This window comes from Sulfitobacter sp. 1A13368 (genome assembly GCF_043557275.1).
Taxonomy (GTDB): Bacteria; Pseudomonadota; Alphaproteobacteria; order Rhodobacterales; family Rhodobacteraceae; genus Sulfitobacter; species Sulfitobacter faviae.
Genome location: NZ_JBIFFR010000006.1, coordinates 1 through 228912, shown reverse-complemented (window position 1 = coordinate 228912; position 228912 = coordinate 1). Strand labels below are relative to the sequence as shown.

Below are 228912 nucleotides of genomic sequence, written 5' to 3'. Positions count from 1 at the left end.
TGGGCATCACCAACCACGCTGCCGAGCAGCTGGGCGATGTCGTATTCGTGGAACTGCCTGAGGAAGGCACCACCGTCAGCAAGGACGACGAGGTCGTCGTGATCGAATCCGTGAAGGCGGCGTCGGACATCCTTGCCCCCATCGACGGTGAAATCACGGAAGTGAACGGCGCGCTGACCGACAACCCCAGCATGGTCAACGACGACCCGCAGGGCGAGGCGTGGTTCTTTAAGATGAAGGTCTCTGACGCCAGCCAGATGGACGACTTCATGGACGAAGCCGCCTATCAGAAATTCATCGGCTAAACCGCCGCGCGCGCCGGGGGACCGGCGATGCTGATCACCTGCGTCGCCCCATGGGCGGCGCGCCACAAACAGGGGGCGCCCTGCCGCGCCGTGACGAGGAACCCGACATGAGCTTCAAGCCCACCGATTATCTGCCCTATGATTTCGCCAACCGGCGTCACATTGGCCCGTCCCCTTCCGAGATGTCGCAGATGCTCGACACCGTGGGCGCCGAAAGCCTTGATGCGCTGATCGACGACACGCTGCCCAAGGCGATCCGGGCGAAACAGCCGCTCGACTTTGGCAAGGCGATGAGCGAGCGTGAGGTGCTTGAGCACATGCGCCGCGTCGCGGGCAAGAACAAGGTGCTCACCAGCCTGATCGGTCAGGGCTACCATGGCACGGTCACGCCCCCGGCGATCCAGCGCAACATCCTTGAGAACCCGGCGTGGTACACCGCGTATACGCCCTATCAGCCCGAGATTTCACAGGGCCGTCTGGAAGCGCTGCTCAACTTCCAGACCATGGTGAGCGACCTCACCGGGCTCGAAATCGCGAATGCGTCGCTGTTGGACGAGGCCACGGCCTGCGCCGAAGCGATGACAATGGCGCAGCGCAGTTCGAAATCGAAAGCCAAGGGTTTCTTCATCGACGTGAACTGCCACCCGCAGAACATCGCCGTGATGAAGACCCGCGCCGAGCCTCTGGGCATCGAGGTCATCGTCGGCGAACCCGAGGAGATGGAGGCCGAGAAGGTTTTCGGCGCGATCTTTCAGTATCCCGGCACCTATGGCCATGTGCGCGACTTCACCGATCACATGGCGGCGCTGCACGAGGTCAAGGCCGTGGGCATCGTCACCGCCGACCCGCTGTCGCTGACCCTGCTGAAAGAGCCGGGCGCCATGGGCGCGGACATCGCCGTCGGTAGCACCCAGCGGTTCGGCGTGCCCGAGGGCTACGGCGGCCCGCACGCCGCCTATATGGCCTGTAAGGATTCCATGAAACGTGCCATGCCCGGCCGGATCGTCGGTGTCTCCATCGACGCCCATGGCAACCGTGCCTACCGCCTGTCGTTGCAGACCCGCGAGCAGCACATCCGGCGTGAGAAGGCCACGTCGAACGTCTGCACCGCGCAGGCGCTGCTGGCCGTCATGGCCTCGATGTATGCCGTGTTCCACGGGCCGGAGGGCCTCAAGGCCATCGCGCAGCGCATCCACCGCAAGACCGTACGTCTGGCCAAGGGGCTGGAGGCCGCGGGCTTCGAGGTGCAGCCGGATGCCTATTTTGACACGATCACCGTCGAGGTCGGCCCGCTGCAGGCCGCGGTGATGAAATCCGCCGTGGACGAGGGCATCAACCTGCGCCGCGTGGGTGAGACCCGCGTCGGCATCACGCTCGACGAGCGCACCCGCCCTGACACGATCGAAGCGGTCTGGCGCGCCTTCGGCATCCGTCAGGCGGATGATGATTTCACGCCCGAGTACCGTCTGCCCGAGGGGCTGCTGCGCACGAGCGATTACCTCACGCACCCGATCTTCCACATGAACCGGGCCGAGACCGAGATGATGCGCTACATGCGTCGTCTCGCGGACCGTGACCTCGCGCTCGACCGCGCGATGATTCCGCTCGGCTCCTGCACCATGAAACTGAACTCGGCTGCCGAGATGATGCCGGTGACATGGCGCGAGTTCTCGCTCATTCACCCCTTCGTGCCCGCCGATCAGGCGCTTGGCTACCGCGAGATGATCGACGATCTCTCGGACAAACTCTGCGAAATCACCGGCTATGACGCGATTTCCATGCAGCCGAACTCCGGCGCGCAGGGCGAATACGCAGGTCTTCTGACCATCGCTGCCTATCACCGCGCCAAGGGCGAGGGGCACCGCAACATCTGCCTCATCCCGATGAGTGCGCATGGCACCAACCCGGCCTCGGCCCAGATGGTCGGCTGGAAGGTGGTGGTGATCAAGACCGCCTCTAACGGCGACATCGATCTCGACGATTTCCGCGCCAAGGCCGAGCAGCACAGTGAGAACCTCGCCGGCTGCATGATCACCTATCCCTCGACCCACGGCGTTTTCGAGGAGACCGTGCACGAGGTGACCAAGATCACCCATGACCACGGCGGGCAGGTCTATATCGACGGGGCCAACATGAACGCCATGGTGGGCCTGTCCCGCCCCGGCGATCTGGGCGGCGACGTGAGCCACCTGAACCTGCACAAGACCTTCTGCATCCCGCATGGTGGTGGCGGCCCCGGCATGGGCCCCATCGGCGTGAAATCGCATCTGATCGCGCATCTGCCGGGCCACCCGAACGAGGAAGGCGCCGCCGTCTCCGCGGCACCTTACGGCTCTCCCTCCCTGCTGCCGATCTCTTGGTCCTACTGCCTAATGATGGGCGGGGACGGTCTGACGCAGGCGACCCGGGCGGCGATCCTCAACGCCAACTACATCGCCAAGCGGCTCGAAGGGGCTTACGACGTGCTCTACAAAGGCCCCTCTGGCCGGGTGGCGCATGAATGTATCATTGACGTGCGCCCCTATGAGGAGACGGCGGGGATCACCAACGAGGATGTCGCAAAGCGTCTGGTCGACTGCGGCTTCCACGCGCCGACCATGTCCTGGCCGGTGGCAGGCACGCTGATGGTGGAGCCGACGGAGTCCGAGACCAAGGCCGAGTTGGACCGTTTCTGCGATGCGATGCTGGCGATCCGCGAGGAGATCCGCGAGATCGAGGAAGGCCGCATGGACCGCGCAAACAACCCGCTCAAGAACGCGCCGCACACGGTGGAGGATCTGGTGGTGGAATGGGGCGACCGTCCCTACAGCCGCGAACAGGGCTGTTTCCCGCCGGGCGCCTTCCGGGTCGACAAATACTGGCCGCCGGTCAACCGCGTCGACAACGTGCACGGCGACCGCAACCTGATCTGCACCTGCCCGCCGCTGGAGGACTACGCCGAAGCGGCGGAGTAAGGTTCAGACCCAGACAACACCTAAGGGCGCGGGATCACTCCTGCGCCCTTAGCATATCTGCGGGACGTGCGTTCAGCGCCTTCAGCGCAAAGCCCAGACCCGCCAGCACCGTGGCTAAGACGCCGCCCGCGATGATCATCAGCGCGTTGGGCCAGACCACGGCGAAATCGGTCTCCATGACGAAATGGCTCACGGCCCAGCCGCCGGTGATCCCCGCCAGCAGCGCCACCGCCCCGGCAAAGAGGCCGAGCAGCGCGGCGCGCAGCACAAAGCTGGTGGCGATGGCGCGGCGTGAGGCGCCCATGGTTTTCAGCAGCGCCGCCTCATAGCTGCGCGCGCCGGTGCCTGCAGCGGCGGCCCCGATCAGCACCATGAACCCCGTCGCCAGTGTGGCCAAGGCGCCAAAGGAGATGGCAGAGGCGAGCCCGGCCAGCACCGCCGCGACCCGGTCGATCGCATCGCGCACGCGGATGGCGGTGATGTTGGGGTATTCGCTGGCAAGATCGCGCAAGATCGCGGCCTCCGCCTCGGGTTCGGCATAGACGGTCGAGATGAAACTATGCGGCGCACCGGCGAGGGCAGCGGGGTTCATCGTCAGCACGAAACCGATCCCGGCGGTCGAGAAATCGACCTCGCGAAAGCTGGTGATCGTGCCGGTGATGTCGCGGCCAAGGATGTTGACGCTGAGCGTGTCGCCCAGCTCCAGCCCGATCTCTGCGGCCTCTTCGGCGGCAAAGCTGATTTGCGGATCGCCGCTGTAATCCTGCGCCCACCATTCCCCCGCCGTGATGCGCGTGTCTTCGCCCGGCAGCGCGGCATAGGTCACCCCCCGGTCGCCGCGCACGACCCAGTGATCGCCCGCGACCTCACGCGCGGGGCGTCCGTTGATCTGGGTGATCACGCCGCGCAGCATCGGGGCGCTTTCGATGCGCGACACGGCTGGATCGCCCTCAAGCCGCGCGGTATAGCCGGGCATCTGGTCTTTCTGGATGTCGACGAAAAAGTAGGAGGGTGCCACATCAGGCAGGTTGCCCGAGATCGCCCGGCGTAGGTTGCCGTCGATCTGCCCCACGGCGGCCAGCACCGAGAGGCCAAGGCCAAGCGCCAACACTACCGCCGTCGCCCCTTCGCCGGGGCCGCCGATGGCCGCCAGCGCCCACCGCAGGCGCGGATGGCCCCGCGCCCGGCGGGCCGCCGTACGGGCCAGCAGACGCAAGAGAGTCGCCGCCAGCGCGAGCACGGCGAGCGTCGCGGCCAATCCGCCCAGTGTCCAAAGCGTGAGCGACCACGAGCCGTTGAACCAACCCGCCAGCACAAGCAGAGTGGCCAGCAGCAGCGCCATCGCGACGAGATAGGGCGCGGCGGGCCAAGGCGATTGCCGTTGCCAATCGTCGCGGAACAGCGTCGCGGCGCGAACATCGGCGCTGCGCGCGAGCGGCCAGAGGGTGAAGAGAGCAGCGGTCAGCAGCCCGTAGAGCGCGGCCTCAATCAGCGGGGCGGGGTAGAGGGTGAAACGCGCGGGCAGGGGCAGGCTTGCCTCGATCAGCGGCGCAAGCAGCAAGGGCAGCCCCGCCCCGATCAGCAGGCCAAGGGCGACCCCGACCATGGCCAGAATGCCGACTTGGATGAAATAGGTCTGAAAGATCGTCGCGCGGGATGCCCCCATGGCGCGGAAGGTGGCGATGACGGCGGTCTTGCGTTGCAGATAGGCCCGCACCGCTGCTGCCACGCCGACCCCGCCGACGGCAAGGCCCGAGAGCCCGACGAGCACCAGAAAGGCGCTCAGCCGTTCGACGAAACGCGCCACGCCCGGCGCGCCGTTGCGCGCGTCGGTCCAGCGCATCCCGGCATCGGCAAAACGCGCCTTGGCCTCGGCTTCGAGCGGGGCGAGGGCGGTGCCCTGGGGCAATTCGAGACGGTATTTGCTGTTGAAGAGCGTGCCGGGGGCAAGCAGGCCGGAGCCTTCGAGTGCCGCGCGTTTGACCAGTGTGCGGGGCCCAAGGGAAAATCCGCTGGCGGCGGAATCCGGTTCGCGTTTGATCAGCGCGGTCAGGGTGAACTCAGCCTCGCCAACGGCGAAAGTGTCACCGGGGGAGAGGGCCAGCCGATCCGCCAGTGCCCGTTCCATCACCGCGCCGGGCAGAGCGGTGGCCTCGGGCGAAAGGGCATCTTCCAACGGCAGGACGGGGTCCAAGACCATCTCGCCGATCAGCGGATAGAGGTCATCGACCGCCTTGACCTGCGTGAGCGCGCGTTCTGAGGTCTCGCCCGCGCCGGTGACGGCCATGGAGCGGAACTCGACGATCTCGGAGACCCGCGTGGCGCGTTCGGCCATCCAGTTGCGCTCTTCGGGGGTGGCGAAACGGTAGGTGAAATCAAGCTCGGCATCGCCGCCCAGAAGGGCCGCGCCCTCGGCCTCCAGCCCGGCTTCGATCGCCGCGCGGACGGTCCCGACAGCGGCCAGCGCGGCCACGCCGAGCGCAAGACAGGCCAGCAGCAGGCGAAAGCCGCGCAGGCCGCCGCGCATTTCCCGGCGGGCGAAACGGGCGGCAAGGCGCAGGCTCATGCGAGGCGCCCGTCGCGAAGTTCCACCACCCGGTCGCAGCGCTGCGCCAGATCATCGGCATGGGTGACCAGAACCAGCGTCGCGCCATGGCGGTCGCGCAGTTCAAACAGCAGGTCCATGATCGCGGCCCCATTGCGGCTGTCGAGACTGCCTGTCGGCTCATCCGCCAAAAGGATCGCGGGGCGGGGGGCTGCGGCGCGGGCGAGTGCCACGCGCTGTTGCTCGCCCCCCGACATCTGTGCGGGATATTGGTTGATCCGGTGGCCCAGCCCCACGGCCTCCAACTCGGCCCGCGCGCGGTCAAAGGCATCATCGGCGCCCGAAAGCTCCAGCGGGGTGGCGACATTCTCAAGCGCGGTCATGGTGGGGATGAGGTGGAAAGACTGAAAGACGATCCCCATGCGCCCTTGCCGGAACCGGGCCAACCCGTCCTCGCGCAGCGCGCTCAGGTCATGGCCGAGGGCGGTGACCTTGCCGCCCGTGGCGCGCTCCAGTCCGCCCATGACCATCAGAAGCGAGGATTTGCCCGACCCGGAAGCGCCGGTCAGCGCGATGCTCTCCCCTTGCTGGACCTGCAACGAAATGCCGCGCAGAATATCGACGGGGCCGGCATTGCCCTTGAGGCTCAGCGTGACATCTTGAAGGTCATAGACAGGGTCGCTCATCGGGTCGCCTTTGGCTTGGGATACGTGATGGATATGGAGGTCCGCGAAGGATGCGCAAGGTATTGATCTGTTTTGCCTTTATTTTAGGCAACGCGGCGCAGGCCGAGGAGGTGGTGATCGCAGCCCTCGGCGATAGCCTGACCCAAGGCTACGGGCTGCCCGCCGAGGAGGGGTTCGTGCCGCAATTGCAAGACTGGCTGGATGCCGAGGGGGTCGAGGCCAAGATCCTCAACGCGGGCGTGTCGGGCGATACCACCGCTGGCGGGCTGGCGCGGGTCGACTGGACCCTGACGCCCGAGGTGGACGCGATGATCGTGACGCTGGGGGGCAACGACCTGCTGCGCGGGCTGGACCCGGCGCAGGCGCGCGGCAACATCGACGGCATCCTTGCCGCTGCGGAAAAGGCGGAGGTTGAGGTGCTCTTGGTCGGCATGAGCGCGCCGGGCAACTATGGGCCAGGCTATAAGGCGGAGTTCGAAGGGCTCTACCCCGATCTGGCCGAGGCTTACGGCACGCTGTTTTACCCGGACTTTTTTACCGGCCTGCTGGCCGAGGAAAAGAATGCCGCCAGCGCGCGGAGCGAGACGGTGCAGCGCTATTTCCAAGGCGACGGCATCCACCCCAATGCCGAAGGGGTGGCGCTGATCGTGGAGGACATCGGCCCTGCGGTGGCAGAGCTTGCCGCCCGCGCCGCCGAGCGCCGCTAACAAAAACGGACGCCGCAGCGTCCGTTTCGATCCTCGTGATGTGGCCCGTTCAGGCCAGCGCGATGTTGCTCGCGCTTTCGCGGCCATCGCGGCCCGCTTCGACGTCAAAAGTGACCTTTTGGTTGTCGGCCAGCCCGGTCAGCCCGGCGCGTTCCACTGCGGAAATATGGACAAAGATGTCCTTGCCGCCCGCATCCGGTGCGATGAAGCCGTAGCCTTTTGTCGTGTTGAACCATTTTACGGTGCCAGTAGCCATGCCCCGTGTCTCCCTCTCTTTGATCTGCCCGCAACATGCGGCAGCGCGGCTCGGTCGAATTCGTGATCGCTGGAGCCTTAGGGCAGCCGGGTCGAAAAGTCTTCGCGTCGCAGTTGTGATATTGGAATCTCTATTTTTAAAATCAAGGATTTTTACGGGGCGAGGGGGCGCAAGCAAGGAAGCGCCCATGAAATATAACCTGCCTGTTACAAAACTGGCAGGCATCTCGGGATTTTCCGGAAGGCGCGTTTTTCAAAAATTTACCAGTTGATAAAAAAATGATTCCGTGAGAGCGTTTTCAAAACACCAAGAAAACGACAGGGATTTTGATATGGCACGAGATGTGTTTGAGCCGGGGATCGTTCCGGGGCGGTTAGAACCGCAGAGCTATGCCGAGGGGTTTTCGGATCTTCATCCGCCCTTGGACGAACATGAGGCACTGGTCGCGGCGGACCGCTGTTACTTTTGCCACGACGCGCCCTGCATGACGGCCTGCCCGACCGATATCGACATTCCGCTGTTCATTCGGCAGATCGCCACGGGCACGCCCGATGCGGCGGCCAAGACGATACTGAGCCAGAACATCCTCGGCGGCATGTGCGCCCGGGTCTGCCCGACAGAGACGCTCTGCGAAGAGGTCTGCGTGCGCGAGGTGGCCGAGGGCAAGCCGGTGTTGATCGGCCAGTTGCAGCGCTATGCGACGGATCATTTGATGGCGCAGGGCGTGCATCCGTTTGAACGGGCCGCAGCCACGGGCAAGCGTATCGCAGTGGTGGGCGCGGGGCCTGCGGGTCTGTCCTGCGCGCACCGTCTGGCGATGCTGGGCCATGATGTCGAGATCATCGACGCGCGGCCCAAGCCCGGCGGGCTGAACGAATATGGCATTGCGGCCTATAAGACCCCGAACGGCTTCGCGCAGGCCGAGGTGGATTGGCTGATGCAGATCGGCGGGATCACCTTCCGGCACGAGGTTGCCGTGGGCCGGGATGTCACTCTCGATGAACTGAAGGCCGATTACGACGCGGTTTTCCTCGCGATGGGGCTGGTCGGCGTGAATGCCCTCGGGGCCGAGGGCGAGGATAAGGCCGGGGTTGCCAATGCGGTCGATTTCATCGCCGAACTGCGGCAGGCCAGCGATATTTCCGGCGTGCCGATTGGCCGCGATGTGGTGGTGATCGGCGGCGGGATGACGGCAGTGGACGCGGCGGTGCAGGCGAAGCTGCTTGGCGCGTTGAATGTGACGCTGGTCTATCGCCGCGGGCGCGACCGGATGAATGCAAGCGTGTTCGAGCAAGACCTCGCTGCCTCCAAGGGGGTGCGGATCGTGACCCATGCGGTGCCGATTGCCGTACATGGCAACGGGTCGGTGCGCGAGATCGAGTTTGAATATGTCGATGAGGCGATGAAAGGCACCGGCCAAACCCTGCGCCTGCAAGCGGATCAGGTGTTCAAGGCCATCGGTCAGACGCTGTTGGGCGAGGGGCTGCCCGACCTCGACGGGCGCAAGATCAAGGTCGATGGCACCGGGCGCACCAGCCTCGACGGGGTTTGGGCCGGGGGCGACTGCGCCAGCGGCGGCGATGACCTGACGGTGACCGCCGTGGCCGAGGGCCGTGATGCGGCGATGGACATTCACACCACATTGATGGGGGCGGCGGGCTGAGGCCGCGCCGAGAGGGAGACATAACATGGCTGATCTGAGAAGCGACTTCATCGGGATCAAATCCCCCAACCCGTTCTGGCTGGCCTCCGCCCCGCCGACGGACAAGGAATACAATGTGCGCCGCGCCTATGAGGCGGGCTGGGGCGGGGTGGTCTGGAAGACTCTCGGCTCCGAAGGGCCGCCGGTGGTCAACGTCAATGGCCCACGCTACGGCGCGATCTGGGGCGCGGATCGGCGGCTGCTGGGCCTCAACAACATTGAGTTGATCACCGACCGCCCGCTGGAAGTGAACCTGCGCGAGATGAAGGCGGTGAAACGCGACTACCCCGACCGCGCGCTCATCGCCTCGATCATGGTCCCTTGTGAGGAGGAGGCGTGGAAAGCCATTCTGCCGCATGTGGAGGAGACCGGCGCCGACGGGATCGAGCTGAACTTCGGCTGCCCGCATGGCATGGCCGAGCGCGGCATGGGTTCTGCCGTGGGGCAGGTGCCGGAATATATCGAAATGGTCACCCGCTGGTGCAAGATGTACACCCGCATGCCGGTGATCGTGAAGCTGACGCCGAACATCACCAACGTGATCTACCCTGCCGAGGCCGCCAAGCGCGGTGGTGCGGATGCGGTGAGCCTGATCAACACGATCAATTCGATCACCTCGGTCGATCTGGACCTCTTCGCGCCTGAGCCCACGATCGACGGCAAGGGCACCCACGGCGGCTATTGCGGCCCGGCGGTCAAGCCCATCGCGCTCAACATGGTGGCCGAGATCGCCCGCAACCCCGAGACCCACGGTCTGCCAATCAGCGGCATCGGCGGCGTCACCACATGGCGCGACGCGGCGGAGTTCCTCGCCCTTGGCGCGGGCAATGTGCAGGTCTGTACGGCGGCGATGACCTATGGCTTCAAGGTTGTGCAAGAGATGATCTCGGGCCTGTCGGAATATATGGACGACAAGGGGCTGACCTCGGTCGACCAACTGGTGGGGCGCGCGGTGCCGAACGTGACCGACTGGAACCAGTTGAACCTGAACTACGTCGCCAAGGCGAAGATCGATCAGGACCTGTGCATCTCCTGTGGGCGTTGCTTTGCGGCTTGCGAGGACACCAGCCACCAAGCCATCGCCATGTCCGAAGACCGCACTTTCACCGTGATCGAAGAGGAATGCGTCGCCTGCAATCTCTGCGTCAACGTCTGCCCGGTCGAAGACTGCATCTCAATGGAGGAATTGGCGGCGGGCACCACCGACCTGCGCACGGGCAAGACGGTGACGCCGGACTATGCCAATTGGACCACGCACCCCAATAACCCCTCCGTCCACGCGGTCGAACCGGCAGAGTAAGACAAGACCCACCGCGCCCCGGGTTCAGGATTTTCTGCGGGGCGGGGTGGTGGTATCGGCCGTGGGCGGCGGGGCCATCTGCGCTACATCACGCCGCGCCGCAATCAGCGCCATGGCCGCATCCCTTGCCATCTCTTCGCGGGTGACCCGCGGCGCGTCCGTGGCTTCACGAGACCCTTTCCGATTTGCACCTTTCGCATCCCGCGCAGCCCCTGCGCGGTTCAAATCGCCTACATTCATCACTGCCCCTTTGTGTCGTAAGGAGCCCACACCCGCAGGCAAACTGGGGTTTATGTGTTAACCGGGCATTAAGCGCGAGCCGGTTCTCGGGGCTATGGTTAACCGTTTGGCGCTGGCGCGGGCTGGTCCAAAAGCGCGCCGAACATCGCCCGAAGATGGGCCTGCGCGCGGGGCCGGGGATCGGTCTCGGGACCGAGCAGGATTTGCGCCTGCGCCTCGAAATCCGCGTAGTGCTGGGTCGTCGCCCAGATCGAGAAGATCAGGTGCTGCGGGTCCAGCGCGGGCAGTTTGCCAGCCGCCACCCAGCCCGCGATCACGGCGCATTTCTCATCAAACAGGGGTTTGAGATGGCTGTGCAATTCCGGCTCGATCCGCGGGGCGCCTTGCAGGATTTCATTGGCGAAAAGACGGCTTTCGCGCGGCAATTCGCGCGACATGGTCAGCTTGCGTTCGACATAGTCCAAAATCTCGCGCCGGGGGTCGCCTTCGGGGTCCAGTTCCACCAGCGGGTCGAGCCATGTTTCCATCAGCTGCGACAGCAAAGTGACGTGAATGTCTTCTTTGCCATTGAAGTAATAGAGAATATTCGGTTTGCTCAGCCCAGCCTCGGCGGCGATCTGATCCAGCGTGGCACCCCGGTAACCGTGTTTGGAAAAGACTTCGAGCGCGGCATCCAGAATCACCCGGCGGTTGCGTCGTTGGATGCGGCTGGGTTTCTTGGCGGTGCTTTCGGGCAAGGCAATGATCCTTGGTGCTGCTAAAAAAGGCGTTTGCCGGATCGGCGGCGGGTTGTTTCAAACCAGTTCTTGACAGAGCCTAACCTAATCGCAATCGTGGATTTACCAAATGGTAAAAAAACAACACGGCCCAAGCCGATGACAGAGGAGTGACCTATGCCCGCGCCCGGAGAGAACCTCAAGATTGATCCCGACCGTCTTTGGGATTCCTTGATGGAAATGGCTAAGATCGGCCCCGGCGTGGCGGGGGGCAACAACCGCCAGACGCTGACGGACGAAGACGCCGAAGGCCGTGCCTTGTTCCAAAAGTGGTGTGAAGCGGCGGGCTGCACCATGGGGCTCGACCAGATGGGCAATATGTTCGCCCAGCGGGAGGGCACCGACCCCGATGCGCTGCCGGTCTATGTAGGCAGCCACCTCGACACCCAGCCGACGGGCGGGAAATACGATGGCATCCTTGGCGTGCTCGGCGGGTTGGAGATCATCCGCACGATGAACGATCTGGGGATCAAGACCAAACACCCGATCGTCGTGACCAACTTCACCAACGAAGAAGGCACCCGTTACGCCCCCGCGATGCTGTCGTCGGGGGTTTTTGCTGGCATCCACACGCAAGACTGGGCTTACGCGCGCACCGATGCTGAGGGCAAGAGCTTTGGCGACGAATTGCAGCGCATCGGCTGGCGCGGCGAGGAGGAAGTCGGCGCGCGCAAGATGCATGCCTTCTTTGAGTTGCACATCGAACAGGGCCCGATTCTGGAGGCCGAGGGCAAGGATATTGGCGTTGTCACCCACGGGCAGGGCCTGAGCTGGACGCAGGTGACGATCACCGGCAAGGACAGCCACACCGGCTCCACCCCCATGCCGATGCGCCGCGATGCGGGGCTGGGCATGGCGCGGGTGTTGGAGAAGGTGAACGAGATCGCGCTCAGCCACGCGCCCCATGCGGTCGGCGCGGCGGGCCATATCGAGGTCTATCCCAACTCGCGCAATGTGATCCCCGGCAAGACGGTCTTTACCGTCGATTTCCGGTCGCCCGAACTGTCGGTCATCGAGGATATGGAGGCCCGTCTGCGCGAAGAGGGCCAAAAGATCGCCGACGATATGGATGTGCAGATCGAATTTGAAAAGGTCGGCGGCTTTGATCCCGTGGCCTTTGACGAGGGCTGCGTGACGGCTGTGCGTAACGCCGCCGAACGGTTGGGCTACAGCCATATGAACCTGATCTCTGGCGCGGGCCATGATGCCTGCTGGATCAACCGCGTGGCCCCCACGGCGATGGTGATGTGCCCCTGTGTCGATGGTCTGAGCCATAACGAGGCAGAGGAGATCACCAAGGATTGGGCCAAGGCGGGGGCGGATGTGCTGCTCCATGCGGTGCTGGAGACAGCGGAAATAGAGGGCTGAACACTCGGGCGGAGGTCGGGGGTGCTGCCCCGGCCCCCCGATGTGAACAGCCAGAAAGATGGGGAGTGAAAGATGAGCAAGGTAATCAAGGGTGGCATGGTCTGCACGGCGGATCGGACGTGGAAGGCCGACGTGCTGATCGAGGGAGAGAAGATCAAGCGCATCGGCGAGGACCTTACGGGTGACGAATACATCGACGCGGAAGGCGCCTATGTGATCCCCGGCGGGATCGATCCGCATACGCATTTGGAGATGCCCTTCATGGGCACCACGGCGGCCGAGACCTTCGAGTCCGGCACATGGGCCGCGGCGGTGGGCGGCACCACGATGGTGGTCGACTTCTGCCTGCCCGGCGCCGATGGCAGCATCAAGAACGCGATCAACGAATGGCACCGCAAGTCGGCACCGCAGATCTGCTCGGACATCGGCTATCACATGGCCGTCACCGGCTGGGACGAGACCGTCTTCAACGAGATGAAAGACGCGGTCGACATGGGGGTGAATAGCTTCAAGCACTTCATGGCCTACAAGGGGGCCTTGATGATCGAGGACGACGAGATGTTCGCCTCCTTCAAGCGCTGCGCAGAACTGGGCGCGCTGCCGATGGTTCATGCCGAGAACGGCGATCTGGTGGCCGAGTTGCAGCAGAAGTATTTCGATCAGGGTATCACCGGGCCGGAGGGCCACGCCTATTCCCGCCCGCCTGAGCTTGAGGGCGAGGCCGCGAACCGCGCCATCACCATCGCCGATACGGCGGGGGTGCCGCTCTATATCGTGCATGTGTCTTGCGAGCAGACCCACGAGGCGATCCGGCGTGCGCGGCAGAAGGGGATGCGGGTTTATGGTGAGCCGCTGATCCAGTTCCTAACGCTGGACGAGTCTGAGTATTTCAACACCGATTGGGACCATGCCGCGCGCCGCGTCATGTCGCCGCCGTTCCGCTCGAAAGACCATCAGGACAGCCTCTGGGCCGGTTTGCAATCGGGCAGCCTGCAGGTGGTGGCGACCGACCATGCGGCCTTCAGCACTGAGCAGAAACGTGCGGGCCGCGATGATTTCCGCATCATCCCCAACGGCTCGAACGGGCTGGAGGAACGTCTGGCCGTGCTCTGGACCGAAGGGGTCGAGACGGGGCGGCTCACGCCCAATGAATTCGTCGCCGCGACATCGACGAATATTGCCAAGATCCTCAACATCTATCCCCAAAAGGGTGCCATCGTCGAAGGGGCGGATGCCGATATCGTGGTCTGGGACCCGAAGATCACCAAGACGATCAGCCCCGCGAACCACCATTCGGTGCTGGATTACAACGTCTTCGAGGGCTTCGAGGTCAAGGCGCAGAGCCGCTATACCCTGAGCCGTGGCGAGGTGATCTGGGCCTGGGGTCAGAACAGCCAGCCGCAGCCCGGTCGTGGCCGTTTCGTGCCGCGCCCGGCCTTCCCGAGCGCCAACGTGGCCCTCAGCAAGTGGAAGGAACTGAACAGCCCCAAGATGATCAAGCGCGATCCGCTGAACATTCCGGCGGGGATCTGAGCCATGTAGAGCCGCCACGACAACCGGGTAAAGTGCCGCGCTAAAAGCGGCCGACCAACAGGGAAGTAAAATACGTGAATGACAGCCAGAGCGTGATCAGCGCCAGCAATCTTGACCTGACCTTTCAAACCAATGACGGGCCGGTCCACGCGTTGAAAGACGTGAACCTCGAGATCCACAAAGGGGATTTCGTCAGTTTCATCGGCCCCTCGGGCTGCGGCAAGACGACCTTTCTGAGGGTCATGGCCGACCTCGAGCAGCCCACGGGCGGCAGCGTGACCATCAACGGCGTCTCGCCCGAGGAAGCGCGTAAATCGCGGGCCTATGGCTACGTCTTTCAGGCGGCGGGGCTTTATCCGTGGCGCACCATTGGCGGCAACATCCGGCTGCCCTTGGAGATCATGGGCGTGCCCCGCGCCGAACAAGCCGAGCGGGTGCAACGGGTGCTCGACCTCGTGGAGCTTTCGGGTTTTGAGAAAAAGTTCCCTTGGCAGTTGTCGGGCGGGATGCAGCAGCGCGCTTCCATCGCGCGGGCGCTGTCCTTCGATGCCGACATTCTGCTGATGGACGAACCTTTCGGCGCGTTGGACGAGATTGTGCGCGACCACCTTAACGAGCAACTGCTGAAGCTTTGGGCGCGGACGGAAAAGACGATTGCTTTCGTTACCCATTCGATCCCCGAGGCGGTGTACCTCAGCACCAAGATCGTGGTGATGAGCCCGCGTCCCGGACGGATTGCCGACGTGATCGAAAGCCCGTTGCCGCGCGAACGCCCGCTGGAGATCCGTGAGACGCCGGAATTCCTTGAGATCGCGCACCGCGTGCGCGAGGGGCTGCGCGCCGGGCATGGGGACGATTGATGCGTAACATTATCCCCGTTCTCACGGTCGTGGGTCTGTTGATCGTCATCTGGTATGGCGCGGCTGTCGCGCTTAACGCGCAATGGGCGCGTGATGTGGCGGCACGGGCCGATAAGACGCTGACATTCTCGGAATTGGTGGCCGACACCTGGTCGCAGGAGAAACCGAAACTGCCGGCGCCGCATCAGGTCGGCGCGGAACTGTGGAAGACCACGGTGGAGAAGAAGGTCACCTCGAAACGCTCGCTGATCTATCACACATGGGTCACCTTCAGCGCGACCTTTCTGGGCTTTGTCATGGGCACCGCGCTCGGCACGCTTCTCGCCGTGGGCATCGTCTTCAACCGCACGATGGACATGAGCGTCATGCCTTGGGTGATCGCCAGCCAGACCATTCCTATCCTCGCCATCGCGCCGATGATCATCGTGGTGCTGAATGCCGTGGGCCTCTCGGGCCTGCTGCCCAAGGCGATCATCAGCATGTATCTGTCATTCTTCCCGGTCGTCGTGGGCATGGTGAAGGGGCTGCGTAGCCCCGACCAGATGCAGCTTGACCAGATGCGCACATGGAACGCGAGCGGCTGGCAGACCTTCTGGAAACTGCGGCTGCCGTCCTCGATGCCCTATTTTTTCACCTCGCTGAAAGTGGGGGTCGCAGCCTCGCTTGTCGGCGCCATCGTGGGCGAAATGCCGACCGGTGCCGTGGCAGGTCTCGGTGCGCGTTTGCTGGCGGGTAGCTACTACGGCCAGACCGTTCAGATTTGGAGTGCGCTTCTCATGGCAGCGGCACTGGCGGCGGCCATGGTGGGGCTCATCGGGCTGATCCAGCGGCTGACGCTGAAGCGGATGGGGATGGCATGATGTTTTGGGTTCTTTTTGCCATTGTCGCATGGCTCGCGGGCCTTTCGCTCAATGTCTGGCTGGCGCGGCAGCGGCCCTCGCGGGGAGCATCGCTGGCGGCACCGGTGGTCTTTGGCATCACGCTGATCGCCGTCTGGGAAGGCGTGGTGCGCGGGTTCGAGATCAACCAAGTGCTGCTGCCCGCGCCCTCAGTCATCGCGGCGCGCATGGCCACGTCGCTCGATATCCTGTGGATCGACTTCGTGCAGACAGTCATCAAGGGGGCGCTCAGCGGCTACATCATCGGCTGCGGCGCGGCCTTCCTGACGGCGCTGGCGATTGACCGCTTTCCGTTCTTGCAACGCGGCCTTTTGCCGGTGGGCAACTTCGTGGCCGCGCTGCCGATCATCGGCATGGCGCCGATCATGGTGATGTGGTTCGGCTTCGGCTGGCAGTCGAAAGCGGCGATTGTCGTGGTCATGGTGTTCTTCCCGATGCTGGTGAACACGGTGCAGGGGCTGCAAGCCAGCGACGCCATGCAGCGCGACCTGATGCGCACCTATGCGGCGGGCTATTGGCGGACGCTGCTGAAACTGCGGCTGCCTGCGGCGATGCCTTTTGTCTTCAACGGGTTGAAGATCGGCACCACCCTTGCCCTCATCGGCGCCATCGTTGCTGAATTCTTCGGCTCTCCGGTGCTGGGGATGGGCTTTCGCATCTCCACCTCGGTGGGTCAGCTTGCGCTTGATCTGGTCTGGGCCGAGATTGTGGTCGCGGCAATAGCCGGATCGGCGTTCTATGGTATCATGGCCCTTATCGAAGGACGGGTGACTTTCTGGCACCCCAGCCAAAGGAACTAGAGACGACCAACCAACAGGGAGATAAAAATGAAAACCATCACGAAGATCGCCGCCGGGGCCGCCTTGGGCCTCTGGGGGGGCGTGGCGCAGGCCGCCGACGACCTGACACTACAGCTCAAATGGGTCACACAGGCCCAGTTCGCGGGCTACTATGTGGCCAAGGACAAGGGGTTCTACGAAGAAGAGGGGCTGGATGTCACGATCAAGCCCGGCGGCCCGGACATCGCGCCGGTGCAGGTGCTCTTGGGCGGCGGGGCTGACGTGATGGTGGACTGGCTGCCCTCGGCGCTGGCCGCGCGCGAGAAGGGCGCGCCGATCGTCAACATCGCGCAGCCCTTCGCGAAATCCGGCCTGATGCTGACCTGCCTCAAGGAACATGGCATCGAAAGCCCCGAGGACTTCCCCGGCAACACGCTGGGCACATGGTTCTTCGGCAATGAGATCCCGCTGATGAGTTGGATGGGCAAGCTGGGCTATCCCACCGATGGCTCCGAGGGCGGCGTGACGATCCAGAAGATCAACTTCAACGTCGATCCCCTGCTGCAAAAGCAGGTCGAATGCGCCACCACCATGACCTACAACGAATATTGGCAGGTAATCGACGCAGGGCTGACGCCCGAGGATTTGGTGGTCTTCAAATATGAGGACGAGGGCATCTCCACGCTGGAAGACGGCCTTTATACCACCGAAGAGAACCTCGAAGACCCCGAGATGGTCGACAAACTGGCGCGTTTCGTCCGGGCCTCCATGAAAGGCTGGAAATACGCCGAGGAGAATGTCGAGGAAGCCGCCGAGATCGTGCTGGAAAACGACCAGACCGGCGCCCAGACCGAGAAGCACCAGACCCGCATGATGGGCGAGATCGCCAAGCTGACCGAGGGCAGCGACGGGCGGCTGGACGAGGCGGCCTTTGATCGCAGTGCGGCGATCACCATGGAAGGTGGCATGATCACCAAGGCGCCTGAGGGCGCTTGGACACATGACGTGACGGATAAGGCGCTTCAGTAAGCTTTCGCGTCTATGATGAGGGGAGGGGCCGGCGCTGCGCTGGCCCTTTTTCTTGGTGGGAAGGGCCAGCGCCTGCACGCGGGTCGGCGATCCGATAGGGCCTCGTGCCACTTTATGGTTCAGCCGTGATGCGCCTTCGCAAGGTCGCACCCGAACTCACTAAATCGCCTACCCGTCGGGGCGGGCAGGCGATGGCCCGGCGCCTGCGGCTTGATTCCGGGCCGGGTGTTGTCGAAAGGGGCCTTAGAGCACCGTGACCTTCGTCCCAATCGGCACCCGCTGGTACAGGTCGATCACATGCTCGTTCAGCATCCGGATGCAGCCGTTCGACACGGACCGCCCGATGGAGTTCGGCTGTGTGGTGCCGTGAATGCGGAAATAGGTGTCCCGCCCGTTCTGGAACAGGTAGAGCGCCCGCGCGCCCAAGGGGTTGCCGGGGCCGCCGGGCTGGGCGTCGGTGTTGCCGATGAAACGTTTGTAAGCCTGCGGGTCGCGTTCGATCATCTCATTGGTTGGCCGCCACGTGGGCCATTCCTTTTTCACGTCGATGGTCGCGGTGCCGGTGAACTCCAGCCCCGCTTTGCCGACGCCCACGCCATAGCGCATCGCTTGGCCCGGCGACGTCACGAAATAGAGGTAATGACTCCGCGGCAGGATCAGCAATTGGCCGGGCGCATATTGTGCCTTGACCGGGACCATCTGCGGGGCGGGGTCATAGGCGGCGGTGCGGGCCTGCGCCATCAGGGGAAGGGCGGCCGCGGCCACGGTGCTGGTCAAAAAGGTACGGCGGCGCATGGCAGGCTCCATCAAAATAATGCGTTTCGCCCGCATTTTGCCATGAGAGGCCATTTTAGCAAGGCCGGACATAAAAAAACCGACCTGCCGGTATCGGCAGGTCGGTTCGAATTCTTGCATCAGGGCCGAAGCCCCCGGGCCTTAGGCCAGCGCGAGGTTGGTCGCGGATTCACGGCCGTCACGGCCAGCTTCGATGTCGAAGGTCACTTTCTGGTTGTCGGCCAGGCCGGTCAGGCCAGCGCGCTCAACAGCGGAAATGTGCACGAAAACGTCTTTGCTGCCGCCGTCGGGTGCGATGAAGCCGAAGCCTTTAGTTGTGTTGAACCATTTTACGGTGCCAGTGGCCATATCCGTAGTCTCCATATTGATGCCATCCGCGTTGGTGCGATGGCCCGGCGTGGTTGGTCTGGATCGATAGACTGAGCGCCGTATGAGGGAGACAGTGGGTCGAAAAAGATAACGTCTGCACCGTCTATATTGCACTCGGGGGGGATTCGTTCAAGGGGCATCGCATTTTGGCGGGTTTCGGCGGGTCCGGGAGCGCAGATTTCGGCAAATTCCCGCCACGAAGTTTCGCGATCCCCATATTTTGCGGGAAACACGCCAAATTGCACCGTCCCGAGTTTGCCGCAAACCGGTCTCATTACTGCCCGGCGTAGGTGGTTTTTTGCCAGAAAGCCCCAAGTGCGCCTGCCAGCGCCCCCCCATGTGGAGTAACGAGACATGATGCGTATCCTTGCCGTAGACGATGACCCGGTCATCCTTGATCTGCTCACAGGTTGCCTGACCGAGAATGACAATTACGAGCTGACCTGCTGCGAAAGCTCGGAAGAAGCGCTGGAGATCATGCAGGAGTCGAACCGGCCCTTCGATTCCTTCCTGCTTGATATCATGATGCCGGGCATCAACGGGATCAGCCTGTGTGAGATGATCCGCGATGTGCCCTTTTACCGCGCCGTGCCGATCATCATGATCACCGCCAGCAAAGAGCCTGCGATGATGCAGCGGGCCTTTGACGCGGGTGCCACGGATTTCCTTTGCAAACCGCTGGATGGTGTCGAACTCAGCGCGCGGATCAATGCCGCCAGCATGCTCAACGCGTCTCTGCTGCGCGAACGCGAGGCGCAGCATACGCTGACCGAGTTGACGCAGATGATGCAAATCCGCTTTGACGAAGATTTCGATCTCGATGTCTCGGCCTGTAGCAACGTCTCCGCGCTTGAGAATTACCTGCTGCGCCTGCCGAGCGGCTGTTTCTCGATGAGCCTGTTTTCGATCTCGGTCGAGGGGGCGCGCGGCATCTACCGCGCGGTCAAGGCGCCGGCCTTCCGCCGCCAGATGGAGCAGGTGGCCCGCGCTTCGGTACATTCGCTGGAGGGCATGCGTTTTCATCTGGCCTATGCGGGCAGCGGGCGTTTCATTGGCGTGGTGATGAGTCGCGCGCGGTTGAACACGGCCTCTATGGCCGAGCGGATGCGCGAGCATCTGGAGAAGAACTGGGATGGCAAGGGCATGAACGGCGGGCTGCCCCCGTCCTTGCAGGTGCATTCGGTGACCGAACAGCGCCTCTGGTCGGGTCTGTCGGCCAGCAACAAACTGCGCGAATATCTGCAAAGCTGGGATCCGCTCCATGGTCTGGTGCGGCATGATGAGGACAATCTCTTTGCCCAGTTGGAAACGGCGATCGACGACGAACGCTGAGGGCAGGAGCCTTTGAAGGGATAGACCCGTCCGCATCGCGGGCGGGTTTTTGCGTTGAAGGTAAGCGGTAAGGGCGTCGCCCTCCCTGGGGGGCGAACCGCTACCGCGCTGTTTGGCAGGGCGCTGCAGGATGTGGAGGTCTGGCAAGCTGTTGTAGCGTTGCAGAAACGCCCTCCGGGGGGAGGGAGGGCGATGCCCGGTATACCACCGGGCGGGGCTGTTGCGGCGTTGCGCAAAAGAAAAAGGGCGCCGGAATTCCGACGCCCTCCAAATCGCTAAGTCGCAAGGCTTACCGCGCGAACTTCTTGTGCTTCAGACGCTTGGGCTCCAGCGCATCGGCACCCAGACGGCGCTTCTTGTCTTCCTCGTAGTCTTCGAAGTTGCCCTCGAACCACTCGACATGCGCTTCGCCCTCGAAGGCCAGAATATGCGTACAAATCCGGTCGAGGAAGAAACGGTCGTGCGAGATGACCACGGCGCAGCCGGCGAAATCCACCAGCGCATCTTCGAGCGCGCGGAGTGTTTCGACGTCCAGATCGTTGGTCGGTTCGTCAAGCAGCAGCACGTTGCCGCCCTCTTTCAGCAGCCGCGCCATGTGCACACGGTTGCGCTCACCGCCCGACAAAAGGCCTACTTTCTTCTGCTGGTCGCCGCCCTTGAAGTTGAAGGACGAGCAATAGGCGCGGCTGTTCACCTCGGCATCACCCAGCTTGATCAGCTCCGCCCCGCCCGAGATCGCCTGCCAGACGGTGTCGTCGGGGTTCAGATCGTCGCGGCTTTGGTCGACGTAGGACAGCTCAACCGTGTCGCCGTATTCGATGCTGCCCTCGTCGGGTTTCTCATGCCCGGTCAGCATCTTGAAGAGCGTCGATTTACCCGCGCCGTTGGGGCCGATCACACCAACGATGCCGCCCGGTGGCAGCGAGAAGTCGAGCCCGTCGATCAACTGCTTGTCGCCCATGTGCTTCTTCAGACCTTCGACCTCGATCACCTTGTTGCCGAGGCGCGGACCGTTGGGGATGACGATCTGGGCGCGGGAAAGCTTTTCGCGCTCAGATTGTTCGGCCATCTCGTTATAGGCCGCGATCCGGGCCTTGGATTTCGCCTGACGGGCCTTGGCGCCTTGGCGCATCCACTCGAGTTCGCGCTCCAGCGTCTTTTGCTTGGACTTGTCCTCGCGGGCTTCCTGCGCCAGACGCTTGGCCTTTTGCTCCAGCCAGTCGGAGTAGTTGCCCTCGTAAGGAATGCCGCGGCCGCGGTCGAGCTCAAGAATCCAGCCGGTGATGTCGTCAAGGAAGTAACGGTCGTGGGTGACGCAGAGGATGGTGCCCTTGTAGTCGATCAGGTGCTGCTGCAGCCAAGCGATGGTCTCGGCGTCGAGGTGGTTGGTCGGTTCATCGAGCAGCAGCATGTCGGGTGCTTCGAGAAGCAGCTTACAGAGCGCCACGCGGCGCGCCTCACCGCCCGAGAGGTTTTCCGGCATCGCGTCGTCCGGCGGGCAGCGCAGCGCCTCCATCGACACGTCGATCTGGCTGTCGAGGTCCCAGAGGTTCTGCGCGTCGATGTCGTCTTGCAGCTTGGCCATCTCCTCGGCGGTCTCATCCGAGTAGTTCATCGCCAATTCGTTGTAACGGTCGAGGATCGCCTTCTTCTCGGCCACGCCCTCCATCACGTTCTCGCGCACGGTTTTTTCGGGGTCGAGCTTCGGCTCCTGCGGCAGGTAGCCGACCTTGGCGCCCTCGGCGGCCCAAGCCTCGCCCGAGAAATCCTTGTCGAGCCCGGCCATGATCTTGAGCAGGGTGGACTTACCCGCGCCGTTGACGCCGACGACACCGATCTTCACGCCGGGGAGGAAGTTCAGGTGGATGTTTTCGAATGTCTTCTTGCCCCCGGGATAGGTCTTGGAGACGCCGGACATGTGATAGACGTATTGATAGGCGGCCATTGGAGAATCCTTGCAACGCGTTTTGGGGTTTGCAGTGCAATATCGCCCGGGCGGGGCAATATCAAACACTCTGTATCGTGCAGGCACCTTGCCCGGCGGGGCCTTGCAGGGCGTGCCCCGGCACCCTGCGCCACAACGGGCGGTGCGGGCTATCGGGTGGTTTTGCAATGGTTTGGCAGGCGATCTGCGCAGTCGATCAGTGAAATTCGGTCGACTTTTCTGCCGTTTTCGCGCTAGAATTTATTCAATCTGCGGTTGGACGGTAAAAACCGCCTAGCGCAGAGTAGGGAGGTTGAAGGCGGTTCTCGCCGTTCGCGGTGCGCCGGTTTCAGCGCAACAACAGGGAAATACTCATGACAAAATCCACCATCGTTGTGGGTCTGGACGGGTCGGAGGCCGGCGCGCGAGCCTTGGCGTTTGCCCAGTCACAGGCCAAACAGATCGGGGATTGTTCGATCACCGTTTGCTTTGTGATCGAATGGTCGCCTTTCACCTTTCAGACCAAGGAAGAGAACGAGCAGCGCCACAAGCGACGCGAGCAGGAGTTGCAGCGCGCCCATGACGTGGTGCTCGACCCTGCCGTGGCCGAGGCCAAGGCCGCCGGTGTCGAGGTCGAGGGGATCGTGCGGCATGGCGATGTGGCCGATATCCTCGAAGCGGTGGCCAAAAAGCGCGGCGCGGTTCAGATCGTCGTCGGGCGGGTTGGTGAGCGGGGCCTCAAGCGGCTCTTTGGTGGGGTGACGGGCCGGTTGGTCGCGGGCTCCAGCGTGCCGGTCACGATCATTCCCTGAAAGGAAACGCCATGAACAAGTTACTGACCTTTGCGATGGCGGCCTTTGCGTCATTGCTGCCGGGCCTTGCCGCCGCGCAAGAGGCTGCGGGCATCGACCAACGTATCAACCAGATCTTTGCCGATTACACCGGCTGGTATGTGTCATTCATCTTTGCCCCGCTGCCGGGGACGAATTTCTCTTGGATCGCGCTTTGGCTGGTCGTGGGGGCCGTGGTCTTCACCGTCTATTTCGGGGCCATCCAGCTCAAAGGGTTCTGGCATTCGATCCAGCTTGTGAAGGGGGATTACTCCGATCCCGACGACGCGGGCGAGGTGAGCCACTTTCAGGCGCTGGCGACGGCGCTGTCGGGCACCGTGGGTCTGGGCAACATCGCGGGCGTCGCGGTGGCGGTCAGCATCGGCGGGCCGGGGGCGACCTTTTGGATGGTGATCGCGGGCCTGTTCGGCATGGCGACCAAGTTCACCGAATGTACGCTCGGGGTGAAATACCGCAATGAATTCCCCGACGGCCATGTCTCGGGCGGGCCGATGTATTACATCGTCAAAGGCTTCTCCGAGCGGGGCCTGCCGCTGGGTGGCTTCATGGCGGTGCTCTTTTCGATCTTCACCATCCTCGGCGCGCTTGGCGGCGGCAATATGTTCCAAGCCAACCAAGCCCATGCCCAGCTTGCGGGGGTCTTGGGTGACTATCCAGGCTGGATCACAGGGGTTGTCCTTGCGGGCGTGACCTTTGCTGTGATCGCGGGCGGTTTGAAATCCATTGCCCGGGTAACCGAGAAGATCGTGCCTTTCATGGGTGTCTTTTATGTGCTGGTCTCGATCCTGATCCTGATCATCAACTGGGACATGATCGGCTGGGCCTTTGGCCAGATCTTCATGGGCGCCTTTACCGGCCTTGGCGTGGTCGGCGGGTTTACCGGCGCGTTGATCCAAGGCTTCCGCCGCGCGGCCTTCTCCAACGAGGCGGGCATCGGTTCGGCGGCCATCGCCCACTCTGCGGTGCGCACCAAGGAGCCGGTGACCGAAGGCTATGTCGCCCTTTTGGAGCCCTTCATCGACACGGTGGTGATCTGCACCATGACCGCGCTGGTCATCGTGATCAGCGGCGTGCTCAACCAAGACCCTGAAACCGGTCTCTACATCTGGAACGCCGAGGCAGGCCGGATCGCGACCGAGGGCGACGTGAGCGGCGTGGCGTTGACCTCGGCGGCCTATGCGCGGGCCTTCTCGTGGTTCCCGGTGCTCTTGATGGTGGCGGTGGTGCTCTTTGCCTTCTCGACCATGATCAGCTGGTCCTACTACGGGCTCAAGGCATGGACCTATCTCTTTGGCGAGGGGGCGGCGAAGGAGCTGACCTTCAAGGTGATCTTCTGCCTCTTCATCGTGATCGGCGCGGCGGCGAGCCTTGGGCCGGTGATCGACTTCAGCGATGCGATGCTCTTCTCCATGGCGATCGTGAACATCATCGCGCTCTATTTCCTGATGCCGATCGTGAAGCGCGAGTTGAACAGCTATGTCGCGCGGCTGCGTTCGGGCGAGATCGTGAAGCACAAGTAAGGGCTTCGCATTGACAAAGGGCCGCAATGCCCCTCCTTTGGCCCCTGATTTCGGATCGGGGGCCATTTTCTTGCGCAATACCATGCCATTCGCCACCAAAGGGCAGGTCGTGGGCCTGTTGGGCGGGTCCTTTGACCCGGCGCATGAGGGCCATGCGCATATCACCCGCGAGGCATTGAAACGCTTTGGGCTGGATCGGGTCTGGTGGCTGCTGAGCCCCGGCAACCCGTTGAAAGAACATGGCCCGGCGCCCATGGCGCAGCGCATGGCGCGGGCGCGGGCGGTGATGGATCACCCGCGGGGCGAGATCACGGGGATCGAAGCACAGTTAGGCACCCGTTACACCGCTCAGACGCTGGCGGCGCTGCGGCGGCACTATCCCGGGGTGCGGTTCGTCTGGCTGATGGGGGCCGACAACCTTGCGCAGTTCCATCTGTGGCAAGACTGGCGGCAGATCATGGAGACGGTGCCGGTGGGCGTGCTGGCGCGGCCCGGGCAGCGTATCTCGGCCCGGATGAGCCGGGCGGCAGCGCTTTATGCGCCCTACCGGATCGCAGGGCGGAACAGCCAGTTGCTGGGCCGCGCCACGGCGCCGGCGTGGTGTTTCGTGAATGTGCCGATGGTCGATGTGTCGTCCACCGCGTTGCGTGCCGCGGGGGGCTGGCGCTCAGCGTAGCCGGGCCGAGGTGATGCCCGCGGTGATGATCACCGCCAGCCCCGCCCAAGTCAGCGCATCGGGCAGGGTACTGAACAGAAACAATCCCAGCAGCACCGCCGCGATCAGTTGGAAATAGACCAAGGGTGCCAGCCGCGTGGCGGGCGCCCGGCGGTAGGCATAGAGCAGCAGCAGATTGCCCAGCATCGAAAACAGCGCGCTCGCGGTGGCCAGCCCCGCGACGGGCAGGGTGGCTGCGGGTAGGTTCATCAGACCCAGAGGCAGCAGCATCACCGCGCTCATCGCCAGTTGGGTGAAAGTCAGCGCAAGGGGCGGGGCGAGGTCAGACAGCCAGCGCGACATGGTGAGAAAGACGCCGTAGAACAGCCCCGCCGCCACGGCAAACATTAGCCCCGGCCCGCCCGTGCCGCCACCCAGCCCCGGGCGCACCACCAGCAGCACGCCGCAAAAGCCCATCAGGATCAACGCGCTGCGCAGCAGGCTAATGCGCTCGCGCAGAAAGATCGCGGCCAGCAGGTAGCTGATCATCGGCCCGATAAAGAAGGCGGCAAAGACATTGGCAATCGCCTCGGTCCTGAGCGCGGTTTGAATGCAGGTGATCCCCAAGGCCAAGGTGCCCGCCCGCAGCCAGAGCCGCCAATCGCGCATCAGCCCCCATGTGCCACGGGGCAGGAACGGCAGCACCATCAGCGCCCCGATGGCAAAGCGCGACCATGCCACGAAGACCGGTGCCACCCCCATGCCAGAGGTCAGGATTTTACCCGCGCTGTCCCCTGCGGGGATCAGTGACATGGCGATGAACATGATCGGAATAGCGCGTTGCATGACGTTGGGTTAGCAGGTCGGCGGTTTTGTGCAACCGCGAAAGCTCCACCCTTGTCAGACCGGTTGTGGCCGAACGCCGCTTGGGGTTTATATCAAGCCCATGAGCCAGAGTTTTTCACGACGTTTCACACGCCGCATTTTCCTTGGGACGGCTGCCGCTGCACTGGCGGCGGCCTCTGCTTGGGCCGAGCCGCCGACCACTTCGTTGCGCCCCGTGGGGCGCGATGCCGACCTGTATAAACAGGCCATTCCCAATGTGTCCGAGATCATCGCCGACAGCGGGATCACCGGCACGGTGGCCTTTGCCGTGGTCGACGTCGACACCGGCATCTGGCTGGAGGCGTCCAACGCCACCGATGGCATCCCGCCCGCCAGCAGCATCAAGGCGATCACCGCGCTTTATGCGCTGGATCAACTGGGGCCGGATCATGTGTTCGAGACGCGCCTTTTGGCGACCGGCGGTGTCGTCGATGGTGAGGTGCAGGGCGATCTGATCCTCGTCGGTGGGGGGGATCCGACCCTCGACAGTGACAATCTGGGGCAGATGGCCGAAGACCTGAAAGAGGCGGGCATCATCGGCGTGAAGGGCGCTTTCAAGGTCTATGAGGGCGCGCTGCCCGCGACCTTTGCGATTGACCCTGAACAGCCTGACCATGTCGGCTACAACCCCGGGGTTTCGGGGATCGCGTTGAACTACAATCGGGTGCATTTTGAATGGAAGCGCACGGGCAACGGCTATGACGTGACCATGGAGGGCCGCGCGGCGCGCTATGCGCCCGCTGTGCGCGTCGCCACGATGGAAGTCGTGGATCGCAGTGGGCCGGTTTATACCTACGAAAACCGGCCTGAGCGCGATGTTTGGACGGTCGCGGAGGGGGCCTTGGGCTCTGGCGGGGCGCGTTGGCTGCCGATCCGGCGGCCCGGTGTCTATGCGGGCGATATCTTTGCCACCATCGCCCGGAGCCATGGCATCAAACTGGGCGATGCGGAGCTGATCGAGACGCTGCCCGAAGGTGAGACCCTCGTCACCCATCGCAGCGCCGAGCTGCGGCCGATCCTTAAGGACATGCTGAAATACTCTACCAACCTCACCGCCGAGATGGTCGGCATGGCTGCAAGCGCCAAACGGTTGGGTACGGTGCCGAGTCTGCGGGCCTCTGCCGCCGAGATGAACAAATGGGCGATTGAGGAACTGGGTATGGAAAACCCGGCGATGATTGACCATTCGGGTCTTGGCGACGACAGCAAGATGACCGTGCATGACATGGCCGGGGGGCTGGCGCGCATTCATGGCACGGGGCTGCGGCCGATCTTGAAACCGGTCTATCTGCGCGATGATCGGGGCCGCCCTGAGCGTGACAATCCGATTGAGATCGACGCGAAGACCGGCACGCTGAACTTCGTCTCGGCGCTGGCCGGGTTCCTGACCACGCCCGAGGACCGGGTGCTGGCCTTTACGATCCTGACCGCGAATATCGAGGAACGGGCCAAGATCAGCCGGGCCGAGCGTGAGCGTCCGCCGGGGGCGCGGGCTTGGAACGCGCGGGCCAAACGTGTGCAACGCGGGCTGCTGGAGCGGTGGGGCCTGTTGTATAACGTCGCCGTGAAGCCCGAGCCGGAGGGCGAAGCCGCGCCTAAGACGCCAGCGGCGCCCGACCCTGATGCCGAAGCCGAGGTCGGGGCCGAGCCGGAAGTCGCGCTGGAAGAGTCCTAACCCGCGCTCAGGTCAGGTGCCGCGCCCGCGCGCCGCGTTCGATCGCGGCGGCGTGGAGCCGGTCGATGTTAAGCTCATAGCGGATCTCTTCGAGCAGCCGCAGCTCGGCCTCGTCCAGCGTGCCATCGGCGGCGGCCACGTCGCAGGCCAGCGCATAGGCCGTTTCATGCAAACGCTCCGGCAGGGCCTCGCGGATCAGGCCAAAGAGGGCATCCAACCCGTCCTCCTGTTCGAACAGGTCAAAGACCGTTTTGCCAATCGTCGAGACGCGATCATTGTCATAGCCCGAGAAGACCGGCAGCAGGTTCAGCGCGGATTCGATTTTGACCAGTTCGGCGGTGCGGATGTCCTCATCCGAGGCCGAGACCGCGATCATCAGCGCGACAAGGCTGTCTTGGGCGCTGAGCGAGAGGGAAGATGTGTCGGGCATCGCGGTATCCTTTGCACAGGTATGTTGCGGTGCAGAATATTGACCCTCAGGGAGTGACGCAATAGGAACGGGCGACCCCGTGCGCATTGGGCGCAGGGACGCCAAAAGATGGATGATCTGACATGTCCGAGACCCGAGACGCGGCACTTAGCAGCAAAGCATGGCCCTTTGAAGAAGCGCGCCGGGTGCTCAAACGCTATGCCAAGAAGCCGCCAGAGAAGGGTTACGTCCTGTTCGAGACGGGCTATGGCCCCTCGGGCCTGCCGCATATTGGCACCTTCGGCGAAGTCCTGCGCACCACGATGATCAAGCGCGCCTTTGAAGAGATCAGCGACATCCCGACCAAGCTGGTGTGTTTCTCGGATGACCTAGACGGCATGCGCAAGGTGCCGGGCAACGTGCCCCAGCGGGAGATGCTGGAAGAGCATATGCACAAGCCGCTGACCTCCGTGCCAGACCCTTTCGGCACGCATGAGAGCTTTGGCCATCACAACAACGCCATGCTGCGCCGCTTCCTCGACACCTTCGGCTTCGAGTACGAGTTCTATTCCGCGCGCGAATTCTACCGCTCGGGCCAGTTCGACGAGGTGCTGCTGCGCGCCTGCGAGAAGTACGACGAGATCATGGCGGTGATGCTGAAGTCGCTGCGCGAAGAGCGCGCGCAGACCTATTCGATCTTCCTGCCGATCCACCCCGAAACGGGCCGCGTGATGTATGTGCCGATGAAGGAGGTCAACGCCAAGGACGGCACGATCACCTTCGACGACGAGGACGGCAACGAGATGACGCTGCCGGTCACCGGTGGCAACGTGAAGCTGCAATGGAAGCCCGATTTCGGCGCCCGCTGGGCCGCGCTCGACGTCGACTTCGAGATGTACGGCAAGGAACACGCCACCAACACGGCGATCTACGACCGCATCTGCGAGATCTTGGGCGGCAAGAAGCCCGAGCATTTCAGCTATGAGCTGTTCCTTGATGAGAACGGGCAGAAAATTTCGAAATCCAGCGGCAATGGCATCTCGATCGACCAATGGCTGAGCTATGCCAGCACCGAGAGCCTGTCCTATTTCATGTTCCTCAAGCCCAAGACGGCCAAGCGCATGTATTTCGACGTGATCCCCAAGGCGGTCGACGAGTATCACCAGCAGCTGCGCGCCTATGAGGCGCAGGACGTGAAGGCGCGGCTGAATAACCCCGTCTGGCATATCCACGGCGGCGATGTCCCGAAGTCGGATATGGTGGTGCCTTTCTCAATGCTCTTGAACCTCGCCTCCGTGTCGAGCGCCGAGGACAAGTCGCAGCTGTGGGGCTTCATCCAGCGCTATGCGCCCGAGGCGACGCCTGAGAGCAACCCCGGCATGGATGCGGCGGCGGGCCACGCGGTGCGCTATTTCAACGACTTCGTGAAGCCCACGAAGGTGTTCCGCGCCCCAACCGAGCTGGAGCGCGAGGCGCTGGAAGACCTGCGTGACCGGCTGAGTGTTTACATGCCTAGGGAAAATTTGCCGCTGGAGTTGGGCATCCCAACGCAGAAAGTGGGTGAAAAAACGGTCTCAGGAGAAAAGGTTCAAAGCTACACAAATCCTGAAGAGCTTCAACAGATTGTCTTTGATGTGGGGCGGGATCGTTTCGACCCGCTGCGCGACTGGTTCAAGGCGCTTTACCAAGTGCTCTTGGGCGCCGATCAGGGGCCGCGTTTCGGGGGTTTCATCGCGCTTTATGGCGTGGAAGAGACCGTCACGCTGATCGACGACGCGCTTGCGGGCAAGCTGATCAACACGTGAAACTTTTGCCTCTGCCCTTGCGTGACTTAGATCATTCAATATGGGCAGAGGGGGAAAGGCAATGCGCAAAGGGATGTTCACGTTCTTCGGAGGGCTGGTGCTATCGGCCCTTCTTAGCTTTGGCGCGATGGCGCAGCAGGCTGAGATCGAAGAGACGATCAACCGCCAGTTCGACGCTTTTCGCGCGAATGATTTCGCCGCCGCATTAGAATTCGCCACGCCGAATTTGCAGCGCTTTTTCCAGACCCCCGAGAACTTTCGCAGCATGGTGAGCAATGGCTACCCGATGGTGCAGAACCCGGCGGAGGTGCGGTTCCTTGACCGGCGCGCGGATGGGGCGCGTTTTTATCAGGTGGTGCAGGTGGTCGATCCTCAAGGGTTCACGCATCTGTTGGGCTATCTGATGGAACGGACGGAGGCGGGCTGGCGCATCGGCGCGGTGCAAATCCTCGACGCGCCGGGGGCCAATGTCTGACCATTGTTGCGCCGCCCCCGAGCGGCGGGGCAAATGCGGGTTAATACATCGTTGATACTTCCCTGACCTCGCGGTTCGGCCCTCGCCGAGCCTGAGCAGTTGAGCGGCGCGCCCCGGTGGGAGGTGCGGACCGGGGAAAGGAAAAGCGATGAACAAGGCGATTACCGATGGCGTGGTGTTGATGCCCACCCCCTTTGCGGCGGAGCTGGATGTCTGGTCGAGCGGCGACGGCACGCCGGGGTCGGACACCTATGAGAACGCGGCCAATGCCGCCTTTGTCCCCGCGGATCAGGACTTTGGCGGGGCGTTGGAACTGCTGAAGACGCAAGCCACGCAACGGCTGCGCTACATGGGGCAGACCCCGCTGCTGCCGGGCTGCTATCTGCGGGTCACGGCGCGGGTGAAGGCGGTGAGTGGCAACCTGCCGACGGTGCGGATCGCAGGCTATCCGGCGCAGGCGGGTGGGGGCCGGGTGAGCGGTGTGACGGAGACCGGGCCGGCGGTTGCGCTGACGGCCTATGGCGAGGTGGTCGAGGTCAGCGCGATCATCGGCAGCGGCGACCGTGGCGGGGTTGATATGGTCTGGGGCACCGGGGCCGTCTATGGGCATTTCGGGTTGGACCTGACCGGGCCGACGGGCGGCGTGGTTCGGATCGACGATATCGTGATCGAGGATGTCACCTCGGTCTTTCTGCGGGACATGCTGGCGCAGGTCGATGTGCGCGACTTTGGTGCGGTGGGCAACGGGGTGAGCGACGATACCGCCGCTTTCGAGGCGGCAAATGCCGCGGCGGCGGGGCGCACGGTGCTGGTGCCCGCGGGGAACTACCTGCTGAACGGGGATGTGACCTTTGACACGCCGGTCAAATTCGAGGGCCATGTGACCATGCCGGTAGGGGCGGTGCTGTTGCTGCGCCGCAATTTCGACCTGCCCAGCTATATCGAAGCCTTCGAGAATGAAGAGACCGCTTTTCTGAAAGCCTTTCAGGCGCTTTTGAACAACGCGGATCACGACTCGCTCGATATGGGGGGGCGCAAGGTGAATGTGACCGGGCCGCTCGACATGCAGGCGGCGGTGCCGGACAAGACCAGCTATGCCACCCGTCGGGTGATCCGCAACGGCCAGCTTGAGGCCGCGGCGAGCAGCGCATGGGATACGGTGGTGGTGACCTCGCAGGCGCGCTACGCGGCCTCGGACGCGCGCAAGCTGACCAATGTGACCAATATCGCCAACGTGCCGGTGGGCGCACTGGTTGAAGGGGCCGGGGTGGGGCGCGAGATTTATGTGCGGTCCAAGAATGTCGCCACGCAGGAGATCACGCTCAACGCGCCGCTTTACGATGCGGAGGGAACGCAGAATTTCACCTTCCGCAAGTTCCAATACATGGTGGATTTCAGCGGCTTCGCCTCGCTGTCGAAATTCGTGCTCGATGATATCGAGTTCCAGTGCAACAACCGGTGCAGCGCGATCAACCTCGCGCCCTCGGGGCTGATCTTTCACCTGCGGGACTGTTTTGTCAGCCGCCCGAAAGACCGCGGCGTCACCTCGATCGGCGGGGGCTGTCAGGGCATGTTGATTGACCGCTGTCAGTTCCTGTCGGCAGAGGATGCGCTGACGGTGCCGAACCGGACCTCCATCGCGCTTAACACCAACGCCAACGACGTGAAGCTGCGCGATTGCCGTGCGACCAAATTCCGCCATTTTGCACTGCTGGCGGGGGGCAACAGCATCGTGACGGGCAATCACTTCTTTCAGGGCGATGCGGTCGACAACGGTGTACGCTCGGCGGGGCTGATCCTTGCTTCGGCCCATACCAGCGCGGTGGTGACCGGCAATTACGTCGATAATTGCTTTATCGAATGGACGAATGAGCAGGACCCGACCCCGGCCTTCTCCACGGGCTATTCGTTCAGCGCGCTCAGCATCAGCGACAATATCTTTCTGTCCGGGGAGGTGGCCCCGTGGTTCAGCTATATCGTGGTAAAACCGCATGGCGCGGGGCATTTCCTGAGCGGGGTGACCATCACAGGCAACCGGTTCCGCAGCCTTAACGGCAGCATTGACCGGGCCGAGCGGGTGGATACGACCTTTGCTGATCTTGACCTGTCGCGGTGCAAGAACGTGGTGATGAAGGGCAATTCCTTCCATGCGGTGACCACGCAAGTCGAGAATATGGCCGAGATCGAGTTCACCCAGTCGACCCCGTCAGAGACTTGGGTGATCGATACCGCCGGGCATCTGCCGTTCGAGGGGCAAGCGCTCAACAGCGACGCGGTAGTGGCCCATGGGGCGATCCGCAACGGCAACAACGTGGCGCAGTTCGACATGCCTTATGTGAAACACGCCGAAGGGCCGGACCGGGATCAGTTGCATGTGGTTTGGCCGACGCCGGTGAAGGGCAAGGTCTCTGTCATGGTGCGGATGGACAACCGCTGACCGTGGCGCTGCGCTGAGCTGTGAAGTGGCCCTGCCGGAGATCGGCGGGGCCATTTGACTTAGAACTCCCGCCAGAGGCTGAGGGTGAGGGCCGAATTCTCTGGCGCGTCGAAGGGGATTTCGCTGCCCAATTGCAGGCGGTATTTGGTGAAGCTGGGCGACAGGACGATAGAGGAGGCGAATTTGGCATAGGTCTCACCCCCCGTGTAGGTGAGAAAGACCTGCGCCATTCCGGTGGTCACGGGGGTGAAGTCGAGCCCGGCGGTGCTGTCGATCTTTATGACTTCTTGCGAAAACCCGAACTCCCAGCGGGCAGAGGCGTCGACGGTCAGCCAGCCGTTCCGTTCGCCCAATGTGAAACCACGGCCCCAAGACAGCCCGGCCCTGAGGTGGGGGGAGATGAGTTTCCCCGACCAGCTTGCCCCGGCGCCAATGTCATAGGCCCAGCGACCCGTGTCACTCGGCTCTCGCAAGGGGAAGCGTAGGAAGACGGTGGCATGGCCGCTTTGCAGGCCAAAACGGCTTTGCGCGGTGTTGAGGTCGAAGCCGAGTGTGAGCCGCTCGCGGAGCCCGTATTCGATATAGGTGCTTTGGGAGAGGTCGTAGAAGTAAGTCGCCGAGAAGGAGCTTGAGATGAAGGTCGTGCCTTCCTCGCGCAGCCACGGCCCGGCGTGGGCGGCGGTGGGGCTGAACTGGCAGGCCAGTAGGGTAAGACAAAGGGCAGATCGCATGGCAGGCTCCTGCTGCGATCTTGGTTAATGGCGGTTAACAAATCGTTTCTCGCGGGATGGGAACGTGAAAACCCGGCGCCGAAGGCACCGGGTTTTGCGGTTGCTATGTCAGGGTCGCCCGGCGTGGGCTCAGACGTGGGCCTTGTTGCCGCGGGGGCCTGCGATGAGCCAGACGATGAAGCCCAGCACTGGCAGGATGATGATGCCCAAGACCCAAGCGATCTTGGCCGCGCCCGAGGCGCTGGAGGTGACGACCTGATAGATGGCGTAGATGTCGGCGATGAGGATGATGAGCCCTAAAAGTCCATATTCCATTGTTTGATCCCTCTCGAATGCGTGCGTTTCTATTGAGTGATCAACCCAAGGGCGCGCGCAATTGTTCCCGGACCGCGCCGCGCCGGGGCTAAGCCGATCCCCGCCAGTCTGCCCGTATTGCGGGAACCGGCGCCGCCCGCCTTGGGTTTTGTGGGTACAGCAATCATGAGAGGAACAAGCCATGACTGACACGACAGCACCCGCATCGCTGGTTTCTTCGGACAACGTGAACGGCACCGCCGTTTTCGGTGCGGACGGGACTGAAATCGGCCATATCGACCATCTGATGATCGACAAGAAATCCGGCAAGGTTGCCTATGCCGTGATGGGCTTCGGCGGTTTTCTGGGTCTCGGGGAAGAGCATTACCCGGTCCCGTGGAACGCGCTGAACTATGACCCCTCGCGCGATGGTTTCATGACCAATATTGACGAGGCAACGGTCAAAGGCGCGCCGGAGCGGACCGAGCAGTGGCACAGCGACCGCGCGTGGCAAGAGCGGACGTTCGATCACTACGGCGTGCCTTATTACTGGATTTGATAGGCGCTCTAGATGGTTAAGGGAGGCGATGACGCCTCCCTTTCGCTGTGGCGATAGTCTGCGTAGCCCATTGTTTTCGCGCAGCGGATCGGGTCTGATGAGAGTGCGGCTGGTTTGGCCGTGATTGGAAAGGAACCCCGATGCGCCGATTGATCGCTCTCGGCCTGCTGCTGACCCTTGGGGCATGCGGCGTGCCATTCGTACCCTTCATTTGATTTAGGAGAACCCTTCGATGGAAGCCTTTCTTGATACGCTTGGCGCGGTGGCGCTGATCGCGCTCGTGGTGGTCGGGCTTGCCGCCGGGGCCATTGCCGGGGCCGTGGCCGGCCGGAACCGTATTCTTTACCTTGTTTTAGGGGTCGTCGGCGCCGTGGCGCTGCCCTTCATCCTTGCCGCGCTGGGCGTGACGGTGGTGGCCGCGGGGGGCTTGCTTTTGCTGCTGGTCGTCGCCGCAATCGGGGCGGCGCTGGTGTTGGCCTTGGTGGCGGCACTGCGACGGTAACCGCGGTGTTTTAGGGTTGGATTGTGCAAGGGCCACCCTGAGCTGGGCGGCCCTTTTTCTTTAGCGTTTACGGCGCTTTACATTGCCGCCGCGCATTCCGCCGCGGCCTGAGGTGCTGCGGCCCGAGGCTTGCTGCGCGGCATCGACGGCGCGGTCGACTGCCTGCTGGCGCGCCATCGGGTCGTCAGCGACGGCAAGGTCCACGGCTTCCAGCCGTTTGACCTCGTCACGCAGGCGCGCGGCCTCTTCGAACTCTAGGTTCTCGGCTGCCTTGCGCATATCGGCGCGCAGCCCGTCGAGCACGGCTTGCAGGTTGCCGCCCGCCATCGGCTTGTCGACCTTGGCGGTGACGCGGTTCATGTCAACGTCGCCCTTGTAGAGCCCGGCGAGGATGTCCTCGACGTTCTTCTTCACCGTGGCGGGGGTGATGCCATGTTCCTCGTTATAGGCGATCTGCTTGGCGCGGCGGCGCTCGGTCTCGCCCATGGCGCGCTCCATGGAGCCGGTGATGCGGTCGGCGTACATGATGACGCGCCCTTCGGCGTTGCGCGCGGCGCGGCCGATGGTCTGGATGAGCGAAGTCTCGGAGCGCAGGAAACCTTCCTTGTCGGCGTCGAGGATGGCGACCAGCCCGCATTCGGGAATGTCCAACCCCTCGCGCAGCAGGTTGATCCCGATCAGCACGTCGAAGGCGCCCAGCCTCAGGTCGCGCAGGATTTCGATCCGCTCGATCGTGTCGATGTCGGAGTGCATGTAGCGCACGCGGATACCCTGTTCGTGCATGTATTCGGTGAGGTCTTCGGCCATGCGTTTGGTCAGCACGGTGCAAAGCGAGCGGTAGCCATCGGCGGCCACCTTCCGCACCTCGTCCAAGAGATCATCGACCTGCATTTCCACGGGCCGGATCTCGACTTGGGGGTCCAAAAGGCCGGTGGGGCGGATGACCTGTTCGGTGAAAACACCGCCGGTCTGCTCGATCTCCCAGGCCGCGGGCGTGGCGGAGACAAAGACCGATTGCGGGCGCATGGCGTCCCATTCCTCGAACTTCAGCGGGCGGTTGTCCATGCAGGAGGGCAGGCGGAAGCCGTGTTCCGCCAGCGTGAACTTACGCCGGTAGTCGCCCTTGTACATGCCGCCGATCTGCGGCACCGAGACGTGGCTTTCATCAGCAAAGACGATGGCATTGTCGGGGATGAATTCGAAGAGGGTGGGGGGCGGCTCGCCCGGGGCACGCCCCGTCAGATAGCGCGAGTAGTTCTCGATCCCGTTGCAGACGCCGGTGGCCTCCAGCATCTCGATATCGAAATTGGTGCGCTGCTCCAGCCGCTGCGCCTCCAGCAGCTTGCCGTCGGCGACAAGCTGGTCGAGCCGGGTGCGCAGCTCTTTCTTGATGCCCTGAATGGCCTGCTGCATCGTCGGCTTCGGCGTCACGTAGTGGCTGTTGGCGTAGACGCGGATCTGGTCGAACGTATCGGTCTTCTCACCTGTGAGCGGGTCGAACTCGGTGATGCTCTCCAACTCCTCGCCAAAGAAAGACAGCCGCCACGCGCGGTCATCAAGGTGGGCGGGGAAGATTTCAAGACTGTCGCCGCGCACCCTAAAGGAGCCCCGCTGGAAGGCCGCGTCGTTGCGCTTGTACTGCTGGGCCACCAGATCGGCGATGACTTTGCGCTGGTCGTACATGCTGCCCGCTTTCAGGTCTTGGGTCATCGCGCCATAGGTCTCGACGCTACCGATGCCGTAGATGCAGGAGACCGAGGCCACGATGATCACGTCGTCACGCTCCAGCAGCGCCCGGGTGGCCGAGTGGCGCATCCGGTCGATCTGCTCGTTAATCTGGCTCTCCTTCTCGATGAAGGTGTCGGAACGCGCGACATAGGCCTCGGGCTGGTAATAGTCGTAGTAGGAGACGAAATATTCCACCGCGTTGTCGGGGAAGAAGCCCTTGAACTCGCCGTAGAGCTGCGCCGCCAGCGTCTTGTTGGGAGCGAGGATGATGGCGGGGCGCTGCGTCTCTTCGATGACCTTGGCCATGGTGAAGGTCTTGCCCGTCCCGGTGGCGCCCAGAAGCACCTGATCGCGCTCGCCCGAGTTCACCCCTTCGGTTAGTTCCTTGATCGCCGTGGGCTGGTCGCCCGCCGGGTCGAATTCGGTGACCAGTTTGAACTTATGGCCGCCCTCCAGTTTGGGGCGGTTGCGCACGTCTGGGGCGGGGTTTGCCAGCATCGGCATCCCCTCGGTCTTGTCGGAATGGGCATAGGGCATCGCGGGTATCCTTCGTCAAGCTTCCCATAGGTGCCCTCTTTCACGCGGGGTTCAAGGGGCAGGGGGCCGCGAAGGGCGCTTTTGCCGCTACTTCATCAACCGTTTACGATTCTGTCTCACCTTGCGGGCCAGAGGGGCGAGCGAGGCGTCGATGATCTGATCGGGGCGTTTGCCCAGCATCATGGCCTGCGTCCCGGCGGTGAAGGCTTTGACCATGGCCGGGCCTTTCTCGGCCACCATGCGGTTGCTCTCACCGGGGCGGGCGGGCAGCGCGCCTGCCATGCCCAAGAGGCGCAGGGACATCACGATCTGGGTTTCCACCGCGAGGGCGGCGATCTGGCTTTGCAGGGCGAAGAGGGCGAAGGGGGTCATATGGAACACTCCAATGGGGTGATCTTGATGTAGTCTCTGCACCGCAGCATGGTAGGGTTTATTTGCGCGGGCCTGCATTCCCTTGCCCCTTGGCACGGAATATTAGATAAGGCCCAAGGTTATTGAAGCGAGAGTCCCGAAATGCGCGCACGTATCTACCAACCCGCCCGTACAGCGATGTCTTCCGGCACGGCCAAGACCCGTGTCTGGCTGCTTGAGTTTTCGCCCGCGGAAGCGCGCAGGGTCGATCCGCTGATGGGCTGGACATCTTCCGATGATACGCAAAGCCAAGTGCGCTTGCAGTTCGACACCCGCGAAGCCGCCGAAGAATACGCCCGCGATCATGGCATCGACGCGCAGGTGCAACTGCCCAACAAGCGCAAGCCCAACGTCCGCCCCGGCGGCTATGGCGAGAATTTCGCGACCGGTCGCCGTGGGGCGTGGACGCACTGAGGGCGTGAAGACTGGGGGTGTGAAGGTGGTCGCTTGCTTGCGCGGGCCATGCGCCCGCCCTTCGGCCCGCGCCACTATTCATCTGACCGCGTAGCAGGTAGCACCACATTTTCGCGCGGTGGCGTGCAGCCCCGCGACGATCGATACTGACGCCCGCCGGGCGTTTTCATTTCGGTTCAAAGCTTTCCCTTGTCTGCCGACGCGTTAGTTGTTGAACATGCAAACGAGGGGGACAAGAATATGACCGCAATCGTCGATTTCCTGAACACCGTCTTATGGGGCTACGTCCTCGTATATGGCCTGCTGGCTGTCGGGCTTTACTTCACTTGGCGCACTGGTTTCCTGCAATTCCGGCATTTCGCCGAATTCTTTCGCGTGGTCAGATCCTCGCGTGACACTTCCGCCGCGGGCATTTCACCATTTCAGGCGCTGACGATCTCTCTCGCCAGCCGGGTCGGTACGGGCAACCTCGCCGGGGTGGCCGTGGCGATCTATCTCGGCGGGCCGGGGGCTGTGTTCTGGATGTGGGTTGTGGCGCTCGTCGGCATGGCGACGGCCTATGCGGAATCGACCTTGGCGCAGCTTTACAAGGTTCGGAACGCGGATGGGCAATACCGTGGCGGGCCGGCTTTCTACATGTCCCGGGGCATCGGGTCGAACGCCATGGGCTATGTCTTTTCGGTCTGCCTCATCATCAGCTTCGGCCTGATCTTCTCGGCGGTGCAGGCAAACTCGATCTCCGTCGCGATGGAGGAAGCCTTTGCCATTCCCAAGCTCGTCACCGGCCTTGTCGTCGGCGGTTTTGCGGGCATCGTCATCTTCGGCGGGATCAAATCCATTGCGCGGGTCGCGGAAAAGATCGTTCCCGCCATGGCCGGGCTCTATATCGTCGTGGCGCTGCTCGTCGTGGTTTTGAACATCGCCGATGTGCCCGCCATGCTGGCCCTGATCGTCAAATCGGCCTTTGGTTTCGAAGCGGCGGCGGGCGGCTTTACGGGGGGCTTCATGGTGGCCCTGCTCAACGGCGTCAAGCGCGGTCTGTTCTCGAATGAGGCGGGCATGGGCTCGGCCCCGAACATCGCCGCCGTCGCGGTGCCCGATCCGCACCATCCGTCCAGCCAAGGGCTGGTGCAGGGGCTTGGCGTCTTTATAGATACGCTGGTGATCTGCACGGCCACGGCGCTGATGATCCTGCTGTCGGGCGTGGTCGACTATTCCGAAGGTGCGGCGACCGGCATGGCGCTGACCCAGATCGCTCTGGAGCAGCATATCGGCGCATTCGGCCCGATCTTCATCGGGATCGCCATCTTGTTCTTCGCCTTTACCTCGATCATCGGGAATTATTCCTATGCCGAGAACGCGATGGAGTTCCTTGGGATGGGCAAGCGTATCCCGCTTCTCGTGCTGAAGGCGCTGGTGATCGCGATGGTGGTCTGGGGCTCGTTGCAGGCGGTCACGACCGTGTTCAACTTCGCCGATGCCTCCATGGCGCTGATGGCGACGGTCAACCTGATCGCCATCCTGATCCTGTCCAAGACCGTCGCCAAACTCACGCGGGACTATTTCGCGCAGCGTAAGGCGGGGAAAGAGCCGATGTTCAGGATCGCCGAATATGCCGAGCTTGGCGATGGCGTCGATCACACGATCTGGAACAGCAATGTTGCCCGTGAAACGGAAGGCGCCAAGCCTGACTGAGCGCAAGGGAAGGCGAGGGGGTGGCCCCTCGCTTTTACCCATTCGCGCGTGATGTTCGTTATTCTACGAGAAGATGCGACAGGTCGCAGCGGGCGAGGGCCGCATTCAGTTCTCCCGCAGCTGCGTCGAGTATGCCGCCTTCGTCCAGTGCCGTTTCGCGGTCTCTCAAGCGGACTTCCCCGTTTACGATGACCGTATGCACATCCGCCGCATTGGCGAATTGCGCAACCGTGGTCAGCGGCATCATCGGCGGGTAGAGATGCGGTTTGCGGCGGTCGAGCATGACGATATCCGCCTTCTTGCCCGGTTCGAGTGAGCCGAGGTCGGCCTCCATCCCAATCGCCTTGGCGGCGTCGATGGTGCACATTTCCAAGACGTCACGCGGCATCATCACCTCCGGGTCGCGGAAGTGGCGGCGGTGGTAGTGCAGGCATTGGGCCATGTGGCGGAACATGTCATAGCCCCGGTCCGGCGCCGCGGCGTCCGAGCCGAGGGCGACGTTCACCCCCATTTCGCGCAGTTCGGGCGCGGGGCAGCGGCCCAGAACCGACATGATGGCCGAGGGGTTGTGAACGATCGACGCACCGCAGCGTTTGGCCGCGTCCATATCCTCGGGGGTGAGGTCGACCGAATGGGACAGATAGGCCCATGGGCCGAGAATGCCGAGGTTTTCGGCCAGCGCGATGGAGCCGGACCGGTGCCCATCCTGAGTGAACAGCAGCCCATGTTTTTCACGCAGGTCCATCGCGGCGCGGCACATCGCGCGGATGTCCTCCGGGGCCTGCGCAAAGTCCTCGGGCGAATAGACCGGCATGATGAGGCAGACCCCCGCGCCATCGTTCAAGAAATCCCCGTTGGTTTGCGCGAGTTCACCGCAGACCTCAAGCTGATCCTCGAAGGACAGGCTGACCTCCCGGTCAAGGTCCAGACTGCGGTAGGGCTTGGGGAAGGGGCGGCGGTTCAAGCCCGCAGCGAGCATCGTTCGGATGCCGATCTCGCGCGTGGCATCGCAATGCAGATTGCCCGCTTCGACCGTTTCGGTGCGGTAATGATCCGCCCCGCCGCCAAGCAGCATCGTGCAGGTGGTGATCCCCGCCTTCAGCCGCTCAAGCCCCGAAAGCCGGGCTTCGGCCTGCCAGAATGCGGGGGTGGAGCCGCGGGTGTAGATCGCCTCGCAGGCCTGAAACCACGCATCGCCATCGCCGCCGCCAAGGTTGCGCGTCAGCCCGTGGCCCGCGTGGGCATGGCTGTCGATCAGCCCCGGCAGGGTGATCATATCGCGCCCATCGATCACCTCGGCGGTCTCGGGGAGGGGCACTTCGCCTGCAGGGCCGACGGCGGTGATGCGGTCGTTTTCGAACAGCACGGTGGCATCGTCGATGACACGTCGCTCCGCGTCCATCGTGATCGCGGTGGTGTGGATGATCGCATGGCTGGTCATTACAGGTCCTCGCTCAACGCGGCCCCGAGGACATCGTCCTGCGCCGCAGCGCCGTCTTGCGAGGCTTCAAGTTTCAAAGTGCGCTCCGCTTCCAGAAGATGGGCCTCCATCTCTGTCATCGCGGTGTCAAAATCCCCGGCGGCGAGGGCCGCGACGATGGCGGCATGTTCGTCCGGGCCGCATTGGGTATCGCATTTCGGTTTGAACACAGCCGTGACCAAGGTGCTTTTTGAGACGAGGTCGCGCAGGATATCGGCCAAGAGGGGAGAGGCGGCGAGTTCGGCCAGCAGCATATGAAAGGCGCCCGAGAGCCGGATGATACGCGCCGTGTCTCCAGCCGCCAGCGCTTCGCGTTCTTCGGCGATATGGGCTTCCAAGGCGGCCAGTTTTTCTTGCGCGCCGTGTTTCTTCAGCGCTTCGATCACGCCGCGTTCCACGACGCGGCGGGTGAAAAAGACATCGCGGGCTTCGTCGACCGATGGTGTGGTGACAAAGGCGCCGCGGTTCGGGATGTGGCTGACCAGCCCGTCATGGGTCAGTTGGTCCAACGCCCGGCGAATGCGCGGACGGCTGGCGCCAAAGATTTCGCACAGCCGTTCCTCTTTCAATCGCGTGCCGGGCGGCAAGCGACGTTCGGCGATGGATTTCCAGATCCGTTCATAGATCTGCTTCTCCGTGAGCTTTGCTCCTGTCACCTATCGGCCCCCCCTCAAATCTTTATTTACTAAATTTGCCTCAATAGTCGTCGAAACGCCCGATAAAGTGCAAGCAATTTATGTTAGCACAGATTGTTAACAATAATTGTAGACAGAAAAATGGAATCATGCCAGCCTGGCTTTAGTCGCTGTGATGCAGGTCCGCTGTGCTCGCAGGGCGGCACGAACAGGGAGATAACAATGACACCGCGCAAATTTCTATTCACCTCGGCTCTGGCACTCAGCTGCGCCAGCATGGCGCAGGGTGAGACCTTCCGCCTAGGCACCAATGGCGACCTCTACGGCCTCGACCCGCATTCGATGACCGACAGTTTCACCGTCTCATTCTTGAACCACGTCTATGAGGCGCTGGTCCGCTACGACGCCGGTCTCAAGATCGAACCGGCGCTCGCCACCAGTTGGGAGCAGATCGATGAGACCACCGTGCGCTACAAGCTGCGCGAGGGGATCAAGTTCCACGATGGACAAGATTTCTCGGCTGAAGACGTGGTGGCCTCGGTCAAACGGGCCGCGCATGAAGATTCTCCCATTCGCGGCAATATCGCCGGTCTGATCGATGCCAAGATGGTCGATGAGATGACCGTCGATCTGATGCTCGACGGGCCGAACCCGCTTTTGAATAACTTCCTGACCAATGTGCTGATCTTCGACAGCGGCTGGCTTGAAGAACATGATGCGCTTGACCCGATCGACGCGCAGAAGGGCGAGGAGGGCTACACCACCTCCAACGCCAATGGCACCGGCCCCTTCCGCTTTGAATCCCGTACCCCGGACGCGCAGACCGTGCTGACCGTGAACGACGATTGGTGGGACGAGCCGCAGCACAATCTGACCCGGATCGAGCTGAACCCGATCAATTCGGACGCGACCCGCGTGGCGGCGATGCTCTCGGGCGAGCTGGACATGATCGTGCCCTCGCCCTTGCAGGACGCCAAGCGGATCGAGGCGACCGAGGGCATGCATGTGCTCGAAGCGCCGGGCCTGCGCGCGATCATGATGGGCATCAACATGTCCGACACGTCGAACAACCCCAACCAAGACGACAACCCGCTGCAAAAGGTCGAGGTTCGTCAGGCGCTGGTTCATGCGATCAGCTATGACCTGCTGCGCGACAAGATCATGCGCGGCAAATCCCGCAACCTCGGCGGTTTGGTGGCCCCGCAGGTGCCGGGCTTTGACGAAGGGGTCGATGAAATCCCCGCCTATGATCCCGAAAAGGCCAAGCAGATGCTGGCCGATGCCGGATACCCCGAAGGCTTCAGCCTGAACATGAACTGCCCCAATGACCGCTACGTCAACGACGCGGCGATCTGTCAGGCGCTGGCGGCGATGTTTGCCCGCGTCGGCCTCAAGGCAGACCTCACGGCAGAGACCAAGGCGATCCACTTCGAGCGCGCCCGCGCCAATGAGACCGACATGTTCATGCTGGGTTGGGCCACGCTGCCGATGCTCGACGGCTTCTCGGTGCTCTCGGCGATGCTGCACACGCCCGAAGGGCAGATGGGCACATGGAACCCCGGCGGCTACTCCAACCCCGAGGTTGACCGTCTGACCAAGGCCGTGGCCACCGAGCTGGATGCCGAAAAGCGCATGGAGATGATGGTCGAAGCCTTCCGCATCGCCGATCAAGAGGTGGCATGGTTGCCGCTGCACGCCCAGCCCCTGTCGTGGGCCGCGCGCGATGCGGTGAAGATCCCCCAGACCGCGGATGACAAACCGCGCCTCTGGCTCGCCCGGATCGAGTAACCTGCCCCCGGGCGGGCGCCCCTCCCCACGCCCGCCCACCGATAACCTTGCCAGCCGGAGGCCAGCATGTTCGCCTTTCTTATCCGCCGCATCATACAGGCCGCGCTGGTGATGCTCGTCGTCGCCTCGATCGCCTTTCTGATGTTCCGCTTTCTGGGTGACCCGATTTCCAACCTTCTGCCCGAAGACGCCACCGTGCAGGACCGCGCCGAGATGCGCGAGAAACTGGGGCTCAACGACCCCGTTCTGGTGCAATACGGGCGTTTTATCGCCGATGCCGCGCAGGGTGATTTCGGCCAGTCCTATCGCAACAACCGCCCCGTCTCGGACCTTTTGGCCGAACGCTTTCCCGCCACCGCCGAGCTGGTGCTGGTCGCCGCCGGTCTGGCGCTGGCACTTGGGGTGCCCTTGGGCATCTATACCGCCCTCAACCCGCGCGGCTGGCTGAGCCAAGGGTTGCAGGTGATCTCGCTTCTGGGGATCTCCGTGCCCACCTTCGTCACCGGCATTCTGCTAATCCTCGTCTTCTCGGTCACGCTGGGATGGTTGCCAAGCTTCGGGCGCGGCAAGGTGGTCGATCTCGGCTGGTGGACCACGGGGTTCCTGACGGTATCGGGCCTCAAGGCGCTGATCCTGCCCGCGATCATGCTGGCGCTGTTCCAGATGACGCTGATCATGCGGCTGGTGCGGGCCGAGATGCTGGAGGTGCTGCGCGCGGATTACATCAAGTTCGCCAAGGCCCGCGGCATCCCGAACCGCATGCTGCATTTCAAATACGCGCTGAAGAACACGCTCATCCCGGTAATGACGATCTTTGGTCTGCAACTGGGCGGGCTTATCGCCTTTGCCATCATCACCGAGACGGTCTTTCAATGGCCGGGGATGGGCTTCCTGTTCATCCAAGCGGTGAACTTCACCGATGTCCCTGTCATGGCCGCCTATCTGGTGCTGGTGTCCTTCATCTTCGTCGTCATCAACACGCTGGTCGACCTTTTGTACAACGTCGCCGACCCGCGCCTGCGGGCCGAAAGAACGCCCGCGCGCGGCGTCTGAGGAGGTTACCCCCATGTCAAACTTCATGCCCATGCTCTACGCCTTCTGGGACAGCGATATCACCTACAGCTTCCGCAAGTCGCGCGTGGCGGTGATCTCGGCGCTGGTGCTGCTGGCGATGTTCCTCACGGCGATCTTCGCCCCGAGCCTTGCGCCGCAGGACCCGTTCAACATCGCCGAGCTGGACCTCTTCGACAGTGAGTTGCCCCCGGCCTGGGCCGAGGGTGGCAGCGCCGCCTACCTGCTTGGCACCGACACGCAGGCCCGCGACGTGCTCTCGTCGATCATGTATGGGATGCGGATTTCCCTGCTGGTCGGTTTCGCCAGCGTGATCCTTGCCGCCGTGATGGGCGTGGCGCTTGGCCTTTTGGGCGGCTTTCTTGGCGGGATCGTCGATGCGGTGCTGATGCGGATCGCCGACGTGCTGTTGAGCTTTCCGCCGATCCTCGTGGCGCTTTTGATCAACGGCATTCTGCGCGGTGCGCTGCCCAGTTCGGCGCAGGCCGAGTCGGCGCTCATTGTGCTGATCCTGTCGATCGGGCTGACCAACTGGGTGCAATATGCCCGCACCGTGCGCGGCTCGACCATGGTGGAACGCCGCAAGGAATATATTGAGGCGGCGCGCACCCTCGGCACCGGCAAGCTGGCGATCATGATCAAACATATCCTGCCCAATGTGCTTGGCCCCGTGCTGGTCATCGCGACGATCAACCTCGGCATGGCGGTGCTGACCGAGGCGACGTTGAGCTTTCTGGGTGTCGGTATGCCGCCCACCCAGCCCTCGCTCGGCACGCTGATCCAGATCGGCAATGAGTTTCTGTTCTCGGGCATCTGGTGGGTCGTCGTCTTTCCCGCCGCGGCATTGGCGATCCTTGTGCTGGCGGTCAACCTGCTGGGCGACTGGCTGCGCGATGCGCTCAACCCCAAACTGCGCTGAGGTAATCCCATGTCACTTCTTGAACTGGACAACATCGTTGTCGAATTCCCCACCCGGCGCGGCCCGCTGGAGGCCGTCAAGGGGCTGAGCCTCGACCTCGACGAAGGCGAGATTCTCGGGCTGGTCGGTGAATCCGGCGCTGGCAAGTCGATCACGGGGGCGGCGATCACCGGGCTGATTGAACCGCCCGGCCTGATCCGCTCGGGCGAGGTGCGGCTGCGCGGCGCGCGGATCGACAACCTGCCCGCCGACAAGATGCGCCGCATTCGCGGCAAGGAGATCGGCGCGATCTTTCAGGACCCGCTGACCAGCCTCAACCCGGTCTATACCGTGGGCGAGCAACTTATCGACACGATGCGCGTGCATCTCGGGCTCGACCAGAAGACCGCCCGCCAGCGGGCCATCGACTGGCTGGCCGAAGTCGGCATCCCGGCCCCCGAGGCGCGGCTTGACCAATATCCGCACCAGTTCTCGGGCGGGATGCGGCAGCGGGTGGTGATCGCGCTGGCGCTCTGTGCCGAGCCCAAGCTCATCATCGCGGATGAGCCGACCACGGCGCTCGACGTCAGCGTGCAGGCGCAGATCCTTTCCCTGCTGAAGCGGCTCTGCCGCGAGAATGGCACGGCGGTGGTGCTGGTGACCCACGACATGGGCGTGATCGCCGAGACGGCGGACCGCGTTGCGGTGATGTACGCCGGGCGGCTGGTTGAGATCGGCGATGTGAAACAGGTCATCGAAGAACCGTTGCACCCCTATACCCGCGGCCTCATGGCTTCGATCCCGCAGATCGGCATCCGCGACCGGCGGCTCACGCAGATCGAAGGTGCCATGCCCGGGTTGCGCAACCCCGCGCCCGGCTGCGCCTTTGCACCGCGCTGTCCCCGGGCGATGGACCATTGCCACAGCATCCGCCCCGCGCCGCAGGACGCCGGCACCGGCCAAGTCGCCTGCCACCTTTACGGAGAGACGTCATGACCCCCCAGATCACCCCCGACGACATCCTAAGCGTGCAGAACATCTCGAAACGCTTCGACGTGTCCGAACCCTTCCTCAACCGGCTGCTGGAGCGCCGCCCGCGCCGTATCCTGACGGCGGTGAACGACATCAGCTTTGACGTGCCGCGCGGCAAGACCTTTGCCGTGGTGGGCGAGTCGGGCTGCGGCAAATCCACCGTGGCGCGGCTTCTGATGGGGTTGCACAGCCCGAGCGGCGGCACGATCCGCTTTGAGGGGGACGACATCACCCATATGCCCCCCGGCAAACCCGCCGCCCTGCGCCGCCGAATGCAGATGATCTTTCAAGATCCCTATGCCTCGCTCAACCCGCGCTGGCGGGTGCGCGACATCATCGGTGAGCCGCTCAAGAACTTCGGCATCTGCAAGACCCGGGCCGAGGTCACCCGCGAGGTCGAGAAACTGCTGAGCCAGGTCGGTCTGAACCCCGCCGATGCCAAGAAATTCCCGCATGAGTTCTCCGGCGGCCAACGCCAGCGCCTGTCCATCGCCCGTGCCCTCACCACCCGGCCCGAACTGCTGATCTGCGACGAGCCGACCTCGGCCCTGGACGTGAGCGTACAGAGCCAGATCCTGAACCTGATGAAGGACCTGCAAGACGAGTTCAACATGAGCTACATCTTCATCAGCCACGATCTGGCGGTGGTCTGGTACATGGCCGATGTGCTGGCGGTGATGTATCTGGGCAAGATCGTAGAGGTCGGCCCGAAGGAGGAGATCTTCGGTAACCCGCAGCACCCCTATACGCGTCTGTTGATGGAAACGGTGCCCAAGCTGACCGTGGGCGGCGCCGAACGCGCGCCCGTGGCAGGAGAGGTGCCGAATCCGATCTCACCGCCGCCCGGTTGCGCCTTTCACCCGCGCTGCCCGATGGCGAATGACACCTGCCGGAGCGTGGCCCCCGCGCTCAACCTGCGCGAGGGCGGTCAGAAGTCGGCTTGCCACGCGGCGGACGAGGGGCGGCTGAAGCCGTGGCTTCGGTTGGCGGCGGAGTAGGGGGATGGAGTTCGATTTCACCACCCTGCCAGAACGCGACCGCTACCGGCTGTTGTCGAGCTTCGTGGCGCCGCGCCCCATCGCGCTGGTCACCACGTTGAGCGCCGATGGTGTGCCCAATGCCGCGCCGATGAGCTTTTTCAACGTCTTCTCGCAGGAGCCGCCGATCGTGATCCTGGGCATCCAATGCCGTCCCGACGGCAGTATCAAGGACACGGTCACCAACATCGACCGGCGTCAGAGCTTTTGCGTCAATATGGTCGACATGGCGCTGGCCGAGGCGATGATTACCTGCGGGATCAGCTATGCGCCGGACGTGGACGAGATCGCGACCGCCGGGTTGACCATGACCCCGGCCAGCCAGATCGACGGCGGCTGGATCGCGGAAAGCCCCTGCGCCATGGAATGTGTGGTCGAAGAGACCATCCGCTATGCCCGGCGCGAGATCATTCTGGGCCGTGTCGTGCAGATGCATGTGCGCGACAACTGCCTTGACGAGGCGGGCCGCTATGTCCGGCCCGAAAATTACCAGCCCATCGCGCGGCTGCATGCCGACAATTATATCACCTCCGACCGGCAGTTCGAGCTCAAGGTTCCCGAGACGCCGCCGGTTGGCGTGACACAGAAAGCCAATTGATGAAAATTCACCTGATCAATCCAAACTCGACCGCGGGCATGACCGAGGCCATCGCCCGCACCGCCCGCGCCCAAGCCGGGCCGGGGGTCGAGGTCGTTGCCGCCACCGCGCGGGCGACACCGCCCAGCATCGAAGGCTATGCCGATGAGGCCCGCGCCGTGCCCGCCATGCTCGACGCCATTCTTGAGGCCGAAGCGGCAGGGGCCGCGGCCCATGTGATCGCCTGTTTCGACGATCCCGGTCTCGACGCCGCCCGGGCCGTGGCCAAGGGGCCGGTGATTGGTCTGTGCGAAGCCGCGCTCATTGCAGCCGGGCGGATCGCCAAACGCTTTTCGGTCGTCACCACCTTGCCCCGGGCCGTGCCGATCATCGAAGACCTTGGCGACCGTTACGGCTGTGGCCGTGCGCTCTGCGCCGTACATGCTGCCGACATACCGGTGCTCGACCTCGAATATGCGCCGGTGCAGACCCTGCCGCTGATCGCCCGCAAGATCCGCCAGACGGTGGAGGAAGACCGGGCCGAGGCCGTGGTGCTGGGCTGCGCAGGCATGAGCGCGCATTTGGAACAACTGGGCCGCGATGCGGGCGTGCCGGTGATCGACGGTGTGGGCTTTGCCATCCGCATGGCCGCTGGCCTCGCTGCGACCGGGCTGGTGACCGCCAAGACCGGCGCCTATGCCCTGCCACGCGTCAAACAAGCCGCCGCACCGCAAGCGCGCATCGCCCCTCTGACACGATAGACAGGACAAGACATGACCAAGCCTTTGCTGCTCAAGAACCTCCGCCTCATGGGGGCGGATGCCGCCGATGTGCTGATCGAAGGCGGGCGCATCGCGCAGATCGCGCCTAAGATCACGCCGACGGGGGAGGTCTCCGTTGAGGATTGCGGCGGCGCGCTGGCGCTGCCGGGCCTTGTTGATGCGCATGCACATCTCGACAAGACGCTCTGGGGCATGCCCTGGCACCCGCATCAGCAGGGCAAAAGCCTGCAAGAGATGATCGACACGGAGCGGAAGTTGCGTCACGAGTTGGACATGGACGCAGAGCGGCAATCGGCACGGCAGGTGGCGCTGGCGCTGTCCAAGGGCACCACGGCGATCCGCAGCCATGTCGATATCGACACCGAACATGGGTTGAGCCTGCACCGGGGCGTGGCCGCCACCCGTGCGCGCTATGCGGATGTCATGCAGATCGAGACCGTCGCCTTTCCGCAATCGGGCTTGATGATCCGCCCCGGCACGATGGAATTGATGGACGAAGCCCTGCGCGAAGGCGCCGATATCGTCGGCGGGCTCGACCCCTGCGGCATCGACCGTGACCCCAAGGGGCAGCTCGACGCCGTCTTCGGGCTGGCAGAGAAACACGGCAAGCCGATCGACATTCACCTGCATGAGCCGGGGGAGATGGGGGCGTTTAGCCTTGAAATGATCCTCGACCGGACCGAGGCGCTGGCGATGCAGGGCAGGGTGACGGTCAGCCACGCCTTCTGCCTCGGCATGGGGGATCAGGCGCGGGTGGCGGGGCTGCTCGACCGGATCGCGGCGCTGGAGGTCTCGCTGGCCACCACTGCCCCCGCCGCGCGCCCGGTGCCCTCAGTCGCCGCCTGCCGCGAGCGTGGCATCGCGATCTGCGCGGGCAACGACGGCATCCGCGACACTTGGACCCCATACGGCAACGCCTGCATGTTGGAGCGCGCGATGCTCGTCGGCCTGCGCAACAATTTTCGCGCGGATGTTGAGGTTGGCTGGGCGCTCGACACCTGCACCACCGAAGGGGCGCGGGTCATGGGGCTTGAGCGCTACGGCCTCGCCGAAGGCTGCCGCGCCGATCTGGTGCTGGTCGATGTGGAGGCGGTTTCCGAAGCGATTACCCTACGCCCGCCGCGCCGCTTGGTCCTGTCGGGCGGCCAGATCGTGGCCCGCGATGGCGAGACGGAGGCGACATGGCAGAGCGCTTGAAACGCAGCGCCCTGACCGCCGCTTGGGTCGTGGGGCATGAGGACGGGCAACACTGCCTCTACCGCAATGGCACCGTGGTCGTGGAAGGCGAAAAGGTGCTGCACGTCGGCCATGACTTCGCGGGCGACGTGGCCGAGACCATCGACTTTGGCGAGGCGCTGATCGGGCCGGGCTTCATCGACCTTGACGCGCTGGCCGATCTCGACACCACTGTGCTTGGCTATGACAACCATCCGCCGGAGTTGAAGGGCCGCGTCTGGCCCGAGAGCTACATGGCCGCTGGCCCGCGCGAAATGTACACGCCCGAGGAACTGGCCTTTCAAAAACGCTATGCCTTCACCCGGCTGATCCGCAACGGCATCACCACGGCGCTGCCCATTGCCTCGCTCTTCTACCGCGCTTGGGGCGAGACGGCAGAGGAATTCGACGCCGCGGCAGAGGCGGCGGCGGACCTCGGGCTGCGGGTCTACCTTGGCCCCGCCTTTCGCAGCGGCAATCTGGTGGTGAATGAAGATCGGCAAATCGGTTTTCACTATGATGAACCGCGCGGCTTTGCGGGTCTGGCCGAGGCCGAAGCCTTTGTCGCGCGGCACGAGAACACCCACGGCGGGCTGATCCGCACTATGTTGGCCCCCGACCGGATCGAGACCTGCACGCCCGAGCTTCTGCGCCGCAGCGGTGCCGCCGCCCGCGCCCTCGGCGTGCCCATCCGCCTGCATTGCTGCCAGTCGCGGTTGGAATATGATCTGGTGCTGCAACAGCATAGCAAAAGCCCGTTGGAACTGCTGCGCGATACCAATTTTTTCGCCCCTTCCACGATCCTGCCGCATGGGCTTTTCCTGTCGGGCCTCAACAGCATCACCCATGCCGCGCCTGATCTCGAAATCCTGACGGCCTCCGGTGCCGCCCTTGCCCATTGCCCGCTGGTGATGGCCCGTAGCGGCAAGATCATGCAGTCCTTCGCACGGTTCCGCGACCTTGGCGTCCCCATCGGTATGGGCACCGACACGCATCCCGCCGACATGATCCAGAACATGGCCCTGGGTGTGATGACCGCCCGTATCGCGGAGGGTGATCCGACCACCGTCCGCGCCGCCGACTTCTATGATGCCGCCACCCTCGGCGGCGCAGCGGCCCTGAACCGTCCTGATCTGGGTCGGCTGGCTCCGGGAGCCGCCGCCGACCTGAACGTCATCCGGCTGGACAGCCCCGACATCGGGCAGCGCATCGACCCCATTCAGACGATCCTGCTTAACGGCTCAGGCCGCGACGTATCGGACGTGATGATCGCAGGGCGGTTCGTGATGCGCGATGGTGTCATCCCCGGCGTCGACGACATGGCCTATCACGCCAAAGCGCAGGCGCAGTTCGATCGGATGGTCGCGCAATATCCTGACAGGACGTTGTTTCATCCCCCGGTGGAGGAGATTTTCGGGGGCAGCTACGGGATCAAAGACGCCTAGCCGCTGTGGACGACGCCCGCGTCCGCCTGAGTTATCTTTAGAAAATGGCCCGCCTCACAGTAGATGCGGGCCATCGGCGTCACACTTTGAGGCTAGTTCACGCCCCCCACAGTCGCGTGCAAACCGGGGCAATCTCACCTTCGATCGCGGCCATCGCGTCAACGATCAGGTCCTCGCGCCAGCGGCGGCCTGCGATTTGCACGCCGATGGGCTGCGGGCCTTGTGGCAGTTCCGCGATATGCGTGGGGATGTTGCCCGCGGGCAGGCCGGTGAAGTTCATGACGAAGGACCAAAGCCCCTTGCCCAAGACTTCGCGCACGCCCTCCGGGCCTTCGGTGTCGCGCCCGGCGGTGAAGAAGGGGGCGAACATGAAGGGGGTCAGAACGAGGGGGTAGTCCTCAAGAAACAGCGACCATTCGCGCGCGTAATGGGTGCGTTTGGCCAGCATGGCGAGCTGTTCGGTGCCTTTGAAGGGCGGGTATTCGGCGTAGTAATCCTCAAAGATCGCCTTCAGATCGTCGGAGCCGTGGGTTCGGATGTCCTCGCCCATCAGCGCTTCGACTTCGCCCATCAGGGCGCGATAGCCGTTTTTGCCAGCTTCATAGGCAAGGGGCGGTTCCACCTCTTCGACGGCGTAGCCTGCGTTGGACAGGGCAGAGGCGGCTTTGTCGAGCGCGGTGGCCACATCCGGGTGCAGGCCAAAGCCGAAATCATCGCGGGTGAAGGCCACGCGGATCGGGCCTTCGATCGGCGCGCCACGCCATGGCATCGGCACATGGAAAGGGTCGCGCGCATCTGCGGCGATCAGGCTTGGCATCGACAGATGCAGGTCCGCCGCCTTGCGCACGATCAGCCCCTGCACCGACATGGATTGCGCCAAGAGACCGCGCTCGGCCTTTTGGCTGGGGTTGTAGGCGGGCACCCGGCCTAGGCCCGGCTTGACCGTCACCGCGCCATTGGCCGATGCCGGGAAACGTAAGGAACCGCCGATGTCGTTGCCATGGGCCAGCGCGCCGATCCCGGCCATGACAGCCGCCCCCGCCCCACCGGAGGAGCCGCCCGCCGAAAGGTGCTGCCCCCACGGGTTATGGGTGCGCCCATAAAGCGGGTTGTCGGTATCGGCGCGAAAGGAAAACTCCGGCGTGTTGGTGCGCCCGATCACGATGGCGCCCGCCTGTTTGAGGTTGCGCACCACCGGCGCATCCTCGGGCGCGATGATGTCTTTGAAGGCGGGCACGCCGTTGCTTGTGGCATGGCCCTTTTGATCGACGTTGATCTTGATCGTGACCGGAACACCATGCAGCGGCCCCTTGGGCGCGTCGCTTTTGTCGAGGGCGGCAGCCTCGGCGCGGGCCTCATCGGCGAGGGTCTCGACCACAGCGTTCAAAGCCGGATTGACCTCTTCCATGCGGGCAATCGCCGCCTCGGTCGCTTCAACCGCCGAGAGTTTTCCTGCGCGGGTCGCGCTTGCGATTTCCTGCGCGTCCCATTGCCAAAGCGGTTTACTGTCGGTCATTCCGGTTCCTTTCGTTTAGTCGTTTTTCAAAGCCGCATCCGCGCCCTGATGTCGCGAACTTCGGAGAAAGAATTTAGCAACGCAAGTAAATTCGCGGCGAAACCCTCTGCCGAAGGCGGGGGTGGCTATATTCGAGGCTTTGGGCGGTCACCCGGCCATGATGGCGCTGGCGGCTTCTATGGCGAGGGGGGCAGCCTTGGCGACAAATTCCTCCGGCGTGTATTCCGAAAGGGAGCCTGCGAGATGTATCGCGCTGAGAGGCGCGCCGTTCCGGTCGGTGATGGCGACGCCCACCGCGACTTCGCCCAAGGCATATTCGTCGCAGACCACGGCAAAGCGATTTTCGCGGGCGATGCTAAGCTCGGCTATGATCGCTTCGGGGTCGGTCTTGGTGCTGGCGGTGAAAGGGTGCAAGGGCGCGCGGGTGAGGATTTCGCGCGCCGCGTCATCGGGAAGCTGCGCCAGCGCGGCACGCCCGCCCGCGGTGCAGAAGGTCGGCACGCTATGGCCCACGAGCGTGGCGAAAAAGGTCTCGCGTTTGCTTTGCATGCGCAGGGCATAGATCAGGCGCGTCTCGTCATAGAGGCTGAGATCGACCCGTTCGCGCAGGGATTTGCGCAGTTCCAGAAGGACCGGCGTGGCTTTCTGCACCACGGGGTCGAGCCGTAGCAGATCAAGCGTGTGATCGAGCAGGCGGATCCCCGGCAGGTAGCCCCGGTCATCCCCGCTGCGCCGGATATAGCCGAGTTTGGTGAGCGTATGGACCAGTCGCTGCGCCGCGGATCGGTCGATGCCTGCGGTCTTGGCGATGTCGGAAAGGGTCATCGGCCCGGTCGCGTTGTGAAAGGCGCCCAGCACCTGCATTGCGCGATCTGCCGCCCGGACGAACAAACGGTCGTCCTCTGCCTGATTCTGCGCCGCCTGCGGGGCGTCTTCACGGAAAAATCTACTCATAAATGGCCTGTAGTTGACGAATCGTTAAAGCGCCGCTTACGCTTGCTGTGCACTATAGCTGTATTGCAATGCGATACACAATGGGCGTGGCCCGCGGATGACAGGGCCGAGAAGGCGAAGGAGACAGGTTTGGAAAGTGGTTCTGGAATGCGCGTGGCTGTTGCGGGCTTTCTGCACGAGACAAACACATTCGCCCCCAATCCGGCGGATATGCAGGCTTTTCAACTGGGCGGCGGCTATGTCCCCATGGTGCGCGGCGCGGCGATGTTGCCCGCCTTCGAAGAGGTCAACCTTGGCATGGCGGGCGCGCTGCGGGTGGGCCAAGCGCAGGGTTGGGACATCGTTCCGATCCTCTGGGCGGGGGCGATCCCTTCGGCCCATGTCAGCCAAGACGCCTATGAGACGATTGCGGGTGAGATCATCGAAGGCATTCGGCAAGCCGGGCCGCTCGACGGGGTCTTTCTGGACCTGCACGGCGCCATGGTGGCGGAGCATCTGGACGACGGGGAAGGCGAGTTGGTTCGCCGCCTGCGTGCGGTCGTGGGGCCGGATGTGCCCATCGCCACGGCGCTTGATCTGCACGGAAATATCTCTGAAGATTTCGTTGCGAATGTCGATATGCTCGTCGGTTTTCGCACCTATCCGCATGTGGACATGGCCGATACCGGTGCTGCCGCGGCCCGCCAACTCGACCGGATCATGACCACCGGCCAGCGTCCGGCCAAAGCCTTTCGCCAGATGTCATATTTGGTGCCGATCCCGTTTCAATCGACCGAAATGTCGCCGGGACGTGAGCTTTATGAGGGGGTCGCCGCCTGCGAAGCCGCGGGGGCGCTTTCGGCCAGCCTGTTCATGGGCTTCCCGGCGGCGGATATTCCCGATTGCGGCCCCGTGGCTGTTGCCTATGGCGAGACGCAGACCGCAGCAGACGCCGCCGCCGACAGGCTTGCCGCAGCCTATGAGGCGGCAGCGCCCGCCTTTTTGGAAAATGAGGCCTATGATTCCGACAGGGCGGTGGCCGAAGCGCTGTCGCGTGCCGCGGGGCCGGGGCGCGGGCCTGTGGTCATCGCTGACACTCAAGACAACCCCGGCGCGGGCGGCGTGTCGGCCACCACCGGCATGTTGCGCGCCTTGGTGAAGGCCGAGGCGCAGAACGCGGCCATCGGGTTGATCGTCGACCCCGCCGCCGCCGAAGCGGCGCATCAGGCCGGGGTCGGTGCCGAGGTTAACCTGCGCCTTGGCGGCCACGCCGACATCACGGATGACGCGCCGTTTGAAACGGTGGCGACGGTCCAGCATCTTTGCGACGGAACCCTGCGCGCGACCGGCCCCTATTATGGCGGCACGGCGCTGAACCTCGGCCCCTCGGCCTGCCTGCGCATCGACGGGGTCCATGTCGTCGTGACCAGCCGCATCGCCCAGATGGCCGACCGCGAGATGTTCCGCTTTGTCGGTATCCAACCCGAAGAGATGGATCTCTTGGTGGTCAAAAGCTCCACCCATTTCCGCGCAGACTTTGCCCCTATCGCGCGCGACATCCTTGTCGCCTGCGCGCCGGGGCCGATGCCCCTCAATCCAGCCGATTTGCCCTTCACGCGCCTGCGTGCGGGGCTTCGGCTGTCCCCGAATGGCCCCCGTTTCGGGGCCAATGGTGCCCAAAGCGCACCACCCGACCAGGGCGGCAAGACCGCCGTGGCCCAATAAAAACCAAAAGATCACTCAACAAGGGAAAACCACATGATACCTCTACGATCGGCACTGAAACAGTCGCGCGGACTTGCCGCCGCCTTTGCCGCGACCACGGCGCTTTTGGCACCCGGCTCTCTGGCGGCGCAGGATGGCGAAACGACCATCACGGCGGTCATGCACTCGGGCCTGCGGGTTCTCGATCCGGTCATCACCACCGCGCATATCACCCGCAACCACGGTTATATGGTCTATGACGTCCTGACCGCCGTGGACGAAAATTTTGAGCCGCAGCCCCAGATGGCCAGCTGGGAGGTCTCGGATGACGGGCTCATCTATACTTTCACGCTGCGCGATGGGCTGATGTTCCATGACGGCGCGCCGGTGACTGGCGAAGATGTCGTGGCCTCGCTTAAACGCTGGGGCAAGCGTGACGGCGGCGGGCAGTTAATCTTTGACGTGACTGAAAGCCTTGAAGCCAGCGACGAAAAGACCGTCGTCTGGACCCTGACCGAGCCTTTTGGCCCGCTTTTGTCGGTGATCTCCAAACAATCGGCCGTGCCGCCCTTCATCATGCCCAAGCGCGTGGCCGAAACCTCGGCGGATGAGACGATCACGGAATATATCGGCTCCGGCCCCTTCGTCTTTAACCAAGATGAATACGAGCCCGGGGTGAACGTCACCTATGAGAAGTTCGACGACTACGTCCCGCGTGACGAGGAAGCCTCGTGGATGGCGGGTGGCAAGGTGGTCAATGTCGACCGTGTGGTCTGGACCACGATGCCCGACGCGCTGACCGCCATCAACGCGCTCTCGGCCGGAGAGATCGACTATCTTGAACAGGTGCAGATCGACCTGCTGCCGATCCTCGACGCCAGCCCCGAGGTCACGGTCGAGACCCGCGATGACCTTGGCTATGTCACCATCGGTCGGCCCAACCACCTGCACCCGCCCTTTGACAACAAGCTGGTGCGTCAGGCGGCGATGGCGGCGCTGGACCAAGAATCCATGCTGCAAACGATGCAGGGCGACCCGGCCTATTACAACGTCTGCGGCGCGATCTTTGGCTGTTCGACCCCTCTGGGCGACGAAGCGGATGCTGAGATCGTGACCGGCGGCGCGGATCCGGAAAAGGCCAAGGCCCTGCTTGAAGAGGCGGGCTATGATGGCACGCCCATCGTGCTGATGGCGCCGACGGATGTGATCAGCCTGATCAACCAGCCGGTGGTGGCCGCCCAAGCCCTGCGCGAGGCGGGGTTCGAAGTCGACATGCAGTCGATGGACTGGCAATCGGTCGTGCAGCGCCGCGCCCAGCAAAGCCCGGTCTCTGAGGGTGGCTGGAACATGTTCTTCACCAACTGGATGGTGCCCGAGATTTCGGACCCGCTGACCAACGTGATGGTCAGTGGCCGTGGCGATGAGGCGTGGTTCGGATGGCCCGACGACCCCAAGGTCGAAGAGCTGCGCGCGAAGTTCATGAAGGCCGAAGGGCCCGAGGCGCAAAAGGAAGTGGCCGTCGAGATCCAGAAACACGTCATGGATAACGTCAACTACATCATGATGGGTGAATATCTGATCCCGCAGGCGCGTCGGAACACGATCCAGAACATGCTGCCATCGCCCGTGCCGGTGTTTTGGAACATGACCAAAGAGGCGGAGTAATCCAGCCTTTCGGAGGGCGCGGCCGCCGCGCTCTCCACCGTCATCTCTGCCCGCAGGCAGCGCCCCCGCTTCCGGGCCTGCCTTCTTTCCGCCGAAAGGGACCTTCCGGAAAATGCTCGTCTATATCCTGAAGCGCGTCTTGGCCACGATCCCGGTCATGCTGATCGTCGCCATCTTCGTCTTCCTCCTGCTGCGTCTCACCCCCGGTGATCCGGCAGCCATTCTCGCCGGCGATGCCGCCACCCCTGCACAGCTTGAACGGATCCGTGACCGTCTGGGTCTGAACGATCCGCTGCTGACACAGTTCTTCACATGGATCGGGCAATTGCTGCGCGGCGATCTGGGCGTATCGCTTTTGTCGAACACCTCTGTGGCGGGCATGTTGGGCGACCGGCTGGGGCCGACCATCAACATCGCGCTGATGACCATCACCATCTCTGTCCTGCTGGCGGTGCCGATGGGCGTGATCGCCGCATGGCGTCACCGCACATGGGTCGACTTTCTGGTGATGTCCTTCTCGGTGCTGGGCTTTTCGGTGCCGGTCTTCGTGATCGGCTATATCCTGATCCAAATCTTCGCGATCGAACTGCGTTGGGTGCCGGTGCAGGGCTACAAGGCGCCTTCGGAGGGCATCGGGCCGTTCTTCTCGCGCGCCATTCTGCCCTCGCTCACGCTGGCCACGATCTATGTGGCGCTCATCGCGCGGATGACGCGGGCCTCCATGCTCGAAGTGCTGGGCGAAGATTACATCCGCACCGCCCGGGCCAAGGGCGTGCGCGAGAATGTCGTGCTCTTCCGCCATGCGCTGCGCAATGCCGCCGTGCCGATCCTGACCATCATCGGCACCGGTTTCGCGCTGCTGATCTCGGGCGTGGTGGTGACGGAAAGCGTCTTTAACATCCCCGGCATCGGGCGGCTCACGGTCGATGCGATCCTCGCGCGCGACTACCCCGTCATTCAGGCGATGATACTGCTGACGGCGGGCATCTACGTTTTCGTGAACCTCTTGGTTGACGTCTCCTATTCATTCTTCGACCCAAGGATCCGGTACTGACATGATCGAGCAACCCCAATCCCGTCACAGCGCCTTTCAGGTGCTGACCGGACTGCTTTCCCTGCCTGCGGGCGCAAGGGTCGGTATCGGCCCGCTACTGGCGGCGCTTATCCTCGTGGCCATCGTGCTCGCGTCGATCTTGGCGCCGCTCTACGTGCCCTATGACCCGCTGGCGATGAACTCCGCCGCGCGGCTCAAGCCGCCTTCCGAAGAGTATCTTCTGGGCACCGACCCCTATGGCCGCGACACCTTCTCGCGGGTGATGACCGGCGGGCGCGTGTCGCTGCTGATCGGGGTCGGGGCGGCTTTGGTCAGCGTTGCTATCGGCTTGGCCATCGGCCTTGTGGCTGGCTTCTTTCGTATGGCCGACAGCATCATCATGCGGATCATGGACAGTCTCATGGCGATCCCCGCGATCCTGCTGGCGATTGCCTTGGTGGCGCTGAACGGGCCATCGCTCGGCTCGGTCATCATCGCCATCACGGTGCCGGAGGTGCCCCGCGTGGTGCGGCTGGTGCGCTCGGTCGTGCTGTCGGCACGGGAGGAACCCTATGTGGAGGCGGCCATCGCGCTCGGCTCGTCGATGCCCAAGATCCTGATCCAGCACCTGATGCCCAATACCATGGCGCCGCTTATCGTCCAAGGCACTTATATCTGCGCCTCGGCGATCCTGATCGAGGCGATCCTGAGCTTCCTCGGCGCGGGCGTCAGCACGGAGATCCCCACATGGGGCAATATCATGGCCGAGGGGCGGACTTATTTCCAGATCAAGCCGGGGCTGATCTTCTGGCCGGGGCTGCTGCTGTCGCTTTGCATCCTGTCGATCAACCTTTTGGGCGATACCGCGCGCGATCTGCTCGACCCGCGCATGAAGAAACGGGAGGGCTGAGAGATGCAGTTCAAGACCAAAGACTTCTCCGACGCGCGTGAGGTGCTCAAAGTGCGCGACCTGCGCATCGGGCTTGCCGGGCGGCCTCAGGCCAAACCGGTGATTGACGGGATCGACCTTACCATCCGCGCGGGCGAGACGCATTGCTTGGTGGGTGAATCTGGCTCGGGCAAATCCGTGACCTCGCTGGCGGCCATGGGGCTGCTGCCAAAATCGGCGCTGGAGGTGCAAAGCGGCAGCATCACGCTGGATGATTTCGAGATCACAAGCGCCAGCCACGCGCAAATGCGCCAGCTGCGCGCGCGGCGGATCGCGATGATCTTCCAAGAGCCGATGACCGCGCTGAACCCCGTGCTGCGGGTGGGCGAGCAGATCATGGAAGTGCTTAACATGCACAGCGATCTGAGCCAATCCGAGGCCAAGAAACGCACGCTCGACATGATGGATCAGGTGCATCTGCCGGATGTGAATCGCATCTTTAGCGCCTTCCCGCACCAGCTTTCCGGCGGGCAGCGCCAGCGCATCATGATCGCCATGGCGCTGATCCTCGACCCCGATCTGCTGATCGCGGATGAGCCGACGACGGCGCTGGACGTGACCACGCAGTTGCAGATCCTCAAGCTCATCGCCGAGATGCAGGAGCGCCACGGCACCGCCGTGCTTTTCATCACCCATGACATGGGCGTGGTGGCCGAGATCGCGGATACCGTGACGGTGATGCAGCAGGGCAAGATCGTCGAACGCGCGCCGATTGAAAAGCTGCTGACCAAGCCGGAGAAGGAATATACCCGCACTCTGCTGACCGCCGTGCCCAACCTCACCCCGCGGCCCGCAAGGGCGGCGGCTTCGCAAAGCGAAGTGGTGCGTGTGGCCGGGCTCGACATGACCTATGGCGGCGGCGGTTTCCTGCGCCGCAGCGAGGGCGTGAAAGCCGCGCAGGATGTCAGCTTTACCATCAAACCGGGGCGGACGCTGGGCATCGTGGGGGAGTCCGGTTCGGGCAAATCCACCGTGGCGCGGGCCATCATGCGGCTGATCGACCCGACAGCGGGGAGCGTGAGTGTCGCGGGGACCGAGATCGCCAAACTCTCGCGCCGTCAGCTGCGCGATCACCGCAAACATCTGCAAATCGTGTTCCAAGACCCTTACCGTTCGCTCAACCCGCGTTGGACCGTGGCGCGCAGCCTTTGCGAAGGGCCGATCAACTTCGGCACCCCGCGCGAAGAGGCGATGCGCCATGCCGCTGAGCTGATGGAACTGGTGGACCTGCCGCGCGATGCGCTTGACCGCTATCCGCATCAATTCTCGGGCGGGCAACGCCAGCGTATCGCCATTGCGCGTGCGGTGGCGATGAAGCCTGATCTGCTGGTCGCGGATGAGGCTGTCTCGGCCCTTGATGTGAGCGTGCAGGCGCAGGTGCTCGATCTTTTGGATGACATTCAGGAGAAGTTCGGCGTCGCCATGCTCTTCATCACCCATGATCTGCGCGTCGCCGCGCAGATTTGTGACGAGGTCTTGGTCATGCAACGCGGGCAGGTCGTGGAATACGGCCCCGCGGGCGATGTGCTGGCCAACCCGCATCACGACTACACACGCAACCTGATCGAAGCGGCACCGGGCCGCCATTGGGATTTTGCCAACTATCGCGCGCTCGGCAGCGCCACCATGACGACAGGAGCCACCGCATGACCGTCCTTCCCAAGATCGAAGCCTTCGCCGCCGATCTCACCGCCATCCGTCAAGACATCCACGCCCATCCCGAACTGGGGTTCGAAGAGGTCCGCACGGCGGGCATCGTGGCCGAAAAGCTGCGCGCCTATGGCGTGGACGAGGTGCACGAAGGGCTGGGCGGCACGGGTGTTGTCGGCATCATCAAGGGCGCGGGCGGCGGCAACCGCCGTGTGGGGCTGCGCGCAGATATGGACGCCCTGCCGATTGTGGAGGATTCCGGCGTGCCCTATGCCTCGACCAACCCCGGGCGGATGCATGCCTGCGGCCATGACGGCCACACCACCATGCTCTTGGGGGCCGCGCGCTATCTGGCGGAAACGCGGGATTTCGACGGCACCGTGGTGCTGATCTTTCAACCCGCAGAGGAAGGTTTGGGCGGCGCGCGCCGGATGCTGGAAGAGGGGCTTTTTGAGAAATTCCCCTGTGACGAGATCTACGGCATGCACAACGATCCGAATTCAGAGCCGGGCGTGGTCAATGTCACCCCCGGTGCGGCCATGGCGGGCGCGGCGTTCTTTGACATCACCGTCAAAGGCACCGGCAGCCACGCCGCGATGCCGCATCAGTCGCGCGATCCCATCGTCATCGGCACGGCGCTGGTGCAGCAGTTGCAGTCCGTCGTCAGCCGCAACATGCCGCCGACCAAGCCGATCGTGCTCTCGGTGACCAAGTTCAACGCGGGCTCGGCCTATAACGTGGTGCCGGATACCGCCAGCATTGCGGGCACGATCCGTTATTTCCATGAGGATGTGATCGAAATGGCCGAGGCCCGGATGCGCGAACTCTGCGCCGGTATGGCCAGCGCCTATGGGATCGAGATCGAAGTCGACATCCGTAACGTCTTTGACGTGTTGATGAACGACCCCGAACTGACCACCGCCTATGTCGAAGCGGCGGCCAGCGTGGTGGGCGGCGAGAACGCCCATGTCTCGACCGAACAGGCCAGCGGGTCGGAGGATTTCGCCGATATGCTGAAAGTGGTGCCGGGCGCCTATTGCCGGGTGGGCCACGCGGGTAGCGTGCCTTTGCACAACCCCGGCTTCGTGCTGGACGACGCCATTTTGCCTGTCGGTGCCTCGATCTATGCGCGGATTGTCGAGACGCGCCTGCCAAAGGTCGGCGGCTAGGCCCTTGCGCCATTCTTTTAATTTAAGCCAACCGCCCGCTGTCGCGCGGCGGAGGAAAGGATATTGAACATGACCAACCCGCTCGATCTGCCTTTTGATACCGAAGAGATGCTCACCGGGCTGCGCCCATGGATCGAAACTGAAAGCCCCACATTCGACGGGGCGGCAGTGAACCGGATGATGGATGTGGCGCAGCACGATCTGGCGGTCTTGGGTGCGCGGACAGAGCGTATTCCAAGCCCGATGGGGCTGGGCGACAGCCTCCGCGCGGAGATGCCTCATCCCCGCGCGGGCGAGGGGGGCATTCTGCTTTTGGGTCATATGGACACGGTTCACCCCCTCGGCACTTTGGCGAGCCTGCCTTACAAACGCGAAGGCGATATCTGCTACGGCCCCGGTCTGATGGACATGAAGGGCGGCAATTACGTCTACCTCGATGCGCTGCGCAAGCTACAGGCCGCCGGGGTCGAGACGCCGCTGCCCGTGACGGTGCTTTTCACCCCGGATGAGGAAATCGGCACCCCCGCCACTCGTCGCCTGATCGAAGAAGAGGCGAAGCGCCATAAATACATCCTCGTCCCCGAACCCGCCCGCCCCGACGGCGGCGCGGTGATCGGGCGCTACGCCATCGCGCGGTTCAACCTCCAGACCCGGGGCCGCCCTAGCCACGCGGGCTGGGCGCTCTCCGAAGGCCGCTCGGCCATCGCGGAGATGGCAAAGGCCGTGGGCACGATCGAAGGCATGACCACCGAGGATTGCACCTTCTCGCTTGGGGTCTTTCACGCGGGCCAATGGGTCAACTGCGTCTCCTCGGTCTGCGATGCCGAAGTGCTCACCATGGCGAAAACGCAAGAGCAGCTCGACGCGGGCGTGGAAAAGATGATGGCGCTGAACTCGGACGAAGGCGACGTGATCATGGAAATCCGCCGCGGCGTCACCCGCCCGGTTTGGGAACCCGACCAGCCCGGCACGATGGCGATGCTGAAGCTCGCGCAGGAGATTGGGGGCGAACTGGGGATCGAGATCACCGGAAGCTCTGCCGGGGGCGGATCGGACGGTAATTTCACCGGCTTTCTTGGCCTGCCGACGCTGGATTCCATCGGCGTGCGCGGCAAGGGTCTGCATACGTTGCAGGAGCATATCTATGTCAACAGTCTCACCGAACGTGCGAAACTGGCGGCGGGGTTGTTCTGTCGGCTGACGGCTTGAGAGGGGGAGGGGCGGAGACCCCCTCTAAACCACCCCCGCTGCTAGCTGCTGCGCGTCGCTCCATTCGCGGGGGGATTGGCCGTACATGCGTTTGAACTCTCGGCTGAATTGCGAGGCGCTGACATAGCCCACTGCCATTGCCGCTTCGCTGACCGTGGCGCCGCCTGCGATCTTTATGGCGGCATTGTTCAGGCGCATGGATTTGACGAATTGTATCGGCGACATCGTCGTTACCTGTTTGAACTTGCGGTGAAATACCGCGCGGCTCATGCCCGCGCGTTGGGCCATCGCGTCGATGGAGATGGGCGCGTCGAGATGGGCCGCGACATGCGAGATGGCCCGCGCCACGGCATTGCCCGCCCCGAAGGCCCGCCGCGCGAAGAGCCCTGCCTCTCCTTTCAAGATGGCGTAGTAAAGTTCGCGCAGGCGCGCTTCGGCCAGCACGGCGCGATCGGTTTCGCTCTCGCTCAGTTGGAGCAGGCGCAGCAGGGCGTCGGAGAAGGCCCCGTCCCATGCCGCGAGTTTAATTCCCTCGGCGCGCAGGTCGGCGGGGGCAGGGGGCAGCAGGCTCCCCGCGCTTTCCATTTCAAGCGAAAGCTCCGCCATAAGTCGCGCGTCCAGAGCGATGTAGACGCCGAATAGCGGGGTCTGGGGCGAGGCGCTTGGCGTGCCCGCTTTGACCGGCATCGACATGGGGCAGCACATATAGCGGCTGTCGTCATAGACATAGCGCTGACCGTCGAGCACCGCCTCTTTCGCGCCGCTGACGATGGCGATGACAGAGGGTTCATAGACCGCAGGCGCGCAGGGGATCGCGCTGGTCGCCCGGAAATACTGCACGCCCTTGATGCCGGTTTCGGTCAGCCCGTCGGTATGGCTGTGCCGTTCGATGATATGGCGGATTTGGTCTTTGCTCATGCGTGCAGACTAGGGCCGCATGAGTGTTTAATGCAATGGCTGTGAGAGGATCAGGCAAGTAATCGCGACGATTCGGTCTATTTCCGTAGGGGGATGAGATTTATCTGCAGCGTCAACGGGGCGCGATGCCTCAGTAAAGCTAAGGAACGAGACCATGACAGATAAGACTTTCGGCGCGCACGGCTGGACCCCTGAGCGGATTGACGGGGTAGAGGGGAAGACCTTCGTGATCACCGGGGCCAATGCGGGGGCCGGATTTCAGGCGGCGCGGACCTTGCTGCGCAAAGGTGCCGCGGTGGTGATGCTGAACCGCAGCGCGGAACGGTCGGCGGAGGCGGTGGCCAAGCTGAAAGACGAATTTGGCGCGGCGGCGCGGGTGCGTTTCGTGCAGATGGACCTTGCCGATTTGCCGTCGGTGCGCCGCGCGGCGGCAGAGGTTCTGCGCGACATTCCCCGCATTGATGCGCTGATCTGCAACGCCGCCATCGCGCAGGTGCCAAACCGCCAGTTGACCAAGGCGGGCCACGAAAGCCAGCTCGGCACCAATCACTACGGCCACTTCCTGCTCTGCGGCTTGCTCTTCGACCGGATCGACGAAAGCAATGGGCGGATCGTGGTGGTGGCCAGCCTCGGCTACAAGATGGGCCTGCGCACTATCCAGTTCGACGACATGAACTGGGACAAGAATTACCGCGCCAACCCGGCCTATAGCCAAAGCAAGTTGGCGCAGATGATGTTTGCCTATGAGTTGCAGGACCGCGTCGCGCGGGCGGGGAGGAACGTGGCGGTCTATGTCTGTCACCCCGGTGCCTCGGCCACCTCTTTGATCCGCACCAGCGGCGGGCTGATGACCCGGTTCACTTGGTGGCTGATGTCGAAATTGCCGATCGTTCAAACGGCGGAGCGTGGTGCCTATCCCGAGGTCATGTGCGCCACCGAGGACGGGCTGGAGCAGCGCGCGCTTTACGGCCCCACAGGCCGGATGGAGATGGTCGGCCCGGTCGGGCGCGGCAGGTTGGAGCCCTATGCCTATGACAAAGAGACGATGGTCAGGCTCTGGGAGCGGTCCGAGGCGGAAACAGGCTTTCGATGGGCGGTTTGAGGGGCGGGGCCTGTCTCCGCCCTGCTCAGAACGCGCGATATCCGCGGGCCATCAGTATCGAAGGAGAGTGTCGATTTTTGAAGCATTTGCACAATAAAGTTGCACTTGAAGAGTCCCTTGCGGACAATTCTTGCCAAATGAGATCATTTGGTTAGTCTCTGATCTCGGGTCGCCCGACCAATAGCGTATTTCGAGTAAGCAAAGGGGCGGCCACTCTGGGAGGAGGAAACATGACTGAGACTAAAAAGTTCAATCGACGTTCGTTCCTGACGAAGTCCGCACTTGCTGGGGGGGCGGCGACGGGGAGCATGCTGGCCGCACCGGCGGTGCTGGCCCAAGCGCCGATCGTCATCAAGATGCAGACGTCGTGGAACGACGCGAACATCTGGCAAGACTTTGCCCGCGATTATGCGACGCGGGTCGAGGAGATGTCGGGCGGGCGTCTGAAGGTCGATGTGCTGCCCGCGGGCGCGGTCGTCGCGGCGTTTCAGGTGCTTGATGCGGTGAACGACGGTCTGATCGACGCGGCGCATTCGGTGCCCGTCTATTGGTACGGCAAGAACAAGGCCGCATCGCTCTTTGGCACCGGCCCGGTTTTCGGCGGCTCTGCCACCACGATGCTGTCGTGGTTCTATCAAGGCGGCGGTCAGGAACTCTATAACGAGCTGACGCAGGACATCATGGGCCTCGACGTTGTGGGCTACATGGGCTTCCCGATGTTCGCTCAGCCCTTCGGCTGGTTCAAGAATGAGGTCAATACCGTCGACGACCTGCAAGGCTTTAAATACCGCACCGTGGGTCTGGCGGCCGATCTGATGGCCAAGCTGGGCATGTCGGTGGCACAATTGCCGGGCGGTGAGATCGTGCCCGCGATGGAGCGTGGCGTGATCGACGCCTTTGAGTTCAACAACCCCTCGTCGGACAAAGACTTCGGCGCGCAGGACGTGGCTAAGAACTACTACCTGTCGTCCTATCACCAAGCCTCCGAGAGCTTTGAGTTCCTGTTCTCCAAGATGTTCCTCGAAGACCTTGACCCCGACCTTCAGGCGATCTTGAAATACGCGGTTGAGGCGGCCTCGACCGCGAACACGGCTAAGGCGATGGACCGCTATTCGGCGGACCTTCAGTTCCTGCAAAACGAGGCTGGCGTGACCGTGCGGCGCACGTCCAAAGAAATCTTGGATGCGCAGCTCAAAGCATGGGATGAACTGATCCCCGAGTTGGAATCCGATCCCTTCATGAAAAAGACCCTCGACAGCCAGCGCGAATGGGTCGACCGCGTGGCCTATTACGAGTTGATGAACTCGCCGGATTACGGGCTTGCTTATGAGCATTACTTCCCCGGCAAGATCAAACTCTGATCCCGCAAACCCATAACATCACCGCGAACTCCGGCGCATGGCGTGCCGGGGTTCGTGCGAGATACCGAGGGCATCATGATATCTTTCATTCGGTTCGCCGATAACCTTTCCGCATGGTTCGGCAAGGCTTTTGCGTGGCTCATTTTGCTGATGTCCATCGGCACGGGCTACGAAGTTTTTGTGCGCTATGTGCTGAACAATCCCACGGCTTGGGCGCTGGACGTGTCCTTCATCATGTATGGCACGCTCTTTATGATGGGCGGGGCCTATACGCTGTCGCGGGGTGGCCATGTGCGGGGGGATTTCCTCTATCGGCTGTTCCAGCCGCGCACCCAAGGCATGATCGACCTCGTGCTCTATATCATCTTCTTTTTCCCCGGCGTCACCGCGCTGATCCTCGCAGGCTGGAAATATGCCGCCCGCTCGTGGTCATACGGCGAGGTGTCGGTCAACAGCCCGGCGGGGGTTCCGATCTATCAATTCAAGGCGATCATCGTGGCGGCGGGGATACTGCTGTTCATCCAAGGCATCGCGCAGGTCTGCCGCTGTCTCATCGCCATACGTTCCAACTACTGGCTGGAAGCCGAGGAAGACGTCTTTGAGACCGAAGACCTCATGATGCGCGAAGCCAACAAGGCCGAAAAGGGCCATCTCACATGACCGATCCGCAAATCGCCCTGATGATGCTTGGGCTGTTCATCGTCTTTGTTTTCCTAGGGTTTCCGATTGCTTTCACGCTGATGGCGATGGGCATCGGCTTTGGCTATTACGCCTATTTCGACGCGCGCCGCATGTGGCGCAGTTTCGACCGGCTGGACGAGGGGGCCGGCCAATGGGAGCAATGGTCGACCTGGATAGATGGGTTTTTCAACAACCGAATATTCGACCTTTTCGTGAACCAGACCTTCACGGTCATGTCGAACGAAGTGCTCACGGCGGTGCCGCTGTTCCTTTTCATGGGCTATATCGTGGAGCGGTCGAATATCGTCGACCGGCTGTTCACCACGCTCAACATCGCCTCCAAGAACATCCCCGGCTCCATGGGGGTCGCGGCGCTGATCACCTGCGCGCTCTTCGCCACCGCCACGGGCATCGTCGGCGCGGTGGTGACGCTGATGGGGCTTCTGGCCCTGCCCGCGATGCTGAAGGCGCGCTACAACCCGTCCTTTGCCGCCGGCATCATCTGCGCGGGGGGCACGCTGGGCATCCTGATCCCGCCCTCGATCATGCTGATCGTCTATGCAGCGGCGACCAATGTCTCCATCGTGCGGCTTTACGCGGCCGCACTCCTGCCGGGGCTGACGCTGGTGGGGCTCTACCTGATCTACATCATCGGGCGCTCTCTCTTGCAGCCCTCCTCGGCCCCGCGGCCCACGGCGGATGAGGTGCCGGACATGCCGATGGGCAAGCTGTTGCTGATGATCGCCACCTCCTTCCTGCCGCTGGCCTTCCTCATCTTTGCGGTGCTGGGCTCGATCCTCTTCGGCCTCGCCACCCCGACGGAGGCGGCCTCGATCGGCGCGCTTGGCGGCATCTTCCTTGCCTTCATTTACCGTGCGATGACATGGCAGCGGATGCGCGAAAGCGTCTATCTCACGGTGCGCACCACGGCGATGGTCTGCTGGCTTTTCGTCGGCTCCTACACCTTCTCGGCGGTGTTCTCCTACCTTGGTGGGGAGCATGTGATCTCGGAGTTCGTGCAATCGCTGAACCTCTCGCCGATCATGTTCCTGATCCTTGCGCAGCTCATCATCTTTCTGCTGGGCTGGCCGCTGGAATGGTCCGAGATCATCATCATCTTCGTGCCGATCTTCTTGCCGCTGCTGGCCGTCTTCGAGATCGACCCGCTGTTCTTCGGCATCCTCGTGGCGCTGAACCTGCAGACCTCGTTCCTGACGCCACCGATGGCGATGTCGGCCTATTACCTCAAGGGGATTGCCCCGCCCGAGCTGCGGTTGACGCAGATCTTCGCGGGGGTCATGCCCTTCCTGTTCTGCGTGATCCTGTCGATGATCTTGATGTATGTCTTCCCGCAGATCGTCTTCTACCTGCCGGAGGTGTTCTATGGGCGCTGAGCCAAGGATGACCGCCGCAGCAGCGCTTGGCGTGGTCGAACTGCGGGACCGTTTGGCGACCGGCGCATTGGATGCGCTGGCGCTGGTGGAAAGCTACATCGCGCGGATTGAGGCGCGCGAGGAGGTGGTGGGCGCTTGGGCGTGGTTCGACCCCGAGTTTGCCCGCGCGCAGGCCCGAACGCTCGACAATCATCGCCGGGCGGGCAGGCCGCTGGGGCGGCTGCACGGGCTGCCGGTGGGGCTGAAAGACGTGATCGACACGCGCAGCATCCCCACCGAAAACGGCGCGGCGCAGGACAAGGGGCGCGTGCCGCTGCGCGATGCTTTCATCGTCGAGCGGCTGCGGGCCGAAGGCGCGATCATCATGGGCAAGACGGTCACGACCGAACTGGCCTTCATGCATCCGAACAAGACCACCAATCCGCATAATCCGGCGCATAGCCCCGGCGGCTCGTCCCAAGGCTCGGCGGCGGCGGTGGCCGATGGGATGGTGCCCTTGGCCATCGGCACGCAAACCGGCGGGTCGGTGATCCGGCCTGCGTCCTTTTGCGGGGTTACCGGGTTCAAACCAACCTTCGGCGCGATCCCGCGCCGGGGGGTGCTGACGCAATCGCCCTCGCTCGACACCATCGGCGTCTTTGCCAGCGATCCCGCCGGGGCCGCGCTGCTGGCCGAGGTGCTGTTCGGCTATGACCCCGAAGACCGCGCGACCGAGCTTGCCCCGACCCCCGCGCTCTTGGCCGAGGCGAGCAGCGCGCCGCCGATCCCGCCGGTTTTCGGCTTTGTCCGCCCGCCGGGGTGGGAGGAGGCCGATCCGCAACTGCACGCCGCTTTCGAGGAACTGGTCGCAGCCCTTGGCGATCAGGCTTTCGAGATGCCCCTGCCGCCGGTCTTCAGCGAGGCCGCCGAGGCGCGCAAACGCATCAACTTTGCCGAGATGGCCTATCACTTCTACCCCTATCTGCGCGACGGGGCCGAGCTACTCTCACCCGTGGCACGGGAGGCGATGGAGGCGGGCAATAAGGTGCTGGCCCGCGATTACCAATCGGCCCGCGACCTGCCCAAGGTGCTGACCGCCGCACTCGAAGAGTTGCTGACCCGTTGCGACGTGCTGCTCTGCCCCGCGGCAACCGGCCCCGCGCCGCGCGGGTTGGAGACCACCGGCGATCCGATCTTCAACGGTCTTTGGACGCTCTGCGGCAGCCCCTGTGTGACCCTGCCGTTGATGACCTCGGAAGAGGGGCTGCCGATGGGGGTGCAACTGGTCGGCGGTCACGGCCAGGATGGGCGTCTGATGCGCAGCGCCCAGTGGCTTTTCGACTGGGCCGATGGTGCAACTGAATGAGGATGAGACCATGAACCGCCTACTTGCCCTGCTCGCCTTTGCCGCGATTGCGGTGTTTTTGCTGATCCTCGCCGTTGAGGTGCCCAGCATCGACCTGATCATCATCGTCGCGGTGACGCTGGCCTTCGTGGCCTATGACTTTTTCACCTCCAGCCGGAAAGATCGGGACTGAGCCATGGGCAAACCCGTCATCTGGATCACCCGGCAGCTCTCTGAGGCCACACTCGACCGCGCGAGGCGGGATTACGAGGTGATCTGGGACCCCGCCGACAAGCCCGGCAGCGCCGAGGACATCATCGCGATGAGCGCGCGGGTCGATGGTATGATCCCCTGCCATTCCGAACATTTCAGCGCCGATGTGGTGGCCCGGCTCGACCCCCGGCTCAAGATCATCGCGAACCATTCCGTGGGCGTCGATCACTGCGATCTGCCCAGCCTCAAGGCGCGGGGGATCGTGGTGACGAACACGCCCGGCGTTTTGTCGGATGCCACGGCGGAACTGGCGCTGATGTTGATGCTGGGGGCGGCCCGTCACGCGGTTGCCGGGGACCGGCTGGTGCGCAGCGGGAAGTGGCAGTCGTGGTCGCCTGCGATGCTGGTGGGCAAACAGCTTTCCGGCGCGCGGCTTGGCATCATCGGGATGGGCGGCGTTGGACGGGCTTTTGCCCTCAAGGCGCGCGGGCTGGATATGGAAATACATTACCACAACCGCCGCCGTCTGGACCCCGAAGCGGAGGCAGGGGCGACTTATCACGCCGAGTTGGACGACCTGCTGGCGGTCTCGGACTTTCTCTCGCTGCACTGCCCCGCCACGTCTGAGACGGTGGGCCTCATGAACGCCGCGCGCTTGGCGCGGTTGCCCAAGGGCTGCGTGATCGTGAATACCGCGCGGGGCAATCTGGTGGATGAGGCGGCGCTGCTCGACGCGCTCACCTCGGGCCATGTCGGCGCGGCGGGGTTGGATTGCTTCGTGACCGAGCCGGGCGGCAACCCGGCTTTTGCGGCCCATGATAACGTGATGATGATGCCCCATGTCGGCAGCGCCACCGTGGCCACCCGTGATGCGATGGGTTTCAAGGCGCTGGACAATCTCGACCATTTCTTCCGGGGCGAGACGCCGCCGGATCAGCTTTAGCGGCAGCGGTCCTCTAGGTGGCGCGTGGCGGCGGGGCAGGTGTGTGCCGCCGCAGCCGTCGCGGGGCGGGCAGGGTGATGATGGCCAAACAGCCGATCACCAGCGCGACGCCGACCCAGCCCTGCGGGGGCAGGCGTTCGCCCACGATGACCACGGCCAGCACCGCTGCGACGACCGGCTCGAACAGGGTGATCACGGTGGCCGTGCTCGCCTCAACCCGGGCAAGGCCGTAGCCGAAGGCGATATAGCCCAGAAACATCGGCACGGCGGCCATATAGAGCCCCACCGCGGCGTTGGTCCAAGAGGCCAGAAACGTCCCGCCCGAGACCGCCAGCACCGGCATCAGCAAGAGCCCGCCCAGCCCAAAGGTCGCCCCCATGGCCACGGCAGAGCCGGTGCCTTGCAGCATCATCCGGCGCGCGCTCCACGAATAAAGCGCGTAGGTGAAACCGCCGATCAGACCCAGCAAAACGCCCAGAGGGATGGAAGGCGCGCTTACCGCGCCGCTATGGGCATCGCCCTCGGCCAAGTAGATCAGCCCCATGCCGATCAGCCCGACCGCTGCGCCAAAGGACCAGCGCAGGGTCAGGCGTCGGCCATCCAACAGGTATTCGATCAGCGCCGAAAGCAGCGGGGCGGAGCCGATGGTGATGACCGTGCCCACCGTCACCCCCGCCAGCCGCATCGCGCCGTAAAAGGCCAGCGGATAGACCGCCACCGCCAGCGCGCCGATGACCAGCAGGCGGCGCTGTTGCCAGAGCCGACTGCGTTGGTTCAGGATGCCCCGCCCGGCCCAGAGGGCCTGTGCGATCCCGCCCAGCCCCATGGCAGCGGCACCAATGGCTGCGGCGCTGACCTCGGGGGCGAAGGTGGCGGCGGTGCCGGTCGTGCCCCAGACCACAGCGGCGAAAAGGATGGCGATCACGCCCCAGCGGTGGCCTTGCATCATGGAAACGTCCCTAGCATGTCATTGGTGCTGGTGCGCATCGCGCAGCAGGGTTTTGGCCAAATGCTGCGCGGCGGTCACGGCCTGCGCCCCGCGCAGCGGCCAAGTCTGTGTGAGCCCTTCGAGGATCAACAGTAACTCGGTCTCCGCACCCGGCAGATCGGCGGCTGCGGCGGCCTTGGCCGCGACCTCGGCCTTATGGCGCGAGAGCAAGGCGTGCAGTTTTTCGCTGCCGGGATCGGCGGCGACGGCGGCGTGGAACAGGCAGCCGTGCGAGGTTTCCGTTTCCATCCACTGCCCGACGCGGGTCAGAATTGCCTCAAGCGCCTTGGTCGGGGTCTCGGGCAGATCGGCGAAGACCAGCGCCAGATAGCGTTGTTGCCGGTTCTCCAGTGCCGCCAGCACCATTTCGGCGCGCGAGGGGGTGTATTTGTAGAGCGTGCGCAGGCTCACCCCGGCCGCATCGCGCAGGTCTTCGACGCTGGGGTCGGCAAAGCCGCGGGTGGCAAAGGCACGTTCGAGCCCGGCGGCGATCTTGCTTTTGGTATCTGTCATACTTGACGATGTAGAGGGGGCGCTCTACCTACGCAAGTAGAGCAATCATTCTACATTTGACCATTCTGCCGCTGAAGGAGCCCGAGCGATGACCCTACCGAAGACCATGAAAGCGATGCTGCTGACCGGCCATGGCGGCTTGGACAAGCTGGAGTGGCGCGAGGATGTCGCGCTGCCAACGCCGGCCCCGGGGGAGGTGCTGGTCCGCGTCGGCGCGGCGGCGGTGAACAACACGGATGTGAACACGCGCACGGGCTGGTATTCCAAAGCGGTGCGCGGCGACACTGGTTCGGCGGCGAGCGAAGGCTACGACGGCGCGTCGGACGCCGATGGCGGCTGGGCTGGCGCTTTGAGCTTTCCGCGCATCCAAGGAGCCGATTGCTGCGGAGAGGTCGTGGCCGTGGGCGCGGGTGTCGATCAAGGCCGCATCGGCGAGCGGGTTTTGATCCGGCCCATGTACAGCCCGGCGGGCGCGGGGCCGGACGATCTGGTCACCTTCGGATCGGAGCGGGACGGCGGTTTTGCGGAATATGCAACCGCCGAGGCCAGCAATGCCCTGCGGGTCGACAGCCCCCTCACGGACCTCGAACTCGCTTCCTTTCCCTGCGCCTTTTCGACCGCCGAAGGCATGATCCAGCGCGCGGGTTTGGGGGCAGAGCGTGTGTTGATCACCGGTGCCTCTGGCGGTGTCGGCTCGGCGGCGGTGCAACTGGCGAAACGGCGCGGCGCGCATGTGACGGCGGTGACCAGCCCTAGCAAGATGGAGGCGCTCAAGGCACTTGGCGCGGATGAAACGCTGGGTCGAGATGCCGAGTTGCCGCAGGACGCTTATGATGTGGTGCTCGACCTCGTGGGCGGGGCGCGTTGGCCCAAGCTGCTCGACGCGCTTGTGACGCGCGGACGCTATGTGACCTCGGGCGCGATTGCCGGGCCGATCGTAGAGTTGGACCTGCGCACGCTCTACCTCAAGGACCTGACCCTGATGGGCAGCACGCGGCAAGAGCCAAGCGTTTTTGCCGATCTGGTGGGCTATATCGAACGCGGGGAAATCCGGCCTGTCGTGGCGGAAACCTATGCGCTGCGCGATCTGAAGCAGGCGCAGGAGGCCTTCATCGAAAAGTCCCATATGGGGAAAATTGGGATCACTGTCGCAGATTAACCGCAAAAGCGGGCCGCTTGCCTTTGGGCGGTCGGCCCTTCAGCGCGCAATAAGTCAATCAGATTGATTTAAGCGTTGACTCACCTCCTCCCATCTGGGATTTCTCCGGTGAAACGCCGCATGAACCGGGGGGAGGCCAGTTTGCAGCAGCTACAGACCGTCGCCGACCGCGCCGCGCGCGGCTCGAACCAGAGCGGGATGCGGGCTTATAACGAACGGCTGGTCCTGTCGCTCATCCGGCGCAGCGGGCCGACGTCCAAGGCAGAGGTTGCCCGGCTCACGGGCCTCTCGGCGCAGACCGTATCCGTCATCATGCGCGCCCTCGAAGCCGAGGGTCTGCTGAAGAAAGGCGCGCGGGTGCGGGGCCGGGTGGGGCAGCCATCGGTGCCGATCAGCCTGAACGCCGAGGGCGCGTTTTTTCTGGGGCTAAAGGTCGGGCGGCGCAGCGTCGAATTGATCCTGACCGATTTCGAAGGGCAGGTGACCCGCCACAGCAGCGAGACCTACGCCCATCCCACGCCCGATGCGGTCATGGCCTTTGCCGCGCGCGCTTTGCGGGACGCGCTTGCCTCCCTCTCCGTCGAGCAGCAGGCGCGGGTGGCCGGGCTGGGCGTGGCCCTGCCGTTTGGCATCTGGGAATGGGAAGTCGCGGGCGGCGATCTGAGCGCGTGGCAGACCTTTGATATCGGAGTGGCTTTGGCGGAACTGGTCGATCTGCCGATCTATATCTGCAATGACACCTCTGCTGCCTGCGGCGCGGAACTGGTCTTTGGCGCGCAGGACAAGCCGCGTGATTTCCTCTATTTCTACATCGGCTATTTCGTCGGCGGCGGGCTGGTGCTGGACAGCAAGCTCTACACCGGCAAAAGCGGCAATGCCGGGGCGCTCGGCTCCATGCCGTTGGCCGGGGATGCGGCGCGGCAATTGGTCAATGTGGCCTCTTTGGCGACTTTGGAGGGCGCCTTGCAAAAGGCCGGAGAGACCCGCCGCACCCCTTGGAGCGATCCGGCGGCCTGGGGCTTTGGCGACGACATCTTGCACCCATGGCTCGACAGCACGACCGAGGCATTGGCGCAGGCGATCCGGGCCGCCACATGTTTGATTGATTTCGACACAGTGATGATCGACGGGTCGGTGCCCGCAGAGGTTCGTGCCGAATTGGTCGCCCGCACCCGCCGCCACCTCGCCGCCCGGCCCCTCCCGGGCGTCACCCTTCCCGAATTGCGCGAAGGCACCGTCGGCAGCGACGCCCGCGCGCTCGGCGCGGCGAGCCTGCCGCTTTCGGACCGTTTCCTCGTCGACCGTGACGCATTTTTGAAAGGCTGACAGATGATCCTTTGCTGCGGAGAAGCCCTGATCGATATGATCCCGACCCCGACCAAGGCAGGCCCCGATGGCTTTGTGCCCCATGCGGGCGGGGCGGTGTTCAACACGGCCATCGCATTGGGGCGGCTCGGCGCGCAGGTGGGGATGCTCTCGGGCCTGTCGTCGGACATGTTCGGGCGGCAGTTGGTCGACGGGTTGAAGGCAAGCCATGTGGATGTGTCGCATGTTGTCCTGTCCGACCGTCCGACGACGCTGGCCTTCGTGCGGCTGGTGGGCGGCCATGCGACTTATGATTTCTACGACGAAAACTCGGCGGGTCGCATGATCACGCCGGAGGATATGCCTGCGCTTTCGAGCGAGGTTTCGGCGCTGTATTTTGGCGGGATCAGTTTGGCCTGCGAGCCGGGAGCGGACGCCTATGCCGATCTGCTGGCGCGCAACGCCGAGGGCCGCGCGGTGATGATCGACCCCAACATCCGCCCCGGTTTCATCAAGGATATCGAACGTTATCGTCAAAGGCTCGACCGGATGCTGGCGCTGTCGGATATCGTGAAAGTGTCGGATGAGGATCTGAACTGGATCAACCCCGCGCCGCTGTCGCTGCGTGACAAGGTGGGCGAGTTGCTAAAGAGGGGCCCATCGGTTGTCATTCTGACCCGCGGGGGCGAGGGGGCGACGGGCTATCTGGCGAATGGCGAAGAGGTGCAAGTGCCCGCCGTCAAAGCCGAAATCGTCGATACGGTCGGCGCGGGCGACACGTTCAATGCAGGCGTTCTGGCCAAGATGTCCGAGCTTGGGCAATTGCATAAATCTGCGCTTGCCACCCTTGCGCCAGAGGTGCTTTCCGAAGCGCTGGCCTATGGCGCGCGGGTTGCCGCCGTGACCGTTTCGCGGGCCGGGGCGAACCCGCCTTGGGTAGAGGAAATATGAAATGTTGAAGAACCGCCTATCTTTTTCGCTCAAATATGTTAGCGCTACCAGTGGCCGCCCGGAGGAGGGCGCGAAGGGGGTGGTGATGGCTTTGGGCAATCGAAAACAGGGTGCCATAGCGCACCTGCGCAGGCAGGAGGGCTGACCCCATGGTATCGCGCGTAATCCCCGTTGATCCTTTCGACCTCGTTATTTTCGGCGCGACCGGCGATCTTGCCCGGCGCAAGATTCTGCCCGGTCTGTTCCACCGCTTCACCGTCGGCCAGATGCCGGAAGCCGCGCGGATTGTCGGCGCGGCCCGTTCCGAGCTTGATGCCGACACTTTTCGAAAGTTGATCCGCGACAGCCTGCTGGAGTTCGCCCCCAAGCTGGCCCAAGAGGGTGCCGCTTTGGAGCGGTTCCTTGGCATGGTGCATTACGTGCGCGTGGATGCCTCTGGCGATGCCGGCTGGGCGGATCTCAAAGACCTGATGCGTGATGATGTCGTGCGGGCCTTCTACCTCTCGGTCTCGCCGTCGCTCTTCGGCACGATTGGTGGCAAGCTGCATGACCACGGCATCGCCACAGCCGAGAGCCGCATCGTCGTCGAAAAGCCCTTTGGCCATGATCTGGAAACCGCGCAGGCGCTGAACGCCGACTTGCGTGCCAACTTCGACGAAAGCCAGATTTACCGGATCGACCATTACCTTGGCAAAGAGACGGTGCAGAACCTCATGGCGCTGCGTTTCGCCAATGCGCTTTGGGAGCCGCTGTGGAATTCCACCCATATCGACCATGTGCAGATCACCGTGTCCGAGAGCCTCGGTGTCGAAGGGCGGGGCGAATACTACGATAAATCGGGTGCCATGCGCGACATGGTGCAGAACCACCTGATGCAACTGCTGTGTCTGACGGCGATGGAGCCGCCCTCGCGCTTTGATCCCAACGCGGTGCGCGATGAGAAGGTGAAGGTGATTGAGGCGCTGGAGCCTGTGGCGCAGAAGGATATCGCCCGGGGCCAGTACCGCGCCGCCAATGGCGCGGGCAGCTATCGCGACCATGCGGGCGACCCCGACAGCCGCACCGAAAGCTTTGTCGCGATGAAGGTGAGGATCGCCAATTGGCGGTGGGCGGGCACACCCTTCTACCTGCGCACGGGCAAAAAGCTGCGCGGGCGCAGTTCCGAGATCGCGGTGATCTTCCGCGACCCGCCGCATATGATCTTCCCCGCGACGGAAGGCCACAAGGGCAACGCGCTGATCATCCGGTTGCAACCGGATGAGGGCATCACCCTGCGCAACACCATCAAAGACCCCGGCCCCGGCGGCATGCGTCTGGCCGAAGTGGCGCTGGATATGACCTTTGCCGATGCTTTGGGCGAGCAGGGCACCCCGCAAGACGCCTATGAGCGGCTGATCATGGATGTGATCCGCGGCGATCAGACGCTTTTCATGCGCGGGGACGAGGTCGAAGCCGCGTGGGCTTGGGCCGATCCGATCATTCACGGCTGGGAAGAGACCCGGCAACCCCCGTACCCCTATGACTCCGGCAGCTCCGGCCCCGAAGAGGCGCTGATGCTGATGCACCGCGACGGCCGCCGCTGGCGCGAGATCACACGAAAGGACGAGACATGACCCTGCATTCCACGATTGACCGCGTCACCGACCGTATCATCGCCCGCAGCGAGGCGACCCGGCGGCCCTACCTCGACCGGATGGAAGCCGCCCGCGCCAAGGGTCCGGCCCGCGCGCATCTGTCCTGTAGCGGGCAGGCCCATGCCTATGCCGCCTCTGGCGCGGATAAGGACCGGCTCGCGACCACCAGCGCGGGCAACCTCGGGATCGTGACCACCTATAACGACATGCTTTCGGCGCATCAGCCGTTTGAGCGCTACCCCGATCTGATCCGCGACGCCGTGCGTGCGGCGGGCGGCACTGCGCAGGTCGCGGGCGGGGTTCCCGCCATGTGCGACGGGGTGACCCAAGGCGAAGCGGGGATGGAACTGTCGCTTTTCTCGCGTGATGTGATCGCCTTGGCGGCTTCCGTGGCGCTCAGCCACAACACATTTGACGCGGCGGTTTTCCTTGGGGTCTGCGACAAGATCGTGCCCGGGCTGGTGATCGCAGCGCAGGCTTTCGGCCATCTGCCGGCCGTCTTCCTGCCTGCCGGGCCGATGGAAAGCGGGCTGTCGAATGATGAGAAGGCCAAGGTGCGCCAGCAATTCGCCGCGGGCGAAGTCGGGCGCGACGCGCTGATGGCCGCCGAGATGGCCGCCTATCACGGGCCGGGCACCTGCACCTTTTACGGCACCGCCAACACCAATCAGATGCTGATGGAGTTCATGGGGCTACACCTGCCGGGGGCGAGTTTTGTGTCGCCGAACGGGTCTTTGCGCGATGCGCTGACCCAGGAAGGCGCGAAACGTGCGCTGGCGCTGAGCGCTTTGGGCAATGATTACACCCCCGTCGCCTCGGTTCTGGATGAAAAGGCCTTCGTGAACGGGATCGTCGGGCTCAACGCCACGGGCGGGTCGACCAACCTGCTGATCCACCTTATCGCCATGGCGCGGGCCGGGGGGATCATTCTGGATTGGGAGGATTTCTCGGACATCTCCGATGTCACGCCGCTGCTGGCGCGGGTCTATCCCAACGGTCTGGCGGATGTGAACCATTTCCACGCCGCCGGGGGGCTGGGCTATATGATCGGCGAATTGCTCAACTCCGGCCATCTGCACCCCGACACCCAGACCGTCGCCGGACAGGGGTTGGAGCATTACACCGCCGAGCCGAAGCTGAAGGCCGAGGGGCTGGTTTGGGAGACGGGCGCAGGCGAGAGCCTGAACGAGAAAATCCTCCGCCCCGCCAGCGATCCATTCCAGCTCACGGGCGGGCTGCGCCGCATGGCCGGGTCGCTCGGCACCGCCTGTATGAAGGTCTCTGCCGTGGCGCCCGAACATCACGTTATCGAAGCCCCGGCGCGAGTCTTTGCGGATCAGAACGAGGTGAAGGCGGCCTTCAAGGCGGGCGAATTGACCGGCGATCTGGTCGTCGTCGTCCGCTTCCAAGGGCCCAAGGCCAACGGCATGCCCGAGTTGCACAGCCTGACGCCGCTTCTGTCGATCTTGCAGGGGCGCGGACAGAAAGTGGCGCTGGTCACCGATGGGCGCATGTCGGGGGCTTCGGGCAAGGTGCCTGCGGCGATCCACGTCAGCCCCGAGGCGGTCGACGGTGGCCCCATCGCGCGGGTGCAGGATGGCGATTTGCTGCGGGTTGATGCCGTGGCAGGGACGCTCGACGTGCTGGCCGAAGAATTCGACGACCGCCCCAACGTCACCGCTGATCTTTCTGCTTATCATGCCGGGACGGGGCGCGAGTTGTTCGCTATGTTCCGCGACACCGTCGGTTCTGCTACCACCGGCGCAACCATTTTTGGAGGCTGATCCATGACCCTTACTGCAAAAGACGCCAGCGGTTGCACCCGCGAAATCTGTGCGCTTGCCCCGATCGTGCCCGTGTTGGTGATCGAAGATGTCGCCGACGCCCGCCCCTTGGCCGAGGCGCTGGTCGCGGGCGGGCTGCCCGCTTTGGAAGTGACCCTGCGCACCCCTGCCGCCCTCGACGCGATTGCCGCCATGGCCGAGGTCGCGGGCGGCCACGTGGGGGCGGGGACGCTGGTCACCCCCGAAGATGTGCGTGCAGCGAAACGGGCGGGGGCGACCTTTGGCGTCTCGCCCGGTGCCACCGATGCGTTGATCGCGGCCTGCGAAGAGGAAGAGCTTCCCCTCTTGCCCGGCGCCGCCACGGCGAGCGAGGCGATGCAGTTGTTCGCGCGCGGCTATGACATGCTGAAGTTCTTCCCCGCCGAAGCTTCGGGTGGCGCGCCTGCGCTCAAGGCCATTGGCGCGCCCCTGCCGCAGATCACCTTCTGCCCGACGGGCGGTGTCAGCCCCGACAATGCGGAAAGCTACCTGAGCCTGCCAAATGTGCTTTGCGCGGGCGGCAGTTGGGTCGCGCCGAAGAAGCTGATCGATACCGGGGACTGGGCGGGCATCGAAGCGCTGGCCCGCGCCGCAGCGCAATTGGGCAAGGCCGGTTAACCCCGGAAGAGGGCCGGGCGCAGGCTTTCCGTTGCGCCCCAAAGGGCCGCGGAAAGCCTGACGCCACCAGCCCCTTGCTGGCTGGGCGAACTTATCTCTATATTGACTTTAGTTTACGCGCGCAGCGTTTCGTCAAGGGAGGGTTAAGATGGGCCAGCAGAAGATCCGCAATATGGAGGAGTTTGCCGCCGTGAGCGGCATTTCGCGGCCCACCCTGTCGAAGTACTTTAACGATGCCGACAGCGTGCGGCGCTCGACCCGGGAGCGGATTGAAGCCGCGCTGAGCCAGTATGACTATCGCCCGAACGTCTATGCGGTGAACCAGAACCGCCGCAAAACCCGCAACATCGGCGTGGTCGTGCCCAACCTTGCCGACCCGTTCTTTTCCGAGATTGGCCGCGAGGTGGAACTGGCCTGTCTGGCCGAGGGCTATAGCCCGATCTTGCTCAGCTCGCACGGCAACCCGGAGCAGGAGCGGGCCAATCTCGACTCGCTTCGGGCGCTGAAACCGGCGGGCGTGCTGCTGGCGCCCTTCGGCAAAGCCTCGGACCGCGACGAGATCGCGCGCTTTTGCAAGGACGTGCCAGTGGTGGCCTTTGACGCCAATGTCGAAGGGGTTTGCGAGGCTTTCGTCGGCACCGACAACTTCCAAAGCGTTGATTTGATCGTCGAATACCTCTGCCGCAGCGGTGAGCCGCCCTGTTTTTTCGAGATGAAGACCCCCAGCAACCCCAACGCCAATAAGCGCCGCCAAGCCTATCTGGAAGCGATGGAGCGGCACGGCTTTGCCCCGCACATCCATCAGGTGCCGGGGGAGGGCTGGAACTTTGAAGAGATCGGCGCGACCGAGGGTGGCAAGCTGATCTCGGCGGGGGCCTTCGAGACGGATACCGTGCTTTGCTCGAACGACCGTCTTGCCATCGGGATGCTCTCGGCGGCCTATGAGATGGGGCTGCGCGTGGGGCATGGCAAGGATTGCGCCATGCGGATCGCGGGGCAGGACGACCACCCATTCTCGCGTTATACCTGCCCGCCATTGACCACCATCGCGCAGGATTACGGTGCCATCGCGAATCGTGCAGCCAGTACGCTTTTCCGTATTATCGAAAGCGAAACCCGACTGACCGAACGCGAAGAGACGCTGTTTGACGGCAAACTGGTGATGCGCGCCTCGGCCTAAGCCATTGAGTTCGCAAGTTGCTCATAAAATAATTATCGCGCGTAAAATTTAATTTGACTGCGCGTTGCGTAGGTCGTTAGTCTCGGTGCATCATCTATAGAGGGAGGAACTATCGATGTTCTGCGATAAATCACTTTACGCTGCGACGGCTCTGGGCCTGATCATGGCGGGCGGCGCGGTTGCCGAGACGATCACCATCGCCACCGTGAACAACGGCGACATGATCCGCATGCAAGGTTACACCGACAAATTCACCGAAGAGACCGGCCACGAAGTGGAGTGGGTCACCTTGGAAGAGAACGTGCTGCGCCAGCGCGTCACCACCGACATCTCGACCAAGGGTGGCTCTTTCGACATCATGACCATCGGCATGTATGAGACGCCGATCTGGGGCGCGAACGGCTGGCTGGTGCCGCTGGATGACCTCAGCGAAGAATACGACGCAGACGATATCCTGCCCGCCATGGCCGGTGGCCTGAGCCACGACGGCACGCTTTATGCGGCACCGTTCTACGGCGAAAGCTCCATGATCATGTACCGCACCGATCTGATGGAAAAAGCCGGCATGGAAATGCCGAAAGACCCGACATGGGAATTTATCCGCGAAGCCGCCGCCGCCATGACCGATCGCGACAACGACATCAATGGCATCTGTTTGCGCGGCAAGGCCGGTTGGGGCGAGGGCGGTGCGCTGATCACGGCGATGTCCAACTCCTTTGGCGCACGCTGGTTCGACGAAGACTGGAACGCCCAGTTCGACACCGAGGCATGGGCCAACACGATTAACTTCTACAAAGACCTGATGGATGAAAGCGGCCCGGCGGGCTATGCCTCCAACGGTTTCAACGAGAACCTTTCGCTGTTCCAGCAGGGCAAATGCGGCATGTGGATCGACGCCACCGTGGCGGCCTCCTTCGTGACCAACCCCGAGGATTCCACCGTCGCCGACAAGGTTGGCTTTGCGCTGGCACCGGACACGGGCCTTGGCAAACGCTCCAACTGGCTCTGGGCATGGGCGCTGGCAATCCCGGCGGGCACCCAGAAAGAAGACGCCGCAAAGGAGTTCATCGAATGGGCCACCTCGAAAGATTATATTGAGATGGTCGCCGAGAACGAAGGCTGGGCGAACGTCCCTCCCGGTGCGCGCAAGTCGCTTTACGAGAACCCCGAGTACCAGAAAGTGCCCTTCGCGCAGATGACGCTCGACTCGATCCTCTCGGCCGATCCTGAGAACTCCACCGTCGATCCGACACCTTACGTTGGTGTGCAATTCGCCGCGATCCCCGAGTTTGCAGGCATCGCGACCGACGTGAGCCAAGAGTTCTCTGCCGCCTATGCCGGTCAGCAGACCGTCGAAGAGGCACTTGAGAAGGCACAGGACCTGACCAACGACGCAATGGAAGCTGCTGGCTACCGTTAAGCCGCCGCTTCCACGGCTCAAAGGGCGGCGAACACCGCCGCCCTTTTCCGCCCCACCACCCGATATGATACCCTTCACCTAAACGCGGCATTCGCCGCCGGCAGAGGAGATGTGCCCGATGGCTACCCAACATTCCCGATCAGCGGCACGCCTGATGATGGCCCCGGCGGTGGTCTTGCTGCTTGGATGGATGCTCATCCCGCTGACCATGACGCTCTATTTCTCTTTCAAGAAATACCTGCCGATGCGCGGCGGTGATCTGGGTTGGGTCGGCTTCGACAACTATGTGCGCTTCGTCACCTCCAGCTCTTTCTGGCCCTCGGTGATGACCACGCTGATCATCGTCGGTGGTGTGCTGGCGATCACGGTCTGCCTCGGCATCCTACTTGCCCTTCTGCTGAACCAGCCGATGTGGGGTCAGGGCTTTGTCCGCATCCTTGTCATCGCGCCCTTCTTCGTCATGCCCACCGTATCGGCGCTGGTGTGGAAGAACATGTTCATGGACCCGAACTATGGTCTCTTCGCGCATCTGTGGGAGTTCTTTGGCGCCACCCCGGTGCAATGGATGAGCCAAGCTTCGCTGTCGTCGATCATCATCATCGTATCCTGGCAATGGCTGCCCTTCGCGACGCTGATCCTGCTCACCGCGATCCAGTCGCTCGACCGCGAGCAGCTTGACGCCGCCGAGATGGACGGCGCGCCGGTGACCAAACGTTTCGCCTATATCACCCTGCCGCATCTGGGCCGCGCGATCACCGTGGTGATCCTGATCCAGACGATCTTTCTCTTGTCGATCTTCGCGGAGATTTTCGTGACCACGGGCGGGGCCTTTGGCACCAAAACACTGACCTATCTCATCTTCCAGCGCGTGCTGGAAAGCCAAAACATCGGCCTCGGATCGGCGGGCGGTGTCTATGCAATCATTCTCGCCAATATCGTCGCCATCTTCCTGATGCGCATCGTCGGCAAGAACCTGGACGCCTGAGGAGGAGACATCATGGCACGCGCAGTCACAAGGCAACGCAAGATCGTCAACACGGCCCTCGCTTGGGGCATTGGTTTCCTGATCTTCTTCCCCATCCTTTGGACCATCCTCACCAGCTTCAAGACCGAAGCACAGGCCATAGCCGACCCGCCAATCTTCCTCGGCTTCGACTGGACGCTGGCGAATTACGAGGCGGTTCTGGAGCGGTCGAACTACGGGCGCTTCCTGTGGAACTCCATCGTCATCGCGGGCGGCTCGACCATCCTTGGCATCATGATCGCGGTGCCTGCCGCATGGTCGATGGCCTTCGTCCCCGGCAAGCGGACCAAGGATATCCTGCTCTGGATGCTTTCGACCAAGATGCTCCCCGCGGTGGGCGTGCTCTACCCGATCTATCTGCTCTGCATCCAGTTTGGCGTGCTCGACAGCAAGATCGCACTGGTCATCATCCTAATGCTCATCAACCTGCCGATCATCGTCTGGATGCTCTACACCTACTTCCGCGAAATCCCCGGTGAGATTTTGGAAGCGGCACGGATGGATGGGGCAAGTCTGCGCGAAGAGGTGCTTTACGTCCTCACCCCCATGGCGATCCCCGGCATTGCCTCCACCCTGCTGTTGAACTTCATCCTCGCATGGAACGAAGCCTTCTGGACGCTCAACCTCACCGCGGCCAAGGCCGCGCCGCTCACCGCCTTCATCGCGAGCTATTCCAGCCCCGAGGGCCTCTTCTACGCCAAGCTCAGCGCGGCCTCCACCATGGCCATCGCGCCAATCCTCATCCTCGGCTGGTTCAGCCAGAAACAACTCGTCAGCGGCCTGACTTTCGGCGCGGTCAAGTAAGCAAGGGACAGTCACATGGGACAAATCAAACTCAATCAGGTTTCCAAAAGCTTCGGCGATGTGGAAGTCATTCCGCCCCTTGATCTGACCATCGAAGATGGCGAGTTCACGGTCTTTGTCGGCCCTTCGGGCTGCGGGAAATCGACCCTGCTGCGGCTGATCGCCGGGCTGGAGGACATCACCTCGGGCCATATCGAGATCGACGGCACCGATGCGACTAACGTGCCACCCGCGAAACGGGGGCTGGCGATGGTGTTCCAATCCTACGCGCTTTATCCGCATATGTCGGTGCGCAAGAACATCGCCTTTCCGATGAAGATGGCGGGCGTTCCGGCGGATGAACAGCAGCGCCGGATCGAAGCTGCGGCCAAGGCGCTGAACCTCACCGACTATCTTGACCGCCGTCCGGGCCAACTGTCTGGCGGCCAGCGCCAGCGGGTCGCGATTGGCCGTGCCATCGTGCGCGAACCTTCGGCTTTCCTTTTCGACGAGCCGCTGTCGAACCTCGACGCCGCGCTGCGGGTGGGCATGCGGCTTGAAATCAGCGAGCTGCACAAGCGGCTGGCCACGACGATGATCTACGTCACCCACGATCAGGTCGAAGCGATGACCATGGCCGACAAGATCGTCGTGCTGCGGGCGGGCCATATCGAACAGGTCGGCTCCCCGCTTGAGCTTTATTACAAGCCGCGCAACGAATTCGTCGCGGGCTTCATCGGCTCGCCCAAGATGAACCTGATCAAGGGCGCCGAAGCCGAAGCGCGTGGCGCGCCGACGATCGGCATCCGGCCCGAGCATTTCGACGTCTCCACCACCGAGGGCGCTTGGGAAGGCACGATCGGCGTGGCCGAGCATCTGGGCTCCGACACCTTCTTGCACGTCCATGGCGTAGCGGGCTGCGACCCGATGACCGTGCGCGTGGATGGCGAGTTGTCGGTCCGACATGGGGACCGGATTTTCCTGACCCCACAGGCGGACAAGCTGCACCGGTTCGACGCGCAGGGCCTTCGGGTCGAGTAATGCAAGCGGCAGGAATGACAGGCCGACCCCCGTACCCTTGCCCCGGTGCGCGGCCCTTTAAGGATGTGGATCATGGATAAACTGGTAGACCTCTCGAACGCGACGCTGGGTGATCTTGACATCGCCCACCCCAGCTATGACCGCAGCGCCCTGACCCCCGGCATCGTGCATATCGGCGTGGGCAATTTCCACCGCGCGCATCAGGCGTGGTATCTGCATCGTTTGATGCAGAGCGGCCAAGCGCATGACTGGGCGATCCTCGGCGCGGGCGTGCGCCCCTATGATGCGGCCATGCGCGAGAAGCTCTTGGCGCAGGACTGTTTGACGACGTTGATCGAACTCGACCCCGCGCAGACCTCGGCCGAGGTTGTGGGGTCGATGATCGACTACCTGCCGATCGAAGAAGGCAACGGTGCCCTGATCCGCGCCATGGCCGATCCGGCCATTCGCATCGTCGGGCTGACGGTCACGGAAAGCGGCTATTACATCGACCCAGTCAGCAAGGGGTTCGACGCGGCCCACGCGGATATCGTCCATGACGCGGCCCATCCCGAAACCCCGCGCACCGCCTTTGGGGCCATCGTCGCGGCCCTGCGGCTGCGCCGCGATGCGGGGCAGGGGCCGTTCACGGGGCTGAGCTGTGACAATCTGCAAGGCAATGGCGATATCCTGCGCCAAGCGGTCGTGTCGCTGGCGCGCATGTCCGACCCGGCGCTGGCCGATTGGATCGAGGCAAACGCCAGTTTCCCCAACTCCATGGTCGATTGCATCGCCCCGGCCACCGGCCCCGCCGAGATCGCACAGGCGCGGGAGTTCGGCGTGAACGACGCGGCCCCCGTCACCCATGAAGCCTTCCGCCAATGGGTGATCGAGGACGACTTCTGCGCGGGCCGCCCGGATTGGGATCAGGTAGGGGCGACCTTCTCGGACGAGGTGCACGCCTATGAGAAGATGAAGATCCGCATCCTCAACGCGGGCCATCAGGTCTTGGCCAATGTCGGTGAGGTGCTGGGGATTGAGACGATTTCCGGCACTATGGCGCATCCGGCGATCCGCGCGATGTTCCACCGCGTGCAGGCCGAAGAGATCACCCAGACGGTCGCCCCGGTGCCCGGCATGACACCGCTGGCCTATCTCGATCTGATCGAACAGCGCTTCTCGAACCCGCGCATCGTCGACACCACCCGCCGCGTCGCCTTTGACGGCTCGGCGCGGCACACCGGTTTCGTGCTGCCGATCCTGCGGGATCAACTGGCGGCGGGGCGTTCAGTCAGTGGTTTGGCCTTGGTCGAAGCGCTTTGGGCGCGGATGTGTGCGGGCACGCGGGAAGATGGCAGCGAAATCGTGGCCAACGATCCGATCTGGGACGAGTTGAAAACCGTGGCGCAGGCCGCGCGGGAACGGCCCGAAGCATGGCTTGAGCAAGAGCGCCTCTACGGTGATCTGGCGCAGGCCGAGGCGTTCCGCGATGCTTTTGTCGCTTGGCTCTCGCTCATCTGGGACGCAGGCGCAGTCGCGGCGATGAGCGCCTATACGCAGGCTGATGAGAACAACGGTCGCGCCAGCAAGGTGGGCTAAGGGTTAACTCTGGTCGGGTTTCAAGAACCCGACCAGCAGCGCCGACAGGGCCACCATGATCGCCGCCGCGCCCAGCATCAGGGGCAAGCCGCCGATCTGATAGCTCAGCCCCGACATCAGCGTGCCCAAGAGCCGCCCGGCGGCATTGGCCATGTAGTAAAACCCCACATCCATCGTCACCCGCTCAGCCTTGGTGAAAGAGAGGATGAGATAGGAATGCAGTGATGAGTTCACCGCAAAGACCGCGCCAAAGGCCAAGAGGCCGATCACAAGCGTCACGGTAAGCCAGCCCTGCGGCCCGTCGCTGAACAGCGCCGCCAGCGTCAGCGCCGCAGGCACGGCGGCAAGCGACCACGCCCAGCCCTTCGCGGCTGAGATCAGGTCTCCTGCCGGGCGGGATTTCGCGCGGAGCAGGCGTGGGGCGTAGATTTGCACCAGCCCGTAGAGGATCACCCAGACCGCCATAAAGGTGCCGATCATGAAAAAGGCCGCGCGGTTGCTTTCCTCCGTGCCATCCGAGAGGACCGCGTAGAAATAGATCGGGATGCCCACCACGAACCACACGTCCCGCGCGCCGAAGAGGAACACCCGCGCCGCGCTCAGCCAGTTCACATTGGCGGATTTTGAGAAGACTTCCGAGAACTTCGCTCCTTTGCGGCCCTTGGGCAGGCCGGGCGGCATGGCGGTCAGCACGGCGAGCAAGATCAGCGCAAGGATCGCGGCCATCCCGAGCACCGCCCAGACAAAGCCAAGCGTCGCCAGCAAAGCCGCGCCGAGCAGAAAGCCCAAACCCTTGACCATGTTCTTGGAGCCGGTCAGCAGCGCCACCCAGCGAAACAGCCCGCCATCCTCAGCCGGGGCGAGCAGTTTGACGGCGGATTTCGACGACATCTTGGCCAAATCCTTGGCCACGCCGCTGGCACCTTGCACCAGCATGACGAAAACGACCGAGGCGCCAACCGCCCATGTGGGGTCAAGCTGTGCCAGCGCCAGCAGCGCCACGATCTGCAACCCCAGCCCGGCATAGAGCGTCGAGGCGAGCCCGAAGCGCGCCGCGATCCAGCCCGCGCAGAGGTTGGTAATGATGCCCGCGATCTCATACAGCACAAAAAGATAGGCCAGTTGCACCGGCGAAAAGCCAAGCCGGTGGAAATGCAGCAACACCAACATGCGCAACGCGCCATCGGTCAGCATGAAGGCCCAATAGGCCGCCGTGACCGCGATATAGGCCGAGAGCCCCTCGGGGCGGGTCACGCTTTGGCTCACAGGCTTGCCCCGACCATCAGCGCCACATCGACCAGACGGTGGGCATAGCCCATCTCATTGTCGTACCACGCATAAATTTTCACCTGCGTCCCGTTCACCACCATGGTGGAGGGCGCATCGACGATGCTGGACCGCGTATCATTGGTGTAATCGGTCGAGACCAGCGGGCGCTCCTCATAGCCAAGGATGTCTTTCAACTCTCCTTCGGCCGCGGCCTTGAACAGGGCGTTCACCTCTTCCACGGTCGTCTCCCGCTCCACCTCAAAGACACAGTCAGTCAGCGAGGCGTTCAGCAGCGGCACCCGCACCGCATGGCCGTTCAACCGGCCTTTAAGCTCGGGGTAGATCAGGGTGATCGCCGTGGCGCTCCCCGTGGTCGTCGGGATCAGGGAGTTCAGGGCCGAACGGGCGCGGCGCAGGTCTTTGGCGGGGCGGTCGACGATGGTTTGTGTGTTGGTCACATCGTGGATCGTGGTGATGGAGCCATGTTTGATCCGCAGCGCCTCATGGATGACCTTCACCACCGGGGCGAGGCAGTTGGTCGTGCAGCTTGCCGCCGTGACGATCCGGTGCCGTGCGGGATCATAGACATCGTCATTGACGCCATAGACGATATTGGCCGCATCCACGTCTTTTACCGGAGCCGAGATCACCACCTTCTTCACCCCGGCTTCGAAATAGGGGGCGAGCTTCGCCTCGGTCTTGAAGACGCCGGTACAGTCGATCACCACATCCACCCCGTCGAGCGGCAGCGCGCTGAGGTCACGCGTGCCGATGAAGGGCAGGCGGGTGCCGTTGATGCTCACGCTGTCGGCGTCATGGGCGAAATCGGCCTGCCAGCGCCCGTGCACCGTGTCGAATTCCAGCAGATGCGCGTGCATTTCCGGGTCGCCCACCGCATCGTTGATCCATGCAATCTCGGCCCCCTGTTCCAGCAGCGGTTTCAGGGCGAGCTTGCCGATACGGCCAAGGCCGTTGATCGCGTAGGTGGTCATGCGGAAGTTCCTTCTTTGTCGGTTTGGCCAGCGTCATCCAGCGCCTTTTGCAGCGAGATACGGTCGAGCGAGGTAAGCGGTAGGCTGGTAAAGCCCAGCATCCGGTTGCGCAGGGTGCCATAGGCCTGCTGGAAGGCGAGGCTCTTTTCCGCGTCGGAGCCTTCGACCTTGACCGGGTCGGGCAGCCCCCAATGCGCCGTGATCGGCTGGCCCGGCCATGTGGGGCATTCCTCATTGGCGGCCTGATTGCAGACGGTAAAGACGAAGTCGAAGGCCGGCGCATCCGCGGCCTGAAACTCAGAGATATGTTTTGACCTGAGGTGGGTCACGTCATGGCCCTTTTGCTTGAGCACTTCGACGGCGAAAGGGTTCAGCTCAGACTGCGGGCGGGTGCCTGCCGAATAGACGTTGAACCGGTCCCCTGCGAGGTCGCGTAGGATGCTTTCGGCAAAGATCGACCGGGCGGAATTGCCGGTGCAGATGAACAGGACGTTGAACTTGTCGTCGGTCATGGGGGCGTTTCCATCTGAAGAGGCGAGGGGGAGGCAAATTTCGGGCCGGCCACGGCAGCAGTCGTTCAGTAGGTAGCCGATGGTGTCCCGAGCGGCCTCGATATCGATCGCATAGCGCAGGGATGTGCCCTGCCGTTCTTGGCTCACCAACCCCGCCTGCATCAGCGCGCCGATATAGGTCGAGAGGGTGTTGGGCTTGAGGCCGAGGGCCTGCGCCAGTTCGGTCGCGGGCACCCTGTCGGGGTAGCGGCGCATGAGCAGCCGAAACAGCGCGAGGCGCTGCGGATGGCCGAGGGTGGCGAGACGGATGGGGATCACTTGTTCCATAATTCATGAATTACAGAATTAATCAGCTTTGCGCCAGTGAAGTTTTTGTAACAGCGCCAAATCGGCTGCGCCCGTATCGCCCCTATCCGCGGCGATTCATCGAAACCTATAAATATTACCAGCTTTACAGATGCGCCCCGGCGCGCGCAGTCAAGATGCGCCGGAAATTTAATCAAACTATAACAAATGCTTGAAGATCGACGGCGCGAATCTTGCTATCCGAGTTTGCAGCTGTGCTGAATGGCCGTCAGACATAAGATGCGCGCTCAGGCTGACGCGACCTTTTGACAGGGCCTGCCATTTGGCTCTGTTTCGGTCCCCGCTTTCGGAAGCCGCGCCCCTGTCCGCTGTGTTGGACGATCGTGTTTTTGTAAGGGGCGCATTGGTTTTCGGGCGGGGGCCCCTTTATGTTCTGCACCGCTTCGCGGGCAGGCGGACGTGCCGACCTTTCGTCGGGCGGCCCTTTCGCTTGACCCTTGGTCATCGGGACAAAATTGCAACGTTTCGGCCCGTTTCCCCTATTCCGAGAAATCATTCGACGGCGGGCATGTTCCCTCACTGGTTGAGGTGCCCTAACTGAATGCTCAGTTTTTAATCACATGAGCTTTTGAACGCCGCCCTATGGTGACACCGCTTTCCGACCGCTACCTCCTATTGAAAGAACAGCGCCCCGACATCAAACCCGCCGAGATGTTGCAGGTCTTGGCGCAGGATATGGGGCTGAACAACCTGTCCTATCTGGGATTTCACAAGACCGGCGCCAGTGGCAGCGATCCGGTCATTCACTCAACCTATGATCCCGCTTGGCTGACGCGCTACCAAGAGGAAAACTACCATCTGATCGACCCGGTGGTCGACAAATCCCTCGAAGGTACCCTGCCGGTGGATTGGAGCGAGCTGCCCAAGGTCGACCGGACCACGCGCAATTTCTTTGGCGAGGCGATGGAGTTCGGCGTGCGCCAGAACGGTGTGTCGATCCCCATTCGGGACCACGCACATGGCAAAGCGGTGCTGACGCTGAACTCTGACCTGCGCATTCACGAATGGCGCAAGTACAAGCGCGGGATCATCGCCGATGCGATCTATCTGGGCTGTCTGATCCAAAGCGATATGGTAGCGGATATCGCCCCCGCCGCGCCGGGGCCACGGCTGAGCAACCGTGAAAAGGAAGTGCTGAAATGGGCCGCGGTGGGCAAAACGGCATGGGAGACGGCGCAGATCATGACGGTGGCGGCCAGCACGGTGAACCATCATCTGTATAACGCCTGCGCCAAGCTGGACGTGACCAACAAGACCCATGCGGTGGCCAAGGCGATCCGGGCCCAGATCATCACGATCTGACCGGGCGGGGCAGGGCTTGGCGCCGGCTTCGCCGCGCGGTAAGCCGCCTGCAACATAGGAGAGCGATATGGAACTGCGCGACAAACGTATTTTGGTCACCGGCGGCAGCGACGGGATCGGGCGCCACATCTCTCTGAAATTGGCGGAGGCGGGTGCGCGGCTGGCCATTCTGGGCCGGGATGAGACACGTCTTCAGGCCGTGGCCGAAGCCTGCGAAGCCGCCGGCGCGGCGGAGGCGGTGGGGCTGACCTGCGATCTGCAAGACCCTTCGGCGATCGACCAGACCGCCGCGCAGGTGGTGGACCGTTTTGGCGGCTTGGACATCCTGATCAACAACGCAGGGATCTGGCACAAGGCAGGTCCGCTCGACACCATTGCGCCCGAGATGGTGCAGGCCACGGTGCAGACGAACCTGACCGGCCTGATGCAGATGACACAGGCCACGCTGCCCGCGCTGCGCGACAATGACGAGGCGATCATCCTCAACGTCGTCTCAAAATCCGGTGTCGTGGCTCAGGCGGGCCAGTCGGTCTATACGGCCACGAAATACGGCGTGCGCGGCTTTACCGAAGTGCTGAAGGCGGATGAGGAAAGCACCGGCGTGCGGGTGGGCGGGCTGTATCAGTCGGGCACCAACACCGGCATGTTCGCCAAGGCCGGAGAGGACGTGCCGAACCATATTTTCACCGAGCCGGATGATCTGGCCGATGTGGTGGTCTTTGTCCTGTCCCGTCCGCCGAAACTGTGGATCCACGATATCCGTATCGAACTTTAAGCGCGGGCGCGGGGCTTAGTCGGTGCTTTGCAACGCGCTTGGGGCCGCTTGCTGGGCGGTCTCTGCCTCGGCCCCGATGCCGAATTCGACGTGGAAGGTCGATCCGAGGCCGACCTCGCTTTCGTAAAACAGATCCCCCGCCATCTGCCGCGCCAGTTGGCGGGAGATATGCAGGCCGAGGCCGGAGCCTTGGGTCGATTTCTGCCCGTCGTCGTCAAGCTGCCCGAAACGGCCAAAAACCTTTTCCTCCATCCCCTCGGGAATGCCGCGCCCATGATCGCGGATCGAGACCCGCACGCGGCCGTTGTTGGTGGTCAGCGTGCCCTCCACCGTGTCCCCTACATTCGAGAATTTCACTGCGTTCGAGATCAGGTTGTCGACCACCTGCCGGATGGCAAAGGCATCGCCCAAGACCACGGCGGGCTGGCCGACGCTGCCGATATCCAGCCGCACGCCGCGCTCATGGGCATACATGCGGTTTTCTTCGATGCTTTCGCGCAGCAGGGCGGGCAGATCGACGGGCAGCCATTCGAGCGAGAGCGCCTGCACCTCAAGCTTTTGCACCAGCAGGATATTATCGACCAACCGCGACAGGCGCACCCCGTTGCGATGGGCAATGTCGAGCGAGGAGCGTAGCGGGCCTTTGATCTCTCCTAGCTTGCCGCTGAGGGCCAGTGCCAAGCCGCCTTTCAGAGAGGTCAGCGGCGTGCGCAGCTCATGGCTGACGACTGAGATGAATTCATCTTTGGCGCGGTTCGCCTCATCCGCCTCTTTCAACGCGTGCTCTAGCGCCGTGGTGGTGGCGATCCGCTCGGTGACATCGACGAAAGTAACGCTCCAGCCGATGGCCGGGCCCGCGGGGGCGAGGGGGTTTTCGATGGGTTGAACACGCGGCTCATACAGCCGTTCGTTACAGGTGATATGGGCCGAGCCGTTCTGCGCCATTTGCGCTTCGATCCCCGCGATCAGATCGTCGCCCAATGTCGGATCGGACAGAAGCCCGCTGCGCTTGGCCGCGGCGTTTGAGCGGATGACGCGGCGCCGCGCGTCCAAAAGGATCAGCGGTTCGCTCATCGTGTCAAACAGGGTCGATTGCCCGACCGAGGGCATGTCCATCGTCTTGTTCGTGACCAGCAACCACGAAAAGGCGAAGATGCCCAAGGTGAACATGAAGGCGGTCGGATCAAGGCCGACGACAGTAAAACCAAGCAGCGCATAGGCCGCGTTCGCGCCCAATGGGATCAGCGTGATCACCACCAGCATCGTCAGCAGCGGCCAAGCGGCCCGTTTCGCGCGAAAGAACGCCCGGCCCAGCCAGATGAGCGTCGCCATCACAAAGCAATAGAGCAGGGCAAGAACGAGGAAATACCCCGGCCCATGTTCAAAGGTGATCTGATCGTCGCCCGGCTGAAGTGCGGTTTCGGTGGTATAGATCAGGTGGTGCCAATCGTTCGTCGCGGCAAGGCCGAAGGCCGCAAGCGGCACGGCAATCAGGGCCAGAAGGCTCACCCACCCGCGCGACCGGCTGGAGGGGCCGACATATTCGAAGATAAAGAAAGACCACGCCACCGGCACCAGCCCATGCCCCAGCCACGCAAGCTGCGCCTGTTGCATCTGGCAGGCGTAGGCGGGCGTTGCAGCTTCGGCCCCGACCATCATCAGGGTCCAGATCATCCCCAAAAAGGTGAGCGCATAGTAAATTTTGCCATGGAACTCTTGGAACTTGAGCGTCCAGAAGGCGACAGCCGCGGCGATCGTACTAACGGCGAGCACGGTCCAATAGACCGGGTCCAGCATCAGCCCTTGAAAACACGTTAGCATGGCGGAAGTACCTATGATCAAAAATGAATGTGCGCAGACCAGCATTAAAATGCGGCGCAAGTTTGGCGCTGTAGTGGCGTATTATGGCCAGCAAGTGCAACCCTTGGATGTGATTTGGGGCCGCAAGTACCGTTGATCATGCGTGCAAGGCGGCCCGGTTGCCTCTGCGAAAGGGGGGGGGCGAAGGGCGCTGAGAACAGGGTTCGCGGTACAGTCGAAGGCAGCAGCGCGTAGCGGCATTTCGCCGGATGCTTGTTCAAAGACGGTATGGGGGCATCCGGCGCAATCAGGTCCCGCCCGCGGTTTTGCCAGAGGGAATTACCGCCAAAAAGAACGCACTCGAACACTGTTTCGACGCAATCCTTGCGCAACACTTGCCTCATTATCTTGAGGTTTAATAATGCTGACAGTGGCTCATTCTATGCACTCTGACCATGATATGATGCTGGTCTTGCTTGCCGCGCTCTTGTGCGTATTCGGCAGCTGGGTAATCGCAAACCTTTACCGGCATGCGCTCAAACAGAAGCCGCGGCAGGCGTTACTTTGGTATTTCCTGACCGCCGTGACCTCGGGCATCGCCATCTGGTGCACGCATTTCATCGCTATGTTGGCCTATCAGCCTGACGCGCCGGTAAGCTTTGATTTCGGGCTAACCTTCGTGTCGCTGTTGATCGCGATTATCGGCTCTACGGTCGGCATTTTGATCGCGGGGATGTTCCGCAGGCGGGTCACCACCGTGATTGGCGGGGTGATCTTGGGGCTATCGATCTCGGCCATGCATTACACCGGGATGGTCGCCTATCGGATCGAGGGGGTCATCTTTTGGGACAAGACCTATCTCGTCGCATCGGTCCTGCTGGCCATGGTGCTATCGACCGTGGCTCTGTTCTTTGGTGCGCAAAACGGGAAATACGCCACGGGCAAGATGACGGGCAGCTTTGCGCTGGCGATCATCGGGCTGCATTTCACCGGCATGGCCGCCTTTCATGTGACGCCGACCTGTTTGACCGGCCATAGCAACCCGGATGAGTTCAGGTTGCTGGCGATGGTCATCGCGGGAACGGCTGCGATGATCGTGATGGGTGGGCTGTTCACCTATTTCATCGAAAACCGCACCCGGATGGAGAATATCGTCGAGCTGCGCCAAGCGCGGGATGAGGCCCGCGATGCCAGCCGCGCCAAGTCGGAGTTCATGAGTGTGCTGAGCCATGAACTGCGCACGCCGCTGACCATCATCAACGGCTATGCCAGCTTCCTGACCAACCTCAAAGGCCATACCATGGCCAAGCTGAAGCCGAACGAGCCGATCTCAAAGGTGCATTTCGATGAGTTGGGCGACCAGACAGAGCGCTACGGCGGGCGTATCAAATCCGCGGGCGACCATCTGTTGACCATTATCAACGAACTTCTCGACTATACGAGCATTGAATTGAATTCCGTGAAGCTCAACAGAACCTCTTTTGCGGCGGGCGATTTGCTGGCCGAATTGGCAGAGCAATTTCAGGGACTGGCCAAGGAGAAACAGGCGATGCTGGAAATCGAATATGACGAGTTCGACGTTTTCGCCGACCGCGGGCGCTGCAAGCAGATCCTGATCAATCTCTTGGGCAACGCGCTGAAGTTCTCCTCGGCCTCCAGCATTCGCATGCGCGCCAAGCGGGTCGGCGATACATGCCGACTTGAGGTCGAAGACAACGGTTGCGGGATGCCGGCAGAGGATTTGCAGCGGATTTTCCAAGCCTTCATTCAAGCGGAAACAGCCAGCAAAAGCGCTGATGGCGGCACTGGTCTTGGCCTTGCGATCAGCAAAAAACTCGCCGCTGCACATGAGGGGGACATCCGCGTAGAGAGCACCGTTGGCATTAGACGAAGTTCACCGTCGATCTGCCCCTCTGCGCCTCGGAAATCGCGGCAGAGGAAGCGCTTGTGGCCGCGTGATCGGCCCTTTCCCAATTCGGGGCGGGGCCTCTCCCTCTGAATACGCCGTCGAGTAAGCGAATGCGCGCAGTCTTAATTCAATTGGCACGCCTCAGGGTGCTGCGGCGTGAATAGAGGCGCAAAAGCGCCAATCGTAAAAAGACGCGCCATTTATGCGCGTCATTCATTACCTGAGTTCTTAGCTTGCCGAATAATTGAGCGGTCCATCATTTGCTGCGGCGCGCCGCCATATCGCTGCTTAACTTATATCAAGGAGGCTGAGCTTTTCTGTTCAAAGTTAAGGGGATATGGTGGCCAGAGAGATTGAAGGAAGTTTATAGGGAAGAATATGGGTGGTGAAAGATCGGCGAACGGTAGCGTGTCGAGATCTGCAATTTTTGCGGCATCCCCCCACGGGTATCTCGTTCTAGATACCGATTTGAAGATTATCGACGTGAATGACCGGTACCTATTCATCACCGGGTCAAAAGCGGAGGACCTCGTCGGGAAACATCTGTTCGACGCTTTCCCGGATGACCCTTCCGACGCGACGGCAGATGGCACCAACAATCTGGGCAAGTCGCTTGAGATCGTCGCCGCCACGGGCAAACAGCACCGCATGGCCGTGCAGAAGTACAATATCCCCATTCGCGACAGCGCCGACGGGGCCTTTGAAGAGAAATATTGGCAACCGTTGAACACGCCCGTGTTCGAAGATGGCAAGCTGATCGCGCTGATCCACCATGTCGAGGATGTTACCTCGGAATTTATCGGTCGCCGTGATCAGGCGATACGGCTCAATCTGGCCAAGCAGGTGTCGGGGATCGGCTATGGCGAGTTGGACCTCCAGACCGGAACCGCGAATATCTCGCAGGAATTGGCCAATCTGTTCGGCTATGCCGATACTGAGGGGACAATCCCCATGGCCAAGCTGTTCCGGCGTATCCATCCCGATGATCTGGCGCATGTGAACCAAAGCTTGGGCGAAACGATGGCCAATGATGCCACGGTGAACGCCGATTATCGGATCGTCTTGCCCAATGGGGAAACCCGGTGGCTGAACACGCGTGGTGAAGTTCTTTTCGAACATGACAAGCCCGCGCGGTTCATCGGTGCCACCCTCGATCTGACCCATTCCAAGAAGCGCGAAGAGATCTTGCAGAAGACCCTGACCGAGCGTGACAAGCTTCTTAAGCAGAAGGAAACACTGCTTGGCGATGTGAACCATCGGATCAAGAACAGCCTGCATCTGGTGTCGAGCATTCTGCGTCTCGAAGCCGCCTCGGTGGATGATGAGTCTGTCAAACACAGCCTGCAACAGGCCTCGCTCCGGGTGCATGCGGTAAGCTCCGTCCATGAACTTATCTATAAATCGCATAACGTTACCCATGTGGATGTCGGTGAATACATCCCGCAGCTTGTCGATTTCCTTTCAGCCAGTACCGAAACCGACAGTAGGCAGATCGAGACTGTCGTCGACGCGCCGTCGGTCACCGTGCCGACCGATTTGGCCATCAACCTTGCGCTGCTGATCAATGAGCTTGTGACCAACGCGCATAAACATGCCTTCGTCGCGCGGGAACAGGGCAGGGTTGATGTTCGTTTGCATCAAGAGGGAGACCTTTTGACGTTAACGGTGTCGGACGATGGGATCGGCAACGCCGAGAGTGTAGGTAGGGTCGGTCTCGGTTCGAAGATCGTGGCGGGCATTGTCGGCCAGCTTGGGGCGACGATGGATAAGAGGGCAGCAGAGCATGGCTATTGCGTTGAAATTGAGGTTCCCATGCCCGCCGGGTGATGCCCGGTGAATATTCTGATTGTCGAAGACGAATTCTTGATTGCCTTGGACCTTCAGATGCAGCTCGAACAGCTTCAGCATTCCGTCCTTGGCCCGGTCAAGGATTTCGCGACCTGCCGGGAAGTAGTGGCGCAGACCCGGCCGGATCTGGCCTTCATGGACCTGCGGCTCGCCAATGGCGATTCCGGTGAAGAGGTGGCGCAGTGGCTGCTGGCAGAACACAACATCCGCTGCGTCTTCATGAGCGGCAATCTGGACGATCTCACCCAGCAGCGGCTAAGCGCGCTTGAGCCTGTTGCCATGCTTGGCAAGCCGACCTTCCCGCACCTAATCGCCGCGGCGATCGAGTATTTTTCGCGTGCGTAGGTGTAGAGGAAAGTGGCGCTCCCTGAAGGATTCGAACCCTTATCTTACCCACATCGCCTTCGTGTGTGTGTAAAAAGAGAGAAAAAACGCTTGTAAAGCTGGCTGCTCTTACCAATTAGCGACAAGGTTTTAATGCGTATTGGAATACACATTAAAGAGGCGGTCTCGAGGGTTCGGCGTGCAAGTGCTTCGCGAGGGGGCGAACACGCATGATTTAGGGTGTTTTGCGCTTCAGAGTATTGGCTTAGTTGAAAATCTACTTCAGTCTTCTCGCTAAAGGGCAGAAGAAAGTGCACACATGAAGATCGAATCTCAGGACCAGACAGTAGAGGCGTTGCTAAAAGGCACGGTATTTGTAATCCCAAGTTTTCAGCGCCCATACTCTTGGGAGATAGATCACATCAACAAGTTTTGGGACGACATCCTCGAGAACATTGATGATACATATTTCATTGGCTCAATGGTGGTCTACAAGGGTGATCGTTCGAAAGTGTTTGTCGTAGACGGTCAACAACGTCTCACTACAATTGCGATCTTGCTTTGCGCCCTGAGAGAGGGCTTCAAGAGCATTGGTGCGACGGATCTCGCAGAGGGCATACAAACATACATCCAGCAACGAGATCGGGATGCACGAACTGTCTACGTCTTGAAGACTGAGACGAGTTTTCCTTACCTTCAGGAAGAGGTTCTCAAAGATGGCCCGGCCACTATCACGACCCGGTTCGGCGATGAGGAGAGGGCTATCGAAAGAGCTTTTTCCGAGTTCAAGAAAAAGATCGCCGAAGGAGCAGACGCTATCTTCGGCAACCTTGAGAGAACACCTGAGGAAAACAAGTCTGAAGTCAAACGCTGGCTTACTGATATTAGAGATACGGTTTTAGACCTTAATGTAATAGTGGTGACGCTCGACAATGAAAGCGATGCTTACACAATTTTTGAAACATTAAATACAAGAGGTAAGGATCTCGCACTTACGGACCTACTTCGCAATCATTTCAAGAGAATGATCGACGAAGGAACAGAAGTTGATCATGCAACGTTAAAGTGGCGGAGCGTCATAGAAACCATCAGGGGTGCGCCAAGTAACTTAGATCCGGATGAGTTTGTAGTGCATTCTTGGCAATCCAGATACGATTTTGTTACAAAAGCGAAGGCGTTCGCGAAAGCGAAGGAACGTATCGTTGACGCTAACGCAGAGGAGCATCTAAACCGGTTTCTAAGCGACGCGGAGCACTGGCGGTCAATTTTCGATCCGGACTTCAGTTGGAATGGTTCTGAAAAAGAAGTAGTAAAATCACTCCGAGCACTTCGGATCTTCAAAGTAAAGCAGTCGGCACCTGGGGTGCTTTCACTGATCCGGGCATACCGTGACGGCATCATCCGCTACCGGAAATTGCGCGATGCTATTAAAATGATCGAAAAGTTTCACTTTACTTTCAATGCAGTAACATCATCTCGTTCTTCGGGTGGCATTTCAGGGATGTTTGCTTCATTTGGAAAGCAAGTTTTTAATTGTCGCGATGCGGAAGCCGTGGATCAAGTGTTGCGCGATTTGAAGGTTAAGCTTCGGAGTAGGGTTGCTGATCCTGACGAATTCGATGCGAACTTTCGACAAATAACCTTTACCCGGGGCCAAACGTCTCAGAAAGAACTCATCAGATACATTTTGAAAAAGGTCCAGAAGGAAGAAGGAAGCCCAACGGTGGGCGAGAGTGATGATCTCACAATAGAACACCTTTTGCCGCAGTCATCTGATAGAGATGCATCCACAGTTGGCCAAATTGGGAATTTAATTCTGGTCGACAAGGAAACAAACGACCGACTGGCAGATAAAGATTTCAATGAAAAGAAGCTCATTTTGGCTGGGAAAGGTTATCGTCTCCCGGAGATGCTGACCGAAGTCGTCGACCTTACAGATGAAGTAATCGAGAAAAATACGCTACGCATTTCTGAACTGTCACGCTCTCGGGTCTGGAGGATATAAGTTGTGATAAGAAGTCTGCATGGCGATTGATAGCCAGTGACTGCGAGGCCCCCAAATTATTTCATGGGCTTTATGTTGCCGATCGAGATCGACGCGGCGATTGCCGGCTATCCGCGCCTGTGAGCTCCATTAGAGACTTAAACTCAGCGAGGAAGCGGCCGGTGAAATTCCCCCGGGCAACTGTGGTCCACTTCACAAAAATTTGCGTGATGATAGTGCCTTAGGCGCCTTCGACCTTAATCCCCGAAACAAAGGAGATATGTCGCGCGATGCTTCTGCACCCGAACAGAAAGATCCGGCAGCGCCACGAGGAGTTGCGTCGCGCCCCTTGTCAGGAGTGAGTTCATTTTTCCTACTGCCAAGGCGGATCGAGCCACGTCTCGCTGGTTGATAGTAGCGGTGAGTGCGCTGGCCTTAAAAGCATCCTGGGCCGCAAGGCGGTCCAGGATGCGTGATGGAGATCACAGGAACTCGAGAACGCGCACTTCTTTGACGTAGGCGCCCGCGAGGTATTCAGCCGTTTCACCGACCTCTTTGTCGAGCAAAGCCTCTCCCAAGGGGGTGTGGGCGCCGATGTTGCCACTACTGGGATCGTGATCGCGCTCACTTACGATTGTGACGACCATCTTACCGTTGCCCTTTTCAAGCTTTTCGAGTCGCACTTTGGTGCCGATTTGAACCGTCGGCTTCTCGACGGTAGTGTCAGTTTCGGACTCAGAGAATTTGGGTGGCCGCGGCGAGAAGAGATCCCCTTCAAGCGGAAGGTCGGATCGTAGGATCGGTTTGCTATCTGGCTCAGTCTGTTTTGGTGCGTCGGATGGGGAACTCGCCGTGTTGTCTTTTGACGCTTCTTGATCAGAAGGATCTACGGCGTCTTCCGTTGCTGCATCGACCTCGGCGGGCTCTTCTTGTGTTGTTTCCAGACCAACGGTTGGATCTTCAGACGGCTGGTCGAGCTCATCGCATTCCTCATTACATTCGTTAAGGAGATCCAATTCATCTGACTGCCAATCCTCATTTGGATAGACCGTAATGCTCTCTGTGAACCGTTCATCAATAGCGGCAGCGCCGATGGGCTCGATGTCAAGAAGCGCAAGGGTCTGGCGCAGATTGCTCCACCAATAGTCTTTATTGGTAGCCCACTGGCTACCAAAGACCCTCCAAAATACCCAGCCCGCACGCTCAAGGGCAGCCTGGCGCTGCATGTCCTGATCCCAAACATCGGGTCCGTGGTAGATGTCACCATCAAGCTCAATGGCAAGTCGGCGGTCTTCTGCACCTTCAACAACGAGATCGATGAAGAACTTGCCAGCAGACACCTGCGGTCGGACGCGGTAGTTGGCCTCCATCAGGCGGCCGAGAACTTCACGCTCGAAACCGCTCTCACAGAGAGATATGAGGTCATTACTCTCGCCTTTGGTAATCGCACGACCATCGGGCATCGGGTCAGCAAAGTGCTGGATCACCTTACTCTTGATGTCGTTCGATTTGAGGTCTTCTAATTCTACCGAGCGGACAAGATACAGTCGATCCTTGGCGCGGCTCATCGCAACGTTGAAACGCTGTTGGTCGGCCTTACTGGTCTGAGCACGCGCGGTATCTGATGTGGCGACCATCGAAAGAAAGACAATCGATCTTTCCTGACCCTGCATGGTGCGTGCATCGCCGTAGATGATGCGTCGTTCTTTGATCTTTTCGGTGCCAACGCGCGGATCATCGATCAGCATCCGCCCAATCATCTCAGCCTGCTTGGACCCAATAAGGGAAATGACGCCGATGTCTCGACCAGCGTGTTCAGGCTCAGCAATGATGCGCGCGATTTCATCGACGATCCACTTAGCCTCAGAGGAGTTCGTCTGACCATCACGCTCTGCATCAGGGATAAACACATCAACCAGAGGCGGGTCGAAGCGCTCAGATGCTTTGGGGACTCGAAGGGGCACGAGGGCATTGTTATAAAAGCGCGTGGAAAAATTGATGATTGGTGCAACGCAACGGAAGTGCTCACGTAGCATAACGTGGCTTTCTGGGTGCATGCGTTTGGTCATCTCAAAAATGGAGGTGTTTTCATCTATCAGGTCGGCGCTCGGAATGCCTTCGAGGTATTCTGCACGCAACGCGTTTACCTTTTCGGCCTCAACACCCACGACCGAGGGGCTTACCTGCTCTTCGTCTCCGACAACGAGGATCTTCTTGCCGCGCGCAAGGGCGGAGATTGCCGTGATGTCGCTTTGAGAAGCCTCATCGAGGACCACCAAATCAAAGTCACCGAACTTTGCCGGAAGCTGCTCGGGGATCTTGTATTCAGGCATGATCCATACTGGTGCGGCGCTTGACGCCTTTTGGGCTGCTTCCTGTGCGGCTCTGATGAACCGTGGAGCCTTCTTGCCCTTGCCTGTGCCGATCTTGCCGACCGCTTGGGTGAAGGCTTCCATTGCCTGGCGGATTGAGGGGGACATGCGCGCCTTCAAGCCAATCAGGGTTCTAACTCTGATGAGTTTTTCGAGAGCCTTGGAGCGTCGCTTCATCGCATCGGCTCTAAGCTTGCGCAGGTCGTCACCGTTGCCCATTGCAACGATGCGATCAACGCGTCCTTTCATTAGCCCCCAGCTCCATGAGGCACGCCAGTTATCAGGGATGAGTTCTGCAGTCCTCTCGGGGCCCTCACGCAGCCGCTCAACCCATTCAGGGGCGCCGCAGTCAGAGAGCGCTTCAAGGTCGACACCAAGCCGCTCTAAGTGGGTAGAGACCTCTGAAAGGCGTGCGAGCTCGCGAGTGATGGCGCCGCGCGCCTGAACGATGTCATTCGGACTTGTGTCAGCCTTGCCAATAGCGTCTGCGAGATCGCCAATTGCATCAAGCACCGGCAGCCCGCGATCTCCTGCGCAGGTGCGTAGTGTTGCAAGCGCTTTGGGCTCTTCATACTGATCTGGCAGGTTTGCACGAAGAGCATGGATCGCCGGATCGCAATCGAGCGTCCCACATAACGCGTCAAGATCAAGACCCACGGGGAAGAGAGGCGTGAGCGCTGTAACGATCGGCTGCACTCTGGATGCCACCTTCAAAGCTTGCTCGAGTTCAGTATCGCGGGCGAGCAGATAGTCAGCAATCTCCCAAGGCTTTGAGGGAGGTGCTGCGAATAGCTCTTTCTCAATGAAAGGGCTGAGGGTTTTAGTGATGACATCTGTCTCTTCGGTGAGACGATAGGTGTCGAGAACATGCTTCCAGTCTGACAGTCTTTCAGGCGCTGCGCCGTTGATTTCAATGCTGGCCACGGCCGACTTCAAAGGCTTGTTGAATAAACTGAATCCGACCGGGCTTTGTCCAGCAAGACCTCTTTGTGCGGCATTTTTGAAGTCGGCAGGGCGGCAGTCGCCTAAGTCAAAACGCACCTCTTTGGCTTCTGGAAGACCTTCGAAGCGACCAATATAGCTTCGGGTCGTTTGGACGTTCAGCTTAGTGAAGGGCTCATCTGTTTTGAGGATAAAGCTCGCAAGGCGCTGAACTGTATGAGGTGCCTCGCACAGCTCTTGCTTCAACTCGTTTAGTTCGCGCAACACGGCGCGCCCCTGTTCCTCAGAGCCGGTGCCATCATAGGCCATCGTAGGAGCAGAGCTATAGTCTACCGTTTCGCGCTGGTTCCATGTGAGGTCGGACTGATGGGCCAATACGATAGCAGAGGTGGTTGGAAGGCTGTCGTTTTCTGGCAGGGTGGCGCCTGCATAAACGATGTCTGGCGCGAGCTTGGGGAGCGCTTCACGCAGCCGCGCAAGGGTCTCGTCAAGTTGCGCCGGCGGTTGTTTGGTTGGACGGTCGGTGAACCACCCATGCGTGGCCTGTTCGGCAAGCAGCAGTTCAACAATTTCCATTGGCGACCGCTTGCTGTCATTCCATTCCATCTGGTCGAGGTTAGCGCGCGCAATTTGAGCGAGATCAATGTCGGCCTGTTGAATCTCAGCGTCACAATCGATGATTTTTTGCTCAAGTTTGGCGCGATCACGATTAGCGTCATCGACATCCAGACCAACAACTTCATTGGAGAGCTCAGTAACGGCTTCTTGCAGCTGCTGGGCGCTGTCGCGGTCGGTCCCAACCGAGGCGATGACCAAAGAGCGCAGACTTTTGGGGAGCTTTTCGCGAACAGCAGCGATTGCCTCCGGTGTTCGGGCTGTAACCAGAACGCGATTACCCAAAGCCATCTGGTGGCTGATGATGTTAGCAATAGAGTGGGATTTGCCGGTTCCGGGAGGGCCTGAGACGCATACAACATCAATCGATCGATCATCAATCATGTCCGAAATCTTGCCCTGCTCCTCATTGAAGGGGAGAGGGAAGAAGTGAACGCGGGAAGAACCCTTCTTTGCTCCGCCGCCCGAAGATCCGGTCTCTCGTGGTGAGGCGCCGACATCGCCACTGGCAGATGGCTCCCAAGTGTTTATTGCCACACCGGTCAGAACTGCTTGATCGACACCGAACTCGGATGTCTCACTGGGCGCTTCTTCCTTGGCAGCTTCGGTAAAGCCGCGAATGGGCGGTGGAACAGGCGACCCTTCGTCAGCAACAGCTATGCGAAGCTTTTGAATGTCCTGGATGCGGTATTCAATGGAGCGCGGACGACCGAAGATGGCCCAACTTGATGTGATCCTGAGTTGATCGCTCGCGGATTCAACCTTCTCGCCATCGTCCAAGGCTTCACGGGTGATGTGAACGGCGTCACTGGCGATGTTGCTGGCAGCTGTATCGAGGAGAGGCTCCCAAACGCTGGTGAAGGGCGTGAACTCAGCATCCCCACGCAAGAACATATCCAAGTTGTCCTGCAGCTCTCTTTGGAGCTTTGAGACACCATCGATGCCGAGTTGGATGTAGGGTTTGAGGGAAAGGCTTGGCGGTGTGGATCGGGGCCTAATGGCGATCACACCCTCATCTTCGAGCTCGATGTCGAGGCCTTGCTCGATGATCGGCATATCGACATTGGCGCCGCGGGTCTTCCAGCGCCCAATACCGGTCCCCCAGACCAGTTCAGGCGGGGTGCCCTCAGAGGTGTGAATCACAGAGTGGATGTTGAAGAAGTCCTTGTAGACGCTGATAGCGCGTCTGGTTGGCTTTTCATGATGTGCCCAGTCTGACCAAGGGCCTTTGAGATAGGTTTCAAACTCACGGCGCATTTCCGAACAGTTCGACGCATGCAGGATGACTTTGACCCGGTTTTCAATTTCGACTTCGTTTTCAACGATGACCCGAACATCGTCGGGCATCAGGAGTCCCATCTCGATGAGGTCGGATGCTTCTTCGATGGTCACCTCGACTGAAATCGCCGGCTTGATCGATGGCGCTTTGTTGGGGTCGGTAGGTTTCTGATCGAAAAACTGGGAGACGTGGTCTGCCGGCTCAGGCGGCCGTGTTTCACTCAAACGCTTTAAGCGGAGCCAGGCGCCGTCATCACAGTTGAGTTCGATGCCCGGTAGGTCAACAAAATCTTTCTCGTGGAAGACCCCGAGGCCGCTTTGCATGACCATCTGCACCTGAGCGCGCGCATTCAGAAGCTCGCCGGCAAATCCAAGAAGATCTGAGATGCGTTCACGTTCCTCAGGTGTGGCGGCCTCGCGGTGGGCAAATGTATCGTGGGGCATCTCTAAAATCTGCTTTCGTTCAAAACGGCACTAACGTTGACGACAACCGCAGGAGTTTAAGCACGCGCTGACGTGAAAGTGCAACCTGTGGTTCACTTCTCGTATTAGCTCAAACTCCTTAGCAGATGTGCTGAAAGATAAAGTATAATCCCGAATGCAATATGGAACGCACCTTGGCTGAAAGGTTTTTGGTTCTACTTCGAGCCGCTTTTAACGATCAGCGCGGGATTTCCTTCAAGGGAAGCGAGGCATGCTTTCGCAACTGGTCCAGTGGATCGACTGAAAGCGCGTAGGCCCACGCGCAATACTCCAAGACGTCAAGACGCCGCTCACACAACTCGACTTTTGCCACAAAGGAAGGTGGGCGTCTGAGGGCGGTCGCAAGCGCTGCTTGGGACAGGCCTATAGCGGTCCGTTCGGCGATCAGTGCCAAGATTAGTATCTTGTATTCTTTTGTGTGAAGCGTGCCAGCCATCGCGTTATCCAGAGTATAGACACGCCGCAATACCTTCGTGTATCGATACTCCCAAATTGGGAGTATGAGCATGCAAGATGACTACATTTGGGTTGACCGTCGTTGGCAGGAAGCAAACTGGCTTGACGTCTTTAGAATGCGCCTATTTGGCTGGCTACCATCCGATCTTGCAGCCAAAGCAATCGAGAATGGGCTAATCCTTCCGGTGAGCCCCGGTGAGCATGGAAAAGGGACACTGACTCATAAAGCCCACAAGCTAACGGATCTCACCGCAGGTATCGGGGAGAGCCAACCTAACTGTTTGCTGCTCGCGAACGTGCTGATCGTAAAAGGTTTCGAGAGCAGCTGGCTGAGCGACAGTGGGCATGCATGTGGCATGTTTCTCAAGGAAGAACTGGTCTTCTCTGAAAGTTTCCGAGACAACATCTTACTTGAGCTGGCATCATTGGATCGGTTCTGAAGAGTCTGTTCCGTCTCTGACAAAAGAGCATGCAGCGCGACAATATGTGATAGATTGCTCTTGGTCATGGTCGTTCTCCTCGGTCAAAGTTAGGTCCGCAAACCGAACCTTAGCCGAAGAACAACCATAGCCGCGAAGTGACCAGCACGGGCCTCGCTTCGCTATGCGAAGGCTCCGCTCAGCCCGCGCTACCAGCGGAAGTTACACCAACTGTTGGTGAACTGCTGGCCTCTTGGCGGTTTCGTTTGACGATGTCGGAGACGGTGTTTTTCGAGATTCCGAGATCTCGGGCAATCCAGCGGTATGACCGGCCCTCTTTGATGGCTTGAAGCACTTTCGGCGCGAGCAATCGGTTGCGCGCGGTGCGATTAACGCTGGCCCCGGAGGCCGTTTCTTTGAAGACGCCGACGACATCGTAACCGCCGCGTTCGGCGAAGGCTATCAGTTCGGGGACCTGTCGCTCGCACGACTGGTCCGAGGTCGAAACCCTCACATAGATTGCGGCGCGCTGTCCCAGTTGAACCCACCTTGGATTTTGACCTCGTAAGCCGTTGATTTTGCTGGCACGAGTTTTGTCTACAACAGACTACTGACTAATAAGGACAATTCGTGTTTGTCTTCCGCGGCAATTGAGCGTCAAAGGGTGTTAGTGAGCCCAAGGACGAACTGTCCGACTAATCAGGGCCCAACAATCAACCTACCCACTACCTGTCGAAAGCCGTCATGACGGGGGTGTTACGTCTCTGGTCAACTCTATTACGAATACACTTGGCGTGGGAAATGGCGTGTTAGTCGGACATAAAGTCAAACCGAGCTTTGGAGTAAATCCTAAATCATTGATTTTATTTGGTTCCTACAGGAACCGGATAAAATTAGCTCATTATACGGCCGCCAAAGGGCCGCTTAGGAGCATATCATCCATCTTCTTCATCTAACGGACTGTGCATCACAGCACGCGGGCAATAGGGTATGCCCACACTGTCAAAATCCTGTTCTGGAAGCCCGGATTCAGCATGCCGCAGAACTTCTGGCTCTCCTGATCTTCGACACTTGCGTGGACGCGCACGAGGGACGCTGGGCTTTGCAGAAGGCGGTGCCGCAGCGCGAATATTGGCGGTTTGATGGCGAGGGTGTATCTCGTCCGGCACCGCTTTTAATAATAGGTAAGGATGACCACCATCAGCGATGAACTGTTCTCACCCGGCATCACCCACATTGAGGTTCGATGCTGGGAGTGTGGTCATACGGTGAACCGCAGGCCCGGCGAGGTGCCTGAGGGTATTACTCAGCAGGAATTCGAGCGCCGGTCTGTCTGCAAGTGCGGCACAGGCTGGCCGCAGGTGTCGCGATTTCCTCGAAAGAAATCGACATCGATGTGATAAGCTTACTTGAGGGAGACAACATGAAACCAAAGGTGCCCAGATTTTCATTCCGAGAACGCGCAGCTGAGAAAGCCGCCGCGCGCGAACGCGATGAAGAACTACTTCGCTCTGGTCAGGTTTCACACGCTGATATGGCGCGCGCTAACGGCGGCTCAATCCGAGGAGGGCGTTACAAGGGCCCAGCAAAGCGCATTCAGGCACTCGCTGCGTCCCTGCCGCCAGAGGACGACAGCGCCTGACCTGTGGTGTCATGACGATGAAGAGGAAGATGCCGAGCTTAATACGCTCTGCCATGCGCGGCACGGCGAAATGCCGATCGAGGTCAATAATATCTGAAGGATCACCGGCACGAGGATTGTCAATTCACTACTGCGCCAACTTGGGCCAGCCCTTTTGCATTTCGTGGTGCAACTCGTGGCCGGCCTCGTGGACACGACGCTATGTCTAACCAAGGCTGGAGGTCGGCTTGGCGGACTTTCCTGCCATTCGCTGCGGCCGCTCAGTTTGCACTGCGGTTGCGAAGGTCTTTGGGATGAAGGGTGGGTTGCGGGTGTTCGCTGCATAATGCTCGAACGGCCGCTTTCATTTTTTGATGATTGAAATTTTCCAATGGTCGAAACGTTCAAGTTTTGCGATCTTAGCTCATAAATAAGTCCCTGCGCGTGAGGGTGGCCGTGAAAATGGGTCGACATGACGTTCGGACCGAACTCATCAGACACTGTTCTGTTTCCAAGCCTCGCTCGCGGCACATCAGGACAAGGCTACAAGAACCGCGCCGAGCCCTATCAAACCGACGCCGCTCCATCCGGTCGTTGATAACTTCTCTCCCAGAAGAACCGCAGCGATAATGGCGGCGAGCACAACGCTCAACTTGTCGATAGGTGCTACCTGCGAGACCTTGCCGAGCTGGAGCGCGCGAAAATAACACAACCATGACGCGCCAGTCGCGAGGCCGGACAGCACCAGAAAGAATCCCGTCTTCGGGGAGATTGTGGATAGCGACTGCACCTCGCCCGTCAACCAGACCAGCAGGCCCAATGCGAAAACGACGACGATGGTGCGCAGAAAAGTCGCAAAGTTGGAGTTGACGCCCGACACTCCGACCTTCGCAAAGATCGCGGTGAGCGCGGCAAATATGGCGGCGAGAATGGCCCAAAAGAGCCAGGATTCCGAAACGGAATGCATGATTTGTCCTCTTTTTAGATTGAGCGTTTAAGCGAGGTGAAGGTTTTCTTCGTCGTTTAGATCAGGCACATAATAGAGAAGTGCAATTTTCGCGTCACGGCCCCAACGGAGCACGACTACGCTGTTCGCGCACAGTGATGTAGATGACCGTTAGATCAATCGCAGTCAGAATCAGCAAAGCTACGCTGCCAACAGTGAGCCATTCGAAGAGTTGATAGATCACAAACACCCAAAGCACGAAAACCGCCGCGCGATGCGCCCATGCTGCACCGTAAAGCAGGGCCACGACGATCGCGATATGAAGCCCGCCATGCGCCAGAAAGTAAGTGGTATAGAAGGACAGATCCGATGTTGGCACGACGCCGACCAGTGATACGGCGCGGGTGGCGATGAAATCGTTCGGGTTTTCTGCAAGCTCTGCGCGAAAGAGCCATTGGGTGAGGGCAGGAAGACGCTCTGCGGCTCCCGCGAAGATCGCCGCAGCCGTAGCCATTTGGAGAACGCCCAAGACTGCTTTTGCAAAAAGGGTCACCGCAAATAATCGGTGGTTCAAACTTTTTGAAGTATGGTGTGTCACCGCCGTCATCTTTCTATCTTGGGGTGGAGCAACCGCCAGACATAAAGCACAAGAAGGCCTCCAAGCAGGATGTTTGTCACCGGATTGATCCACGTCTCAACTTTGGCAAACTGCGCTTCCAGCAGATAGCCTGAAATAGTGAGGGCGGCCGTCCAGATCAGGCTGCCCAAACCGGTATAGAGAAGAAATGGTAACAGCGGCATCCCTGTCATGCCGGCAGGGACGGATATAAGCGTTCGGACCCCCGGCACCATCCGGCCCAGAAAGACTGCTTTGCCGCCATTGCGCCGAAACCACGCAAGGGAACGATTGAGATCTTGTTCTGAGATGGTCAGCCACCTGCCGTGCCGGGCAATGAGCCTGCGCAACCGTGTTTCGGAAGCCAATGTGCCGATCCAATACCATAGGAATGCGCCGGCCACTGAACCGATCGTGCCAGCGATCACGACACCGACGAAGGAGAGATCACCGCTCGCCGCGAGATAGCCAGCGAAGGGCATGATGACTTCCGAAGGGATCGGAGGGAAAACGTTCTCAAGCAGCATCAGGGTAGCGACGCCGAGGCTGCCCATGGAGGCGAGTAGCGATGTGATGAAGTCAAACATGGTCGGGCCTTTGCGGGTGGCTGTGCTGGACTGCGGGTGTCAACATTGGACCGTGCCGCTGTCTGCTTCCATCGATCCGGGACCGGTGAGGTAGGTCCAACGGGCCGTTTTATCTGTGAAGGTCAGCTTCAACATGCCGGTTGTCCCGGTAATTAGTCGCTCGGAGAAGGCCGCAGGCTCGAGGTTGCCCGGTGTGGATTTGCCACCGGCCCCGACCACGAAAGCGATCGTGCCGCCCTGATCCGGTTTGCCCTCGGCATTCAGGGGCGCTGTGCGTTCGTAGAAGTGGTTGTGTCCATGTAAGACAAAACGGACGCCTGCTTTCGCGACGAGCCGGAACAGCGCCCGCGCACTGTCAGTGCGGCTGCGCGTCACGCTCGAATATGCGGGTTTGTGGAAATATGCCGCGGCGCAACTGTCCATGTGCGCTGCGAGCACTTCCTTTACCCATTCTGCCTGTGCAGACCCTGGAGACGCATCAATCTCGCTGTTCAGCGACAGGATCAACCAGTTCCCAGCTTTCAGGGCGTAATAGCCGTTTCGGTCTGGCCCCGCACGATCTTGCCAGTAGTCGTAATAGGCATAGGCAAAAGGTGATTGGTATTCGTGGTTTCCGGGGGTCGGCCATGTGCGCGCCCATGCAGCTCCCCAATAAGGGTCGTAGCAATCTTCAAAGCCCACGGCTTCGCCGCGTCTGTAGACCAGATCCCCCAGGGCGAGCACCGTCGTCTCGGGGTATTGCTCCAAGATCGCTGTGGTTTCTATCATGCCCTCGTTCGGCACCGTCTTCGCTCGAGGGAGACCAACCGCATAGCGCAGGTTTCTGTCCATTCGGCTGAGATAACCCCTGCCTGCACAAGAGGCGACGTCACCTGCTGCCAGGACAGAGAAAGGCAGCGTCACATCCAGTTTGTGGACCCGGTTATTGTCGAATAACTGCGATTGCGAGGGGCTGGCCAGTGAGCGGATGCCGGAACCCGCGATGGAAAAAATCTGTCCTTCGGTTCCGCCAATCAGAACGAGGGCCGTTGCTGACGCCAGCAGGGTTCGAAAGAGGGTCTTATTCATCGGGCGCTCCTTAACAGAAGCTGTAGAGTTTGCCGACTGATCAGACTCTTACCGTAACATTACTATTTGGTAAGGTGCCGATGGGACCGTTGGTGTGGCATGCGAGGATAGGCAGGGAAGACGTCCAGCTCGGCACCGCGATGACGCTGTGCCGCGCTGAGGTAGACTTAGTCGTTGTCGTCATCTTCTTCGTCGTCATCGTCCCCATAGGGGCCTTGAGCGATCACGGTGCCGTCATTTGCATCGATCAGAATCTCGGTCATAGCTCCGTCCGGTGCGATGGCGACCGCCTCGTAGACCGCCTTGCCATCCTCGCTTTCAAATTCAATTGAGGCGATCTTTCCAACCATCGCATCCAAAGCAACGGTAAGTGCTTTCTGGATGTCGAACTGCGCTTCAGAGAACATCGCCATCTCCTTCGCATCATCGGTCTCAGCCAAAGCCATTCCGGCCGTTGCGACTGCGGCAATCAGTGCGGTAAGGGAAATTATACGTTTCATCGTGGTCTTCCTTCTTTGCACGGCCCCCAACTGGAGCCTCACCTTAAGAGATAACCAACCCTTGTAGCCGGGAACGTCTCCACCAGATTACTGATTGGTTAGATGGGCAGACGGTTCTACATCGACCGGCCCGCCGGCTTTGTGCGGGGTGCGAAACGCCCACAATCTGCTGAGTGCAAAAGTCAAAACCGCCGCGGAACCGGTTGAGATCCACAGACTCACTGTGTCAGATAGCTCCCCTTCGGATAGCAACATGATCAGAAGCACTTCGTTAAAGGCAAAGCCGATCAGGGCGACAAGCGCAAACTTCCACAGCGCGCTTGATGGGCTGACCCCCTGATCAGCAAAGGAAAACCCAAGATGGCCGATGAAGCTGACAAGAAAAGCGATTGTGAAGGCGAGCAGGTTCGCCATGACTGGCTGCCAGTTCGACTGGATCAATAGAAAGCCAATTACCATATGAACGAAGGTTGCAAGCAGGCCGACAATCCCGAACCGCAACAACTGACGCCACATCATAGATGCTCCCGATCAGCAGAAAAATCCTCGGCAATGATAAACCCGGGGCGTCCTTTGACCTCGGTAAAGACCCGCGAGAGGTATTCGCCCAACACACCGATAGAGATCAACTGCACCCCGCCCAGCAACATGACGGCCACCACAAGCGTCGACCATCCCGGCACATCAATGCCAAAAATCAGGGTGCGGACGGCGATCCAGAGGGCGTAGAGGATCGAACTGGCGGCAATGGTCATCCCAATCCCTGTCCAGACCCGCAGCGGCCAGGCCGTGAAGGACGTGAGCCCGGTCAAGCCTAACTTAAACAAGCCAGCGAAGCCGAATTTAGAGATCCCGGTCGCCCGCGGGCCCAACTCAATCGCCACAGCCTTGGTGCGAAAGCCAACCCAGCCATACAGCCCTTTCATAAAGCGGTTGCGCTCTGGCAAGGCGCATAGCGCATCCACGACGCGTCGATCCATGATCCTGAAATCGCGGGCATTGGCCGGTATCGCGGTGTCGCCGCCGATATTCAGCAGCGCGTAGAACGCGCGGGTGAAAACTCGTTTGCGCCATGTCTCGTCGCGGCGTTGCGCGCGGACGGCATAGACCATCTCATACCCCTCGTCGCGATATTTCATCATGGTTTCGAGATGGAAAAGGGGTTCCTGAAGATCGGCATCGAGGATGACCACCGCCGCACCCACTGTGCTCTCCAGGCCGGCCATGATCGCATGTTCTTTGCCAAAATTCCGCGACAGCCGCAGGACACGAAGTGGATACTGGTCGCAGAGCGCTCGGCTTTCCTCAAAGGTGGCATCGAGGCTGCCATCGTCCACAATGATGATCTCGAAACTACTCACCAGCCTCCGGGCATGCGCATCCACCTGGACCACCGTTCTGGTTATATTGCCTGCCTCATTGAAAGCGGGGATCACAAAGGAAAGATCAGGAATAGGTTTCAAAGAAGGAACGATCTTAGGCTTAGCAAAGCGTTCGGGGCGACGGTTCATGGTGTTACCTCCTGATCCAGATCTTCGACGAACAAAATGCGATGCCCAAACCGACCGGCAGGGTCGAACTGCGGGCCCAGAAAAGGGGCCAGTTCCGAGGCGATAGATGCCGGGATGGCCACCGCATCGCGCAGGCCATTGTCTTGAAAGCTATCGAATGCCGCGGTTCGTTCGGTGAACTGGACTTGGCCCCGCGTATAGAACTCGGCCGAGAAGCTGCGACCGCCCCAATAGGTAATCTGCACTCCAGGATCGAAACTTTGCGCCGCAGCTACCAAGGCGCGCTCGGACCGATGGGTGACCGTTCCGGGCTGGTAACGCGCCAGAATGGTCAGGGATAGAAATGCCAACCCCACAAAACCAATGGCCACGACGACCGCACTCCGCGCCCACCAGCCCGGTTGGCCTCTAACCTGAGCCCAAAGCGAGACCAAGAGAACCGCAGCTGCGGGAAGCCCAGGCAGTGCATAGGCCGGCAGGATATTCGCGGCGGGTGTGAAGAGGATCAGCGGCGCGACGACCCAAAGCGCAAGATAGCTGTGCCAGCCTCGATCACTCTCTGTCGTTTTCTTGATGTAAAATGCTGCTCGGGGAAGCAGGGTCAGGGCAAACAGGCTCCATGGCAGAAACGTAGCCCAGGCATAGAGCCAGATCAGGCCCTTGGGCTGCTCATGGCCAGACCCGTAGAGGTCTCCCTCCCAACCCGGCACGACAAAGCGCTGGAAGTGCTCTCCGATGAGAAAGTAGCGCAGGAAACCCGGCGTCTTGATCTCCGCCAGGATATACCAGGGAAGGGTCAGCGTCGCGGCGATCAGCAACCCGGACAACCAAGGGAAACCATGTAATTCCCGCCAGCGTCCCGTCACCGCGAGCCAAGGCACAAGCGCGATCATTATGATGACAAGCGCTACCGGACCCTTCGCTAAAAGGCCGATAGCGATGCCGACAAAGAACCACCGTCCCCACGCGCTCCGCGAGGAGCTGTTCATCAGGCAATTGTAAAAGCCGATCATGCTCAAGGTAGTGCCAAGGACCATGACCATGTCCGTCATTACGAAGGCCGACGCGCCGAAAAACATTAAAGATGAGGCGAGCACCGTGGTTACGACAAGAGCCTGATCTTTGCCCTGATGCTGGCACACCCAAGAGAAAAGTAGGCTTACCACCCCCAATGACGCAGCAAAGATGAATACCCGCGCGCCAAAGGCTCCAACGCCAAAGAGCTTCATCCCCAAGGCAGACAACCAAGTATGTAAGGGAGGTTTGCCCCAAAACGGGACGCCATAGTCGAACTGCGGAGTGATCCAGTCAGCTGTCTCGACCATCTTACGCGCGATCTCGGCATAGCGAGCTTCCGTAGAATCCGTGAGAGGCCACCAGAACATGGCAAACAGGCGCACAGCGAACAATGCACCGAGTGCAAACAGCAGGAACCGTTGGTCGCTGCGGGTTAAAGCGAAGCGCCTCTCGGGCTCTTGCCGCACGGATGTATCGAATTTCGGATCTATTGCGACCATGATGCCCTGTCCTTTTTCTCAGGGCATAAGACGGTGGTGATCTGCGAAAGATGGTCGGCACTATACCAATCCGTAATATTACGGAGATGGTGCAAAGCCGCAAAACGAGCTATTTTCTCAATACCTTATGGAGCTTGGGCGCAGATGCGGGTGCTTGTTGTAGAAGATGATGGCGAAACGGCTGAGTATATCTGCACCAGTCTGAAGGCACTTGGCCATGTGACGAAACATGCGTCGGATGGCAAACAAGGCTTCCTCGATGCCCTGGACAATGACTTTGACGTCATCGTCGTCGACCGGATGCTGCCCGGCTTGGATGGGTTAACACTGGTCAAATCGGTGCGCGGCGCGAATGTCGACACGCCGATCTTGTTCCTGAGTGCGCTTGGCGGTTTGAACGACCGGGTAAACGGATTGGAGGCCGGGGCTGACGACTACCTTGTGAAACCTTTTGCGTTTTCAGAGCTATCTGCGCGCCTGAGTGCACTTGCACGTCGCCCCCCAATGCAGGCCGAAGAAACGCGACTTCAAGTTGCCGATCTGGAGATCGACCTGATCCGACATACCGTGTGCAGATCGGGCCAAGAGATCGCAGTGCAGCCGCGCGAGTTTCGCCTGTTATCCTATCTGATGAAGAACGCCGAGCGCGTGGTGACACGCACCATGTTGCTGGAAGCAGTCTGGGATTTTCACTTCGACCCGAACACCAATGTCGTCGAGACGCATATCAGCCGTCTGCGCAACAAGATTGACAAACCCTTCGACCAGCCGTTGATCCATACCGTTCGGGGCGCGGGATACAGTCTTCATGGATAGCCTTAAGCGCAAAGGTCCTTCAGCGTTGCGGACATCCATACGGCTGTCTTTGCAATACTCGTTCCTCTATTCGGTGCTCTCTGCGCTTGTATTCGCATTGGCCTATTGGTTCACGCAATACGAAGTTCAAGACTGGGTGCTCGATCAAATGCGCAGCGATGCGGCTACACTCGGTGAAATCTTCGAGTTGGGCGGCGATGAGGTGCTGGTCGACCGCGTCGATGCACTTGCCGAGGTTAGCTTTCAGAATGCCCGGGTCTACCAGCTTCTAAACTCAGACGGCGCGATTGTTTCCGGCAACTTGTCCTCAACCTTCAAACGCCCCTTGCCCGATTTCCTTCCAGCACAGGAACTGCCGCTTGCTGGAGAAATTCACGATGAGGTCACCGGCTATTGGCTGCGCGCAGATGACGTCGGCCCCTATCTTCTGATTCAAGGGGCTGGCGACCATATCGTTTTGGAGATACTGGAAGCGCTCGGCATTGCTTTGGTGGTGGGCTATTTGGCAGTCGTGATCCTTGGTCTAATCGTCGGCATTCGGATTGGCCGCATCACCGAGCGCCGCATCACAGCCATATCCAATACTCTTACGGAGGTCTCTTCAGGTAACCTCGCTTGCCGCATTCCAAGCACTCGCAGCGCGCGCGATGATCTGTCGCGCGTATCTGAAGAAATAAACAGCATGCTTGACCAGATCAGGCGCCTGCTCGAAAGCCAAGAGCAAATCTCGAATGACATTGCTCATGACATGCGCACACCACTTCAGCATCTTCGGCAGCGGTTGGAGAACCTACGAGACAGCCCGAGTATCCACCCGGACGACATTTCCGCCAGCCTCGATCAAACCGAAGAAATAATATCGACCTTCAACGCGCTTTTGCGTATCGCACAGATTGAAGGAAGTGACCGCCGCGAAAGGTTCGCGCGGAACGACCTGCGTGAGATCATAGCCAATGTTACGGAAGTCTTTGATCCTACGGCCGAGGATGCTGGCATTGAGTTGACCACTAAGATACCGGTCGAACAGCTTGGGGTTGTTGGTGATAGAAACCTTCTGACGCAATTACTTTCGAACCTTGTCGAGAACGCGATCAAGCATTGTCCGTCTGGGTCTAAAGTTCAGGTCTTGGCGGAAAGCACACCAACCGGTCCGACCTTGCGAATCTCCGACAATGGTCCGGGAATCGAAAGCGAGGATCGAAAGCGTATTTTTCGACGGTTCTTCAGGGGCGAAAAAAGCCGAAATAGTCCCGGGAATGGCCTTGGTCTGGCATTAGTAAAAGCGATCTGCGATTTGCATGGTGCCGAAATAATTGTGTCGGACAATGATCCAGGAACATCTTTCGAGATCAAGTTTTTGGCGGCAAAAGCGACTTGGACCTGACCATCGACTGGCTTTGCCGTATTCGAGCAACGCAGTTTAAGTCACCTTGAAGAAGACGTTAGCTGCAACGAGCACCGAGGTCGGCAGAGCGGACCTTGCCGCCTTGCGCTGCACTTGCTTGATCGCCGCTGCGCCTGCGGAGGCTCCCGTCCAGAAGGGCCGAAAGCAGTCAATCGCGGCTATACGCAAGAAGGTTCCTTTCGTGCCGGCCGAAGGGGGGCGATCGGGTGGGTTCGGAGGACGAATGACAGCTTCATCGGACATGCGAATACCGTGGGGTTCATGCGCAGACCACCCGAGGACAGGTAGCCTTCAGCCCAGCAGGGCGTTCAGAACGGGGCATTCCGGGACATCGGTGCCGCTGCATTGTGCCACCGTATCGCTCAATGCTTTCGCGATCCGTTGCAGGTCGGTAATTTTGTCCTGCACATCTTTCAGATGGGCGGAGGCGATCCCTTCCACTTCAGCACAGGTCTGACTGTGGCTGTCGACAAGGCTCAACAACCCCCGGATTTCCTCGAGCGAAAAGCCCAGATCACGCGCACGCATTACGAAGCGTAATCGGCGCACGTGATCCTCGCTGTAGCTGCGGTAACCATTCGGATCACGAGGCGGGTCGGGCATAACGCCAATGGTCTCGTAATAGCGGATAGTTTCAAGGTTGCATCCCGTGGCGCGGGCGAGAGCCGCTCGCTGCATCGGCTTCACGGAGACGTGATCTTTTCCCATTCGGATAGCCCTTGAGCCTGTATCACCTACAGACCCTAAATCTCATGGCAGATGACCGCAAGGAGACACCTGCATGGAAACCACAAATTCTGTAATGCCGAAGGACGCATCCGACGTCCCGGAAGGCCGCGGCTGGACTGCCACCGCTATGGCAGCACTTGGCGCACTGGCCATGACCTCGTGTTGCATCCTGCCACTGGTGCTTGTCAGCTTCGGAGTAAGCGGGGTTTTCATTGCGCAAATGGGCGCTCTCTACGCCTACAAATGGTATACTTTCGGCCTCGCAGCCGCTTTCCTGGGATACGGTTTCTATAAAGCTTACCGTCCGATCCACTGCACAGATGGCACTTGTGCTCGCCCGATGAACCGCACCGCAATGCGCTCCGTTCTCTGGAGTGCAACAGCTGTGATCCTCATCGCGATACTCTTCCCTTACATCTCCCCTTACATTCTCTCGTTCTGAAAGGACACTCTGACATGAAACGTATTCTCTACAGCACTCTGGTGCTGTCCGCACTTTTCGCTGCCCCTGGCTTTGCTGCCGAGCAAGTGGCCCGTCTTGAAGTTAGCGAACTCACATGTCCATCCTGCTCCTTCATCGTTGGCAATTCCCTAAAATCCGTGGAAAGCGTAGTGATCGAGGAATTCGCAGAAGGTGAAGATGCGAGCGAAGGACTTTATACAGTCCGGTTTGATGATGAAGTCACCTCTATCGAAGCCCTGATTGCCGCTGTTGAAGCGAACGGCTACCCGGCGACGCTCCTTGAAGACTTGGCGGGTGAAGGCTCTTGACCCAAGCGATCGACCAAACCGATGAGGCTTAAGGGAAACGCCTACTGAAGGGCGGCCTTGGCGGCGCACTCTTTGCGGCTTTGTGCTGCTTTACGCCTCTTCTCGTCGTCGTGCTGGCTGGCGCCGGCCTGTCTGCGATAACAGGGTGGCTTGATTATGCACTGTTTCCAATGCTGTTTCTGTGCCTTGCAGTGGTAGCACAGGCGCTTTGGCTGCGTGCAGGTCGGCTGGGTCCATCCCCCAAGATCTGGTCTACGCTCATCGCGGTGCTTCTGTCGATCTTGATCATCGCTCTGGAGTTTCGCGGAGCTCTGATCCTCACCTTCGTGGCGGCGGTGCTCACCGGTGCCTATGCGATATCACTTAACCGTTTTGCAAAGGAGGTCTGACCATGATGGCGACTGTTTGCTGTTCTCCCTTCGGTCTCGTGCTGGGGCTGCTTTCCATGGCCACCCCATTGTTGGCGATCGGAGCCATTCTTTATCTCGTATTCGCTAAGCCGAAATACGATCCTTCAACAAAAGGGATCTGATCCATGAAAGACTGCTGTTCAAACGAAAACAAGACATATGACCTCATCGTGGTGGGCGCAGGCTCTGCGGGGTTCTCTGCTTCGATTACTGGTGCCGAGGCTGGAAAACGCGTGGCGCTCATAGGACATGGGACAATTGGTGGCACCTGTGTGAACTTCGGCTGCGTTCCCTCGAAGGCCATGATCCGCGCTGCTGAGGCTCTGCACGGGGCGAGCGCTGCGGCACGTTTTCCCGGCCTTTCGGGCAGTGCCAAAGTTGATGACTGGTCCAAGCTCATGGCGGGAAAGGACGATCTGGTCGCGACGTTGCGCCAGCAGAAATATGCCGACCTGCTGCCCAACTACGAGGGGGTCGATTACATCGATGAAGGTCCAGCCACTTTGATCGAGGGCGGCGTCCAAGTTGGGAGCCGCAAGATTACCGCCCCAAAGGTGCTGATCGCGACCGGTAGCCAAACCTTGGTCCCGGCGATCCGCGGCATCGAGGATGTTCCGACCCTCGATAGCAAATCGCTTCTGGAGTTGGAGACGCTGCCCGAGAGCCTGATCTTTGTCGGTGCCGGTTATATTGGCGCGGAGCTGGCGCAAATGATGTCGCGCATGGGGGTCAAGGTGACGATGGTGGCGCGCTCGCGACTGTTGCCGGGAGCCGAGCCCGAGGTCTCCGATGCCTTATCAGAAGCATTCAAGACTGAAGGCATTACGCTTCTGACCGGTTTGCAATATGACAGCGCTCTTGCATCAAAGGATGGCGTTACCCTGAAGGTCATTCAGGACGGTGCCGTAAAGGAAGTAACCGCCGAGCGAATTGTTCTCACCGCCGGTCGGCGTGCCAATACCGAAGAACTGGGTCTTGAGGAGCTGGAAGTGCAGACTGACAGTCGCGGGGGCATCGTCGTGGGGCAGGACATGCAGACCTCGCGCCCCGGTATCTATGCCGCTGGCGATGTGACTGATCGCGACCAATTTGTCTACATGGCGGCCTATGGTGCCAAGATCGCGGCGCGAAACGCGGTCGCGGAGGGTGATGGCCACTATGACAACAGCACGATGCCCTGGGTGGTCTTTACCGACCCGCAAGTCGCGGGTGTAGGGCTGAGTGAACAGCAGGCACTCGACGCAGGCCATGATGTGAAAACCTCGGTGCTACAACTCGATCAAGTGCCACGGGCTCAAGCGGCGCGCGACACAAGGGGGCTCATAAAGCTCGTGGCCGACCGCGAGACTGACAAGCTGCTTGGCGGCCAGATCATTGCCCCTGAAGGGTCCGATACCATCCAGACCCTGGTGATGGCGTTGAAGGCTGGGCTGACGACAAAGGAACTGGGTGAGACAATCTTTCCTTACCTGACCACGGTTGAAGGACTGAAGCTCGCTGCGCAGACCTTCGACAAGGACGTGGCCATGCTGAGCTGCTGCGCCGGTTAAAATCTGCCTTTGCTCCGGCCCGCCGTTGATGGGCCGGACATCTCTCGCAAGAGGCGGCTGTGAGGCGTGATTTTCGACATCTCCGGAACCTTGGTGCATGGCTGTAGTTATATACAGAGTTCTGGGGCAGGCTGGAGTTATTGATGAAAACATCGCATCTCGCATTGGACAAAGGCGTTGGTCTGCTCGCCGGGTTGGCGACGACCAAGGTCACGGAATACGCACAGCAAGCGCTTAGGGCTGCCACACCTCAGGATACCCGTCGGCAAGAACAGCGTGTCCGACCGGGGACACCCGTTCCGAGTAGCCGCCAAAAAGACAGCCGATCTCGCTGGCTCGACGAACTCGCGCTCGGCTTCAGCGCCCCCACAGAGATTTTCCTGCGGCTGCCCACCTCTCCCGCCTCGCCGAGGCGCGGGTCCGAACACCAGACCTAAAGGAGAAATTCCTATGTCAAAATTGCAGCTTGAGAACGCACGGGCCATCGTGACAGGCGCAAGTTCCGGGATCGGCGCGGGTATCGCGCGGGCCTTCGCCACGGCGGGCGCCTCAGTCATTGTCAATTTTCGTTCCGACGAGGAGGCCGCCGATCGCATTGTCGCTGAAATCCGAGAGGAGGGCGGTCGCGTCGAGGCAGTTCAGGCCGATGTTTCGACGCCGGAAGGTTGCGGAACACTAATCGAAGCGGCGGACGAGCAATTTGGCGGAGTGGACATTCTCGTATCGAACGCCGGCATCCAGCGCGATGACACCTTCACTGAGTTGAGCCTCGAAGACTGGCGCAAAGTTCTCGACGTCAACCTGACCGGCCAGTTCCTCTGCGCCCAGGAGGCGGTGCGACGCTTCCGCCGTCAGGGTCTTGATCCAGAACGGTCTCCGGCGCTCGGAAAGATCATCTTCACCAGCTCCGTGCACCAAGCCATACCTTGGGGGGGGCATGCGAACTACGCCACCGCCAAGGGTGGGGTTAAGCTTCTGATGGAATCGATGGCGCAGGAGCTTGCCTGCGAGAAGAACCGCGTCAACGCCATCGCGCCCGGGGCGATCAAGACGGCCATCAATCGCGAGGCTTGGGAGGACGAGAAGGCCCGGAAGAAGCTTCTGCAACTCATTCCTTATGGCCGGATGGGCGAAACCGAGGATGTGGCCGAGGCCGCGGTCTGGCTCGCGTCGGACGCGTCGGATTACGTGGTCGGGACGACGCTCTTCGTGGATGGCGGCATGATGCTCTACCCCGCCTTCCGCAAGGGCGGCTGATGCCTACCCGCCATGCCGGATACCTGCCGCTGCGAGACTACGCTCTCCTCGGCGATTGCCACGGCGCGGCCCTGGTGGGCCGGGACGGTGCGGTCGACTGGTTCTGCCCAGGCCGCTTTGATGCGCAGCCAGCCTGCTGGGCGTTGCTGGATGCGAAGCAAGGCGCCACCTTTCGCATTTCCCCCACCGCCGGGTCCTACGAAAGCGAACGAGCCTATGTGGACAGCACCAACATTCTGCGCACCACCTTCACGACCCCGACCGGGCGCGTTTCTGTCACCGACTTCCTTCCGGTCCGCAGCGCGGCCGGTGCAACCGAGCCGTTCTTCGATCTTGAGGCTCCGGGCTGGCTGGTGCGCATGGTCGAGGCGCTGGATGGGCAGTGCGATCTTGAGCTGACCTACGATCCGGGCACCTGTGCGTTCGATCCCGACGCAGGCGCTCCCCCAGAAATGCGACTGTTCCAGCAAAGCACGCCGAGCGCGGAACGAGCAAGTTCGGTCATCACTCTGACAGCAGGTGAGCGGCGTGCCTTCATCCTGGCGCCAGCCGAGGCCAATGTGGACAGGCCGGTTGAACAGGCGGAGGCGCTGTTGCATGAGACGGCTGACTTCTGGCGCTGCTGGTCAGGGGCCTCCCGTTACGATGGGCCATACCGTGCGGCCGTGCAGCGCAGTGCTCTGGCACTCAAGGCCCTGACCTATGCACCCACCGGTGCCATCGTCGCCGCGCCCACAACCTCCTTGCCGGAGGATCTCGGCGGCGAGCGGAATTGGGACTACCGCTATAGCTGGCTGCGGGATTCAGCCTTCGTTCTCCAGGCTCTCGGTGGATTGGGCTACCACGCAGAGGCAGGCCAATACTGCCAATTCCTCGGGAGTTGTTGCGTCCAAACCTTGCCGGATCTGCGTATTCTCTACAGCATCGAGGAAGAAAGCCCAATCGAAGAACGCTGTCTCGATCACCTGGACGGCTATGCTGGCTCGAAGCCTGTTCGCGTCGGCAATGCCGCAGCTGGCCAGGCGCAACTCGACATCTATGGCGAGGTTGCCGACTGGGCGCTGGCTTATCGGGCCTTGGGTGGACCGCTGGACGAGACGCTTCGGACCATGCTGGAGGGCATTGCGGATCATGTCGCGCAGGTCTGGAACGAGCCCGACCAAGGCATCTGGGAGATGCGCGGAAAACCGCGCCACTATGTCCACGGGAAGGCCATGGCTTGGGTCGCGATGGATCGCGCCATTCGACTTTTGGGAGAGCGCGAGACATGGTGCCAAGCGCGCCGAGAGATACTCGAGGCCCTACAATCCCATGCCGATGATGGTGAGGGAGGTGGCTTTCGCCAGACCTTCGTGGACGGCGGCATGGATGCTGCGCTTCTACTCCTGCCCATGCTCGATCTTTCACTGTCGGACGAGGCCCTCGATCGAACGGTGCGCGGCGTGGAGCGGGCATTGCGCCGTGGCGATTACGTATCAAGATACGATCTCGAAGACACCGATGACGGATTGGCCGGTGGGGAAGGAGCATTCCTTATCTGCTCCTTCTGGCTGGTTGACGCGCTTCTTTGCACCGGCCGTGCGGACGAAGCACGCAGCTTGTTCGAACGCCTCTTGGATCAGGCAAACGACGTCGGGCTCTACGCCGAGGAGATCGACCCGGACAGCCATGGCTTCCTCGGGAATTTCCCACAGGCCTTCACACACCTGGCGTTGATCAACAGCGCCATCAACCTCGAACTCTACGCGAGTGGCGGCGACGGTGCGCTGCGAGGGACCCACGCCGACAGAATAGCCCGAGCCGCGCCCCAGAGGGATCGATGCGCTCCGCCTGGCCCAAACAGCGATACCGCACGGCCGCTTCGCACTACCCGGTCTCTTGGAACTCGATCCAAAACAGAAGAGCGGAAAGTGTCATCGGATAGACCGCAAGGCGTTCCGCTGGCTGTAATGATGTCCGGCGAGGTCTGCTCTCCTGAGGTTGAGGAGTGTGCCCACTGCGGCAGCCGGTTCCCCACTCCCGGGGTGGAGCATCAAGGCCACCACTACTGTTGCGAAAGATGTGCCATGGGGCCGAGCCCTCGAATGAGAGCCCGCATGACCCCGATGCTCATTGGACTTGTCGGCGCCGGAGCTTTCGTGGGCTGGCTGGCCAAGCGTGACAATCGAAACAAATGAACCAAGGAGATTTGCAATGAGCAAGACATACGACCTGATTGTTATCGGAAGCGGCACCGCCGCCACCACCGTGGCAAAGCGTGTCAGCGCCGCCGGCCGAAGTGTGGCTGTAACTGATTTCCGCCCCTATGGCGGCACTTGTGCCCTGCGCGGCTGCGACCCCAAGAAGATGCTGATCGGAGGCACCTCTGCCGCCGATCATGCCCGGCGAATGCATGGCAAGGGGGTCGAGGGCGACGTGCGCATCGACTGGCGTGAACTACTGGAGTTCAAGCGTGGCTTCACCGACCCGGTGCCAGAGAAGAAGGAGAAAAGCTTCTCCGAAAGTGGCATCGCGACCTTCCACGGGCGAGCCCGCTTTGTCGGTCCGAACGCGGTGGAGGTCGATGGCGAAACCTTGGAGGCCAAACACATTGTTTTGGCGACCGGCTCTGAGGCGATGAAGCTGGGGATTCCCGGTGAAGAGCACCTGATCGACAACGAGGGTTTCCTCGAAATGGAAAGCCTGCCGCGCCGCATCGTGTTGGTTGGGGGAGGCTATATCGCGGCGGAATTTTCCCACATCGCGGCGCGGGCCGGAGCCGAGGTGACGATCCTCCAGCATGGGGATCGGATGCTGACGGGGTTCGATCCGGACCTGGTCGGATGGCTGATGGAAAAATACGAGGAGATCGGCGTCACTTTGCATACTGGCACCGAAGTCGAGCGGGTCGAAAAGACCGGGGATGCCTTTCGCGTCACCGCCACCGGCGAAGGAGGATCGACAACCTTTGAGGCGGATCTCGTCGTGCATGCCGCTGGCCGGAAACCCGAATTCGCGCCGCTTGACCTCGCGGCGGCTGGCGTCGAACTACGTGACGGCAAGCTGGCGCTGAATGAATACCTACAAAGCTCCTCAAACCCGGCTGTATACGCCGCCGGCGATACTGCGCAGATGGGTCCGCCGCTGACCCCTGTTTCCAACCATGACGGCAAGGTGGTTGCGGCAAACCTGCTTGAAGGCAACCACAGCAAACCGAACTACAATGGCGTGCCCTCGGTCGCCTTCACCCTGCCGCCCATTGCTCGTGTAGGGCTCGACGAGGCCGAGGCCCGGGAGCAGGGACTGAAGTTCCGCATGCAGTGCGACCGGACGCCCGGCTGGTTCTCGACGCGCCAGCAGGCGGAATCCGTCTCCGGCTACAAGGTTCTGGTCGAAGACGGCAGCGAGCGCATTCTGGGCGCGCATCTGCTGGGACCGCATGCCGATGAGGTCATCAATGTCTTTACTCTTGCCGTGCGGCACGGGCTGACGGCCGACCAACTCAAGGACACGATGTTCGCCTATCCCACCGGAGCGTCCGACATTTCCTCTATGCTGTGAATGCCGTCGGTTCTTACCAACGGGGCAGAAGCAGACATTCGGCCCGCGGCTTCAAACAGCTTCGTCTGCTCTGCCCCACTCAAGCATGGCTTCGTCACGCGAGCTCAGCGAATGATGAGTTCGGTGAAGTTGCATTGCGGCGTGACCTGACCCGCTGAATGTCCAGAATGGCAGGTCGCGGTAAGCGAGCCCATGTTGCAACTGCGAGGCCCTCTGCAACCAGAGCCGTCAGTGGGGGCTCTTTGTGGAACCTCGCTGCGCCGCAGGTAGGACATCAGACGTTATAGCTGGTTTAAGGGAAGCTATGCGAACTTTGCTGCCGTTGGCATCCATTAATCCAATGGCCGCTTTACGATGAAGACAGTTGCATCGAACCATCGGCGAAAGCTCTGCTAAATATTGATAGACCCGATCATGCCCGGAGCTTATGTCAGGCCCGATGAAGCCAGTTCTTATCTACTTCGCCGCAGCGTTAGCCGAAATTGTTGGATGCTTTGCTTTTTGGGCTTGGTTCCGGCTGGACAAGAGCGTGCTCTGGCTGGCACCGGGGATGCTATCCCTTGCCGCTTTTGCCTGGCTACTTGCGCTCAGCCCGACTGAACAGGCGGGACGCGCCTATGCAGTCTACGGTGGCATATACATCGTATCGTCTCTGCTATGGCTATGGGGTGTGGAAGGCCATCGCCCTGATCAATGGGATGCTATCGGAACCGTCATTTGTCTTATCGGTGCGGGTATTATTCTCTGGGCACCGCGTGGAACCTGAGAGGAGGCGGAGGACGGTGTGAAGCCCTGAATCGTTCGATTGGATCGCCTTCTGGGTCCCGCATTCCGACAACTCGGCTACGCGTCCCTTCTCCGCACTGTAGTGGTCGTGCAGGTTTTTTGCCGCCCTCGAAAGCCCCCACTCATCCTCTATGTAGCATTGATCGAAGTGGGCTCGGACCCGACCTTCGCTGCGGTTTGAACCACAGACCGCAATGCGGGGCGATCATTGATTTCCTGTTGATTGCTGTGAAGAACAGCTGAGCAACCAGTGGGAACTCAAATGAACTTTTCAAGAAGAATCCATCTATCAATAGCATTCGGCGTGCTTGCCTCAGTGGCATATGCCGCCGATCAAAAGGAGCTTGGGGGCTTCATCCTGGGAGGCTCATTTCAAGAGGCACAAATGCATGCGCTCGGCCAGGAATGGGAACTCGTGCCTGCTTCGGAAGACCTGCCGGGACAATGGTCGGTCAAAGGTTCGAAACTATCCCTATTTGTTTGCAACGGGGTCGTCTCTTCAGTCTATGAGAAACGAGAAGGCGACCTTGAAGAGTTCGCTGCACTTGTTTTTTCGATGCAGTTTGAATTTGGCGAACCCGATATTCAGATCCTGAGCTATAGTAATGGGGCGGGAGATATATCGTCGATAGATGTGCGCTTCGAAAAAGGTGATCGCGGAGCCACAGTTCAGCTTCAAAGTATTGGCGGAGGCCGAACCTTCTCGGTAAATCATTGGATGGAAATCGAATGCCAATGATGACTTCGACTGTCCTGCAACGAAGGCAACAACGGGCTCAAAGCGGACGTAGCGCTTTGAGGCTCAGAAACGCTCAACCGTGGCGAAGCCCCTGAGAGATCGACGGCCGTTGATCAAAGGCTAAGAGCCTTCTCTGCCTCGCCGTGTTCAAAGGCCTTTGCGAGAGATATCAGTTCTTCTCTACCAACACCGAATTGCCGCATGAGTGGTCTCCACCGGTTGGCGATGAGTGAGGCCATCGCGCGCGCGCGCTTGCGCGCCTCGTTTTCCGATAGATCGAAAAACTCCGCAGCGGCCACCGCAAGATCGAGTGACGCCTTAAATGGCCCTCCTTCTATGATCGCCGTCTCGAGGTAGCGATGGCCGCCCGCTTGTGGGTTCACATCGAAGAGCGGGGAGATCTGCCAAAGGCCGTTGTCGGCATAGATGAATCCGTGGTTCTTCAGGTGATCATCCGTGTTGGTGACAAGGACGTTGAAGGTCATTCGCGCCCAAAGCTCATGCAGATCTGCCCGCGCAGCCTTACTGATCATCCGGATCGCCTCTGCGATCTCTGTATAGGAGCCTTGCTCCGCACCGGATCGATTAAGAGCGGTGCGGGCTGAAAAATAAGGGACACGCCTGCCCGCCCGCCGATCGAAGCGTCTGATCAGGGCCACTGGATGGCCAGAGTTTTCCAGCATTAGCCGTGCGTCTGGCGCACGCAGGCCGCATTCCCGCGCTAACTGTAGCGTCGCGACCTCGATGCGCTCGACAGGGCTTTGGTCTCCCAGGGACGAGAACTTAGCAATCCAGAGCGCGTCGCGGTCCTGCACAGTTGCCTTCGGTCGGGCGCCGCCAATCGAGCCGCCGGCGCCTGCGATCAGGCGCAGATCCTCGCTCGATAACTCTCGTCGTTGCTCGACCCTAACCGCAATCTGTCGGAGTGCGTCAAGCTGGTTGAGGTTCGGCACCGGTGCGCGATGTCCACTGATGATCCCGCCGTCTTCTCCAGTGAACCGGAGTGCGCCCGGACGCGTGGCATCATCCAGCAGGGCAAGCATGTCGAATTCACTGAGGCCCGCGCCGTGAACGCGCGCCATCAAGAGACGTCCCCATGTATCAGGGGTTGCATCCTGAAGGACTGAAGGCAGGCTGTCGCGCTGATCGCCACTGGATGCCTTAGACACATAGGAGGGCGTTAATCCGAGCGGCAGCTGAGGTGCGATCGCGAAGGCACGCGCATCGTTCAGCCAGCTCTCGAAATATTGAAATTCAGAATGATGGCGGCGCGACCCTTGGGTGAACCGCAGCTTACCGACTGGCAAGAGCGCGCTTCCAAGGCAGACATGGGTGACCTTCTGTTCCGGGGCGCCCGGGGCCATCAGAAGCCTACGCCTTCATCGTCATCGCCTTCGGCCTCGTGGCGGTTATCCGGAGCTCGTGCGCCGCCGCGCTTTACATAGGATATCCCCCGCTTGGGAATTGCGTCGAGTGCGAGGGACAGGCCCACAGCATCCTCTTCTATTCGCAGGATCTCCGCGAGGGCATCGGGCTCGCCGAGCGCCGCAAGCACCCCGGCCAGTTTCCCGATGCCCACGCCCGCATCGCCCCGCTCCAGACGCTGGATCGTCTTTTCTGACACGCCTGCGCGTTCGGCGAGATCGAGCATGGCAAGACGACGCGCGAGGCGCGCTTGTTTGATGTTACGGCCAAGGTTTACCAAAGCCCTCTGGGCACGAAGATTCGATATTACTGGTCTTATATGGCTTATAAATAGAATTACTGGTCAAATTTGTCCTATTAGACGATGAAATCCAACTAAAAAGGTGGGAGCTGGCTGATTGGCAGGGTCTATTCTCCAAGCCTGTTCTTGGCTTCGGGAAGGTCTTTGTCGTAAACAAGGTTCCCGTCCTCATCGAGGCCAACTCCAAGTCCAAGGCACCGCAGTCGTTCGAAAAACGCTTCCTCATCGGGCCCAGGCTGGCCCATCTTCTCTATAAACCATTCCTCCCATTTGGGGTCTGATTCATCCGGTTTTGGGTCTGTCATCCCAATGCTCCTACTCTGCTGAACTGAGTTTATCACAAAGTTGACGCTAAAACCGGGCGGCGCTAAATCCGCATCATTGCCGCCTAAACACAGTTGGTTGGAAAGCTTGATTGTGGATCAAGAGGGTTCAAAATCGAGATTAGCGGGTGCCCCGCACCCTCTTCTGCGACATAAGTCCTACATTGGCTGTAGCGCACATGAGAGAGTATGTGGAAGTGTCACTTGATGAAGGTGAGCGCCGAGGCCCAAGAGATCATTGTGCGGAAGAAGGCCAAACATGCGATCTGGGCAAGGAGATAAAGGATGGTGCACGTCGCATCGAAGATTCTCGGAACAGTGAACGCGCCATATGGTGCGAACCTATCCGCTTGTCAGCTTGCCACCGTGACCTGCCCCCCGCGAGATCCCTCACTTTAATGTAGAGTTTGCTCAACTACGAAGGAGCAAACATATGCGAAAGAGCCGTTTTACCGAGGCGCAGATTATTGGGATGATCAAGGAGCAAGAGGCAGGCATGCCGACAGCGGAAGTGTGTCGTCGCCACGGCCTGAGTCCCTCCACATTTTATAAGCTTAAAGCCAAATACGGGGGGATGGATGTTTCCGAAGCTGCCCGGCTGAAGTCTCTTGAAGATGAGAATGCCAAGCTTAAGCGGCTGCTGGCCGATACGATGCTCGACAATGTCGTGCTGAAAGATCTGCTGGGAAAGAACTGACGACATTGAGCAAGCGGCGGGAGGCAGCGCTTAGGGCAATGCGGGACCATGAGATCTCGCAACGTCGGGCCTGCAGGCTTGTCGGTGTCGACCCAAAGACGGTCCGGCGTGAACGCCCGCCGGACTGTGCTGAGATACGCAGGGAGATGCAGGAGGTCGCCGGCAAGCGGCGTCGGTTCGGCTACCGCCGGATCGGCGTTTTGCTCGAACGCAAAGGTATGATCATGAACCACAAGAAACTGTATCGGCTCTACCGTGAGGAAGGGCTTTCAGTGAAGCGGAGACGTGGTCGCAAGCGGGCCCAAGGCACGCGCACACCCATGCCGCAGGCAGTGCGCCCCAATGCACGGTGGTCGCTGGACTTTCTCTCCGACAGCTTCGGGGCTTCACGGAAGTTCCGTATTCTGGCGGTGATCGACGACTGCAGCCGCGAGAACTTGGGCCTAATTGCTGACACCAGCATCTCCGGCGCGCGTGTCGCTCGGGAACTGGACGCGCTGGTGCGGATCTACGGAAAGCCCGCTTGTATTGTCAGCGACAACGGGACCGAGTTCACCAGTAGGGCCATCCTGCGATGGGCCGACCAAAACGCCATTCCATGGCATTACATCGATCCCGGCAGGCCGCAGCAGAACGCCTTCATCGAGTCATTCAACGGCAACCTGCGCGATGAACTTCTGAATGAGGAGATTTTCGACACTCTGGATGATGCGCGGCGGAAGCTGGCCCTATGGCGCTACGACTACAACACCGTCAAGCCACACTCATCGCTCGGAAACCAGACGCCAAAGCAAGCGCGGCAGGCGCTTGAGCAATTGGAGGGCTCCGCGCCCGCCGCGCTTGCCCAATCCGGAACCCCCAACTATCAAAACCAAACCTGCAAACTCTCGTTATGAGTGAGGGACCAATGGGGGGCAGGTCAACCGCAATCTCTGACATTGAGGCTGCTCAGTCCTTCATGGGGCCGGCCTTCTCCTTCTTCTCTGAAGTCTCCCCGGAGCTTCAGGTGTCCTTCGTGTCAGAAATGGGACTGCCCCATGACAAGGTGCGGCAGGTCGCGAAGCACCTTCAGACACTTTGCCCGTTCCCATTGGCACTCGCTAAGTAGCAGCGCGTCTTCGTCACAAGCGAAAGGAACCCCATGTAAAAACGTGTGGTTCGTTATGCTCTGCGACAGAACCGTGCTATATGCTATCTTGTTCAGTGTGGACATGGGCGACGGCTTAAAGGAGAGGACATGGCTACTATTGACATCATCGTGGCGATCGCGTCGGTCGTTTTGGCTGTCGTGACCATCGCCTATATGGCCTACTTGGCTCGGGTGAGCGGCCGAGATCGACCGCACGATCCGGAGCGCCTGCGCCGCTTTATTGCGAATGCGCCCTACCAACTTGATGGTCAAGTGCATGACCAGAGCAGATGACCAGTTCTCTGGATTGACCTCCTTCCCGTGGGTTTAGGCGAAATTTTAGAATTACCTGAATACCTCAAGGTGCTGAACCACTCGGAGAGGATAGGAGACCGAACACCCATAGCAAAGCTCTTCGGGGTTGGTCTGCGACTGGATCGGGCATTTTGAATAGCACCAGAGTTTCTACCCAACTTGGACGACATAAGCTTCCGCGGGCGCCAGCGCGGTATCGGAGAAGGGCTCACCTCATTGTTGATCGCAGATGAGGCGTATGTGTTGCGCCTTCTTCGGAGGAAGTCGACGTCCAAGTCAGGCGGCTGGCGACCCGGGGAGGACTCGAACCCCCGACCAAGAGCTTAGAAGGCTCCTGCTCTATCCAGCTGAGCTACCGGGCCACGCGGTTTCTACTACCACCATGACAGGGGGCTGAAAAGTTAAAACGGAAGAAGAAACTTATTCAATTCATGAAGTTTTAATCGTCAATCGCCGGGCAGGGTCGGGTCTTATCCAGGCTCTCAGATACTTTGTATCTGTGCCCAACGCGTCGCTAAAAACCGACCCACTCGTCTCGGTTTTCTAAACGCTCTTCGGTGGCCAGCCTGGAGCCTTCGACCCTTTACATATCCAAAGCGCTCTTTTTCGGCTTTGCCTCGTTCCGGCCGCCCGAGGGCCGCCAGAACAAGCCAATTTGAACCGCGCTTGGTTACGTAAACCCCGCCCTAATTGAGAGCCAGCGCAAAGCCGGTTTGGCGCGAAGATCGGCGCTCAATGATCTTCGGCAAGTCACTCGGCGCCCCCACTATCAAGACATGCTGCCTCGCTCGTGTAATAGCTGTATACAGCCATTCGCGCGTGATCATGGGTGCATTTTCCAATGCTACAATGACTGCGGGAGAAGCCGAACCCTGACTTTTGTGGCATGTAACGGCATAAGCGAGAGACACATCCAGGCCCATCTCTGGGGGGACCGGCTTGCTCGAAATCAAATCATCTCCATCCCAAGTGATCTCAATCTGAGGATAAATCCGGGCTACCCTTCCCAGCTGCCCGTTAACAACGCCATGCTTATAGTGATTACGTGTGCAGATCACAGGATCATTTGGGTAGACCCTGGCGTGCACACCAAGGCGCTTGGAGCCCTCGTAGTTCGGCGCAATCATTCGATCGTTGAATCGCTTGACGGTCTCGTTCATTCCAGCTGCAACGAGGATATCGTCGATATTCCTAAACCGTCTCAGGTCTGCATATCGCGCCTCCAAAGTATCAAGGAGTTGCGATTTGGATGCACTGACGAACTGAACTCCCTCTGTTTGCCCTGTATAGTCTTCGATTTCGGGCACGCCCCCAGCCCGGATAATTGAAGCGATCACAGGGATACTGGACCCATCAACCTGCCTAAGAGGTTTCGTCAGGTATGAAGTAATCTTTTCCTTCTCAACAAGAGAGTGGAAGGTCGCTCCAAAGCCGATAGGCGGAAGCTGATGGGCATCACCAACCATTAACAAGCGAACGGTATCGTGCGTCCGCAATTCGGCCAATAGTTCATACAGCGTTGGCGTATCGATCATACTCGCTTCGTCGAGAATAATCATAGTATTGGCATGGATCTGTTCAATCCCCTCAACAGCCTTCCCATCGGACAGGTCCCGAAGCTTTGACAGGAGTCTCGCAATAGTTGTCGCAGCGCGAAGATGGTCTCTTTCACTTACCGACTTGGTTAGCTGCAATGCAGCCTTGCCACTCAATGCAGCAAAAACAACATCTCCACCCAGATACTCCCAAGCATGCGTAACCGCCGCCATCACCGTCGTTTTGCCGACTCCAGCTCCGCCCTGCAAACATGCCAGCGGCCGAGATAGGATTTCTCGGATGGTTGTCGTTTGCTCTGGAGTGAGAGCAAAATCTATACTTCTTTGCGCATGTTCAAGCGCGGCTTCGATATTCTGTTCGGGAACGCGTTTTCCGGCCATATGGATATCAGCCAACATCGCAGAAGCGCTATCCTCGAGAAAGCGGGTTGCAGCAGGACGGAGACCATTGGACGCTTCAATTAGCTTCCCAGCAGCCAACCCGTGCTCAACCATCTTGGAACGATTGACACCTGAAGGTGCGAGGCTTTTCCATCTGTCCCGGCTCGCGATTGTATCACCTTTAGCGAGCAGCTTTTTGGTGGCAATATCGACGGCACCAAGATAGCGCTCAACATCTTTCTCAGGGTTTACAACTCCTTTGGAACGTAGAACCCGCAAGCCAAGTTCGTCGGCCTCTTTCCAGTTCAAGAGCGCCGCAGCCAGATATGGGTTGTCCATTATCGCGTCTCCGCTCGGAGACTGCCCCAAAAGTCTCCAGAGCCTATTGGCAACGCGCCGATCGTTCATGCCAAGGGCATCGAGCTTTGAGTAGAAGTCGTATTCCCTTGTGACAATGCCTTCTTCGACATTCTTACTTGCGAACTCGGCTTGGACCAGTGCGGCGATCTTTCGTCCCAAGGCTGGTCGATCACCTTGAATTACTATGGCGAGGTCATCGAGGCGTTCTGGATCTGACAGAACATTCTCAACCTCTGAGCCGAATGCCTCCACGATTTTTTTCGCACGAGACTGACCTACTCCCGTCAGCTTGGTAAGGAAGGTGCGAAGCAAATAACCAGATGTTTTGACGCGCCGTATTGATGCAACTTCAATCTGCTTGTGCACTCGCCCATAGTGATCGCGATACTCGCCTTCTATGCCATCCACACGATACGTTTCGCCGGCTATCGGGAACAAGGGTAGATCGCTTACTACTACGCGAAACTTAGAGCCGTGCGCATTCTCAGCGCCGAAGATGACTCCTTTTGCCAACTGATTGACTATTGATGTGACGACCAGTTCCATCTACTTCACCCGCGGCATGATGCCTTGTCGAACGAGTTGCATTTGTTCGCGGAGCGATTGAACTTCTCGGGTTAGCGCCGCGTTCTGTTGTTCACTCTCGTTGAGCCTCTGAAGGACAGCTGCATAATCTGCCTTCGCCTTGATAGCGTTTTCGCGAGCTAACTTTGCTTGCTTTGTCACCCCGGCAATTCGCTCGGCTGCGAGCTCATCAATATCGCGCCCTGCATCTTGGCCTCTATACAGCCTTGCATTAATCTCGGAGATTTGGTCACGAAGGTTTTCATCCTTAGTGAAGTATTGTTTATCGTGTTCCCTAACTTGATACTTCCCCTCGCCCTTAGTAACTTCAATGAGGAGAACGGTAAGGTTCTTGAGGTCTATACGCCCCTGGTTATTGGTGGGATATTCGCCTTCAAACTTTGCAAGGCCGTAAAGTAGGCGCTGAGGTCCACCAATTTTCTGATTAGCCATTTCCTAACCCCTCCATCTTGCACCACTCGACATAGGGCTGAGCAAGATTCGATCCGGCAACCACCTCGTTCCCATCGATGGCCGTCCTATCTTCAATGGTATTTTTGTCAAAGTTTACCTCGTAATATGCATGGGATACGAGTGCGTTAACCAACTGATACGTTTGGAGTCGTTCCTGCTCCCTGTTTTCTGCCACCCCTTTTTCCGCGTTGTTGAAAGGGATCTGGGTGGGAGAACTTTCAATGTCTTTCATTTTTCCGATAAAGGCACGCAAACGATCGTTGTCTGTTGAGACGTTGCTGAGACGAAGTTCGAGCTCCGTCACTTTGTGCCTTAGCTCATTCAGTTCGGCTTCCGCCCTCGACATGTATCCAGATCTGCTACCTTGCTCGTTAATGTATTTTATTAAGAGCGCCCGGTATACTCTGTTGCGCCTCAGGGTAACGTCTGTGAGCCGGGTTGCATTAGATATGGCTTGCGACAGCGCCGTAATGGATTGGAAATTTGCGCGAGTTTCCTTCAGCTTTGCGAGTTCTTCCTCAATCAACGCTTTGTTTTGGCATACAAGGGTATCTTGATACGCCCGCGCATTTTTTGAACCCTTAGGAGCTGGCATTGATTTGCCTCCCTTCTGGCTTGGCGTCCGATATGAGCGATGCGACTTCTCGTTCGATAAGCTCCCCTGCTTGATCCCAAGTCATGCCAAGCGCTTTCAGGCGAGACTTGATCAAGCTGTATAGCGCCATCAGCTCTTCATTCTCGTCGGCGAAAATCTCTTGTTCAGACATGGCCAGTTTCCTCGCCAATCTGGATGCTTGCCGTTGGAGAACTTCATCGCTCATCGAAGGATACATCTTCGCATCGACAATACGATCAACGAGGAATTGGGCCGGCTCCACCTGGCGAACTACGCGTTTAAGATGCAGCTTAATTATGTCCGGGCTACCGGTTACAATACCTTCGAAGTTCTTCTCATGAAGCAGACGACGGAGTGTCATGCTTGCGTCCTGCCAGCCAACCAGCTGGTAGCTGTCAGTCATCAGATTGCCGTGGAGCCACCTCAGGTGCGCTTGGTCTGCCCCAGACTGCTTCGCCCTCACCAGCGCGGCGCTTGTGGCCTGTATGCGGGCTGTGAGCCGCCTACACTCTGCCTCGATTGCTGGGAGGTGGTCTACAGACTTGCATGCCAGCTTACAGGTCCCACAACGCATGGGGCCTCCGGCAGCCAAGATTACGTCATCTGGACATACTTCTCCGGCCACACAGATGTGAGTATCGCGGAACACCATTTCTGCTGCCTGGCTCGATTTAAGTAGTTCAACACCCATAGGGTCTTTGTCACTGGTCTCTGACTCATGAAGGTCTCGCAAGCTGCTGATGCCGAACCGTCGTATTACGTCCTCTCTGTCATGATCCGGCGACGTGAGTTGTGATCGCAACTCGGAAATCGGAGACGAGGCATTCAACTGCGGCCGTTCATGGTGCTTAAGGATGTCGACGATCTTCTCGACCTCCGGGACGTCGTAATACGCCGTAACCACCGGATCGTTGTGCCCAACGAGATCGGCCAGAATTACGTATTCGGTCGAACCAGAACGCCGAGTCACAAAACTTGCCCTTAGGGCGTGAGGAGTATGGACCGCCGACCAATTAAGTCTACAAAAGGGAGGACAGCCGTGCGGGGATATTCCGGGGTCGTCCTCTTTCGGTGGCTTGACCCGAATGAGAGGCTTGAAGGCAATGCCATTGTCTTGCAGAAAACCCTGCATGCCGAGCAGGATATCCTCCCAAACCTTCAGATAGCCTTGATCGGAAATGACAGAGCCGTCTTCATTGGCGAAGAACGGCACCAAGGGTTCGAACGGAGAAGCAGAGCGCCCTTCATAATCAAGTGCAATCTCAGGGATCCCCTTTGCCGCCCTATGGTCCTGTTGGCGCGTCAGCATTTCGACCACACGAGACAACACGCGTATATCTTTGGTTTGCCCTGTTTTATCAGTATTGACATGTATGAGCTTGATGGGATCGTCTTCGCTGTAATCGTCGAGATGCTTGGCCCAGCTATCTTTGTCGAGCCATTGCGACGACTGCGCGCGCAGACCAGTTTCAAGAACAAATGTCAATAGCCGAAGCGCGCTAAGATTTATTCCTCTTGCTGCCCTATGTGTTCCCACAATGATGCGCTGCGGAATTCGCGATATCTTAAATATCTCGTTCTTGTAGGAAACGTTAAACTCTACATCGAGATTGGTGAGGTCGATGTAATGATCAGTGGACCTATTGCTAAAGATGCAAACATTGCCTGCAATTTCTGGGCGCGCATCAAGATACATGCCAATGCGCTCCAGTTCATGGACATAGTGGAATAGGAGCGGATATATCTCTTCCGAGAACGGGATTTTCGTAGTTCCGGAAGGTCGCCGCACAAATGGAAAATCCCTCCTTGTGATTGGACACCTGAAGCCCGGACCAGCGATATCCGAAAACGCCTCCGAATTAAGGCTCATCTCAACCCACTGAAAGAAATCTTCAACTGTATAGAGAACGCCCTTCCTTGAGGAAGCCGCCAAGCCGCGCTTTTCGAGATACTGAAGATAAGTAGGGAACGACTCTGGGCGAAGCGTTTGATCGACGAAGGGATATCGCGTGAACTCTTTTGGAGACGCAGGCACAGAAAAGGGCTCGGACGAGTGCATTGAATACGTAGGGAGCAATACCGAGAGGTAGTCAGCAAGAGTATACAAGTGCTTCTTTTTCGGATGGGTGGCAGTTCGCCCTGTTTGCTCCCGGTGGATGAGGTATTGAGAGAAGAGCTTATCCCAAGTCTTGATGGTTCCCACAGGGGGGCTAAGCCCATCCAGCTCCAATTGCGGATGAATAAAAAAGAAGCTATCCCCCGTTCGCTGGCGAGGAGACATAAAAGCGCCTGCCTCCGGTGCGCTTGCCTCGTTTGACTTCGACTGCCCTCTCGACTTCAGCCTTTCTCTGGCGATGGAAGTAAATTCGGCAGTCTTCGTATTCTCGAAGGCTTTTTGGTCGAAGCTAATATATCCGCGATCTTTGAATATCGTAACCGCTCTTTCGACCGACGAGGGGTTTCCTTTATTGCTTGTAATCTTGTCGGAGATAAAAACATGAAGTCGCGCCGCTTCATTTGCTTCGATGTCGGAGAATTCAATCCAATTTGTGCTATATATCCAGCTCAGTGAATACTGATTCATATACTTCTGAACATGCGGCCCGAACCTGCTAAGCTCTTCGGCATCTGGCTTATAGCTGGCCAATGCCTTTAGGATCTCGGAAGGGCTCCCCTTCCTCATCTCCTCGGTTATGCACTTCTGCATCGAGATACCGGGCGGTAAAATGACATCGCTCTTGAGCCACGCGTTGTATAGAACCAAACGGCAGAAGTTGCGGATCTTGTTTCGAGATTGCGCCGTTTCGGCATACGAGTAGTATTTGCAGGACTGAACGATTTTATCATCGACCCGAGGCCTGCGATTTGCGATCTCGCAAAAGGATTTTATGACAGAAAGAGGATTGTCCTGTTGAGTTATTGAGTTAGCCACATCCTCTGCGAGCTTGATTTTCCTTATTTCCCCTCTACTGGGTTCTGCGCCAGCTATTTGCCTAATATGAGAGAGAGCTGAATCTATATGCGCGAAAAGCTGGCCGATGGTTAGGCTATCCGAGACGATTGGTTCGCCGGTTAGGTTAATCATTCCCTATTTGCCTCGCAGCTACGGCCTTATTCAAACGATCGGCGTGATCTGAATATTTGTTGGCCATCCATTTTATCAAGTGATCGATCTCTGGAGCCTCATTCATGGCATGCATGTTCATGAGCAAGATCTTTGCATCGAGTGCAAGCTTGTCCTGGCGGGCATATTTCAGTGTAGATATAAGTTGTTCATGCCCCATTAGCCGCTGAACCTCGACTGGTCTCAGGCCATATTGATTGTTGCCCAGTGGCACATAATTAAGCATGAATGTGCCATAGAAGTGGCGTAGTGAATGGGGGGTAAGACCAGTTAGGCGTGCGTCTTCGCTCGGCAACCGTTTCTGGACTCGCCGAACTGCCCGCTTGAACGATTGAATTCTATTTTTGTCGGCCACGCCAATATATGGGCTTCGATCACCTCTCAGCTGCTGAAACACGAGGCTTTGGTTTGGGACGGGCATATACTCGGTTCTGATGTAACGTTCCAACGTCTGGAAGAAGCGATCTCGCAGGATTGGAATGAAGTATGTTTCACTTACCGCGCGGCCCTTCCATCTTCTCCGGAGTTCATCAGGCATCTGACTGGCGAAACGGCGGTTATCGGGGTCTTCAACGACTACTTTTCTGCGTTCAAAGTCAATGTGATCCATCTCCAATAGGAGAGCCTCATGGGGTCGAACGCCCGTTCCCGCTGACAGTGCCCACAATGCTTCATCTCTTGCGCATGATGCACAGTCGAGTAGAGAGAGGATGTATTCTGCCGGGAAGTCCTTGTCTCGATTGGGGCTATTGTCCTTGCCACTTACCTTCACGATCTTCCCGCGAGCTACCTTAGGATGATGGTTCATGACATTTACCATCATGCTGCTTTGATAAATTCTCTTTATCTCAGCTCCGGATCTTTGACGTGTGGTCTCTTGGAAAACCTGCTTGGAAGGGCCTTCAGATATACTTCCTTCCCATTCCTCGATTTGCTGCAAGTGCAATGCGTGACCTTCGCTTTCAAGTATGAACTTGTTGATTGCCGTTGCATGGTTCTTTGCAGCTGCTTTGGTTAGCCTCTTTTGCCCGAGTATTTTGCGCGAGATGATGTCGAAATCGCCACGCGCGTTCGCACCCGCCAATCTCGCAGGCAGGTAGCCCTTAATGGCAGCCTGCAGTTCGAGCTGCCTGGAAGGAAAGCCAAACACTTTCGCTTCAGTCAAATAGTCCAGGAATGATGCTATATGATTTGAATAGGTCGTTACCGTCGAAGGACTAAGTCCTTCGCGAATGAGACTATTTACGAAAAGGTCGAATGCTTGAACTGAACCTCCCGCGTTGTCGAGGAGAATGAATGTTTCATAGCGCCCAGTCTGTCGTGCCAAACGAGTGTAATTCTTCATTTGTTCCGACCCCATTAAGTTTGGTGGACCACCTTAGAGGTTAATGTGTATCAGTCAACACCTGCGTATATCTTCGGAAAAAAGCATTTAGTTCAGTCACTTATCTGGAATACGGAGGGCGATTAAGATGTTTTTAATGTCTGGGTAACATAAGAACCCTCGGCCTGCCGATTAGAAGTCGGCTGCTCTATCCAGCTGAGCTAAGGGAGCACTCGGCCGCTTATAGGGGCAAGCCTCGCCCTGCATCAAGAGGAACCCGACGCGGGCCGGGTGGGTTGAGCCGTCATCGGACATATAACCCAAAGGAGGAAGCCATGTATCTGCGCAATATCCTACTCGGGGCCGCTTTGGCCACAACAGGCGCCGTGGCGGCGCAGGCCGAAAACCCTATGCAAACGGCTGCGACGGCCCAGGTCGCGGGGAATTCGAACGATATTTCGGGCAATGTTTCGCTGAACACGACTGCGTCGGGCCGCACTTTGGTCAGGATCGACGTGACCGGCGTGCCCGCGGGCACCCACGGCGTGCACTTGCATGAGACCGGTGATTGTTCGGCGGAGGATTTCAAATCCGCCGGTGGCCATATCGCGGGGGACCGCAAGCACGGTGTGCTCGTCGAAGGTGGGCCGCATCCCGGTGATATGCCCAATATGGTCGTGGGTGAAGATGGGGTGCTGGAAGCCGAAGTCTTCCTCGACCTGCTCGATATTGAGACCATGATCAAAGATGATGACGGTGCGGCCTTCATCATCCACAGCGGCGCAGACGACTACGAATCGCAGCCTTCGGGCGACGCGGGTTCGCGTATTGCGTGCGGCGTGTTTGAGGCGTCGTGATTGGATGTGAATTTTCGGCGCCTCCGTCTCGGGTTGTCGGAGCGGGGGTGTCGATTCGATGTATAGGATAGGCGTGTAGCGTTGGCTCTAAAGAAACGAGCGGCACTCTCGCGGGGGTATTTCGATAACTAAGAGTAGTTTCATGGTGCTGCTGGAGAGAATTGAACTCTCGTACTCAGACTGACGCGTAGCGTCGGGCGTAAGTCGAGAGACCGGCGCTCGTGCTAGACGTTACATATCTGGAAAAAAGGAAGATTAATGGTGCTGCTGGAGAGAATTGAACTCTCGACCTCTCCCTTACCAAGGGAGTGCTCTACCTCTGAGCTACAGCAGCGCCGTGGGCGGGTGATTAGCCGCAATCGAAAGGGGGCGCAACCCCTGATCTGGACCCTTCTTGCCCCCTGCGCTAGATAGGCGGCATGGCAAAGCAAAACGCCCCGGAAAAGAACGCGAAAACACCCTCTGCGCGGGAGGCGCGGCTGAAGGCTGCGCTCAAGGCGAATATGGCGCGGCGCAAGGCGCAGGCGCGCGCGCGGGCCGAGGATGTGGCGCAGGATACAGGCAATGGCCCCGAGGGGCCGGAAAAGGACAGCTGAACGATGGATTCCATTCTGGTCAGGGGCGGCGGTGCGCTCAACGGGCAAATTCCCATCGCGGGTGCTAAAAACGCCTGTCTGGCGCTGATGCCCGCCACATTGCTGAGCGAAGAGCCGCTGACGCTGACCAATGCGCCGCGTCTGAGCGATATTCGCACGATGACGCAGCTTTTGCAGTCTCTGGGCGCCGAAGTGGCCGCGATGCAGGACGGCAAGGTCATCACCATGGCGAGCCATGGGGAGATCAACACGCGCGCGGAATATGACATCGTGCGCAAGATGCGCGCGTCGAATCTGGTCTTGGGGCCGCTTTTGGCGCGGGAAGGCCATGCCGAAGTCTCGCTCCCCGGCGGCTGCGCGATTGGTGCGCGCCCAATGGACATTCACACCGACGGTCTGGCCAAGATGGGGGCAGAGATCGACCTGCGGGACGGCTATCTTCATGCCAAGGCCGCGGGCGGTAAACTGAAGGGGGCGGTGATCGATTTCCCCTTCGCCTCTGTCGGGGCGACCGAGAATATCTTGATGGCCGCGACCCTTGCCAAGGGCACCACCGTCATCAACAACGCCGCGCGCGAGCCCGAGATCGTCGATCTGGCGGATTGTCTGCGGGCCATGGGCGCGCAGATCGAAGGCGATGGCACCTCCAGCATCACCATTCAGGGCGTCGACAGCCTGCATGGCGCCACCCATAAGGTCGTGACCGACCGGATCGAGCTTGGCACCTATATGCTGGCCCCCGCCTTCTGCGGCGGTGAGGTCGAGCTTCTGGGCGGGCGAATCGACCTGCTGGAGGCGTTTTGCGAAAAGCTCGACGCGGCGGGCATCGACGTGAGTGAGACTGATGCGGGTCTCAAGGTCGCACGGCGTAACGGGCGGATTTCGGCGGTGGATGTCACCACCGAGCCGTTCCCCGGTTTCCCGACCGATCTTCAGGCGCAAATGATGGCGCTGCTCTGCACCGCCGAAGGCACCTCGGTTCTGGAAGAAAAGATTTTCGAGAATCGCTTCATGCACGCGCCGGAGCTGATCCGCATGGGCGCGCGGATTGATGTGCAGGGGGGTACGGCCAAGGTCACCGGGGTCGAAAAGCTCAAAGGGGCGCCGGTTATGGCGACCGATCTGCGGGCGTCGATTTCCCTCATTCTTGCCGGGTTGGCCGCCACTGGAGAGACCACGGTCAGCCGGGTCTACCACCTTGATCGCGGCTATGAGCATGTGGTCTCCAAACTGCGCGGCGTTGGGGCGGATATCGAAAGGATCAGTGACAAATGACCGAAGATGCACGTTTCGAAGATGGCCGCGAAGCGCCGTTGAACCTGGGCGCTTTGGATGCCGAGGATCTGACGGTAATCGCCTCGCTGACGCAGGATGCGGTTTTCCCCGCCTCGGAAATGCGCTGGCACCGCGCGGGCGCGCGTTTCGCGCTGCTGCTGAACCGCTTGCGGCATGAGGATACGGGGGCGGCGCGTCACGCGCCCGAGCGGGTGCAATCGGTGCTGATGTTCAACAACGTGCAGCGTGTTGCCAGCCAAGGTGTGCCGCAGGGCGATGCCGATACGATTCTGTCGCTGCTCGACATCGCTTTTGAAGAGGGCGACGCGCCGTCCGGCCATGTGACGCTGACATTGGCTGGCGATGGCGCGATCCGGTTGGAGGTCGAAGCGCTTGAGGTGACGCTCAAGGATGTGACCCGCCCCTATGTCGCCCCGTCCAAGAAACGGCCCGTTCACCCTGAGTGACGCCGCCGCATGGCGGGCAAGGATCGCAAGATGCCTGAACTGAAACAGAATAGATTTACCCGGGGCCGGATCACCGCGCTGTTGACCGAGATGTCCGGTTGGGCGCTGATCCTCTTGGGCTGCGCCTTGGGCGCGGTGCAACTCATCGCGTCGCTCTCGCTCGCGACTTTGGTGGTGCCGCTCGCGTTGGTCTCGGGTGGTCTCTCCGCCATTTTGGTGGCGCAGGTGGCGCGTGCGATCTTCGACAATGCCCAAGACACCCGCGCCATGCGACTGGCGCAGCGCTCCGCCCCCGCTGCCACCTCTAAAACCGCGGGCCTGCGGGCCGAGCCGAGCCTGCGCCGCCCGCAGGCGTCTTAACATTTTCAGGCCAGCCCTGCGCGGCGGCCCCTCTACGAAAGCTTGAACCCATGCCCGTCACGCTCGATGCCTCCGCTGCCGATTTCGAAGCGGCTTTTGACAAACTGCTAAACGCCAAGCGCGAGGACAGCCCCGATGTCGATGCCGTGGTGGCCGAGATCATTGCCGATGTGCGCGCCCGTGGCGATGCCGCCGTGATCGACCTGTCGCAGAAATTCGACCGCGTGACCCTGACCGCCGAGACCCTGCGCATCAGCGCGGAAGAGGTCGACGCCGCCGTGGCCGAAGTCTCTCCCGAAGACCGCAAGGCGCTGGAACTCGCCGCCGACCGCATCCGCGCCTATCACGCCCGGCAATTGCCCGAGGATGCGGAGTGGACCGATCCCGACGGCGCGACTTTGGGCTGGCGCTGGACACCGGTTTCCGCCGCGGGGCTCTATGTGCCGGGCGGGTTGGCAAGCTACCCATCCTCGGTGCTGATGAACGCGGTCCCGGCCAAAGTGGCGGGAGTGGCCCGTCTGGCCATGGTCGTACCGACGCCCGATGGCGTGCTGAACCCGCTTGTACTGCTGGCCGCCCGCATCGCCGGGGTGGATGAGATTTACCGCATCGGCGGCGCGCAGGCCGTGGCGGCGCTGGCCTATGGCACTGAAACGATCCCCCCGGTGGACAAGATCACCGGCCCCGGCAACGCTTTCGTCGCCGCCGCCAAACGCCGCGTTTTTGGCAAGGTCGGCATCGACATGATCGCGGGGCCATCCGAGATCCTTGTCATCGCTGATGGAGAGAATGATCCCGATTTCATCGCCCTCGATCTGCTCAGCCAAGCCGAACATGACGAGAGTGCGCAGAGCATCCTGATCACCACTGACCCTGCCTTTGCCCACGCTGTGGAAAAGGCGGTTGAGAAACGTCTGCTCACCCTCGAACGCCGCGCCATCGCAGGTGCAAGCTGGCGCGACAATGGGGCGATCATCACCGTGCCGGACCTCGACGCCGCCACCGCCCTCAGCAACCGCATTGCGCCCGAGCACCTTGAGCTTTGCGTGGCGGACCCGAAGGCGCTGTCGGACAAGATCACCCACGCTGGGGCGATCTTCCTCGGCCAATGGACGCCCGAGGCGATTGGCGATTACGTCGGCGGGCCGAACCACGTTCTGCCCACGGCGCGCTCGGCGCGTTTCTCCTCTGGCCTGTCTGTGCTGGATTTCATGAAGCGGACGACGCTGGCGCAGATGTCGCCCGAGGCGCTCAAGGCCATCGGCCCTGCGGCAGAGCGACTGGCCCAGTCCGAAAGCCTTGAGGCGCACGGCCTGTCGGTCACCGCGCGTCTGCGCAAACTCAACGACTAGGGCAGGGGGCAGCGCTGCCCCCGCCTGCGCGCTCTCGGTCTTGCCGATGCTTCTGACGTATCGTCAAATGCGCTGACGGGGCGCAATCGCGGGCGCGCGTGTTCTCGCGCATTGCCCCCTCCCCACCGCTGCGCTATCCACGAAAGGGTATCGCCAGCAAAAAGGATGCGCCGATGACCCGCATCACCCATATCGCGCTTGATGACGCGAACATGCCGCCCCCCACGCCCGAGATCGATCAGGAGCGTAAGGTGGCCATGTTCGATCTGCTGGAAGAGAACAGTTTCATCCTGCCCGAACGCGAAAAGGGGCCGGTGCCCGAAGGGCCTTACCATCTGTCCCTCTCCATCCGCGACAAACGTCTAGTCTTTGATGTGCAGACCGAGGCGGCTGAAAAGGCAGCGGAATTTCACCTCTCCCTCGGCCCCTTCCGGCAGGTGGTGAAGGATTACTTCCAAATCTGCGAAAGCTATTTCGAAGCGGTCAAGAAGCTGCCCCCCAGCCAGATCGAGACGATCGACATGGCCCGGCGCGGCATCCACAACGAAGGCTCCCGCGTGCTGCAAGAGCGGCTCTCGGGCAAGGCCGAGATCGACACCGACACCGCGCGGCGGCTATTTACCCTGATCTGCGTTCTGCATTTCGGCGGATAAATGACGCAGGTGCTGCCTCAATCCGTTCTCTTCTGCTGCGATCATAACGCCGTCCGCTCCCCCATGGCCGAGGGGTTGATGAAGAAGTTCTACGGCACCGGCACCTATGTCCAATCCGTCGGCGTCAAGAACGATATAGAGATTGACGGCTTCTCTATCGCCGTATGCAGAGAGCTGGAGGTGGAGCTCGACCGCCACCGCAGCCGCAGTTTCGACGAGATGGAGGAATGGGGCGACGATCTGGGGTCATTTGACCTTGTGATCGCGCTTAGCCCTGCCAGCCAGCGCCGGGCGCTGGAACTGACGCGGTTCTATCATCTCGACGTGGAATATTGGCCGATCCTTGACCCCACCGGGCTGGGCGAGGGGCGCGAGGCCAAGCTCACCCAGTTTCGCGCCGCCCGCGATCAAATCGTCGGACGGCTCATTGACCGTTTTGGCCAGCCGCTCAGCCAAGACTGAGCAATCAGGTGTTGGAACAGGCCGCCGCGGCGCTTTGGCCGAAGGCTTTCCATGTGCTCCAGAAAGCGTTCTCGCTTTTGTTGTCGGATTGGCGCATTTCCTGCAAACGGTGCGGGTCGCGGAAAATCTTGGCACCCTGGCGCTGGTCCGAGCGCGACAGCGTCTGATCCGCCACCGCCTGCACGCAGCCGCAGCGCGCATGGCTGGAGCCGCGGCGCCCATCGGCCAGACAGGCCTTTTGGATCGGCCCCGTGGCGAAAAGAACCGGTGTGGGGGAGAAACGTCCTACGGCGGCATCGCTGGAATAACGTGTGCCGCCACAACCCGCCAAGATGGCGAGCGCCATCAAACTTGCAACTGTCCGCATTGATTTGCCCTATTGTTCTGGACCATGGGGTTTTCCCCCTTGTCGGCCCGATCTGCTCTGCCCGTCATTATGCCGCAAAAGGGGGCTTCGCGCAATTCTCCTTTGGGGGGCTGCGCCCTTTGACCCGCGATAAAGCGCCGTGACGTGCGGGCAGGGGGCATGGGCGCGTTCATGGCCAATTGACGCAGGCGCGGCTCTGCGCCATATCCCCTTGCATGACACCGCTTGAAAACATCCGCAACTTCTCCATCGTGGCGCATATCGACCACGGCAAATCCACGCTGGCCGACCGGTTGATCCAACTCACCGGCACGGTCGCTGAACGCGACATGCAAAGCCAGCTTCTGGATAACATGGATATCGAGCGGGAGCGGGGCATCACCATCAAGGCGAACACCGTCCGCATCGAATACCCGGCGAAAGACGGCAAGACCTATGTGTTGAACCTGATCGACACGCCCGGACACGTCGACTTCGCCTATGAAGTCGCGCGCTCCATGCATGCGGTCGAAGGCTCGCTTCTGGTCGTCGACGCCACACAAGGCGTTGAGGCGCAGACGTTGGCCAACGTCTATACCGCCATCGATGCGGATCATGAGATCGTGCCGGTGCTGAACAAGGTCGACCTGCCCGCCTCTGACCCCGACCGCGTACGCGAACAGATTGAAGACGTGATCGGCATCGACGCCTCCGATGCCTGCCTGATCTCTGCCAAGACCGGCGTCGGCATTCCCGACGTGCTGGAAGCGATCGTCAACAAACTGCCCGCGCCCAAGGGCGGCGACCCCGACGCGCCGCTGAAAGCGATGCTGGTGGACAGTAAGTATGACCAATACCTCGGCGTCATTTGTATCGTCCGTATTATCGACGGCACCCTGAAAAAGGGCGACCGCATCCGCATGATGAAAACCGGCGGCACCTATGACGTGGACGATGTGGGCGTCTACCGGCCCAAGATGGTCGGCGTCGACAGTCTCGGCCCCGGCGAGATCGGCTATCTCAACGCCTCGATCAAACAGGTCCGCGACACCCGCGTCGGCGACACGATCACCCATGAGAAACGCAAATGCGAAACCGCGCTGCCGGGCTTCAAACCCTCGGTGCCGGTGGTCTTCTGTGGCCTCTTCCCGGTCGACGCCAACGATTTCGAGGACATGCGCGAGGCGATCGAGAAACTCGCCTTGAACGACGCCTCCTTCACCTATGAGATGGAGACCTCCGCCGCGCTTGGCTTCGGCTTCCGCTGCGGTTTCCTTGGCCTTTTGCACCTCGAGGTGATCCGCGACCGGCTTGAGCGCGAGTATGACATCGACCTCATCACCACCGCGCCCTCGGTGATCTACCACGTCCACATGAAGGACGGGGAGATGCAGGAGCTGCACAACCCCGCCGACATGCCCGACATGACGCTGGTTGACCATATGGAGGAGCCGCGCATCAAGGCCACGATCCTCGTGCCCGACGACTACCTCGGCGACGTGCTGAAGCTCTGCCAAGACCGCCGCGGCATTCAGGAAGACCTGACTTATGCGGGCTCGCGCGCCATGGTGGTTTACGACCTGCCGCTCAATGAGGTGGTGTTTGACTTCTACGATCGGCTCAAGTCCGTTACCAAGGGCTACGCCAGCTTCGATTACCAGATGATCGGCTATCGGCAAGACAATCTGGTCAAGATGCAGATCCTCGTGAACGATGAACCCGTCGACGCGCTCTCAACTATGGTGCACCGTGACCGCGCCGAGATGCGTGGCCGGGCGATGGTTGAAAAGCTGAAAGACCTGATCCCGCGCCACATGTTCAAGATTCCGATCCAGGCGGCCATCGGCGGCAAGGTCATCGCGCGCGAGACGCTCTCGGCGATGCGTAAGGACGTGACGGCGAAGTGTTACGGCGGCGACGCCACGCGGAAGAAGAAGCTGCTGGAGAAGCAGAAGGCCGGTAAGAAGAAGATGCGCCAGTTCGGGAAAGTGGATATCCCGCAGGAGGCGTTTATTTCCGCACTGAAAATGGACAGCTAAAGCTGGCCATTTTTCGGTGCGCGGTCCCCAAAACCACCCGTAGGGTGCGTGCTCCGCACGCACCTTTCAAACCATGTCACCGCCCGCAAAGAACACCGTCAAAGCACGCGCCGCCTCGCATACAAGGGTGCGTGGGGACCACGCACCCTACGGGGCCGCATTTCGGTGGATGGACGACAAGCGCCAATCTTCTGGTTTTTCGACGTAGCCGTGCTTGACGGGATTGTTCCAACAATACCCGACATGCGCGTCGAAGTCGCGTCGATCCCGAATGTGGTGCTCCCAGAAGCGGCGCTGCCAAAGGCCGCGTTCGCCGCGCCTGTCATGGCTCGACCGCGTTGCGCCTTTTGGCAAGACCCTTGAAAACCGCGCCTTGATCAATCGCCAGCGCAGCGAGTAATCGCAGTCGCCGGAGGGCAGGGTCCAAACGCAATGTAGATGATCCGGCAGCACCACGAAGGCGTCGATCCGGAACGGCCGTTCTGCCTTGGTTTGGCGTATCGCAGTGCGCAGAAAATCTACATGCCGGACCAGAATGTCCGACCGGCGGTCGGCTAAGTTGACGGTGAAGAAGATGGTCGCACCGGCGATGCGGGGACGGCGATAGGAGGACATCCGTGGAGGTTGCTGCGAAGTGGTAAAGGAATGGTAAACCTCATGCCAAACCCCTCGGGGTTTGGCAGCGTCTGAACCTTCCCAACCAGTGTACACCGCCCCCGCCATATGCGACCCTGAGCACCAAACACTACAGGATCACCACCCATGACCACCCCCTGCATCCTCTGCGTCGCCATCACCGGCTCCGTTCCCACCAAAGCCGCCAACCCCGCCGTGCCGATCTCGATCGCCGAGCAGGTCGAGTCGACTCACGCGGCCTTCGAGGCCGGTGCCTCGATCTGCCACGCCCATGTGCGCAACGACGACGAGACCCCGTCCTCGGACCCCGAGAGGTTCGCGCGGTTGATGGAGGGCGTGCAAAAGCACTGCCCCGGCATGATCATCCAGTTCTCCACCGGCGGGCGTTCGGGCGCGGGGCGGGAGCGGGGCGGGATGCTCTCGCTCAGGCCCGACATGGCCTCGCTCTCGGTCGGGTCCAACAACTTCCCGACGCGCGTCTACGAGAACCCGCCGGAATTGGTCGATTGGCTGGCCTCGGAGATGAAAACTTACGAGATCAAGCCCGAGATCGAGGCCTTTGACCTCAGCCACATCCACAAGGCCGCCGAGATGAACCGCGACGGGCGCATTCCCGGCCAGCTCTATGTGCAATTCGTCATGGGCGTGAAAAACGCCATGCCGGTGGACCGTGAGACCTTTGATTTCTACATCAAGACGCTGAACCGCCTCGCGCCCGATGCGCAGTGGTGTGCCGCCGGGATCGGGCCGAACCAGATCGTGCTGAACGAATGGGCCATCGCGGCGGGCGGCCACACCCGCGCGGGGCTTGAGGATAACGTGCGCCTTGATCGCGATACGCTGGCGCCCTCGAACGCGGCGCTGATCCAGCGGGCGGCGGATCTCTGCGCGAAATACGAGCGTCCGGTCGCCACGGCTACACAAGCGCGTGAAATTCTCGGCCTCCGCCCGGCCTAGGCTTGCCGCATTGCGGGTGCCGCGTTGAAATGCGGGGCGGGGCCGCTATGTCCCGTTCCAGCAACCAACAGGAGCCTGAAATGTCCCAGACCCGCCGCCATTTCCTTGCCACCTCCGCCGCCGCCGCTGGCGTCGTGACGCTGCTGCCTTTCGCTGCCCGCGCCGCCACGCAGAGCGGTGATACCTTCGACACCGACGCAGGCCCGATCACCGTGCACCCCGTCGACCACGCCTCCATCGTGTTGGAGACGCCAAAGGGCGTGATCTATGTCGATCCGGTGGGCGAGCCCGCGCAATACAGCGATTTCCGGGCGGCGGATCTGATCCTCATCACCCATGAGCATGGTGATCACTACAATGCCGATACGCTGGCCGCACTGGCAGGCGATGACGTGCAGATCATCACCAACCCCGCGGTGTTCGACATGCTGCCCGAAGCGCTTGCCGCCAAGGCCAGCAAAATCGCCAATGGCGAGAATACCGAGTTCAATGGCCTGCCGATCAACGCGATCCAGGCCTATAACACCACCGAAGAGCGCAAGAAGTTCCACCCCGAGGGGCGCGACAACGGCTATATCCTCGGCTTCGACGGCTTCCGCGTCTATATCTCGGGCGATACCGAAGACACGCCCGAGATGCGCGGGCTGACCGATATCTCGCTGGCTTTCGTTTGCATGAACCTGCCCTTCACCATGGATTCCAACGCCGCCGCCTCGGCGGTGGCCGAGTTCAAGCCCGCTTACGTCTACCCCTATCACTTCCGGGGTAAAGACGGCGGCACCCAAGACCCGCAAGAGTTCGCCAAACGCGTCGGCACTGATGTCGAGGTCAAATTCGGCGACTGGTATTAAAGTTCAACGGCCACGTCCTGTGCGGGCGTGGCCGCCTTTGCTACAGGCCGCTCGATCGGAGCAGCCGATTCCGGGATGGAGTGGGGCTGTTCCGCGCCTGCACCATCCTTCGGGAAATTTTCCCTTAACAAATTCAATAGCCTAACCGCTCTCCCTGCCTTTAGCCGAAGTTTCGCTTGATCGCCTTCGGTCCGCGGACTAGCGTGACCTGCGACAAATGCGAAACAACGGTTCGCATTGCGAAACAAGTCTCTGGGAGGAGCCGACATGACAATTTTCAAACACCTGAGCTGCGCCGCAGCTCTGGCGCTGGCTGGTGGCGCGGTAAGCGCTGAAACCGTTTTGATTCATGGGGAAGCCGGGCCGAACCGCGGTGCGCGCGCGCAGGCGTTGCAGTGGTTCGCCGATCAGGTCGCCGAACGGTCCGATGGCGATATGCGCCTCGACATCCAGTGGGGCGGGGCGCTGTTCAAAGCCAATGCCGCCGTGCAATCGCTGGCCGATGGCGTGGCCGACACCGGCTCGGTCATCGCGGTCTACTACCCGCAAGAGATGGCGGGCTACGGCATCGCCGACCTGCCGGTGAACAACCCCGACGCTTGGGTCGGCATGCGCGCCACCGATGAGCTGATGCGCAGCAACGAAGCCATTCAAGAAGACCTCGCCGAGAAGAACCTCGTCTACATCGGCACTTGGACCACCTCTCAGGTGAACATCGGCTGCAAGGGCGGCGCGATCAAATCCGTCGACGATATCTCGGGCAAGAAGGTCCGCGGCGTGGGCGCTTACGGCAAGGTCTTTGGCGAGGAGGGCGCGAATATGGTCAACATGTCGATCTACGACGCCTACCAAGGGCTCGACACCGGGCTGATCGACTGCTCGCAGGGCTACAGCTATGCCGTGGCGGCGCTGAAACAGGCCGAGGTGATGGACAGCTACACGATCCTCGACTGGGGTCAGGTCGGCGGCCTTGGCATCTTCATGAACAAGGACATGCACGACAGCCTGACCGAAGAGCAGCAGGAGACGCTGGCCGAGGTTGGCGCGGATATGGCCGATGAATTCGGTCGTCTGATCACCACCGCAAACGAAAAGGCCATCGCCTCCATGAAAGAGCAGGGCGTCGAGGTCATCACCCTGCCCGAAGAGGACCGCGCGAAACTGGTCAAAGCCGGTGAGAAGTTCCTTGACGAATGGGTGCAAACGGCAAGCTCCGCCGGTCTGCCGGGTGAGGAACTGCTGGAAGAGTATAAGGCGCTCATCGCCAAATACACCGAAGAGCGTGACGCCAACGGCTACCCATGGGACGCCGCTGGTAACTGATCGCTGACACTGGGGAGGGGCAGCATATGTTGGTAAATCTGGAGAAAATCCTGTTGGGGCTGGGGGCCTTGGCGGTGATCGCCTTGGGGGTGTTGATCACCTCCAACGTGATCGCCCGCGCGCTCTTTGCCAGTCAGGTGCCCGATAGCGTGACCATGGTGCGAGAGCTCATGGTCGCCGCCATCCTGCTGCCCCTCGCCGCCGCCACCGCGGCCCGTGCGCATGTCTCGGTCGCCTTCGTGACCGACCGTTTCCCGGAACGCGCACGCTCGGTGCTGATCGTTGCAGGCTCTGCCATCGGGATGCTGGCGCTGGCGCCGCTGATCTATTCCGGCGGGCGTGAATTCCTCTCCGTGGTGGAGAAGGGGAGCTTTTTCTATGGCGACCTGAACCTGCCCAAGTGGCCGGGGCGGTTGTTGTTCCTGATCGGGATGATCGCCACTTTCTTGCGGCTGGCCGAGCTGACATGGCGCGACGGGCGCACCGTGCTTGCGGGCGGCGTCGTCTCGGATGAGCAACATCACGCGGCTGACCTTATGGTTGAAGAGGACTTGCGCTAATGGATGCTTCGACCATCGGAATGATCGCCTTTGCCGCGGTACTGATCATGCTGGCCCTGCGGGTGCCAATCGCCTTTACACTGGCCTCGGTCGCGACCGTCGCCACCTTCTTTATCTTCGCCTTCCGCACCGGGACTTTCATGCCCGAGCGCGCGATCAAAGCGACCACTTCGATGGTGTTCTCGAACTCCTTCGACCTCATCCATTCCTACGATCTGTCGATGATCCCGCTCTTCGTGGCGCTTGGACATATCGCCTATCGCGCTGATATCACGACGAAAATCTACCACGCCGCCAAGGTCTGGCTGACCAAGCTGCCGGGCGGGGTGGCTATGGCTTCGGTCATGGGCTGCGGCGGGTTTTCCGCGATCACCGGCTCGTCCATCGCCTGCGCCTCGACCATGGGCAAGATCTGCACGCCCGAGATGCTGCGCATGGGCTATGACCCGCGCCTCGCCACCGCCTCGGTCGCGGCGGGGGGTACGCTGGGTTCGCTCATTCCGCCTTCGGTGCTCTTCATCATCTACGGCATCTTCACCGAGACCTCGATCTCCTCGCTCTTCCTCGCCGGTGTTCTGCCGGGGCTGCTGACGCTGATGGGCTTCGTGCTGGTCATCGCCGTTTGGGTCTGGCGCGATCCATCGGTCGCCCCCTCGACCGCCCAGCGCTACAGCGCGGGGGAGCGTTGGACCGCAGCGCTCGAAAGCTGGCCCGCGCTGCTGCTCTTCGTGCTCATCATCGGCGGCATCTACGGCGGCATCTTCACCGCGACCGAGGCCGCAGCTGTCTGCGTCGTCTCTGCCACGCTGATCGGTTTTGCGCAGAAGAAGCTCGACTGGGCGGGCCTCTGGGCTGCGGTGAAAGAGACCTGCGTGCAGACCTCCGCCATCTTCCTCATCGCTGCCAGTGCCAAGATCTTTGTGGCCTTCGTCGCGCTGACGGGCGTCGCGGGCACCATCGTTGGGTTCGTCTCAGACGCGCAGATGTCGCTGGTGGTGCTGATGCTTTGCATTGCGCTGATCTACCTGCTCTTGGGCATGTTCCTTGATCCCATTGGCATCATGGTGCTGACTCTGCCGCTGATGATCCCGCTGGTCGAAAGCTATGACCTAAACCTCATCTGGTTCGGCGTCGTGGTCATCAAGCTGCTGGAGATCGGCCTGATCACCCCGCCCGTCGGCCTCAACGTCTTCGTCATCGCCAACGTGGTGGGCCGTGAAGCGCCGATCGACAAGATCTTTGCCGGGATCACGCGCTTTCTCAGCGTCGACGTGATCGTGCTGATCCTGATCATGTCCTTCCCGACGATCTCGCTCCTGATCCCGATGGCGGCGCGATGAATCAGGCGGCATCCGATACCGGCACGGACCGCAAGTTCGCCAATACGCTGGCGCGGGGGCTTGGCATTCTGCGGGCCTTTCGCGCCAGCGATAGCGGGCTAAGCCATGCTCAGATCGCTGAGCGGACGGGGCTGCCGAAACCCACCGTCTCGCGGCTGACCTATACGCTGTGCGAGCTGGGGTATCTGGCCCATGGCGGGCGCAACGACAAGTTTCGGCTTGGGCCCGCGGCCATTGCGCTCGGCTCCGTCGCCTCTGTCGCGGTGAGCTTCGTGGATATGGCGTCGGATGCGATGCAGGAACTGGCGGATGAGACCCGCACGCTGGCGTTGATCGCCGTGCGCGATGGTGATCGGATGATGCTGGTACGCACGTGGCGACCGCGCACGGCCTCGACGATCTGGCTGGAGCCGGGGCACCGCATTCCGGTCTATGGCTCCTCCTCGGGTCTGGCCACGCTGGCCAGCCTTGACGAAGACCGTTTCGAAGCGTTGGAACCCAATGACCGGCTGCGCGATTTCCGCCGTGAGGGCTATGAGCAACTGCTGGCGCAGGGCTTTGTGCTGGCCCCGCCTGACACCCGCTATGCCCGGAATGTAAACGCGGTCAGCGTGCCCTATTACGCCGGTGAGTTCGGAGAGCCGGTGTCCTTTAGCTGCGGCGCGCTGCCGGCGGACTTGCCCGACGACCGCATTCTGTCACAAGTGGGGCCAGCCCTGCGCGACGTGGTCAGCGGCATCGAACAACGCACCGGACGGGCGCCCGCCCTGTCGCGGCGCGGATAAAGACAAGGAGACATCACATGACCGACAAGATCGCCTATTCCCGCCATGACGACATCGTCGTGCTGCGCATCGAAAACCCGCCCGTCAACGCGCTGAGCCAAGCCGTGCGGCAGGGGCTGGCGGACGGCATGGACCGCGCCGAGGCCGAAGACGGCGTGCGCGCTGTGATGATCGTGGGCGAGGGACGTGCCTTTATCGCGGGGGCAGACATTACCGAGTTCGGCAAACCGCCGATGGAGCCCTTCCTGCCCGATCTCTGCAACCGGATCGAAGCCTCGCCGCTTCTGGTCGTGGCCTCCATGCATGGCGTGAGCCTCGGCGGCGGTCTCGAGGTCGCGCTCTCGGCGCATTACCGCATCGCCCAGCCCTCGGCCCGCGTGGGCCTGCCGGAAGTGCACCTCGGCCTCATTCCCGGCGCTGGCGGCACCCAGCGTCTGCCGCGTCTGATCGGCGTGGAACCTGCGCTCGACGCCATCACCACGGGCCGCCACATCAAGGCACCGCAGGCGCTGGAGATGGGCATCGTCGACCGCGTGGAGGAGGGCGATCCGCAGGAGGTTGGCCTTGCCTACGTCCGCGAGTTGCTCGACAGCGGTGCCGAGCGCCGTCCGATCTGCGAGATGCCCGCGCCCGCGCCCATCGACTGGGACGCCGCCTATGAGGCGACGCTGAAGAAGGGCCGCGGCCAGATTTCCCCCGCCGAGGCCGTGCGGGCCGTGCAGGCGGGCGTCGAGAAACCCTTCGAGGAGGGCATGAAAGCCGAGCGCCGCATCTTCTCGGAACTGATGAACACCGACCAGCGTCAGGGCATGATCCACGCGTTCTTCTCGGAACGCGCCGTCAGCAACCTGCCGGAACTCAAGGGCGTCGAGCCGCGCGAGCTGAAAGCCATCGGCGTGATCGGCGGCGGCACCATGGGCGCTGGCATCGCCACGGCGGCGCTGCTCTCGGGTTTCTCGGTCGTGCTGATCGAGATGAAGGACGAGGCCGCTAAGGCCGCGCATGACCGTATCTCCGGCAACCTCGCCGGCGCGTTGAAGCGCGGCAAGATCGATCAGGCGAAGTTCGATCATCTGACCGGCCAAGCGCTCACCGTCTCTACCGAATACGACAGCCTGCGGGATGTCGATCTGGTGGTTGAGGCGGTCTTCGAGGACATGGACGTGAAAAAGAAAGTCTTCGGCAAGCTCGACGCGGTCTGCAAACCGGGCTGCGTGCTGGCCTCCAACACCTCCTATCTGGACGTGAACGAGATCGCCGCCAGCACTAAGCGCCCCGAGGACGTGATCGGGCTGCACTTCTTCTCGCCCGCGCATGTGATGAAACTGCTCGAGGTCGTCGTCGCCAACAAGACCGCGAAAGACGTGGTCGCCACTGGCTTCGCGCTTGGCAAGGCACTGGGCAAGGTCTCTGTCCGCGCAGGTGTCTGCGACGGCTTCATCGGCAACCGCATCCTCGCCACCTACCGCACCGCGGCGGACCACATGGTGTTGGACGGCGCCAGCCCCTACAAGATCGACGCGGCGCTGGAGAAATTCGGCTTCGCCATGGGCCCCTTCGCCGTGGCCGACCTCGCCGGTCTCGACATCGGCTGGGCCACGCGCAAGCGCAAGGCCGCCACGCGCCACCCCGAGGAGCGGGTGCCGACCTACATCGACCGGCTTTGCGAACAGGGCCATTTCGGCCAGAAGACCGGCGAGGGTTACTACATCTACGAGAAGGGCAAGCGCGGCGGCACGCCGAACCCGGAAGTCACCCGCCTGATCGAGGAAGAGCAGAAGGAACGCGGCATCACCCCGCGCGAGTTCACCGACGCCGAGATCGTGCGCCGCTACATGTGCGCCATGGTCAACGAGGCCGCGAAAGTGCTGGAAGAAGGCATCGCGAAACGCCCGCTCGACATCGATATGACCCTGCTCTTCGGCTACGGCTTCCCGCGCTACTGGGGCGGCCCGATGAAATGGGCCGACATTCAGGGCCTGCCCAACGTGCTCTCGGCAATCGAAGGCTTCGCCGAGCAGGACCCGTGGTTCTGGAAGCCCGCACCACTGCTGGCCGAACTGGTCAAGACCAACCGCAACTTTGATGATCTGAACAAGGAAGCTGCCAAATGAAACAGGCCGTAATCGTCTCTGCCGTCCGCACCGGGCTGGCCAAATCCTTCCGCGGGTCATTCAACATGACCCACGGTGCCACCATGGGCGGCCATGTGGTCGCCGAGGCCGTGAAACGTTCGGGCGTGGAGCCTTCGGCCATCGAGGACGTGATGATCGGCTGCGGCTACCCCGAAGGGGCCACCGGCTCGAACATCGCGCGTCAGATCGCCCTGCGCGCGGGCCTGCCGGTCACCGCCTCGGGCGTGACCGTGAACCGCTTCTGCTCGTCCGGCTTGCAGACCGTCGCCATGGCCGCCAATGCCATCTGCATGGAGGGCGCAGGCCCGATGGTCGCGGGCGGGGTCGAGAGCATTTCGCTGATCCAGCCGCATGTGAAATCGGTCAAGGAGCCTTGGCTGGAAGAGCACAAGCCCGAGGTCTACATGGCGATGATCGACACCGCCGACATCGTGGCCAAACGCTACAACATCAGCCGCGAGGATCAGGACGCCTACGGTCTGCGCAGCCAGCAGCTGATCGCCAAGGCGCAGGAGGCCGGTCTCTTCGACGACGAGATCGTGCCGATGCAGACCACCATGGGCGTGCAGGACAAGGAAACCAAGGAGATCTCCACCCGCGAGGTCACCGTGGACCGCGACGAATGCAACCGCCCGAACACCACGATGGAGGGGCTCGCGGGCCTCACCCCCGTGCGCGGCGAGGGGGCCTTCATCACCGCCGGTAACGCCAGCCAACTGTCGGACGGTGCCGCAGCACTGGTGCTGATGGACAGCAAAGAGGCGGAGCAGCAGGGCCTTCAGGCCATGGGCGCCTTCCGCGGCTTCGCCGTCGCGGGCTGCGAGCCTGACGAGATGGGCATCGGCCCGGTCTTTGCCGTGCCGCGCTTGCTGGAACGCCACGGCCTCAGCGTCGACGACATCGACATCTGGGAGTTGAACGAGGCTTTCGCGAGCCAGGCGCTTTACTGCCGCGACCGACTGGGCATCGACCCGGACAAGTGCAACGTGAACGGTGGCTCCATCGCTATCGGTCACCCCTTCGGCATGACCGGGGCGCGGATGACCGGCCACATCCTGCGCGAAGGCCACCGCCGCGGCGCGAAACTCGGCGTCGTGACGATGTGCATCGGCGGCGGCATGGGGGCGGCTGGCCTCTTCGAAATCTACTAAAGGGGGCCGAGATGGACCTGAGCTATACAGACGAAGAACGCGCCTTCCGCGAGGAGGTGCGTCAATTCCTCGCCGAGAAACTGCCGAAAGAGCTCTCCGAGAAGGTGCGCCGCGGGCAGGAGCTGACCAAGGACGACCACGAGCGCTGGCACGCGATCCTGAACGAACAGGGCTGGCTCGCGACCAACTGGCCCAAGGAGTTCGGCGGGGCGGCGTGGAACGCCGTGCAGCGTCACATCTTCGAGGAAGAAGCCGCCGCCCACCACGCGCCGCGCATCGTGCCCTTCGGCCTGTCGATGCTGGCGCCAGTGCTGCAGAAGTTCGGCTCGAAAGAGCAGCAGGACTACTGGCTGCCGCGCATCCTGTCGGGTGAAGACTGGTGGTGTCAGGGCTATTCCGAGCCGGGCGCAGGCTCCGACCTCGCCTCGCTGAAGACCACCGCGGTGAAGGACGGCGATCATTACATCGTCAACGGTCAGAAGACATGGACCACGCTGGGCCAGCACGCCAACATGATCTTCTGCCTCGTGCGGACGAACAAGGAGGTGAAGCAGCAAGAGGGCATCTCCTTCCTGCTGATCGACATGGACACGCCGGGCATCACCGTGCGCCCGATCATTCTGCTGGATGGCGGCGCCGAGGTGAACGAGGTCTTCTTCGACAACGTGAAAGTGCCCGCCGAGAACCTCGTCGGCGAAGAGGACAAGGGCTGGACCTACGCCAAGTACCTGCTGACCCATGAGCGTACCAACATCGCGGGGGTGGGCTTCTCCCAAGCCGGTCTGGCGGCGGTGAAACGCATCGCCAAATCCGAGATGGCCGGAGGCCGACCGCTGATCGAGAACCCGCATTTCGCCGCCCGTGTGGCGCAGGCCGAGATTGACCTGATGGCGATGGCGACGACCAACCTGCGGATCATCTCGAAAGCCGCCGCAGGGCAGGCGCCGGGCGTGGAAAGCTCCATGCTGAAAGTCAAAGGCACGATCATCCGGCAGGAGATCAACGATCTGGCGCGCCGCGCCGCCGGGGTCTACGCCATGCCCTTTGCCTCGGAAGCGGTGGCAGGCAGCAACGACGCGCTGCCCGATCCCAATGACGCGGGTCCCGTGGCCGCGCAATATTTCAACAACCGCAAGCTGTCGATCTTCGGCGGCTCCAACGAGATCCAGCGTGGGATCATCGCCAAGACCATGCTGGGAGGTAGCAAATGAATTTCGACCTGACCGATGAACGCCAGATGCTGCAGGACAGCCTGGGGCGGTTCCTGCGCGACAAATACGACACCGAGACCCGCAACCGCATCCTTGAGAGCGAGACCGGCTATTCGACCGAGATCTGGGAAGGTCTGGCCGAACTGGGCGTGATCGGGGCGCTTTTCACAGAAGAGCAGGGCGGTTTCGGCGGTGCCGGTTTCGACCTCGCCGTGGTCTTCGAAGAGCTGGGCCGCGCCGGGGTGGTCGAACCGCTTCTGGAGAGCGCCGTGCTGGCCGGGGGGCTGATCGCCGACCTCGGGAACGAAGAACAGCAGGAGCATATCGAGCAACTGATCGGCGGCGCGCTGCAACTCGCCTTCGCCCATGGCGAACCGGGCAGCCGCTATGACCTCGAGCGCGTCACCACTTCGGCCACGCAAAACGGCGACCAGATCGTGCTCAGCGGTCGCAAAGCCGTGGTGGCCAATGCCGAGGCCGCCGACATGCTCGTCGTCTCCGCCCGCGAAAACGGCGAGGCGGGGGATCGCGATGGCATCTCGCTCTTCCTCGTGCCCGCCGATGCCAAGGGGCTTTCGGTAACCGGCTATGCGCTCTTGGCCGGTGGCCGCGCCGCCGAGGTGACGCTGGACGACGTGACCCTGCCGGAAAGCGCCCGTCTGGGCGCGCCGGGCAAGGCGTTTGACGCCATCGAGACACGCAACGCCATGGCCACCGCCGCGCTCTGCGCCGAAACGCTGGGCGCGATGGAGACCGCTTGCGACCTCACGCGCGAGTACCTTGGCACCCGCAAGCAGTTCGGCCGCCCGATCGGCAGCTTTCAGGCGCTGGCGCACCGCATGGCGGACCTGCTCATCGACCTCGAACAGGCGCGCTCGGCGGTGATCAACGCGGCGGGCCATCTGGAAGATGACCGCGCCAGCCGCGAGCGTCACGTCTCGGCGGCGAAGAACCTGATGGGCCGCGTTGGCCGTCTGGTTGCAGAGGACACGATCCAGATGCATGGCGGCATCGCCATGACGCAGGAGTACGAACTGGCGCATATCGCCAAGCGCATCACCATGGCGGACCACCGCTTTGGCGATGTCGACCATCATCTGGAGCGGTTCATTGCACTATCCGCCGCATGATGCACCGACCAGCGGGGTTCAGCAGCTGATCGGGTTTACCCCCGACCTGTCGAACCCCGATGGCAGCACCCGCGTGACGCTTGATCTCGGCCCGCAGCACCTGAATGTTTCGGGCGTGCTGCACGGCGGGCTGCATACGCTGATGCTTGACGTTGCCGCCGGTTTCGCCTGCGCGCGGCACTGCGCGATGAGCGGGCCCTTCGTGCCGATGCTGACGCTTTCGCTGACCACCGATTACATCGGCGCGGTCCGCGAAGGGCAGATTGTCGCCACGGGGCGCGTCACCGGCGGGGGCTTCAAGATTCTCTACGCCGAGGCGCAGTTGCACGATGCCGAAGGCCGCCTGCTGTCGCGCGCCACCGGCGTATTCAAGAGGGCCAAGACATGAGCGCATGTATCGAGGACCGCGGCGACCGGCTGATCGTCTGGAACGGTAACGCCGAGAAACGCGGCGCGCTGACGCCCGCGCTCTACGACGCCATCGCCGAGGCGATGCGACTGGCCGAAGAGCCGCGCATCCGCGCGGTGATCCTGACCTCCGAGGGGCGGTTCTTCTGCGCCGGGGGCGACCTCAACGTGCTGATCGAACGCCGCAAGCTGACCGAGGAAGTCCGGCGTGAGCGGGTCGATGCCCTGCATGATCTGGTGCGGTCGATCCGCGCCTGCCCGGTCCCCGTCATCGCCGCCGTCGAGGGCGGTGCCGCCGGTGCGGGCCTGTCACTGGCGCTGGCCTGCGACATGATCGTGGCCTGCGAGGACGCGCAGTTCACCGCCGCCTACGTCAAGGCCGGTCTGGTGCCCGACGCAGGCCTCACCGCGTCGCTTGCCCGGCTGCTGCCGCGGCCCTTGGCGATGGAGATGTGTCTGCTGGGCCGCCCCGTCATGGCCATGCGCTTTGCCGAACTGGGCGCGGTGAACCGCATCTGCCCCAACGGCCGCGCGCTCGATGAGGCGCTGATGCTGGCAGACACGCTGGCCGCGGGCCCGCGCGACGCGCAAGCCACGATCCGGGCCTTGGTCGGGCAGGCCTATGAGACCGACGAAGCCGCGCAGCTCGACGCCGAGCGCAACGCCATGGCCCGCGCCGCGGGCGGCGACGAAGCCGCCGAGGGCATCGCGGCCTTTTTGGAGAAACGAAAGCCCCGGTTCTAGCCGGGCGGCGGCTGCCGGAGGAGGGGGCCGCTATTAGGCAGGAGGAGACACCCATGAATGCCAGGGTACAGGATTTTCTAGCTGAGCAATTGGCGACCCGCCCGGAGGCACCGGCGCTGAGTGATGCAAGCGGTGCGGCTTGGAGCTTTGCCGATCTGGACCGCGCGCGCCGTGCCTTGGCGGCTGAGTTGCGCGGCGCGGGGGTGCAGGCAGGCGACCGCGTGCTGTTGATGGTGGAAAACTGCGTTTCCGCCGTGGCCGGGCTCTATGCCGCGTGGGAGTTGGACGCGGTAGCCATCCCCGTCAACGCCCGCCAGAGCGAGGCCGAGGTCACCCGCATCATCAACCACGCCACCCCGGCGGCGGTGCTGCTGACCTGCGAAGTCTCGCCCGAGGCGGCGGCCCATGCGGCGCGGCTGGACGCACGCGAGATTGCGGGCGATTTCGGCAGATTGCATCTGGCCACGCCACAGCCCAGCAGCCCGGATGCCGATCTGCATGACGTGGCGGTGCTGCTTTATACCACCGGCACCACAGGCGACCCCAAGGGCGTGATGCTGACCCATTCCAACCTGCGCTTCGGCGCCCGTGCCTCTGCCGATCTTCGGCAGATGGTGCCGGGGGATGTGGTCTATGGGGTCTTGCCGATGACCCATGTCTTCGGCCTTGTCTCGGTGCTGATGGCTGCGGTTAGCGCGGGCGCGAAGGTGCGGCAGGAAAGCCGCTTCTCCGCCGCGAAACTGCATGCCGCGACCCATGAAGACGTCACGATCCTGCCTGCGGTGCCGCAGATGCACGCGCTGGTCATGCAATACTCGCGCGAGCGCGGCATGCCGAAACTGGAAAGCCCGACCCTGCGCTATGTCTCCTCCGGCGGTGCGCCGCTTGACCCTGCGTGGAAGCGCAAGGCCGAGGCCTTCTACGAACTGCCCTTGCAAAACGGTTTCGGCATGACCGAGACCTGCTCGGGCGCATCGGCCACGACCAATGCGCTTGGCTCCCCCGATACCTCTGTCGGGCCGGTGACGCCGGGGACCGAGTGCAAGATCGACGACCAAGCTCCCGGCGGCAATGGCGCGGGAGAGGGCGAGGTGCTGGTGCGCGGCCCGCATGTGATGATGGGCTATTACCGCAACCCGACTGAGACCGACAAAGCCATCGACGCCGAAGGCTGGTTACACACCGGCGATCTGGGCAAGCTCGATAAGGAGGGGCGGCTGCACATCCTCGGACGCTCAAAAGAGTTGATCATCCACGGCGGTTTCAACGTCTACCCGCCTGAGGTGGAGGCCGCGTTGAACGATCACCCGCGCGTGGTGCAATCGGCGGTGGTCGGACGGCGGCGCGAGGGCGATGAAGAGGTGCTGGCCTTCGTGCAGGTGGCACCGGGGGACGAGGTCACGGCAGAGGAGTTGCGCGGTTTCGTCAAGGAACGGCTCACCGGCTACAAACGACCCGCACAGATCATCGTGGCCACTGATCTCCCCGCAGCGCCCACGGGCAAGATCCTGAAGCACCGCTTGCTGACGGCCTTTGCCGATCAACTGGCGTGACGGGGCGGGGCGCAGAGGCGCCCCGCATCTTTATCAGACGTAAGTCCCTTCGGCGGCAGCGCGGATTGCGCGGATGTTCTCGCCATAGGGCGCCGGATCGCTGACCGAGCCGCCCTTGAAGACGGCAGAGCCTGCCACCAACACATCGGCCCCGGCCTGCGACACCAGCGGCGCGGTCTTGGGATCGACGCCGCCGTCGATCTCGATATGCACGGGCCGGTCGCCGATCATGCTGCGCAGCTCGCGGATCTTGGCGGTCATGTCGATGAACTTCTGCCCGCCGAAACCGGGGTTCACGGTCATCACGCAGACCAGATCCACCATGTCGAGGATCTCGGCCACGGCGCTTGCTGGCGTGCCGGGGTTCAGCGCGACGCCCGCCTTGGCGCCCGCGCCGCGGATCGCTTGCAGCGAGCGGTGAATATGGGGGGTGGCCTCCACATGGGCGGTGATCACATCGGCACCCGCCTTGGCGAAGGCCTCGATATAGGGATCGACCGGGGCGATCATCAGATGCACGTCCATCACGCCCTTGATATGGGGCCGGATCGCCGCGCAGGTGGCGGGGCCGAAGGTGATGTTGGGCACGAAATGGCCATCCATCACGTCCACATGCACCCAATCGGCGCCTTGGGCTTCGATGGCTTGGCATTCGGCACCGAAATTGGCGAAATCGGCAGCGAGGATGGAGGGGGCGATCTTGATCGAACGGTCGAAAGTCATGGGCGGCCTGCCTTTGTTGCGGGGGTTGGCCCCTCATAACGGCTGACCGCTTTTTGCGAAAGGGCTATAGGTCGATCTCCAACACGCCGCCGGGCTGGGCCGCGCGCGACTGGCAAAGGATGATCGCGCCTTCGCGTTGCTTGGCTGAAAGCACGAAGTCGCGGTGTTCGACCTCGCCCCCGCGCAGCCCGCATTTGCAGACGCCGCAGATACCGTCGCTGCATTTAAGGTCCACCGGCACCCCCGCCGCGATCAGCGCGTCGGCGGCGGTTTCCTCGGCACTCACCTCGATCTGGCGGCCCGAAGAGAGCTTTAGCGTGAAGGGGTGGTTCACATAGTCCGGCACCTCGGGGGTTGAGAAATACTCCAGATGCCGCGCGTATTCGGGGATGCCTGCGCCCTCGGCAGCGGCCATGACAGATTGCATATAGGCGTCCGCCCCGCAGGTGTAGATATGGGCGCCTTCGGGGGCGCGGGCCATGATGGCGGGCAGGTCGGCGCGGGTGTCCTCGGCGCTGATGTGCAGATGCACACGGTCGGCCCAAGCGGCCTGAGCGAGCTCCCCGGCAAAGGCTGCGGCCTCGCGGGTGGAGGCGGAGTAATGCAGGTCGAAAGGCCGCCCGAGCGCATGCAGCCGGTGGGCGAAGGCGATCATTGGCGTGATGCCGATGCCGCCGCCCATTAGCAGGCTGTGCGACGCGCCTTCGAACAGTTCGAAATGGTTCACCGGCTTGCCCACGAAGATGCGCCGCCCTTGGGTAAAGACTCGGTGCAACAGCGCCGAGCCGCCGCGGCCTTCGTCCTCGCGCAGCACCGCGATACGGTAGCGGCTACGGTCTTTGGGGTCGCCCAAGAGCGAATAGGGGCGTAGGTATTCGGGGGCCACCACGAGGTCGAGATGCGCGCCTGCGGTCCATGCGGGTAAATCGTGGCCTTCGGGATGGGCGATGTCGTAGAGCCGGGTGGTGGCGTTCAATTCCTCAACGGCGGTGATGCGCAGGTCGAGCACCGGCGTGTCGCTGCCGACCACGTAAAGATGCAGGTGATCGGTCTCTCCGGCGGCGGTCTTGCGGCGATGTTCGTCGGCGCTGATCAGCGCGGCATGGGCCTTGATCCCGGCTTCGCGGTTCATCGGGTCGGGATAGGGCCAGGGATGCGGGGCCAGCGGGGCGGGGTAGACGGCGAGGGTCTGGTCCTCGAACTTGAGGTCGAGATCGGGTTGCAGATCGCGCGCGTTCACGGGTTGCGCGGGGGTATCGAACTGGCCCGAGGGCTTGCGCTCGATGTCCCACCACCATTTCTTCACCGGGTTCAGACGTCCTTTGCCGACCTTGTCGTCGAGCTTGGCTAAGAGCGGTGCCGCGGCGGGAATGTTCGAGGCGGCCCAGCGGAAGGGCGCCTCGGCAAAGAGCCCTTCGAGGTTCCACGGGCAGGTCTTCATGCAGCGGCCGCACATGGCGCCGCCTTGGTTGGTGATCCGGTAGGTGGCGCATTTCTGACTGTCGGATTTCCAAATCTCGTAGCCGTTGAACACCTTCTTCGGCCCGGCGGTGATCGCGCCCGAGGGGCATTCGCGGGCGCATTTGTTGCAGGTCTCGCAGAACTTTTGCAGGCCGAAGTCGATGGGCTTGTCGTGGGCCACGGGAAGGGTGGTGGTGACCACGCCGGATTTCAGCCGCGGGCCGAGGAAGGGGTTCAGGATCACCTCCCCGATGCGGCTGACCTCGCCCAAGCCCGCAAGCAACAACAGCGGTGGTTGCAGCACATCGCCGTCCATCACCGTATGGGCCTTGGCGGAATGCCCGAGGTTGCGCAGGTGCTGCGCCAGCACGCCGCCCAGCATCGAGAACCGCAGATAGGCGCGCATGGATTGCGACACGGCGATCCAGTCGTCGCCCGAAGAGCCTTCCATCGTGTCATACCCCTGGTCGATGATCAGGCTCAGCGCTTGGTCATGCGGCGGGGTGATCGGGGTGCCGGTGGCATCGTGGCTGTACCACGTCCACTCCGGGCAGGCCGAGAGGCCCGCGGCATCGGCGCCCAGAAAATAGCTCGCTGCCTTGAGGTTCGCCGCATTGCGGGCGGCATCCCCGGCCTCGGGGGCGTCTTCGTTCACCGGCCCGTCCTGCAACAGGATCAGCGCGCCCAGCAGGCGGCGCTGTGCGGCGGAGGGGGCGGATTTGATCACGTGATGCCCGCCCTTCATGGCGTTTTGCACCTTCGGCCCCATGTCGCCGAACTGCCCGCGTGCGAAGAGGTCTCCACGCTTCGGCACGCGCGGCACATTGGGGGCGTCGATGTAGGTGGTGGGTTCCGCCACCCGCTTCAACGTCTCGAAGGGATGCGGGCCCATGGCATAATCACGCCGCGCGTAAGGGTCGACGTCGCGCGCGCTGATCCCGCCGTGGATGCCAAGCTGCCAATGTGGGCCTTTCAGCACCGACCACGGCTGTTCGGCCAAGGGGCAAAGCGGCATGTCAGGGGCGAGTGTCATGTCGGTCGTGACCACGGCCAGCCCGAAACGCGGGCCGATCCATGGCGCTTGCAGCCTGCCGCCCTCCACCACCGCGAGCCCCGCGGCCACGGCCAGCTGGCCGAGGTTTACATCAGAGGTGGTGGCCGAATGCACCTTGGCCGCGAAGCCCAACTGGCGGATGTATTCGGCGAGCACGGTGGCGTTCTCGGTGCCGCGCAGGCAGGCGCGCTCGGCTTGCGCGTCCATGATCCAGTCGCTGCCCGGCTCGCCCCCGCGCGGGTCGCGGGGGTAGGCGGTGAGGATCACCAGCGCATGACTGTGGCCGTCGATCGGGGTTTCTGGCGCATCCACGGCGTCGCGCAGGTTGGCCATGATTACATCGACGCCCGCGGCCAGCGTCTTGGTCTGGCGGCTGCGCAGACCTTCGGCCAATTGCGCGGTGCCTTGGCTGCGGCGCGGGTAGGGTAGCCCTGCCGCGCGCGGCAGGGCGCAGGCGCCTATCATCGAGGCATCGTTGTAATAGCCAAAGGATTTGAGGTGGTTGGCCCGTTCCTGCGGGCTGTCGGGGATCACCGCGCCCGCCCTGTTGACCGGCCCGTCGCGCAGCACGTCCATCATCGCCTGAAAGGGGGCCATGGCGTTGCAGATGCTCTGCGGCGTCTCGGGCCGCTCGAACCGCAGTTCCGGCTCGGGCGTCTTGGGCAGCCGGTCATGCGGTGCCTGCAACCGGCGCAGCCGTTCCAGCGGAAAGGGGCCGAGGTGCATGGGGCGGGTCTTGGACGAAAAGAGCTTCATGGACAAATCGATGCCATGCTTTGGGGTGATATGCTAGTCTTGGTTGTATCGGTAAACACCGCTCTCGCTTGACTTTTTGCGCAGCCGCCGACCATGCTGCGGCGAAATTGGAGGAGTAAGATCATGACCTTGTTCACCCGCCGTCAGGCCATCGCAACTTTGGGCGCCGCAACGGCTGTGGGGCTGGCGGCACCGGCACTGGCGCAGAACCGCAAGATCACCCTGGGCGCGCTGCGTTTCACCAGCCACGCGGGCAGCTTCGTCGGCTTTGAACGGGACTATTTCAAAGAGGCCGGTCTGGATGTCGAACTGCGCTTTTTCGAGGCCGCGCAGCCGATGGCTGTGGCGATTGCCAGCGGCGATGTGGACTATGCGATCACCGCGATTTCCGGCGGGCTGGTGTCGCTGGCGCAAAAGGGCGCGGTCAAGGTGATCGGCGGCGGCCTGCAAGAAGAGCAGGGCATTGACGGGCAGAAGTTCCTCGTCTCTGACGCGGCCTATCAGGCGGGCATCACCGCGCCGGGCATGTTGGACGGCAAGAGCTTTGGCATGACGCAGGCGGGGTCGTCCTTCCACTATATGGGCTCCAAAATGGCCGCGGCTGAGGGGATCGACCTCAAGTTCAAGCCGCTGCAAAAGGTCGGCGCGGTGATCGGCGCGCTGAAGTCGGGCCAGATCGACGCATGGTCGATCGTGCCGCATATCGCCAAGCCGCTGGCCGGGTCGGGTGCCGTGCATATCATCGGCGATGTGGCGACCTATCTGCCGGATTATCAGGTGACCACGGTCTTCACCTCGACCAAAAACGCCACGGATGAGCAGGAGATGACCAAGAATTTCCTCGCCGGTTATTCCAAAGGTGTCGCCGATTACAACGCGGCGATGATCGCCAAGGAAGGCGGCGATGCGGGCGTGGATGAGATGGTCGATCTGATCCATAAATATGTCTACACCGACCGTCCGCGCGACAAGGCAGCGCCCTCGATCATCAATGGCACCATGCGTCTGAACGAAGGGGCCAAGCTGAACGTCGCCTCCGTGCGTGACCAGCTCGAATGGTTCCAGTCCGAAGGTCTGGTCGATGCCGACATCACTTTGGAGACGCTGATCGACACCTCTTATGTCGAGACCGCGGGCAGCTAAACGCCCGACCTTTTGAAGGCTACACTGCTCAAGGCGCGCTCCCCACGGGCGCGCCTTTTGCTTTCGGGCTTGCAAGGGGATTTCCGCCCCGCATGACTGGCAATGCCGCCGCGCCAAGATACCTATGATGCTGAGATGGGGCCAAGCCCCTGAGCAGAAAACGGGAATCGGCAGTGAGCGACGGCAGTTTTTTCGCCCTGAACGGCTATCATTTCGCATTAGGGGCCGTGGGGGCGGTGGTCATCCTTGCCCATTGGCTGCCCCGTTTCTTCAGTCGGCGAGAGCCTGCGGCCTCGGGGCTGTTGATCCTTTTGGGCATGGGGGTCTTCGCCCTTGTCCCCGGCATGCCGACATTCCCCGACCCGCGCACCATGCCCTTCCCTTGGGAGGTCGTGTCGGAGCTTTGCGTGATCGTCGCGCTTTTCGCGACGGGGCTGCGGATAGACCGGCTTTCGGATTGGTCCCGCTGGGGGCCGACGGCGCGGTTGCTGGCGCTGACCATGCCGCTGACGATCCTGTCGGTCGCGCTGATGGGCTGGGCCTTTGCGGGGATGACTGCGGCGGGCGCGATCCTCTTGGGGGCGGTGATGGCGCCCACTGATCCGGTTCTGGCCGCCGATGTTCAGGTCGGCCCGCCGCATGAGGGCGGCGAGCATCCGGTGCGGTTCGCGCTGACCACCGAGGCGGCACTCAATGACGGCTTGGCCTTTCCTTTCGTTTACCTCGGCATTCTGGTCGCCGCCGAGGGGTTGGCCCCGGCGTCTTGGGGCGTGGAATGGCTGGCGCGGGACGTCTTTTGGCGCATCGCCGTGGGGGCCGCCATGGGGGCTGCGGGGGGCTGGGCCTTGGGGCAGGTTCTCTTCGCGGTGCCGCGCAATGCAGTACTGGCCGAAACCTCCTCGGGCGTGGTGGCCTTGGCGGGGGTGCTGTTGTGCTATGGCACCACCGAATTGGCCGAGGGCTATGGCTTTATCGCCGTGGCAATGGCCGGTCTGGTGATCCGGCGGGTCGAGGCGGATCACGCATTCCACCGCCGTTTGCATGACTTCACCACCGCTGTCGAACACGCGCTGACGGCGCTTTTGCTGGTGGCGATCGGCGCGGTGCTGCCTGCATTGCTGAGCGATCTGACCCTTGCAGGCGCGGTGATCGTGCTGGCGCTGATCTTTGTCGTGCGCCCCTTGGCTGGGTGGCTGTCGCTTATGGGCACGCCGCTTGAGACGCGCCCCCGCTGGGTTATCGCGCTCTATGGGATACGGGGGATCGGGTCGATCTATTACCTTGCCTATGCGGCGGGGAAGGTTGAGTTTCTGGACGAGGAGCCGCTTTGGGCGATGGTGGGTTTTGCCATCCTTCTGTCGACCTTGGTGCATGGGTTCACCGCCGGGATCGCGGTGGACGGGCTGCGCGGCAAGGGGGAGCCGCCCTCCTAACCGACCCCGCGGTGCAAGGCGGTCGCGCCCTCTTGCGGATCGCACATTGCGCGCGGGGCGTTTTTGCTGAAAAAGGGCGGCATGGACCTCAAGCTTTCCTCCGTCAGCCATTATTATGGCGATACCCAAGTGTTGCGTGACATCACGCTCGACATTCCCTCCGGCCAGATCGTCTGCATCGTTGGCCCGTCGGGTTGTGGCAAATCCACTCTGCTGCGGATGCTGGGCGGGTTGGAGCGCCCCAGCGAAGGTCGGGTGCTGCAAATGGGCGATGCGCCGGAGGGCTGTCTGAACCCGCTGACCTATATTTTTCAGGACTTCGCCCTGCTGCCTTGGCGCAGCGTGCGCGGCAATGTGGCGCTGGTGCTGGAGGGGCATGGGCTGGGCAAGGCGCGGCGCGAGGCGATCATCGCCGATGTCTTGGCGCGCACGAAGCTCACCGATTTCGCCGATGCGCTGCCCAAGCAGTTGTCGGGCGGGATGAAGCAGCGCGTGGCGATTGCCCGGGCGCTGGCGGTGAACCCCGCCGTGATGCTGATGGACGAGCCGCTGAGCGCGCTCGACAGCCAGACCCGCGAATTGTTGATGGACGACCTTGTGGCGCTTTGGACGCGGCAGCCTTTCACGGCGGTCTATGTGACACACAACCTCGCCGAGGCGGTGCGGCTGGGGCATAAGATCGTCGTCCTGTCGCGCCGTCCGGGTGAGCTGCGTGAGGTGGTGGAGTTGGACATGCCACTGGCCGAGCGGCGCCACGGCGACCCGGCATTGGAGGCGCAGCAGCAGCACCTTTGGGGCTTGATGCGTGATGAGGCCGCGGCGGCGGATGCGGAGTTGATCGATGGCTGAAATGACGGATGTGAACGCCCGCGAGGTCACCTTTCGCGGCGGCGGCTTCCAGCCCGGCACGCGGCGCGGCGTGGGGCTTGCGGTTTTCGTGGTGCTGATCCTGCTGGCGGAATGGGGCACGCGCAGCGGCTTCCTCTCACCCCTGACCCTGCCGCGGCCCAGCGATGTCTTGCTGACCTTTCAAGAGCTTTACCAGTCGGGGATGCTGTTCAAACACCTCGGCCCCTCGCTGACCCGTTTGGCGGTCGGCGCGCTGATTGGTGCCTCATTGGGCATCGGCATTGGCGTGTTGATCGGGTTGTTCTCTTTGGTCCGCGCCGGGTTGGTGCCGCTGGTGGCCGCGATTTTTCCGATCCCCAAGATCGCGCTGTTGCCGCTTTTCGTCATCTGGTTCGGCATTGATGAGGCCAGCAAATACGCGTTGATCGCCTTTGGCACCTTCACGCCCACGGTGGTGGCGACCTATGCGGCGGTGGACAATGTGGACCGGGTGCTGATCCGCATGGGGCAGAGTTTCGGCCTCGGCTGGTGGTCGATCGTGTCCAAGATCGTGGTGCCCGGTGCGATGCCGGGGATCCTTTCGGGACTGCGGATTTCATTGACGATTGCGATTATTCTGCTGGTGGCGGCAGAGATGCTGGGCGCGGAATATGGGATCGGGGCGTATATCCTGCAGGCCGGGAGCTTGTATGATCTGGAGCGGCTGTTTGCGGGCGTGGTGATCCTTTCGTTGCTGGGCGTGGCGGTGTCGTCGGCCGTGGCCTTTGTGGAGCGGCGCGTGTTGCGCTGGCGGGTCTAAGGTTTTTGGGGGGAGGGTCAGCGCCTGCCCGCGGGTCGGCGACCCAACGGTACCTCCTGCCACTTTATGGTTCAGCCATGGTGTGCGTCCGATAGGTCACGCCCAGCCTCACCAAATCGCCTACCCGTCCGGGCGGGCAGGCGATGGCCCGGCGCCTGCGGCTTGATTCCGGGCCGGGGTGGTAACCTCAAGCAATCAGTTCTGGGCCGGGGTGGAAAGAGCGCATCATTTGCGTATCAATAGCGCCAACCGCCCTCACCAACGGACTCCACCATGACCGAACACACCACCACCCACGCCGCCGACGAAGACGCCCGCAACCGCGACATCAAGATCTACGTCAATGGCGACATCCTGCACCGCGACGAAGCCAAAGTCTCGGTCTATGACGCGGGCTTCATGCTGGGCGATGGCATCTGGGAAGGCATGCGCCTCTATAACGGCACATGGGCGTTCTTCGATGAGCATATGGACCGCTTCTTCAACTCCTGCAAAGCGATCTCGCTCGATGTGGGGATGGACAAGGCCGGCATCGCCGACGCCCTGCGCCGCACGGCCGAGGCGAACGACATGCACGATGACGTGCACTGCCGCCTGATGCTGACCCGCGGGATCAAGGACAAACCCTTCCAGCACCCGTCGCTCAGCACCACGGGGCCGACGCTGGTGATCATCATGGAGCATTCCAAACCGGTGGACCGGCTGCAATCCAAGGGCATCCGTCTGGCCTCGGTCCCGCAGGTGCGCGGGCTGCCGCACAGCCAAGACCCGAAGCTCAACAGCCACTCCAAGCTCAACTGCATCATCGCCTGCCTTCAGGCCGAGGAAGCGGGCGCGGATGAGGCGCTGATGCTTGACCCGCAGGGTTTTGTGAACACCACCAACGCCTGCAACTTCTTCATCGTGCGCCGGGGTGAGGTTTGGACCTCGACCGGGGATTACTGCATGAACGGGGTGACGCGGCAGAAGGTGATTGACCTGTGCCATGAAAACGGCATCCCGATGAAGGAAAAGAACTTCTCGCTCTACGAGGCTTACGGCGCGGATGAGGCTTTCCTCACCGGCACATTTGGCGCGCAGACCCCGGTGGCCGAGATTGACGGCAAACCTATCGGCACGGGCGAGCGGCCTGTCACCAAACGCATCCAAGCGCTGTACAAAGAGCTGATCAAACAACACACGGCCTGAAGGCCGATGGGTGCCCGCCCCCGCGAAGGGGCGGGCGGCATCTTAGGAGACCATGCGCTTGAGCGCCGGCACGCGGCGCAGCAGGAGCCAATCCAGCAGACCTACGACCAGCAGGGTGACCCCCGCCATCGGAAAGGCCAGCGCCACGGCCAGACCGACCACAACCGCGCCTTTCCACAGCGTCATATTGCGCGGCGCGGGTGGGGCAGAGAGCCAACCGGCAGGATTTGCCGGGCGGCGTTTCCACCACATCACCACGCCCGAGACGCAGAGAAAGATCACCGACAGACAAAACAGCGTATTGGCCAAAACGCTCGGCCAGCCCAGGGTGCCCATATGCAGCGCGATGCCCACGGCCATCGCCTTGCCGGCCAGCGAATAATCCTCATAGCGCACATCGGCGAGGATCTTGCCCGTGTGCCGGTCGATATGCACCGTCCGGTCACTGGTGGGGTCTTCGGCATCGGTGTTCATCGAATCCCGGCTCAAGGTCCAGACACCGTCCTCGCCTCGGGGCAGGTTCATCTGATAGCGCGCGTCAAAGCCGATCTGCCGGGCCAGCGCGTCGATGGTGTCAAGTGTGGCAGGCGTGCCTTCGGCCAGTCCCGCCACTCCGGCATCGCTGCCCGAGGCGGGCATCGGGGTCTGCTCCAGCGCCCAAGGCACCTCCTTAGGCCCGTGGTTCATGCTGGCGTGGATGTCATCCGACAGCGGGGCCTCCCATTTCTCTGCCGGGAACTGGCTCCATGCCTGCACCATCTTTTCACCCCAGATACCGGCCCAAGAGAGGCCTGAGATCAGGAAGAAAAACAGCACCACCGACACCCAAAGCCCGATCGCCCCGTGCAGAGATTTCCACAAGGCGCGCCCACGGCCCAATCGCGGAAGCAGCGCCGCCCGCCAACCGGTGCCACGCGGCCACCAGAGGTAGAGCCCCGTGGCGATCAGCACCATGCCGAGCGAGGCCGCGATCTCGATCATGCGGTCGCCGGTCACGCCTAATAGCAGGCTGCCGTGGATGTTGTCGGCCATGTCGTACCAGCCGCTGCGGCGTGGGAAGCTGGCGAGCACTTCGGCGGTATAGGGATCGACGGCGACCATGGTCGCTACGTCATGCGCGTCCACCCGAAAGATCGCGGCCAGATCATCGGCGCGGGGGGCGACATATTGCACAAGGGTGCCGCCTTCGATGCTGGCCTGCGCGGCGGCGGCCTGATCAGAGAGGGCAAGGGGCGCGACTTGGGGCGTGACGGCAATCCGCTCTCCGTCCCGCCCCCCGATGAAGGCGATCCAGAGCATCACAAGCCCCGTTAGGGCGAGCATGATGAAAAAGGGGATGACATAGACCCCGGCATAGAAATGCCAGCGCCAAGCGGCGCGGTAAAAGCTGTTCGCACGTTGCGTATTGTCGTTTTGCAGGGCTGCCGCGCCTGCAGGATCGATGGAAACCATGTGTTTGGTCCTCTGACTGAATTGATATGTGGTTTGGAGGTCAGAGAACCCGTGGCGGCGCCCTTGCGCGTTTGACAGAGGCGCGGCGCGGTTTGGGCTGTGTGGCAGGGGCAGGAGGCAGCGGTGGCGCCGGGTGAAAGGTGACGGCCAAGGGTTGCACCGCCAGCCCCCTGCGTAGGGCCGCGAGGGAGTGCTGGTTCCAGTCGCAGGGCTTGTGCTCGGGCTGCACCGGTTCGCCGTCCGGCCCGATGGTCACCGTCTCCACCCCGTAGCCCGTGCACAGCACCATGGTCAGCGCGCCCTGTTGGCGCTCTGGCATGGTTCCGGGCGCGAGCGCCGAGAACGCCCCAAACAACAACACCACCGCCCAGAGGCAGAGGTGTTGAAGCGGGCCGGTCAACGCCTTGCGGCGCATCCTGCGATGGGCTGGGGCTTAGTGTTTATGCTCGTGCGAGGAGTGATCCATTCCGCCTGCGTCATGCCCGCGGCGGCTTTCGACATTGAACGTCACATCCAAGGTTCCGGCCTTTTCAAAGGTCAGGGTGGCAGGAATTTTCTCGCCTTCCTCAAAAGGGTCACCGTCGAGGCCCATGAACATCACATGCAGCCCCCCGGGTTTGAGGGTGACAGTTTCGCCCGCGGGCAGGTCGATGCCGTCCACATGGGACATGCGCGCGACGCCCATGTCATCGGTGGTCGTCTCATGGAGAGAGACTTCGTCAAAGCCCTCGGCGCTGATGCTGACAAGACGGTCGGCAGTGTCGCCGCCATTGGTGATCGTCAGATAGCCGCCGCCCACGCGGGCGGTTTTCGGGGTCTCATAGGCCATCGGGTGATCGACGGTCAAAGCGCCCGCGGTGTACTCATGCGCGGCGGCGGGCAGGGCGAGGAGGGCAGCCAAGGCTGCGGTATAGAGAGATTTCATTGTCATGTTCCATTGTCTGAGATGTGCAAGAAAGGTGGTGGCTCAGACGAAAGGAGGCCCCCGGACAGGCGGTGGCGCCCCGGCGGGGCTGCGTGGTGCGCCCAAGGCGCGGGTCAGGCGGGGCGTGGCAAAGTGCAGCGCCGCGCGCGGCAGCAAGACATCCGCCGGGCTGGGCAAGATCAGCGCGTTGACGATGCGGCAGGCTTCGCAATCCAATGCCGCATGGTTCTGCCCTTCGACCGGCCCATCGCAAAGGTCGTTCAACGTGCCGCCCGCTTGGATAAAGGCGATGAACGCCGGATCCTGCTGCACCTGCGCGGTCGCCCGATGGGCGAAAGGCAAGCTGGCAAGGGCCAGCAGCAGCAAGAGGGTCAGGCTGACCCGAAGCGAGGATATGCGCGAAACGGCGGACATGCGCCCTGATACCCCGGCTGTCGCGGCAAGGCTATAGGGCGCTTTGATCTGCGACGCGATGTCGTAGGCCAGGCGCCGTGCGGGGGGGCTATCGGGGGAGAGTGTTGGCTGGGATGGTAGGATTCGAACCTACGGTACACTGTACCAAAAACAGTTGCCTTACCACTTGGCTACATCCCAACACAGGGCGCTAATTAGAGTTCTCTGGCCCCGGGTGCAAGACCCGTTTTAAAGAAATTGGCCTATTCTTCGGCTGCATCAACAGAGAGCAGGTCTTTGCTGGGCAATTCGGCACGTTCCTGCGCGACGATGCGGGTCAATTCCCGCTCGGTTTGGGGCTCGACGGGCTGAACAGCGGCGGGATTCGTGGGCGCGGCTGCCGTTTGCGGCGAATCGATGGGCGCTTCAGGGGGCGATTCGCTTTGAGAGAGCAGCTGATAGGCCGGTGGCCCTGCGGTGAGGCCCGCCGTGTCGAAGGCCGAGAGGGTCAGGCGAATCGCTTCGCTGCGGGCGGCGACCAGATCGGTGCTTTCTTGATTGATCCAACCGGCGAATTGCATGTTGATCCAGTGATCGGCGACCTCGTCCACCCAAGCGGCTGCTTCGGGGCTGGACAGAACGAAGGGCAAACCGTTCAGCACCTCCAGCGCCAAATCACGGGCGCGGGCCAGATCGGCGTCGCTGGCGACCGAGAGGGTAAAGGTGAACCGCCGTTCGGCGTTGCGTGAATAGTTGGTGATCCGGCTTTTAAAGACGGTGGCATTGGGGATGCGCAGGTGATTGCCGTCAAAGGTCAGCAGGATCGTGGCGCGGCTCGTCAGGCGGATCACCTTGCCGGTGTCGCCGTCGATCTCAACCGTGTCGTTGGGGCGAAAGGGCTGGCGGATCGACAGCATGATTGAGGCGATGAAATTCTCGACCGTGTCGCGCACCGCGAAACCGATGGCGAGGCCGACGATCCCCGCCGCGCCAAGGATGCCCGACAGCAGCGCCGTGGCGCCGAGGATATCCAGCGCCACCACCAGTGCTGCGATGACAAAGGCCAGCCGGATGATCTGGCGGTAGATATCCGCGATGAAAGCGTTGGGGGCGAGCCGATCCCACGGGTTGCGCAGCCGCGCCAGCGCCAGCCCGGCGACGACGATCAGGCCAAAGACGCCAAGCGCCACTAAGGCCAGCGGCAGGAAGGCCAGGGCCTGCGCCATCCGGTCCCGAAAGCGCTCTACGGCGGGGTTGAGCCGCTCGGCCACATCGGTGCTTTCGCGCACCTCGTTGCGGATCGCCACCACCCCTTCGACACGGCCCGCCAAATCGTTCAGCCGCGCGGCGCTGGCGGTGTCGAGCGTGGTACCGGTCAACGTGACGATGCCGGAGGCGACAGAGACGCGGACCTTCTCGAACCCCTCAAGCTCGCGCAGGATGGCGCGGATGCGTTTGGCGATGGCGGCGTCCGCCGTGGCATCGCCTTCGACGGCGATGGTGCCCTCGGGCTGGTCGCTGGTCTGCGCAAAGGCCGGGGTGAGGGGCAGCGCGTAGCTCAGCAGCAGGCAGAGGAACAGGCGGGGCAGGGCGGCGGTGAAGCGCATGGGGGGGACTCCGTTAGCGGGATGGGCCACCGCCCCGGGCGACGGGGGCGGCAGCTTGGCCAATTAGCGCGTTACCCCTGACAATCGAGCAGCACCGCCCCGCTGCGCTGTCCGGCCTCGACCAACTCATGGGCGCGGGCGGCCTCAGAAAGCGGCAGGACCGTGTCGACGGGGCAGCGCAGGGCGCCGTCCTCCAGCGCGTGGTGCAACCGGTTGATTGCCTGTTCGCGCGGACCTGCGGGCAGCAGGTAGATCAGGATGATGTCGATCGTGACCGCCTTGAACAGCAGCGGATAGAAGGGCAGCACCGGCGACATTTCCGCCGCCGAGCCATAGGCGGCGATGCGGCCATTGGGCGCGATGACCTCGGTGTCGGTGGTGATGTTCAGGCCGAACTCCGTCTCGACGATGGTGTCGACCGGCTTGCCGCCATTGGCATCGAGCACGGCGGCGGCGAGATCGGGGTCGGCGTAGTTGAACACGGCATCGGAGCCTGCATCGCGCAGCAGATCGTTGTCGCGGGGGCTACAGGTGGCGATCACCTTGGCCCCGCCCCATTTCGCCAGTTGCACGGCAAGATAGCCCACCGTGCCTGCCCCGCCTTGGATCAGCACCGTTTCCCCGGCCACCCCGCCGCCGCCAAAGACGGCGTGGCAGGCGGTCAGCCCCGGAATGCCAAGCTGCGCGCCGACCTCGGACGAGACGCCATCGGGCAGGGGCACGGCTTGATGGGCGGGCAGGGTGATCTGCTGCGCCGCCGTGCCAAAGCCGCGTTGCCACTGGCCGTTCCAGATCCAGACCTTCTGGCCCACGCGGCTCGCATCAACGCCCGCGCCCACGGCGACGATCTCTCCCGCACCGTCGCTATGGGGGATGACCTGCGGGAAGGGCGGTTTGCTGACGCCGGGGCGGGTGCCCGCGCGGGCCTTAACGTCCGATGGGTTCACGCCCGAATGGCTGAGCGCGACGCAGACCTCTCCGGCTTGCGGGGCGGGGCTGTCGACCTGCGACAGGCGCAGCACGTCGGCGGCGGCTCCGAATTGGTCATAGGTGATGGCTTGCATGGCGCCCTCTCCGGCTTGAATTTTGCGGGCAGAGTGGCGCATGCGCCGGGATCATGCAATTGCGGCGGCGAGGCCGGGCGTTACTCGCGCAGTTCCTTGGGGCCGACGCCCCAGAGCCGCACCTTGGGCGCCCAGCCTGTAAAACCGCCCGAGCGCAGCTCGCACCATTCCAGCGTGCATTCGCCCAGACGGGCCACCACGCCGAGTTCCAACCGTGCCACCACGGCGGCTTTGGGGTCGGGATTGATGCGCAGTTGCAGCATGTCCTGTTCGACCAGCACCGTGCGGGTGCCGGACAAAAGCGAGTAGTGGACCCAGCCGCCCATACCGTCGCGGTCTTCGACCCGGCGCCAGTGGCCATGTTCGGCGGTGATCCTCAGTGGCAGGTCGCGGCGTTTGTAGACCCAGTCGATCCGGTGCGATAGCGACGGGCCGCGGCGCACATTGCCTTCGGAGGCTTTCATCGAAACGAAGCGGGGCAGGGGCAGGTTCGTGACCTGACCACGCGCCTCTTCTGCAAGGCCGGGGGTCGGCTGTGCCAAAAGCAGCGCGCCCACCATCAGGGCGCTGCGAAAGAAAGCGGTTATCATGGAATTGCCTGCTATGGGGTTCACTGCTGTGGGTCGGTGCTGTGCAAATCTGCGGGTTATTGTTGCTCTTTTTCCGGCGCGAGTTCTTGTGCCTCGTCGCCGCATGAGACACCATGCCCGCGAAACGAGGCGACGCCAAGACCGGGAGAGCAGGCATGTCAAAGAAGCGGTTGAGTGTTGTAGTGACGCGACGGTTGCCAGAGGCCGTGGAAACACGGCTGTCAGAGCTGTTTGACGTGACCCTGCGCGAAGATGATAGGCCGATGACCCGCGAGGAATTGGGCGCGGCGATGCGTCAGGCCGATGTGCTGGTGCCCACCATCACCGATGAGATCGACGCGCCGCTAATCACCCAAGCGGGCGAGCGGCTCAAGCTGATCGCCAATTACGGGGCCGGGGTCGATCACATTGATGTGGCCACGGCGCGCCAGCGCGGCGTGCTGGTGTCGAACACCCCCGGCGTGCTGACCGACGATACTGCCGATATGACCATGGCGCTGATCCTTGCCGTGACCCGCCGCATGCCCGAGGGCATGGCGGTGATGCAATCGGGCAATTGGGACGGTTGGGCGCCCACGGCACTCTTGGGGGGCCGCGTTGGCGGGCGCCGTCTGGGCATTCTGGGCATGGGCCGGATCGGTCAGGCCGTGGCGCGCCGGGCGCGGGCCTTTGGCATGCAGGTGCATTACCACAACCGCAAACGCCTGCGCGAAGAGATCGAGGGCGAGCTAGAGGCCACCTATTGGGAGAGCCTTGATCAGATGGTCAGCCGGATGGACGTGATCAGCATCAACTGCCCCCATACCCCCAGCACCTTCCATCTGATGAACGCCCGCCGCTTGGGTCTGATGAAGCCCGACGCGGTGATCGTGAACACCTCCCGCGGGGAGGTGATCGACGAGAACGCGCTGACGCGGATGCTGCGATCTGGCGATATCAAGGGCGCGGGGCTGGACGTCTATGAACATGGTCGCGAGATCAATCCGCGCCTGCGCGAGCTAAAGAACGTCGTGCTGCTGCCGCATATGGGCTCTGCCACATTGGAAGGGCGGATCGAGATGGGCGAGAAAGTCCTGATCAACATCAAGACCTTCGACGACGGCCACCGCCCGCCGGATCAGGTCGTGCCCTCCATGCTCTGACCCACGGACGGCTGCGGCAACGCGGACCTTTTGTGTGATTAATTTACAAAGATGCCGCCGCAAGGTTTTGCGGCGTGAGGATGCTATTGGGAGATAGAACGTGACGAAAATCGCAGATTTGCCGCGAAATGAGGTGGGGATCGCCGCCGCGCTGGATGAGTTGCAACAAGCCTTCGGGGACAATCTGCTGACCGGCCAAGCCATTCGCGAACAGCATGGCCACACCACCACATGGATCGACACGCAGGCGCCTGATGCGGTCGTCATGGCGCGCTCGACCGAAGAGGTGGCGCGGGCGGTGCGTATCTGCGCCGCCCATCGGGTGCCTGTGATCCCCTTCGGCACGGGCACCTCTCTCGAAGGGCATGTGAACGCCCCGGCGGGCGGGATTTGCATCGATGTCATGCAGATGGACCGCGTGCTTGAGGTCAATGCGGGCGATTTGGATTGCCGGGTGCAGCCTGGCGTGACCCGCGAAGCGCTCAACACCCATCTGCGCGATCAGGGGCTGTTCTTTCCGATCGACCCCGGCGCCAATGCGTCGCTCGGGGGGATGACCGCGACGCGGGCCAGCGGCACCAATGCGGTGCGCTATGGAACGATGAAGGACAACGTTCTGAGCCTTGAGGTGGTTCTGGCTGATGGCCGGGTGATCCGCACCGGCGGGCGGGCGCGGAAATCTTCGGCGGGCTACGATCTGACGCGGCTTTTCGTGGGCTCGGAAGGGACGCTTGGGATCATCACCGAGATCACCCTGCGCCTGCAAGGCATCCCCGAGGCGATGTCCTCGGCCCGCTGTTCCTTTCCGACGGTACAGGCCGCCTGCGAGACCGTGATGGCGGTTATCCAATACGGCCTACCCGTGGCGCGGATCGAGCTTTTGGACGCCAATGTGGTCAAGGCCGTGAACGCCTATTCCAAGCTGACCCTGCCCGAAACGCCGCTTTTGCTGCTGGAATTCCACGGCTCCGAGGCGGGCGTGGTGGAACAGGCCGAGACCTTTGGCATGCTCTCGGAAGAATTCGGCGGCAGCGGCTATGCCGCGACGACGACCCCCGAAGAACGCAGCAAGCTATGGCAGGCCCGCCATGACGGCTATTGGGCGGTGCTGGCGCTGAGACCGGGCTGCAAGGCGGTGGCCACAGATGTCTGCGTGCCGATCTCGCGCCTCGCCGATGCCGTGGTGGCAGCCCAAGCGCGGGCAGAAGAGTTGCAATTGATCGCCCCCATCGTGGGCCATGCAGGGGACGGGAATTTCCATGCGTCCTTGTTGATCGACATGGACGACCCCGAAGAAGTCGCGCGCGGCGAGGCCTTCGTCAGCTGGTTGGCGGAACTGGCGATTTCGATGGACGGGACCTGCACCGGCGAACATGGGATCGGGCAGGGCAAGCGGCCCTATCTGCGCAAGGAATTGGGGGCCGCGGTGGATGTGATGGCGACCCTAAAGGCGGCGCTGGATCCGCAGAATATTTTGAACCCGGGGAAGATTTTGCCGGGGTGAGATTGGGTGCTTTGCCCTGATGTTGTGCGGCGGGAGGGGTCGTGCAGGGTATTTGGGAAAGGATGAAGGTGGAGGGGCGGTGTGGTCTGCCTTGATGTAGTGCGGCAGGAGAGGTGGTGCAGGGTATTTGAGAAAGGATGAAGGTGAGAGGGCGCGCTGGGGCTGAGGTGGCGCTTTGGGTGAGCGGGTGAGGTCGGTTTTTGACGATGTTGGGTCGGCTGCTGCCTGCGGGGCGTGGTGCTGCTGCGTACAACGGGAGTGGGCCTAGCGCAGGGGGATTGGCAGATGAAAACGCAAGTCAAAGCATTGGTTGTCGGGGGCGGCGCGGTTGGCACGTCGATCGCCTATCATCTGGCGAAGGCCGGTTGGGATGATGTGATGCTCTTGGAGCGGGACGAGTTGACCTCTGGCTCGACTTGGCATGCGGCGGGGCTTTTGCCCTTGTTCAACATGTCTTATGCGACGACCCATATTCATCAGTATTCGGTCGAGTTTTATAAGACGCTGGAGGCGGAGACGGGGCTGAACGCGGGCTTTGCCGTGGTGGGCAATCTGCGTATGGCCCAGACGGATGCGCGGATGGATGAGTATATGCTCTATGCTTCCACCGCCGAGACCTGCGGCGTGCCCTATCAATGGTTAACCCCCGATGAGATTAAGGCAAAGTGGCCGCTGATCGAGACATCGGATTTGAAGGGGGCGCTTTATCACCAGACCGATGGCTATATTAACCCCGCCGATGTGACCATGGCGATGGCCAAGGGGGCGCGGCAGCGTGGTGTGGCGATCGAGCGCAAGTGGCAGGCGGATGGGTTCCATTGGAATGGAACGCATTGGGAGGTGGCCTGCACCAAAATGGTCGAGAAGGGCGGCAACCTTGTGCCGTCGGAGGAGCAGATCGTCATCACGGCGGAGCATGTGGTGACTGCGAGCGGCAACCATGCGCAGCGCACGGCGCGGATGCTGGGCATCAAGATGCCAGCGATTCCCGTGGAGCATCAGTTCATCGTCATGGACCGCGATCCGGCCTTGGTCGATTACCGGGCGGCGGGCAACGGGGAGCATCCGGTGATCCGCGATGCCGATGCGCAGAGCTATGTGCGCGAAGAGCGTGGTGGCTGGATTCTTGGGGTCTATGAGAAGGGCGCGCCGGCGCGGTTTGAATATGGGGTGCCTGACAGTTTCCGGGCCGATCTGTTTCAGCTCGATCTTGAGCGGATCGAAGAGCAATATATGGCGATGAACCACCGCATCCCCTCGGCCGAGGATTGCGGGCTGAAAGATGATTTCAACGGGCCGATTTGCTATACGCCCGATGGCAACCCCTTGGTGGGGCCAGCGCCGGGGCTGCGCAATATGTGGCTGGCGGAAGGGTTTTCCTTCGGGATCACGGCGGCGGGCGGCACCGGCTATTATCTGGCGCAGATGATGGTGGAGGGCGAGGCCGAGATCGATATGGCGAGCCTCGATCCCAAACGCTACGGCGATTGGATGACCACGGAATATGCCGCGCGCAAGAATGAGGAAGCCTACGATCACGTGTATATTCTGCACCATCCTGATGAGGAGCGGCCCGCGTGCCGTCCGCTGCGCACCTCGCCCGCCTATGACCGGCAGGCGGCGCGGGGGGCGCAATTCGGGCAGGTGAATGGTTGGGAACGGCCGAATTATTTCGCGCCGGAGGGATTTAGCGATCACGACAGCCGCTCGTTCCGGCGCGGAGGCTGGTGGCCATATGCCGTAGAGGAAGCGCGGGCGATCCGTGAGGGTGTGGGTCTGATTGATGCCACGGCCTTTACCAAACATCTGGTCCGCGGGCCGGGGGCAACGGCGTTTCTGGATTGGTTCACCTGCAACAAGCTGCCTTCGGTGGGGCGTATCAACCTGACCTATGCCTTGACCGGGGCGGGGACAACGCGGACGGAATATACCATCGTGCGTTTGGCGCAGGACGAATATTACCTCGTCTCGGCGGGGGCATGGACGGCCTATGACAGCGATTATCTGCGCAAGGCGATTGCCGATAAGATGCCTGAGGTCGGCTACGTGGAATGTCATGACGTGACCACGCAGTGGGGTGTTTTCGCGATTGCCGGGCCGAAGTCGCGGGATGTTTTGGGTGCCTTGGTGCGGGATGCGGCGCCGGAGACGGTGTTGGGCAACAAGCGGTTCCCGTGGCTCACCATGCGCGACATCGAGTTGGGCATGGTGCCGGTCCGCGCGATCCGGGTGGCCTATACCGGGGAGCTCGGCTGGGAGTTGCATCACCCGATCGAGATGCAGAACCATCTGTTCGACCAGTTGGAGAAGGCTGGCAAGCCGCATGGGATGAAGCTGGTCGGCGCGCGGGCGCAGAACTGGCTGAGGCAGGAGAAGAGCTATCGCGCCTTTGGGCATGAGTTGGGCCGGGATGCGACGCCTATGGAAGCGGATTTGCCGCGCTTCGTGGACCTGAACAAAGAGTTTCACGGGAAGCAGGCGATGGTCGATCACGGCATCCGCGCGAAATGCGTGACCGTGCTGATCGACGGGCCGGAGGATGCCGATCCTTGGGGCCGTGAGGTGCTTTACAATGGCGAGACCCGAACCGGGCGGCTGACCTCGGGGGGCTATTCCGTGGCCTTCGGCAAGAGCATCGGCATGGGCTATGTCAAACCCGAGGATGCGGTGGTAGGCACGAGGCTGAAGGTAAAGATGCTTGATCAACTGTGGGAGGCCGAGGTGGTCGAAGACAGCCCCTATGATCCGAAGAACCAGCGCATCCGGGTGGACGGTTGATCCGGCGCGGGCTGCTTGCACTTTTCTGCGTATTGGCGCTGACGGCGGCGCTGCTGCGCGACAATCCCGTGGTCAGCGCGGCGCAGGGCTATGCGGCGGATGTGGCGACCACGGCGGCGGCCTCCTATGTCACGCTGCGCACGTTGAATGCTTTTCTTTCGACCGCGCAGGAGATCGAGGTGGGGCTGTCCTTCATCGCCTCCGGCTCGGCGCGGCCACTGAAGGTGTTGGAGCCGATTGACGACACGGTGGAGCGGATCGCGGGGCTGGTTTTCGGTGTCATGGTGGCCACGGGGGTGATCGCCGTGGCCATTGGTCCGTTGAGTGCGATCGGGTTGGGGCTGTTGTCTGTCGCGCTGGCGGTTTGGGCTTTGAGCAAGCGCGGTCATGCCGGGCTGCCCCGGCGGTTGGCGTGGTATGGCGGGTTTCTGGGGTTGGCGCTTCCGCTTGCCTTAGTGGTGTCTGAGCCGCTGGCGGGACAGCTTACCGAAGGGGTCTATTTGCGGAACATGGAGGTGATCGAGGAGATCACCGCCCATGTCGGCGGCAGCGAGGCTTTGGGTGAGGAAGAACCGGGTTTGACGGAGTATCGGCAGCTTGCCAGCAACCTTTGGAGCCGCGCGGATGAGTTGATCGGCGCGCTTTTGGCGGTGCTCGGGGTGCATGTATTTCGGATATTCTTGTTGCCGCTTTTGTTGGTGGGCGGGCTGTTCGTTGTGGCGCGGTATTATGCGCGGGGGTGAAGGGTGGCGTGGCGTCTGGGGTGGACGTTGTGCAGAGGTATTTGAGAAAGGATGAAGCGGGCGGGGTGGCGTTTCTATTGGAGGCGTTTGGTTTGGGGGGGTAACCGATCACGTCGCTTTTGCGGCAGGGTGGCGCAGAGGTATTTGAGAAAGGATGAAGGAGGGGGAGGGGCGCCTTCCCGTTGGTTTTAGGGCAGGGCGCGGGTGGCGACCCAGTTTTGCCAGTCGGCGCGGCTGCCGGAGAAGGCGTTGAGGTCCACGTCGCCGCCGATGCCGGGGACGATGCCCGTGGCGCTGTATTGCCAGAAGCGCCATGTTTGGCCGGGGTAGGCTTCGGCTGGGGTTTTGGCGGTGGTGCGCAGCCAGAAGTCGTATCCCCGGAAGCGGCCAAGGTCGTTCTCACGGTAGAATTTGGGTGTGGTGTAGATGATCGGGCGTTGGCCGTAGTGGGCTTCGACCACGCGCAGCCAGCGGCGCATTTGATCGCGGACGTCGGCGGCGGGCGGGCGGACATGGGCGCAGGTGGGGGAGAAGGGGTTCCATTCCATATCAAGCACCGGGGGCAGCATGCCGCCTGTCTTGGGCACGTTGCGGATGAACCAGCGGGCCTGATCTTCGGGCGGGGTGCAGAAATAGTAGAAATGATAGGCGCCGCGTTTCACGGCGGCTTGGCCCGCGCCTTGCCAGTGGCTGTCGAAGTTGATGTCTTTGAGGTCGCCGCCTTCGGTGGCCTTGATGAAGGCGAAGTTCACGCCCGCGCGTCGGGCGGTGTTCCAGTCGATATCATTTTGGAAACGGGCCACGTCGATGCCGTGCACGGGGTAGGCAGCGGGGGTGCGGCCATTGAAACTCACCGGATCGCTGTCCCCGAAGGCGGCGGGGAAGAGCACGCCGGGCGGGGCCGGGGGCGGGCTGCCGGGGGAGCCGCATGCGGCGAGGGCGAGGAGCAACAGGATCAGGGCGCGGCGGAGGATCATGGGCTGGGCTTTCTGGCGATGAAGGCGAGGTTGTTGGCGGGCATGTCCACTTCGTCGATCGGGCTGAGGGCTGCATCGCTCAGCCAGCGGGCCATCTCGGTATTGTCTTTATAGCCAATCGCGGGGTCGGCGGCGCGCAGTTGTGCGTCAAAGCGGGTATCGCCGGAGGAGGTGGTTTGGCCGTCGCGTTTGAACGGGCCGTAGAGGATCAGCGTGCCGCCGGGGGCGAGGGCTGCGGCGGCCTCATCGATTAGGCACCGGGTGGCGGGGGTCGAAATCAGATGCAGCAGATTGGCCAGCATGATCAGGTCGAAGGGGCCGTGGTCGCCCGCCCAGCCGGGCGCGGTCGCGTCGAGCGGCAGGGCGGGGGCGATATTGGGCAAGGCGGCCTCGGCTGCATAGGCGTTGATGCTGGCGCGGCGGGCGGTGTCGATGTCGCTGGGTTGCCAGCTGAGGCTCGGCAGGCGTTTGGCGAAGCCCACGACATGCTGGCCGGTGCCGCTGGCGATTTCCAGCGCACGGCCCCGGGGCGGGGCGTGGGTGGCCAGCAGGTCGCAAAGCGCGTCGAGATTGCGCGCGGCAGCGGGGGCGAAGAGCCGGTCGCCGCCTGCGTCTTCGGCGACGCTGGCGTTGGGAGGCAGGCGGCTCATGCCTGCTCTTCCAGCCGGTCGGTGGCCGGGGGCGGTGTGGGCGACAGGGCAGAGATGGCGGCGTAGGTTTGCGGTGTCATCACATAGGTTAGCGCGGCCAGCGACGGTTCTAGCTGGGCCAGAGAGCGTGCCGAAATGATCGGTGTTGGCTTCGTAGGATGCGATGCGGCCCATGCGACGGCGAGGGTTGCCGGATGGGTGCCGAGATCGGGCGCGAGGGCAGCCAGTCCGGCAGCGGCGCCGTGCATCACCTCTTGTCCGTAGCGGGCGGCATAGCGGTCATCCTCGCTGAGGCGACCGGTGCCGCCTGTGGCGTATTTCCCGGTCAGCAAGCCGCCGCCCAGCGGTGAGTAGGGGGCGACCAAGATGTCGAGATCGTCGGCCATGGGGAGGATCTCGACCTCGGCCTGACGTTTGACGAGGCTGTACATCGGTTGGATCACCGCGATCTCAAGCCCGAAGTCGGCGGCGATATGGGCGGCTTTGACGACCTGCCATGCGGCGAAGTTCGACAGGCCCACTTGGCGGATATGGCCCTGTTGTTGCAGGTCGGCCAGCGCGGCGAAGCTTTCGGTCAGCGGGGTGTCGGGATCGAAGCGGTGGAGATAGAGCACATCGAGCGTATCAAGCTGCATCCGCTGGCGAGATGTCTCGGCAGAGGCGAGGATATTGGCCCGGCCCGCGCCGCCGGTATAGGCGGCTTTGGTGGCGATGATCAGGCTTTCGCGGCGGTCTTGGACGAACTGGCCCAGAAGGCGCTCTGACGCCCCGTCGGTATAGACATGGGCCGTGTCGAAATGGGTGATCCCGGCCTCGATACAGGCGTCGAACATCGCGCGGGAGGCTGCCGCATCGGCGCGCCCGCCGAACTGCATGGTGCCGAAGGCGAGGCGGCTGGCGGGGGTGCCATCAAGGCTGGTGAGCATCTGTATCATGCCAGATTGGTGGCATGTGCGCTGCCCGCGCGCAATGGGTTTACGCAGGGGCAGGCGGCGGCGCGCTTGGGAACCGCACGCATGGGGCCCCGACCGGGGCGGCGACGAAAAAGGGGCGCGCGGTTGCCCGTGCGCCCCTGTCGTCGGTCAGCAGTGCGGCTTACTCAGGAATGGTGCCTTCGATGCCTTCGACATAGAAGTTCATGCCCGCCAGCGTGCCGTCATCTGCGGTTTCGCCTTCGGCCAGCCATGCGGAACCGTCCTGTTTGTTGATCGGACCGGTGAAGGGGTGGTACTCGCCCGATGCGATTTTCTCTTTCAGTTCCAGCGCTTCGGCTTTCACATCTGCGGGCACGGCGTCGGTGATCTCACCAATGCCGACCATGCCCGGCCCGATGCCGTCCCATGTGTCTTGGCTTTCCCATGTGCCGTCCATCACCGCTTTGACGCGGTCGATGTAATAGGGCGCCCAGTTGTCGATGATCGAGGACACGCGCGGCTTGGGTGCATATTGCGCCATGTCGGAGGCTTGGCCAAAGGTGATCACGTTGCCCGCTTCCTGTGCAGCCGCTTGGGGTGCTGTGGAATCGGTGTGTTGCAGCACCACGTCGGCGCCCTGTTCGATCAGCACCTTGGCGGCGTCGGCTTCCTTGGCCGGGTCAAACCACGTGTAGGCCCAGACGATTTTGAACTGAACGTCGGGGTTTACCTTCTTGGCGTGGATATAGGCGGAGTTGATGCCGCGGATCACTTCCGGGATCGGGAAGGAGCCGATGTAGCCGATGATATTGCTTTCCGTCATGGAGCCCGCGATATGGCCCTGAATGGCGCGGCCTTCGTAGAAACGCGCGGAATAGGTCGAGACGTTGTCGGCGCGTTTGTAGCCGGTGGCGTGCTCGAATTTCACATCGGGGAATTTCTTGGCCACGTTGATGGTGGGGTCCATGTAGCCAAAGGAGGTGGTGAAGATCAGATCGGCACCGTCGAGCGCCATCTGCGTCATCACACGTTCGGAATCGGGGCCCTCGGCGACGCTTTCGACGAAGACGGTTTCGACCTTGTCGCCGAACTCTTCTTCGACGGCCAAACGGCCTTCGTTATGCTCATAGGTCCAGCCGCCGTCGCCCACGGGGCCGACAAAGACAAAGCCGACCTTGGTCTTGTCTTGGGCCACAGCGCCCGAAGCAAGGCCGAGCGCAAGGGCCGCGCTGGTCATAAGGGTGGTTAGTTTCATGAGGTTTCCCCTGTTTGCGTGCCCCTTTGCCGGGGCTTGATGTGCGGGCGATGCCGCGTGACGTGATGCCCCTAGTTCGAGGCGTGGAAAGTACGGCCCAGCGAGGCCGGCGCGGCGCTTTTGTCCGCCGACAGCACCACCAGAACGATGATGGTGATGATATACGGCGACATTGCCAGATACTCTACCGGAATGGCAACGCCCGCGCCTTGCAAGTTCAACTGCAACTGGGTGATGCCGCCGAAAAGATAGGCACCCAAAAGCGCGCGCCATGGCTTCCAAGAGGCGAAGACGACAAGGGCAAGGGCGATCCAGCCGATGCCGGCGGTCATGCCTTCGGTCCATTGCGGCACGCGAATGAGGCTGATGTAAGCCCCGCCCAAGCCCGCGCAGGCGCCGCCAAAGAGGATTGCCGCGGTGCGGATGCGCTTGACCTTGTAGCCGAGCGCATGGGCCGCGTCGTGGCTTTCGCCAACCGCGCGCAGGATCAGGCCCGCGCGGGTGAATTTCAGCACCGCCCAGACGCCGGCGACAAGCGCGATGCCGAGGTAGAGGATGATGTCATGGGTGAAGAGGATCGGCCCAATAACGGGGATATCGGCCAGCGGGCCGAAGTCGATGTCACCCAGACGTGGCGGTTTGATCCCGACGTAGCTCTGCCCGATCAGGGCCGAGAGGCCGAGACCGAAGAGCGTGAGCGACAGGCCCGAGGCCACCTGATTGGCCAGCGCCACTTGGGTCAGGAAGGCGAAGAGCAGGCTGAGCACGGCACCGCCCGCGGCGGCGGCGGCGAAGCCCAAAAGCGGCGATCCGGTCTCGACCGCCGTGGCAAAGCCGCAGATCGCGCCGGTGATCATCATGCCTTCGACGCCAAGGTTCAGCACGCCGGATTTCTCGACCACCAATTCGCCGATGGCGGCAAAGATCAGCGGCGTCGCGGCCACGAGAAAGCCTGCGACGAACAAAAGCGGGTTGATTGCGGAAAGATCCATCAGGCAGCCTCCGCCGCGCCAAAGCGCAGCCGGTAATGAGTGAAAACGTCCAGCGCGAGCAGGAAGAACAGCAGCATGCCTTGGAACACCTGAATGGCGGCGGCGGGCAGGCCGAGGTTGGACTGCGCGATATCCCCGCCGATGTAGGTCAGTGCCATCAGCGCCCCGGCAAGCAGGATGCCAATCGGGTGCAAACGGCCAAGGAAGGCTACGATGATCGCCGTAAAGCCATAGCCCACGTTAAAGTCGATGGTGACCTGCCCTGAGGGGCCAGCGACCTCGAACATGCCCGCAAGACCGGCAAGCAGACCGGAGGTGCCGAGGCAAAACAGCACCAGCCGCGCCGGGTTCACGCCCGAGAAGCGCGCCGCGCGGGGGGCCTCGCCGGTGACGCGGATGGCAAATCCCAGACGGTGCCGTGCCAGCAGGACATAAGCAAAGATCACCGCGATCAGTGCTGCGACCACGCCCCAGTGCATGCCAGAGCCTGCGAAGAGTTCGGCGTTATGGGCAGAAGCGTATTGTTGCAGGTTGCGCGAGCCGGGAAAGCCGTAGCCTTCGGGGTTTTTCAGCAATCCCAGTGACATGGAGGCAAGGAATTGTTCCGCCACATAGACCAGCATCAGCGAGACGAGAATCTCGTTGGTGCCGAAACGCACCTTGAGAAGGGCCGGGATCATCGCCCAGAGCCAACCGCCGAGCGCCCCGGCGAGGACCATCAGCGGAAAGATATACCACGCCTCGAGCGGGTAGAAAGCCAGCCCCACGCCCGCGCCAAAGAGGGCGCCCATGATATACTGCCCCTCGGCCCCGATGTTCCAAATGCCCGCTTTGAACCCAAGGCTGAGGCCGATGGCGATCAGCACCAAGGGCGCGCCTTTGATCAGCAGTTGTGGGCGGTAGTAAAAGGCGTAATCGCCAAACAGGGGCTGCCAAAAGATCGTTTGCAGCGCTTCGATCGGGTCTTTGCCCAAGGCCGCGAACAGCAGCCCGCCAAAGATGAAAGTGGCCAGCACCGCCATGATCGGTGTCGACAGCGAGAGGGCCCGGCTGGGCTGCGGACGCTTTTCAAGGCGGATCACAGATCACCCCCAATGGTCAGAGTGAAAGATGCGAGGTTCGGCTTAGACATGCGCGACCTCCATACCATGTGCCCCGCCCATCATCAGGCCGATCTCTTCGACGGTCAGCCCCTGCGCGGGGCGAGAGGGCGACAGGCGGCCTTCGTTCAGGGCGGCGAAATTGTCGGAAATCTCCATCAGCTCATCAAGGTCTTGGCTGATGACGATCACGGCGGTCCCGTTAGAGGCGAGGTCCAAAAGCGCCTGCCGGATCGCGGCGGCGGCCGAGGCATCGACCCCCCATGTCGGCTGGTTCACCACCAGCAGCTCGGGCCGTTGCAGCACCTCGCGCCCGATGACGAATTTCTGCAGGTTGCCGCCTGAGAGCGAGCGCGCGGCATTGGCGGGGCCGGGGGTGCGCACGTCAAAGGTCTTGATGATCTTCTCGGCAAAGCTGCGCGCCTTGCCCCAGTCGAGCATGCCGCCGCGCTCCAGCCCCTCACGCGCCGCACCGGTCAGCATGGCGTTTTCCGTCAGTGACATATCCGGCACGGCGGCATGACCCAAACGTTCTTCGGGGGCGGTCAGCACGCCAAGCGCGCGGCGGGCGGTGGGGCCAAGCAGGCCAATGTCGCGCCCGTCAAAGGTGATCATGCCCGCGCCGACCAGTGTTTCGCCCGAGAGCGCGTTAAGTAATTCGTCCTGCCCATTGCCCGCGACGCCGCCGATGCCCAGCACCTCCCCGCGCCGCACCGCGACGGAAATATCGCGCAGCGGCATGCCAAAGGCATGGGCCGACCGGGCCGAGAGGTTGTTCAGCGTCAGCGCCACTTCGCCCGGTTCCTTACTGTCGCGGGTCGGCGTTTTCAGCGCAGAGCCCACCATCATCTCGGCCATGTCGCGTGCCGACGTCTCACGCGGGGTGCAATGGCCGACGACCTTGCCCAAGCGCAGGATCGTGGCGCTGTCGCACAGGCTGCGGATTTCTTCGAGCTTGTGGGAGATATAGAGGATCGCGGTGCCTTCCGCGCTGAGTTTGCGCAGGGTTTTGAACAGGATTTCAACCTCTTGCGGCGTGAGGACCGAGGTCGGCTCGTCCATGATCAGCAGTTTCGGCTCTTGCAGCAGGCAGCGGATGATCTCAACCCGCTGACGTTCCCCCGCTGAAAGGTCACCGACGGTGCGGTCCGGCGCAAGCGGCAGGCCGTAGGTGTCCGACACATCGCGAATCTGTTGGCTAAGCTCGCGCATCCGCGGCGGGTTTTCCATGCCGAGCGCGATGTTTTCCGCCACGCTGAGCGCGTCGAAAAGCGAGAAATGTTGAAACACCATGCCCACACCCGCCTGCCGTGCGGCGTGCGGGTCGGTGGGGGCAAAGCTCTCCCCCCGCATTAGCATCTGGCCCGCGTCTGGTTTGACGAGCCCGTAGATCATTTTAACCAAAGTGGATTTGCCCGCGCCGTTCTCGCCCAGCAGGGCGTGAACCTCGCCCGGAGCGATCCGCAGGGAAACGTCATCGTTCGCGACGACGCCGGGGTAGGCCTTGGTCAACCCGGTGAGGTCGAGAAGTGAATCAGTCATGCGGAAACCTTTGTCTGGGTCCGGGCGATGAGAGCGGTCAACGCGCCATGGGCAATTTGCGCAGGCAGCTTGCCCAGCGATTTATCGCCAATTGGACAGATGATGCCAGAGGGATCCAACCCCATGTCACGCAAGCGGCGGGAAAACCGTGACTTTTTTGTGTCAGAGCCGATCAGCCCGACGCTCGCGGCGCCGCGATTGAGCAGCGCGGCACAGAGTGCGAGGTCGATGTCATGGGAATAGGTGAAGATCAGGTGATGCGCCTCGCGCGGCGCATGGGCGGCCAACCGCGGCATGTCAGCGGCGGGGGTGACGGTGACATGGGGCGGGACCTGGTCGGGGAAACGGTCGCGGGCGCTGTCGATCCATGTGATCTCAAAGGCCCGGGACGGGCAGGCCGCCACCACCGCCCGACCCACATGCCCCGCACCCCAGAGCCAGAGCGGCACGTCGCTCTGCACATCCGGCAGGGGCGGGGGGGTGGCCGCGTCCAGCGGGCGCGGCGCGGTGGTGTAGCGCAGGCTCACCGCGCCGCCGCAGCATTGGCCCAGACCGGGGCCGAGCGGCAGGGTCTGGCTGTCTTCGCACCGGCCCTCGGCCAGCATCTGGCGGGCGTGGGCGATGGCTTGATGCTCCAGCGCGCCGCCGCCGATGGTGCCCGCGATTGCGTCAGCCGTGACCTTCATCGCCGTGCCCGCATCCCGCGGGGCCGATCCGCGCGTGGCGGTGACCTCGACGAAGATCGCGGTCATTGCCGCGCCCGTCCCACGGCGGCGAGAACGGCCTCGGCGGTGGCGGGGGCTTGCAGATCGCCGTAGCTGTCGCCGCAGGCCGCCACCGCATCCGACAGCGCCATGAAGGCCGAGATGCCCAGCATAAATGGCGGCTCGCCCACGGCTTTGGAGCGGTAGACCGTCTGCGCCGGGTTCGGCTGGTCCCAGAGGGCCACGTTGAAGACCGGCGGGCGGTCTGAACAGGCGGGGATTTTATAAGTCGAAGGCGCATGGGTGCGCAGGGTGCCGGTATCGTCCCAGACGAGTTCCTCGGTCGTGAGCCAGCCTGCGCCTTGAACGTATCCGCCTTCGATCTGGCCGATGTCGAGCGCGGGGTTCAGCGAGGCCCCGGCGTCATGCAGGATATCGGTGCGCAGGATGCGGTTCTCACCGGTCAGCGTGTCGATCACCACTTCGGTGCAGGCCGCGCCATAGGCGAAATAGTAGAACGGCCGCCCGCGTCCGGCGATGCGGTCCCATTCGATCTCGGGCGTTTTGTAGTAGCCGGTGGCCGAGAGGCTCACCCGGTTTTCATAAGCAGAGGCGGCAGCGGCGGCGAAGGTGATCTCTTCGCTACCGATCTGCACCATGCCGTCGGTGAAGCGTACCTGATCGGGCGTGGTCTGGTAGCGTTCAGCCAGATGCGCGGCCATGCGGTCGCGGATCGTGTCGCAGGCGTTCTGCGCGGCCATGCCGTTGAGGTCCGACCCCGAGGAAGCCGCCGTGGCCGAGGTGTTGGGCACCTTGGCGGTATCGGTGGCTGTAATCTTGACCGCCTCGGGCGAGACGCCAAAGCGCGACGCGGCGACTTGCGCAACCTTCTGGAACAGCCCTTGCCCCATCTCGGTCCCGCCATGGTTCAGGTGGATCGAGCCATCCTGATAGACATGCACCAGCGCGCCCGCCTGATTGAGGTGGGTGAGCGTGAAGGAGATGCCGAATTTAACCGGGGTGATGGCGATGCCGCGTTTCAGTAGCGGGTTTGCGGCGTTCCATTCGGCGATGGCGGCGCGGCGGGCGTTGTAGTCGGCACTCTCAACCAGTCGGTCGGTCAGCGCGTTGACGATGCAGTCGGTGACCGGCTGCTGGTAGGGCGTGGTCTGCACGTCCGAGCGCTTGGCCGGGATCGACGGTTGCGCGCCGAGCGCAGGGGGCGCGCCGCGTGACGACAGATCGGCCTCGGCATCCGGCGGGGTGCGGTTGTCGATCGCGGTGCCGGTGTTCTCCACCTCGGTCGGGCGGTGGGCGTTGTCGCTGTAGTAATTCGCCCGGCGCACGGCGAGCGGATCGAGGCCCAGCTCATGTGCGATATGGTCCATCACCCGTTCGATGCCCACGATCCCCTGCGGGCCGCCGAAGCCGCGAAAGGCGGTGGCGCTGGCGGTATTGGTCCGCAAACGGTGCGAGGTGATGCGCACGTCGCGCAGATGATAGGCGTTGTCGGCATGCAGCATGGCGCGGTCGGCGACCGGCAGGCTGAGGTCCATCGACCAGCCGCAGCGGGTGTAGTGGGTCACGTCCAGCGCGGTGATGCGGCCCGTCTCGTCAAAGCCCACGTCATACGCGACACGAAAATCATGCCGCTTGCCGGTGATGATCATGTCGTCATCGCGGTCATAGCGCATTTTGCACGACTTGCCGGTGAGCGATGCCGCCACCGAACAGGCAATCGCCAGCGCGTTGCCCTGACTTTCCTTGCCGCCAAAGCCGCCGCCCATGCGTCGGGTTTCGACCCGGACGGCATGCATCGGACGGCCAATGGCATGGGCCACCTTATGCTGTATTTCGGTCGGGTGCTGGGTCGAGGAATGCACCAGCATGTCGCCGTTGTCCTGCGGCAGCGCCATGGCGGCCTGACCTTCGAGGTAGAAATGCTCCTGCCCGCCCATCTCGATCTGGCCCGAGAGGCGGCGGCTGGCTTTCGAGAGCGCGGCCTCGGCATCGCCCTTCTGGTAGATGCGCGGGCCATCCTCGAAACGGCTGTTGGCGTCGAGCGCCTGTTCCACCGTCAGGATCGGGTCGCGCGGGGTGATCTGCGGCTTGCCCAGTTGCGCCGCACGGCGCGCGGCGAGGTGGCTGGTGGCCACGACGAGGTAAAGCGGCTGGCCCGCGTAATGCACCTGATCGGTCGCTAGAAGCGGCTCGTCATGGTTCGAGGGCGAGGTGTCGCAATCATGCGCGAGGTCATCGGCGGTCAGCACCGCGACGACGCCGGGAGCCTCGCGCACGGCGGAGAGGTCGAGCCCGGTCAACGCACCCGCCGCGACGGGGCTGAGGCCAAAGGCCAGATGCAGCGTGCCGCGCGGGGTGGGGATGTCGTCGACATAGCGCGCGGCTCCGGTGACATGCAGCTTCGCGGCGTCATGGGGAAGGGGCTTTGCAACGCTCATGCCGAGACCTCCGCTAGGTTGGTGGGGGTGCCATTGGCGTCGTGGAAATAGCGTAGCAGCATGTTCTGCGCCGCCTGCATCCGGTAGGCGGCGGAGGCGCGCATGTCCGACAGCGGGGTGAAGTCGTCGCGCATCGCCTCCATCGCCTTGTGGATGGTATCTTCGTTCCACGGCTGGCCGACAAGGGCCGTTTCCGCCGCGGCGGCGCGTTTCGGTGTGGCGGCCATGCCGCCGAAGGCCACGCGGGCGGTGAGGATTTCAGAGCCATTGCCGGTGATCGAGATACAGCCGCAGACCGCCGAGATGTCCTGATCGAAACGCTTCGACAGCTTGTAGCAGCGCAGCGTGTCGTGCTGGCGCGGCACGGTGATCGCCTCGACAAATTCGCCCGGCGCGCGGTCTTGCTTGCCGTAGTCGAGGAAGAAGTCCTCCAGCGGCAGTTCGCGGCGCGCATCGCCACGGCGCAGGTGCAGCGTGGCGCCAAGCGCGATCAGCGCGGGCGGGCCGTCACCGATGGGCGAGCCGTTGGCGATATTACCGCCCAGCGTCGCCGCGTTGCGCACCTGCGTCGAGCCGTAGCGCCGCAGCATCACGCCAAGGCTGGGATGCAGGGGGCTGAGTTTCGCCTCGACCTCGGTCAGCGTGGTCATGGCGCCGATGCGCAGGCCGGTCTCGTCCTCGGTGATGCCGCGCAGATCGGCGCAGCGGTTGAGGAAGGCCACGGCGCCGAGATCGCGGAAGCCCTTGGTAACCCAAAGGCCCACGTCCGTCGCCCCGGCGATCAGGGTAGCGTCCGGATGTTCAAGATACCAAGCGGCAAGCGCGTCGCTGCTCTCGGGCTGCACATGCGGCGCGCCCTCGGCCTTGGCGGGGGCTGGAATGTCCTGCGCCAGCTTGTCCTTGAGGCCCAGCAGATGCGCGGGCACGGGCTTGTCCTCGGCGGCCTCGGCCGCGCGGATGATGGGGGCGTAGCCGGTGCAGCGGCAGAGGTTGCCCGCAAGCTGCACGTCATGGTCGCGCGCGCCGTTGAGATGCGCCGTCGCCATGGAAACCACGAAACCCGGCGTGCAGAAGCCGCACTGGCTGCCATGATACTTGACCATGGTTTCCTGCACCGGGTGCAACGACCCGTCTTCGCCCGCCATGCCTTCGACCGTGGTGACGGCCTTACCGTTGATCTGCGGCAGGAACAGAATGCAGCCATTTAGCGCCCGGTGTCCGTTCTCGTCGGTGATCATGACCGAACAGGCCCCGCAGTCGCCCTCGTTACAGCCCTCTTTCGTCCCCGTCAGGCCACGCTCTTCGCGCAGCCAGTCCAGCAGTGTCGTGATGGGGGATACGTTGGAGAGCGACACGACTTCTCCGTTAAGAAGAAAAGTGATGTCCATCGATTTCTCATCCGCCGCGGTACTCGGTGCCCATGAAAATGCGCGGGGTTCGATGCGGCGTAGAACCGGGCGCGGGCAAGGTGGAGGTCAGGCTAGCCGGGCAGGCTGCGTCTTGGCAAGGAAAAATGCGCGCTCGCCGCATCGGGCGCTGGTGCCGCCCGTGCGGGTGGCATAGTTTGCGACCATGTCCGATGCTCCCCGATTCATTCACCTGCGCAGCCATTCCGAGTATTCCCTGCTGGAAGGCGCGCTGCGGCTGAAAAAGCTGCCCGGCATGTGCCGCGACGCGGAAATGCCCGCGCTGGCGCTGACCGATACCAACAACATGTTCGCCGCGCTCGAGTTCTCCGTCGCCATGTCGGGCGCGGGCGTGCAGCCGATCATCGGCTGTCAGGTCGACGTGGCCTATGTCGAGGTCCAGCCCGGCGAGAAACCGCGCCCGCCCGCGCCGGTGGTGCTGCTGGCCCAGACCGAGCGGGGCTACGAGAACCTGATGAAGCTGAACTCCTGCCTCTACCTCGACAAGGGCGGGGCGGTGGCCGAGGTGACGTTGGACGAGCTCGAGGCGCTGAGCGCCGATCTCATCTGTCTCACCGGCGGTCCCTCGGGGCCGGTGGGGATGCTTTTGCAAAGCGGGCAGCGTCCCGCGGCGGAAGCGCTGATGGCGCGGCTGCACCGGGCCTTTGGCGACCGGCTTTACGTCGAGTTGCAGCGCCATCCGGAGGAAGGCGGCCAGCCCGAGGCCGAACGCCTGACCGAGCGCGGCTTTGTGGAGATGGCCTATGCGATGGACATTCCGCTGGTCGCGACCAATGACGTCTATTTCCCCAAACCCGATATGTACGAGGCCCATGACGCGCTGATCTGCATCGCCGAGGGCGCCTATGTCGACCAAAGCCAGCCACGCCGTCGTCTGACCGCGCAGCATTACTTCAAGTCGCAGGCCGAGATGGCAACACTCTTTGCCGATCTGCCCGAGGCGCTGAGCAACACCGTCGAGATCGCCAAACGCTGCGCCTTCATGGCCTACCGTCGCGACCCGATCCTGCCCAAGTTCGCCGACGACGAGGTCGCCGAGCTTCGCCGCATGGCCAACGAGGGGCTACAGGCGCGTCTGGCGGTGATCCCCCATGCGGTAAGCAGGGAGGAATACCAAAAACGCCTCGATTTCGAGCTGGGCATTATCGAAGGCATGGGCTTCCCCGGCTACTTCCTGATCGTGGCTGACTTTATTCAGTGGGCCAAGGACAACGACATTCCCGTCGGCCCGGGGCGGGGCTCGGGTGCGGGTTCGCTGGTGGCCTATGCGCTGACCATCACCGACCTCGATCCATTGCGCTATTCGCTGCTGTTCGAACGCTTCCTCAACCCCGAACGGGTCTCGATGCCCGACTTCGACATCGACTTCTGCATGGACCGCCGTGAGGAGGTGATCCGCTACGTGCAGGAGAAATATGGCCGCGACAAGGTGGGCCAGATCATCACCTTTGGTGCGCTTTTGTCGAAAGCGGCCGTGCGCGACATCGGGCGGGTGTTGCAGATGCCCTACGGGCAGGTCGACCGGCTGTCCAAGATGATTCCGGTGGAGGGGGTGAAACCCGTCTCCATCGAGAAAGCCTTGGCGGATGAACCGCGCCTGCGCGAGGAGGCCAAGAACGAAGAGGTTGTGGATCGCCTGCTGACCTACGGCCAGCAGGTCGAGGGGCTGCTCCGAAACGCTTCGACCCACGCGGCGGGCGTTGTGATCGGGGACCGGCCGCTGGACCAACTGGTGCCCCTCTACCAAGACCCGCGCTCGGACATGCCGGCGACACAGTTCAACATGAAATGGGTCGAACAGGCCGGGCTGGTGAAATTCGACTTTCTCGGCCTGAAGACCCTCACCGTCATCCAGAACGCGCTCGACCAGATCAAGGCGGGCGGGCGGCATCTGCATATCGCCGCGGACGGGCGGCAAATCTACGAGCCGCCCGAGGGCCATATCGATGACGTGGCGACCATCCCGCTCGACGATCCCGCCACCTACAAGCTTTACTCCAGCGCCAAGACGGTCGCGGTGTTCCAGGTGGAATCGAGCGGCATGATGGATGCGCTCAAGCGCATGAAGCCGACCTGTATCGAGGATATCGTCGCCCTCGTCGCGCTTTACCGCCCGGGGCCGATGGAAAACATTCCGGTCTATTGCGAGGTCAAGAACGGCCAGCGCGAGTTGGAATCGGTACACCCGTCGATCGACTATATCCTCGAAGAGACCCAAGGCATCATCGTCTATCAGGAACAGGTGATGCAGATCGCGCAGGTCATGGCGGGCTACTCGCTTGGCGGCGCCGACCTGCTGCGCCGTGCGATGGGTAAAAAGATCGCCGAGGAGATGGCCAAGGAACGCCCCAAGTTCGAAAAGGGCGCGATGGCCAATGGCGTCGACAAGAAGAAAGCGGCGGAGGTCTTCGACCTTCTGGAGAAATTCGCCAACTACGGTTTCAACAAGTCCCACGCCGCGGCCTATGCGGTGGTCAGCTACCAGACGGCTTGGCTAAAGGCGAACCACCCGGTCGAGTTCATGGCCGGGGTGATGAACTGCGATATCCACCTGACAGACAAGCTGGCGATCTATTTTGAGGAGGTGCGCAAGCACCTCGAACTGCCTTGGGTGCCGCCTTGCGTGAACCGCTCGGATGCCACCTTCAAGGTGGTCGACGGCGCCCTCGTCTATGCGCTGGGCGCACTGAAAAACGTCGGGCTTGAGGCGATGAAACTGGTGACCGAGGGGCGCAAGGTCGATGGTGTTGACCGGCCCTTCGCCACGCTTTTCGACTTCGCGCGGCGGGTGGACCTCAAGCGGGTCGGCAAACGCCCGCTGGAAATGCTGGTGCGCTCGGGCGCCTTCGATCAGCTCGACAGCAACCGGCGGCGGGTGTTCCAGTCGCTCGACGGGCTGGTGAACTACTCCGCCGCAATCCACGAGCAGAAGGCCTCGAACCAAGTGTCGCTCTTCGGAGAGGCGGGCGACGATCTGCCCGAGCCGCGGATGCTGCCCTGCGACGATTGGCAATCGGCCGAGCGACTGGCCGAGGAGTTCAAGGCCGTGGGCTTCTACCTCTCGGGCCACCCGCTGGACGACTACATGCCGCCCCTGAAGCGCAAATGGGCGCGTGAGACAGGTCTGCCCTTCCTCACGCTCGACGAACTGAATGAAAAGGTCAGCACCCGCGGCGCGATGAACGCGCGGCTGGCGGGGGTGGTAGCGGGGCGGCAGGAGCGCAAATCAGCGCGGGGCAACCGCTTTGCCTTTGCGCAATTGTCGGACCCCACCGGGGGCTACGAGGTGACGATTTTTTCGGACGTGCTGGAGGCTTCGCGCGATCATCTGGAGGTCGGCTCCAAGGTGGTCGTCACCGTCGAGGCCACGATGGAGAGCGACCAGTTGAAGCTGCTGGCGCGCGGCATCGGGCCGATCGACGCGGCGGTGGCGGATGCGGGCAGCATGGGGCTGCGGGTCTTCATCGACGGGCCGGGGGCGATCCAATCGGTGGCCGATGTGCTCGACGGGGCGCGGCAGGCGGTGAAGGCGGCAGGCAAGGGGCCGGTGCAATTCTGCCTGATGGATCCCAGCCTGCCCGGCGAGGTCGAGGTTGATCTGGGCCGCGAATTCCCGGTGACACCGCAGATCAAAGGCGCGATCCGCTCGCTCGACGGGGTGATGGAGGTCGAGGAGATCTGACCCTCCCGCCGTCTTGGTCGCTGCGTCATCTGCGCGTCCAGTGGACGGCGGCGGGTGGCTGCGCTACCTGCCTGCCAAGCAATGGGGAGCAGAGCATGAAACGACGCATCGGCCTTTTGATTGTGGGGACGTTGCTCTCCGCCTGCGCAATGGCCCCCACCGCGCCGAACCCGCAGATCTCCGAGGTTTCATTCGGTGCCGCCCTGCCGTTTGGCGAGGTGGCCCGTGTCTGCGATCTGGATCTGAGCGAATTGGGGCAACTGGTCGAGGAGCCCGCGGCGCGGGGCTATCGGTTGTTCGATTCGCAGCCCGGCAGCGCCGGGGCGCGCAGTTTCTACATCACCGGCTTTGCGGATGATTGCGCGCGTCAGTTGACGGCGGCCAATGTGCTGTTCGGCACGCCCTCGGTCTATGAGCAACTGCACTACGGCCCGGGGGGGGAGAACCTGCCCACAGCCGAGACCGACGCGGCCTATGAGGCGATCAAGGCCCGCGTTTGCGGTGCGGGGCGCGGGAAACCCTGCGGGCGGCAGATCGGCAAGCTCGACAAGACCACCTTTTTCGTCAGCGCCTATGAGCGTTTGGGCCAGACCGCGCGCTGGTCCGAAGTGCTGGTGCATGACGGGGCCGTCGCCGCCGTGGCAATGAAATCAGCCAATTGACGGGTGCGCGGCGCTGCCGCTCAGTAATGCGGGGGGCGCTCATCGCCCAAGAGCACCGCGCCACCGCCCGAAGCGTCCCGCTCTCCTTCGCGCTGCATCAGCATATAGACGCGGCGGTTGAGAGTGACGATCTCGGCCTCCTGACGGGTGACAATCTCTGACATATCGTCGACCGCGCGGGTCAGATGGGCGATCTGCTCTTCAAGGCGGCTGATATGCTCGGCTGTTTGGTCTGGGGTGTGATCAGGGCTTTGGTCAGTCATGGCGCGCATCCTTTTTGCGCGATCTAGCACGGACCGGCGGCGCAGGACAGGGGCGGGATGCCGCGTTGCTTGCTCTTGCGGGGGGCTTGGGCTAGACGCGAGGCCAATTGATGCACCGAGGATCCTTGCCATGGCAAAGCCCAAGAAAACCCCCCGTCCCAAGGCGCAAACCCCGAAAGGGTTCCGCGATTATTTCGGGACCGAGGTGACCCATCGGGCCGAGATGCTGAACAAGATCGCCGCCGTCTATCACCGCTACGGGTTCGACGCGCTGGAAAGCTCGGGCGTGGAGACGGTCGAGGCGCTTGGCAAGTTCCTGCCCGACGTTGACCGCCCGAACGAGGGCGTCTTTGCCTGGCAAGAGGATGCCGAGGGCGACAAACCCGGGGACTGGCTCGCGCTGCGCTATGACCTGACCGCCCCCTTGGCGCGGGTCTATTCCCAGCATCGCAACGACCTGCCGATGCCCTACCGCCGCTACGCCATGGGCCCGGTCTGGCGCAACGAGAAGCCCGGGCCCGGGCGGTTCCGGCAGTTCTACCAATGCGACGCCGATACCGTCGGCGCGCCCTCGGTCGCTGCCGATGCGGAGATCTGCGCCATGATGGCCGATTGCCTTGAGGAAGTGGGCATCGCGCGCGGCGACTATGTGGTGCGGGTGAACAACCGCAAGGTGCTGAACGGCGTGCTCGAAGTGGCCGGGCTTTCGGGCGACGACAAGGAAGCCGAGCGCGGCATCGTGCTGCGCGCCATCGACAAGCTCGACCGGCTGGGGCCGGAGGGCGTGCGCGCGCTTTTGGGTGAGGGCCGCAAGGACGACAGCGGCGATTTCACCAAAGGTGCAGGGCTGGGCGAGGCGCAGGCCGAAGTCGTGATGGGCTTCATGCAGGCCAAGCGCGAGACCGGGGCCGAGACCGTGGCGCGGCTGCGCGACTTGGTGGCAGGCTCCGAGGTCGGCGTGCAGGGCGTGGATGAGTTGCAGCTTATCTCGGACCTGCTGGCGGCGGGCGGCTATGGCCCCGACCGGGTGGAGATCGACCCCTCGGTCGTGCGCGGCCTTGGCTATTACACCGGCCCGGTCTTCGAGGCCGAACTGACCTTCGAGATCAAAGACGAGAAGGGCCGCGCGCGCAACTTCGGCTCGGTCGCGGGCGGCGGGCGTTACGACGATCTGGTGAAGCGTTTCACCGGGCAGGAGGTGCCAGCAACCGGCGTCTCCATCGGTGTCGACCGTCTTCTCGCTGCACTGGCCGCCAAAGGGCGGCTTGAGGCCGAAGCGACAGGCCCCGTCGTCGTCACCGTGATGGACCGCGACCGCATGGCCGATTATCAGGCCATGGTGGCCGAGCTGCGGCAGGCGGGCATCCGGGCGGAGGTTTATCTGGGCAATCCGAAGAACTTCGGCAACCAGATGAAATACGCCGACAAGCGGCAAAGCCCGGTTGTGGTCATCGAAGGCGGTGACGAGAAGGACCGCGGCGTGGTGCAGATCAAGGACATGGTGCTGGGCGCGCAACTGGCGCAAGAGGCGAGCCATGATGAGTGGAAAGAGCGCCCCAACCAATATGAAGTGCCCCGCGCTGATCTGATCAAAGCAGTCCGCGATATTCTGGATCGGACAAGCTGATGCCCACACGTTCCGAAACACTGGCGCGCGCGGCCTCGCTGCGCGCGATTTTCGAGGGGCAGGGCGCCGTTCTGGTCGAGCCGCCGATCTTGCAACCGGCGGACACGCTGCTGGACCTCTATGGCGAGGATATCCGCGCGCGCGCCTATGTCACCTCGGACGCGCTGCGCGGGGAGCAGATGCTGCGCCCCGATTTCACCGTGCCCGTGGTGCAGATGCATATGGCCCATGGGGCCGAGCCCGCGCGCTATACCTATTCAGGCGAGGTTTTCCGCCGTCAGGAGCACGACCCGAACCGCGCCAACGAATACATTCAGGTCGGTTTTGAGGTCTTCGACCGCGCCGATCCGGCGGCGGCGGATGCCGAGGTTTTCGCCCTGATTGCCGAGGCGATGCAGGGCCTGCCGGTGCGTCCCGTGACGGGCGATATCGGCGTGCTGATGGCGGCGGTGCAGGGCTTGGGCACATCGCCCGCGCGCAAACAGGCGTTGATGCGTCACATCTGGCGCCCGCGCCGCTTTCGTGCGCTGCTTGACCGTTATGCCGGGCGCAGCCCTGTGCCCGCGGGGCGCAAGGCGCTGCTGGCCGAGGCCGAGGTGACATGCGACGCGCCGATGGTGGGGCTGCGCTCCCGCGCCGAGATTGAAGCCCGCGTCGCGGCCCTGCGCGAGGATTCGCAGACGCCGCCGATCTCCGCGCAGCAGGTCGACCTTTTCGAGGCGCTGTTGGAGGTGCGGGAAACCCTGCCCAATGCGCTGAGCCGCCTGCGCGATCTGGCCGTCGACATGCCCGCCATCGGCGATGCCGTGGCCCGTGTCGCGGCCCGCGCCGATGCGATGCGCGCCCGCGGGATCGACACCGACGCGCTGCTCTTTGAGGCCAGCCATGGCCGGTCATCGATGGAATATTACGACGGTTTCGTCTTTGCTTTCCGCGCGGCCTCACGGCCCGATTTGCCCAGCATCGCCACCGGCGGGCGCTACGATGCGCTGACCCGGCGGCTGGGTCAGGGCGATGAAATCCCGGCGGTGGGCGGTGTGATGCGCCCCGGCCTGATGCTGGAACTGGAGGCCGGGCAATGACGCTGAAGCTGGGTGTGCCGTCCAAGGGGCGGCTGATGGAGAAGACTTTTGAATGGTTCGGCGCGCGCGGCGTCAGCCTGCAACGGACCGGGTCCGACCGCGAATATGCGGGCAAGGTCGAAGGGATCGAGGATGTCTCGCTCGTGCTGCTTTCGGCGGGTGAAATCCCGCGCGAACTCTCGGCGGGGCGGATCCATTTGGGCGTCACCGGCACCGATCTGGTGCAGGAAAAACTGGCGCTTTGGGATCAACTGGTCGAGCCGCTGGAGGAATTGAACTTTGGCCATGCTGACCTGATCATCGCGGTGCCGCAGGCTTGGGTCGATGTCGACACGCTGGATGATCTCGACGCCGCCGCCGCCGCCTTCCGCGCCGAACATGGCTTCCGCCTGCGTATCGCCACCAAGTATCACCGGCTGGTGCGGGAATTCCTGCGCACCCATGGCGTGGCCGATTATGCGCTGGTCGACAGCCAAGGCGCGACCGAGGGCACCGTGCTCAATGAGACCGCCGAGGCCATCGCCGATATCACCTCCAGCGGGGAGACCCTGCGCGCCAATCATCTGAAGATCCTCAGCGACGGTTTGATCCTGCAATCGCAGGCGACGCTATGGCGCTCGCGCATGGCGCCCCTAGAGGATCACAGCCGCAAAGCGCTGAAAACCCTGATCGCACAGCTGACCTGACGTAGCGTCACAGCCCCGGGTTTTTCTCTTCCCTTCCATGGCATTGCACCTTCCGAGCCGCTCCGGCGCGGGGGCGCTTTGCCGCGCGCCTTACCGAAAGACTTGCGAGATGCCGCGCTTCGGATAGGGTGAAAGGGTCAACAGGCCGATACCACAAGCACCGCCAAAAGGGGCAGGGGTCGGGACATAGGGAGGATCCGTCGATGATCGGATGTCACGCGCCCCTTGCGGGGGGCCGCAGCCGTCGCCGCATGGGAGTGGGCGATTGCTGAGGGTTGAGGATTTGCATCTGTCCTTTGGCGGCATCAAGGCGCTGCAGGGGGTGAATTTCGAAGCCAAGGCCGGAGAGATCACCGGGGTGATCGGCCCCAACGGCGCGGGCAAAACCTCACTTTTCAATGCGATTTCAGGGTTTTACAGGCCCGACCGGGGCAGCGTGTCCTTTGAGGGTCAGAACATCACGTCGCTCAGCCCCGACAAGCGCGCGGGCCTTGGCCTCGCACGGACCTTTCAGAACATCGCGCTGTTTCGCGGCATGACCGTGCTCGACAACATCAAGCTCGGCGGACACACGCGGCTCAAGACCAATGTCTGGCAGGCGCTGCGCTATTTCGGCGCGGCGCAGAAGGCCGAGCTGGAGCTGCGGCGCGAGATCGAAGAGCAGGTGATCGATTTTCTCGAGATCGACCACATCCGCAAATACCCCATTACCATGCTGCCCTACGGTCTGCAAAAGCGGGTCGAACTGGGCCGCGCATTGGCGATGCGCCCGCGCGTGCTGCTGTTGGACGAGCCGGTGGCGGGCATGAACCGCGAGGAGACCGCCGACATGGCGCGCTTCATCCTCGACGTGCAGGAGCAATTCGGCACCACGATCCTGCTGGTGGAACACGACATGCACATGGTGATGGACATCTGTAGCCGCATCGTCGTGCTGAACTTCGGCCAGCAGATCGCCAGCGGCACGCCCGAGGAGGTCTCCAACAACCCGGCGGTGATTGAAGCCTATCTGGGGGCCGCGGCATGACGATTTCTTTGAAAGAAATCGTGCCGGAATCTTTGAAAGATTCCGGGCTAGAGGAAAGGGAGGCGCTCTGATGGGGCAGTTCGTGCAATTTGCGATCAACGGGCTGATGGCCGGGGCGATCTATGCGCTGATCGCCGTGGGGATCGTGAGCGTCTACAAGGCCACCAAGGTGGTGAACTTCGCCCATGGCTACCTGATCATGTTCGGGGCCTATTTCTATTTCACCTTCGCCGTGATCGTTCCCGGCCAGCCTTGGGCGCCCGGCTGGCTGGCCTCGTGGCAGCCCGGCTGGATGGTCGAGATGCGGGGTGATTTGCCGATGTTCTCCCCTGTGGCGGCGGTGCTCGACTGGGTGGCGAACCTGCCGCGCATCCTCTTGGGGCTGGCTGGGGCGCTGGTCTGCAACGCGATCCTCGGTCGGGTGATCGAGCGGGTGCTGATGCGCCCGCTGATGGGGCAGTCGATCTTTGCCATGATCATGGTGACGGTGGGTCTAATCTCGATCCTGTCGGGCGCGGCGCAGTTGATCTGGACGGCGGATGCCGCAAGCGTGCCCTATATCGCGCCTAACATGCCGATCCGGTTCGAACTGTTCGGCACGATGATCTTCCTCTTCGGCACCGATCTGGTGAACATGGCCGTGGCGCTGCTGCTGTTCGGCGGCATCGTCGCCTTCGTGAAGTTTACCAAGGGCGGCATCGCCATCCGCGCCACTGCCGAGGACCAATCCACCGCCTATTCCATGGGCATTTCGGTACCCAAGGTCTTTTCCCGCGCCTGGGTGCTGGCCAGCACCACCGGGGCCATCGCGGGCGCAATCCTCGCCACGCGAAACGGCATTTCGCCGAGCCTCGGGCTTTTCGGCTTCTCGGTTCTGGCGATCGTGCTGATGGGCGGGCTTGATAGCTACGTGGGCGTGCTGATCGCCGCGATGGTGGTGGGGGTACTTGAAGCGATGACCCAGTGGCAGATGGGCGGCGGTTGGGCCGAAATCGTACCCTACGTCACCGTGCTGGTGGTGCTGATCTGGCGGCCGCACGGGCTGATGGGGCAAAAGGAGGTCGAGCGGATATGATCAACGCCAACCTGAAGTCCAGCTATGCCGCCGACGAGCGGGTGCTGAACAACCGCTACAAACAGGCCTTCGTCTACAGCTCGATCCTTGCGCTTGTCCTGTTCACGCTGTTCGGCAACGACTACCTCATTTTGATCGCGAGCCAGATGGGCATCCTGCTGATCGCCGTGGTGGGGATCAACATCCTCACGGGCTATACCGGTCTGGTGTCGCTGGGCCACGGCGCCTTTGTTGCCATCGGCGCCTATGCGGTGACGATCTTCGGCAACCTTGGCGCCGGGGTGATCCCGGCGGGGCTGATGTCCTTCGTCTCGGTGCCGCTGGCGGTAGCGCTGGCGGCGGCGGTGGGTGCTCGTGGGGCTGCCGAGCCTGCGGGTGAAGGGGCTCTACCTCGCCGTGGCGACGCTGGCGGCGAATTTCATCGTGATCTTCCTGATCGAGGAAGACCTCTTTGCCCCCTGGACCGGCGGCATGGTCGGGCTCAACACCAATGTGCCCAACCTGCTGGGCTGGGAGCTGGATACCAAGCGCGAGATGTTCGGGCTGATCGCCGTCGTCGGCCTCGTTTCGCTGCTGGCGGCGCAGAACCTCATCCGCACCCGGGTGGGCCGCGCCTTCATCGCGATCCGCGACCGTGACTATTCTGCCGAGATCCTCGGCATTTCGCTTCTGCGCTACAAGTTGATGAGCTTTGCCCTCTCGGCTGCCTACTGCGGCCTTGCCGGGGCGCTTTTTGCCTATTTCTACGCCCGCATCCTACCCGAGCAGTTCGAACTGGCGCTCTCGCTCAACCTCGTGGCGGCGCTGATCATCGGCGGCATGGGGCGCACGATGGGGCCGGTTTTCGGCGTTATCATCGTCGTTATGGTGCCTGAGGTGATCAAGGTGCTCTTCGGCGCGCTCGCCGGGGACAGCGCCGGGGCCGGACAGTTGCGCGCGCCTCTCCAGCAGATCGCCTTCGGCGTGCTGCTGGTGTTGTTCCTGCTCAAGGAGCCCTTGGGCATCAACCAGATCGTCGACCGCATCCTGCGCGCCGCAAACCGTTGGCCGTTTGCGCGCGGGTAATCAAAAGGCCACATCAGGGAGAAGACAGATGACCATGAACCGCCGATCCTTCCTCGCCACCACCGCCGCCGCGACGGCGGCAGTCGGCACGCCGATGATCCTGCGGGCCCAGCCCAAGGAATACGTGCTCGGCGCCTCGCTGCCGCTCACCGGGCCCTTCGCCACGGCGGGGCAACTTGTCGCCCCCGCCTTCGCCATGGCCACCAAGCTTTTCAACGACGAGGGCGGCGTGGCCGGTGTGCCCATCCGCTTCGTCACCGAGGATTCGGGCTATGTGCCGCAGAACGCACTCAATAACTACCAGCGCGCGCTGGCCTCGGAAGGCAAGAACATGATCGGCTATTTCGCCGACAGCACCGGGGCGATGAAGCTGATCGCGCCAGAGCTCAAGAGCGAGAATGCGCGGATCATGGGGTCGACCTCTTTTGCCTCGGAACTCGCCGACCCGGCGACCCATCCCTATCAGTATCTCTCGGGCCCGACCTACCAGAGCCAGTTCGACATCCTGCTGCAGAACATCAAGAACGAGGGCGGGCAGAAGGTGGCCTTCATCTTCTCCAACACCGAGTTCGGGCGCGATCCGATCGAGCATGGGCGCAAGACCGCCGAGGAGCTTGGCCTCGAGGTCGTGCTCGAGGAAAGCACCAAGGCCGAGGGCGCGGACATCCCGACCCATGTCACCAAGCTGGCGCAGTCCGGAGCGGATCATTGCATTCTGCAGGGCTATGTCACCGGCGTCTGGCCGCAGCTCATCGGCGGCGCGCGGCAGTTCGGTCTGCCGGTCAAATTCAAGGGCACCTTCTGGGGCATGGAAAAGCTCATTGCCGACCGAATCACCGCCGAGGCCGGGCCCTTCCTCGCGGGCTACGAAGGCGTCATGCCCTACCGCTATTTCTACGACCGCGAAGACGCGCCGCGCTACCAGCAGTATGCCGAACTCAGCAAGCAGATGTTCGCGGGCACGCCGCTGGAGAACTACATGTCAACATGGGCGATCCAGACCATGTGCGGGCTTGAGATCGCCATGAAGGCCTTCCGCGACACCGCCGAGGCCGGGCTGGAACTGACCCCCGACAACATCGCCGAGAAGCTTTCGTGCATCTCAAACTGGGATTCGGGCGGCTTCTTCGGCGGGCCGGTGAGCATGGAGAACAACGCCATCGGGACCGGCCGCGTCTATGGCTACAACCCCGAGGACGGGTTGTTCACGCCGAAATCGGACTGGTTCACCGTTTGATAAATGCGGCGCGTCCCGCGGGCGCCCCACACCCTAGAGAAAGGAGCGCCCGTGCTGACCATCGAGAACATCGAAGTGACCTACCACCACACGGTGCAGGCGCTGCGCGGGCTGTCGCTCGAGGTGCCGGACGGTAAAATCGTCACGCTTCTGGGCACCAACGGCGCGGGCAAGACCACGACGCTGAAGGCGGCGAGTAACCTGCTGGCGCTGGAGAACGGCGAGGTCGGCGAGGGGCGGATCTCCTTCAAGGGCCAGTCGATCATGTCGATCCAGCCCGACCGTCTGGTGCAGCAGGGGCTGTTTCACGTGCGCGAGGGGCGGCGGATCTTCAGCGAGATGACGGTGGAGGACAATCTGATCGCCGCCTCCTATGCGTTGGACCGGCGGCAGGCGAAGGCGGATTACGACAAGGTCTATGCCTTCTTCCCGCGGTTGAAGGAACGGCGTAAGCAGATTGCAGGCTATCTTTCGGGCGGGGAGCAGCAGATGTTGGCCTTTGGCCGGGCGATGATTGCGCGGCCTGAGTTGATCTTGATGGATGAGCCATCCTTGGGACTGGCGCCCAAGGTGGTGGCGGAGATTTTCGACACGATCAAGCGTCTGAACCAAGAGGACGGCACGGCGATCCTGTTGGTCGAGCAGAACGCGGGCGTGGCCTTTTCCGTCGCCGACTACGGCTACATCATGGAAAGCGGCCAGATCGTCATGGAAGGCGATGTCGAGAAGCTGCGCGGCGACAAGGACATCCAGTCTTTTTACCTCGGCATGGGCGAGGAGGGCGGCGCGCGGCAGTCTTTCCGCGATGTGAAACACTACAAACGCCGCAAACGCTGGCTCAGCTAAGGAGGCCACCATGGCATTTGATGAGTTCAAAGGCGATTTCGCGCCGCTGGTGCGCATGGTGCACAGCCATGCAGACAACCGCCCCATGGGCGTGGCGATGCGGCAAAAGGAATTTGGCATTTGGAATGAGATCACTTGGGCAGGCTTGCAAGAGATCATGCAGGCGACCGCCGCAGGGTTGGTCGATCTGGGTCTCAGTCCCGGCGGCCATGTCGGCATCCTAAGCGAGAACCGCAGCGAGTGGGTGCAGGCGCAGTTTGGCATCAACGCGGCGGCGGGGGTTGTGGTGGGCATGTATCCCACCAGCCCGGCGGCAGAACTGGAGCATCTGATCAACGCCTCGGACAGCACGGTGCTGTTCATTGAGGATCAGGAGCAGCTCGACAAGATCAAGGAGTTGGGCGACCGGGTGCCGCAGCTGCGCCAGTTGGTGATCTTCAACCCCAAGGGCACGCGGGGCGAGGATTTGCTGGGACTAATCAGCTTCGACGAACTGCTCGACCGGGGCCGGGCGCGGCTGGCCGATCTTGCTGATGATCTGCGGGCGCGGCAGGCGGGGATCGAGCCTGATGACACGGCGATGATGGTCTTTACATCGGGCTCTACCGGCCTGCCCAAGGCGGCGGAGATTTCCTATGGCAATATCCACGCGGGCGTGGGCGTGGCGCGGGATGTCTTTGGCGACTACCCGCCCGGGACGGATGTGCTGAGCTACCTGCCTCTGTGCCACATCGCGGAACAGGCGGTGACGGTGATCAACGGGCTGGCGCAGCAGTTTGTGATGAACTTCGGCGAGAGCCTTCGGACCATCACGCTCGACCTGCGGGAGGTTGCACCGCAGGTCTTCTTCGGCGTGCCGCGGATCTGGGAGAAGATGCAGGCGGGCGTGCTGGTGCAGGCGCAGACCGCCGGGCGCATCAAGGGGCCGATGACGCTGATGGCGCTGAAGGGCGCGCAGCGGCGCGGCATGATCCGACGCGACAAATGGAGCGCCGGGGACCGGTTAGCCCATGCCTTTTGGGACGCGCTGATCTACCGTCATATCCGCAGCTATCTCGGCCTTGGGCGGACGACCTTTGCGATCTCAGCCGCCGCGCCGATCAGCGCCGAGCTTCTGGGCTTCATGCGCGGCATCGGGGTCAATATCCGCGAAGCCTGGGGCATGTCCGAGACCTCGGGCGTGGGTACGATCCAGCGCTCCTGGGGGCAATGCGACGGGCGCATCGGCTTCCCGGTCAGCGGGGTGCGCACCCGTATCGCGGAGGACGGCGAGGTGCTGTTCTCGGGCGGGACGATCTTCAAAGGGTACTACAAGAACCCCAAGGCCACTGCCGAGACGCTCCGCGACGGCTGGCTACATACTGGCGATGTGGGGCGAGAGGAGGCCGACGGTTCGATCACGCTGATCGACCGCAAGAAGGACATCATGATCAACGCCGCGGGCAAGAACCTCGCGCCCGCGCATATCGAGAATGTCATCAAGGCCAGCCCCTTCATCAAGGAGGTGGTCGCCGTGGCCGACAAGCGGCCCTATGTGACAGCACTGGTGCAGATCGACATGGACACGGTCCGGCTCTGGGCTGAGGGGCAGGGGATCGCCTATACGACCTTCCGTTCGCTCGCCGAGCACCCCAAGGTGCAGGAATTGATCGACGCGGAGGTGGCCAAGCAGAACCGCGATCTGGCGCGGGTCGAACAGGTCAAAAAGGTCTGGCTGATGCGCAAGGAGCTTGACCACGACGACGGCGAGGTGACCGCGACGATGAAGGTGCGCCGGGCCAAGGTCTACGAACTCTATGGGGATCAGATCGAGGCGCTCTACGCTGACTGAGGCTCAGAGCACGCCGATCTCGGCCAGCGCGCGGTTCAATTCCACGGGCAGTTCCGCCTCGGCCTCGCGGCCCTCGGGCAGGTCGGGCGGCGCATCCTCGGGCTTGAGGTAGCGCCAGCCTTGGAAGGCCCGGCGTAGGCTGTTCTGGGTGCGGATGATCTCGGGGTCCAGCACGATGGCGCAACGGCGGATGCCGTCGGCGCGGGTGATCTCCTCCAGCCGAACGATACGCTGGCGGGCCTGAATTACGCCCTTGATGACCCAATAGATCGAGCCGCCGTTGAGAATCTCGGCCTCGCGCTTGGGCCACATGCGGGTCACATGGCGCGGCAGCCCGTCATGCGTGCGCACGTCCTTGCGCGCCTGCCATTTGGCGAGGCTTTCGACGCCTTCGGTGCCGACCGAAAGCTTTATCAGGTTCATTTTACCGGTCACATCGCCCCCCAGCGATTCCTTTGGTCCACGCCATATAAGGTAGTTGGATTTCAATCACATGCAAATTCTTGTATGATGGAGGGTAATTTTCCGGTTTTCTCTCAGGCGGAGCCTAGCTAATAAGAGCCCCTGCCACTGACCTCAGGAGTTACCCCATGTCCCGCTTTACCGCCCCGATCGCCGAACAAATCTGGGATATGAAATACCGTTTTAAAGGGGCCGATGGCACCCCGAAGGACGTCACGGTCGAAGACACATGGCGCCGCATCGCCCGCGACCTCGCGCAGGTCGAATCGAAGGCGGATGTTTGGGAAGACAAGTTTTTCAACGCGCTGGAGGATTTTAAATACCTCCCCGCGGGCCGCATCACCGCAGGCGCCGGCACCGCGCGCCGCGTGACGCTGTTCAACTGCTTCGTCATGGGCACCGTGCCCGACAGCATGTCCGGCATCTTCGACATGCTGAAAGAGGCCGCGCTGACCATGCAGCAGGGCGGGGGAATCGGCTATGACTTCTCCACCATCCGCCCGCGCGGCGCGGATGTGCTGGGCGTCTCGGCGGATGCCTCCGGCCCGCTGTCCTTCATGGACGTCTGGGACGCCATGTGCCGCACCATCATGTCCGCAGGCTCGCGCCGCGGCGCGATGATGGCGACCATGCGTTGCGACCATCCGGATGTGGAGGATTTCATCGCCGCCAAGTCCGACCCAGCCCGCCTGCGCATGTTCAACATGTCCGTGCTGGTCACCGACCCCTTCATGGAGGCCGTGAAGGCCGATGGATCGTGGGATCTGGTTTTCGGCGACAAGGTCTACAAGACCGTGCAGGCGCGTGACCTGTGGAACAAGATCATGCAGGCGACCTATGATTACGCCGAGCCGGGCGTGATCTTCATCGACCGCATCAACGCCGCGAACAACCTGAACTATTGCGAGACCATCGCCGCCACCAACCCTTGTGGCGAGCAGCCGCTGCCGCCCTATGGCGCCTGCCTTCTGGGCTCGATCAACCTTGCCCGTCTGGTCGCCCAGCCTTTCGAGGACGACGCCCATCTCGACCAAGACGCGATGAGCGAGTTGGTCGCCACCGCCGTTCGCATGATGGACAACGTGGTCGACGTGTCGAACTTCCCGCTGCCCGAACAGGCTGCCGAGGCGCAGAACAAGCGCCGCATCGGTCTGGGCGTCACCGGCCTTGCCGATGCGCTGTTGATGGTCGGCCTGCGCTACGGCTCTGACGAGGCGGCGGCGCAGACCGAGGCATGGCTCAAAGCCATCGCCCGCGCCTCCTATCTGGCGAGCGTGGAACTGGCGAAAGAGAAGGGGGCCTTCCCGCTCTTCGATGCCGAAAAGTTCCTCGCCTCCGGCACCATGCAGCAGATGGACGACGACGTGCGCGAGGCGATCCGCGAACACGGTATCCGCAACGCGCTTTTGACCTCCATCGCCCCCACCGGCACGATCAGCCTCTACGCGGGCAACGTGTCCTCGGGGATCGAGCCGGTCTTTGCCTATGCCTACACCCGCAAGGTGCTGCAAAAAGACGGCAGCCGGACCGAGGAAGAGGTCGTCGACTACGCCGTGCAGATGTGGCGCGAGCTTAAAGGTGACGCGCCGCTGCCCGACTATTTCGTCAACGCCCAGACCCTGCCGCCCGCCGATCACGTCAAGATGCAGGCCGCCGCGCAGAAATGGATCGACAGTTCGATTTCCAAGACTATCAACTGCCCCGAGGACATCTCCTTTGATGCCTTTAAGGACGTCTACATGCAGGCGTGGGACACAGGCTGCAAAGGCTGCACCACCTATCGCCCCAACGATGTGACCGGTTCGGTTCTGAGCGTCTCTTCCGAGAAGAGCGACAAGGCCCCCGCCGACAGCCCCGATCAGGTCAGCGAAGGCGGCGAGATCGTCTATATGTCCGATCCGCTGGACCGCCCCGCCGAGTTGGAGGGCAACACCTACAAGGTCAAATGGCCCGATAGCGAGCACGCGCTCTACATCACCATCAACGACATCGTGCTGAACGGCCATCGTCGCCCCTTTGAGGTCTTCATCAACTCCAAGAACATGGAGCATTTCGCCTGGACCGTGGCGCTGACCCGCATGGTCTCGGCCGTGTTCCGCCGTGGCGGAGATGTCTCCTTCGTGGTGGAAGAACTGAAAGCCGTCTTCGACCCGCGCGGCGGGGCTTGGATGCAGGGTAAATACATCCCCTCGATCCTCGCGGCCATCGGCGGCGTGATCGAGCGCCACATGATCGCCACCGGCTTCATCGCGGGCGAGGGCATGGGGCTGAAGACCGACCCGCAGGCGAAGGTCGTCGGCCTCGACGCCCCGCGCGGCAAATCCTGCCCGTCTTGCGGTCAGTTCGACATGCGGATGGTCGAGGGCTGCATGACCTGCGGGAGCTGCGGGCATAGTAAGTGTGGGTGATTAAATGCGCCTTATTTGATCTGACCACCAATAAATAGCCAGCGGCCGGGCTGAAATGTCCATTTCGCAAGCAAAAAAGGTCAATCGGCCTGAAACGCCCGATTTTCGCGTTTTAGGCCCCCTTATGGGCTAAATGGGGGTTCGAGCCTGTCAGGGATGATATGGGGCCGGGTTTTCGCCACCAAAAACAAATTCTTGTTTTTTCTGTCCACCAGAGCCATCCGAATGTGCAGCCGCAACGCCAGACCGATCAATCCTTGAGCTACTTTTGTTGAAAGGCATCTCGACTATCGAAAGGCGTAGCAGCGCATCACCATACCCTGAGTTTAAGACCGGAACCCAGTCCAAGTGTTGCAACGAGAAAAGGGCGGCTCGCGCCGCCCTTTGATATCGTTTCTCAGTGTTTCTATCATGAACGCTGGGCGCGTAGCGCGCTTTCGATGCGTGCGAAGGCTTTGACTGCATCATGCTTTGAATGACGCCCAAAACAAGAGGGACATCGAAAGCTATCTCCGCTCGCCTTCTGGATCGAATATCCCAAAGCCAAAAAGGCCTCCAAGGCGATTGGGGTCATCGACAAAGTTTGTGAGGCTATTCCGGTGACCGAAAGGCCTACGATTTCGCGGCTGCGTTGAGTGTAAAGCCGATCAACCAGCAGCCGCGCTTTCGATTTGGGGAACTTTTGGTTCAGCCAGAGCGTGATATCGCAAATATCCTGCTCTGGCCCGAATGAGGCAGGGTAATCTCTCAGACGCTTTTCTTGGATGATCTGCAACACACACCGCAGATTATCCGGCATGGCGAAACCTCTCGTGGATTTCGCTGATCCGGGCTCCATGCCATCGCGCCATATCGGACGCGGCAAAGCTCCGCTCAAATCCAATACGGTCGAGCGAGGATGGCGACTGGTCCACAAGAAAGCGCGCGATATCGTGAACCGCGTCTTCGACGGCATCCGCGTCCGGAAAAGGATGGCTGAAGGCGCTATGTAGACGGCACAGCGCTTCGAAGCCCGCGGGATCGTCGAGCGCGTCGAGCAGATCGCATAGACTGGCGCCATTTCGGCGCAGATGTCTTTCGGTCGCGGCGACCGCATCAAAGCGGGCCTGGCTGATATTCGTGGTGTTTGTGTTGAGCATGACTGTCTCCCTTGCATGCATGAAAGGTGCTGGTGATGCCTATTCATCGGCGTCATGTGCGCTGCTTTCGGGAGATCTGGGGCGCGTGTTCCTCTCAGTTGGTTGCGGTCGCTGGTGCCGGTGTTGGTGCTGGTAAAGAGAACATTGGTCGTTCTTTTGAGAGACGAAGAAGAAATCTGCCGCGCGGGACATTTTATTGTTCAGGGCGTCGCTCAGAAGATGCTCTTATCCGCTTGGGCATTCTGCGCGGTGGCTTCAAAAGAGTGTCACCGGCCGCGCGCATTACGCGGCCGGTTCTGCATGTTAGGCGGCCTTCTGCGCCGGGAGGTCGAGCGCCTGTTTCTCCCACTCGGCATCCAGATGGCTGATGTCGATCAACAGATCATAGAGCCGGTCAGTAAGCGGGCAGAGGTTTTCGACTTCCTCGCTGGCGGGATCGAGGAAGACCCAAGTCGAAAAATTGGGTTCGTACGCCTCAATGACAGGTTCCAATGAGAGGAGCCGGTGGAGATTGACCAACCTGAGGCGCATTGTGCGGTCAAGGCGTGGTGCCTCGCGCAGCATCGACATGAGGCGCAGAACGTGGGCTGTTCCGGCCTCGCCGGCGATCCTGTCCGCGGCGTTACACAGGGCGGTTCGGTGCTCGGCGACGAATGTGCGGGTGATGGCAATTTGCGGTTCTGCGGACAGGGTCTTCGTGGGGAGCGTGCGCAGCATGTTGGTCCTCCTGTTTGTTGCGCGTCTGCCGTTCGTGGCAGCTTCAAGCCTGTGCGTAGTCCTAAGGTTAGCGTTTGCGTCGTACCCACTTCGTTTCTGCTTCTCGAAATCAACATTGGCCAATCATCCGCAGCACGAAGAAAAAACTTCGATCTCTCTGAAACCCTGCTGCGGCAGTTCTCGAACCATACCATCTTGCCTTAAGCTGGCGCTGCTTACAGAAATAAGCGCTTGCACGATTAAGATGTTCCTGCGGGACATCGAACGGTAGGTGTAAACACTGGCCCGTTAAGATCACCGAATCCCGCGCGACTGACTGCCAAGGACTGAAGCCACGAACGTAAACAGCCCTGAGCCGACCTTCGCGCCAGAGGCAGCAAACGATTGCTTCCAAACCCTCTGCTGCCGATTGAGGCAACCCCAACTTAAATCCGATGAACCTAACCTGCAGAAAAATGCCATAGGCGTCACCCAGATCACAGGACAACGCCTTGTTTTTTCTTATATACACGCGGCATAGTGACAACTTATGGGTGAAAAGATACCCATCGGGGGCCTGACTTCCATATCCGAGACAGCAGTGCCTACAATGCACCTATCGAAGAATTATTAGTTATGTGTCGCATCGTTACAATTAAGGATGGATTTGAAGAGAGTTATGCCAAAAAGTCAGCAGGTAATTAAGTCAATCAGCATTAAGAAGCTCAAAGGCATAGCTGATCTTGAGGAGGTGCATTTTGATGACAGGCCCTTGACTGCGATAATGGGGGTAAATGGTTCTGGGAAATCCACGATACTCCATGCACTGGCATGTTGTTATCGCCCTTTGCCCGACTCTGATTGCAGAGATTGGAAGTTTAGCAACTTTTTCACTCCAACATCGCACGACACTTGGCGTGGTAGCTTCATTACTATGAGGCATTCGTATCGAGAGGGCGCGGATGAGCATCCAGATGAGGAGACTACCTATCAGAAGGCGTCGGATAGATGGTCTCCAAAATACTCCAGGCGACCCGAGCGACATGTGAGTTTCGTTGGTATAAAATCCTGCGTTCCAAAAATAGAAGAAGAGAGCGCGTTAAGTGTAATAAGCTTTTCAACTGCTCAGCATGAAGATTCAATTTTGATCAAGGATAAGCTTGGATATATTTTCAACAAGAGTTATAGCGAGATCAATATTCACACTGCCACTAAAGGTAGATCTTATACGGGACTGGAAACAGACGCGGTGAAATACTCATCTCTCGCTATGGGGGCGGGAGAGCAACGAACGATCGAAATTCTCTCTGCTGTATTCAACTCTCCAAAATATGGCCTGATACTGATCGATGAGATAGATTTACTACTTCACACAGACGCTCTCAAAAAGCTTATCCGTGTTCTCTTTGATCGCGCTACCGAAAAAAGCCTTCAGATAGTTTTCACCTCACACAGGGAGGCAATATTGGGGTGGTCATGTGAGGTGAGCGTCAAGCATATTCATTCAGTCTTCGATAGCCAGACAGGCGCTTCGAAAACCCTATGCCTATCCAACTCTACGCCTGACGCGGTTTACCGGCTCACTGGTGTAATGGAGCGGAGCCTCGAAGTATTCGTAGAAGACGGAACGGCGCAAGCAGTCGTCAATCATGAATTATACCGCAGAGGCCTCAAAAAGCATACGAATATTACATTATATGGGGCGGCAAATAATTGCTTTACAGTCTTGGGCGGGATGGCGCTTGCAGAAAAATACGAGCCTGAGCGGCAGGTATACGTTCTTGATGGGGATGTTTTGGTTGGCTCTGATGAGAGAAGTGGTCGGATTAATAAAGTGGTCTCTGGCACAGAAGGTGGGCGAGATGAATTACGGAACGCTTGCTTGGACGGGATTAAGAAGTTTAGGCCTAACGCTGCAGCGCCACCAGCGCCAGAAGCCCAAATTCATTGGATGATTCGAGGAATTGATAGAGATTCGCTTAACAATTCGCAGAAAGAAATTTTCGATATTGCGCGAGAAATCAATGTCGAGCAGGACAAGCACTATCTCGTAGGAAAGATACTTGAGGTTCTAAATGAAAGTGAAGCGTCTGGACTGCCCAAGATCATTGATTTGGCCGCAATGTCCAACGAGTGGGGAGCCTACGTTAAAGAAGTCGCAGATTGGCTCGATTGCGCTTCCAGCGTGGTGGACTAACGATACACAAGAGCCTGTCGATTCCTCGTCGGGGTTTTCTCAATCCCTTGTAAGGTGATTCCCTTTCACGATTGAAGTCATCGACTAACTCCTGCTTCTTAGAAGCGGTTGGTGGCCGTGTTGGAAATTAGCATTCACAAGGACAGTGACGGAAAACCACGCTCTTAAAGGCTGCTATCTGTAAACTTTCTGCCGTTTAAGGAGGGGGCGGCAAATGTCATGTGTGGATGGCTCCTGCATAGCAAGACATTTTTGATTTGATTTGTGCATTTGTCAGAAGCAGTCATGTGTCCGGCCTGTTTGCGCGGTTTTGACCGCTGGCCCTGATGGGTTCCGCAAACCAAGTTCCTTACAGCTTAGCGGGCTATGACGCCCGGGACATTCGGCGGAGTGTCTTGGTCTTGGCGGCAGACTTATGCACCATCATCTCGCAGGTCTTGCTAACTCGTTGTTCCTTTCTTCTCAGACTGCCGCACGGGGGCTGTAGGGTTCGTCGCGGGTTAGGACAGCCCAGACGATCCGGGCGGTCTTATTGGCCATGGCGACAGTTGCGACACGGGCGGGTTTGCGTTCGAGCAGCGACGTCAGCCACTTGCTGGCACGTTCGGGGTGGGACCGTGTTTGTCGGACCAGTGATGTCATGCCGACGACAAGCAAAAAGCGTAAATACTGGTCGCCCATCTTGGTGATCCGCCCCAGCTTTTCCTTGCCTCCGCTGGATTTATTTGCAGGCGTCAAGCCCAGCCAGGCGGCGAACTCCCGGCCATTGCGGAACTGGTGCCCGTCGCCGATAGTGGCGATGATCGCAGAAGCCGTCACCGCGCCGACGCCGGGTATCGTGCGTAACAAACGGATACGCGCATCTTCTTTAGCCACTTGCTTGAGGCGCTCTTCATACCATCGGATCCGTTTATGCAATGCCATCAACTGTTCTGACAGGTTGCGGATCACCTCATTGGCGATGTCTGGCAAATCGAGCACTTCACCCAGTGTGATATCCTCAGCAAACCCAATCACGCAGGCCAGTCCTCTGGGGATGTAGATGCCGAACTCGGCAACCAGTCCTCGCAAGCCGTTGATCAACTGCGTTCTTTGACGAACCAAAAGGTCGCGCGCCCGATGCAGCGACAGCAGGGCTTGTTGCTCAACCGTTTTAATCGCCACAAAACGCATGGCTGGACGTGTCACCGCTTCGCAGATTGCCTCCGCATCAATGGCATCAGATTTCCCACGTTTGACATAGGGCTTCACATACATCGGTGGGATCAAACGCACCTTGTGGCCTAAGGCCGTCAATTCGCGGGCCCAATGATGGGCGCTGCTGCAAGACTCCATGCCGATCAGGCAGGGGTCCAACTTAGCAAAGAACGGCAGAAACTGTGCCCGTCTCAGGGGCTTGTTGAACAACACAACCTCGTTCTCTGCGATACCATGGACTTGGAAAACGTTCTTGGCCAGGTCAACGCCGATTGTGGTAACTTGCATGGGGTGGCTCCTCTCAAAGCAGATTTAGACACCTGCATTATGGCGCATTGCGACGCCGGTTGAAGCAGGAGCCATCCACCCCATCAGCTTCCCGCCCATGACGTTTCAGCAAGACAACGGCGGTCTACTTCGTGGAAAATCGAGCCATACCGGGCAGGGACCAGAAGACGGAGTTGGCGTCGTCAAGCCTGCCCCAGAAGAACTCTCGACCCAAGCTTTCCAATCGAGATTGGGCTTGCTCTTTGAAAAGCGCTTCGCTCGTTTCGGCTGATTCCTTATCCGCAAAGGGCTGCGAGATCATGGTGATCATCCATTTGCCGCTGGCAGCCGGGGGAATCCCTGCGTTCAATTCCGCCAGCCGCCGCTTCGTGTCGTTCGAAACGCCGATCTTCATGGCGACGGATTTGTCACCGAACTCCTTCCTTCGATCGAGCAGGGCGTGCCCGTCACCTTCAAAGACGGCGAGGTAGACGTAGGCCTCGCCGTCCTCGTAGTTAACCGTACGCTCGCCATGGCTGCCAGGGAAAGCCCGGGATGGTTTGAACACTTGGCCGAACGGGATTGTCCTCGACTCCTTCGTTTCCACCGGGGGTTCGCCGAAGACGTTGACCTCCCGAACCCTGATCTTCAGGGCCTGTGCGATCTCGTCGTCATCCAGTTCCGCACCGTGGACGGCCAGAGCCTGCCCGGCCTCTGCGCGATAGGAGCGATACGCGATCTGGCTGATCAGCAGCTTCTCCTCACTACGCCACGCCCGCCGCACCGGGATAGCGTGGCTCCATCGGCCCAACCAGCCTCGTTCGCGTTTGCGTTCCATGCCGAAGTCCGAGGCCTTATCCTCGTCCCGGATCGCGCGTGTCTCGATCTCAAGAAAGCCAAGAACGTAGGATCGCTCGGCCTTAGCCGTCTCGGAAGTGCTGGCGCCGTAGATCATGATCAGGTCGCCATCGCTGAGTTTGCGCAGGTAGGCGTCGCGGTCGGTCGCCTTGGACCAGCCGACGTAGCCATCCTCCTCGGGGCTGAACCCGTAGAAGGAACGGATGCGAATGCGTTTGCCGTCTGGCAGGCCATTGCTCATTGTGTGGACTTCCTTGGTCAGGCGGGCTTCGAAACCCCGATGGGATCATACAGGCGGAGGGCGCAGGACCGGCAGGCGGTCTTGGTCGAACACATCGTTCGACAGTGCGGTCAGGCGGGAGAGCGAAATCGGGCGCTGGCCGTTCTTTTGCATTGCGCCAGCAGCGGCCCAGGCGACGGGACCAGGGCCGTTGAAGACCACGCGGATCGGGCCGCCGACAGGGCGGTGCAGGACGATCAGGTGCTCGGGCTCATGGCGGATAGCGACGCCACGGCCCTGGGTCAGCTTGATCTCGACCTGGCGACCATCGCGGGCACGAGCGTCGTGACCTTGGGTGGAGGCCGGGTTCAGGGTGAGGTCGAACATGTAGGCGGCGACGACCTCGCCGATACTTCCAACGAGATGACCGTCGAGGGTGAATTTCCGACCGGGGAAAATGCGTTCGAGGCCATCGGCAGCGGTGTAGAGATCGTCAAGCAAGGCGGTGACGCGCGCCCAGTCGACGTTCTCGCTCATTCGGCGGCCTCCAGCGTTGTTGCCGCCGGCTCCAGTGCTTCGTGGAGCAGGGATTCGAGGAGGCGGGTGCGGGTGGTGTCGGCGGTGGCCAGGGCGGCCTCCAGCCGGTCGCAGAGAGCCATGAGGGCGTCGACCTTGGCCACGATGCGCTGTTGTTCGGCAAGAGGTGGGAGCGCGAATGGAGAGGATGTGAAATACTCGCTGGGAACACGCTTTTGGCCGGCTGTGCCAGTCATCTTTGGAATACCCGTTTCGATATATTGAGGGCACTTCAAATACAGAACAATATAGTCGGGGTTAACAATGATTGGTCGCAGAACATGAAGTTCAGTCGTGCCGCTTCCGAAACCACCGGTCAGGTTGCGGAAAACAGTTGACTTCCCGTTCTCGAAACAAGGCGTGATCTTTGCAAGCCCAATATCGCCCTCAGCGAAATGCGTATAGCCCTTCTTTATCTCTCCCCAGTTGCGGGCCTCATGATCGTTTGAGACGCCATATTCAGCGAATATCATAGGCATTGGCACGAATGAGGCTTCAGCATTGTCATCTGCTTCATTCCGGGGAGAGATGAATCCGAGGTTCGATAATTGTGTCCACGCCCAGTTTACAGGCAGATCGGTCCATCTTTCCGTAGGGTCCATGTCGGCAACCTTCCGAGGTTTCCGCATACCTGTCTCCGATAGAATTTTCGCCTTTTCCTTCTCGATCCTTTCGAGAAGATCTGCCGCGGGTTCATCCGCCACATCCTGTTCCACCAGTTTGCCGCGGACGGCGAGGTTGAGGATAGTTTGGCGGAGGGTCTTGATCTGGTCGGGGCGCGTGGTGAGGGCGGGGAGCGCCTCGAGGGCGAAGGCGGCGTGGGTGGGGAAGTCCTCTGCTGTCGTATCAGGGGCGGTCAGGCGAGCGAGGCTGGCGGCGGTGACCTTGTCGCGCAGCTCCTCCCGCGTCTTGCGGGCCTCCGCAAGCCGATCACAGAGCGCCATGAGCTCATCGACCTTGGCGACGATCCGATGCTGCTCAGCGAGAGGGGGGAGCGGGAACCGTGTGTTGACGATCTTTACCTTGGAAATGTTGGGCTGGGCTCCACCTTCGCTCGATGCGTGAAACGCCTCACGACTTGCGAGCAAGAAGAGGAACAAATAGCGGTTTGCGAGACCTTCAAAGGGTGTGCATCCACATACCGCCTGATTGGTGACAGCGTCTTCCGCGAGGATCGCAAGTTTGCCAATAGTGGCCCCATACATGGCGATCAGCACGTCGCCCGGCTTGTTCAAACGAAATGAACATTTAGCCAGCGCTTTGTGCGTGACGGTCTCTTCGGAGCCCTTCAGACGGAGAGAGTCTCCCAGCTCACCCGACTTCAGCCAAGGAATGTCGCCGCCGTAGAATTCAGAGTTCCCACGCTGCGGGGTAGAACCTGCGCCCCAGTCACCAACTGTGCCGAGCTGAGTCCAAATCCAGTTAAACGGTATAGCGTCGTTCGATGCATTGAAGACTGATAGCTTCACCTTCTTGATTGCCTTCGAGCGCTCCAGCTCCGCGCGTTCCGCGGTCATGCGGTCTAAAAGCGTTGACGCGGGCTCATCGGTCGGATCCTGCTCCACCAGCTTCCCGCGCACCGCCAAATCCAGCACGAACGTCCGCAGCCGGGCGATGGCATCCGGCGCCTCGCTGATCTGCTCGTAAACCTCCAGCAACCGTTCCGCGTTCATCGCGCCAGCGCCTCGGTCAGGATGGCTTTCAGCTCGGCCCGCAGGCTGTCGACGGAAGCCTCGGCCTTGGTCAGTTCGTTCAGCAAGGTCTCTGGGTCGCCCCAGTCCTCTTCGACGACATGCGGGTTCTTGATGTCGAGGTTGAAGCCACGTTCACGGATCTCGTCGATCGACACCTTCCAGGCGCGTTCGCTTTCCTGACGTCCTTCGCGGTTCAGTCCGCCCCACCATGCGGCGCAGTCGTCCAGATGCTCCAGCCGGATCGGCTTGGTCATGGAATAGGCTTTCTGCGTCTCCGGTACGCGGTGTTCCCAGTACCAGATGTCCTGCGTGGGCGTGCCCTTTTCAAAGAACAGCAGGTTGGTGCCAATGGAGGCGTAGGGTTTGAAGACCGAGTTCGGCAGCCGCACGATGGTGTGCAGGTTGCATTCCTCGAGCAGGTGCTCCTTCAGCCGGGTCTTGATGCCCTCGCCAAAGAGCGAGCCATCGGGCAGAACCACGGCAGCCCGGCCAGTGTCCTTGAGCAGGCGGATGATGAGGGCGAGGAAGAGGTCGGCGGTTTCGCGGGTTCGGAAGGTGGGGAAGTTGTTTTCGATCCCGTCCTCTTCCTTGCCGCCGAAGGGCGGGTTGGACAGGACGATGTCGACCTTGTCCGCCTGTCCCCAGCTGACGAGCGGGCGGGCGAGTGTGTTGTCATGGCGGACCCATGATGGTTCCTCCACCCCGTGCAGCAGCATGTTGGTGACGCAGAGCATGTGGGGAAGCGGTTTCTTTTCGACCGCGCGCAGGGAGGCCTGCATCAGCGTCTCGTCCTCGGGGCGCTTGATGTGCTTGTCGCGCATGTGACGCATGGCACAGGTCAGAAAGCCGCCGGTGCCGCAAGCGGGGTCAAAGAGCACCTCGCCCGGCGTCGGGTCGATCTGCTGGACCATGAAGGCGGTGACGGCGCGGGGCGTGTAGTATTCGCCGGCGTTGCCCGCGTTCTGAAGGTCGTTCAACAGCTGTTCGTAGATATCGCCGAAGTGCTGGCGCTCGGTGAGGTTGTTGAAATCAACCTCGTTGATTTTGTTGATCACCTGCCGCAAGAGCTGGCCGGACTTCATGTAGTTGTAGGCGTCCTCAAACACATCGCGCACGACCTTGGCGCGCGGTCCTTGCTGCGGGGAGAGTTGTTTGAGACGCGGGAACAGCTCGTCATTCAGGAACGCCAGCAGCGTGTCGCCAGTGATGCCCTCGGGATCCGCCGACCAGGTCCGCCATTGCAGGTCCTCGGGGATGGGCGATGTGTAGTCATCTTGCGTGATTTCCAGCGCTTCGTCCTGGTCGTCCATGATCTTGAGGAAGAACATCCAGACCAACTGGGACATACGCTGCGCATCACCGTCGACGCCGGTGTCCTTGCGCATGATGTCTTGGATGGATTTGACGAGATTACGGACGGACATGGGTTAAGCACTTTCTTCGTAGAGCGCCGTTTGCATCTCGTGCACGGCGCGAATGTAGTCGTTCTTTTTTCCGAAGGCTCGGATCAGTTCGACCTCGGTGCCCATGCCGGAGAATGGATTGATCTTAAGGATCTTTGGGTCGTCGATACTGATTACGCCGTCGTCGGAATATTTCTCAAGCAAAGCTTCGAGGACAGCGCGGGCCTGCGGGCCGAATTTGGTGAACACATCTCGCTTGAGCACATTGTCGGCACGCTCTTTTCGGGTCAGCGGCTTGGCGTCAAATGCGATATGGCAGATCAGGTCAAAAGGGTCGAGGTCAAACCCCAGTTCGTCGGCGATCACGTCGAGGGGCAACCCCTCTTCGGCCAGTTCTTCAACAAGCGCGTGTTTCCGCTCCGTCTGTTTCCAGCTTTTCAGGAAGTCATCAAGGCTGGTGAAGCGCTGGCGCATAGCCTTGCGCGTGTAGTCGCGGAGGGACTCGGTCACCAGCTTGCCGTTCTCATCAAGGTATTCGACGCGCTCAGCGACGATGTCAGCGCCCACGCCATCGATATAGACCTTGGGGCGCGGTCCGGTCTTGGTATCGCTGGTGAGGTTCTGGTTGTTCGGATCGATCAGGACGGTCTCGTTCTCCGCAGGACTTTCGCTGCCCGATACGCCATCGCCATCTGCCGTCTCGGCTGGCGTTTCGTCCGGCGGGGTAACAGGGTCATCCGGATCGGGCTGATAAATTTGGACGGGTTCACCATCGAAGTCCGGATCAGCGAAATGGCTTGATGCACCGCGGAAATCCATCAGCGTGAAGAACAGCTTGCGTGTATCTTCATGCACCCGCGTGCCGCGCCCGACGATCTGCTTGAACTCCGTCATGGACCCGACTTCGCGGTCGAGCACGATCAGACGGCAAGTCTGGGCGTCGACCCCCGTGGAGAGGAGTTTGGAAGTCGTAACGATCACGGGGTATGCAGCCTCTGGATCGATAAAATTCCCCAGTTGATCAATCCCGTCTTTGTCATTCCCAGTGATCCGCATCACGTATCGCGCGTTCTTTGCGACCAAGTCGGCGTTTCCGTTGATCAGCGCTTGCCGCATACGCGCTGCATGCTCTTGATCCACGCAGAACACGATGGTCTTGGCCATCGGGTCGCCGCTTTCGTGGAGGAACTCGGTTATCTTCCGCGCGACGAGCTTGGTGCGGTCGTCCAAAACCAGTGTGCGGTCAAAATCCTTCGCGTTGTAAATGCGGTCCTCGACCTCTTCGCCATCCCGGTCCAGCTGGCCTTTTTCCGGGCGATACCCCTGCACGTCACGATCGACGTGAACTTTGATGACTTTGTAGGGCGCAAGGAAACCGTCGCGGATGCCTTGCTTCAAGGTGTAGCTGAAGACTGGCGCTCCGAAGTAGTCGATATTCGAAGCGTATTCCGTTTCCTTGGGTGTCGCAGTCAGGCCGATCTGTACGGCTGAAGAGAAGTGGTCGAGAATTTCCCGCCAAGCTGAGTCCGCCGATGCGCTACCCCGATGACACTCGTCGATGATGATCAGGTCGAAAAAGTCTTTGGAGAACTCACGGTAGATTTTCTGGCTCTCGTTCGGTCCGGTGATGGCCTGGTAAAGCCCGAGGTAGATTTCATAGGAGGAGTCAATGCGACGCTTCTTGTCCATCGCAAGCGTGACGCTCTCCTTGGTTCCGTCTGGCCGCTCGATGGTTTTTGACTGGGTCGACAGTTTCGCCATCTTGCCACTGAAGGGACGGAAATCGTTGACCATGGTTTGGTCGATAAGGACATTTCGATCTGCCAAGAACAGAACGCGTTTTCCAGGAAACGCCTGCCGAAAGCGCCAGATGATCTGAAACGCCGTATAAGTTTTGCCGGTGCCAGTCGCCATTACCAAGAGGACGCGATCCTGCCCTTTGGCTATTGCCTCCATCGTTTTGTTAATGGCATTGACCTGATAGTAGCGCGGTTCCTTGCCCGACCCGTCATCGTGGTAGTCCTCAAGAGCTATCTTTTCTTCAGCGTCGCACAGCCCTTTCCAAGCTTTGTAGCGTTGCCAAAGTTCTTGGGGGCTGGGAAATTCATCCAAGCCCAACGACTGTTCGACCATGGATGAAGATCCAGTCCGATCGTGAAAGACAAAGCCATCGCCGTTCGATGAAAACACGAACGGGATATCCAGCGTGTCTGCATAGCCAAGCGCCTGTTGCATGCCCCCGCCGACGGGCTGCTTGTTATCTTTCGCTTCGATAAGAGCGATAGGGATATTGGGCTTTGCTGACAGGATGTAATCAGCACGCTTGCCTTCGCCGCGGCTGACCATCTTCCCGCGAACAATGATCCGGCCCTTGGTAAAACTTACCTCTTCGCGGATCTGGCTGTTAACATCCCAGCCTGCTGATACAAGAGCTGGAGTGATGAACTTTGTGCATATATCGCGCTCACTTAGGCTCCGCTTGTCCATGTTATCCTGCCGTAAATGAAATCTAAAAACTATCCCCAGACGCTACTTCGGAATACGCGAACATGACAAGCGTGCGCTATCGCAAAGATTGAAACGCGCTCCAGCGCTTTTCGCCTGACACGCTGGGTCGCGCGGATTAACGTCGGCACTATGACAACTGCTGATTGGTCCGATATTGAGAACGATATGATCGTCGCGGGGTATTTTGCTATGCTCAGCGACGAACTGTCGGGTCGTCGTTACAACAAGGCCGCCCAGAACCGCTCCTTGCAAGATCAGATCGATCGCAGTCGAGGTTCCATCGAATTCAAAATGTGCAACATCTCCGCCGCCTTGCGGGGCTTTGGACTGCCAACGATCAAAGGTTATGCACCAAGGTTCAACTTCCAGATGTCGCTGGCCGAAGCCGCCGCCCGGTGGTTGGCACGAAATCCTGAGTGGGAAATGGCGCTTCACGGTAAAGCACAACGGGGATTGGCTGAGGCTGCGCCTCTCTTTATCGGTGTCGCGCCAACCCTTCGAAATGCGCCACCTCCGGATGAGTTGGAGCAGATGCAGCGCATCGCCCGGCGGTTTGATGCCGCCGGCCGTGACGAACGTAACCGGGCGCTTGGATATGCCGGTGAGGAGCGGGTGTTTCACCATGAGCGCGCGACCCTAACCCAGTACGGCCGGAATGACCTTGCGGCGCGGGTGCGCTGGGTATCTAAGGAAGACGGCGACGGGTTGGGCTACGACATTGCCAGCTTCACACCTGATGGGCATGATCGCCTGATCGAAGTCAAAACGACGAACGGGTGGGAACGCACACCTTTTCATATCTCCCGCAACGAACTGGAGGTCGCGGAGGAAAGGCGGGAGCATTGGCACTTGCTACGTGTCTATGAGTTTGCGCACGATCCAAAGGCTTTCGAGTTACGGCCACCGCTTCAAGCGCACGTATCCCTGACCGCGACGAGTTTCCAAGCCAGCTTTGGATGACCGGAAACTGGCTACAATCCAGCACTGGCGCGATCTTTATCATTTCGATCTCGAGAGTCCCGGATTGTTGATTGTCACTGAGAACTGACCCGGTAGCCCCATAAATTGTCACTGAGAATTGACCCATGTGAACACACTTCCC

General features: G+C 61.6%; 200 protein-coding genes, 3 tRNA genes and 1 pseudogene (1 of these 204 only partly in view). 125 read left to right on the top strand and 79 right to left on the bottom strand.

All coding sequences use genetic code 11. From position 1 onward, the window contains the following. Both gcvH and gcvP read left to right on the top strand, forming a co-directional pair. Positions 1 to 305: the 3' portion of a glycine cleavage system protein GcvH gene (gcvH, locus tag ACGYK4_RS13765; RefSeq protein ID WP_067265267.1), read on the top strand. The gene continues 55 nt to the left of window position 1, outside the view; the window shows 305 of its 360 coding nt (coding positions 56-360); its start codon lies beyond the left edge, outside the window; it ends in the stop codon at positions 303 to 305. 107 nt (positions 306 to 412) lie between these two features. Then, positions 413 to 3259: an aminomethyl-transferring glycine dehydrogenase gene (gcvP, locus tag ACGYK4_RS13760; RefSeq protein WP_394457010.1), complete on the top strand. Its 2847-nt coding sequence runs from the start codon at positions 413 to 415 to the stop codon at positions 3257 to 3259. Between the two features lie 34 nt (positions 3260 to 3293). Here the strand turns inward: gcvP and ACGYK4_RS13755 are convergent, their stop codons facing one another. Next, on the bottom strand, positions 3294 to 5825 hold the full coding sequence (locus ACGYK4_RS13755) for an ABC transporter permease (protein ID WP_394457009.1): 2532 nt from the start codon (positions 5823 to 5825) through the stop codon (positions 3294 to 3296). Continuing rightward, on the bottom strand, positions 5822 to 6490 hold the full coding sequence (locus ACGYK4_RS13750; RefSeq protein WP_067265258.1) for an ABC transporter ATP-binding protein: 669 nt from the start codon (positions 6488 to 6490) through the stop codon (positions 5822 to 5824). Before ACGYK4_RS13750 ends, ACGYK4_RS13755 begins: the two co-directional genes overlap by 4 nt. A 50-nt stretch (positions 6491 to 6540) precedes the next feature. On the opposite strand from ACGYK4_RS13750, the gene ACGYK4_RS13745 reads away from it, so the two are divergent. Continuing rightward, on the top strand, positions 6541 to 7197 hold the full coding sequence (locus tag ACGYK4_RS13745; RefSeq protein WP_394457008.1) for an arylesterase: 657 nt from the start codon (positions 6541 to 6543) through the stop codon (positions 7195 to 7197). Positions 7198 to 7246: 49 nt separating this feature from the next. Here the strand turns inward: ACGYK4_RS13745 and ACGYK4_RS13740 are convergent, their stop codons facing one another. Beyond that, the gene (locus ACGYK4_RS13740) at positions 7247 to 7453 is read right to left on the bottom strand and encodes a cold-shock protein (protein WP_209217039.1); all 207 of its coding nucleotides are present in this window, start codon (positions 7451 to 7453) and stop codon (positions 7247 to 7249) included. A gap of 331 nt (positions 7454 to 7784) precedes the next feature. Between ACGYK4_RS13740 and ACGYK4_RS13735 the strand changes: the two genes are divergently transcribed. After that, the gene (locus ACGYK4_RS13735) at positions 7785 to 9116 is read left to right on the top strand and encodes an NAD(P)-dependent oxidoreductase (RefSeq protein WP_394457006.1); all 1332 of its coding nucleotides are present in this window, start codon (positions 7785 to 7787) and stop codon (positions 9114 to 9116) included. Positions 9117 to 9141: 25 nt separating this feature from the next. Further along, positions 9142 to 10455: an NAD-dependent dihydropyrimidine dehydrogenase subunit PreA gene (gene preA / locus ACGYK4_RS13730; RefSeq protein ID WP_394457004.1), complete on the top strand. Its 1314-nt coding sequence runs from the start codon at positions 9142 to 9144 to the stop codon at positions 10453 to 10455. A gap of 24 nt (positions 10456 to 10479) precedes the next feature. Here preA and ACGYK4_RS13725 read toward each other — a convergent pair whose 3' ends face one another. Beyond that, positions 10480 to 10695 carry a hypothetical protein gene (locus ACGYK4_RS13725; RefSeq protein ID WP_394457003.1) on the bottom strand — a complete coding sequence of 72 codons (216 nt, stop codon included), beginning with the start codon at positions 10693 to 10695 and terminating at the stop codon, positions 10480 to 10482. Positions 10696 to 10793: 98 nt separating this feature from the next. Further along, positions 10794 to 11432, bottom strand: a complete 639-nt coding sequence (locus tag ACGYK4_RS13720; RefSeq protein WP_394457002.1) for a TetR family transcriptional regulator C-terminal domain-containing protein — start codon at positions 11430 to 11432, stop codon at positions 10794 to 10796. 156 nt (positions 11433 to 11588) lie between these two features. On the opposite strand from ACGYK4_RS13720, the gene ACGYK4_RS13715 reads away from it, so the two are divergent. The 6 genes from ACGYK4_RS13715 (at position 11589) to ACGYK4_RS13690 (ending at position 17939) form a co-directional block, all read left to right on the top strand. Then, complete coding sequence (locus ACGYK4_RS13715; RefSeq protein WP_394457000.1) at positions 11589 to 12839, top strand: Zn-dependent hydrolase; 1251 nt, start codon at positions 11589 to 11591, stop codon at positions 12837 to 12839. 72 nt (positions 12840 to 12911) lie between these two features. Beyond that, positions 12912 to 14372, top strand: a complete 1461-nt coding sequence (gene hydA, locus ACGYK4_RS13710) for a dihydropyrimidinase (protein WP_271692325.1) — start codon at positions 12912 to 12914, stop codon at positions 14370 to 14372. Between the two features lie 74 nt (positions 14373 to 14446). Then, positions 14447 to 15232: an ABC transporter ATP-binding protein gene (locus ACGYK4_RS13705; RefSeq protein ID WP_394456998.1), complete on the top strand. Its 786-nt coding sequence runs from the start codon at positions 14447 to 14449 to the stop codon at positions 15230 to 15232. Beyond that, a complete protein-coding gene (locus ACGYK4_RS13700; RefSeq protein ID WP_394456997.1) occupies positions 15232 to 16092 on the top strand; it encodes an ABC transporter permease in 861 nt (286 codons plus the stop codon). Before ACGYK4_RS13705 ends, ACGYK4_RS13700 begins: the two co-directional genes overlap by 1 nt. Continuing rightward, the gene (locus ACGYK4_RS13695; RefSeq protein WP_394457074.1) at positions 16092 to 16931 is read left to right on the top strand and encodes an ABC transporter permease; all 840 of its coding nucleotides are present in this window, start codon (positions 16092 to 16094) and stop codon (positions 16929 to 16931) included. The genes ACGYK4_RS13700 and ACGYK4_RS13695 overlap by 1 nt, the downstream gene beginning before the upstream one ends. A 27-nt stretch (positions 16932 to 16958) precedes the next feature. After that, positions 16959 to 17939: an ABC transporter substrate-binding protein gene (locus ACGYK4_RS13690; protein ID WP_394412519.1), complete on the top strand. Its 981-nt coding sequence runs from the start codon at positions 16959 to 16961 to the stop codon at positions 17937 to 17939. A 243-nt stretch (positions 17940 to 18182) separates the two neighbouring features. On the opposite strand, the gene ACGYK4_RS13685 is transcribed toward ACGYK4_RS13690, so the two are convergent. Next, positions 18183 to 18734, bottom strand: a complete 552-nt coding sequence (locus ACGYK4_RS13685; protein ID WP_067265327.1) for a L,D-transpeptidase — start codon at positions 18732 to 18734, stop codon at positions 18183 to 18185. A gap of 141 nt (positions 18735 to 18875) precedes the next feature. After that, the gene (locus ACGYK4_RS13680; protein WP_067265226.1) at positions 18876 to 19082 is read right to left on the bottom strand and encodes a cold-shock protein; all 207 of its coding nucleotides are present in this window, start codon (positions 19080 to 19082) and stop codon (positions 18876 to 18878) included. Positions 19083 to 19457: 375 nt separating this feature from the next. Between ACGYK4_RS13680 and ACGYK4_RS13675 the strand changes: the two genes are divergently transcribed. Then, a complete protein-coding gene (locus tag ACGYK4_RS13675; RefSeq protein WP_394431983.1) occupies positions 19458 to 20435 on the top strand; it encodes a PleD family two-component system response regulator in 978 nt (325 codons plus the stop codon). A gap of 289 nt (positions 20436 to 20724) precedes the next feature. Here ACGYK4_RS13675 and ettA read toward each other — a convergent pair whose 3' ends face one another. Beyond that, entirely contained in the window at positions 20725 to 22380 is a 1656-nt protein-coding gene (gene ettA / locus ACGYK4_RS13670; protein ID WP_394431981.1) for an energy-dependent translational throttle protein EttA, read from the bottom strand. Positions 22381 to 22733: 353 nt separating this feature from the next. Between ettA and ACGYK4_RS13665 the strand changes: the two genes are divergently transcribed. The 3 genes from ACGYK4_RS13665 to ACGYK4_RS13655 all read left to right on the top strand — a co-directional run bounded on the left by ACGYK4_RS13665 (position 22734) and on the right by ACGYK4_RS13655 (position 25406). Next, a complete protein-coding gene (locus tag ACGYK4_RS13665) occupies positions 22734 to 23171 on the top strand; it encodes a universal stress protein (RefSeq protein WP_168612985.1) in 438 nt (145 codons plus the stop codon). An 11-nt stretch (positions 23172 to 23182) separates the two neighbouring features. Beyond that, positions 23183 to 24730, top strand: a complete 1548-nt coding sequence (locus tag ACGYK4_RS13660; protein ID WP_394456996.1) for an alanine/glycine:cation symporter family protein — start codon at positions 23183 to 23185, stop codon at positions 24728 to 24730. Positions 24731 to 24812: 82 nt separating this feature from the next. Further along, positions 24813 to 25406, top strand: coding sequence for a nicotinate-nucleotide adenylyltransferase (locus ACGYK4_RS13655; RefSeq protein WP_394456994.1), 594 nt, complete (start codon positions 24813 to 24815; stop codon positions 25404 to 25406). Here ACGYK4_RS13655 and ACGYK4_RS13650 read toward each other — a convergent pair. Then, on the bottom strand, positions 25398 to 26231 hold the full coding sequence (locus ACGYK4_RS13650; protein ID WP_394456992.1) for a DMT family transporter: 834 nt from the start codon (positions 26229 to 26231) through the stop codon (positions 25398 to 25400). The two genes, ACGYK4_RS13655 and ACGYK4_RS13650, sit on opposite strands and share 9 nt — an antisense overlap. A gap of 100 nt (positions 26232 to 26331) precedes the next feature. Between ACGYK4_RS13650 and dacB the strand changes: the two genes are divergently transcribed. Next, positions 26332 to 27945: a D-alanyl-D-alanine carboxypeptidase/D-alanyl-D-alanine-endopeptidase gene (gene dacB, locus ACGYK4_RS13645; protein WP_394456990.1), complete on the top strand. Its 1614-nt coding sequence runs from the start codon at positions 26332 to 26334 to the stop codon at positions 27943 to 27945. Positions 27946 to 27952: 7 nt separating this feature from the next. Here dacB and ACGYK4_RS13640 read toward each other — a convergent pair whose 3' ends face one another. Beyond that, the gene (locus tag ACGYK4_RS13640) at positions 27953 to 28375 is read right to left on the bottom strand and encodes a tellurite resistance TerB family protein (RefSeq protein ID WP_067268129.1); all 423 of its coding nucleotides are present in this window, start codon (positions 28373 to 28375) and stop codon (positions 27953 to 27955) included. A gap of 122 nt (positions 28376 to 28497) precedes the next feature. Here ACGYK4_RS13640 and ACGYK4_RS13635 point away from each other — a divergent pair, with 122 nt between their 5' ends. The 3 genes from ACGYK4_RS13635 to ACGYK4_RS13625 all read left to right on the top strand — a co-directional run bounded on the left by ACGYK4_RS13635 (position 28498) and on the right by ACGYK4_RS13625 (position 33071). Beyond that, positions 28498 to 30159: a lysine--tRNA ligase gene (locus ACGYK4_RS13635; protein ID WP_394456988.1), complete on the top strand. Its 1662-nt coding sequence runs from the start codon at positions 28498 to 28500 to the stop codon at positions 30157 to 30159. Positions 30160 to 30220: 61 nt separating this feature from the next. Next, positions 30221 to 30634, top strand: a complete 414-nt coding sequence (locus tag ACGYK4_RS13630) for a DUF4864 domain-containing protein (protein WP_209217053.1) — start codon at positions 30221 to 30223, stop codon at positions 30632 to 30634. Positions 30635 to 30782: 148 nt separating this feature from the next. Next, positions 30783 to 33071, top strand: coding sequence for a glycosyl hydrolase family 28-related protein (locus tag ACGYK4_RS13625; RefSeq protein ID WP_394456987.1), 2289 nt, complete (start codon positions 30783 to 30785; stop codon positions 33069 to 33071). Between the two features lie 59 nt (positions 33072 to 33130). On the opposite strand, the gene ACGYK4_RS13620 is transcribed toward ACGYK4_RS13625, so the two are convergent. Together ACGYK4_RS13620 and ACGYK4_RS13615 are read right to left on the bottom strand one after the other, a co-directional pair. After that, positions 33131 to 33802 (bottom strand): hypothetical protein, encoded by a 672-nt coding sequence (locus tag ACGYK4_RS13620; RefSeq protein WP_394456986.1) that lies wholly within the window; start codon positions 33800 to 33802, stop codon positions 33131 to 33133. Positions 33803 to 33931: 129 nt separating this feature from the next. Then, entirely contained in the window at positions 33932 to 34117 is a 186-nt protein-coding gene (locus tag ACGYK4_RS13615; RefSeq protein ID WP_067268122.1) for a PLDc N-terminal domain-containing protein, read from the bottom strand. A gap of 181 nt (positions 34118 to 34298) precedes the next feature. On the opposite strand from ACGYK4_RS13615, the gene ACGYK4_RS13610 reads away from it, so the two are divergent. Next, positions 34299 to 34655 carry a PRC-barrel domain-containing protein gene (locus ACGYK4_RS13610; RefSeq protein ID WP_067268120.1) on the top strand — a complete coding sequence of 119 codons (357 nt, stop codon included), beginning with the start codon at positions 34299 to 34301 and terminating at the stop codon, positions 34653 to 34655. Between the two features lie 232 nt (positions 34656 to 34887). Then, entirely contained in the window at positions 34888 to 35157 is a 270-nt protein-coding gene (locus ACGYK4_RS13605) for a GlsB/YeaQ/YmgE family stress response membrane protein (RefSeq protein WP_209217057.1), read from the top strand. 60 nt (positions 35158 to 35217) lie between these two features. Here the strand turns inward: ACGYK4_RS13605 and uvrB are convergent, their stop codons facing one another. Together uvrB and ACGYK4_RS13595 are read right to left on the bottom strand one after the other, a co-directional pair. Then, positions 35218 to 37422: an excinuclease ABC subunit UvrB gene (uvrB, locus tag ACGYK4_RS13600; RefSeq protein WP_394456984.1), complete on the bottom strand. Its 2205-nt coding sequence runs from the start codon at positions 37420 to 37422 to the stop codon at positions 35218 to 35220. Between the two features lie 87 nt (positions 37423 to 37509). Further along, entirely contained in the window at positions 37510 to 37794 is a 285-nt protein-coding gene (locus tag ACGYK4_RS13595; protein WP_394456982.1) for an antifreeze protein, read from the bottom strand. 141 nt (positions 37795 to 37935) lie between these two features. Between ACGYK4_RS13595 and ACGYK4_RS13590 the strand changes: the two genes are divergently transcribed. Then, positions 37936 to 38247 carry an ETC complex I subunit gene (locus ACGYK4_RS13590; RefSeq protein WP_067268114.1) on the top strand — a complete coding sequence of 104 codons (312 nt, stop codon included), beginning with the start codon at positions 37936 to 37938 and terminating at the stop codon, positions 38245 to 38247. A gap of 240 nt (positions 38248 to 38487) precedes the next feature. After that, the gene (locus tag ACGYK4_RS13585) at positions 38488 to 39942 is read left to right on the top strand and encodes a sodium:alanine symporter family protein (RefSeq protein WP_067266940.1); all 1455 of its coding nucleotides are present in this window, start codon (positions 38488 to 38490) and stop codon (positions 39940 to 39942) included. A 58-nt stretch (positions 39943 to 40000) separates the two neighbouring features. Here ACGYK4_RS13585 and ACGYK4_RS13580 read toward each other — a convergent pair whose 3' ends face one another. Continuing rightward, the gene (locus ACGYK4_RS13580) at positions 40001 to 41383 is read right to left on the bottom strand and encodes an amidohydrolase family protein (RefSeq protein ID WP_394456980.1); all 1383 of its coding nucleotides are present in this window, start codon (positions 41381 to 41383) and stop codon (positions 40001 to 40003) included. Next, a complete protein-coding gene (locus tag ACGYK4_RS13575; RefSeq protein WP_168613037.1) occupies positions 41383 to 42078 on the bottom strand; it encodes a GntR family transcriptional regulator in 696 nt (231 codons plus the stop codon). The genes ACGYK4_RS13580 and ACGYK4_RS13575 overlap by 1 nt, the downstream gene beginning before the upstream one ends. A gap of 201 nt (positions 42079 to 42279) precedes the next feature. On the opposite strand from ACGYK4_RS13575, the gene ACGYK4_RS13570 reads away from it, so the two are divergent. The 9 genes from ACGYK4_RS13570 (at position 42280) to ACGYK4_RS13530 (ending at position 51902) form a co-directional block, all read left to right on the top strand. Further along, on the top strand, positions 42280 to 43845 hold the full coding sequence (locus tag ACGYK4_RS13570; RefSeq protein WP_394456978.1) for an ABC transporter substrate-binding protein: 1566 nt from the start codon (positions 42280 to 42282) through the stop codon (positions 43843 to 43845). Positions 43846 to 43911: 66 nt separating this feature from the next. Beyond that, positions 43912 to 44898 carry an ABC transporter permease gene (locus ACGYK4_RS13565; protein ID WP_394431958.1) on the top strand — a complete coding sequence of 329 codons (987 nt, stop codon included), beginning with the start codon at positions 43912 to 43914 and terminating at the stop codon, positions 44896 to 44898. Between the two features lie 13 nt (positions 44899 to 44911). Beyond that, positions 44912 to 45835, top strand: coding sequence for an ABC transporter permease (locus tag ACGYK4_RS13560; protein ID WP_168613040.1), 924 nt, complete (start codon positions 44912 to 44914; stop codon positions 45833 to 45835). Between the two features lie 9 nt (positions 45836 to 45844). Continuing rightward, positions 45845 to 46810 (top strand): ABC transporter ATP-binding protein, encoded by a 966-nt coding sequence (locus tag ACGYK4_RS13555; protein WP_209217103.1) that lies wholly within the window; start codon positions 45845 to 45847, stop codon positions 46808 to 46810. Continuing rightward, a complete protein-coding gene (locus ACGYK4_RS13550) occupies positions 46807 to 47844 on the top strand; it encodes an oligopeptide/dipeptide ABC transporter ATP-binding protein (RefSeq protein WP_322329008.1) in 1038 nt (345 codons plus the stop codon). Before ACGYK4_RS13555 ends, ACGYK4_RS13550 begins: the two co-directional genes overlap by 4 nt. 4 nt (positions 47845 to 47848) lie before the next feature. Beyond that, positions 47849 to 48481: a flavin reductase family protein gene (locus ACGYK4_RS13545; protein ID WP_168613626.1), complete on the top strand. Its 633-nt coding sequence runs from the start codon at positions 47849 to 47851 to the stop codon at positions 48479 to 48481. Then, positions 48481 to 49221: an aspartate/glutamate racemase family protein gene (locus tag ACGYK4_RS13540; RefSeq protein WP_394456977.1), complete on the top strand. Its 741-nt coding sequence runs from the start codon at positions 48481 to 48483 to the stop codon at positions 49219 to 49221. The genes ACGYK4_RS13545 and ACGYK4_RS13540 overlap by 1 nt, the downstream gene beginning before the upstream one ends. A gap of 12 nt (positions 49222 to 49233) precedes the next feature. Further along, positions 49234 to 50439 (top strand): amidohydrolase family protein, encoded by a 1206-nt coding sequence (locus ACGYK4_RS13535; RefSeq protein WP_394456975.1) that lies wholly within the window; start codon positions 49234 to 49236, stop codon positions 50437 to 50439. Next, positions 50424 to 51902: a chlorohydrolase family protein gene (locus tag ACGYK4_RS13530; protein WP_394456974.1), complete on the top strand. Its 1479-nt coding sequence runs from the start codon at positions 50424 to 50426 to the stop codon at positions 51900 to 51902. Before ACGYK4_RS13535 ends, ACGYK4_RS13530 begins: the two co-directional genes overlap by 16 nt. 97 nt (positions 51903 to 51999) lie before the next feature. On the opposite strand, the gene ACGYK4_RS13525 is transcribed toward ACGYK4_RS13530, so the two are convergent. Together ACGYK4_RS13525 and ACGYK4_RS13520 are read right to left on the bottom strand one after the other, a co-directional pair. Then, on the bottom strand, positions 52000 to 53418 hold the full coding sequence (locus ACGYK4_RS13525) for an amidase (protein ID WP_394456972.1): 1419 nt from the start codon (positions 53416 to 53418) through the stop codon (positions 52000 to 52002). A 147-nt stretch (positions 53419 to 53565) separates the two neighbouring features. Then, a complete protein-coding gene (locus tag ACGYK4_RS13520; RefSeq protein WP_394456971.1) occupies positions 53566 to 54372 on the bottom strand; it encodes an IclR family transcriptional regulator in 807 nt (268 codons plus the stop codon). A gap of 147 nt (positions 54373 to 54519) precedes the next feature. Here ACGYK4_RS13520 and ACGYK4_RS13515 point away from each other — a divergent pair, with 147 nt between their 5' ends. From ACGYK4_RS13515 to ACGYK4_RS13485, 7 genes are all read left to right on the top strand, one after another. After that, a complete protein-coding gene (locus ACGYK4_RS13515) occupies positions 54520 to 56076 on the top strand; it encodes a M81 family metallopeptidase (protein ID WP_394456969.1) in 1557 nt (518 codons plus the stop codon). A gap of 33 nt (positions 56077 to 56109) precedes the next feature. Then, positions 56110 to 57720, top strand: coding sequence for an ABC transporter substrate-binding protein (locus ACGYK4_RS13510; RefSeq protein WP_394456967.1), 1611 nt, complete (start codon positions 56110 to 56112; stop codon positions 57718 to 57720). A 112-nt stretch (positions 57721 to 57832) separates the two neighbouring features. Beyond that, positions 57833 to 58774: an ABC transporter permease gene (locus tag ACGYK4_RS13505; protein WP_067266948.1), complete on the top strand. Its 942-nt coding sequence runs from the start codon at positions 57833 to 57835 to the stop codon at positions 58772 to 58774. A 1-nt stretch (position 58775) separates the two neighbouring features. Beyond that, the gene (locus ACGYK4_RS13500) at positions 58776 to 59663 is read left to right on the top strand and encodes an ABC transporter permease (protein WP_394450528.1); all 888 of its coding nucleotides are present in this window, start codon (positions 58776 to 58778) and stop codon (positions 59661 to 59663) included. Between the two features lie 3 nt (positions 59664 to 59666). After that, complete coding sequence (locus ACGYK4_RS13495) at positions 59667 to 61352, top strand: ABC transporter ATP-binding protein (RefSeq protein ID WP_394431943.1); 1686 nt, start codon at positions 59667 to 59669, stop codon at positions 61350 to 61352. Beyond that, positions 61349 to 62521: a M20 aminoacylase family protein gene (locus tag ACGYK4_RS13490; RefSeq protein ID WP_394456965.1), complete on the top strand. Its 1173-nt coding sequence runs from the start codon at positions 61349 to 61351 to the stop codon at positions 62519 to 62521. The genes ACGYK4_RS13495 and ACGYK4_RS13490 overlap by 4 nt, the downstream gene beginning before the upstream one ends. Before the next feature lie 69 nt (positions 62522 to 62590). Continuing rightward, positions 62591 to 63730, top strand: coding sequence for a M20/M25/M40 family metallo-hydrolase (locus ACGYK4_RS13485; protein ID WP_394431939.1), 1140 nt, complete (start codon positions 62591 to 62593; stop codon positions 63728 to 63730). Between the two features lie 24 nt (positions 63731 to 63754). Here ACGYK4_RS13485 and ACGYK4_RS13480 read toward each other — a convergent pair whose 3' ends face one another. Then, on the bottom strand, positions 63755 to 64648 hold the full coding sequence (locus ACGYK4_RS13480; protein WP_394456963.1) for an AraC family transcriptional regulator N-terminal domain-containing protein: 894 nt from the start codon (positions 64646 to 64648) through the stop codon (positions 63755 to 63757). Positions 64649 to 64802: 154 nt separating this feature from the next. On the opposite strand from ACGYK4_RS13480, the gene ACGYK4_RS13475 reads away from it, so the two are divergent. The 7 genes from ACGYK4_RS13475 (at position 64803) to ACGYK4_RS13445 (ending at position 71666) form a co-directional block, all read left to right on the top strand. Continuing rightward, the gene (locus ACGYK4_RS13475; protein ID WP_394456961.1) at positions 64803 to 65750 is read left to right on the top strand and encodes an SDR family oxidoreductase; all 948 of its coding nucleotides are present in this window, start codon (positions 64803 to 64805) and stop codon (positions 65748 to 65750) included. Positions 65751 to 65980: 230 nt separating this feature from the next. Continuing rightward, the gene (locus ACGYK4_RS13470) at positions 65981 to 67111 is read left to right on the top strand and encodes a TRAP transporter substrate-binding protein (RefSeq protein ID WP_067266961.1); all 1131 of its coding nucleotides are present in this window, start codon (positions 65981 to 65983) and stop codon (positions 67109 to 67111) included. Between the two features lie 75 nt (positions 67112 to 67186). Further along, positions 67187 to 67771, top strand: a complete 585-nt coding sequence (locus ACGYK4_RS13465; protein WP_093928097.1) for a TRAP transporter small permease subunit — start codon at positions 67187 to 67189, stop codon at positions 67769 to 67771. Continuing rightward, on the top strand, positions 67768 to 69186 hold the full coding sequence (locus tag ACGYK4_RS13460) for a TRAP transporter large permease subunit (protein WP_394412425.1): 1419 nt from the start codon (positions 67768 to 67770) through the stop codon (positions 69184 to 69186). Before ACGYK4_RS13465 ends, ACGYK4_RS13460 begins: the two co-directional genes overlap by 4 nt. A 7-nt stretch (positions 69187 to 69193) precedes the next feature. After that, entirely contained in the window at positions 69194 to 70531 is a 1338-nt protein-coding gene (locus ACGYK4_RS13455; RefSeq protein ID WP_394456960.1) for an amidase, read from the top strand. Positions 70532 to 70541: 10 nt separating this feature from the next. Further along, positions 70542 to 70703, top strand: a complete 162-nt coding sequence (locus tag ACGYK4_RS13450; protein WP_169306085.1) for a hypothetical protein — start codon at positions 70542 to 70544, stop codon at positions 70701 to 70703. A 3-nt stretch (positions 70704 to 70706) separates the two neighbouring features. Beyond that, complete coding sequence (locus tag ACGYK4_RS13445) at positions 70707 to 71666, top strand: 2-hydroxyacid dehydrogenase (RefSeq protein WP_394456958.1); 960 nt, start codon at positions 70707 to 70709, stop codon at positions 71664 to 71666. Between the two features lie 13 nt (positions 71667 to 71679). Here the strand turns inward: ACGYK4_RS13445 and ACGYK4_RS13440 are convergent, their stop codons facing one another. Continuing rightward, positions 71680 to 72615 carry a DMT family transporter gene (locus ACGYK4_RS13440; protein WP_394456956.1) on the bottom strand — a complete coding sequence of 312 codons (936 nt, stop codon included), beginning with the start codon at positions 72613 to 72615 and terminating at the stop codon, positions 71680 to 71682. 18 nt (positions 72616 to 72633) lie between these two features. Beyond that, positions 72634 to 73167 carry a TetR/AcrR family transcriptional regulator gene (locus ACGYK4_RS13435; RefSeq protein WP_394456955.1) on the bottom strand — a complete coding sequence of 178 codons (534 nt, stop codon included), beginning with the start codon at positions 73165 to 73167 and terminating at the stop codon, positions 72634 to 72636. An 88-nt stretch (positions 73168 to 73255) separates the two neighbouring features. Here ACGYK4_RS13435 and ACGYK4_RS13430 point away from each other — a divergent pair, with 88 nt between their 5' ends. From ACGYK4_RS13430 to ACGYK4_RS13375, 12 genes are all read left to right on the top strand, one after another. Continuing rightward, on the top strand, positions 73256 to 74326 hold the full coding sequence (locus ACGYK4_RS13430; protein ID WP_394456953.1) for an alcohol dehydrogenase family protein: 1071 nt from the start codon (positions 73256 to 73258) through the stop codon (positions 74324 to 74326). A 198-nt stretch (positions 74327 to 74524) separates the two neighbouring features. Then, entirely contained in the window at positions 74525 to 75652 is a 1128-nt protein-coding gene (locus ACGYK4_RS13425; RefSeq protein ID WP_394432090.1) for an ROK family protein, read from the top strand. Positions 75653 to 75655: 3 nt separating this feature from the next. Continuing rightward, positions 75656 to 76582: a carbohydrate kinase gene (locus tag ACGYK4_RS13420; protein ID WP_394456951.1), complete on the top strand. Its 927-nt coding sequence runs from the start codon at positions 75656 to 75658 to the stop codon at positions 76580 to 76582. Between the two features lie 149 nt (positions 76583 to 76731). Beyond that, on the top strand, positions 76732 to 78195 hold the full coding sequence (gene zwf / locus ACGYK4_RS13415; protein ID WP_394456950.1) for a glucose-6-phosphate dehydrogenase: 1464 nt from the start codon (positions 76732 to 76734) through the stop codon (positions 78193 to 78195). Next, on the top strand, positions 78192 to 80000 hold the full coding sequence (edd, locus tag ACGYK4_RS13410) for a phosphogluconate dehydratase (protein WP_394456948.1): 1809 nt from the start codon (positions 78192 to 78194) through the stop codon (positions 79998 to 80000). The genes zwf and edd overlap by 4 nt, the downstream gene beginning before the upstream one ends. A 3-nt stretch (positions 80001 to 80003) precedes the next feature. Beyond that, positions 80004 to 80657 (top strand): bifunctional 4-hydroxy-2-oxoglutarate aldolase/2-dehydro-3-deoxy-phosphogluconate aldolase, encoded by a 654-nt coding sequence (eda, locus tag ACGYK4_RS13405; RefSeq protein WP_394456946.1) that lies wholly within the window; start codon positions 80004 to 80006, stop codon positions 80655 to 80657. A gap of 148 nt (positions 80658 to 80805) precedes the next feature. Further along, positions 80806 to 81837, top strand: coding sequence for a LacI family DNA-binding transcriptional regulator (locus tag ACGYK4_RS13400; protein WP_394450558.1), 1032 nt, complete (start codon positions 80806 to 80808; stop codon positions 81835 to 81837). Between the two features lie 115 nt (positions 81838 to 81952). Then, positions 81953 to 83257: an ABC transporter substrate-binding protein gene (locus ACGYK4_RS13395; RefSeq protein ID WP_394418959.1), complete on the top strand. Its 1305-nt coding sequence runs from the start codon at positions 81953 to 81955 to the stop codon at positions 83255 to 83257. Between the two features lie 118 nt (positions 83258 to 83375). Further along, a complete protein-coding gene (locus ACGYK4_RS13390; protein WP_136720472.1) occupies positions 83376 to 84242 on the top strand; it encodes a carbohydrate ABC transporter permease in 867 nt (288 codons plus the stop codon). A gap of 12 nt (positions 84243 to 84254) precedes the next feature. Next, the gene (locus tag ACGYK4_RS13385; protein WP_394456944.1) at positions 84255 to 85085 is read left to right on the top strand and encodes a carbohydrate ABC transporter permease; all 831 of its coding nucleotides are present in this window, start codon (positions 84255 to 84257) and stop codon (positions 85083 to 85085) included. 15 nt (positions 85086 to 85100) lie between these two features. Then, positions 85101 to 86105 carry an ABC transporter ATP-binding protein gene (locus ACGYK4_RS13380; RefSeq protein WP_136720470.1) on the top strand — a complete coding sequence of 335 codons (1005 nt, stop codon included), beginning with the start codon at positions 85101 to 85103 and terminating at the stop codon, positions 86103 to 86105. Positions 86106 to 86177: 72 nt separating this feature from the next. Then, complete coding sequence (locus ACGYK4_RS13375; protein WP_394431908.1) at positions 86178 to 87683, top strand: mannitol dehydrogenase family protein; 1506 nt, start codon at positions 86178 to 86180, stop codon at positions 87681 to 87683. A 3-nt stretch (positions 87684 to 87686) separates the two neighbouring features. On the opposite strand, the gene arsJ is transcribed toward ACGYK4_RS13375, so the two are convergent. From arsJ to ACGYK4_RS13360, 3 genes are read right to left on the bottom strand one after another with little or no spacing between them, the layout of a single operon-like run. Further along, positions 87687 to 88949: an organoarsenical effux MFS transporter ArsJ gene (arsJ, locus tag ACGYK4_RS13370; RefSeq protein WP_394456942.1), complete on the bottom strand. Its 1263-nt coding sequence runs from the start codon at positions 88947 to 88949 to the stop codon at positions 87687 to 87689. After that, on the bottom strand, positions 88946 to 89944 hold the full coding sequence (locus ACGYK4_RS13365; RefSeq protein ID WP_394456940.1) for an ArsJ-associated glyceraldehyde-3-phosphate dehydrogenase: 999 nt from the start codon (positions 89942 to 89944) through the stop codon (positions 88946 to 88948). Before ACGYK4_RS13365 ends, arsJ begins: the two co-directional genes overlap by 4 nt. Continuing rightward, entirely contained in the window at positions 89941 to 90783 is an 843-nt protein-coding gene (locus tag ACGYK4_RS13360) for a helix-turn-helix domain-containing protein (RefSeq protein ID WP_394456939.1), read from the bottom strand. The genes ACGYK4_RS13365 and ACGYK4_RS13360 overlap by 4 nt, the downstream gene beginning before the upstream one ends. Before the next feature lie 621 nt (positions 90784 to 91404). On the opposite strand from ACGYK4_RS13360, the gene ACGYK4_RS13355 reads away from it, so the two are divergent. Beyond that, complete coding sequence (locus ACGYK4_RS13355; protein ID WP_168612790.1) at positions 91405 to 92124, top strand: LuxR family transcriptional regulator; 720 nt, start codon at positions 91405 to 91407, stop codon at positions 92122 to 92124. A gap of 67 nt (positions 92125 to 92191) precedes the next feature. Then, the gene (locus ACGYK4_RS13350; protein ID WP_394456937.1) at positions 92192 to 92899 is read left to right on the top strand and encodes an SDR family oxidoreductase; all 708 of its coding nucleotides are present in this window, start codon (positions 92192 to 92194) and stop codon (positions 92897 to 92899) included. 15 nt (positions 92900 to 92914) lie between these two features. Here ACGYK4_RS13350 and ACGYK4_RS13345 read toward each other — a convergent pair whose 3' ends face one another. Beyond that, positions 92915 to 94720 (bottom strand): histidine kinase N-terminal 7TM domain-containing protein, encoded by a 1806-nt coding sequence (locus ACGYK4_RS13345; RefSeq protein WP_394456935.1) that lies wholly within the window; start codon positions 94718 to 94720, stop codon positions 92915 to 92917. A gap of 421 nt (positions 94721 to 95141) precedes the next feature. Between ACGYK4_RS13345 and ACGYK4_RS13340 the strand changes: the two genes are divergently transcribed. The 4 genes from ACGYK4_RS13340 to ACGYK4_RS13325 all read left to right on the top strand — a co-directional run bounded on the left by ACGYK4_RS13340 (position 95142) and on the right by ACGYK4_RS13325 (position 100785). Further along, positions 95142 to 96698 carry an MHYT domain-containing protein gene (locus ACGYK4_RS13340; protein ID WP_394456934.1) on the top strand — a complete coding sequence of 519 codons (1557 nt, stop codon included), beginning with the start codon at positions 95142 to 95144 and terminating at the stop codon, positions 96696 to 96698. A 288-nt stretch (positions 96699 to 96986) separates the two neighbouring features. Continuing rightward, positions 96987 to 98435 carry a histidine kinase dimerization/phosphoacceptor domain -containing protein gene (locus tag ACGYK4_RS13335; protein ID WP_394456933.1) on the top strand — a complete coding sequence of 483 codons (1449 nt, stop codon included), beginning with the start codon at positions 96987 to 96989 and terminating at the stop codon, positions 98433 to 98435. Positions 98436 to 98441: 6 nt separating this feature from the next. Beyond that, a complete protein-coding gene (locus ACGYK4_RS13330; protein ID WP_394456932.1) occupies positions 98442 to 98801 on the top strand; it encodes a response regulator in 360 nt (119 codons plus the stop codon). Positions 98802 to 99099: 298 nt separating this feature from the next. Further along, positions 99100 to 100785: a DUF262 domain-containing protein gene (locus ACGYK4_RS13325; protein WP_394456931.1), complete on the top strand. Its 1686-nt coding sequence runs from the start codon at positions 99100 to 99102 to the stop codon at positions 100783 to 100785. Positions 100786 to 101246: 461 nt separating this feature from the next. Here the strand turns inward: ACGYK4_RS13325 and ACGYK4_RS13320 are convergent, their stop codons facing one another. After that, positions 101247 to 106415 (bottom strand): AAA domain-containing protein, encoded by a 5169-nt coding sequence (locus ACGYK4_RS13320; RefSeq protein ID WP_394456929.1) that lies wholly within the window; start codon positions 106413 to 106415, stop codon positions 101247 to 101249. 545 nt (positions 106416 to 106960) lie between these two features. Between ACGYK4_RS13320 and ACGYK4_RS13315 the strand changes: the two genes are divergently transcribed. Then, the gene (locus tag ACGYK4_RS13315; RefSeq protein ID WP_394450586.1) at positions 106961 to 107350 is read left to right on the top strand and encodes a hypothetical protein; all 390 of its coding nucleotides are present in this window, start codon (positions 106961 to 106963) and stop codon (positions 107348 to 107350) included. Between the two features lie 178 nt (positions 107351 to 107528). Here ACGYK4_RS13315 and ACGYK4_RS13310 read toward each other — a convergent pair whose 3' ends face one another. The 9 genes from ACGYK4_RS13310 to ACGYK4_RS13270 all read right to left on the bottom strand — a co-directional run bounded on the left by ACGYK4_RS13310 (position 107529) and on the right by ACGYK4_RS13270 (position 115695). Beyond that, positions 107529 to 107843, bottom strand: a complete 315-nt coding sequence (locus ACGYK4_RS13310; protein WP_394450588.1) for a recombinase family protein — start codon at positions 107841 to 107843, stop codon at positions 107529 to 107531. Positions 107844 to 109482: 1639 nt separating this feature from the next. Then, on the bottom strand, positions 109483 to 109917 hold the full coding sequence (locus ACGYK4_RS13305; protein WP_394450590.1) for an EamA family transporter: 435 nt from the start codon (positions 109915 to 109917) through the stop codon (positions 109483 to 109485). Positions 109918 to 110011: 94 nt separating this feature from the next. After that, positions 110012 to 110503, bottom strand: coding sequence for a DUF2127 domain-containing protein (locus tag ACGYK4_RS13300; protein WP_394450592.1), 492 nt, complete (start codon positions 110501 to 110503; stop codon positions 110012 to 110014). Beyond that, positions 110500 to 111099: a DedA family protein gene (locus tag ACGYK4_RS13295; RefSeq protein ID WP_394450593.1), complete on the bottom strand. Its 600-nt coding sequence runs from the start codon at positions 111097 to 111099 to the stop codon at positions 110500 to 110502. The genes ACGYK4_RS13300 and ACGYK4_RS13295 overlap by 4 nt, the downstream gene beginning before the upstream one ends. 39 nt (positions 111100 to 111138) lie before the next feature. Beyond that, on the bottom strand, positions 111139 to 112167 hold the full coding sequence (locus ACGYK4_RS13290) for a metallophosphoesterase family protein (RefSeq protein ID WP_394450595.1): 1029 nt from the start codon (positions 112165 to 112167) through the stop codon (positions 111139 to 111141). A gap of 167 nt (positions 112168 to 112334) precedes the next feature. Continuing rightward, positions 112335 to 112667, bottom strand: coding sequence for a PepSY domain-containing protein (locus ACGYK4_RS13285; protein WP_394450597.1), 333 nt, complete (start codon positions 112665 to 112667; stop codon positions 112335 to 112337). An 87-nt stretch (positions 112668 to 112754) separates the two neighbouring features. Beyond that, positions 112755 to 113186 (bottom strand): GtrA family protein, encoded by a 432-nt coding sequence (locus ACGYK4_RS13280; protein WP_394450598.1) that lies wholly within the window; start codon positions 113184 to 113186, stop codon positions 112755 to 112757. Beyond that, a complete protein-coding gene (locus ACGYK4_RS13275) occupies positions 113183 to 114178 on the bottom strand; it encodes a glycosyltransferase family 2 protein (protein ID WP_394450600.1) in 996 nt (331 codons plus the stop codon). Before ACGYK4_RS13275 ends, ACGYK4_RS13280 begins: the two co-directional genes overlap by 4 nt. After that, positions 114175 to 115695: an ArnT family glycosyltransferase gene (locus tag ACGYK4_RS13270; protein ID WP_394450602.1), complete on the bottom strand. Its 1521-nt coding sequence runs from the start codon at positions 115693 to 115695 to the stop codon at positions 114175 to 114177. The genes ACGYK4_RS13275 and ACGYK4_RS13270 overlap by 4 nt, the downstream gene beginning before the upstream one ends. 144 nt (positions 115696 to 115839) lie before the next feature. Here ACGYK4_RS13270 and ACGYK4_RS13265 point away from each other — a divergent pair, with 144 nt between their 5' ends. Beyond that, positions 115840 to 116511 (top strand): winged helix-turn-helix domain-containing protein, encoded by a 672-nt coding sequence (locus ACGYK4_RS13265; protein WP_394450603.1) that lies wholly within the window; start codon positions 115840 to 115842, stop codon positions 116509 to 116511. Next, positions 116504 to 117895, top strand: coding sequence for an ATP-binding protein (locus ACGYK4_RS13260; RefSeq protein ID WP_394450605.1), 1392 nt, complete (start codon positions 116504 to 116506; stop codon positions 117893 to 117895). Before ACGYK4_RS13265 ends, ACGYK4_RS13260 begins: the two co-directional genes overlap by 8 nt. A 312-nt stretch (positions 117896 to 118207) precedes the next feature. Here ACGYK4_RS13260 and ACGYK4_RS13255 read toward each other — a convergent pair whose 3' ends face one another. After that, positions 118208 to 118624 carry a helix-turn-helix domain-containing protein gene (locus ACGYK4_RS13255; RefSeq protein ID WP_067937709.1) on the bottom strand — a complete coding sequence of 139 codons (417 nt, stop codon included), beginning with the start codon at positions 118622 to 118624 and terminating at the stop codon, positions 118208 to 118210. 73 nt (positions 118625 to 118697) lie between these two features. On the opposite strand from ACGYK4_RS13255, the gene ACGYK4_RS13250 reads away from it, so the two are divergent. The 10 genes from ACGYK4_RS13250 to ACGYK4_RS13205 all read left to right on the top strand — a co-directional run bounded on the left by ACGYK4_RS13250 (position 118698) and on the right by ACGYK4_RS13205 (position 127698). Further along, positions 118698 to 119087 carry a mercuric transporter MerT family protein gene (locus ACGYK4_RS13250; protein WP_394450607.1) on the top strand — a complete coding sequence of 130 codons (390 nt, stop codon included), beginning with the start codon at positions 118698 to 118700 and terminating at the stop codon, positions 119085 to 119087. Between the two features lie 14 nt (positions 119088 to 119101). Further along, positions 119102 to 119416 (top strand): hypothetical protein, encoded by a 315-nt coding sequence (locus tag ACGYK4_RS13245; RefSeq protein ID WP_067938657.1) that lies wholly within the window; start codon positions 119102 to 119104, stop codon positions 119414 to 119416. Between the two features lie 44 nt (positions 119417 to 119460). Beyond that, positions 119461 to 119805 carry a mercury resistance system transport protein MerF gene (gene merF, locus ACGYK4_RS13240; protein WP_394457072.1) on the top strand — a complete coding sequence of 115 codons (345 nt, stop codon included), beginning with the start codon at positions 119461 to 119463 and terminating at the stop codon, positions 119803 to 119805. A 2-nt stretch (positions 119806 to 119807) separates the two neighbouring features. Next, a complete protein-coding gene (locus tag ACGYK4_RS13235) occupies positions 119808 to 119948 on the top strand; it encodes a hypothetical protein (protein WP_394450611.1) in 141 nt (46 codons plus the stop codon). A 3-nt stretch (positions 119949 to 119951) separates the two neighbouring features. Next, positions 119952 to 121376: a mercury(II) reductase gene (gene merA, locus ACGYK4_RS13230; protein WP_394450613.1), complete on the top strand. Its 1425-nt coding sequence runs from the start codon at positions 119952 to 119954 to the stop codon at positions 121374 to 121376. 450 nt (positions 121377 to 121826) lie between these two features. Beyond that, entirely contained in the window at positions 121827 to 122633 is an 807-nt protein-coding gene (locus tag ACGYK4_RS13225; protein ID WP_394450615.1) for a glucose 1-dehydrogenase, read from the top strand. Then, on the top strand, positions 122633 to 124810 hold the full coding sequence (locus tag ACGYK4_RS13220) for a glycoside hydrolase family 15 protein (RefSeq protein ID WP_394456927.1): 2178 nt from the start codon (positions 122633 to 122635) through the stop codon (positions 124808 to 124810). Before ACGYK4_RS13225 ends, ACGYK4_RS13220 begins: the two co-directional genes overlap by 1 nt. 16 nt (positions 124811 to 124826) lie before the next feature. Then, the gene (locus ACGYK4_RS13215) at positions 124827 to 126173 is read left to right on the top strand and encodes a dihydrolipoyl dehydrogenase family protein (RefSeq protein ID WP_394450619.1); all 1347 of its coding nucleotides are present in this window, start codon (positions 124827 to 124829) and stop codon (positions 126171 to 126173) included. Between the two features lie 439 nt (positions 126174 to 126612). Beyond that, positions 126613 to 126939 carry a YnfA family protein gene (locus ACGYK4_RS13210; protein WP_394450621.1) on the top strand — a complete coding sequence of 109 codons (327 nt, stop codon included), beginning with the start codon at positions 126613 to 126615 and terminating at the stop codon, positions 126937 to 126939. Positions 126940 to 127221: 282 nt separating this feature from the next. Further along, positions 127222 to 127698: a hypothetical protein gene (locus tag ACGYK4_RS13205; RefSeq protein WP_394456925.1), complete on the top strand. Its 477-nt coding sequence runs from the start codon at positions 127222 to 127224 to the stop codon at positions 127696 to 127698. A 113-nt stretch (positions 127699 to 127811) separates the two neighbouring features. Here ACGYK4_RS13205 and ACGYK4_RS13200 read toward each other — a convergent pair whose 3' ends face one another. From ACGYK4_RS13200 to ACGYK4_RS13190, 3 genes are all read right to left on the bottom strand, one after another. Further along, a complete protein-coding gene (locus tag ACGYK4_RS13200; protein ID WP_394448677.1) occupies positions 127812 to 129062 on the bottom strand; it encodes a type II toxin-antitoxin system HipA family toxin in 1251 nt (416 codons plus the stop codon). Then, positions 129062 to 129403: a helix-turn-helix domain-containing protein gene (locus tag ACGYK4_RS13195; RefSeq protein ID WP_394456924.1), complete on the bottom strand. Its 342-nt coding sequence runs from the start codon at positions 129401 to 129403 to the stop codon at positions 129062 to 129064. Before ACGYK4_RS13195 ends, ACGYK4_RS13200 begins: the two co-directional genes overlap by 1 nt. A gap of 128 nt (positions 129404 to 129531) precedes the next feature. Beyond that, positions 129532 to 129729 (bottom strand): hypothetical protein, encoded by a 198-nt coding sequence (locus tag ACGYK4_RS13190; RefSeq protein WP_394448682.1) that lies wholly within the window; start codon positions 129727 to 129729, stop codon positions 129532 to 129534. 451 nt (positions 129730 to 130180) lie between these two features. Between ACGYK4_RS13190 and ACGYK4_RS13185 the strand changes: the two genes are divergently transcribed. Further along, a protein-coding gene (locus ACGYK4_RS13185) for an IS3 family transposase (protein ID WP_394448684.1) occupies positions 130181 to 131340 on the top strand; the annotation gives its coding sequence in 2 pieces (ribosomal slippage) (positions 130181 to 130430 and positions 130430 to 131340; 1161 coding nt in all). A gap of 341 nt (positions 131341 to 131681) precedes the next feature. Then, the gene (locus tag ACGYK4_RS13180; RefSeq protein WP_394448687.1) at positions 131682 to 131867 is read left to right on the top strand and encodes a hypothetical protein; all 186 of its coding nucleotides are present in this window, start codon (positions 131682 to 131684) and stop codon (positions 131865 to 131867) included. 306 nt (positions 131868 to 132173) lie between these two features. On the opposite strand, the gene ACGYK4_RS13175 is transcribed toward ACGYK4_RS13180, so the two are convergent. The 6 genes from ACGYK4_RS13175 to ACGYK4_RS13150 form a co-directional block, all read right to left on the bottom strand. Next, positions 132174 to 132250: transfer RNA gene (locus tag ACGYK4_RS13175), tRNA-Arg, on the bottom strand. A gap of 324 nt (positions 132251 to 132574) precedes the next feature. Beyond that, a complete protein-coding gene (locus ACGYK4_RS13170) occupies positions 132575 to 134731 on the bottom strand; it encodes an AAA family ATPase (RefSeq protein ID WP_394448689.1) in 2157 nt (718 codons plus the stop codon). Then, positions 134732 to 135202, bottom strand: a complete 471-nt coding sequence (locus tag ACGYK4_RS13165; protein WP_394448692.1) for a hypothetical protein — start codon at positions 135200 to 135202, stop codon at positions 134732 to 134734. Beyond that, positions 135195 to 135818: a hypothetical protein gene (locus tag ACGYK4_RS13160; protein WP_394448695.1), complete on the bottom strand. Its 624-nt coding sequence runs from the start codon at positions 135816 to 135818 to the stop codon at positions 135195 to 135197. Before ACGYK4_RS13160 ends, ACGYK4_RS13165 begins: the two co-directional genes overlap by 8 nt. Then, positions 135805 to 138924, bottom strand: coding sequence for a hypothetical protein (locus ACGYK4_RS13155; RefSeq protein ID WP_394448698.1), 3120 nt, complete (start codon positions 138922 to 138924; stop codon positions 135805 to 135807). Before ACGYK4_RS13155 ends, ACGYK4_RS13160 begins: the two co-directional genes overlap by 14 nt. Next, positions 138917 to 140308, bottom strand: a complete 1392-nt coding sequence (locus ACGYK4_RS13150; RefSeq protein ID WP_394448701.1) for a tyrosine-type recombinase/integrase — start codon at positions 140306 to 140308, stop codon at positions 138917 to 138919. The genes ACGYK4_RS13155 and ACGYK4_RS13150 overlap by 8 nt, the downstream gene beginning before the upstream one ends. 314 nt (positions 140309 to 140622) lie before the next feature. Here ACGYK4_RS13150 and ACGYK4_RS13145 point away from each other — a divergent pair, with 314 nt between their 5' ends. Next, positions 140623 to 141144, top strand: a complete 522-nt coding sequence (locus tag ACGYK4_RS13145; protein WP_394456922.1) for a superoxide dismutase family protein — start codon at positions 140623 to 140625, stop codon at positions 141142 to 141144. A gap of 259 nt (positions 141145 to 141403) precedes the next feature. Here the strand turns inward: ACGYK4_RS13145 and ACGYK4_RS13140 are convergent. After that, positions 141404 to 141478 (bottom strand) — tRNA-Thr (locus tag ACGYK4_RS13140). A gap of 85 nt (positions 141479 to 141563) precedes the next feature. Here ACGYK4_RS13140 and ACGYK4_RS13135 point away from each other — a divergent pair. The 7 genes from ACGYK4_RS13135 (at position 141564) to ACGYK4_RS13105 (ending at position 146309) form a co-directional block, all read left to right on the top strand. After that, positions 141564 to 141740 (top strand): hypothetical protein, encoded by a 177-nt coding sequence (locus ACGYK4_RS13135; protein ID WP_168612795.1) that lies wholly within the window; start codon positions 141564 to 141566, stop codon positions 141738 to 141740. A 3-nt stretch (positions 141741 to 141743) separates the two neighbouring features. After that, positions 141744 to 143015, top strand: a complete 1272-nt coding sequence (murA, locus tag ACGYK4_RS13130; protein ID WP_394412355.1) for a UDP-N-acetylglucosamine 1-carboxyvinyltransferase — start codon at positions 141744 to 141746, stop codon at positions 143013 to 143015. Then, the gene (locus ACGYK4_RS13125) at positions 143012 to 143482 is read left to right on the top strand and encodes a DUF2948 family protein (protein WP_067266611.1); all 471 of its coding nucleotides are present in this window, start codon (positions 143012 to 143014) and stop codon (positions 143480 to 143482) included. Before murA ends, ACGYK4_RS13125 begins: the two co-directional genes overlap by 4 nt. A gap of 30 nt (positions 143483 to 143512) precedes the next feature. Then, positions 143513 to 143842 carry a hypothetical protein gene (locus tag ACGYK4_RS13120; RefSeq protein WP_394433197.1) on the top strand — a complete coding sequence of 110 codons (330 nt, stop codon included), beginning with the start codon at positions 143513 to 143515 and terminating at the stop codon, positions 143840 to 143842. 50 nt (positions 143843 to 143892) lie between these two features. Next, the gene (hisD, locus tag ACGYK4_RS13115; RefSeq protein ID WP_394456920.1) at positions 143893 to 145194 is read left to right on the top strand and encodes a histidinol dehydrogenase; all 1302 of its coding nucleotides are present in this window, start codon (positions 143893 to 143895) and stop codon (positions 145192 to 145194) included. A gap of 149 nt (positions 145195 to 145343) precedes the next feature. Next, positions 145344 to 145847: a UPF0262 family protein gene (locus tag ACGYK4_RS13110; protein ID WP_269451601.1), complete on the top strand. Its 504-nt coding sequence runs from the start codon at positions 145344 to 145346 to the stop codon at positions 145845 to 145847. Next, on the top strand, positions 145848 to 146309 hold the full coding sequence (locus ACGYK4_RS13105) for a low molecular weight phosphatase family protein (RefSeq protein ID WP_394456918.1): 462 nt from the start codon (positions 145848 to 145850) through the stop codon (positions 146307 to 146309). A 4-nt stretch (positions 146310 to 146313) separates the two neighbouring features. On the opposite strand, the gene ACGYK4_RS13100 is transcribed toward ACGYK4_RS13105, so the two are convergent. Continuing rightward, complete coding sequence (locus tag ACGYK4_RS13100; RefSeq protein ID WP_067266603.1) at positions 146314 to 146676, bottom strand: hypothetical protein; 363 nt, start codon at positions 146674 to 146676, stop codon at positions 146314 to 146316. Between the two features lie 215 nt (positions 146677 to 146891). On the opposite strand from ACGYK4_RS13100, the gene lepA reads away from it, so the two are divergent. Continuing rightward, entirely contained in the window at positions 146892 to 148694 is a 1803-nt protein-coding gene (gene lepA / locus ACGYK4_RS13095; protein WP_394456916.1) for a translation elongation factor 4, read from the top strand. Between the two features lie 147 nt (positions 148695 to 148841). On the opposite strand, the gene ACGYK4_RS13090 is transcribed toward lepA, so the two are convergent. Continuing rightward, a complete protein-coding gene (locus ACGYK4_RS13090) occupies positions 148842 to 149309 on the bottom strand; it encodes an REP-associated tyrosine transposase (RefSeq protein ID WP_394456914.1) in 468 nt (155 codons plus the stop codon). Positions 149310 to 149456: 147 nt separating this feature from the next. Here ACGYK4_RS13090 and ACGYK4_RS13085 point away from each other — a divergent pair, with 147 nt between their 5' ends. The 13 genes from ACGYK4_RS13085 (at position 149457) to ACGYK4_RS13025 (ending at position 163478) form a co-directional block, all read left to right on the top strand. Continuing rightward, complete coding sequence (locus tag ACGYK4_RS13085) at positions 149457 to 150287, top strand: 3-keto-5-aminohexanoate cleavage protein (RefSeq protein ID WP_394456912.1); 831 nt, start codon at positions 149457 to 149459, stop codon at positions 150285 to 150287. 80 nt (positions 150288 to 150367) lie between these two features. Next, positions 150368 to 151138 (top strand): MBL fold metallo-hydrolase, encoded by a 771-nt coding sequence (locus ACGYK4_RS13080; RefSeq protein ID WP_394456910.1) that lies wholly within the window; start codon positions 150368 to 150370, stop codon positions 151136 to 151138. A 267-nt stretch (positions 151139 to 151405) separates the two neighbouring features. Then, positions 151406 to 152461, top strand: coding sequence for a C4-dicarboxylate TRAP transporter substrate-binding protein (locus tag ACGYK4_RS13075; protein ID WP_322329047.1), 1056 nt, complete (start codon positions 151406 to 151408; stop codon positions 152459 to 152461). Between the two features lie 26 nt (positions 152462 to 152487). Then, on the top strand, positions 152488 to 153021 hold the full coding sequence (locus ACGYK4_RS13070) for a TRAP transporter small permease (RefSeq protein ID WP_067267049.1): 534 nt from the start codon (positions 152488 to 152490) through the stop codon (positions 153019 to 153021). After that, complete coding sequence (locus ACGYK4_RS13065; RefSeq protein WP_394433214.1) at positions 153021 to 154361, top strand: TRAP transporter large permease; 1341 nt, start codon at positions 153021 to 153023, stop codon at positions 154359 to 154361. Before ACGYK4_RS13070 ends, ACGYK4_RS13065 begins: the two co-directional genes overlap by 1 nt. Continuing rightward, positions 154358 to 155146: an IclR family transcriptional regulator gene (locus tag ACGYK4_RS13060; protein WP_394433216.1), complete on the top strand. Its 789-nt coding sequence runs from the start codon at positions 154358 to 154360 to the stop codon at positions 155144 to 155146. Before ACGYK4_RS13065 ends, ACGYK4_RS13060 begins: the two co-directional genes overlap by 4 nt. Before the next feature lie 17 nt (positions 155147 to 155163). Further along, a complete protein-coding gene (locus ACGYK4_RS13055) occupies positions 155164 to 157260 on the top strand; it encodes a 3-hydroxyacyl-CoA dehydrogenase NAD-binding domain-containing protein (protein WP_394433218.1) in 2097 nt (698 codons plus the stop codon). Next, the gene (locus ACGYK4_RS13050; RefSeq protein WP_394456909.1) at positions 157257 to 158432 is read left to right on the top strand and encodes an acetyl-CoA C-acyltransferase; all 1176 of its coding nucleotides are present in this window, start codon (positions 157257 to 157259) and stop codon (positions 158430 to 158432) included. Before ACGYK4_RS13055 ends, ACGYK4_RS13050 begins: the two co-directional genes overlap by 4 nt. Before the next feature lie 11 nt (positions 158433 to 158443). Beyond that, on the top strand, positions 158444 to 159643 hold the full coding sequence (locus ACGYK4_RS13045; protein ID WP_394456907.1) for an acyl-CoA dehydrogenase family protein: 1200 nt from the start codon (positions 158444 to 158446) through the stop codon (positions 159641 to 159643). Further along, entirely contained in the window at positions 159640 to 160773 is a 1134-nt protein-coding gene (locus tag ACGYK4_RS13040; RefSeq protein ID WP_394456905.1) for an acyl-CoA dehydrogenase family protein, read from the top strand. The genes ACGYK4_RS13045 and ACGYK4_RS13040 overlap by 4 nt, the downstream gene beginning before the upstream one ends. Beyond that, complete coding sequence (locus ACGYK4_RS13035) at positions 160754 to 161161, top strand: PaaI family thioesterase (protein WP_271689050.1); 408 nt, start codon at positions 160754 to 160756, stop codon at positions 161159 to 161161. Before ACGYK4_RS13040 ends, ACGYK4_RS13035 begins: the two co-directional genes overlap by 20 nt. Next, complete coding sequence (locus tag ACGYK4_RS13030) at positions 161158 to 161925, top strand: oxepin-CoA hydrolase, alternative type (protein ID WP_394456903.1); 768 nt, start codon at positions 161158 to 161160, stop codon at positions 161923 to 161925. The genes ACGYK4_RS13035 and ACGYK4_RS13030 overlap by 4 nt, the downstream gene beginning before the upstream one ends. A gap of 53 nt (positions 161926 to 161978) precedes the next feature. Further along, entirely contained in the window at positions 161979 to 163478 is a 1500-nt protein-coding gene (locus ACGYK4_RS13025) for a class I adenylate-forming enzyme family protein (RefSeq protein WP_394456902.1), read from the top strand. Positions 163479 to 163511: 33 nt separating this feature from the next. Here the strand turns inward: ACGYK4_RS13025 and rpe are convergent, their stop codons facing one another. Both rpe and ACGYK4_RS13015 read right to left on the bottom strand, forming a co-directional pair. Continuing rightward, positions 163512 to 164201, bottom strand: coding sequence for a ribulose-phosphate 3-epimerase (gene rpe, locus ACGYK4_RS13020; protein ID WP_394456900.1), 690 nt, complete (start codon positions 164199 to 164201; stop codon positions 163512 to 163514). A gap of 64 nt (positions 164202 to 164265) precedes the next feature. Then, positions 164266 to 167472, bottom strand: coding sequence for a 4Fe-4S dicluster domain-containing protein (locus ACGYK4_RS13015; RefSeq protein WP_394456898.1), 3207 nt, complete (start codon positions 167470 to 167472; stop codon positions 164266 to 164268). A 123-nt stretch (positions 167473 to 167595) separates the two neighbouring features. Between ACGYK4_RS13015 and ACGYK4_RS13010 the strand changes: the two genes are divergently transcribed. From ACGYK4_RS13010 to ACGYK4_RS12990, 5 genes are all read left to right on the top strand, one after another. Next, the gene (locus ACGYK4_RS13010; protein WP_271689056.1) at positions 167596 to 168615 is read left to right on the top strand and encodes an ABC transporter substrate-binding protein; all 1020 of its coding nucleotides are present in this window, start codon (positions 167596 to 167598) and stop codon (positions 168613 to 168615) included. Positions 168616 to 168788: 173 nt separating this feature from the next. Beyond that, positions 168789 to 170048, top strand: coding sequence for a cation:proton antiporter (locus tag ACGYK4_RS13005; RefSeq protein WP_394456896.1), 1260 nt, complete (start codon positions 168789 to 168791; stop codon positions 170046 to 170048). An 81-nt stretch (positions 170049 to 170129) separates the two neighbouring features. Next, complete coding sequence (locus tag ACGYK4_RS13000) at positions 170130 to 170897, top strand: ABC transporter ATP-binding protein (RefSeq protein ID WP_394412292.1); 768 nt, start codon at positions 170130 to 170132, stop codon at positions 170895 to 170897. Further along, positions 170890 to 171696 (top strand): ABC transporter permease, encoded by an 807-nt coding sequence (locus ACGYK4_RS12995; protein WP_394456894.1) that lies wholly within the window; start codon positions 170890 to 170892, stop codon positions 171694 to 171696. The genes ACGYK4_RS13000 and ACGYK4_RS12995 overlap by 8 nt, the downstream gene beginning before the upstream one ends. 273 nt (positions 171697 to 171969) lie before the next feature. Then, positions 171970 to 172884, top strand: a complete 915-nt coding sequence (locus ACGYK4_RS12990; RefSeq protein ID WP_394456892.1) for a D-amino acid aminotransferase — start codon at positions 171970 to 171972, stop codon at positions 172882 to 172884. 42 nt (positions 172885 to 172926) lie between these two features. Here the strand turns inward: ACGYK4_RS12990 and ACGYK4_RS12985 are convergent, their stop codons facing one another. From ACGYK4_RS12985 to ACGYK4_RS12950, 8 genes are all read right to left on the bottom strand, one after another. Next, positions 172927 to 174336: a PepSY-associated TM helix domain-containing protein gene (locus ACGYK4_RS12985; protein ID WP_394456891.1), complete on the bottom strand. Its 1410-nt coding sequence runs from the start codon at positions 174334 to 174336 to the stop codon at positions 172927 to 172929. 40 nt (positions 174337 to 174376) lie between these two features. Then, positions 174377 to 174736 (bottom strand): hypothetical protein, encoded by a 360-nt coding sequence (locus ACGYK4_RS12980; RefSeq protein WP_168612334.1) that lies wholly within the window; start codon positions 174734 to 174736, stop codon positions 174377 to 174379. 33 nt (positions 174737 to 174769) lie between these two features. Beyond that, positions 174770 to 175261: a copper chaperone PCu(A)C gene (locus ACGYK4_RS12975; RefSeq protein WP_394418995.1), complete on the bottom strand. Its 492-nt coding sequence runs from the start codon at positions 175259 to 175261 to the stop codon at positions 174770 to 174772. Between the two features lie 42 nt (positions 175262 to 175303). Then, positions 175304 to 175675 (bottom strand): polyketide synthase, encoded by a 372-nt coding sequence (locus ACGYK4_RS12970; RefSeq protein WP_394456889.1) that lies wholly within the window; start codon positions 175673 to 175675, stop codon positions 175304 to 175306. Positions 175676 to 175780: 105 nt separating this feature from the next. Then, positions 175781 to 175855: transfer RNA gene (locus ACGYK4_RS12965), tRNA-Gln, on the bottom strand. A gap of 62 nt (positions 175856 to 175917) precedes the next feature. Continuing rightward, positions 175918 to 177261, bottom strand: a complete 1344-nt coding sequence (locus tag ACGYK4_RS12960) for a mechanosensitive ion channel domain-containing protein (protein ID WP_394456887.1) — start codon at positions 177259 to 177261, stop codon at positions 175918 to 175920. Positions 177262 to 177332: 71 nt separating this feature from the next. Then, a complete protein-coding gene (locus ACGYK4_RS12955) occupies positions 177333 to 178325 on the bottom strand; it encodes an NADPH:quinone reductase (protein WP_394456886.1) in 993 nt (330 codons plus the stop codon). Positions 178326 to 178405: 80 nt separating this feature from the next. Then, positions 178406 to 178915 (bottom strand): SH3 domain-containing protein, encoded by a 510-nt coding sequence (locus ACGYK4_RS12950; protein ID WP_394456884.1) that lies wholly within the window; start codon positions 178913 to 178915, stop codon positions 178406 to 178408. A gap of 155 nt (positions 178916 to 179070) precedes the next feature. Here ACGYK4_RS12950 and ACGYK4_RS12945 point away from each other — a divergent pair, with 155 nt between their 5' ends. The 4 genes from ACGYK4_RS12945 to ACGYK4_RS12930 all read left to right on the top strand — a co-directional run bounded on the left by ACGYK4_RS12945 (position 179071) and on the right by ACGYK4_RS12930 (position 185082). Next, complete coding sequence (locus tag ACGYK4_RS12945) at positions 179071 to 180057, top strand: D-glycerate dehydrogenase (protein WP_067262987.1); 987 nt, start codon at positions 179071 to 179073, stop codon at positions 180055 to 180057. Between the two features lie 100 nt (positions 180058 to 180157). Then, a complete protein-coding gene (locus ACGYK4_RS12940) occupies positions 180158 to 181561 on the top strand; it encodes an FAD-binding oxidoreductase (protein ID WP_394456882.1) in 1404 nt (467 codons plus the stop codon). 285 nt (positions 181562 to 181846) lie between these two features. Then, positions 181847 to 184339, top strand: coding sequence for an FAD-dependent oxidoreductase (locus tag ACGYK4_RS12935; protein WP_394433253.1), 2493 nt, complete (start codon positions 181847 to 181849; stop codon positions 184337 to 184339). Continuing rightward, positions 184336 to 185082, top strand: a complete 747-nt coding sequence (locus tag ACGYK4_RS12930; protein ID WP_394456880.1) for a hypothetical protein — start codon at positions 184336 to 184338, stop codon at positions 185080 to 185082. Before ACGYK4_RS12935 ends, ACGYK4_RS12930 begins: the two co-directional genes overlap by 4 nt. 188 nt (positions 185083 to 185270) lie before the next feature. On the opposite strand, the gene ACGYK4_RS12925 is transcribed toward ACGYK4_RS12930, so the two are convergent. The 10 genes from ACGYK4_RS12925 to xdhA all read right to left on the bottom strand — a co-directional run bounded on the left by ACGYK4_RS12925 (position 185271) and on the right by xdhA (position 197063). After that, on the bottom strand, positions 185271 to 186059 hold the full coding sequence (locus tag ACGYK4_RS12925) for a GH25 family lysozyme (protein ID WP_394433257.1): 789 nt from the start codon (positions 186057 to 186059) through the stop codon (positions 185271 to 185273). Beyond that, entirely contained in the window at positions 186056 to 186709 is a 654-nt protein-coding gene (locus ACGYK4_RS12920; protein WP_394456879.1) for a DUF938 domain-containing protein, read from the bottom strand. The genes ACGYK4_RS12925 and ACGYK4_RS12920 overlap by 4 nt, the downstream gene beginning before the upstream one ends. Next, positions 186706 to 187644 (bottom strand): aldo/keto reductase, encoded by a 939-nt coding sequence (locus ACGYK4_RS12915; RefSeq protein ID WP_394456877.1) that lies wholly within the window; start codon positions 187642 to 187644, stop codon positions 186706 to 186708. The genes ACGYK4_RS12920 and ACGYK4_RS12915 overlap by 4 nt, the downstream gene beginning before the upstream one ends. A gap of 160 nt (positions 187645 to 187804) precedes the next feature. Beyond that, a complete protein-coding gene (locus ACGYK4_RS12910; protein ID WP_271689091.1) occupies positions 187805 to 188878 on the bottom strand; it encodes a BMP family ABC transporter substrate-binding protein in 1074 nt (357 codons plus the stop codon). Between the two features lie 71 nt (positions 188879 to 188949). Further along, complete coding sequence (locus ACGYK4_RS12905; RefSeq protein ID WP_067935773.1) at positions 188950 to 189870, bottom strand: ABC transporter permease; 921 nt, start codon at positions 189868 to 189870, stop codon at positions 188950 to 188952. Then, complete coding sequence (locus tag ACGYK4_RS12900; protein WP_209217190.1) at positions 189870 to 190952, bottom strand: ABC transporter permease; 1083 nt, start codon at positions 190950 to 190952, stop codon at positions 189870 to 189872. Before ACGYK4_RS12900 ends, ACGYK4_RS12905 begins: the two co-directional genes overlap by 1 nt. A 42-nt stretch (positions 190953 to 190994) precedes the next feature. Then, a complete protein-coding gene (locus ACGYK4_RS12895) occupies positions 190995 to 192512 on the bottom strand; it encodes an ABC transporter ATP-binding protein (protein WP_394456876.1) in 1518 nt (505 codons plus the stop codon). After that, positions 192509 to 193264 (bottom strand): xanthine dehydrogenase accessory protein XdhC, encoded by a 756-nt coding sequence (xdhC, locus tag ACGYK4_RS12890; RefSeq protein ID WP_394456874.1) that lies wholly within the window; start codon positions 193262 to 193264, stop codon positions 192509 to 192511. Before xdhC ends, ACGYK4_RS12895 begins: the two co-directional genes overlap by 4 nt. Next, entirely contained in the window at positions 193261 to 195675 is a 2415-nt protein-coding gene (gene xdhB, locus ACGYK4_RS12885; protein WP_394456872.1) for a xanthine dehydrogenase molybdopterin binding subunit, read from the bottom strand. The genes xdhC and xdhB overlap by 4 nt, the downstream gene beginning before the upstream one ends. Continuing rightward, positions 195672 to 197063 (bottom strand): xanthine dehydrogenase small subunit, encoded by a 1392-nt coding sequence (gene xdhA / locus ACGYK4_RS12880; RefSeq protein WP_394456871.1) that lies wholly within the window; start codon positions 197061 to 197063, stop codon positions 195672 to 195674. The genes xdhB and xdhA overlap by 4 nt, the downstream gene beginning before the upstream one ends. A 184-nt stretch (positions 197064 to 197247) precedes the next feature. Here xdhA and dnaE point away from each other — a divergent pair, with 184 nt between their 5' ends. Further along, positions 197248 to 200784 (top strand): DNA polymerase III subunit alpha, encoded by a 3537-nt coding sequence (dnaE, locus tag ACGYK4_RS12875; protein WP_394456869.1) that lies wholly within the window; start codon positions 197248 to 197250, stop codon positions 200782 to 200784. Positions 200785 to 200879: 95 nt separating this feature from the next. Next, the gene (locus tag ACGYK4_RS12870) at positions 200880 to 201446 is read left to right on the top strand and encodes a hypothetical protein (RefSeq protein WP_394433275.1); all 567 of its coding nucleotides are present in this window, start codon (positions 200880 to 200882) and stop codon (positions 201444 to 201446) included. 20 nt (positions 201447 to 201466) lie between these two features. On the opposite strand, the gene ACGYK4_RS12865 is transcribed toward ACGYK4_RS12870, so the two are convergent. Beyond that, positions 201467 to 201661: a SlyX family protein gene (locus tag ACGYK4_RS12865; protein WP_394457070.1), complete on the bottom strand. Its 195-nt coding sequence runs from the start codon at positions 201659 to 201661 to the stop codon at positions 201467 to 201469. A gap of 178 nt (positions 201662 to 201839) precedes the next feature. Between ACGYK4_RS12865 and hisS the strand changes: the two genes are divergently transcribed. The 10 genes and pseudogenes from hisS to ACGYK4_RS12815 all read left to right on the top strand — a co-directional run bounded on the left by hisS (position 201840) and on the right by ACGYK4_RS12815 (position 212185). Next, a complete protein-coding gene (gene hisS / locus ACGYK4_RS12860) occupies positions 201840 to 203336 on the top strand; it encodes a histidine--tRNA ligase (RefSeq protein WP_394456867.1) in 1497 nt (498 codons plus the stop codon). Continuing rightward, positions 203336 to 204418 (top strand): ATP phosphoribosyltransferase regulatory subunit, encoded by a 1083-nt coding sequence (locus ACGYK4_RS12855; RefSeq protein WP_394456866.1) that lies wholly within the window; start codon positions 203336 to 203338, stop codon positions 204416 to 204418. The genes hisS and ACGYK4_RS12855 overlap by 1 nt, the downstream gene beginning before the upstream one ends. After that, entirely contained in the window at positions 204415 to 205104 is a 690-nt protein-coding gene (gene hisG, locus ACGYK4_RS12850; RefSeq protein WP_067624598.1) for an ATP phosphoribosyltransferase, read from the top strand. The genes ACGYK4_RS12855 and hisG overlap by 4 nt, the downstream gene beginning before the upstream one ends. A gap of 211 nt (positions 205105 to 205315) precedes the next feature. Further along, complete coding sequence (locus ACGYK4_RS12845; RefSeq protein ID WP_394456864.1) at positions 205316 to 206131, top strand: ABC transporter ATP-binding protein; 816 nt, start codon at positions 205316 to 205318, stop codon at positions 206129 to 206131. Between the two features lie 70 nt (positions 206132 to 206201). Next, positions 206202 to 207206 carry a branched-chain amino acid ABC transporter permease gene (locus tag ACGYK4_RS12840; RefSeq protein ID WP_276154093.1) on the top strand — a complete coding sequence of 335 codons (1005 nt, stop codon included), beginning with the start codon at positions 206202 to 206204 and terminating at the stop codon, positions 207204 to 207206. After that, a pseudogene (locus ACGYK4_RS12835) lies at positions 207203 to 207547 on the top strand (hypothetical protein); the annotation flags it as partial. The gene ACGYK4_RS12840 and the pseudogene ACGYK4_RS12835, both read left to right, overlap by 4 nt. Before the next feature lie 13 nt (positions 207548 to 207560). Further along, the gene (locus ACGYK4_RS12830; RefSeq protein ID WP_394456863.1) at positions 207561 to 208271 is read left to right on the top strand and encodes a branched-chain amino acid ABC transporter permease; all 711 of its coding nucleotides are present in this window, start codon (positions 207561 to 207563) and stop codon (positions 208269 to 208271) included. Positions 208272 to 208299: 28 nt separating this feature from the next. Then, a complete protein-coding gene (locus tag ACGYK4_RS12825; protein WP_394456861.1) occupies positions 208300 to 209508 on the top strand; it encodes an ABC transporter substrate-binding protein in 1209 nt (402 codons plus the stop codon). A gap of 3 nt (positions 209509 to 209511) precedes the next feature. Then, positions 209512 to 210354 carry an ABC transporter ATP-binding protein gene (locus ACGYK4_RS12820; protein ID WP_394456859.1) on the top strand — a complete coding sequence of 281 codons (843 nt, stop codon included), beginning with the start codon at positions 209512 to 209514 and terminating at the stop codon, positions 210352 to 210354. A 10-nt stretch (positions 210355 to 210364) separates the two neighbouring features. Then, entirely contained in the window at positions 210365 to 212185 is a 1821-nt protein-coding gene (locus tag ACGYK4_RS12815; RefSeq protein WP_394448840.1) for an AMP-dependent synthetase/ligase, read from the top strand. A gap of 3 nt (positions 212186 to 212188) precedes the next feature. Here the strand turns inward: ACGYK4_RS12815 and ACGYK4_RS12810 are convergent, their stop codons facing one another. After that, positions 212189 to 212608 (bottom strand): DUF1489 family protein, encoded by a 420-nt coding sequence (locus tag ACGYK4_RS12810; protein WP_394414438.1) that lies wholly within the window; start codon positions 212606 to 212608, stop codon positions 212189 to 212191. Between the two features lie 167 nt (positions 212609 to 212775). On the opposite strand from ACGYK4_RS12810, the gene ACGYK4_RS12805 reads away from it, so the two are divergent. Next, entirely contained in the window at positions 212776 to 215055 is a 2280-nt protein-coding gene (locus tag ACGYK4_RS12805) for an adenosylcobalamin-dependent ribonucleoside-diphosphate reductase (RefSeq protein WP_394448843.1), read from the top strand. Between the two features lie 409 nt (positions 215056 to 215464). On the opposite strand, the gene ACGYK4_RS12800 is transcribed toward ACGYK4_RS12805, so the two are convergent. The 3 genes from ACGYK4_RS12800 to ACGYK4_RS12790 form a co-directional block, all read right to left on the bottom strand. After that, on the bottom strand, positions 215465 to 215854 hold the full coding sequence (locus ACGYK4_RS12800) for a hypothetical protein (protein WP_394456857.1): 390 nt from the start codon (positions 215852 to 215854) through the stop codon (positions 215465 to 215467). After that, positions 215844 to 216194, bottom strand: a complete 351-nt coding sequence (locus tag ACGYK4_RS12795) for a hypothetical protein (protein ID WP_394456855.1) — start codon at positions 216192 to 216194, stop codon at positions 215844 to 215846. Before ACGYK4_RS12795 ends, ACGYK4_RS12800 begins: the two co-directional genes overlap by 11 nt. A gap of 303 nt (positions 216195 to 216497) precedes the next feature. Continuing rightward, the gene (locus tag ACGYK4_RS12790; protein WP_394456853.1) at positions 216498 to 216911 is read right to left on the bottom strand and encodes a hypothetical protein; all 414 of its coding nucleotides are present in this window, start codon (positions 216909 to 216911) and stop codon (positions 216498 to 216500) included. A 646-nt stretch (positions 216912 to 217557) separates the two neighbouring features. Between ACGYK4_RS12790 and ACGYK4_RS12785 the strand changes: the two genes are divergently transcribed. After that, the gene (locus tag ACGYK4_RS12785) at positions 217558 to 219087 is read left to right on the top strand and encodes an ATP/GTP-binding protein (RefSeq protein WP_394456851.1); all 1530 of its coding nucleotides are present in this window, start codon (positions 217558 to 217560) and stop codon (positions 219085 to 219087) included. Between the two features lie 462 nt (positions 219088 to 219549). Here the strand turns inward: ACGYK4_RS12785 and ACGYK4_RS12780 are convergent, their stop codons facing one another. From ACGYK4_RS12780 to hsdR, 6 genes are all read right to left on the bottom strand, one after another. Further along, a complete protein-coding gene (locus ACGYK4_RS12780; protein WP_394456849.1) occupies positions 219550 to 220572 on the bottom strand; it encodes an IS110 family transposase in 1023 nt (340 codons plus the stop codon). Positions 220573 to 220696: 124 nt separating this feature from the next. After that, a complete protein-coding gene (locus ACGYK4_RS12775; protein WP_394456847.1) occupies positions 220697 to 221650 on the bottom strand; it encodes a GIY-YIG nuclease family protein in 954 nt (317 codons plus the stop codon). A gap of 45 nt (positions 221651 to 221695) precedes the next feature. Then, on the bottom strand, positions 221696 to 222166 hold the full coding sequence (locus tag ACGYK4_RS12770; protein ID WP_394456845.1) for a DUF6998 domain-containing protein: 471 nt from the start codon (positions 222164 to 222166) through the stop codon (positions 221696 to 221698). Further along, positions 222163 to 223878, bottom strand: a complete 1716-nt coding sequence (locus tag ACGYK4_RS12765; protein WP_394456843.1) for a restriction endonuclease subunit S — start codon at positions 223876 to 223878, stop codon at positions 222163 to 222165. The genes ACGYK4_RS12770 and ACGYK4_RS12765 overlap by 4 nt, the downstream gene beginning before the upstream one ends. Then, positions 223875 to 225323 carry an N-6 DNA methylase gene (locus tag ACGYK4_RS12760; RefSeq protein WP_394456841.1) on the bottom strand — a complete coding sequence of 483 codons (1449 nt, stop codon included), beginning with the start codon at positions 225321 to 225323 and terminating at the stop codon, positions 223875 to 223877. The genes ACGYK4_RS12765 and ACGYK4_RS12760 overlap by 4 nt, the downstream gene beginning before the upstream one ends. A gap of 3 nt (positions 225324 to 225326) precedes the next feature. Then, positions 225327 to 227789 carry an EcoAI/FtnUII family type I restriction enzme subunit R gene (hsdR, locus tag ACGYK4_RS12755; protein ID WP_394456839.1) on the bottom strand — a complete coding sequence of 821 codons (2463 nt, stop codon included), beginning with the start codon at positions 227787 to 227789 and terminating at the stop codon, positions 225327 to 225329. Between the two features lie 150 nt (positions 227790 to 227939). On the opposite strand from hsdR, the gene ACGYK4_RS12750 reads away from it, so the two are divergent. Next, positions 227940 to 228770 carry a DUF3883 domain-containing protein gene (locus ACGYK4_RS12750; RefSeq protein WP_394456838.1) on the top strand — a complete coding sequence of 277 codons (831 nt, stop codon included), beginning with the start codon at positions 227940 to 227942 and terminating at the stop codon, positions 228768 to 228770. Positions 228771 to 228912 lie beyond the last annotated feature (142 nt).

What these genes read in the sequence shown, in the direction of transcription:
- ACGYK4_RS12750 (WP_394456838.1), top strand. Translation starts at nt 227,940, where the DNA reads ATGACAACTGCTGATTGGTCCGATATTGAGAACGATATGATCGTCGCG.
- ACGYK4_RS12825 (WP_394456861.1), top strand. Translation starts at nt 208,300, where the DNA reads ATGACCATGAACCGCCGATCCTTCCTCGCCACCACCGCCGCCGCGACG.
- hisG (WP_067624598.1), top strand. Translation starts at nt 204,415, where the DNA reads ATGACGCTGAAGCTGGGTGTGCCGTCCAAGGGGCGGCTGATGGAGAAG.
- ACGYK4_RS13255 (WP_067937709.1), bottom strand. Translation starts at nt 118,624, where the DNA reads ATGGGAAAAGATCACGTCTCCGTGAAGCCGATGCAGCGAGCGGCTCTC.
- ACGYK4_RS13010 (WP_271689056.1), top strand. Translation starts at nt 167,596, where the DNA reads ATGACCTTGTTCACCCGCCGTCAGGCCATCGCAACTTTGGGCGCCGCA.
- ACGYK4_RS13235 (WP_394450611.1), top strand. Translation starts at nt 119,808, where the DNA reads ATGATGGCGACTGTTTGCTGTTCTCCCTTCGGTCTCGTGCTGGGGCTG.
- ACGYK4_RS13025 (WP_394456902.1), top strand. Translation starts at nt 161,979, where the DNA reads ATGAATGCCAGGGTACAGGATTTTCTAGCTGAGCAATTGGCGACCCGC.
- ACGYK4_RS13165 (WP_394448692.1), bottom strand. Translation starts at nt 135,202, where the DNA reads ATGGCTAATCAGAAAATTGGTGGACCTCAGCGCCTACTTTACGGCCTT.
- ACGYK4_RS12970 (WP_394456889.1), bottom strand. Translation starts at nt 175,675, where the DNA reads ATGTCCGCCGTTTCGCGCATATCCTCGCTTCGGGTCAGCCTGACCCTC.
- ACGYK4_RS13285 (WP_394450597.1), bottom strand. Translation starts at nt 112,667, where the DNA reads ATGAAACGTATAATTTCCCTTACCGCACTGATTGCCGCAGTCGCAACG.
- ACGYK4_RS13690 (WP_394412519.1), top strand. Translation starts at nt 16,959, where the DNA reads ATGAAAACCATCACGAAGATCGCCGCCGGGGCCGCCTTGGGCCTCTGG.
- ACGYK4_RS13420 (WP_394456951.1), top strand. Translation starts at nt 75,656, where the DNA reads ATGATCCTTTGCTGCGGAGAAGCCCTGATCGATATGATCCCGACCCCG.
- ACGYK4_RS12845 (WP_394456864.1), top strand. Translation starts at nt 205,316, where the DNA reads ATGTCACGCGCCCCTTGCGGGGGGCCGCAGCCGTCGCCGCATGGGAGT.
- ettA (WP_394431981.1), bottom strand. Translation starts at nt 22,380, where the DNA reads ATGGCCGCCTATCAATACGTCTATCACATGTCCGGCGTCTCCAAGACC.
- ACGYK4_RS13245 (WP_067938657.1), top strand. Translation starts at nt 119,102, where the DNA reads ATGAAACGTATTCTCTACAGCACTCTGGTGCTGTCCGCACTTTTCGCT.
- ACGYK4_RS13180 (WP_394448687.1), top strand. Translation starts at nt 131,682, where the DNA reads ATGGCTACTATTGACATCATCGTGGCGATCGCGTCGGTCGTTTTGGCT.
- ACGYK4_RS13220 (WP_394456927.1), top strand. Translation starts at nt 122,633, where the DNA reads ATGCCTACCCGCCATGCCGGATACCTGCCGCTGCGAGACTACGCTCTC.
- ACGYK4_RS12945 (WP_067262987.1), top strand. Translation starts at nt 179,071, where the DNA reads ATGTCAAAGAAGCGGTTGAGTGTTGTAGTGACGCGACGGTTGCCAGAG.
- ACGYK4_RS12815 (WP_394448840.1), top strand. Translation starts at nt 210,365, where the DNA reads ATGGCATTTGATGAGTTCAAAGGCGATTTCGCGCCGCTGGTGCGCATG.
- ACGYK4_RS12855 (WP_394456866.1), top strand. Translation starts at nt 203,336, where the DNA reads ATGCCCACACGTTCCGAAACACTGGCGCGCGCGGCCTCGCTGCGCGCG.
- ACGYK4_RS13590 (WP_067268114.1), top strand. Translation starts at nt 37,936, where the DNA reads ATGCGCGCACGTATCTACCAACCCGCCCGTACAGCGATGTCTTCCGGC.
- gcvP (WP_394457010.1), top strand. Translation starts at nt 413, where the DNA reads ATGAGCTTCAAGCCCACCGATTATCTGCCCTATGATTTCGCCAACCGG.
- ACGYK4_RS13490 (WP_394456965.1), top strand. Translation starts at nt 61,349, where the DNA reads ATGACCGTCCTTCCCAAGATCGAAGCCTTCGCCGCCGATCTCACCGCC.
- ACGYK4_RS12960 (WP_394456887.1), bottom strand. Translation starts at nt 177,261, where the DNA reads ATGCGCTTCACCGCCGCCCTGCCCCGCCTGTTCCTCTGCCTGCTGCTG.
- ACGYK4_RS13280 (WP_394450598.1), bottom strand. Translation starts at nt 113,186, where the DNA reads ATGATGTGGCGTCAGTTGTTGCGGTTCGGGATTGTCGGCCTGCTTGCA.
- ACGYK4_RS13355 (WP_168612790.1), top strand. Translation starts at nt 91,405, where the DNA reads ATGGTGACACCGCTTTCCGACCGCTACCTCCTATTGAAAGAACAGCGC.
- ACGYK4_RS13210 (WP_394450621.1), top strand. Translation starts at nt 126,613, where the DNA reads ATGAAGCCAGTTCTTATCTACTTCGCCGCAGCGTTAGCCGAAATTGTT.
- ACGYK4_RS13360 (WP_394456939.1), bottom strand. Translation starts at nt 90,783, where the DNA reads ATGGAACAAGTGATCCCCATCCGTCTCGCCACCCTCGGCCATCCGCAG.
- ACGYK4_RS13555 (WP_209217103.1), top strand. Translation starts at nt 45,845, where the DNA reads ATGTCACTTCTTGAACTGGACAACATCGTTGTCGAATTCCCCACCCGG.
- ACGYK4_RS12905 (WP_067935773.1), bottom strand. Translation starts at nt 189,870, where the DNA reads ATGGATCTTTCCGCAATCAACCCGCTTTTGTTCGTCGCAGGCTTTCTC.
- dacB (WP_394456990.1), top strand. Translation starts at nt 26,332, where the DNA reads ATGAGCCAGAGTTTTTCACGACGTTTCACACGCCGCATTTTCCTTGGG.
- ACGYK4_RS12935 (WP_394433253.1), top strand. Translation starts at nt 181,847, where the DNA reads ATGAAAACGCAAGTCAAAGCATTGGTTGTCGGGGGCGGCGCGGTTGGC.
- edd (WP_394456948.1), top strand. Translation starts at nt 78,192, where the DNA reads ATGACCCTGCATTCCACGATTGACCGCGTCACCGACCGTATCATCGCC.
- ACGYK4_RS13050 (WP_394456909.1), top strand. Translation starts at nt 157,257, where the DNA reads ATGAAACAGGCCGTAATCGTCTCTGCCGTCCGCACCGGGCTGGCCAAA.
- xdhC (WP_394456874.1), bottom strand. Translation starts at nt 193,264, where the DNA reads ATGACCGCGATCTTCGTCGAGGTCACCGCCACGCGCGGATCGGCCCCG.
- preA (WP_394457004.1), top strand. Translation starts at nt 9,142, where the DNA reads ATGGCTGATCTGAGAAGCGACTTCATCGGGATCAAATCCCCCAACCCG.
- ACGYK4_RS13750 (WP_067265258.1), bottom strand. Translation starts at nt 6,490, where the DNA reads ATGAGCGACCCTGTCTATGACCTTCAAGATGTCACGCTGAGCCTCAAG.
- ACGYK4_RS13680 (WP_067265226.1), bottom strand. Translation starts at nt 19,082, where the DNA reads ATGGCCACTGGCACCGTAAAATGGTTCAACACAACTAAAGGCTTCGGC.
- ACGYK4_RS13205 (WP_394456925.1), top strand. Translation starts at nt 127,222, where the DNA reads ATGAACTTTTCAAGAAGAATCCATCTATCAATAGCATTCGGCGTGCTT.
- ACGYK4_RS12800 (WP_394456857.1), bottom strand. Translation starts at nt 215,854, where the DNA reads ATGCCGGATAATCTGCGGTGTGTGTTGCAGATCATCCAAGAAAAGCGT.
- hydA (WP_271692325.1), top strand. Translation starts at nt 12,912, where the DNA reads ATGAGCAAGGTAATCAAGGGTGGCATGGTCTGCACGGCGGATCGGACG.
- xdhA (WP_394456871.1), bottom strand. Translation starts at nt 197,063, where the DNA reads ATGGACATCACTTTTCTTCTTAACGGAGAAGTCGTGTCGCTCTCCAAC.
- ACGYK4_RS12920 (WP_394456879.1), bottom strand. Translation starts at nt 186,709, where the DNA reads ATGAGCCGCCTGCCTCCCAACGCCAGCGTCGCCGAAGACGCAGGCGGC.
- ACGYK4_RS13200 (WP_394448677.1), bottom strand. Translation starts at nt 129,062, where the DNA reads ATGGCCCCGGGCGCCCCGGAACAGAAGGTCACCCATGTCTGCCTTGGA.
- ACGYK4_RS13455 (WP_394456960.1), top strand. Translation starts at nt 69,194, where the DNA reads ATGACCGCCGCAGCAGCGCTTGGCGTGGTCGAACTGCGGGACCGTTTG.
- ACGYK4_RS13515 (WP_394456969.1), top strand. Translation starts at nt 54,520, where the DNA reads ATGCGCGTGGCTGTTGCGGGCTTTCTGCACGAGACAAACACATTCGCC.
- ACGYK4_RS13060 (WP_394433216.1), top strand. Translation starts at nt 154,358, where the DNA reads ATGAATCAGGCGGCATCCGATACCGGCACGGACCGCAAGTTCGCCAAT.
- hsdR (WP_394456839.1), bottom strand. Translation starts at nt 227,789, where the DNA reads ATGGACAAGCGGAGCCTAAGTGAGCGCGATATATGCACAAAGTTCATC.
- ACGYK4_RS13320 (WP_394456929.1), bottom strand. Translation starts at nt 106,415, where the DNA reads ATGCCCCACGATACATTTGCCCACCGCGAGGCCGCCACACCTGAGGAA.
- ACGYK4_RS12840 (WP_276154093.1), top strand. Translation starts at nt 206,202, where the DNA reads ATGGGGCAGTTCGTGCAATTTGCGATCAACGGGCTGATGGCCGGGGCG.
- ACGYK4_RS13460 (WP_394412425.1), top strand. Translation starts at nt 67,768, where the DNA reads ATGACCGATCCGCAAATCGCCCTGATGATGCTTGGGCTGTTCATCGTC.
- ACGYK4_RS12870 (WP_394433275.1), top strand. Translation starts at nt 200,880, where the DNA reads ATGAAACGACGCATCGGCCTTTTGATTGTGGGGACGTTGCTCTCCGCC.
- ACGYK4_RS12780 (WP_394456849.1), bottom strand. Translation starts at nt 220,572, where the DNA reads ATGCAAGTTACCACAATCGGCGTTGACCTGGCCAAGAACGTTTTCCAA.
- ACGYK4_RS13665 (WP_168612985.1), top strand. Translation starts at nt 22,734, where the DNA reads ATGACAAAATCCACCATCGTTGTGGGTCTGGACGGGTCGGAGGCCGGC.
- ACGYK4_RS13525 (WP_394456972.1), bottom strand. Translation starts at nt 53,418, where the DNA reads ATGACCGACAGTAAACCGCTTTGGCAATGGGACGCGCAGGAAATCGCA.
- ACGYK4_RS13090 (WP_394456914.1), bottom strand. Translation starts at nt 149,309, where the DNA reads ATGTCCTCCTATCGCCGTCCCCGCATCGCCGGTGCGACCATCTTCTTC.
- ACGYK4_RS13270 (WP_394450602.1), bottom strand. Translation starts at nt 115,695, where the DNA reads ATGGTCGCAATAGATCCGAAATTCGATACATCCGTGCGGCAAGAGCCC.
- ACGYK4_RS13150 (WP_394448701.1), bottom strand. Translation starts at nt 140,308, where the DNA reads ATGAAGAATTACACTCGTTTGGCACGACAGACTGGGCGCTATGAAACA.
- ACGYK4_RS13605 (WP_209217057.1), top strand. Translation starts at nt 34,888, where the DNA reads ATGGAAGCCTTTCTTGATACGCTTGGCGCGGTGGCGCTGATCGCGCTC.
- hisD (WP_394456920.1), top strand. Translation starts at nt 143,893, where the DNA reads ATGCCCGTCACGCTCGATGCCTCCGCTGCCGATTTCGAAGCGGCTTTT.
- ACGYK4_RS13260 (WP_394450605.1), top strand. Translation starts at nt 116,504, where the DNA reads ATGGATAGCCTTAAGCGCAAAGGTCCTTCAGCGTTGCGGACATCCATA.
- ACGYK4_RS13470 (WP_067266961.1), top strand. Translation starts at nt 65,981, where the DNA reads ATGACTGAGACTAAAAAGTTCAATCGACGTTCGTTCCTGACGAAGTCC.
- ACGYK4_RS13755 (WP_394457009.1), bottom strand. Translation starts at nt 5,825, where the DNA reads ATGAGCCTGCGCCTTGCCGCCCGTTTCGCCCGCCGGGAAATGCGCGGC.
- ACGYK4_RS12760 (WP_394456841.1), bottom strand. Translation starts at nt 225,323, where the DNA reads ATGTCCGTCCGTAATCTCGTCAAATCCATCCAAGACATCATGCGCAAG.
- ACGYK4_RS12820 (WP_394456859.1), top strand. Translation starts at nt 209,512, where the DNA reads ATGCGGCGCGTCCCGCGGGCGCCCCACACCCTAGAGAAAGGAGCGCCC.
- ACGYK4_RS13295 (WP_394450593.1), bottom strand. Translation starts at nt 111,099, where the DNA reads ATGTTTGACTTCATCACATCGCTACTCGCCTCCATGGGCAGCCTCGGC.
- ACGYK4_RS13170 (WP_394448689.1), bottom strand. Translation starts at nt 134,731, where the DNA reads ATGGAACTGGTCGTCACATCAATAGTCAATCAGTTGGCAAAAGGAGTC.
- ACGYK4_RS13100 (WP_067266603.1), bottom strand. Translation starts at nt 146,676, where the DNA reads ATGCGGACAGTTGCAAGTTTGATGGCGCTCGCCATCTTGGCGGGTTGT.
- ACGYK4_RS13395 (WP_394418959.1), top strand. Translation starts at nt 81,953, where the DNA reads ATGTTCTGCGATAAATCACTTTACGCTGCGACGGCTCTGGGCCTGATC.
- ACGYK4_RS12770 (WP_394456845.1), bottom strand. Translation starts at nt 222,166, where the DNA reads ATGAGCGAGAACGTCGACTGGGCGCGCGTCACCGCCTTGCTTGACGAT.
- ACGYK4_RS13290 (WP_394450595.1), bottom strand. Translation starts at nt 112,167, where the DNA reads ATGAATAAGACCCTCTTTCGAACCCTGCTGGCGTCAGCAACGGCCCTC.
- zwf (WP_394456950.1), top strand. Translation starts at nt 76,732, where the DNA reads ATGGTATCGCGCGTAATCCCCGTTGATCCTTTCGACCTCGTTATTTTC.
- ACGYK4_RS13215 (WP_394450619.1), top strand. Translation starts at nt 124,827, where the DNA reads ATGAGCAAGACATACGACCTGATTGTTATCGGAAGCGGCACCGCCGCC.
- ACGYK4_RS13465 (WP_093928097.1), top strand. Translation starts at nt 67,187, where the DNA reads ATGATATCTTTCATTCGGTTCGCCGATAACCTTTCCGCATGGTTCGGC.
- ACGYK4_RS13125 (WP_067266611.1), top strand. Translation starts at nt 143,012, where the DNA reads ATGACCGAAGATGCACGTTTCGAAGATGGCCGCGAAGCGCCGTTGAAC.
- ACGYK4_RS13620 (WP_394456986.1), bottom strand. Translation starts at nt 33,802, where the DNA reads ATGCGATCTGCCCTTTGTCTTACCCTACTGGCCTGCCAGTTCAGCCCC.
- ACGYK4_RS13485 (WP_394431939.1), top strand. Translation starts at nt 62,591, where the DNA reads ATGACCAACCCGCTCGATCTGCCTTTTGATACCGAAGAGATGCTCACC.
- ACGYK4_RS13495 (WP_394431943.1), top strand. Translation starts at nt 59,667, where the DNA reads ATGCAGTTCAAGACCAAAGACTTCTCCGACGCGCGTGAGGTGCTCAAA.
- ACGYK4_RS13375 (WP_394431908.1), top strand. Translation starts at nt 86,178, where the DNA reads ATGGATAAACTGGTAGACCTCTCGAACGCGACGCTGGGTGATCTTGAC.
- ACGYK4_RS13725 (WP_394457003.1), bottom strand. Translation starts at nt 10,695, where the DNA reads ATGAATGTAGGCGATTTGAACCGCGCAGGGGCTGCGCGGGATGCGAAA.
- ACGYK4_RS13325 (WP_394456931.1), top strand. Translation starts at nt 99,100, where the DNA reads ATGAAGATCGAATCTCAGGACCAGACAGTAGAGGCGTTGCTAAAAGGC.
- ACGYK4_RS13640 (WP_067268129.1), bottom strand. Translation starts at nt 28,375, where the DNA reads ATGCCCGACACATCTTCCCTCTCGCTCAGCGCCCAAGACAGCCTTGTC.
- ACGYK4_RS13570 (WP_394456978.1), top strand. Translation starts at nt 42,280, where the DNA reads ATGACACCGCGCAAATTTCTATTCACCTCGGCTCTGGCACTCAGCTGC.
- ACGYK4_RS13560 (WP_168613040.1), top strand. Translation starts at nt 44,912, where the DNA reads ATGTCAAACTTCATGCCCATGCTCTACGCCTTCTGGGACAGCGATATC.
- ACGYK4_RS13305 (WP_394450590.1), bottom strand. Translation starts at nt 109,917, where the DNA reads ATGCATTCCGTTTCGGAATCCTGGCTCTTTTGGGCCATTCTCGCCGCC.
- merA (WP_394450613.1), top strand. Translation starts at nt 119,952, where the DNA reads ATGAAAGACTGCTGTTCAAACGAAAACAAGACATATGACCTCATCGTG.
- ACGYK4_RS13635 (WP_394456988.1), top strand. Translation starts at nt 28,498, where the DNA reads ATGTCCGAGACCCGAGACGCGGCACTTAGCAGCAAAGCATGGCCCTTT.
- ACGYK4_RS12985 (WP_394456891.1), bottom strand. Translation starts at nt 174,336, where the DNA reads ATGGTTTCCATCGATCCTGCAGGCGCGGCAGCCCTGCAAAACGACAAT.
- ACGYK4_RS13160 (WP_394448695.1), bottom strand. Translation starts at nt 135,818, where the DNA reads ATGCCAGCTCCTAAGGGTTCAAAAAATGCGCGGGCGTATCAAGATACC.
- ACGYK4_RS13445 (WP_394456958.1), top strand. Translation starts at nt 70,707, where the DNA reads ATGGGCAAACCCGTCATCTGGATCACCCGGCAGCTCTCTGAGGCCACA.
- ACGYK4_RS12895 (WP_394456876.1), bottom strand. Translation starts at nt 192,512, where the DNA reads ATGACTGATTCACTTCTCGACCTCACCGGGTTGACCAAGGCCTACCCC.
- ACGYK4_RS13335 (WP_394456933.1), top strand. Translation starts at nt 96,987, where the DNA reads ATGGGTGGTGAAAGATCGGCGAACGGTAGCGTGTCGAGATCTGCAATT.
- ACGYK4_RS13695 (WP_394457074.1), top strand. Translation starts at nt 16,092, where the DNA reads ATGTTTTGGGTTCTTTTTGCCATTGTCGCATGGCTCGCGGGCCTTTCG.
- ACGYK4_RS13380 (WP_136720470.1), top strand. Translation starts at nt 85,101, where the DNA reads ATGGGACAAATCAAACTCAATCAGGTTTCCAAAAGCTTCGGCGATGTG.
- ACGYK4_RS13265 (WP_394450603.1), top strand. Translation starts at nt 115,840, where the DNA reads ATGCGGGTGCTTGTTGTAGAAGATGATGGCGAAACGGCTGAGTATATC.
- ACGYK4_RS12805 (WP_394448843.1), top strand. Translation starts at nt 212,776, where the DNA reads ATGTCCCGCTTTACCGCCCCGATCGCCGAACAAATCTGGGATATGAAA.
- ACGYK4_RS13365 (WP_394456940.1), bottom strand. Translation starts at nt 89,944, where the DNA reads ATGACCACCTACGCGATCAACGGCCTTGGCCGTATCGGCAAGCTCGCC.
- ACGYK4_RS13030 (WP_394456903.1), top strand. Translation starts at nt 161,158, where the DNA reads ATGAGCGCATGTATCGAGGACCGCGGCGACCGGCTGATCGTCTGGAAC.
- ACGYK4_RS12955 (WP_394456886.1), bottom strand. Translation starts at nt 178,325, where the DNA reads ATGCAAGCCATCACCTATGACCAATTCGGAGCCGCCGCCGACGTGCTG.
- ACGYK4_RS12975 (WP_394418995.1), bottom strand. Translation starts at nt 175,261, where the DNA reads ATGAAATCTCTCTATACCGCAGCCTTGGCTGCCCTCCTCGCCCTGCCC.
- ACGYK4_RS13055 (WP_394433218.1), top strand. Translation starts at nt 155,164, where the DNA reads ATGACCGACAAGATCGCCTATTCCCGCCATGACGACATCGTCGTGCTG.
- ACGYK4_RS12990 (WP_394456892.1), top strand. Translation starts at nt 171,970, where the DNA reads ATGACCGAACACACCACCACCCACGCCGCCGACGAAGACGCCCGCAAC.
- ACGYK4_RS13250 (WP_394450607.1), top strand. Translation starts at nt 118,698, where the DNA reads ATGGAAACCACAAATTCTGTAATGCCGAAGGACGCATCCGACGTCCCG.
- ACGYK4_RS13700 (WP_394456997.1), top strand. Translation starts at nt 15,232, where the DNA reads ATGCGTAACATTATCCCCGTTCTCACGGTCGTGGGTCTGTTGATCGTC.
- ACGYK4_RS13425 (WP_394432090.1), top strand. Translation starts at nt 74,525, where the DNA reads ATGCGGGCTTATAACGAACGGCTGGTCCTGTCGCTCATCCGGCGCAGC.
- ACGYK4_RS12910 (WP_271689091.1), bottom strand. Translation starts at nt 188,878, where the DNA reads ATGAAACTAACCACCCTTATGACCAGCGCGGCCCTTGCGCTCGGCCTT.
- dnaE (WP_394456869.1), top strand. Translation starts at nt 197,248, where the DNA reads ATGTCCGATGCTCCCCGATTCATTCACCTGCGCAGCCATTCCGAGTAT.
- hisS (WP_394456867.1), top strand. Translation starts at nt 201,840, where the DNA reads ATGGCAAAGCCCAAGAAAACCCCCCGTCCCAAGGCGCAAACCCCGAAA.
- ACGYK4_RS12925 (WP_394433257.1), bottom strand. Translation starts at nt 186,059, where the DNA reads ATGATCCTCCGCCGCGCCCTGATCCTGTTGCTCCTCGCCCTCGCCGCA.
- ACGYK4_RS13390 (WP_136720472.1), top strand. Translation starts at nt 83,376, where the DNA reads ATGGCTACCCAACATTCCCGATCAGCGGCACGCCTGATGATGGCCCCG.
- ACGYK4_RS13675 (WP_394431983.1), top strand. Translation starts at nt 19,458, where the DNA reads ATGATGCGTATCCTTGCCGTAGACGATGACCCGGTCATCCTTGATCTG.
- ACGYK4_RS13535 (WP_394456975.1), top strand. Translation starts at nt 49,234, where the DNA reads ATGACCAAGCCTTTGCTGCTCAAGAACCTCCGCCTCATGGGGGCGGAT.
- xdhB (WP_394456872.1), bottom strand. Translation starts at nt 195,675, where the DNA reads ATGAGCGTTGCAAAGCCCCTTCCCCATGACGCCGCGAAGCTGCATGTC.
- ACGYK4_RS12790 (WP_394456853.1), bottom strand. Translation starts at nt 216,911, where the DNA reads ATGCTGCGCACGCTCCCCACGAAGACCCTGTCCGCAGAACCGCAAATT.
- ACGYK4_RS12775 (WP_394456847.1), bottom strand. Translation starts at nt 221,650, where the DNA reads ATGAGCAATGGCCTGCCAGACGGCAAACGCATTCGCATCCGTTCCTTC.
- ACGYK4_RS13065 (WP_394433214.1), top strand. Translation starts at nt 153,021, where the DNA reads ATGGATGCTTCGACCATCGGAATGATCGCCTTTGCCGCGGTACTGATC.
- ACGYK4_RS13000 (WP_394412292.1), top strand. Translation starts at nt 170,130, where the DNA reads ATGGACCTCAAGCTTTCCTCCGTCAGCCATTATTATGGCGATACCCAA.
- ACGYK4_RS13685 (WP_067265327.1), bottom strand. Translation starts at nt 18,734, where the DNA reads ATGCGCCGCCGTACCTTTTTGACCAGCACCGTGGCCGCGGCCGCCCTT.
- ACGYK4_RS13145 (WP_394456922.1), top strand. Translation starts at nt 140,623, where the DNA reads ATGTATCTGCGCAATATCCTACTCGGGGCCGCTTTGGCCACAACAGGC.
- ACGYK4_RS13080 (WP_394456910.1), top strand. Translation starts at nt 150,368, where the DNA reads ATGTCCCAGACCCGCCGCCATTTCCTTGCCACCTCCGCCGCCGCCGCT.
- ACGYK4_RS13745 (WP_394457008.1), top strand. Translation starts at nt 6,541, where the DNA reads ATGCGCAAGGTATTGATCTGTTTTGCCTTTATTTTAGGCAACGCGGCG.
- ACGYK4_RS13385 (WP_394456944.1), top strand. Translation starts at nt 84,255, where the DNA reads ATGGCACGCGCAGTCACAAGGCAACGCAAGATCGTCAACACGGCCCTC.
- rpe (WP_394456900.1), bottom strand. Translation starts at nt 164,201, where the DNA reads ATGACTTTCGACCGTTCGATCAAGATCGCCCCCTCCATCCTCGCTGCC.
- ACGYK4_RS13530 (WP_394456974.1), top strand. Translation starts at nt 50,424, where the DNA reads ATGGCAGAGCGCTTGAAACGCAGCGCCCTGACCGCCGCTTGGGTCGTG.
- ACGYK4_RS13075 (WP_322329047.1), top strand. Translation starts at nt 151,406, where the DNA reads ATGACAATTTTCAAACACCTGAGCTGCGCCGCAGCTCTGGCGCTGGCT.
- ACGYK4_RS13040 (WP_394456905.1), top strand. Translation starts at nt 159,640, where the DNA reads ATGAATTTCGACCTGACCGATGAACGCCAGATGCTGCAGGACAGCCTG.
- ACGYK4_RS13225 (WP_394450615.1), top strand. Translation starts at nt 121,827, where the DNA reads ATGTCAAAATTGCAGCTTGAGAACGCACGGGCCATCGTGACAGGCGCA.
- ACGYK4_RS13345 (WP_394456935.1), bottom strand. Translation starts at nt 94,720, where the DNA reads ATGCTAACGTGTTTTCAAGGGCTGATGCTGGACCCGGTCTATTGGACC.
- ACGYK4_RS13540 (WP_394456977.1), top strand. Translation starts at nt 48,481, where the DNA reads ATGAAAATTCACCTGATCAATCCAAACTCGACCGCGGGCATGACCGAG.
- ACGYK4_RS13625 (WP_394456987.1), top strand. Translation starts at nt 30,783, where the DNA reads ATGAACAAGGCGATTACCGATGGCGTGGTGTTGATGCCCACCCCCTTT.
- ACGYK4_RS13190 (WP_394448682.1), bottom strand. Translation starts at nt 129,729, where the DNA reads ATGACAGACCCAAAACCGGATGAATCAGACCCCAAATGGGAGGAATGG.
- ACGYK4_RS13650 (WP_394456992.1), bottom strand. Translation starts at nt 26,231, where the DNA reads ATGCAACGCGCTATTCCGATCATGTTCATCGCCATGTCACTGATCCCC.
- ACGYK4_RS13545 (WP_168613626.1), top strand. Translation starts at nt 47,849, where the DNA reads ATGGAGTTCGATTTCACCACCCTGCCAGAACGCGACCGCTACCGGCTG.
- ACGYK4_RS13615 (WP_067268122.1), bottom strand. Translation starts at nt 34,117, where the DNA reads ATGGAATATGGACTTTTAGGGCTCATCATCCTCATCGCCGACATCTAC.
- ACGYK4_RS12995 (WP_394456894.1), top strand. Translation starts at nt 170,890, where the DNA reads ATGGCTGAAATGACGGATGTGAACGCCCGCGAGGTCACCTTTCGCGGC.
- ACGYK4_RS13740 (WP_209217039.1), bottom strand. Translation starts at nt 7,453, where the DNA reads ATGGCTACTGGCACCGTAAAATGGTTCAACACGACAAAAGGCTACGGC.
- ACGYK4_RS12950 (WP_394456884.1), bottom strand. Translation starts at nt 178,915, where the DNA reads ATGATAACCGCTTTCTTTCGCAGCGCCCTGATGGTGGGCGCGCTGCTT.
- ACGYK4_RS13500 (WP_394450528.1), top strand. Translation starts at nt 58,776, where the DNA reads ATGATCGAGCAACCCCAATCCCGTCACAGCGCCTTTCAGGTGCTGACC.
- lepA (WP_394456916.1), top strand. Translation starts at nt 146,892, where the DNA reads ATGACACCGCTTGAAAACATCCGCAACTTCTCCATCGTGGCGCATATC.
- ACGYK4_RS13155 (WP_394448698.1), bottom strand. Translation starts at nt 138,924, where the DNA reads ATGATTAACCTAACCGGCGAACCAATCGTCTCGGATAGCCTAACCATC.
- ACGYK4_RS13595 (WP_394456982.1), bottom strand. Translation starts at nt 37,794, where the DNA reads ATGACCCCCTTCGCCCTCTTCGCCCTGCAAAGCCAGATCGCCGCCCTC.
- ACGYK4_RS13715 (WP_394457000.1), top strand. Translation starts at nt 11,589, where the DNA reads ATGCCCGCGCCCGGAGAGAACCTCAAGATTGATCCCGACCGTCTTTGG.
- ACGYK4_RS13430 (WP_394456953.1), top strand. Translation starts at nt 73,256, where the DNA reads ATGACCCTACCGAAGACCATGAAAGCGATGCTGCTGACCGGCCATGGC.
- ACGYK4_RS13655 (WP_394456994.1), top strand. Translation starts at nt 24,813, where the DNA reads ATGCCATTCGCCACCAAAGGGCAGGTCGTGGGCCTGTTGGGCGGGTCC.
- ACGYK4_RS13585 (WP_067266940.1), top strand. Translation starts at nt 38,488, where the DNA reads ATGACCGCAATCGTCGATTTCCTGAACACCGTCTTATGGGGCTACGTC.
- ACGYK4_RS13070 (WP_067267049.1), top strand. Translation starts at nt 152,488, where the DNA reads ATGTTGGTAAATCTGGAGAAAATCCTGTTGGGGCTGGGGGCCTTGGCG.
- ACGYK4_RS12915 (WP_394456877.1), bottom strand. Translation starts at nt 187,644, where the DNA reads ATGATACAGATGCTCACCAGCCTTGATGGCACCCCCGCCAGCCGCCTC.
- ACGYK4_RS13510 (WP_394456967.1), top strand. Translation starts at nt 56,110, where the DNA reads ATGATACCTCTACGATCGGCACTGAAACAGTCGCGCGGACTTGCCGCC.
- ACGYK4_RS13610 (WP_067268120.1), top strand. Translation starts at nt 34,299, where the DNA reads ATGACTGACACGACAGCACCCGCATCGCTGGTTTCTTCGGACAACGTG.
- ACGYK4_RS13480 (WP_394456963.1), bottom strand. Translation starts at nt 64,648, where the DNA reads ATGAGCAAAGACCAAATCCGCCATATCATCGAACGGCACAGCCATACC.
- ACGYK4_RS12765 (WP_394456843.1), bottom strand. Translation starts at nt 223,878, where the DNA reads ATGAACGCGGAACGGTTGCTGGAGGTTTACGAGCAGATCAGCGAGGCG.
- ACGYK4_RS13315 (WP_394450586.1), top strand. Translation starts at nt 106,961, where the DNA reads ATGCAAGATGACTACATTTGGGTTGACCGTCGTTGGCAGGAAGCAAAC.
- ACGYK4_RS13105 (WP_394456918.1), top strand. Translation starts at nt 145,848, where the DNA reads ATGACGCAGGTGCTGCCTCAATCCGTTCTCTTCTGCTGCGATCATAAC.
- ACGYK4_RS13505 (WP_067266948.1), top strand. Translation starts at nt 57,833, where the DNA reads ATGCTCGTCTATATCCTGAAGCGCGTCTTGGCCACGATCCCGGTCATG.
- ACGYK4_RS13440 (WP_394456956.1), bottom strand. Translation starts at nt 72,615, where the DNA reads ATGATGCAAGGCCACCGCTGGGGCGTGATCGCCATCCTTTTCGCCGCT.
- ACGYK4_RS13015 (WP_394456898.1), bottom strand. Translation starts at nt 167,472, where the DNA reads ATGAAGCTCTTTTCGTCCAAGACCCGCCCCATGCACCTCGGCCCCTTT.
- ACGYK4_RS13520 (WP_394456971.1), bottom strand. Translation starts at nt 54,372, where the DNA reads ATGAGTAGATTTTTCCGTGAAGACGCCCCGCAGGCGGCGCAGAATCAG.
- ACGYK4_RS13120 (WP_394433197.1), top strand. Translation starts at nt 143,513, where the DNA reads ATGCCTGAACTGAAACAGAATAGATTTACCCGGGGCCGGATCACCGCG.
- ACGYK4_RS13565 (WP_394431958.1), top strand. Translation starts at nt 43,912, where the DNA reads ATGTTCGCCTTTCTTATCCGCCGCATCATACAGGCCGCGCTGGTGATG.
- ACGYK4_RS13660 (WP_394456996.1), top strand. Translation starts at nt 23,183, where the DNA reads ATGAACAAGTTACTGACCTTTGCGATGGCGGCCTTTGCGTCATTGCTG.
- ACGYK4_RS13450 (WP_169306085.1), top strand. Translation starts at nt 70,542, where the DNA reads ATGAACCGCCTACTTGCCCTGCTCGCCTTTGCCGCGATTGCGGTGTTT.
- uvrB (WP_394456984.1), bottom strand. Translation starts at nt 37,422, where the DNA reads ATGCCCTATGCCCATTCCGACAAGACCGAGGGGATGCCGATGCTGGCA.
- ACGYK4_RS13435 (WP_394456955.1), bottom strand. Translation starts at nt 73,167, where the DNA reads ATGACAGATACCAAAAGCAAGATCGCCGCCGGGCTCGAACGTGCCTTT.
- ACGYK4_RS13550 (WP_322329008.1), top strand. Translation starts at nt 46,807, where the DNA reads ATGACCCCCCAGATCACCCCCGACGACATCCTAAGCGTGCAGAACATC.
- ACGYK4_RS12795 (WP_394456855.1), bottom strand. Translation starts at nt 216,194, where the DNA reads ATGCTCAACACAAACACCACGAATATCAGCCAGGCCCGCTTTGATGCG.
- ACGYK4_RS13300 (WP_394450592.1), bottom strand. Translation starts at nt 110,503, where the DNA reads ATGACGGCGGTGACACACCATACTTCAAAAAGTTTGAACCACCGATTA.
- ACGYK4_RS13630 (WP_209217053.1), top strand. Translation starts at nt 30,221, where the DNA reads ATGCGCAAAGGGATGTTCACGTTCTTCGGAGGGCTGGTGCTATCGGCC.
- ACGYK4_RS13350 (WP_394456937.1), top strand. Translation starts at nt 92,192, where the DNA reads ATGGAACTGCGCGACAAACGTATTTTGGTCACCGGCGGCAGCGACGGG.
- ACGYK4_RS13580 (WP_394456980.1), bottom strand. Translation starts at nt 41,383, where the DNA reads ATGACCAGCCATGCGATCATCCACACCACCGCGATCACGATGGACGCG.
- ACGYK4_RS13340 (WP_394456934.1), top strand. Translation starts at nt 95,142, where the DNA reads ATGCACTCTGACCATGATATGATGCTGGTCTTGCTTGCCGCGCTCTTG.
- ACGYK4_RS13085 (WP_394456912.1), top strand. Translation starts at nt 149,457, where the DNA reads ATGACCACCCCCTGCATCCTCTGCGTCGCCATCACCGGCTCCGTTCCC.
- ACGYK4_RS13735 (WP_394457006.1), top strand. Translation starts at nt 7,785, where the DNA reads ATGGCACGAGATGTGTTTGAGCCGGGGATCGTTCCGGGGCGGTTAGAA.
- ACGYK4_RS13400 (WP_394450558.1), top strand. Translation starts at nt 80,806, where the DNA reads ATGGGCCAGCAGAAGATCCGCAATATGGAGGAGTTTGCCGCCGTGAGC.
- eda (WP_394456946.1), top strand. Translation starts at nt 80,004, where the DNA reads ATGACCCTTACTGCAAAAGACGCCAGCGGTTGCACCCGCGAAATCTGT.
- ACGYK4_RS13135 (WP_168612795.1), top strand. Translation starts at nt 141,564, where the DNA reads ATGGCAAAGCAAAACGCCCCGGAAAAGAACGCGAAAACACCCTCTGCG.
- ACGYK4_RS13275 (WP_394450600.1), bottom strand. Translation starts at nt 114,178, where the DNA reads ATGAACCGTCGCCCCGAACGCTTTGCTAAGCCTAAGATCGTTCCTTCT.
- ACGYK4_RS12810 (WP_394414438.1), bottom strand. Translation starts at nt 212,608, where the DNA reads ATGAACCTGATAAAGCTTTCGGTCGGCACCGAAGGCGTCGAAAGCCTC.
- ACGYK4_RS13045 (WP_394456907.1), top strand. Translation starts at nt 158,444, where the DNA reads ATGGACCTGAGCTATACAGACGAAGAACGCGCCTTCCGCGAGGAGGTG.
- ACGYK4_RS13475 (WP_394456961.1), top strand. Translation starts at nt 64,803, where the DNA reads ATGACAGATAAGACTTTCGGCGCGCACGGCTGGACCCCTGAGCGGATT.
- murA (WP_394412355.1), top strand. Translation starts at nt 141,744, where the DNA reads ATGGATTCCATTCTGGTCAGGGGCGGCGGTGCGCTCAACGGGCAAATT.